Here is a 230,686-nt window from a genome sequence, read left to right on the forward strand (position 1 = left end):
GGAAAGGCGTTTACCCAGAAAAAAAGCCGGAGCACAAAGCTCCGGAAATTTGAGACAAAAACTTAACTGAAGGGAGGAACAAGCCGGCGGACGTGTATACACTAAAAAATAATGCCAGCCTGTTCCGTTTCTTATTATGTAATAGAGAAATAATTTTATACACAGTTGAGAGAAATTAGGAGATAAGTTGGATAGGGAGAGCTTCAGAGAAAATGTGAATCGTACATTCCAAATGGAAAGGCGTCCATGTGACTTCGGGATGCTGGATAATACAAAAAAGCTAAGAGCCAAAGCCCCCAGCTTATAAAAATTATTTATTATAAGAATTATTGTATAATAACAAATACTTTTAAAGATTCATCCGAGTACATATTTCGTGCAATGTAGCTCAGAGACATGTTTCTTTTTTCGGCTGCTTTTTCAATCATCTCTATTTCATTAAACATCGCTTCAGTGAGCAAGCCGGTGTAAATATTTTTTAAGAGTTCATAATACAGACCCACTAATTCGTCTGTGGTGTAATTATCGTGGTAGGGATTTCTCGTATTCAAATCTGTACTCCTTTATTTATTTTTCACCTGTTCTCAGTGTAAAGGGAACTGTTATATTAGTAAAATATAAAATAATTCAAAAAATAAAATCTTCCTTCTCCATTAAAGAAGAAGGAAGATTAGATGCAATCCACCTGCCGGCTATTCCCCCTTAGAACGTTTTTCTATTGTAAGCCGGCGGCGGTTGAGCTCATTTAAAAGCTCATCCAGGGACTGCGATGTTTCTAAAACCCGGGGGTCTGTTGGATCGTTTAAATACTGTTCGTACATGAGCTTACGAAGGTATTCGATCCTTTTTTCTATCTCTTTATCATCCAAGCAACACACCCCCACCGTTTTCTTATACCCATTTTAGAAAGGAAAACCACACAAGAGAGAGTGTAATTATTACCTCATAAAGGTGATTTTTCTATTTTTGGAAAATCACTAGGGTAAGGCAATGCTAATCCTTAAGGAGCGAACGTAGTTTTTAGCGATATGTTTATTAAAAGAGGAGTCCAGGATTAGAGGCCACTGAAAAAGTCCTTTCTAATCTAGAAAAGCTTATAAAGTTTGTAAAATGAAAGGAATACATAAAAGGGAGGGATTGGATGTTAGATCGACAGTTATCCAAGAACTTCAGACTATAATTCCGTTTCCATAAAATCAGAGGAACACCAAAACCAACTAGCGTTCCAGAGCAGCGAATCCTAAAGAAATAAAATTGAAGCGAAGAATAGTGAGTTGAACCATAGCCACGGATATGAGACTGCCTCATCTTCGGGTCTCCGAGGCATGCGTATACAAGGAGCATGGCGATATTCAGCCTTTAATCTAAAGAGAATGATGAAAGCTCATGGAGGAATAAGAGGGGGAAGTACCCTCTTAAGATTAGGCGGTTTGAACGAAGAAATCTTCAACCCGCCTATATTTTTACACATCACGTGAAATCGTGCAGTTCTTCAGTGGCCTCCAGTATTAAGGTTATTTTTTGAATTTAACAAAAGAATCGATATAATGAAGGCTGTGTGAAATGTTCTTATTTATTACAATAAAATCATAAGTGGTTGAGTCAATAAAATTGCAATGTGATAAAGCAGGTGAACCTATGAAAGACATAAAAATTATAAATCCAGCTTCGGCAGCCATCGTTATGGCTTTGGGCATCTTTCTATACGGGGCAATCGAGGCTTTTCCGTTTGTGGATCATTATCTCGGAAAAGGTCTTACGGTCATGCTCGTACTCATAGGCGGTGTCGTTTATTCTGCGCTTGTACGACAAATCCTTCGTCGTAACTTTCTCATTCCTTTTTTAAATAACCCTGTTAATTCTTTTGTGATGGGCGCCTGGATTGCAGGGATGTCCGTGTTGTGCAATGTTATGCTTAAATATTTCCCTGACCTTCATGTAATTGTGCAAGGGATTACGATTATAAATACGTTCTTTTTGTTTCTTTTCTTGATTTGGTGCGTATACAACTTCAAACGGCTATGGGACAGGCCGGCACAGCACGCAACGCATGGAGTTGTACTGCTTTCTACCGTAGCTGCACAATCCGTCGTTATTGTATGGTCTGAATTGTTTCCATTTGTTTCAGCTGTTGTAGTCTTAACAGTGGTGTCATTAGGGTTGATTTTTTACCTGTTAGGTGTGCTGCTGATCGGGATTCGTTATCGGGAGGATCCGAAATGGTCGCTGACGGAAGATTGGTCGAATACGAATTGTATTATTCACGGAGCATTGTCAATTACCGGCCTGGCTCTTGTATCAACTGAAATGATGTCTTCTCTTTTTTACCTGATTTTCTGGCTGTCGGTATTTGTTGCCGTCCTGAGTATCGAGACAGTGGAGGTTAGAAGAGCGGTTAAACGTGTTCAGGCTTACGGGTGGAAGAAAGGAATTTTTACCTACAATATTAGCCAATGGTCACGTAATTTTACCTTTGGTATGTTTTATGCTTTTACGATGGTGAGACATGATCAGCCTTATTATTTAAACACGATGTACGAACTTCATGAAGTATTCCTGTCTGTATGGGCGTGGGTGGTGCTGTCAGCGCTGATTATACAAGTTGGATTATGGACGAAGGAGCATTTTCCAATGTTTAGAAAAGGTGATGGACAAAAGGCAGTATAACAACAGGCGCTGGTTCTCTTGAAAGTCAGCGCCTGTTGTAATCAAGTGTGTTTGATTCTAGCTTTTTTAAAACCGACAATCGTATCGTACACATCTGAAGAGATAATCGAAAGAACAATAATCCAAAGTATCACAAATGGGTACACTTCAATAGACCCAGTGGATACATCAAATCTTTCGGAAAGGTAAGCCATGAACGCCGGATCAAACAAAGAATCACGGCTGGCAAGAAAGATAAGAAACACCGCAAAGATCAAATGGAAAGAAGCGTTCACGATCGCTACGATCCGATTCCAGTGCCCAACCAACCATTTGTAGACGTTGACGCCAATATTTGCAGCTGCTATGAGAATGACAAATGGGGTCAACGAGCGCATAACGTTGTCATTAAATACCGATGTTTCCCCAGGACCGATTCCATTTGCAGCAGAAAAAAACATAATCATTAAAACCACAGTCCAAAAGAAACTTAAATAGATAGATGTTTTAGAAATGGATTTCTTCCATGGAGTTGTGATCGAGTGGCTCAAATCCTCCGGTTTCCAGGGCTTTCCTGTTAATGCAGACGAGTTGTCATCACGGTTGACACCAATACGCTCCAGGAATACGAATACAAGCATTCCCCAGAAAAAGACGTGCGCTACAATATTAAGCACAGCACCGATTAAATCCCCACTGATGGTCGTTACTAACGTAAACAGTCCACCTTCACCCGTGTAAGCAGCCATAACGCCTGTAACTGCTATAACGAGCGCCATGACGATGAATATAAATCCGCCTGCTTTTAACGAAGAAATAAAGAAATCATAAACTTGCTGCCCAAACAAAGAAGAAGGACGTTCCCTGTACTGACGAGCCAGCTTGGATGGATCACCAAATTCTGCTAATACTTCTTTCACATCCTCTTCCGTGTAATCATCAGGAAGCATATCCTCTATGGACGACTTTAATTCAAGTGCGACATCATCCTGAATTTTGGGAGACAGGCGGTACGTTACTTCATGAATATATTTATCAATCATCTTCATTGTTTTTTTCCCCTTTCAATAAGGAGTTAAGATCCTCAGTTGTTCTCTCCCATTGACTTTTCAGCTCTTGAAATATCTCTTCACCATATTCACTAAGCACATAGTACTTCCTCGGCCGATTTTCAGAAGTATCCCAACTGCTTGTGACTACTTCTTGTTTCTCCAAGCGACGGAGCAGCGGATACAGAGTACTCTGGTCAATCTTCATTCCATATTCATCTAACCGCTGAACCAGCGAATATCCATATTGGGGGGTCTTCAGCTGGCTTAAAACCGCTAACGTTAACGATCCTCTTCGCAATTCGGTTGTCAGGGAATGCAATAAATCACCCATACCATCACCTCATTTGTTTATACTGTTTATCATACACTATTATATGAAGTACATCAATGGTCGAGTAGTTATATTTTTATTTGAAAAGTAAATTCATTGGAAACAAATCTCGAAACAAAAAAGAGCCCCCGCGCTTAAAGACGAAGGAGCTCCATAATATATCATATTATTCTAAGCCCGGAAGTGAAGTCAGCAGAGGAAGGCAAGGGAGTAAAAGGAATATGGCGAGTTGAATACTTTGGAAATGACCTAACTCGCCACTCGCATTAAGAAGGATGAAAGGTCTTTATAGTTGATGCAAAATACAGGGAGGGAAGATAGAAATAAGACAGCATGCCTGGTCGTTTGAAGCATGGGAGAAGCTAGTGGATTTGGTAGCAGCTATTTTGAATTTATCGGTTTATTTTTGATGTTAGGGGATCTCCGCAGGATTCCCGTATAACCAGCGCATCCTCTAAAACATATTGGGACAGGCTTAAAGGTTCTTTGTTCATTTGACTCAGTAAGAGTTTCATTGATTTTTCTCCGATGTGAAAGGCAGGTTGAGAAATAGTTGTTAACGACGGGGTGAATAAGGAGGCCATCTTAATATCATCAAATCCTGTAACCGCAATGTCTTCAGGAACTTTGAGCTGGAGAGACTTCGCAGCATTTACAGCTCCCATGGCCATTTCATCATTTGCTGCAAAGACGGCGTCCGGCCGCTCTTCCATAGCTAAAAGTTTGAGCATTAAATTATAACCTGATTCCATACTATAATCTCCTTCCTGGATCAAAGACTGTTTGACTGGGATTTTTCTTGCTTGAAGAGCTTGTTTGAATCCTTGAAGGCGATCGATCCCCAAAACGGTAGTAGTGGGACCGGCAATGTGGGCAATTTTACTATACCCCAGAAAAATCAGATGTTCCGTCATTTTTCGAGCCGCGCTTACATTGTCGATTGAAACTGTTGGGATTGCGGTCCCTTCGATGTACTCGCAGGCAAGTACTGTAGGATAGTTTTCTGCAACTTCGATAAAAGTGGAGTGGTCAACACGTGAAGTAAGCATAATAAGACCATCCACTTGTTTCTGCTCCAGCATACGAAAGCCTTTTTTACTATCAAAATCAGCATGCTCTGAGTCTATGATCAGCACCTCATACCCCAGTTGAGCAGCTGTGGTTTGAATTCCTCTTATCACATTGGAGAAGAAAGGATTGGTAATATCAGGAATTACCATTAAAATTGTTTTCGTATGGGAGGTTCTTAAATATCTTCCTAATGCATTAGGTTTATAATTTAATTGTTTTACCGCCTTCAGCACTTTCTGTTTACTCTTTTTAGACACGGAACCTTTTTTTGATAAAACTCTCGAAACTGTGGCTACTGAAACGTCAGCATACCTGGCAACATCTTTTATTGTAGGCATATAATCCCCACTTCCACCTTTGTAATCGTTTACATAACTTTATATTGATCCTATGGTTTTCGGTCCAATTTGTCAATTTGAATACTTTGAGGAGAAGTTGACAATTTTATAGAAAAGTATAGAATTTACATATAGTTTGTAATCGTTTACATTCATGGTTAAGTCTTAATTAGGGAAGGAGTTGAATTTATAAGAATTAGATGTAATTAAAAGGTTTAATTTTTGTAATCGATTACATAAGAATAAAAGGATGATATTCAGTAACTTTGTATCTCTTGAATAAGCAATGAAGAATGGCGGTAAAGACAAAGAAGATGATAGAGGAGAGGATTATATGAAAAAAAACAAATCGTTCCGGAGGTGGGGGACTGCGTTACTCGCTTCTAGTCTTGCTTTAACTGGATGCTCGTTCTCTTCTGGCAGTTCAGAAAGCAGTGATGATGGTTCTTCCGGGGATCAAGTGACGGTCGATATTTTTCAGCAGAAAGTGGAATTCAAAGATCAGTTTGAGGAGTTAGCTGAAATCTATGAAGACGAAAATCCGGATGTAAATATAAACATTCAAACTGTTGGTGGAGGGAATGATTATGAGGGCGCCTTAAAGTCCAACTTTTCTTCCGGCGACGAACCTGATATTTTTAATGCCGATGGCCCAACAGCAGTAGCAGAGTATGAAGAATACTTAGCTGATGTTTCCGATACCGAAGCAGCGAAAGCAGCGCTTGACGGGACCTTATCCGCAGTAGAAAGAGAGGATAAAGTAGTAGGCCTGCCATTTAATCAAGAAGGATATGGACTTCTTTATAATAAACAAGTGTTTGAAGACGCGGGAATTAACGCTGACGATATACAAACACAAGAAGATCTTGAGGAGGCTGCTGAAATACTGGAGAGCCAAAAAGAGGAATTAGGTATTGAAGCTCCATTTGCTCTCGCTGCGAAAGAGAAATGGGTAATTGGAAGCCACCTGGCGAACACATTTTTAGCGGATGAATTTAACCACGATGTGATGGAAGCTTATGAGTCAGAAACAGTTGAATTTACTATGGGTGACCAGATGAAGAGCTTTCTGGATTTACAAAATGAATATTCCGTTCAGCCGACATTAAACCTGGACTACTCCCAGCAAGTGGAGGAGCATTTTTCACTTGGGAATGTTGCAATGATCCAACAAGGGAATTGGGTCTATAATACAATTGAGGAAATGGATCCAGAGTTTGCGGAAAATAATGTCGGTATTTTGCCAATTCCAGTAGAAGGTTACGAAGGAAGTCTGCCTGTCGGGGTACCGAACTATTGGGTTGTTAATGACGAATCTGAAGATGAAGTCGTTGAAGCGAGCAAGGATTTCTTAGATTGGATGTATACTTCAGAAATCGGGAAAGAGTTTGTTACAGAAGAATTTAAATTCGTCCCTGCTTATGAAGGATATGAAGATCTTGAAATTGCTGATCCGATTTCCCAGGAAATTTACGATTATGCTACAGAAGGAGATACCATTGGCTGGGTATTTCTAGGAGCACCTAATGGCTGGACAGAAGACATTATGGCATCTGCTATGCAGAAATACTTAGCTGGTGATATGACATGGGAAGAAGTAGAAGAAGAATCATCAGATGCGTGGGAAAGTTCGCGTCAATAGGAACTGGAACTACCGGGGTATTAACAGAAGAGAAGAAGCCGCTTAACATAAGGCTTCTTCTTTTTTGTTTGTAATTTAATTAATAGAATGAAGCCGTAAGACTCTTTAATAAGGCTATTAATAACAGATGCTTTTTTCTCATAAACTAGGTTCTTATCTAACTTCTGGATGGCTGAGTAAAGCCTCTAATGATATGAATATGCCCGTCATCTTCCGTTGTCCTAATTTCTGCATAATGGGTGTGGTAGCCGTTAGGTAAAGAGATAGGAGGACTGGTGAAAGCCTCATAAGAATGAATGTGACCATCATCAAAAGTCGTATTTCCCGACATTTTATGGACGTGCCCTCTTTCAGTCTCGATTGGTGTACCAGTTACTCCTGGGTGCAGATGGACGTGATCATCCTGACATGTAGTTGCTCCGCCGTGCCCGTGGGTATGCCCGCGACTTCGATCTTGCTGCAAGTGGTCTTGTGTGGGACTAAAAATAGGTCCTGGACTTCGAAAGTGAAGAGGATATTCCCTTCCCTGTACCCAGGGAAAAGCCCCTGATCCGAAATAAGGTGGAGGAACATTATTGTAGTACATCAATTCAACTCCTTTTTGAATATTCCATATTAGGGTATGTGCTACTTCCCTTAGAAGAACAATCGTTTAGATCAACATCGACTGTAACCTGATCATTGTCTTGCTGTTAGAGATTTTATTACTTATCAATAACTAAATATGATTTAAATCGTAAGAAATGCTGATAATAAACACAAGTAATTTTTATTATTGGTATAGACAACTATATGTGTTAGTGTTACATTACTTATATGAAACGTTTTCATATAAAACTATAACTTTAAGAGGAGACTAGTCATCATGTTGAATTTCTTACAACGTATCGGGAAATCCTTAATGTTTCCTATTGCAACTTTACCAGCCGCTGCGCTGCTCGTGCGCCTTGGCATGGAAGATATGCTTGATATTCCATTTGTGACAGCGGCGGGAAATGGCATTCTGGAGAACCTGTCGTTAATCTTTGCCATCGGTATTGCGATGGGATTTGCCAAGGATGGAAGCGGAGCTGCAGCACTTGCAGGGGCTGTGGGTGTGCTCGTTCTTGAAGGTGGAATTGAAGGGATTAATGATGATATCGATATGGGTGTTTTTGCGGGAATTATCGCTGGTGTAATTGCCGGGATGCTTTATAACCGATATAACGACGTAAAGTTCCCTGAATTTCTATCGTTCTTTGGGGGAAAAAGGTTTGTACCAATAATTACTTCCCTTACTATGGTCGTACTTTCGTTTGCTTTTGGTTATTTGTGGGTGTATCCGCAATATGTGCTGGATGCGACGGCGAACTGGATCTTAAACTCTGGTGAAATTGGTGTCGGTGTTTATGGAGTGTTAAACCGTTTGTTTATTCCAGTTGGACTGCACCACGTAATGAATGCAGTTATTTGGTTTGATTTTGGGACATTTACAACTGGAAGCGGAGAGGCTGTTCGTGGCGAAATTAATCGTTTCTTAAATGGTGACCCGGAAGCGGGATACTTCTTGGCCGGGTTTTTCCCGATTATGATGTTTGGACTGCCTGCTGCGTGTCTTGCAATGTATGCAGCAGCGAAGAAGCATCGTAAAGCGGCAGTAGGAGGAATGTTTTTAAGTATTGGTTTAACCTCTTTTTTAACCGGGGTGACCGAACCCATTGAATTCTCCTTTATGTTCCTTTCGCCATTGCTTTATTTTGTTCACGCTTTATTAACAGGATTGGCGATGGTGGTATCGTTTATGCTCGATATCAGGCACGGATTTGGTTTCTCAGCCGGCTTGATTGACTTTTCATTAAACTATGGCATTGCTCAGAATCCACTCTTGCTCATAGTTGTCGGATTAGTGTTTGCCGCTGTTTACTTTGTTGTGTTCTATTTCTTAATTATAAAACTCAATCTAAAAACGCCGGGCCGTGAAGATGAAGACGATGCTTTTGTAGAGGAAACTCAGGAAGTCGGCCAGGGAGAAGAAACGAATGATCAGGATCTTAAAGCGTATCGCTATCTTGAAGCGCTTGGTGGTGCTGACAACATTCGATCACTTGATTACTGTACAACGAGGCTGCGTCTGCAAATGCAAGACCGCGGAAGAGTGAATGAGAAAGCCTTGAAGTCTTATGGTGCCCGCGGAGTAATGAAGGTAGGAAAACAAAATCTGCAGGTAATTGTTGGAACTTCAGTGGAATTTTTAGCAGAAGCGATGAAAAAACGAATGGAGCAGGGAAATGATGCTCCTCCAGTCCAACAGGAAAATGTGGAACAAGAAGCAAACCATGAGCCTCTTAAGCTTGAGGAAAAGGAGTTCATTATGCCGGTTGCTGGTGATGTACTTCCGCTAGAGGAAGTCCCGGACGAAGTATTTGCCCAGGGCATGATGGGACCAGGGTTTGCGATCGATCCGAAAGAGGAGACGTTCCGTTCCCCAATTAACGGTAAAGTAGTCCAGGTCTTCCCGACGAAACATGCGATTGGACTTGAGATGGAGAATGGTCTTGAAATTCTTATTCATATCGGCCTTGATACTGTGAAATTAAATGGAGAAGGATTTGAAACCCTGGTGGAGTCCGGTCAGTCTATTAAACAAGGGGACCCTATACTGCGCGTTGACCTTAATTATGTCACAAGTAATGCCCCTTCGGTGGTAACGCCGATTATTTTTACCAATTTAAAAAATGAGTCTGTCACTCTTGTTAAGCAGGGGACACAATCACAAGGACAAACAGGGATTATAACGATTCAATAAGATGTTCAAAAAGGGGGGAGCCTGGGGCTTCTCCCTGAGTTCATGATAAGGAGTGAGACGATGGCAGGAAGCATTGAATGGACAAATGTAACGATTGTTACCGAATCAGAAACGATCAGGTCCGGGAGCCTTCAAGTTCATGATGGTGTGGTTACAGCGATAGCCAAGCAGCCCATCGGCGGGGCGGATATTACGATTAATGGAAATGGAAAGCGCTGGAGTCTCGTACCGGGTTTTATTGATGTGCATATTCACGGAGCGGATGGTCATGATGTGATGGATGCAACGACAGAGGCGCTGGCTGGAATGGCAGCTGTACTGCCGAAAGAAGGGACGACAAGTTTTCTGGCAACTACAATGACCCAATCACAGACAGCCATTTCAAACGCTGTGACCAATGTCGGGAAGTATGTGAAGAATGAACAGCCTGAAGGCCGGGCGGAGGTATTAGGTATTCATTTAGAAGGACCTTTTATTTCAAAAAACAAAGCAGGGGCTCAGCCTCTTAATTATATTGCTCCTCCGTCGATCAAGCTTTTTAATCAATGGCAGCAGCAGAGTGAAGATAATATTCGCCTTGTGACCTTAGCTCCTGAAGAGCCGGGGGCAAAAGATTTTATTAAGCATGTAAGCAGTAAAGGCATTGTCGCATCGATCGGGCATAGTGAAGCCACGTTTGACCAGGTTACGGAAGCAGTTGACGCTGGAGCCCGTCACGTGACACATTTATACAATCAAATGAGCGGAATGCACCATAGAGACCCTGGTATTGTCGGAGCAGCTTTTTTAAACGAAAAGCTGATGGTTGAAATGATCGTTGACTATGTCCATTCCCGTAAAGAAGCGGTGCAGCTGGCATATCACCATACCCAGGCTGATCGGACCATTTTAATTACCGATGCGATGCGGGCGAAGTGCCTGCCTGAAGGAGCATACGACCTCGGAGGCCAGCAGGTGCATGTCAAAGGAAAAGAAGCCCGTCTTTCGGATGGCACGTTAGCCGGCAGCATTTTAACGTTAGAGGAAGCAGCTGCTCATATGAAAGAGAATACGAATATTACCATTGAAGACCTCGTGCGGATTACCTCTACGAACGCGGCAGAGCAGCTAGGGATTTCTGACCGAAAAGGCGGGATTGCTGAAGGGAAAGATGCCGACCTGGTTCTTCTAGATGAGAATTGCCGTGTCGTTATGACAGTTTGCCGGGGAGTACTTGCATATGATAACAGGGAGGGGACAGCATGAACATTATCATCACGAAGGACAATCAAGAATTAAGTGAAAAAGCGTGTGAACTTATTGAACAACAGGTCAGTGAAAAGCCCGATTCCGTACTTGGGTTGGCGACGGGCAGTTCACCGTTAGGCACCTATAAGGAGCTGATAAAAGGTTATAACAACCGCGGCGTAAACTATGAAGATGTGAAGACACTCAATTTGGACGAATATATCGGATTGGACAAAAATGATTCCCAAAGCTATCATTTTTTTATGAGGCAGCATTTATTCGATCATATAAATATAAACTCCGATCATACGTTTATTCCGAATGGAAAAGCAGCAGATTTAGAAAAAGAATGTCAAGACTACGAACAGCTCATCGAAGATATTGGACCTCCCGATCTGCAGCTGCTAGGAGTCGGACAAAATGGTCATATCGGCTTTAATGAACCTGGAACGCCATTTGATAGTGAAACACACATCATTCATCTAGAAGAGTCAACAAGACAGGCCAACGCCCGTTTTTTTGATTCCTTAGAGGATGTTCCAAAGCAGGCCGTCACGATGGGGATTCAGTCGATATTAAAAAGCAGGAAGATCGTCGTCATCGCTTCTGGAGAAAGAAAAGCCGATGCGATACGAAGGCTGTTAGAAGATCAACCAAGCGAGGACATGCCGGCCTCCGCTTTAATCCATCACAAACATGTTACACTAATTGTAGATGAAGAAGCCTATAAAAAAGTAGGACATGGAGAGGAGACCTAAACAGGATATGGTTGATAAAAAATCACCGCTCCCTATGTATTACCAGATTGAAGAGGATCTGAAGCAGCGTATTACGAATCAGGAATTCAAGACCTCCGATATGATCCCATCCGAGCGTGAACTTTCCGAAACCTTTGAAGTGAGCCGCATGACTGTCAGGCAGGCGATTACGAATCTGGTGAACGAAGGAGTCTTATACCGCGTGAAAGGCAAAGGAACATTTGTAGCTGAGGAGAAAATTGAACAACCGCTGCAGGGCCTGACCAGTTTTACAGAAGATATGAAGACACGTGGCATGGAAGCTAGCAGTAAACTGCTCACATTTGAAAAAATGAGTGCTCCTTTGGATATAACGCGTAAGTTACAACTCAATGAGGGAGACGAAGTTTATAAAATTCAGCGCGTTCGCTTCGCTGATCAGAAGCCGATGGCGGTGGAGACAAACTTTCTATCCGCTGCCATGTTCCCGGAGCTTGATGAACAAACCGTGCTCGGCTCACTTTACAATTATATTGAAAAAACTCAGAAGCAGCCAATTGGCAAAGCTCATCAAATGATAGAAGCGACTATAGCTGATGAGAACCAGGCCGAGTTATTGGATATCCCTGTAGATTCTGCCATTTTGTCAATTGAGCGTCACAGCACGTTAGCCGACGGTACTCCGTTTGAAGTTGTCCGCTCGTCTTATCGCGCCGACCGCTATAAGTTTATCAGCGACATTTACCGGACGTAAGGAGGGGAATTATGTCCTATTTATTAAAGGCCGCCGAACACCTCAATCAATTAGAACAGTCGGCGAACGAGCAGCTGAATATAGCAAGTCAGGCAACCGCCCAAAAAATTAAAGAGGGTGGAATCGTCCATTTATTTGGCTGCGGACATTCCAGTCTGATCGCTCAGGAACCGTACTACAGAGCTGGAGGTCTCGTCCCCGTACGTCCGCTCGTCATTGACCTGCTTACCTTAAATCAGGGTGCTGTCCGAGCGAGTGAATACGAAAAGACGGAAGGGTTCGTTGAAGGCTACCTGACAAAAGAAGACATACGCGAAGAAGATGTGCTGCTCGTCATTTCTACATCCGGCCGCAACCCTGCCCCTATCGATGTCGCACAGTATGGACGGGAAAAAGGTGCATATGTAATAGGCTTGCTGTCGATGAAATATTCAGCTTCTCAGCCTTCCCGCCACCATTCCGGAAAAAGGTTGGAAGATACCGTCGATACGGTGATTGATACCCAAGTCCCTTTAGGGGATGCAGCTATAAAAGAAGAAGGGATTTCACAAGCTTTTGCTCCCCTTTCTTCAGTTGTAGGTGTCTCTCTGATTCAGGATTTGCTGGCGAAAACGATTGTAAGACTTAAAGACATAGGAGAAGAGCCGCCGATTTTTATGAGCGGGAATCTCGATGGAGTAGCAGAGCATAACCATAAGCTTGTGGAGCGGTATAAGGGTCGAATTCGATTCTAATGCATCTTAACGAGGTTGGGAGAAAACTGAATAAAGCATAAAATAACCCGAACGATTTTATTGAAATCAGTTCGGATTATTTATGTGCCAGGAAAGGAGTTTTACCATCGCTCCGTCAAAACAACCCACTTTTTCGTGGACACGGCCTAAGTTTCCTTGAAAAGCAAAGTGCACTTTCCTGCGGGCTCTTCGCCTCACGCTGTCCCCGCAGGAGTCTACGCAAATGTCCTGCGTTTATATTATTCAATGACTGCTTTCGTGTATCACTACACCGATGCTCATCAGTTTGTGGGTAAGATGTTTGATGAACAATTCAATTCGATTTGTTTTTTGAGTTTGTATGAAACGTTTTCAAGCATGCTACAATAGTAACAAAGTGAATGGGGAAGGACGAGGCAGATGTTCGAATTATTTCTCCCAATGCTGGAGCGGCTCGGAATAATTGTAACGGTTGCTTTCATCATTACGAGGTTCCGGTTCTTTCGGGAACTCATCGACCGTAAGTCTTTGAATCCTGCACAGCACGCGATGGCAATAGGATTCTTCGGGTTATTCGGCATTATTGGTACATACACAGGAATTACTTATGATACAAGCTCTCTGGAGTTTGGAAGGTGGGCGATGGACTTAGTAGAGAGTGAAGCGATCGCTAACTCGAGGGTGATCGGAATCGTAGCAGCCGGTCTTTTCGGGGGGTACCGAATTGGAATCGGTGCGGGGCTGATCGCAGGCATTCATCGCTTCTCGCTTGGAGGCTTTACCGGAGCGGCTTGTGGCATTTCTGCTGTTGTCGCAGGTATATTAGCGGGATTTTTCCATAAAAAAGATAAACCGTTGAAGCTAAAGACAGCTTTATTGATCGGCGGACTTGCTGAGACGGTTCAGATGGGCATTATATTAGCCGTTTCCCAGCCATTCCCACGCGCGTGGAGCCTTGTTCAGGATATCGGACTGCCTATGATTATTGCAAATGGCGTAGGGTCTGCCCTCTTTTTGCTCATTATCCGTAACGTTTTAAATGAGGAAGAAAAGGCTGGCGCTCTGCAAGCTCAGAAAGCATTGAAACTCGCAGAGTCGACGGTCGCTTACTTACGAAAAGGATTAACGAAGGGTTCTGCCTATAAAGCCTGCCAGATTATCTATAGCGAAGTGGGCGTGAGTGCTATTTCGATGACGGATCAAGAAAAGATTCTAGCCCATGTCGGACAGGCAGACGATCACCACAAGGCAGGAGAAAACATTCAGACGAACGCGACGAGAGAAGTAATCCAGCAGGGAACGCTGATTGTCGCCAATTATGAAGATATCAATTGCAGCCACTCGAATTGTCCACTTGGAGCCGCTGTGATTGCTCCATTAAAGAAAAGGCATGAGGTTGTCGGCACGCTGAAATTCTATGTGCGCTCTGAGAAAGAAATATCCAATGTGCTTCTAGAGCTGATTCAAGGTTTAAGCGCATTGCTTGGCCAGCAGCTTGAAATTGCAGAAGCAGAGAAAGCGCAGGAGTTGGCAAGAGAAGCAGAGGTTAAAGCACTGCAGGCTCAAGTTAATCCGCATTTTTTATTCAATTCACTCAATGTCATTGTGTCTTTAACCCGTACGGAGCCTGACCGTGCCCGCTCTCTGCTGATTGCCTTATCAAAGTTTTTCCGGCAGAATCTTGGAGCAACAACAAAGACGTGGACATCGCTTGAAGAAGAATTAAAGCATGTGAAAGCATACCTGTTGATTGAAGAAACACGGTTTGTCGACAAATTACGAATAAATTACGAGGTCGATGATTCCGCTCTTTCTGTAAAAATTGCCCCTCTTACGCTGCAGCCGCTTGTCGAGAATTGTATTAAGCATGGAATCAAAGATAAGGAAGAAAACTGTGAAATTACAATTCAAGTTCGGGATCATGGTGATATGGTTCAAATCACAGTCATAGATAACGGCAGCGGGATGACATCTGAACGGCTCGCATTGCTTGGGGAAGAAGAAGTTCACTCCGAAAAAGGCACAGGTCTTGGGCTTATGAACGTCAATAAACGACTGGAACATATGCATGGAGAGAAGTCGAAGCTCCAAATTGAAAGTAAGCTCGGCGAAGGTACGACGATTTCATTTGTTATTCCTCACAAGGAAAAGGAGGTATCTGCGTGATGGGTTCGATTAAAGCACTGATTGTCGATGATGAACGTTTCAGCAGGGAAGAATTCATTTATTTGCTCAAGGCATATGATTCCATACAAATTGTAGGAGAAGCAGATTCTGGAGAAGCAGCGATTATGAAAGCGATCCAGCTGCAGCCCGATGTGATTTTCTTAGATGTAGAAATGCCGAGAATGAATGGAATGGAGGTTGCTAAATCTCTTCAGGAACTGAAAAAAGTACCGGCCATCGTCTTTGCCACCGCTTATCCAGATTTTGCCGTGGAAGCTTTTCGCCATGAAGCGGTCGATTATTTGTTAAAGCCGTTTGATGAGGAACAGCTTGGGGATGCGATTGCCCGGTTAGAGAAAAAGCTGAATCCGGTAGAAAGCCCGGTGTCTCGCCCGTCCAAGCTGGCTGTTGAGGGAGAGGAAGAGATCCACTACCTTAATCCTTTGGATATCATGTATGTGTACCGGGAAGACCGTCTTACGAAAATCGTTGGAAAAGCCCACGTGTACGAAACGAAGTGGACATTAAAGGAAGTGGAAGAGCGTTTGAAAGGATTTTCCTTCTTCCGTATTCATAAAAGTTATCTCGTGAATCTCAATTATGTAGATCGTTTAATTCCCTGGTTCAACGGGGCCTATCAGCTGGAACTTAGAGGCAGAGACGATAAACTGTCTGTCAGCCGTAACTATGTCAAGGATTTAAGAAAGCAGCTTGAATTGTAAAACCGTCCGTTTTTTCTGAGGCCACTGAAAAATCCCTTTCTGCTTTTAAAGTTTGTTGTTGCTTCTCACTAATCGCTTATCGGTGGGTGCTTGCCGCGGGCACGGCCTCAGCTGACTTGGGCAAGAAGGTATTGGTCCTTGAGTTCGTCATAAACGAAGGAAAAGTCTATACCACTTCCATCGCCAACGTCTAAAAGACAAAAATCTTTTAGATCTTCTGTTTGGAAAAACCGTGGAGGCCGCTCTTGAAAAAGTTGTGATTCAGAAGAACATATCGATCAATTCACCTTTCAAAACAGTGATACATTTAAAGAAAGGGGATGGAACAATATAAGATTGAAGAAAAAACAGCGAATTTAAATCACAGACACGGATATGAGGCCGCCTCATCTTCGGGTCTCGAAGGTATGCGCATTCAGGGTGCGATGGCGATTTTCGCGGCAAATGTAAAACGAAGCGGTCTGTATGGAAACTAAATTACACGCAGACCGCTTTTTTAGAAAGCTACTTTTACTTTTCCAAGACCTTCAGTTTTCAGTGGCCTCGTTTTTGAGGGGGGTTTTTTTGCATGTTAGTTTAATAAATCGACATGTTAGACAAAATCCGTCAAATGTAAGCGTTATTTTGTTACATTTAGTGTAAGCGATTACAAAGATTCGAAGGAGGAAGCTGTTGTGATTACGTTTCTTGTGAGTATTGCACTTTTAATTATTGGTTATTTTACGTACGGCAAATACGTTGAGAAGACGTTCGGAGTTAATACAGAACGCCAAACGCCTGCTTATACGAATGGCGATGGCGTCGATTACCTGCCGATGGGGGAAAAGAGAAATTCATTAATCCAGTTATTAAATATAGCCGGGGTAGGACCGATCTTTGGTCCGATTCTCGGAGCTCTTTATGGTCCCGTAGCCTTTCTATGGATTGTATTTGGCTGTATCTTCGCCGGAGCGGTTCACGATTATTTAACGGGAATGATTTCGATTCGTAACCGAGGCGCCCACTTACCTGAGCTTGCCGGCAAGTTTTTAGGAAAAGTAATGAAACATGTGGTGAATGCTTTTGCGATTTTACTGCTTGTGCTTGTAGGGACAGTATTTGTTACAGCACCTGCAGATCTGCTTCACAATATGACGAGCAGCTGGCTGAGCCTGCCGATAATTATAGCTGCTATATTTGCTTATTATTTGCTGGCTACCATGCTGCCAATTGATAAAATTATTGGACGTTTCTACCCGGTTTTTGGGGCCCTGCTTTTAATCAGCGCGCTTGGCGTTGGAGCTACTCTTGTTATTACAGGAGCACCGATTCCGGAGCTTTCTATGACAAATATGCACCCGGATAATGCACCTATTTTTCCACTGTTATTCTTAACAATTTCCTGTGGGGCGCTATCTGGATTCCACGCGACGCAGACGCCGATTATCTCTAGAACAACGCAGAAAGAAAAACAAGGCCGCCGCATTTTCTACGGCATGATGATTGCTGAGGGAATTATCGCCATGATCTGGGCGGCAGCTGCCATGAGTGTATTCAACGGTTCAGCCGGTCTTAATGAAGTACTTGCCAACGGAGGCCCTGCCGCTGTCGTTAGTGAAGTTTCCATAGCTATGCTGGGAGCTGTTGGGGGAACTCTTGCCGTTCTTGGTGTTATCGTTCTTCCGATTACTTCAGGAGATACAGCCTTCCGAAGTGCACGTATGATCATTGCTGATTATATTAAGGTTTCTCAAAAGAAAATTGGCAGCCGTATCTGGATCGCCCTGCCGCTGTTTGTGATTTCCTTCGTGCTGACACGAATTGATTTCACTTTACTATGGAGATATTTCTCCTGGGCGAACCAGTCCACCGCTGTGATCGCCCTATGGGTTGGTGCGATGTACTTGTTCTTATCAAGAAAAAATTACTTTATCGCTGCGATTCCGGCAACCTTTATGACCATGGCTACATTCACCTATATTCTAAACGCGCCGATCGGATTCGGCCTGCCGATGAACGCAGCATATATTGCAGCTGCCATTATTACCGTTATCATCGTAACCGCCTTCTTTATAGCAGCACGCCGCGGCTTGAAACAGAATATTCCGCTTGAAGAAGAGCTTAAGCCGACAGCCTGATGGGATGCTGCAGTCCGAACTATCAGAAGCAGGTGGAGCAACAGGAAGAAGAGGTTAATCAGTCGCAGAATGTAACAGTTCCATTCTGGATGAAGGTTATTAGTTTAACGGTTGTACTCCTTACGCTTGTCTATTATTGGTTATGATCATGTCCTCCATCAGTTCACCAGCTGATGGAGGACATTTTTATTGAAAAACCTGGATTTTACGAGCCTAGAAGTTTCTTTCTATAGGCAAGTGGAGTCACATTCATTCGCTTACGGAACTTATTAATAAAATAACTCGAACTATTAAATCCTACTTCATAGGCAATTTCCGTCATGGTGTAGTCAGACTTCTGAAGAAGGACTAAACTTTTTTGGATCCGATAGTCGGTTACATAATCTAATGCTGTTTTTCCTAGCATTTTTTTGAAATATCTACAACATTCAGATCGGCTTAATTGCCCGGCTTGTGCAATATCGTCCAACATAATTTTTTCGTCATAGTGCATATTTATATAGTTTATCATCTGCTTTATCCGGCTTTGTTTTATGGCTTCTCCTTCGTCATACTCTAATGGCAGACCATTTAGAATAAGCTCCTTCCACATTTGGTTAATCAGCATAAACACATCAAGCTCAAAGTGTGCAGGTTCTTCTTGCATCAACAGCTGAATGTTCAGGATAGAATTCAAGATGTTGTTCTGCCAGGGTTGCTTTGTTCCTATAAATAGATAGGGCAAATTCGTCGCTTTGATATATGGGAATACGTAGGTTGTGTACAGTTCGTCTGGCAGTAGAAAATGAGGAGCAATGTTTAAACATATATAGACGCAGCCGTTTTGTCGACTTTCTTCAGCCATGTGCAGCCGGCTGCTATTTATAAACAATCCCTCACCCTCTTTGACTGCAATTTTTTCTTCATTTATTTGAAAAGTTCCTTCTCCGCTTGTTACATAGATGAATTGTATTTCCTCGTGCCAGTGAAGGGGAATATAACCATTTACATTGTTGGAAATGGTCGTTTCATAACAGGCTGCTGGTAATTCAACAGTGCGGTGGTTTTTAAGTTCTTTTAATCTCCGATCAAGCTGAAAATCTCTTATCTGCAAATGACCACCTCAATATCGTTATATTTTTATATTCGATTTAACTATTAAACTCGCTGATATTCATATATTATAACACTATCGTTATATTGTTGAGGTGTTTTGCAATGATCAAAAGGCATACTAGAAATAAAGGACTGCTTCTCGTGATCACCGGAGCTATCTTTTGGGGTGTAGGGGGAACGGTTTCTCAAAAACTATTTCAGGATTACTCTATTAACGTTAATTGGCTGGTCACCGTTCGGTTGATCTTAGCGGGTGCTTTACTGTTGACTGTTCAGTGCTTTAGGAAAGATTACATTCACATTACTACTATTTGGAGAAACAAAAAGGCAGCTGGTCAGATGATTATTTTTGGATTGTTTGGGATGCTGGCGGTTCAATATACTTATATGGCTTCCATTCATCATGGGAATGCTGCAGTGGCTACTCTTTTACAATATCTGGCCCCGGTTATGATTATTGTTTACTTACTTCTCCGCAAACAGACGATTTTCACTAAACAGGATACAATAACGGTTACCCTTGCTTTACTTGGTACTTTTTTATTACTTACGAACGGATCCGTTGCAGAATTATCGGTTCCCGTTATCTCGATTTTTTGGGGGATATTATCAGGCGCTGCTTTAGCTTTTTATACCCTATATGCGATTCCTTTACTTAAAGAATTCGATTCCCTTGTTGTTGTGGGGTGGGCCATGGTTATCGGAGGAACGGCATTAAGTTTTATCCACCCTCCCTGGCATGTGGACTTTTCAAACTTCACAGCGGAAATTTATCTATATTTAATATTTGTCGTCGTTTTTGGCACAATGTTGGCGTTTTGGTTTTACATTGAAAGTCTCCAATACCTCAAACCTAAAGAAACAAGTTTAATTGGTAACTTAGAACCTCTATCTGCTGTGTTAACTATGGTGATCTGGTTAAATGAGCCGTTTGGACATTATCAATGGCTGGGCATGGCTTGTATTATGGGTATGACTCTATTACTAGCCTTAAATAAGAAAGCTGCGTATGAAAACAAGTAGAGATAAAACACATCCATAGTTGCTGGTACTGATGGTAACCATAAGGATCTTTGTAACTTCTATAAGAAATTAGTAGAGATGCAGGAAAACAGGTATATTTTTTAGGTGCTCCGCCTAAAATGAAACTATGAATCCTATTTATATAACGAATAGAGGGAGAGATTCGATGAAGACTGCGGAGTATACATTAGCCGATACAGGATTACACTTGAGTAAACAAGAGATTCAGCAGCTGACATATGAAGAGGAATACTGGTTTCTCAACGAAAAATTTGTTCAGGCTATGAAAAATGTAGAGGCTTATTATCTGTCTCAATCGAAAGACACCGATGATCTCTATCGTCCTTATATAACCTCTAAATCTACCTTAGTTTAAAACGTACTTCCTCCGAAACAGCTTTTTGGATCGGAGGCTTTTTTGTGAGAAAAACAGGCTGTGACGTTAAATCATTCCTCATAATGTAGAAACAGTCTTCCTTTTCTATCATGTTATAATGAAGTCACTATATAAGGCCTTCAATGAGGTGGACAAATGAATTTAAAAGACAGAGCCCATAAATATGAGTACAAGCTGAATGACACTGACGATCAAATTATCGACTATATATTAGCGAATCAATCGACAGTCATTGAAACGTCGATTCAATCACTCGCCAAATCTTTATACACTGTACCTAACACGATTACCCGTCTCTCAAAGAAACTCGGGTATGATGGCTTTTCTCAGTTGAAAAACAGCCTAAAGGAAGAGCAGGCTGTACAAGAGGAGAATGCCGCTCAGTTTAATATTCGAAAGACAGTAGATCTTTTAGATGATGAAATGCTCACTAAAATTGCAAAGAAAGTGAAGCAGTCTGGCCACGTATACCTCTTTGGAGTGGGTGATACGGCACCATTTTGTGAAATAATGTCGACCCATTTTAAAATCGGAGGGATGACATCGGAGTTTTTTCTTCACCGTCATGATGCGGTGTACGCGATTAATCATGCGAATAAACAGGATATGTTGTTCTTAATCAGCATGTCAGGAGAAACGGAGCAGATCATCGAAATCGCGGAGCTCGCTAAGGAAAAGGGGATTTCAATCGTTTCTCTCACTCACTTTTCCAGCAATTCATTAGAAAAAATGGCGGATTATCGATTCTTTTTTTATTCTCCTAAACGGATGATGGAGAACTACAACATTTCCGATAAGACACCGGTCATGCTTGCTCTGCAGCATTTTTCGAATATTTTCTGGGAAACCACTTGATGTGTATAAATACACATTTCAGGTGGTTTATTTTTATAAGCTCGTGTACTTTTCATAATAAAAGAAAGCGTTTACTTGTATTGTGTTACATTGGTTGCAAATGAAAGGAACATTGGAGGGGAGGAAAAGAAAGTGAAATTACAAAGCTTAACTTCAACGAATTTAATCAGCACTGAACAGGCTTTTTCAACAAAAGAAGAAGCCATTCGATATTTAGTGGATCAATTGGATCAGCAAGGTATGCTTCGTTCAGCAGATGAATTTTACCAATCGGTGATGGAACGCGAAGCGATGTCAGCTACTGGAATGGAAGGCGGCCTTGCAATTCCGCATGGCAAGTCATCAGCTGTTAAGCAGGCTGCTTTCGCGGCTGCCACATTGAAGACGCCGATTGAGGACTGGGAAAGCGTCGATGAGAATAACAAAGTGGAGCTTGTCATGCTGCTTGCGATTCCAGAGGATGAAGCGGGATCCACGCACTTGAATTTATTAGCTGAATTAATGACGCGTATGGCCGACCCTGCTTATAAAGATAAACTGATGGCCGCGAAAACGAGTGAACAGTTTTACGAGGCGCTCGACCACGAGGAAGCTTCAGAAGCGTCAGTCGAGAAGGCAGATAAACTGCTTCTAGCCGTCACCGCGTGTCCAGCAGGCATAGCCCATACGTACATGGCAGCGGAAGCGTTAGTCCGCGCCGGGAAAGAACTTAATGCGGAGGTCAAGGTAGAGAAGCAAGGTTCTAACGGGATTGAAGACCGCCACTCGAAAAAAGATATCAAGAGGGCAGATGCAGTCATCTTTGCAGCAGACGTTGCCGTAAAAGATCAGGACAGATTCTCCGGACTGCCGAGGGTTACGACGTCGGTTGCTGCTCCTTTAAAAAACGCAAAAGGCATTATCGAGGATGCGATTAAGAAATCGAGAGATCCCCAGTCCCGTGAAGAAACTGAGGATCTTCCAGAAGAAGAGGAGCAAGAGGAGAAATCTTTCAAATCCGAAATTAAAGATTCGATTATGACAGGAATCTCATATATCATCCCTGTTATTGTTGCCGGGGGAATGACGCTCGCGTTTACGGTTTTAATTTCGCAGGCATTCGGCTTGCAGGAGCTGTATGAACAGGAAGGGTCATGGCTCTGGCTGTTCCGCCAGTTAGGCGGCGAAATGCTCGGAACGCTGATGATTCCGATTTTGTCTGCGTACATGGCGTATTCCATTGGTGATAAACCGGCCCTCGGACCAGGGTTTGCAGCCGGAATTGCTGCTAACTTGATTGAAAGCGGCTTCTTAGGCGGGATGCTTGGTGGTTTCCTCGCTGGTTATATTATTAAATTTTTAAAGAAACACGTTCAAACATCAGGCACGTTCGCTGGATTCGTCAGCTTCTGGCTGTATCCAGTCGCAGGGACGCTTTCGGTCGGCGCGATCATGCTGTTCGTCATCGGAGAACCGTTAGCCTTTTTAAACAATGGATTGATCAACTGGCTCGAAGGTTTGTCCGGCGGAAATGCAATTTTACTCGGCGCGATTATTGGTGCGATGGTTTCCTTTGACCTTGGAGGTCCCGTCAACAAAGCCGCCTACACGTTCTGTATCGGGGCGATGGCGAGCGGCAACATTATGCCTTACGCTGCGTTCGCTTCTGTGAAAATGGTATCTGCATTTGCCGTAACAGGTGCAACGATTGTAGCGAGAAATTTATATACGAAGCCAGAACAGGAAGTAGGTAAACAAACGTGGCTGCTTGGTTTAGCCGGCATTACTGAAGGCGCTATTCCGTTTATGATCAATGATCCGCTGCGTGTCATTCCATCCTTGATCGCTGGATCTGCTGTGACCGGGGGGATCGTCGCTTACTTTGGTATCGGATTAAACGTACCGGGTGCAGGTATTTTCTCCCTGGCGCTGGTAAAAGGACAGCCGATTTTCTTAGCTGCCAGCATATGGCTCGGCTCAGCACTGATAGGGGCCTTTATTTCCATGGTACTGCTCATTGTTTCTAGAAAAAACAAACTGAAGAGACAGAAAACAGATATCGAAACTGAAGAACAAACACAAATGAAAACAGCTGTGAATTAAAGGAAGGGATTCGAGATGAAACAAGTCCACGTTGTACCCCACATGCACTGGGATCGGGAGTGGTATTTCTCTACAGAAGAATCGAGAATTTTACTCGTTAATAATATGGAAGAAATCATGGAGCGGCTCGAAAATGATCCTGACTATCCTTACTATGTACTTGATGGTCAGACTTCGATTTTAGAAGATTATTTTGCCGTAAAGCCGGAAGCGAAGGAACGGGTGAGAAATCTCGTTCAAGCCGGTAAGCTGATCATCGGGCCATGGTATACACAGACTGATGAAATGGTCGTCGGCAGTGAGTCAATTGTCCGCAATCTGCTTTACGGCATCAAAGACAGCAAGGAATTCGGACAGCCGATGATGATCGGCTATCTGCCGGATTCTTTCGGGCAATCGGCACAGATGCCTCATATTTTAAATGGATTTGATATTAAGTATACGATTTTCTGGCGCGGCACCTCTGAGCGCCATGGCACCGACAAAACAGAATTCTACTGGCAGACAGAGGACGGTTCTCGCGTCCTCGTCCAGCTTTTGCCGCTCGGCTACGCGATCGGAAAGTATCTGCCACAGGAAGAGGATGCGTTAAAGGAGCGTATGGAAAAGTATTTTCCTGTTTTAGAGCGCGGCACTACGACGGATCATCTAGTGCTGCCGAATGGACATGATCAGATGCCGATTCAGAAGGATATTTTTGAGGTAATGCAAAAGCTGAAAGAGCTTTATCCGGACCGGGAGTTTTTCCTGAGTAATTATGAAAAAGTGTTTGAGGAAGTGGAGAAGCAGGACGATCTAGCTGTTCTCGAAGGTGAATTTCTAGACGGGAAATACATGCGTGTACACCGCAGCATTTACTCCACACGGATGGATATTAAAGCTGCCAACGCACGCGTAGAAAATAAACTCACCAACGTACTCGAACCACTCGCTTCAATGGCGTATGACCTTGGCTTTGAGTACCACCATGGTCTGATCGAATTAATCTGGAAGGAGATGATGAAAAATCATGCCCACGACAGCATCGGTTGCTGCTGCTCAGACAAAGTCCACCGCGAAATAGCCGGACGTTTGTTTCTGGCCGAAGAAAAAACGGATCAGCTGATCGACTTTTATAAGCGGAAAATCGTGGACGCCATTGAAACGAAGGAAGATTCGGACCGCCTGACGCTGTTTAACTTCCTCCCATATCAACGTGAGGAAGTCGTAACGACCGAGCTGATTACAAAGTATAAAGGGTTTACGCTCGTTGATGCAGGTGGGGAAGAAGTAGATTACGATATTCTTCATGCAGAAGAGATTGATCCCGGGTTGATTGACCGTCAGATCGTTCATTACGGGAACTATGATCCTTTTATTAAATATGAAATTCAGCTGAAGGAAACACTGCCGCCTATGGGGTATACGACCTTTTTCGTCAAAGAGGCAGAAGAGAAGACAGCTGGAAGTCAAAGCGTCAACTCTGTTGAAACCGACTACTATCAGGTGGATGTGAACGAAAACGGGACTCTAAAAATCTATGATAAACAACTGGACCAGTCGTTTGATCAGGTGCTTCTGCTTGAAAATGGAGGCGATGATGGGGATGAATATGATTATTCCCCGCTAGAAGGAGAAGAACTGATTTACAGCGATAAAGTGAAAGCCAGCGTATCGATGAAGCAGAACTCCTATGCCGCTCACATTGACATCTCCTATTCCTTACGAGTTCCAGCCCATTTAGAAGCCCGGAAAGCTGGAGAGCATAACAGCAAGGTGGATGTTCACTTCAAGGTTCATATGGATCATCATAAACCATTAATTAAGGTAGAATGCGAACTTCATAACGAAGCCAAAGACCATCGCCTCCGTGCCTGTATCCCAACAGGCTTGAGTGCAAGCTTTTCTATTGCTGATAACCAATTTGGTCACGTTAAAAGAAAAGTAGTAGATTCAGCGATGGATGTCTGGGAAGAGGAGAAGTGGAGCGAACGCCCTGATGCTATTTATCCGATGTTAAGCTACGTTGGTTTATCCAGCGAAGACTACGGCCTTAGCGTGTTCACAAACAGCACGAGAGAATACGAGATTGTTGGGGATGAGTTTGATACGATTGCGATCACATTATTTCGAAGCGTCGGTTATTTAGGCAAAGCCGACATGCTGAGAAGACCTGGACGTCCATCAGGAATTAAAATGCCGACGCCAGACTCGCAGATGATCGGTACACTAAAACTTGAGTTCGCTTTATATCTTCACAAAGGAGACACGCTTGAAGCGAACGCAGCCAAAGCAGCAAAAGACTACCTTACACCAGTGGAAACCTATAATAAAATCCCACACAACGCGATGAAACTGAATGAGTCCAGTGTAAAAACCCCGCTGCGCTATCAGCTGGTGGAGGAGATCGAGAATTCGGAAGCTGTTTTAAGCACGCTGAAAAAAGCAGAGCATGAAGAAGCTTTGGTCCTACGAGCATTTAACGCGAAAGAGCATGCAATCGAAGCAGGATATCGGTTGAATGATAAGGTAAGCGAAGTATGGCAGACAAACATGAATGAAGTCCGTGAACTAGAACTTGAATTAAACCGTTTTCCGATGAAGGTCAATCATTCAAAAAGTATAATAATCAAAAAATAAAGGCAAGCATTCCAATACCCCTGCGGAATTGGAGTGCTTCTTTTTATAGGACGGAAGTTCTTATGATAAAGTAGAAGGAAGAATCTACATATGTTTATAAAAGGAGCCAATCGATATGGATAGCATTATATTTGACCTGGACGGAACCTTGTGGGATTCCGTTGATACAGTCGCAAGCTCGTGGAACCGTACCATTGCTGGAAACAATCAAGTAGACAGAACTTTAACAAGGGAAGACCTTGAAAGTGTGATGGGACTTCAAATGGATGAAATCAGCCGAAGACTCTTTCCCGATCTGGAAACAGCAGAACGGCAGCAACTGTTAGAGGACTGCTGCAGGATTGAAAATGACGATATTGAAAAAGAAGGAGGCGTCCTTTACGATCATGTGGAAGCGTCCTGAAGCAGCTTTCTAAAAAGTATAAGCTTTTCATTGTCAGCAATTGCCAGGACGGCTATATTGAAGCCTTCTACAAGTATCATAAGCTTGAAAAGTACTTCGATGATTACGAAAATCCGGGAAGAACCGGGCTTTCAAAAGGGGAGAACATTCAGCTGATCATCGACAGAAATAACCTCTCTGCCCCTGTTTATGTAGGGGACACAGAAGGCGATCGGAAGGCTGCGGTATACGCAGGGATTCCATTTGTTTATGCTCAATACGGCTTCGGCCAGGTGAGTGGTTATGATGAAGTGATTGAGAGTTTTGATGAGCTTGTGAAACTTTTTTAATAATGGTTGTAATAAAAGGCGAGTTTTCCCTCTCGCCTTTTATTATATTGTTAACAGATAGAATGATACCTTAAAGATTCTTCACAAGTTTCTCCGGTAAAGTAGTTATATTTGACGAAGTTCAATGTATTCACATTTAAATATTTTTTGATTGCGTAAGCGGCTCCGCCAATCGCACATGCATACTCTCCAAGGTGGGAAAAGCGGATTTCTTCGTAACTGTTCATTTTAGAAATTAACTTTTTCTTAACCTCTCGAATAAATATAGGATTTTCGTTAATAATCGCACCGTTTAATACAATTCGCTGAGGGTTAAAAATATTAACAATATTATTCAAACCTATGCCTAAATAAGTTAGGTAGCGATCTAATTCATAGTTAAAGGTTGTGTCTGTTAACAGGTTTTGAATTGGACGATCTTCAGAACTGGTAAAGTGATTAGCAACTTGTTTCACTAAAGCTTGTTCAGATGCATAAAGTTCCCAGCATCCTTTATTTCCGCACGAACATTGATCACCGTCTGGATGGACAATCATATGCCCGATTTCTCCGGCAAAGCCCTTAAACCCACGGTAAATTCTATAGTTATTTATAATGCCAAGTCCAATTCCAGAATAAAGTGTGATACATAACATGTCAGGGATATTTTCAAAATATACTTGTTCCCCGTAGGCGCTTAAGTTGGCATTGTTATCTATATAAGTAGGTACATCAAGCTTGCTTTTAACCACTTGCTTGATATCTGTATCTGCCCACTTTTCTTTAGGAGTGAAGACAACTCGTCCTTCAATATCAAGGATTCCATGAAAACCAATGCAAATACCAATTAACCCTCGTGGGGTGAAGCTATCATTAAAATACTGTATAAGAGGACGAAGGATCTCAATTACTTCATTAATGATAATTGGTGCTTCAGCCTCAGGGATTTCTAATTTTTTCTTAAAAAAAGGTTTTCCTTTATAATCAATAAAAACAGCTCGAACAATCGTATGATCGATATCTATACCAAGGCTGTAACCGCCTTTTTCATTCATTTCAATTAAGATAGGCTTTCGGCCTGGGGTTAATAGATCACCGACTCTTGTTTCTTGAATAATTCCTGCTTCCAACATGCTGCTCACCTGTGAAGAGACTGTAGCTTTGTTTAATCCTGTCCAGCGAGCAAGTTCACTGCGGGAGAGGGATTTCTCTCGCAGGATGTGTTCGATAATTATTTTCCGATTTAAATTTTTAATATAATAAGCATCTCCAGTATTCATGAACTCCACCTAACTTTGTGGTCATTTTTTGGCTTTAAGAATGTTTAACTTTGTTAAAGTATAAGAACAACTACGACTTCCATCATTGGACGTTGAGGTAATCCAAATTTCTCCAAGCTTAGATTAGTAAAATAGAAGGAAAAGACGTCGATAAACAAAATAAATACAAAATAGTGTTGAAAATAACAGCGCTTACATATAGTATAGTGTTATTAGTTTGGTTAATAAACAAATAAATTAAAATTTTCAGAAAAGGAGTGTTGGTATGGAAATGATTTATTGTTGGTCCGTTTACCCTGGGTTAGTTTAAGCACACCCCTGATATGAGCGGATTTGATTTTACTTATTGTAAGGAACATGCTGGATTTAGAAAGGGCGACTATCCTCAATGTACGTAAATTAACTATTAACCAGAATCCCGGAATATGGCAATACTATATTAATCTTACCATGCAGCTGTCGGGTAGTAGATTTATTCTCATTGCACCTGTATTCTTATTGAAAGCTTAAATGAGGAACGGAGCTTATTTGCTCACAAAATAGTAGATTAAATCTCAGGGATGGAGGTTTTTCGGTATATTCTAGTATTTTAAATCAGCACATAGAAATATTCATAAATTATGACATTTCATTGTCATAATCATTTTTCCTTAAAAATAACAACGTTGTTATAAAGAGGGGATTAAAAGTAGCAGTTGGTAAAAAACATCGATTGTTAGTTTTAAAACTACACAAATAAATATTACAAAGGGTGGATTTTAAATGAAAATAAAAACGTTGTCATTAATTGCGTTGACTTTAATGTTCTTAATGCCGCTTGCCGCATGTACCGGAGATGCAGATTCAGCAGATACCGTAAAGTTGAGACTGGCAGAGAACCAGCCGGATGATTATCCTACTACGATTGGAGATAAAGAGTTTGCTAGATTAGTAGAGGAAAAGACGGAGGGACGATACGAAATCGAAGTGTATTCTGGCGGACAGCTAGGTGATGAAGTGAGTGCAATTGAACAGGTGCAGTTAGGTTCGATCGACTTAGCCCGAGTGAATGCGACTCCGTTGACACAGTTCTCTGACTCCATGGGCGTACTTTCTATGCCGTACCTTTTCGAAGATGAAAATACGAAATGGGAGAAACTAAATGGGGAAGTGGGACAAGAGTTACTAGCAACACTAGATGGCAGCGACCTCGTTGGGTTGGCTTTCTATGATTCAGGAGAACGTAGTTTTTATAACTCTGAACATCCGCTTGAATCACCTGAAGATATGAAAGGATTAAAGATTCGTGTTCAACAGTCTGATTTGGCGATTGATATTGTTGAAGCTCTAGGAGCATCGGCGACCCCAATGGAATACGGCGAGGTTTACTCTTCTATTCAAACAGGTGTAATTGATGGAGCAGAAAACAATTTTCCAAGCTTTTATACATCTAACCACTATGAAGTAGCTGATTATTACACGGTTAACGGATATTCAGGCACGCCAGAGGTATTAATTGGTTCTGAAAAGCTTTGGAATGAGATGAGTGAAGAGGATCAAAAGTTATTTAGAGAAGCCGCGATTGAGTCTGTAGAAGTTCAGCGTGAAGCATGGGCGGAACTGACTGAAGAATCGAAGGAGGCTGTTGAAGAAAATGGTAACGAGCTTATTGAAATAGATGATATTACTCCATGGAGGGAAGCTGTTCAACCGGTTTATGACAAGTATGAGGGAGAATATGGTGAATGGATCGATAAGCTTACGGAATAACAATTTAGGATTTGGGGGTGAGTACCTCTCGCTCCCTCTTTTCCTTAGGGGGATATCTTATGAACCTATTAAAAATGCTTAAACGAAGTCTGGACCGCGTGCTGTTAGTGACTGCCTTAACTCTTCTTGCGGTGATGGTTCTGATTATTGTTGTCCAAGTTTTTTCACGCCAAATTTTCAGCTATACACCATCCTGGTCAGAAGAACTTTCTCGTGTACTCTTTGTGTGGGTGAGTTTCCTTGGAATTGCTTATGGATTTAAGGAAAAACTTCATATTGGGGTGGGGCTGGTGGTTAATATGCTGCCTGAACAAGTTCAGAAAGGTTTTGATTATTTAGCGAAAGTTATCGTTATTGGGTTAGGAATATTTATGATTTATTTTGGATGGCAGTTTACGATGCTGATGGGGTCTTCTACACTGCCTGGTTTAGGACTTCCATCTAGTGTTTTATATGCTTCGATACCTGCTACGGGAATATTCGTGACCTTATATGGTATTGAATTACTATTTAGGAAAGGAATGCACCGGAACTTTGATGGTGTAACGGAGGGGTAAAAATATGGATGTCTTCATTTTAATAGGAAGTTTTGCATTATTGCTTTTGTTTAGAGTACCTATCGCGCTTTCCTTAATTGTTTCTTCTTTAATTACAGGTTTGTACTTACAAATTGAACCTTCGGCAATTATCCAGCGTATGGTTGGCGGTTTAAATTCTTTTTCTTTACTAGCTATTCCTTTTTTTGTTCTTGCTGGGGAAATTATGAATGAAGGTGGGATCTCGCGGCGACTTATTAATTTATCTAATGTGATTATAGGGAAGATTAGAGGCGGGTTAGCAATGGTCAATGTTATGGCCAGTACCTTTTTTGGCGGTATATCAGGCTCAGCGGTAGCCGATACCTCTTCAGTAGGATCGGTTTTAATCCCAATGATGAAGAAAAACGGTTATGATTCAGATTATGCTGTATCAGTGACGGTAACAAGTTCGGCTCAGGGCGTTATGATTCCGCCGAGTCACAACATGATCATTTATTCTACTGCTGCGGGTGGTGTATCAGTAGGAGCCTTGTTTATGGGTGGATTGCTGCCTGGATTACTTCTTGGGATTGTGCTGATGATTTTGACTTATGTAATTGCTATGAAACGAAACTATCCAAAAGGAGAAGCTGTGAAAAAAGAAGATATTCCCCGAATCATTTGGGAAGGTCTCCTCGGCTTATTGACAGCTGTTATCATCATTGGTGGAATTATCACAGGGGTCTTTACAGCAACAGAATCAGCAGCAATTGGAACGCTTTACGCGTTTATAATTACATTTTTTGTATACCGTGATATTCCTCTCCAAAGAATGGGGATCATCCTTCATAGGACCTTTAAGACTTTAGCGATGGTTCTATTTTTAATCGGGGCTTCCTCAGCTTTTGGCTGGCTGCTTACTCTAACAAATGTTCCAATAACTGTATCAGATGCATTGATCGGCATATCTCCAAATAATTTCGTCACCATTCTAATGATCGTTACAATCTTGTTACTCTTAGGTATGATTATGGATATGGCTCCTCTAATTCTGATAGCTACACCAATACTGCTCCCAGTGGCAACTAATATAGGAATGGATCCTGTCCATTTCGGTGTTTTACTTATACTCTGTCTTGCTATTGGACTAGTAACACCACCAGTAGGTACTGTACTGTTTGTAGGTTCGGCAATTGGAAAGCTATCGATTGAAAAGGTTTCGAAAGGAATGCTCCCATTTTATGCTGTGATGGTTGTCGTCTTACTTCTAGTTGCTTATATTCCAAGTCTAACCATGTATCTACCCGAGATATTTGCCGATTAAAAACTATTAGTTCAAAATGCTTTCTTACACAGAGGTTCCTTGCAAAGGGGATCTCTTTTTTAGTTCATTAAATAAGCAGAGGAATTATTAAGTTGAGACCGAAGACTTTATAAGTAGGTTGAAAGAAACCCATTCATAATCAACATCGTCATGATTTAAGATTCTTATTGAGCTTAACTTTATTGAGTAGGTAAATTGACTGAATTATCAGATGATTAGCAGGATATGGTGTAAATTTCAAGAAAATGTTAATATTAAATATTTTCTTGGAGGTATGATTGTGAAAAATAAAAGTATTAAAACAGGTGTAACGGCTGCCCTGACACTGGCACTATTAGCCTCTCCCTCTGTCAGTCCAGTGGCCGCTGAAGGAAGTGGACCCGAAGTGAATGAAAATCAACAGGTTAAAATTGAAAGTTTGACCAGTAACGAGGAACTCGCAAGCTTCTTAAAAAAGATCGATAAGAAATCCGAAAATATCAGTGTAGAAGTCATCGGTCAGTCGATTAAGGGAAGAGACCTTCATCTCGTAAAAGCAGGGAACAATGCGGGTAATCCGACAATTCTTATGCTCACACAGCAGCATGGAAACGAGGCGCTTGTCACTGAATCAGCGATCCAGGTGATGAAGAAGCTGTCTGCCAATGGCAAGGAAGTTAAGGAATGGCTTAATAATGTCAACATTTTGTTTGTGCCCCGGCTAAATCCAGATGGAGCAGCAGGTGATGTCGATTGGGATACATCTCATCTGCAGTTCGGCGGTATGCAGACAAGAAACAATGCAGCAGGCATTAACTTAAACCGCACTCATAACTCTTTATCTCAACCGGAAACTCGTGCCCTCCATGAGAATGTATTACAACAGTACGACATCGATTACGCGATCGATTTTCATCATCAAATTGCTAATCGCGTAACTGAGGATGGTGAGTTAGTATCCGGCGCCCTGCTTTATCCAACGAGTAGTGCTACGGAGGAAGTATTAGAGAAGTCACAAAAGCTGGGAGCTATTGTCTACAATGAAATGGAGTCAAAAGGATACGGTACGTTTGCCCGTTATGGAGAAGGTGGCAGCTTAACGTCAAACGCGCGTAACCACTTCGCGACTTACTACAACATCCCGACTATCCTTTTTGAAAATAGAGGGATGACGGATTCCCCGAATACAACTTCAATTCTCGGGCAGAAGAGTAGTGGTTACTTAGTTAAACAGGGTACAGATGCCATGCTGTCTTCCATTGCTGCGCTTGCTGATGGGTCAATTGAGGATGCAGATGTAAGTGTGTGGGAGACGATGCCTGATCAATACACAGCAGATATTGATAGTGAAGAATAATAGATCGAAAATGAGGCGTCGAGGTTTTGCTTTTTTTGAAACATTTCTACGTTAGAAAATTTCTGTGTTAGATTTCCTTACATGACAGTATGAAAGCTAAAAATATGGTGTTACTCTTTTACTATACTAAATATTCAGAAAACAGTAGGAGGGTATCACTTGAAGAAAACAAAAAATGTTAATCTGATTACATTTTCAATTCTTGCCGTTAAAATGTGGTTGGCAAAATAAAAGAAACTGTACGGTAATTTTTTCAGGTGGAACATTTGGAGTTGGAAAGAGCCCTTCTATATTAGCGGGGTTCTTTTTTTATTGGCTCTGAGCATGTGTATAAGGTAAACTTCTCTACTTTTTATTCGCCCAAAAGAATGAATTCCTTCCTGTAATCCATCTTTAATTAACAATTAATAAAATTGAAAAAATTTATAAACCGGACTTTTATAAGCGCTTTCATTGTGTTAAGATTTACTAAATCGGTTTAGTGAATCGGTTTAGTAAACCGATTTAGTGGATTGTGTTTAGTAGATGGGTGAAAGTTATAAACGTCTTTTATTTTTTGAAAGCGGTTTAATTTTTATCCTTGGATTACATGTATTGAAGGGGAGCGAATATGACAGGAAAAGTAGTTAACCATGAGACACTCAAGTCTTTAGTAGTTAAGAAATTAACAGACGCAAAGGTTAGTAATGACCAGGCAGAAGTAGTAGCGGATGTTTTGGTGCATGCGGATTTACGTGGAGTTAGTTCGCATGGAGTACTGCGAACAGAACATTATGTGAAAAGATTGAGTGAAGGAGGGATGAATGCTAATCCGAATTTTAGTGTAACAAAAAAAGGTTCTTCAGCGGTGCTTTTTGATGGTGATAATGGAATGGGCCATGTGATCACTAAAGAAGCCATGGATGAAGCGATCAAGTTATCAAAAGAAAATGGGATTGGAATAGTTGGGGTTATAAACAGCAGCCATTGTGGAGCCCTGTCTTACTTCACCCAGCAGGCTGCTGAGCAAGAAACAATTAGTATGGTTATGACTCATACGGATAGTGCAGTAGTGCCTTTTGGAGGCGCAGAGCCATTCTTTGGTACAAACCCTATTGCCTATGGTTTCCCCGCGAAAAATCATCGTCCAATTATCTTAGATATGGCAACCAGCAATGTAGCTTTAGGGAAAATTCTGCACGCCAGAGAAACAGGCAAGGATATTCCTGATAACTGGGGAGTGGATGAGAAAGGCAATCCTGTTAACGATCCTCACTTAGTGAAAAATCTGCTGCCATCTGGAGGTCCGAAGGGGTACGGGCTGGGGCTTGTAGTGGACGTACTGACTGGAATTTTAACCGGGGGTTCGTTTGGTCCAGGTATCTCTCCAATGTATGGCGACTATAAATCGAATAGGGAGTTGAGCCACCTTATTGTAACGATAGACCCTGGTTTATTTATAGATAAAAATGAATTCCTAACTAATATTGATCAAATGATTAATGAGCTGCATGATGTTAAGCCGGCAGACGGGTTTTCTTCTGTGCTGGTACCAGGTGAACCGGAACAATTGAAAGAAGTAGAGTACAAATCAGAAGGGGTTCCTATCCCGCAAAGTATATTCGATTATTTAAACTCTTAAGTTATTAAATTACATAAATCTAATGAGGAGGCAGTTTAATATGCGAAAAAAAATAGGTTTGGCTTTATCTGCGTTAATGGTTACAGCACTGGCTGCATGCGGAGGAGATGAAGGCGCTTCAGGTTCTGGGGATACGACTACTTGGAAATTAGGGCACTTATCTAATGAAGATCACCAATGGCACAAAACGGCTGAGAAATTTGCTGAATTAGTTGATGAGAAAACGGACGGAGAACTGCAAATTGATATCTATCCTAATGAAGAGCTAGGATCCGAAACAGAAGTGTTAGATGGGATCAAAGCTGGCACGGCTGATATGACAATTACTGGAGAGACAATGGAAAACTGGGCTCCTGAAGCTGCTCTTATGGCTACACCTTATGCATTTAATAATGAAGAACATTTACAAAAAGTAGTCGAAGGTGATATTGGGTCAGATATAGAAGAAGCGATAAAAGAAGAGGTTGGAGTAACTCCGCTTTACTACCATACTAGAGCCCCTAGAAACTTAACTTCTAATGAAAAAATAGAAACACCCGACGATTTGGAAGGTTTCAAAATGAGGGTGCCAAATGTGCCTCTATTTATGGATGCATGGGAAGAGGCTGGGGCGAGACCTCAGGCAATGGATTTCAGTGAAGTATTTACTGGATTGCAGCAAGGCGTTATCGATGGACAAGAAAATCCCGTAGATCTTATTCAAAGTGCTGGGCTGTCAGAGGTACAAGACTACGTGAATGTTACAGAGCATGTGTACTCCTGGATCTACGTCGTAGTGGGAAATGATCAATTTGAAGAGCTGGATGAAGATACACAGACGGCTGTTCAAGAAGCTGCTCAGGAAGCACAGGAATATGGTAAGGAACTCTATGATACGGAAACTGAAGAAATAGAAGAAGAGTTAAAAGAAGAAGGCATGGAGTTTGTGGAGGTCGATCAAGAGGCATTTGCAGAAAAAATGCAGCCAGGAGTGGAAGCTGGTTTTGACGACGTGCAAATGGATTTATACAACAGAATAGTTGAAGCTGGAGAATAAGATAGAAGGAAAATATGATAAACATTCTTCCTGATTAGGAAGAGTGTTTATCTATTACCATTAAAGGATGATAAAGATGAAGCTTGTTAAGTTATTAAGTAATTTATTAAAAGCGCTGACAGTGGTGATTTTTTCAGCTTTGATATTTGTTGTTCTAATTCAAATAACAGGGCGCTATACTTCTTTTTCATTTGTTTGGACAGAAGAGGTCTCACGTTTTCTATTCATCTTCGCAATTGCTGTATCCGCCCCACTTGCAATGGAAAAGAGAGAATATGTAAGAGTTGATTTTTTACTGGAGGTTATCCCGGATCAAATAAAAAAGTATGTTGATGCTGTGATTTACTTAATAATCGGCTGTTTTTCAGCTTTTTTAATTTACTATGCTTATGAGTTTGCATTGTTAGGACAAAACCAATCTTCAGCAACTTTAGCGGTAGAAATGTATTATATTAATTTAAGTATGGTTATATTATTTGTGCTTCTGGCACTATATAGCTTTATTAATATTTTCGCAGTTTTGAAGAATAGTCAGGAAGAAGGTGTAAGGCAATGATGGCCATGATCTTGTTTGTATCTTTTCTTGTTTTAATCTCACTCAGTCTGCCAATTGCCTTTAGTTTAGGGATTTCTTCACTTATCTATATTATTTTGGCTGATATTCCTTTAAACATTATCCCGCAGAAAATGTTTGGAGGAATTAATTCATTTACCCTTTTGTGTATCCCTGGTTTTATATTGGCTGGTAATTTAATGAATGCAGGAGGGATCACAGATAGAATTATTAAATTCACTAATAACCTTGTAGGCCATATTAGAGGGGGGTTAGGGTTAGCCAATGTTGGTTCATCTATGGGATTTGCAGGAATATCAGGAACTGCTCTTGCTGACACAGCAAGTATTGGCTCTGTCATGATTCCTGCCATGAAGAAAGAAGGATACGATTCTTCTTTTGCCGTTGCGGTAACCTCTTCTTCATCTACTATCGGGCCAATTATACCGCCATCATTGCCTATGATTATTCTGGGAACACTTGCAACGGTATCCATTGGGGACCTTTTCTTAGCAGGTACGATCCCTGGTATCTTATTAGGAATTAGTTTGATGATTCTTACCTATATAATTTCAAAAAAGAATAAATATCCAAAAGGGGAGCGGCAGCACCTTTCTGTAGTCATTAAATCCTTTTCAGGGGCCTTTTGGGCATTAATGATGACAGTAGTTATTTTATTTGGCATTTTGAGTGGTTTTTTCACCCCTACTGAGGCTTCAATTGTAGCCGTAGTTTATGCCTTAATTGTAGGGCTGCTTGTTTATCGTGACCTTAAATTAAAAATGATCCCCAAAGTATTTTTGGATTCAATGGTAAGTACAGCTGGCATCATGGTTTTGGTTGGATTTGCTAATTTATTTGGCTGGATTCTTGTAAGCGAACAAATTCCTCAGCTTGTCGCAGATAGCATCTTGTCTTTTTCTGAGAATCCAATAGTAGTCATCCTATTGTTGAACCTATTGCTTTTGTTCGTAGGAACATTTATGGAAACGATTGCTGCACTGGTTATTTTATTTCCTGTCTTACTGCCAGTTGCAACTCATATAGGTATGGACCCTGTACATTTTGGGGTAATGATGGTTTTAAATTTGATGATTGGGTTGTCTACACCCCCTGTCGGAGTCTGTTTATTTGTTGCTTCAAGTATTGGCAAGGTCTCCCTGGGCCGAGCATCATTAGCACTATTACCTTTCCTGGGAGTGAGTTTGCTGGTGCTCTTACTTGTTAGTTTTGTTCCTCAATTAACTCTGTTCTTACCAAGCTTATTTGAATAATGGGAGGAGTCTTAAAATTGAAAGCCATTCAAGTGAAGGAACCTGGAGAATTGAATGTAGTAGATCTTAATGAACCCGAATTAATGAATCCACAAGATGTGAAAATACGCATGAAGGCTATGGGAATATGCGGTTCAGACATGCACATTTTTCATGGGGAAAACCCATTTGCCACTTATCCACGGATTATTGGACATGAAATTGCAGGTGAAGTAATGGAGATTGGTGACTCAGTTTCTACACTTTCCCTGGGTGACAAAGTAGTAATAGAACCGATGGTGTCTTGTGGAGAATGTTACGCGTGTAAGCAGGCGAGACCAAATGTATGTGAAAACGTGGAAGTATACGGCGTTCACCGCGATGGGGGAGGCAGCCAGGTAATAGTTATTCCAGCCTCTCAGGTTCATCGAGTAGATCAATCATTAGATTGGTCAGAAATTGCTTTAATAGAACCGTTTACCATAGGAGCACAATCCATTTCCCGGGGAAACGTACAAGAAGGGGACACTGTGTTTATAATCGGAGCAGGCCCCATTGGTCTCTGTTGTTTAAAGATGGCAAAAAAAGCAGGAGCTAAAGTAGCTATATCAGATTTTAACGAAGAAAGACTCGAATTTGCAAAAAATTGGGGAGCTGATATGGTGATTAACCCTGCCAGTGCGGATATTACCGAGAGGGTTTTAACATGGACAGATGGAACAGGAGCCAACGTGGTGATTGATGCAGTCGGGAATCCTAAAACGGTGGAACAAGCCATTTCTCTGACATCGGTGGCTGCAAGAGTTGTTCTGTTAGGTTTTTCAAATGAATTGTCTGAGATTGCCCAAGTAGATATTACAAAAAAAGAACTGACAATCTGTGGATCAAGACTGCAGACTCATCAGTTTTCGAAGATTATTAATCTATTTAATTCCTCAGAATTTAGTGTGAGAGATTTAGTGAGTCATCAATACGAGCTTTCTCAAGCTAAAGAAGCCTTTCAGTTAATGGAGGAGGCTCCTCCGGAAGTAAGAAAAGTCATTATAAAAATGGAATAAAGCAAGTAATTATGCGAGGTGAGGGTACTCTATGAAAATGACGATGCGGTGGTTTGGTGAAGAAAACGATCAAATTCCACTTGAACACATAAAGCAGGTTCCCGGGGTTGAGGGAGTCGTATGGGCTCTACATGATATTCCTGCGGGCGAGGAATGGCCGATGCACCGAATTTCCGAGGTGAAAGAGCAGGCAGAAAATCAAGGACTACATATCGATGTAGTTGAAAGTGTAAATGTACATGAAGACATTAAACTTGGCCTTCCAACAAGAGATCAATATATTAACAATTATATTAAAACGATTGAAAAGCTAGCTAAAGCTGGTGTCAAAGTCATTTGCTATAATTTCATGCCTGTATTTGATTGGACACGTACGAATCTTTATAAAGAATTAAATGATGGTTCTACAGCACTTTTCTTTGAAAAAGAGAAGATATCAGATATTGATCCGAATGAACTCGTCCGTACCATAGCTTTGGATTCTAACTTCACTATGCCGGGCTGGGAACCAGAACGACTAGAACAACTATCAGAACTCTTTGAAAAATACCAACATGTAACAGAAGAGGATCTCTGGTCGAATTTGCAGTACTTTCTGGAAAGAGTTATACCAGCAGCTAAGGAAAACGATATTAAAATGGCTATTCATCCTGACGATCCACCCTGGTCCGTATTTGGATTGCCAAGAATTATAACGAATAAGGAAAATTTGCAAAGGTTTTTAAAACTTGTTGACGACTCCTATAACGGGTTAACTTTATGCAGTGGATCCCTGGGGGCTAACCCTCAAAATAACATTCCGGAAATGATAAACGAGTTTTCAGATCGTATCCATTTTGCACATATAAGAAATGTTCAAACCTTCGAGAATGGGGATTTTGTTGAAACATCGCATCGAACAAATGACGGTTCTGTTGATATTTATAAAGTAGTGGAAGCTTATCATCAGAACGGATTTAATGGATATGTAAGGCCTGATCATGGCAGACATATTTGGGGAGAAGAATGTCGGCCTGGTTACGGCCTTTACGACAGGGGACTCGGCATTATGTATTTGTGGGGGATTTGGGATTCCCTTAAACGAAATAAAAAAAGTAGGTGAGCAAGTACATGGTTATAAACAATACTAACTTAAAAGGGAAAGTAGCGGTAGTCACAGGGGGAAGCGGTGTTCTCTGCAGTACGATGGCTAAAGAGTTAGGCAGACTTGGTGCAAAAGTGGCTATATTAAATCGAAGTGAAGAATCAGGAAAGAAGGTTGAGGAATCAATTACAGAAAAAGGGGGAGAAGCGTTAGCCATTCCTTGTGATGTACTTGACAAGGACAGTGTACGTAGAGCGGAAGAAATCGTAACTTCTAAATTAGGGGTATGCGAATTGCTCATTAACGGGGCAGGAGGGAACCACCCGGACGGAACTACGGATAATGAAACACTTAAATTAGAGGACTTCGAACAAGAAGATTTATCCACGTTTTTTGATATGACAACGGAAGGATTCCAATTCGTGTTTAACTTGAACTTAGTGGGCACATTTATACCTACGCAGGTTTTTTCAAAGAAAATGGTCAACCGAAAAGGGGCCTCTATTATTAACATGTCTTCTATGAGTGCTCCTTCTCCCATGACAAAGGTACCGGCTTATAGTGCGGCCAAAGCAGGGATAAATAATTTCACCCAGTGGTTAGCCGTTCATATGGCCGATGCAGGGATAAGAGTTAATGCCATTGCTCCTGGTTTTTTTCTTACAGACCAAAATAGAAAAATGCTGACCAATGAAGATGGAAGTTTAACAGCACGCTCCCACAAGATTATTAGTCATACTCCAATGCAGAGGTTTGGAACACCAGAAGACTTACTCGGCACCTTAGTTTGGCTGGCTGATGAAAATATGTCTGGTTTTGTCACTGGCATTACTGTTCCTGTAGATGGTGGTTTTTTAGCTTACTCTGGAGTGTAGACGAGCAGGGTTAGAACGAGATGGAAAAGAGGTACTTCTTAACAACGTAAAAAAAGAGAACGGTAAGATCTCAAGTAGATTAATAAAGTCCTATTCTCTAAAGCATCACAAGAATGATTATGTTCTTTCGCGAATAAAAAAGACTAAACCCGAACTATCTCGCCCCTTTATAGATAATGGGAATGATAGTTCGGATCTTTTGTGAGCTAAAACCCTTTATGTTTATACTTAATTAAAACAGTGGAATTTGAGGGGAGTATGACTGTTTTTTTACTAACCTTAACTCTATTATGACTAGAAAAAATTTTCTTCCCTTTTTTCTCTACCGACAGTGCCATCGGTTGCTCTGAAATATTGTGATACATATCTAGAGAATTATTCTCATAGGAGCGTCTGTAAGCAATAATGTGGGGGTTATTTACTTGGATCTCTGTTAAATCTCCCTTTTGAAGTTCAACATGTTTATGACGAAGGCGGACAAATTCGCGGTAATGATTTAACAAGGAATCCTTCTGTTCGTCTTGTGCTTCTACTGAAACTCCGTTATGGCCTGTGTTATATTCCGGGATTCTCCACGTAGTCTGTCCTTCCCCCTCTCCTTCATACCAGCGGAAGGGTTCACGGATGAATTCATCAGGCTTTTGGCCCGTCATACCGATTTCCTCCCCATAGTAAATAAACGGGTTCCCTGGCAGTGTCAGAAGGATGGCTGCTGCTGTCTTTGCTTTGTTGAGATTACTGGCAAATTCACTCATGCCACGATTTTGATCGTGATTGGTTAAAAAGACGGCATCGATTTTACTCGGATTATGCGGATGGTATAATTCTTCGGTAGAAAGGGCAGTGCGGACGACACCCTGGTCGTAATTATTTTTAATGGAACGGACTATGACGTCTGCTAAACTAAAGTTAAACAGCGAATCTAAAGATTGATAATAGGGAGCCACCACTTCTGGTTGATCCCACACCTCGCCGACTAAATAAACTTCCGGGTTTATTTCTCTCATAGCTTCACGAAATTCGTTCCACCATTCGATGTTTTTTCTCGTACCCTCGTCAAAGATATGCAGAGCGGCATCTAAACGGAATCCATCTGCCCCTTGATTGAGCCAGAACCTCCCTATCTCCTTCACTTTTTCTCGCACTTCCTGGTTCTCGAAGTTAAGATCGGGCATTCCGTACCAGAACACGCCATAATAATAACCTTCCCCGTTCGGGTTTTTGTGCCATAGCTGCTGTCCCCATGGTCCTTTTTCATTAAGATCTGTGTCCTCATCAGCCCATACGTAATAATCTCGGTATCTATTATTAAAGGAAGTACTTGCTTCTTTAAACCAGGGATGTTCTATGCTTGTATGATTAATGACTAGATCTATTATTACTGTCATATTCCTTTCGTGCGCTTCAGAGACAAGCTTATGAAAATCTTCTAAAGTTCCATAATCAGGATCGACGCTGTAATAATCAATCACATCGTATTTATGATAGCTAGGTGATGGGCTGATCGGCATCAGCCATATGCCATCGACCTGTAAGTCTTTTTTGCTGCCGGGGTCTCCTGTATTTAAATAATCCAGCTGCGCTGTAATTCCATTCAAATCACCATGTCCATCGCCGTCTGAATCATAAAATGAGTTAACATAGATTTCATAAAACACGCCGTTTTTATTATCTCTATTCATTTATTCGCCCCGTTTCCATGTGGATAATAGATAAATGACTGCTGACAAAGGAGATTCGTGTCTACAACTTTGTTAAAATATTACCACCATTGGAAAATAGGTACAATCATTATTTTCATGGAAGAGGCTCAACTTTTTGTTTACTCTATCGGTGTGAATGTAGCAGACAGCGTCAGTTCAATTACGTCTCCGTCATCTGCAGTAAATACATACTCCTCTTCAAATAATTCGTCGTGACCGAGCAGAATATTAACTTTCATCCCATCATTTACGAAAAAGTTGCCATTTCCGCTCGCTGGAGTCACTTTATATCGCCCGGCCGGTAAATCCTTTCCTACATCAAAGAAACCGGCAGACAGTGTGACAGGATCGCCTTTTGCTTCCTCTACATTTCCTGTTACAGCTTTAAGTTCGTCTTTTTTCGCTTGTATATCTTCTTCTAATTGCTTCAGTTCTCCATTTTTTTCTTTAAGCTGACTGTCAAATTTATCAATTTCTTGTCCGGTCTCTTTTTCTTTGTCTTTAATTTGCTGCTGCAGTTCTTCTATAAGTTTTTTATTTTCTTCTTCTTTCGTTTCAATATCATCCGTTAAGGTTTTCATTTGTTCTTCGAGCGCATCTTTATCATCAATTAATGTGAGGACTTCCTTGTATTCTTCCTGGCTGTCTTTAAGGTTACCTTCAATTTCCTTTAGTTCTGTTGATTGTTCTGCACTCTTATTTACCAGTTCCTCGTACGCAAGCTTCTCCCCATCTAGCTCGGCTGTGGCGCTGGCCAAGCCTATCCCCCAGAAGACTCCCCATGACAGGGCCAGTGCGATCGTCAGGGCTGTCCATTTCAACCATGGGTTAACTGTTTTCCACTTGCTAGGTTTCTTTTCTTCTTTTTGATCTGGCAAATGAATCCCTCCTTGTAAACAGCTCGTGTTTAAAAAATATACTTGAGAGGAAGGTAAAATATTACAAGCCTTGCTGAGTATCACCTATATATTGAAAACTTTCTGTAAGAAATTTTTAATGGTCTATCAAAAAGAGGGAGGATTTTTATGGAAAATAGTTTAATTCAACCCGACGATATATGGATCTTATGGGCATTTCTTGCCGGATGGGCGGCTGTAAGTATCTACCTGGAGCAGAATTATAAATGGGCTTCGAAGCTTTCTGGCGCAATTATTGCGCTGGTCGGGGCGATGATTCTGGCCAATGTCGGTATCATTCCGCTTGAGTCGCCGGCTTATGATACGGTTTGGGAATATGGTGTTCCGCTTGCCATCCCGCTGCTGTTGTTTCAAGCGAATATTCGTAAGATTTGGAATGAAAGCGGCCGATTACTGTTACTTTTTTTCTTAAGTGCAGCTGGAACAGTCGCTGGAGCAATTATAGGATTTTTTCTATTAAAAGATATTGTGCCTGGGCTCGATCAGGTAGGTGCGATGATGACCGGGTCCTATATAGGCGGCGGGGTCAATTTTGCTGCTCTTTCTACAAAGTTTGAAGCACCGGGTGAACTCGTTTCTTCTGCGGTCGTTGCGGATAACTTGATGATGGCGCTGTATTTCTTTATTTTAATGGCGCTTCCTGCAATCAATTTTTTCACGAAAAAGTTTAAAACTCCATATATGGATGAACGTTCCAAGATAAGTTCCCAGGAACGTGGCGAAACGGAGGCTGCGTCGTATTGGGGACGAAAGGAAATGTCGCTTCAGGATATTGGGCTGGCTGTCGGTACTTCATTTGCTCTCGTAGCCGTTTCTTTTTTCATTGCCGATTGGTTTGCCGTAGTAATTCCTGCCTGGGAGGATACCCATATTATAGCTAATGTGCTGAATGGGATTCTTGGGGACGGCTACTTAATGTTAACGACGCTGACTATGGTTGCGGTTACTATGTTCCCACGGTATTTTGAAGGAATTCGCGGGGCCCAGGAGATCGGTACATATTTAATTTATATTTTCTTTGTTGTCATCGGTGTTCCGGCTTCCATTGTGCTGATTTTTCAAAACGCCCCAATGCTGCTAGTATTCGTTTTTATTGTGGTAATGAGTAATATGCTCGTTTCCTTTGTATTAGGACGTTTATTTAAGTTCAGCCTGGAGGAAGTGATCGTTGCGTCAAATGCGAACATCGGGGGTCCGACAACGGCGGCAGCGATGGCGATTGCCAAAGGCTGGACGAAGCTGGTGGTACCGATTTTATTAGTAGGGACACTCGGGTATATTGTTGGGAACTATATTGGGACAGGGATTGGTGTATGGTTCAGCGGCTTTTAATGCAGGGTCTTTCTGCATTCTGCGAACATTCCAGCATATGACATTTTTCGAACTAGACGGACTTTTTATAAAATTGCCCGTGAAAATAGAAATAAGCCGCTATTCCCGACAGACTGAACTGGTGATTATTTAACTCGTGATTTTTCCCTGGACTTCCATTAAAATAGAAGAGAAATAGAATATTGTCGTAAAAATAGGCGTGATGGATCCCATCACTTAAAAGGGAAGCTGGTTCGATTCCAGCGCGGTCCCGCCACTGTATTTGCGAGCGACCTGCATCATTCCACTGTGTGCTTAAGCATGGGAAGGAGCAGCGAGCGATGACCATAAGCCAGGAGACCTACCTATTTTTCTTCACCAGGAACCTACGCGGATAGGAGGTGTGATCGGGTGCGGTTTGTCATTAGCGGCCGCATAGCAGGTTATGTATACACATCTAAAATGTAGGGTGTGTATTTTTTGTGTTGAATTAATTAAAAGGGGAGAGTTTAATGAAAAAATATTGGCGTTACATAGGTGCAGTTTGTTTGTCAGCAGGTCTGCTGGCTGGGTGTGCAGACGATTCAAATGAAGAAACAAATGAGGAAACTCCAGAAGAAAGCAGTGAGGAAGCATCTTCAGGAGAAACGAGCTATCCGCTGACGGTGGAAGATGCCATGGCCAATGAAGTAGAAATCGAAGAGGATCCGGAGCGTATTATCAGCCTAATTCCAAGCAATACGGAAATTGTATATGAACTCGGTGCCGGAGATGAAGTCGTCGGAGTTACTGAGAACGATAACTACCCCGAGGAAGTGACTGAACTCGAACAAGTCGGTGGCATGGAGATTAACGTGGAAAAAGTACTCTCACTCGAGCCGGATTTAGTGCTGGCGCATGCTTCCGGTGCTCATAATTCGCAGGAAGCGCTTGATCAAATTGAGGAGGCCGGTATTCCGGTTTACGTCGTAGAGGATGCGACCAGCTTTGATGGTGTTTACGATACGATCAATACTATTGGTGAGCTTGTGAATGAGCAGGAAAGCGCGGAAGAGATCGTAACGGGTATGCAGGAGGATGTAGACTCTATTGAAGCCAAGGCGGAAGAAATCGAAGAAACGAAAAGTGTATTCGTTGAAGTATCCCCTGAACCGGAGATCTATACAACGGGTACAGGAACGTTTATGAATGAAATGCTTGAAATGATTCAGGCAGAAAATGCAGCGGCAGACGAAGAAGGCTGGGTACAGCTGAACGAAGAAGCCGTTATTGACATGCAGCCGGATGTAATCGTCACCACGTACGGGTACTATACCGAGGATCCCGTGGCCCAGGTGACAGGTCGTGAAGGCTGGGAAGAAGTACCGGCCGTAGCCAATGAAGAAGTCATCGATGTCCATTCTGACCTTGTTACACGTTCCGGACCGCGACTCGTCGAAGGTCTGGAAGAGTTAGCTGAAGCAGTTTACCCTGACACGTTCAGTGATGAGTAAATTTTTTACCTATGCGGGATCCTTGATTGTTCTTGCGGCAGCGGTTCTGGCAGGCGTAGGAGCTGGAAGTGTTACGGTTCCGCTGCCTGAAATCGTCGGTGTTCTCATAGAAGCAGCAGCGCCTTTTTCACCAGCAGAAGGGTCCGTTAATGCAAGTATTATTGTAGATGTCAGGCTGCCTCGCGTGTTATTAGCTGGTCTCGTTGGAGCGTCGCTTGCGATATCTGGAGCGGCGTTCCAAGGCCTATTGCAAAATCCGCTCGCAGATCCATACACATTAGGCGTGTCTTCTGGAGCTTCAGTCGGTGCTGTGCTCGTGTTGTTTCTCGGGCTTTCCTTTCCTATATTTGCGATATTCACTCTGCCGATTATGAGTATCGTAACTGCCGTTCTGACGCTGTTGTTTGTGATTACATTTGCAAGAATGCTTGATAAAACACTATCTATAGAAACACTCATACTAACTGGGATTGTAATGGGCTCGTTTCTCGGTTCCGTCATTTCACTAATGATTGCGCTGACCGGAGAAGAACTCAGGCAGATCGTCGGCTGGCTGCTTGGAAGTGTAGCGATGAGAGGATGGAATTATGTTGGCCTGCTTATCCCTTTCTTTGTGATCGGATCCCTGCTGCTTCTTATTCAAGGTCAGGAACTCAATGCGATGTCACTTGGCGAAGAACGCGCAAAGCAGCTTGGTGTCCCGACCGAAAAAAGAAAAGCCATCATTTTACTTGCTGCTTCGATTTTAACGGGAGCGGCGGTAGCAGTTTCGGGCACAATTGGCTTTGTCGGATTAGTGGTCCCGCATATCTGCCGGAAATTATTCGGCGTCGATCATCGACATTTACTGCCGCTATCGTTAATTAACGGTGCTACGTTTCTTATTCTTGCTGATCTCATATCCCGAACAATAATTGCTCCCGTTGAACTTCCGATCGGAGTCATTACCTCGTTAATTGGAGCGCCAATTTTTGCTGTGATATTGTATCATCAGCGAAAAGAGCGGGCTGTCGCTTGATCAGGGCGGAAACCACGAATGAAAGGAGAGCCATATCATCATGATCGATGTTAAAAACGTAAGCGGCGGATACAAAGAGGCTCCACTGATTGTCGACCAGGTTGATTTTTCCGTAAGAAAAGGGGAGTTTTTTGGAGTGGTCGGGCCGAATGGATGCGGGAAAACGACACTGTTTAAATTGATGAGCGGCGTTCTTCCCTTATGGGGCGGATCCGTTTCAATCGATGACCGCACGATCGACCAATACGATCGAAAAAGCCTGGCAAAAAAAGTGGCAACTCTACCGCAGCTTCAACAGAGCTACTTCACATACAGCGTCCGGGAAACCGTCATGATGGGGCGTTATGCCTACCAATCCGGTTTATTTAAACACCCCTCGGCAGTAGACGAACGGATAGTGGATCTTATTTTACAGCAAATGGGCTTAAGCAAAATGAAGGATCTCCCAATCACGCGCCTAAGTGGGGGGGAGCGGCAGCGAGTATATTTAGCGCAGGCGTTAAGTCAGGAGCCGGATGTACTTTTACTCGATGAGCCGACGAACCACCTTGATTTTAGCTATCAGAAGCAGCTGCTTGATGAGCTTAAGAAGCTGGCGCTTACGAGCGGGCTCACCGTGTTATCGATTTTCCATGATTTAAATATCGCAAGCCTGTATTGCGACCGGTTGCTGCTGATGGAAAAAGGTCGAATGAAAAAAATGGGGACGCCTGATGCTGTTATGCAAAAAACACTGCTTGAAGAGGTTTATCAGTCAACGATTGATGTGTATGCGAATCCATCGGTTGCAAGTCCGCAAATGAATGTCATGCCGGATTACCCCTATGCTGCTGATGGTGCTCTTGGTCCTCAGTTACTTAATGTTAGTGAAGAAAAACTAGTATTTCAAACGAGTCAGCCGTTAAAAACCTTTTCTTCGGCGGTCGTTGGAGCCGGGTTTGGCTGGTATAACCATTTCGTTAATTACCACGTCGATAAAAGCTTTGACTGTTCTCAGCCTGACGCTTTCATGAGGGAAAAGTTTAAAGAGTGGCAGCTTCCCGAGCATGAAACACTGGCAATGATGACGGCGGCTTACGTGACTAATTATGCCAGCCGACACATCATCGAAGACGATTTTTCCCTTTATGTCGTTGTGACCGCGGGAACGAGTAACGCAGTGGACGTCCTTCATGGTGAAAAGCACGGTTTTATCGCGGCACCCGGCACTGTCAATACATGGATTTTCGTAGAAGGCGAGCTCTCTGATCAGGCATTTATTCAAGCGGTTATTACCGCTACGGAAGCCAAGACCAAAGCTTTCGGAGAATGTGAAATCACTGACCCTGTAACAAATACAACTGCGACTGGAACCTCGACTGACAGCCTTCTTGTTGCAAGTACACAGACAGGAACACATATTGAGTACGCCGGCCCTGTGACGAAGCTCGGAAGCCGAATTGGTCGTGCGGTTTATGAAGCGACCGCTTCAGCCATCGAGCATTCACTAAAAGGAAAGCAATTATGATCGAGCATCTCTTGTCTTTAACGTTCGCCTTGCTCCTCGATCTTTGGCTCGGGGACCCTCGCTGGCTGCCGCATCCTGTCGTCATGATTGGTAAGCTGATCGCAATGCTTGAGAACAATTGGAATCAGGGCAGGTATCGCCGCATTAAAGGCATTTTCATGCTTATCATTGTATGTCTCGTCGTCCTTTTGCTGACCTGGACTGTTGTCTGGATTGGCCATCAGCTTCATTCGAGCATCGGGATCGCTCTCGAAACCGCGCTCATATGGACGACCATCGCCCACAAAGGGCTAAAACAAGCAGCTATTGAAGTCTATAGCCCTCTTTTAAAAAAAGACTTGGTAAAAGCACGAGAGCAGTTATCCCTAATCGTCGGGCGGGACACGGCGCAGCTAGGGGAAGGCGAGATTACCAGGGGGGCCGTAGAGACGGTAGCGGAGAACACCAGCGACGGCATTACGGTACCATTGTTCTTCGCATTGATCGGCGGGGCTCCGCTTGCGATGTTGTACCGGGCGGTAAACACGTGTGATTCGATGGTCGGATACCGGCACACCCAATACAAGGACTTTGGCTGGGCTTCAGCGCGCTTTGATGATGTATTGAATTGGATTCCTGCCAGGCTGACTGCTTTACTGCTGCTATTAATTGAACATTCGCCATTTCACCGAAAAGGAAAGGCACTACGTTTGCTCAAAGAACAGGCAAATCGCCACCCGAGTCCAAACAGTGGCTGGGGCGAGGCAGCTTTTGCCTTATTACTTGGAGTGCAGCTTGGCGGGAAAAACTATTATTTTGGCGAAGCTTCCTATCGACCGACGATTGGTTTTGCAAGGGTAGAATTACAAGCCTACCATATCGCGCAATCGACGAACCTGATGTCGAGAGCGGTGTTGTATTTCCTCATTTTTCTATGGATCGGAGGGGTTGTCATTGAGATGGCCAGCTCATGGTGCTAATCCACATTATTTAACAGAAGCCAGAAATCTGCGGCCTGTGGCGTATGATTTTAGCGTTAATGTTAATCCGCTTGGTCCGCCGAGGTGGCTGAAGGAAGAGTGGAATGATTATTTTTCTCTCGTTACCCAGTACCCGGATCCTGCCAATAAACAGCTGATTGAAATACTGGCTGAAGTGGAAGGCGTCGATAGTCGGCATCTCCTTGTCGGCAACGGGGCCTCTGAATTACTTCAATTGATCGGCCGGCATTTCGCCGGGCAGAAGATAGTCATAGTGGAACCGACGTTTTCCGAATATCGCATGATCGGGCATACATTCGGATGTGAAATAGAGTCCGCGTTTTTAACAGAAGAGGAAGACTGGGAACTGCCGGTGAAGCGAATTGTAGAAAAGGCAGAAGAAGCTGATCTCGTCGTCATTTGTAACCCGAACAATCCGACTGGTGTACATTATGAGGTGAACGACCTTTTACTTCTGCTTCAGGAAATTGAAGCCTATCTGTTAGTGGACGAGGCGTTCTATGATTTTGTTGAGGAGGAGCCTACGCTGCTGAGTTATGTAGAAAAGTACTCCAATCTGCTCGTATTACGATCGCTGACGAAAATGTATGCGATACCGGGGATCCGGGTCGGGTATCTGACTGCAGGAAGGGAAATAATTGAGAGCATCGCTCCATTTCAACCGACATGGAGTGTGAATGGAGTGGCTCAGGTTGTAGCGGAACGATGTGTACGAGATGAGCGTTTTCGCTTCAAAACACGGCAGTTTGTTCAGTCGGAGCGTAAACGTATTTTTCCAAAGATAAACGATCTAGGTTTTTCCATTACGAATACGAGCGTCAACTACTACTTGCTCGGCGGCTGTTCAAAGCTAGGAGAAACATTGCTGCCCTATCTGCTGGAAAATGGGATTGCCGCCCGCCATACATATAACTTTCCTCGTATAAACGGGGACTCCCTCCGTCTGTGTATAAACACGAAGGAAGCAAATGATGTGTTGGTTGAAAAGCTTGCGGGGTGGAGGGCATGATTATCTTTATTTGCGGCGGAGTGAGAAGCGGAAAAACAAGCTATGCTGAACAGCTGGTGTGCAAGAGCCCACTCGAAGATCTTCATTATATAGCGACAGGTGTGGTGACGGATGAAGAAATGAAAGCACGTATTTATCACCACCGTCAGGATCGAAAAAATAGTACCCGCAAGTGGACGACATGGGAGCAGCCGACGGATATTATGAAACTGACGTTCAGTGGCACGGACGCTGTTTTACTCGACTGCATCACTACATGGGTGACGAATGAAATGATGAAACAAGTCGGGTGGAATAAAGAGGAACTGACCGCTAATCTGGTTAAGCAGCTTGAGGAACTGATTCATAAGCCGGGCGACATTGTCGTCGTTTCCAATGAAGTGAGTCGTGATGTGCCTTCAACTTTCTCGCTTGTAAAAGATTATGCCTACGTACTTGGAAAGGTCAATCAATGGCTCGTGGACCAATCTGACGGAGCAGTGGAAATGGTATTTGGCGAGCCGATAATCCATAAGGAGGTGTACCAATGAAGGGGATCATGATTCAGGGAACCGCTTCGAACGTCGGAAAAAGCTGGATTGCCACCGGATTATGCCGATGGTTTGCCCGCGAAGGCGTTCGAGTGGCCCCGTTTAAATCCCAGAACATGTCCAATAACGCTTATGTAACGATACAAGGTGAAGAAATTGGGCGGGCTCAAGGTATTCAGGCGGAAGCGGCAGGAGTGGAAGCGACTGTTGAAATGAATCCAATCTTATTAAAACCAACAAGTGACCAGCGCTCAGAGGTTATACTGCGCGGAGTCAGCCAAACCGTCTGGTCAGGCTCAGAGTATCGTAAAAAAGGCTATGAAAAAGGAAAGCAGGCAATCAGAAAATCAGCTGAAAGACTTAAGGAAGATTACGATATGCTTGTAGTTGAAGGAGCAGGAAGCCCGGTCGAAATCAATTTAAATGACCGCGAGCTCGTCAACATGTCGATCGCTGATATGCTTGATATGCCCGTGATTTTAGTTGCCGATATTGATCGCGGCGGTGTATTCGCAAGCATCGTCGGTACACTAGAGCTGCTTGAACCTCACCACCGCAGGCGTGTTCAGGGCCTGATCATTAATAAGTTCCGTGGGGAGCGCACTCTGTTTGAAGACGGGGTGAAATGGCTCGAAGCACGAACCGGCATTCCTGTTATTGGTGTTCTTCCTTACTTGAATAACCACGGCATTGAAGGGGAAGACTCGCTGACCGTCGAAAATGTACGTTCTTCACGCGAACGAGCTCTGGATATTGCCGTAGTGCACTGGCCGTATCTAGCCAATGAATCGGACATTCAGCCCCTCGCATATGAGCCAGACGTATCGATTCGCTACGTAAGTTCATTCTACAGTCTCGGACACCCGGATGCGCTGATTTTACCGGGGACACGGAGTACGATCGAGGACTATACAGCATTCGAACAGCTTGGATTAAAAGACGCCGTTCAAAAATACGCGGAACAGGGTGGCACGATTGTAGGCATTTGCGGAGGCTATCAAGTTTTATGTGAAACAATGTATGAGGACTCAGAAGATGAAGAGGGCATAGGCGGGATTGGTGTATTCCCATTAACAACGACCTTTTTTGCAGAAAAACATACGATGCGAGTTAAGGGGCAGACGCATGAGGCTAGCGGATTTAAAGTATCGTCGATGAACGGTTATGAGATTCATTTAGGACAGACAAAAGGGGAAAGGACGACTCCATTTCTTGATCTATTAAATGGCCTAGAAGGCATCAGTTTAGAAAATGGACGCTTGATCGGTACTTATTTACACGACTGCTTTCACAACGACGAGTGGCGTACGGAATGGCTCAACCGTTTAAGAGACCAAGCTGGTTTACCTGAACGGCCAGTAACTCGAATAGCCGAACGTCAGGAACGCTACGACCGGCTGGCCGATCATTTAGAGCGACATCTCGATATACATTCTTTAAAGAGAATTGCAGAAGGAGCCGTCTCATGAAAAATTTTGCCCTCGGTGGAATGTTCGCACTGCAATTTTTCTCTGTGATCCCTATACACCAGCAAATTGAACCATCCCCTTCCCGTGTCCGGGCAGCTTTAGTCTGGCTGCCGATGATAGGGGTTGGATTCGGCGCGGTCAACCTCGTTTTGTTTGATCTTTTAGAACCGGTTGTCAGTCTGTTCAGCCTTGTGATGATCGCAATTATCGTTCCAATAGTACTGAGCGGAGGTCTGCATATGGACGGACTAATGGACACAGGAGATGCTTATTTCTCTTATCAGGAACCGGAGAAACGGTTGAACGTGATGAAGGATCCACGAACAGGTGCGTTTGGTGTGCTCACCATACTCACCGTGCTTGCACTCCGGTTCGTGTTTATGTACGAAGCGCTGCGTGCGGAGACGGCGGCATTTTGGTTTTTGCTTGGTATTCCTGCATTGGCACGTGTAGGGATGGTTGGGCTGCTCGGACATGCTCCTTCTGCAAAAAAGAATGGTTTAAGCGCTTTTTTTCAAAAATCGTATCTGCCTAGTGTGACATGGTGGCTTGTCGGGATCAGTTTCTTCATTATTCTAGGGATTTCTTTTGTCACACATATTTTTACAGCCACTGCCGTTGGTCTGGCCGTCTTTGCTGTAATATGGTTGATGAAGGAGTGGTCTATAAAGGCATTCGGAGGAATTACCGGCGACGTTTGTGGCGCTTCGCTTGAAGGGATGGTGACACTGTTATGGTTGATCGTATGGATCTTTATTTAATTCGTCATGGAGAAACCGCATCAAATTATGAGAAACGTTACATAGGCTGGCGGAATGAACCGTTGTCGGAGCAAGGAAGAAAGCAGGTACGCCTTTTAAGTCAAATGCTTCCTGGCTTCGAGACTGTTTTTACAAGTGATTTACTACGATGCACGGAGACGGCTGAAGCATTGGCTGGGACGTGGCAGATTAATAAAGCATTACGTGAATACGACTTTGGCGATTTTGATGGAAAAAGCTACGAGGAATTAAAAGAAGAGGAACAGTATCGCAGCTGGATTGATGACTTAGAAAATGTCACCCCGCCCGGGGGAGAAACTTTTTTTCATTTTAAAAAAAGAGTATTAGATTTTATGGAAGAGCTGTTAGCAGATCACGGTTCAAAGGTTGCTGTAGTTACGCACGGTGGTGTCATCCGTACGATAATGCAGTACTTCTCCAGACAGACAAATTCCATGTGGGAATGGAGTATCAATCCTGGAGAAGCCTATCATCTACAGCTGATCAAGGAGGGGGACGAGTGGATTTTGTTACAGGAGGAGCGCATAACGGCAAATTAGCCTGGGCGCTTACCCATTACGGCAGTGAAGCGAAGGTATTGCGGAAAGGAAACAGCCTGGAGAACCTCGGAAATCTCGTCATTGTGGATCAAGTGGAACAAATTATTGGAAGCCCTGAGTTGGATGCTGACCAATTTTTTCGTGAGTTATGGCAATGGGAGCAATCCAGCCCCGTGTACCAACTTGTCCTCATCGGAACCGACATTACTGGAGGGGTTGTTCCGGCAGAAAGGGAAATGCGCGAATGGCGTGATAAGATAGGATTCTACTATCAGCAATTTACAAAAGAAGCCGAGTCTGTTTATCGAATCTGGTACGGTATTGCGCAGCAACTAAAATAGGAGGTTTGTTTAATATGAGACTGTATACGAGAACGGGAGATAAAGGACAGACAAGTGTGATCGGAGGCCGCGTCGAGAAGGATGATGTGCGTGTTGAAGCATATGGAACGGTGGATGAAGTGAACAGCTTCGTTGGAAAGGCCCGGACCGAGCTTGAAGGGGAGCCGTTCAACGAGGTTCAGAAAGAACTCGAACGCATTCAGCATGAACTGTTTGACTGTGGCAGCGACCTCGCCAATAAAAAATCCAATAGGCCTTTTAAGTTACAACAGGAAAGCATCGACTGGCTGGAAGAGCGCATGGATGAATATATACAAAATTCCCCGGAACTTGAGCGCTTCATTTTACCAGGAGGATCGTCCGCCTCAGCGACGCTCCATATCGCACGAACTATTACACGGCGTGCCGAGCGACTCGTCGTCACCCTTCAGAAGCAGGAAACGATCCACCCTGTCTGCCTCATGTATTTGAATAGGTTGTCTGACTACTTCTTCGGACTAGCTCGCTACGTCAATGTCCTTAATAAAACGAAAGACGTGGAGTATGTGAGAAGCGCTAAAGTCTTTCGTTCCGGAAAGCGGAAGGAGAACGAATAAGTGGGCCTGCCATTGTTTGTAGAAGAGGCAGACGGCCGTGAGCTTATCATTGCTTCTGATAATACAGGCGCAATCGGCATGAAGCGAGACGACGAGGTACAAGTGCCATATTCAGTCGTAGCGGCAGCCCTGTTTCGCGTGGCGGTCATGGATGCATTAGCTGTCGGTGCCTCTCCTTTTGCTGTAAATGTTTTTAATTTTGCAGGAGAAGAAGCGTGGTGCGAGATAGAAAACAAGGTGAAGGAATTGAGTGCGGACCTTGGCTTAAGTCTGTCAATTACCGGAAGCACTGAATCTAACTTTTCTATGAATCAATCCGCTATTGGACTATCGGTGATCGGCTGGGTGAAAACGGGGGAGAAAAAGATAGGCTGTTCTCCGGAAGGCTGTAGCATCGCCTTAATCGGTGAACCTCTTGTAGGAGAAGAAGTTATACAACGTTCGGAAAAAGCAGCTCCGCTGGGATTATTCGTCGAAATGCGGCAACAGGAATGGGTGCATGAACTGGTTCCTGTAGGATCTAAAGGTATCGAATCCGCACTAAGAGAACTGGAACAGCGGAATGGATGGGAATCCTGCGAAAGGACCCTCCCCTTTGATCCAAGAAAATCAGGAGGCCCATCCACAAGCTTTCTAATAAGCTACGACTTAAACCATGACCTCGACCTCCTAAAGCTCGCTCACAGATTTGTAACCATCATTAAATAATATTACATGTACCGGGTACATAGAAAGTGAAAGAGTGTACCCGGTACACCAAAGCTGATACAGTGTACCTGGTACCAAAAGGAGGATGAAAATTGGATTTTGAGCAGCGGGTGCGTGAAACTTTTCATTTTTTGCATAACCAGGCAGAAGTCAGCTGGGAAGAACATAAAACGACTCGGTATATTGCATCATTGTTACGTGAAAGTGGGTGTAAGGTAACTACATTTAACGACTGCACAGGAGTTATTGGAGAGTATGGTAACTTTGACGGGACCCTTCCTGTAATTGGTGTTCGTGCAGATATGGACGCGCTGTGGCAGGAGGTAAATGGTACGTTTCAGGCTAACCATTCATGTGGACACGATGCCCATATGGCGATGGTCTTGGGGCTTTTATGGAAGCTCGAGGAAAACCCGGACTTGAAACATCAAGTAGCTGTTAAGTTTATATTTCAACCTGCTGAAGAGACATGTACTGGGGCCCTGAAAATGGTTGAGAAACAGGTGGTAGACAATGTTGATTATCTATATGGCATTCACCTGAGGCCGGCGCAGGAAATCTCTCTAGGCACCGCTTCTCCAGCAATTATTCATGGGGCTGTAAAAATGTACAATGCGGAAATCAAAGGGTCCGATGCACACGGGGCCAGACCACATTTGAATCATAATGCTATTGAAATCGGCGCTCAGATCGTAAATATGCTCAGCAATATTCACTTAGATCCCAATGTCCCACATTCAGCAAAAATGACCAATTTTCATGCAGGCGGCAGAAGTACTAATATTATTCCGGGAAACGCCACCTTTTCACTAGATTTAAGAGCCCAAAACAATGAGGCGATGCAAGAATTGGAACAGCAAGCCCAAAGTATTTTTCGCGTTTTGGAACAATTATATGATATTGAGATTAATGTAACCAATATAGACGGGGCTGCAGCAGCAAAAACGAATGACGAGGCGATCGGTATTATGAATAAAGCGATCAACGAAGCGTTGGGTGAAGGTTTTTCACACTCCCCGCTTGTAACCCCGGGAGGCGATGATTTTCACTACTACACAATCGAAAGACCGGCTATAAAAGCCACAATGCTTGGCCTTGGCTGCGATTTAAAACCAGGTCTCCACCACCCGAATATGACTTTTGATGAATCCGCCCTAATGAAGGGAGTAGAAATCCTTTACCAGGCAGTTCTGCAAACATATCAACAATGAAGCACATTTTCTTTAACGGAGGTGTGCTTTATTTTATTGTGTACCTGGTACCACACAATTTATTTGGTGTACCGGGTACGCCTCAAATGTTGTAGAATTATGACTAATGTTACAATTAGATTTCAATTGTAAAAATATTATGTTAAAATATAGGTGATTGGAAATCGTACCTTATGCTTATAGTTTTATGAAAGAGATAAAAATGGGATAAGGGAGGCGTGACACATAATGGGGGAACAGTTGATTTTAGAGAAAGCGAGAAATCGTAGTACTGCAGTAACGGAAGGTGAAATCTGCGAAAACTGCCACTTGCCTTTTGCTGACTCACCGCCAATGTATGCTAGAACTTGTGAAGATTGTCAAAATGATAAAATAAGCTGAAATATAACTTATATTAGAATGGGACAAAAGTAGAAAATTACTACTCAATTATTAGCCATTAAAAAACGCGTGAAATCAAGATTTTCATATCTGATTTCATGCGTTTTTACGTTAGACAGGGTTCTGTCCATGACTCTTTTTTGGTTGCTAAAATCTGCTGCACAGTTCGCGGCTATTTTTTTGATAGATGCCTTTCTTTAATTGTATGCTCTTTTAATACAAACAAACGGATAATAATGCCTATCACCGTTGTTACCGAAAAACATGATAGATAGTGGTCCATGAACCTTCGTATTGGAGCAGGCATTAGTGGTCACTGAAGTTCTCGAGGCTATTTATGAGTCGGCAAGAACGGAACAACCCGTATATTTTTAACTGAAAAGGTAAATAGAGCCCTGCGCCATTTACCTTATTTTTTGCATTAAAAATTCATATAACCCGTTTTGCCTGTATGAAAATTTCGTTACTTCATCTACTCTCTGCTTAACAATCTCTTCTGCATTCTGCATAGCAACAGAATATCCTGCCAGCTTCAGCATGGGTAGGTCATTCTCTCCGTCACCTATAGCCATTACGTCTCTGGCAGATATTCCGAATTCTTGAAGTAAATACTCCAGCCCTCTTGCCTTTGAAGCCTTACTATCCATAATCTCTGCGTTATGCAGAGAGGAGGAATAAACAGAAAAGCGGTGTTTTTCTTCAAAAGCCTTCAGTTTTCTCTTCCAATCTTTAATTATCCCAGGTTTCATGCTGAAAAAGTAAACCTTAACAATGGATTCATATCTACAAATGAGGGACCCAGTTGATGTGGTTCTGAACAGCCTGCTTCCTCGAATAATGTTCGTTATCCAGCAAGGTATCCGGCTGTTCTGCTTGAACGATTTGTTTCAAAAGATTTTGATCTTCTTTTAAAGCTAGACTACTGTGATTCATCGGATGTACCTCGTAGTATATACCATAATTTCGGGCCACTTCTACCACAATGCGGACTAATTCAGGGTCCAGCGTGTATTCAAATAGTTTTCGGGCGCCTGAATATCCTCCCATTCCATTAGCCGTAACCATTCCGTCTACCTTCAGCGAGGAAGGAAGGACATCTTCGATTTCGAGCTTTGTCCGGCCGGACGCGACAAAAATTCTAATTCCACTAACCTGCTGGAGCTTAGGAAGAAGAGTAAGAAGGTCTTCCGTCACTTCATTTTCTTCATTTAATAATGTGCCGTCTAAATCAAGGGCAATAGCTTTTGGTATCATATACCTCCTTAATGTACAGTTGCACAGTTAAAGTATACTGTGGCTGCACTCATAATACACTTGGAATTGAGCACAATGAATGTATGAATCTGATACAAAGTTTGGGTTTAAATGTGATTGTTCCAGCGTTGTAAGCGCTTTACAATAAAGCTTAAGGAAGGGAGGTTCTTTCGTTGCTCGATCAGAAGTCTTATCAGTTTCTTGAAAAGATCATGCAGTATGATCAAATGACCAAGCCGGAAATTATGATGGAGATGAATCTTACCAACAGGCAATTTCAATACCTGCTGGAGAAAACAAATAGTACTCTAAGTCAGTTTAACCTTCCTCCGATTCAATTGAAGAATCAGGCTTTTATTGTAGATGAAAGCACAAAATCGTTTGTACAGAAAGAGGCAGTGCTTGGGGTTAAAGGGAAGGAACTTGTAATTGGGGAGTCTGACCGTCCCTGCATTATTTACTTGTACACTTTTATCAGGGGGGAGGAGCTTTCAAACTATCATTACCAGCTTTTATTGGGAGTGAGTAAGAATACGGCTTTAGCCGACGTGAAAAAGGCAAAAGATGTTTGCGCAGAGTGGAATGTCCAGCTTTCTTACAATCGAGTGGAAGGTTATTGTCTTGAAGGGGATGAAATGGATAAAAGAAGGCTGGCTACTTACTGTATCGATTATTTACTCTCGCAGCCTCTTGGAAAAGAAATAATTTTGATGATTTTAAAGTCGTGGGATAAGGAAGAAGAGTTCCTCCCTATTCAGAATGTTTTGGACGAAGTCATTAATAGGTATTCTCTTAAGCTTGTGAAAAGCAGAAAAGTGGAAATGATACATCATTTAATTTTTATGAAAGCTCGCGGGAAGAGCCATTCCCTAGAATTTTCTGCTGAGGATAGAAGAATATTGGAGAAGCAGAATCTATTTGAACAAGCAGAAGAACTAACTGAAAGAATATTTCCAGGAGGCTGCGATTCTGAGAAATATTTCATTGCAATACAGCTTTTAATCTCGCAGGAAGTAGTGCAAAGCCAGGACCATTCTTCCTTAATGAAGCTGGCTGAAGAGATCATAGAAGAATTTGAAAGAAACACCTTACTTCCTATAGAGAATAAGTCCTATTTGATCCTTAGTCTGTTTAATCACCTGGTTCCTGCTTATTTTCGGGTTACGTTTGGAATCCCCTTAATTAATCCAATGACCCACCGGATCAAGGAAGAATATAAAGAGTTATTTCAGTTTGTTGAGAAGTCGCTGGAGCCTTTATCCGATTGGACAGGGAAGAAAATCAGTGAAGCGGAGATCGGGTATTTTACTCTTCATTTTGGAGGATATTTAGAGAAACACAGAGAAGTGAAGTCTGACCAAATCCGGGCAATTATTGTGTGCTCAAAGGGTGTCAGCTCTTCCATTATGCTTAGGTCACAATTAAGAGAACTGTTTCCTGCAATAGAATTTTCGAGGATGCATACAACGGAGAACATTCATAATGTATCACCTTCAAGCTATGACTTAATTTTCTCTACGGTCCAGTTAACATCATTAAAACCTGTGTTTCTTGTTAAGCCTTTATTGTCTATTGTGGAAAAAAACTCTTTAATACAAGCTGTAGCTTCTGAATTCCCTCACATACAGGAAGATAATATTACTATCGATCAGGTAATGGACATTGTCAGAAGAAACGCGGACATTAAAAATGAAAAGAAGTTATTCACTGAACTAGTGGATCTCATATATTTAAACACAGAACAAAGGTGGGAGAAGCCGATGCTTTCAGAACTATTAACAGAAGATATGATCCATTTCACCAATGAGGAGATGGAATGGAGAGGGGCAATAAATAAGGCGGCCCGTCCGCTGGTGGATACCGGCAAAATAGAAAATCGCTACGTGGAAGCCATGATCAGAAATGTTGAGGAAATTGGGACATATATTCATATTGGGAAAGGAATTGCTATTCCTCATGCGAGACCAGACGCTGGTGTAAATCAGGTAGGAATGTCCCTGCTTCGAACAAATCAGCCTGTCTTTTTACTTGACCAAAAGGAGCACCCCATTGATATGTTTATTTGTCTGGCAGCTATAGATAATGAGGCTCACCTTAAGGCATTAGCCCATTTAACGAAGCTGCTCGGAAATGATGATTCCCTGCAGGCAATGAAGAATGCTGATTCTGCTCAGCAGATTATTGACATTATAAAAGAAGGAGAGGAAGAGAAATGAAGATTTTAGCAGTGTGTGGTTCAGGGTTAGGAACAAGTTTTATGGTGGAGATGAACATTAACCAGGCTTTCGAGGAGCTGGGAGTGACAGACGTTGAAGTATCACATTCTGATTTGAGTTCTGCCGCACCTGGTGATGCCGATGTCTACTTTTTAGCTAAGGATATTGCGGAAAGCGGAGAGCATCTTGGGGAGATCGTAGTACTTGATAACATCATTGATATGGATGAGTTAAGAGAAAAAGTCAGAAAGCTGGCTGAAGATAAAAATCTCATTTAATGTAATCGATTGATTTAAGAAGGGGAGGAAAGAACGATGAACAGCATTCTTACGACCTTAATAGATATTTTAAGTGAACCTGCCATATTAGTAGCTCTTATTGCTTTGATTGGACTTGTGGCTCAAAGGAAAAATCTATCGGATACGATGAAAGGAACAACTAAAACCTTTGTCGGCTTTTTAGTGATAGCCGCTGGGGCAGGAATTTTAGAAACTTCATTAGAACCTTTTGGCTCTATGTTCCAGGAAGCTTTTAATGTTTCTGGAGTAGTTCCTAATAATGAAGCTATCGTAGCACTGGCATTAAATGAGTATGGTTCCAATACGGCACTGATTATGTTTTTTGGAATGATTGTTAATATTTTAATTGCTAGATTTACAAGGTTTAAATACATTTTCCTTACCGGTCATCATACTTTGTATATGGCCTGTATGCTTGCCGTAATTATGGCTGTGGCCGGCTTTGACTCAGCTGCTCTGATTGCTGCAGGTTCAGTTGCTCTAGGTATCATTATGACTTTATCCCCTGCAATCCTGCAGCCATTCATGCGCGAGCTTACAGGTAACGATAAAGTCGCCTTGGGACATTTTAGTGCTGTAGGCTATGCATTAAGTGCTCTTGTAGGTAAAGCGGTTAAAGGGAAAAATTCTACATCTACTGAAAAAATAGACTTTCCAAAAGGTCTAGGGTTTTTAAGGGATAGTACTGTAAGTATCGCTCTAACAATGGTAGTTATGTATATGATCGTGGCGCTGGCGGCAGGACCTGTTTATATCGAAGCTGAACTTAGCGACGACACTAATTTTCTCGTCTTCTCACTCGTGCAGGCTGGTAACTTTGCTGCCGGTGTGTTCATCATTCTTGCTGGTGTCCGCCTTGTATTAGCTGAAATTGTACCTGCATTTAAAGGGATTTCCACAAAACTGGTGCCAAATGCGAAACCGGCGTTGGATGTGCCGATTGTGTTCACCTATGCGCCTAACGCTGTATTAATTGGTTTCTTTTCCAGTTTTGTAGGTGGATTATTCAGTATGGCGGTAATGGCCATTGCAGGCGGTACTATTATACTGCCGGGAGTGGTTCCTCACTTTTTTACAGGTGCTGCTGCTGGTGTGTTTGGTAATGCTACGGGCGGTATCAAGGGAGCTGTTTCAGGCTCATTCGTCAATGGAATAATTATTTCGTTTCTACCGGTTTTTTTACTGCCGGTCTTAGGAGATCTAGGTTTTGCCAATACCACATTCTCAGATGCTGACTTTGGTGTTGGGGGCATTTTCTTCGGTTCACTTGCTAATTATGGAGGCCCGATAGCGATTGTTATAAGTTTGGTTGTCATCCTGGCACTTATGGCCATTCCTTTTAAAGGAAGGAAAAGCGCTTAATTAAAATTAAAAGGGAGGGTTGTCTCTCCCTTTTATTATTAAATAGAGGGGGATTATATGTCTATATCTGCACAAGATTTGTCAGAGTTATCCATTAATACTATTCGGATGTTGAACATTGATAGTGTTGAAAAGGCGAAGCATGGTCATCCGGGTATGCCGATGGGCGCTGCTCCAATGGCCTACGCCTTATGGAAAAACGTAATGAATGTAAATCCGGAAAACCCAAAGTGGTTCAATAGAGATCGTTTTATTCTATCTGCGGGACATGGATCGACCTTATTGTATAGTCTGCTTCATTTGGCGGGATATGACTTAACTATCAAAGATTTAAAGGAATTCAGGAGGTATGGAAGTAAGACACCGGGGCATCCGGAATATGGAGTAACACCAGGTGTAGAGGTAACGACGGGGCCTTTAGGACAGGGAATTCCCTCTAGTGTAGGGATGGCTGTTGCGGAGAGACATATGGCAGAGAAATACAATCGAGATAACTTTCCTGTAATTGATCATTATACTTATACGATTTGTGGAGATGGAGATCTAATGGAGGGCGTTTCTTATGAAGCAGCTTCCCTGGCTGGTCATTTGGGGCTGGGCAGGTTAATTGTTTTGTACGATTCAAATGATGTCAGTCTGGATGGAGAACTGGGTCTATCATTCTCTGAAGATATTAAGAGCAGGTTCACCTCTTGTAACTGGCAGTATATAAATGTCGGAGATGGAAATGATGTAGAAGCAATAGAAGCAGCATTAAGAGAAGCAAAGACTGATGAAGAGCGTCCCACATTAATTGAGATTAAAACTATAATAGGCTACGGTGCTCCAAGCATTCAAGGAACTAGTGATGCCCACAGTGACCCGCTTGGAGTTGAAGAAATTAAAAGAGCGAAACAGTCGTATAATTGGAGTTTTGAAGAGGATTTCTTTGTACCTGAAGAAGTATATGAGGACTTCAATACTATCAAGGAAAACGGAAGGAAGAAAGAAAAGGCTTGGGAGCAGTTATTTAAGGAATATAAACAAGCTCATCCTGAAACAGCTAAAGAACTTGAAAGAGTAATAAATGGAGAACTTCCGAAAGATTGGACTGGTTCGCTTCCCCAGTACAACGAAGGGGATACGTTAGCTACAAGGGTGGCGTCGAGTGAAGTATTAAACACTTTATCAAAGTCTATCACTGAATTAATTGGAGGATCAGCAGATCTAGATTCGTCTACGAAAACAAGGCTGAAAGCTGAGCATGATTTTTCAAGAAACGACTATAGCGGACGGAATATAAGGTTTGGAGTGAGAGAATTCGCTATGGGGGCAATCGCAAGCGGGATGGCTCTCCATCATTTAAGGCCTTTCGTCAGTTCATTTTTTGTTTTTTCTGATTACCTTCGACCTGCTATTCGACTAGCCTCACTTATGGGGCTTCCGGTCACTTATGTTTTTACTCATGACAGTGTGGCTGTGGGCCAGGATGGGCCTACTCATGAGCCGGTCGAACAACTCGCTTCATTTAGAGCCATGCCGAATCTTTCCGTAATCAGGCCGGCAGATGGCAACGAGACGAGAGAAGCATGGAAAATAGCTATGGAACAGAGAGACCGCCCTACTATGATTGTATTAGGAAGGCAGGGACTTCCTACTCTTAAGGGTACAGAAACCTATGCTTCTCAAGGTTTAAAAAGAGGAGCGTATATTCTCTCTGACCCTGTGGAAAAGCCGGTCGGTATTCTCATTGCTTCAGGATCTGAAGTGCAATTGGCTGAAAAAGCTCAGGGAGCCCTGTCCTTAGAAGGTATTCATGTCCGTGTTGTCAGTATGCCTTCTTGGGATTTGTTTGAGAAACAGTCAACGGAATATCAAAAGAAAGTTTTACCCGATTATTTGCATGCACGACTGACAATAGAGATGGGGTCCAAGCTTGGCTGGTGCGAGTATGCTGGGCCTAAAGGTGCTGTGATGAGTATTGATACTTTTGGAGCTTCCGGTCCTGGAGATGAAGTGATTAAAAAGTTTGGATTTACAGTGGAACAGGTAATAGAACATTTTAAGGAATTGATCGATCTATAAGGCAGCCTAAATAAGCTGCCTTATTTTTTTATACGATGGTCGGTATTTATATTTTTACATTTTTGAAACAATATCAATATGCTGTAAAATCTATTAACACGCAAACTATTACAAGCACATATTGTTTATGGAGGGAAATGTCTTATGCGTCATAGGTAGTAGATAATGTGTAAGAGTATGGTAATTTTTATCCAACTTTCCCTTATTCTGTGTTAAACTCTCTGATTCTATGATATTTTGTTCGCAACGACTAGAAGGGAGGGAGAGGTTCCTTTGAAGAAAAAGCTCAGTCTATTTATTATGATAACCACGTTAATCATGGCTTTAGTACCAGGATTGGAAGGGGCGCAGGCTGCTGAACGACAGTCATTAAGTGAACAAGAGCAACAAGAAGCAGTAAATCTTGAGAATGAACTTCGTGAAAATGGAATTACAGAACTTCATATTGTAACTGGGCTGGACGAACAGTTATCACAGGTCCCGTCTTATGATAAACAAATGGCTGACCAACCCTACAGCGAAACATCGAAATCCGCTTCGAATGCAGGGGCTCAAATGATTATTAATCTGCAAAACACCGGCCAAAATGCATGGGACACCTCAATAAAAGACTATGTAGAGAAGCTGCCAGTATCAGCAGGGGCGAAGAGTACTTTAGAAAAATATCTAGGTTACTCGTTTGTGATGGATACCTTAAACATCGTCACTCACTCTCAAGGAGATGTTACTGAAGTACTCACTATACAAATGCAAAATTCAGGAGTGCCGAACTGGTTGGCAGGAGTAACTGCTAGAACGTTAGTATATTTACTCCTTTAAATGGAAGGAAAGAAAAAGATAATAGAAATCGTTTAAAGTTTTGCGGGCTTAATTATCATGCCGCTTGGTTATAGGATTAGCTCGTTTTTAATTGGATGTCCGTCTTAACAAAAGCTTAGTGACTGGAACTGCGGGAGTCGTGTTCCTTGGCAGATTCCTGGGTTATGGAAAGTACAACACTTGTAAATCCTTGACTACCTGAAAACATAAAGCCCCCCTCACGAGCCTGCAGCCCACCATTACTGCAGGCCCTTTATTTGTTTGAAACCACCTTTTTTTCTTTTTTATCTGTGTACCGGGTACACAGTTGCTTAACAGCTGTACCTTACCACACAATTATCTGCCACAAAAATGCTTTAATTCTGTAATGGAAATGTAAGAGTGAGGGGCCTAAAAAAAGGTAATAGGGGGAATAGGAGAGTACTACAATAATAGTGAATTGGGGTGAACTGGATGAAGGGAATTATTCTTGCTGGAGGAAGCGGTACAAGGCTGTCTCCAAATACAATTAGTGTTAATAAACATCTGCTTGCTGTCTACGATAAGCCGATGATTTATTACCCTTTGTCTGTATTAATGCTCGCTGGAATTGAAGAGATATTAATTATCAGCACATCTGAAGACGTAAATAGGTTTGAAAGCTTATTAGGTAATGGTGAATCTCTTGGCATTTCAATCACCTATCAACCTCAGGAAGATCCAAATGGCATTCCTGAAGCATTAATCATTGGGGAAGAATTCATAGGCAGGGATGATGTCACTCTGATTCTTGGCGACAATATTTTTTACGGTCAGGGTTTTACCACCCTTCTGCGCAACGCAATACAAAAGCATGAGCATGCTACAATTTTCGGCTACCGTGTTAAAGATCCCGAGCGGTTCGGCGTTGTTGAATTTGATAAAAGCAAAAAAGTCGTTTCACTAGAAGAAAAGCCTGATGACCCTAAATCAGATTTTGCGGTAACTGGCTTATATATCTATGATCACGATGCTGTAACCATTGCGAAGCACCTTTATCCGTCAGAGCGGGACGAGTTAGAGATAACCGATTTAAATAAAGTTTATTTAGACAGAAAACAACTCGATGTTCAGCTGCTCGGTCGTGGGTTTGCCTGGATGGATGCAGGGACGCACGATTCGTTATTTGAAGCATCTGAATTTGTGAAGAACATTCAGCAAAGGCAGGGATTTAAGCTGGCCTGCATTGAGGAAATTTCCTATTATATGGGTCATATCAACCAACAGGAATTATTTCAAATTGGAAAGTTTATGGAAAAAACGGACTATGGCCAATACTTGCTGGATATCGCCAACCGCAAGCATATCGAACAATATTGGGAGGAGTTCGAGAGCCATCCGATGTTAGGAGTGACAGAGCATGAATAAGGAGAAGTCATGTATTCTCGTAACGGGCGGGGCTGGTTTTATAGGGTCAAATTTTATTAGATATTATTTAACCAAGTATCCGCATGCACAGATTCTTAACGTGGACAAGTTGACTTATGCCGGTTCAACTGCGAATTTGGATGGCAGTGAAGCGAATGAGAACTATCACTTTATTCAAGGGGATATTACAGATGAAGAAGTCGTGGAGCAGTTGTTTAGTGACTATAGTATTGACGGGATAATTCATTTTGCGGCCGAGTCCCATGTTGACCGGTCAATTGAAGATGCAAGCTCATTTATCGATACCAATGTAAAGGGAACGATGATTCTACTGCAGGCAGCCAAGCGTGCATGGGAAGAGAACGGAAAGCTGCGAACTGCTCGATTTCATCAGATTTCTACAGATGAAGTGTATGGTTCATTAGACCATAATGATAAGTTCAATGAACAAACACCTTACAATCCACGGAATCCTTACAGTGCCTCGAAAGCCGGGGCTAATTTTCTTGTGAAAAGCTTTGGGTCTACATATGGAATGAATATTGTGATCTCAAGCAGTTCTAACAACTATGGCCCGAGGCAGCATGTGGAAAAATTGATTCCAAAAATTATCTCAAATGCGCTGAATCACCAACAGATCCCCATATACGGAGATGGGAGAAATGTGAGGGACTGGTTGTTTGTGGAGGATCACTGCCGGGCGCTCGATCTCATATATCACCATGGAGAAGCTATGGAAAGTTACAATGTCGGGGGTGGGAATGAGATGACAAACATCGATTTAGCTGCCCGCATATGTGAAATTCTGGATGAAAGATATCCGGTTCAAAAGGGGAATTTAACTAGTTTTAAAGAATTAATCACGTATACAGAAGACCGTCCTGGGCACGACCGGAGATATGCAGTGGACGATACGAAATTAAGAGAAACGCTGGGCTGGCAGCCGATCGTCGATATGGAAAAGGGTTTACAACAAACTGTGGAATGGTATGGAAACCAATGGATCGTTCTCAACCATTAATCTCAGTCGTTGTACCTGTTTATGGCTGCCGGGCTTGCTTGCGTGAGTTATACGAACGACTACGGAAGACGATCACAGGTATTCCTGCGAATTATGAAATCCTGTTAATTAATGATGCCAGTCCTGATCACGCCTGGGAAACAATCGTAGAGCTGTGTGAGGAAGATGAGTGTGTAAGAGGCATTGACCTGGCGCGGAACTTCGGCCAGCATTATGCGATTACTGCTGGGTTGGACCATGCGTCGGGGGACTGGATCGTGGTTATGGACTGCGATCTGCAGGACCGGCCGGAGGAAATCGCCACTCTCTTTCAAAAAGCCCAGGAAGGCTATGAAGTGGTCTTCGGAAAACGTGTTCACCGTCAGGATAAACTGAAAAAACGGCTTTTTTCAAAATTATTCTACCGCACGTATGATTATTTTACCGGGCGTGTCTCAGATCATACGGTGGCTAATTTTAGCATTGCAGATAAAAAAGTCATTGAAGGATTCAGACAGATGAAGGAACAGAATCGTCTCTATCCCCTGTTTCTTCAATGGATGGGGTTTAAGACAGCGAGCATAGCCGTAGAGCACAACGGAAGAAGCGACGGTGCCTCTTCTTACAATTTGAAAAAGCTTGTGACCCTGGCGACCGATACGATCATAGCGCAATCTAACAAACCGTTACGGTTATCCATTCAATTCGGCTTTTTCATCTCGCTTGGCTCGTTCATTTACGGGCTGTATTTATTTCTCCGTTACTTTTTTATGGATTACCATGTACAAGGCTGGACAAGCGTAATGGTAAGCATGTACTTTATTGCCGGACTGATGTTCTTTAACTTTGGTATTCTAGGTTTATATATAGGGAAGGTTTTTGATGAAGCAAAAGGAAGACCGCTCTATTTGATTCGTGAACAAATCAATGAGAAGGAACGTAGGTGAACCGGATGACAGCAGATTATTTGCGGCCGACCCCATGGGATGTAAGGAATTTTAATATCGAAACGTTTGAAGTAATGAGCAATGAAGAAGAGGCTCTGAAGCAGACAGACGAACGTGAAGGGCACTTCACTATCAAAGTTGATCCGTTTGAAAATGCCAGATCTTTGTTAGAGCATGGATTTTATTATGTTGATACATTAATAGAGCCTGTTTGTCAGAAGGAGAAACTTCAGTTATTTACACGTGAAGGAGCAACAATTTCAACCGAATATAATCGGGAAAGTATACTTGCGGTCGCGGAAGAGACGTTTGAGCATGGAAGATTTCACCGTGACTTTAATATTCCGAATGAGCAGGCCGATCGAAGGTACGTGAACTGGGTAAGTGATTTAATTGATAAGAGGCAGATCTATGCTCTGAAATATAAGGAAGAAATTGCAGGCTTTTACGGATTTGAACAAGAGAATGTGCTTCTGCTCGGGATGAGCAAACATTATCGAAATCAAGGTCTGGCAAAGGCTTTCACCAGCAAAGGATGCGCAAGACAAATTGAGGAGAATGGATTGGCCGAGCTTCGTACTTCGATTTCAGCTGCCAATGCCGCTTCGTTAAATTTGTTTTACTCGTTAGGTTTTCGTTTAACGACAGCAAAAGATGTCTATCACAAATTAAATCGTATACAATCAGGCAGGTGACTTATGGGATATGCATATATATTCGGGACTATTTTCTTTACGGTTTACGGCCAGCTGATCTTAAAATGGAAGATTGATCAATACGGCGGTCTGCCGGAGCTGTGGAAGGATAAGGTTCTCTTTCTATTGCAGCTGCTGTTCAATCCATTTATCTTATCAGGATTTTTATCCGCATTCATTGCCTCCTTATTTTGGATGGCGGCGATGACGAAGTTTGACATCAGCTACGCTTATCCGTTTATGAGCCTCTCTTTTGTCTTAGTTTTCTTGTTATCGGTCTTATTGTTTGGGGAGCCGATTTCGATGAAAAAATTCATGGGGGTCTCTTTAATTGTTATAGGAATTATCGTAATGAGGTGATCACATGATTCCATTTAACCGCCCCTGTGTGGTTGGAGGAGAAGAAGCTTTAATGAAGGAAGCAATCACAAATGAAAAGCTGTCAGGAAACGGTCCTTTCAGCCAAAAGTGCACCGAGTGGCTTGAAGACAAGCTGAGCTGCGGCAGAGCTTTTATGACACCTTCTTGTACAGCCGCCCTCGAAATGGCAGCGATCTTAACAGATGCTGGCCCGGAGAATGAAGTGATTATGCCCTCCTACACGTTTGTTTCCACTGCCAACGCATTTGCCTTACGAGGTGCGGCTATCCGCTTTGTTGATATTGATGAAAAAACGCTCAACATCGACCCGGAGCAAATCAAACAGGCTGTAACCGAGCGAACAAAAGCAATAGTAGTTGTTCACTACGCTGGTGTCGCTTGCGAGATGGACGACATTATGCAGATCGCAGAGGAACATGACTTGTGGGTTATTGAAGATGCGGCTCAGGCGTTAACAAGCACATACAAAGGGAAGCCTGTAGGTTCGCTCGGCCACTTAGCAGCATTTAGTTTTCATGAAACGAAAAATTATACGTGCGGTGAAGGAGGAGCCTTGATCGTTAATCATAGTCCTTTCATCGACCGGGCAGAAATGATTCAAGAAAAAGGCACCAACCGTGCTCAATTTGCTCGCGGAATGGTCGATAAATATTCATGGCGCGATATCGGATCATCCTACGTACTCAGTGAACTGAACACAGCTTACCTTTACAATCAACTTAAATACATCGATCATATTAATGAAGATCGCAAAAAAACGTGGGACTTTTATCAAGTTGAATTACAAGGAATACCCGTTGTTGAGAAACCGCACATCCCTGAAGAAGCAGAACACAATGCACATATGTTCTACCTGAAATGCCGTAACGGGGGCGAACGTGCAGACCTTATACAATATTTAAAAGAAAGCGGAATAGCGGCAGCACCTCATTATGTCCCTTTACACTCGTCGTATGCAGGCGGGACATATGGCCTATTCGTAGGTGAAGATCGAGTTACGACAAAAGACAGTGAGCGTCTAGTAAGACTGCCGTTATATTATGGAATGACAGAAGAGGATGTCCGTCATGTCGTTAAGCATATTCAATTATTTTATCAAGTATAAATGGATTTTATTAAGTTGTTTCATTTTAACGATGTATCTTCTTCCTTACTTTACCCTCGGAGGAGATACACACATCCGGGTGCACGATAACTTAGATTCTAATATAGTGTGGTACAAACTGCTTGCAGAAAGTGGTCATTTTTTTGCAGGGCCTGGAGCGACTCTTCCGAATGTCATTAATGGTCTTCCAAGAAGTGCCCTGCCTTCAGCGTTTGATGCGGTGGCATGGCTGTATGTATGGTTAGAACCTTTCACAGCTTATACAATTAGTCAGACGATCATGCGTTTTGCAGCGTTTTTTGGGATGTATTTATTGTTGACCCGTTTTGTTATTCCAGACTGGAAAAAGGGCTGGCTGACTGCAGGCTGTTCTTTAGCTTTTGCGATGCTGCCTTTCTGGCCTTCAGGCGTATTAACGATCGCCGGCTTGCCTTTAGCCTTTTATTTATTTTTACAGATACGCCAGCAGGGTAAAGAGACTCCGTGGTACATATGGATGACTCTATTCGTCGTCCCGTTTCTATCTAATTTTATTCTATCGTTTATCTTCTTTCTTGGAATAATGGGGGTTTTCTGGCTTGTTGAATGGATAGGGAAAAAGCATTTTAACCTGCCGTTTTTTATTGCCATAAGCGGGATGACCCTCATTTATTTATTGAAAAACTATATGCTCCTTTATACGATGTTTATCGATTCTTCCTTTACTTCTCACAGGGAGGAAAATGAGCTGGGTCACAAGGATCTGACGGGAGCGCTCGATCTTTTTGTTGACAATTTTCTTAATGGTCATACCCATGACTTGGCTGTGCACAATTCAATTGTGCTGTCTGTAATTATTGCTGCGGTGTTTATCGCAATCTTCCGCGGTGATTATCCAACCCGTTTGGTGCTGCTCTTTGCTGCCACTCCTGTTCTTTCTTTATGGTATGCGTTTTGGTATTGGGAAGGCTGGAGGCCGCTAAAAGACAGCATTGATTTGCTGAACACCTTTAACTTTGCCCGTATTCACTTTTTCGATCCAATGATTTGGTATCTCTGTTTTGCACTGGCATTAGTCATAATCGTAAAGCGAGTAAAAGGTGGAGTGCTGCTCGCTTTCCTTCTACTGTCCGCTCAGTGCTGGAATGTTTTTCAATTGAATGAGGAAAGTAAATACAGCGAAATCAACACTCCAACTTTTAATGAGTTTTATTCGGTAGACTTATTTGAAGAGATTAAGAATTACATCGGTGAGGACCCTTCTTCTTATCGTATAATTAGTGTGGCGATGCACCCGACGATCGCGCAGTATAATGGGTTTTATACGTTGGACACATACAATAATACGTATCCTCTGGAATACAAACACAAATTCCGTGAAATCATTGCTGGCGAATTGGAGAAGAGTCCGGTTTTACGAAATTATTATGACACGTGGGGCGGCAGAGCTTATGTGTATTCAAGTGAGCTCGGAAAGGAATATTTGTTCAGCAAAAGGAGTGACAAGACTATCGAAGAACTCTCCATAAATACCGAAGCTTTAAGCGAACTCGGTGGCAAGTACGTAATCTCAGCCCTCCCAATAGAAAACCACAAAGACATCGGACTACACCACCAACAAACATTCCAAAACGACCACTCCCCATGGAAGATACACCTGTACCAGGTACAGAACAGTTAACTTTATGTACCGGGTACACAGAGAAAAAAGAAAAAAAGAATTGTGTACCGGGTACAGAGTTGGTTTTTTTCTGTACCGGGTACACAGTGGTAAAGTTGTGGTACCATGTACACTGCTCATAATGTCTAATGGGTGGTGTTGTTTTTTTTACGTTGTGTCCAATTTAATAGTAGAGGATGTCATCTTGTGTCTAATGAAATAATAGGAGATTAATTGTACAATTAATTTAGAAAGTTCTGATAATATATAATTTATATTTAAGAAATTAGTGTAAAGGAGATGACAACGTGCCCCCTAAAGAAGATTATCGTTTTAAAATTGCTAATCGAGAAGCTTTGATTGGGGTCGGGTTAGCAGTAATTAATTTTGTTTGGTGGTTTGGTTTTGCTTATGGTCTCGGCAGCAGGCCTCCTGAAGATTACAGCTACATACTCGGGCTCCCTTCGTGGTTTTTTTACAGTTGTATTGGCGGGTTTATCTTAATTGCTGCTCTTGTGACATTTGTTGTCAAAGTCTTTTTTGTAGAAGTGCCGCTGGATTATGAACAGGATGGTGATCGCTCATGAATATGGCTGTCATCATACCTTTAATTACTTTTTTAGTCCTTATTTTTGCCGTAGGATTTATAGCGAGTCGTTCATTGACGAAGTCTGAGAGCAATTTTATGCAGGATTATTTTCTCGGCGGTCGTCAACTGGGTGGATTTATTCTAGCCATGACGATGATTGCTACATATGGAAGTGCCAGTAGTTTCATTGGGGGACCGGGGGTTGCTTACAATGAAGGCTTTGGGTGGGTTCTCCTTGCCATGTCCCAAGTCGCTTCCGGCTATTTTGTGCTCATGATTCTAGGGAAAAAATTCGCAATAATGGCGAGAAGATATAACGCTGTGACACTGACGGATTACTTAAAAGGCCGTTATCAGAGCAAGTGGGTGGTATTAATTGCTGCATTTAGTATTATTATTTTCTTATTTTCAGCGATGGCCGCTCAGTGGGTAGGCGGGGCTCGTTTAATTGAATCATTGACAGGGCTCACTTACACATCTGCTCTTTTCATTTTTGCTTTATCTGTTCTTATTTATGTTGTTATTGGTGGGTTTAAGGCTGTTGCTTTGACCGATATGATCCAGGGTGTCGTCATGGTTGGAGGCACGCTGATTTTATTGGTCGCTACGATTATAGCGGGCGGCGGGATAACGAATATTATGGCTGATTTGACTGCTGAAAATCCCTCACTAATCACACCGTTTGGAGCGGAGGAAAGCCTTACACCATCCTATGTATCATCTTTTTGGATTTTAGTAGGGGTTGCCGTGATAGGTTTACCTCAAGTAACTGTTCGTGCCATGTCTTATAAAAGTTCGCGCGCCATGCACCGCGCCCTCATTATCGGCACGTTTGTCGTAGGTTTTATTATGTTAAACATGCATTTAATCGGGGTGTTTGCACGCCCGATCTTACCTGGAATTGAAGTAGGAGACAGGGTTATGCCACTGATTGCTCTAGAAGTGCTGCCGCCGTGGGTGGCCGGAATTGTGCTGGCTGCTCCGATGGCCGCGATTATGTCGACGGTTGATTCCCTGCTGCTTCTCGTCAGTTCTTCTGTCGTGAAGGATATTTACGTCAATTACGTAAAACCCGATGCCTCATATAAAAGGATTAAGAGGATGAGCTTTGGGGTGACTGCGATCCTAGGAGTTCTCGTTTTTCTCATGGCTCTTAATCCACCTGACTTATTAATATGGCTCAATTTGTTTGCTTTTGGCGGCTTAGAGGCAACTTTCATTTGGCCTATAGTCCTGGGGCTTTATTGGAAGAGAGGGAACAAATACGGAGCTCTTTCTTCAATGATAGTAGGTATAGGCACATACATTATCATCGATGTGTTTTACACGTCTCTATTTGGCTTGCACAGTGTTGTTTTTCCGGTAATTCTATCCTTTATTGCTTACGTAACGATTAGTCTGGCAACGAAAAATCTAGCGTTAAATGATTATAGTGAACAGCAAAAGCTGGAAGGGAGTATGTAAATGGAAACGAAGATAAACGCACAACAAGTAAGAGATCGTGAGGCTGTTATTTCATTGACACAGAAGCTTGTAAGGATCCCGAGCGTCTACCGGCCGGGGGTGGAAGATGGTAACGAAGAGAAAGCTGCTCATTATGTTGCTGATTATTTAAAAGCCATGGGCATTGAAGTATTTATAGAAGAAGTTGAACCTGGACGCCCGAACGTAATTGGCATCATCGACTCAGGAAAGCCCGGTAAAACGCTGCTGCTTGAAGGTCATACGGATGTCGTAACTGAAGGGGATCACAATTCGTGGAAGTATGAGCCATTTGGTGCCGAAATTGTTGGTGACAGAATGTATGGCAGGGGCACCAATGACACGAAAGGAAACTTAGCCTGTATGATCACCGCTGCCAGCTCGATCTTACAAGATAAGGAACCTTTTAACGGCAAAATCATTTTATGTATACCGTGTGATGAAGAAGGTATGATGATAGGCATTAAGCATTTTATCAAAAATGGCTGGGCTGAAGACGTCGATGGAGCAATCATTTGCGAGCCCGAAGAAAATCAGGTATGTATCAGCCAACGAGGAGCAATGAGGCTTGAACTCATTACTTATGGGAAAATGGCTCACGGGGCAATATCGTGGAGCGGCATCAATCCCAATTTGCGAATGGCCAAAGTTATAGTGGAATTGGAAAAACTTGAACGAAAAGAGCAAGAACGTTTAGGAAAACATCCAACGTTAGGCTGGCCGAGCATTACCCCGACAATCCTTAAATCACCGGTAAAAGGGGAGGCGCAAATCAATGTGATTCCTGACCAGTGTATGACAACACTCGATATTCGTACCGTACCCGGGCAGGATCACGAGGAACTCAAACAAGAAATCAGAAATATTTTTTCTAGACTATCAGAGGAGGACGCTGATTTTAAAGCTGATTTTACAGTGATTGAAAACCGTCCATGGACAGAAACGGACCGGGAAGAAGCGATCGTGAAGTCTGTAGCGCAGGCAGTTAAACAAGTCACTAAAGAAGATCCGATTTATAATGGTGTCCCGGGAGCTACCGATGGCACGTTTCTTCATATTGCAGGTATTCCTATCGTTACGATCGGCGCTGGGGACCGAGATATCCCTCACCAAATCAATGAATATGTAGATGTCAATGAATTGGCGGTTACCACACAAATCTATCGACAGGCCTGCTTACATTTTTTAAATGATAAGGGTGAGAAGTAATGCATAGAATAGCGGTCATCCCTGGAGATGGAATTGGTCTTGAAGTTGTCCGGGAAGCCCTTGCCACCTTAGAGCTGTTTGTTAATAATGATACCGATTTAACCATGGAATGGGACGTTTTTGACTGGGGATCTGAGTATTATTTGGAACACGGCAAAATGATGCCGGAAAACAGCCTGGAAGTGTTGAAGTCATTTGACGCGATTTTGTTCGGCGCGATAGGAGATGCAAGAGTACCTGACGATGTTACTATTTGGGAACTCATAATGCCGATACGCAAAGAATTCCAGCAATACATCAATTACCGGCCTGCAAAGCACCTTAAAGGGATTCAATCCCCGATCCAAAATAATAAAGATATTGATTTCGTCATTATCCGTGAAAATGCAGAAGGTGAATATTCCAACATGGGTGGTCACCTATACAAAAATACTAAACAAGAAGTAGCGGTTCAAAATACAGTGATGACAAGAGAAGGCTGCGAAAAAGTCGCCCGCTATGCGTTTAATTATGCCCGGGAAAATAACTACAAATTGGTCACGAGTGCGACAAAATCAAATGCGATTGTTCATACGATGAAGCTGTGGGACCATTGTTTAATGAACGTTTCAGAGAGTTATCCGGATGTGGCTTTTCATTCAGTTTACATCGATGCGCTTGCGGCTTCCATGGTTCAGCATCCGGAAAAATTCGGTGTCGTGGTTGCATCCAATTTGTTTGGAGACATTTTATCGGACTTAGGTTCCGCTGTTGTTGGGGGTCTCGGTGTTTCTCCTTCAGCAAACATAAATCCTGAGGGGGCTTATCCTTCCATGTTTGAGCCGGTTCATGGATCCGCACCGGATATCGCAGGAAAAGGGATTGCCAATCCGATTGCACAAATTTGGTCACTGGCTCTATTATTTGACCATTTAGGGTACTCGAAGCAAGCAGGACTTATCCTTTCGTCAATTGAAAGTACGGTTCGCGATCAAGTGGTAACACCAGATCTTGGCGGAAACAACTCTACTGAAGAAGTGGGAAATGCCATTAGGGGACGAGTTGCAGCTGCTCTTCAAGGAGGCAAAATATGAGCGTAAAAAACAAAACAATCATTGTAACAGGAGCTAATGGAGGAATGGGGCTTGCAGTTGTTAACCAACTCCTCGATGAAGGGGCGCAAATTATTGGTTGTGATTTAAATAGAGATCAGTTGGACAATATTCAGAATGATCGACTCATCGTCTATGAAGGCAGCTTACTGGATGAAAGTTTTGTACGTAAGGTGTTTAAAGAAACTAGTGATCATTTTGGCACCATTGACGGGCTTGTAAACACAGTCGGCATTGCACAGCAGGCCGCCCCCATTGAGCAAGTATCGTTAGAATCATGGGACAATCTTATCAATATCAATATGAAGCTGATATTTTTAACATGCAGGGAAGCAGCTGTCTATATGAAAGCAAGACAAAAAGGTTCAATCGTCAACGTCGCATCTATTTCTGCTGTGCGCCCGCGTCCCGGACTTCAGGCTTACGTAGCTTCTAAAGGAGGGGCTGAAAGCTTTTCGAGAGCGCTAGCCATCGAATTAGCTGAGCATCAGGTGAGAGTGAATACAGTTCACCCTGGCCCGTGTGATACAAGCATGCTTGAGAAGTTTGCTTCTGAAGGAGCGGATATGCAGGAAGTGAAGGATGATATATTTAAGAAAAGCATACCGCTGGGAAAACTTCTTACCCCGCAAAACGTTGCATCGTCGATAGTTTTTCTTTTATCAGATCAGGCTGAGATGGTTACAGGAGCAACGATAAATGTAGATGGCGGAAGAGGGATTTAACTATAGAGGAGGCGACGATGGTATGGACAAACTTTATATGTATATTAACGGAGAATGGCAGGAAAGTGCGTCTGGTGAGCGGATGGAATACTTTAATCCAGCGGACCAAATGACACTAGGAACGATCCCAAGGGGAAATAAAGTTGATGTGGATCATGCCGTTTCAGCCGCTAAGACGACATTTGAAGGCAGCGTTTGGAAGGAATTCAAACCACATGAACGCGGCAGTATATTGTTCGAAGTCGCACGCAGAATTAGAGAAAATAAAAATGAATTGGCCCGCCTTGAAACAATTGATGTAGGGAAGCCGTTGGCTCAATCAATTGCTGATGTCGAAGCAGCGGCCCGCTATTTTGAGTTTTATGGAGGGGCAGCTGACAAATTAATGGGTGAAACAATTCCCATTGAAGATGGAATGATCGATTTTACCGTAAGAGAACCGATTGGCATCACCGCACATATTATCCCCTGGAATTACCCGATCCAAATTACATCAAGAAGTACAGCCGCAGCAATTGCCACCGGAAATACAGTTGTCGTTAAAGCAGCAGAACAAACGCCGTTAACCACAATGAAAATCGCTGAATACTTTCACGATACGGATTTACCTGAAGGTGTTTTTAATGTGGTAACTGGTCTGGGTAATGAGGCTGGAGCCCGGCTGTCGAACCACCCCGACGTTAATCATATTACATTTACCGGCTCCGTTCCTACAGGCATTAAAATAATGAAAGCAGCTGCGGATCATGTAATACCTGTTACTCTTGAATTAGGCGGCAAATCACCTAATATCGTCTTTGCAGATTGTGATGAAGAAGAAACCTTGAATGGAGTCATAAGATCAATTATCCAAAATGCGGGACAAACGTGTTCAGCCGGATCAAGACTTTTAATAGAGGGTGCATATAAAGATGAATTTCTTCTCTTATTAAAAGACAGGCTTGAAGCGTTGACTATAGGACCAGGAGAAGAAGAACATAACATCGGTCCTATCTTGTCTAAAGAACAATATGAAAAAGTCATTTCTTATGTTCATCAAGGAAGAAAAGAAGGAGAGATCGTGACCGGAGGAAATAGAGTGCACATTGAAGGGTATGAAGAAGGATTTTATATACAACCTACCGTGATTGATAAGTTAACCCATGATAGTGAAGTTGCACAGGAAGAAATTTTCGGCCCAGTGTTAACAGTGTTCTCCTTTGATACAGAAAAAGAAGCTGTTCAGTTAGCCAATGGTACGAACTATGGTCTTGTAACAGGAATCTGGACTTCTCATTTAGGGAAAGCCCATCGACTTGCAGACCAAATACGCGCAGGGCAGGTTTTTGTCAATAACTACGGTGCTGGAGGCGGAATTCAAATGCCATTTGGCGGATACAAACGAAGCGGATTCGGCAGAGAAAAAGGATTTGAGGCACTGAAAAACTATACCCAACTTAAAAATGTAGCTATTAAGTATAGATAAAAGGGGATTAATGTGTACCCGGTACTCAGAGAAAAAAGAAAAAAAGTTTTTGGTACCAGGTACATGTCCATTCATTTTCTGTACCTGGTACAATATATCATTAAAAAGTTGGCAGGTTATCTAGGTTATCTAGGTTATTTTCAGGATCTCCATCTGCATTCCCGCGAATCACAGGTCGTCCATTCCTCGCTTTACCCACATTAGCTCCTTGAATGGTTCCATTCTCAACAGCAGCAATTGCTTCCTCATAACTCAATTCTTTCCCACTTGATGTCTGAAAGCTGACAATATCACCATCATCGTTTTTACGAACACGCGCAAAGAATTCTGCCATAAATGTCCCTCCTTCTATATATAAATAGTATGTTGAAGAAAAAGGAATCTGATACAGTTATTTTTTGTACCGGGTACACAAAATGATAGGGTCTGTACCTGGTACCGAGAGAAAAAAGAAAAAAAGAAATGTGTACCGGGTACACGGTAAGCGACTTTCTGTACCCGGTACCTGTAATATTTACTGAATTTTACTAATTAAATTTAATGACAATCTTACTATCCTTAGTCAAATGTGTATATAGCGACGTTTATTTTTCTGAAAAATTTAAAAATTTTATTGAAAGCGTTATCTTTGTTTGCTAATATTATCAATATAGTACTGAATTTTACTGAAATTTTATTGAAAATAAGTGAGGGGAAACAAGATGACCACGATCAAAGAAATTGCTTCGAAATCGAATTTTTCCAACACTACGGTCTCGAGGGTTTTAAATAACGATAATACGTTGTCGGTTGCTATGGAAACCCGGCAGAGAATACTGGAAGTTGCAAAAGAATTAGGTTACAAGACTCTTCAAGAACGAAAAAAAGAAAATAAGACTCCTACCCGTGTAGAGTCTGCAAAAATTGGTATCTTGCTTTGTCATACCGTAGAAGAAGAGCTCAATGACGCATATTTCCTTTCTATTCGACAGGGAATCGAAAAAGAATGCCGAGAAAGGGGTATTACTGCTACAGAATTGGTTCGTTTTACTAGTTTGGGTTCAGAACAAATCAGCAAAGATATCAGCCATCTAATTATAGTCGGCAGAATTAACACTCAAATTCTCGATCACATTACTGAAGACCAGGATCAGCTTGAGAATATTGTCTATATTAATCATACCGTTGATTCGGACAAGTATGATTCAATAGTTATTGACTTTGATAAAGCAACCCGGCGTGCATTGGATCATTTACTGGACTGTGGATACAAGCGAATCGGCTTTATAGGCGGTCAAGAGAGAGAGCATTTTTACGATTCTAAGATAGACTTCGAAGATGATAGACAAGTCTCGTTTAAAAAGTTTATGGAAGAAAAAAGTTTATTTGATCCGGACGTTTTTTATACAGGAGAATTCACGATGGCTAACGGTTACGAACTTATGAAAAAAGCAATTTCTAAAGGTAACCTTCCTGAAGCGTTTTTTGCAGCTAGTGATGCCATGGCCATCGGAGCAATGAGGGCGTTGCAGGAGAATCAATACAATGTTCCTAAAGATGTGTCGATTATTGGTTTTAACGACATTGAATTGGCACAATTCGCGAGTCCCCCTCTGACTACAGTTAAAGTTCAAACAGAAGAGATGGGGAGGTTGGGGGTAAAGCTGATGATTGATCGTTTAGAAGGGAGAGAGATTCCGGTTAAAGTAACAGTGCCAACTGAGTTAGTCATTAGAGAAAGCTGTACAGCTAAGATGGGATAAGGGATAGAACCTTAAAGGAGGTGGTGGATGTAAGGGACTGGGTAAAAAGTAAGAGGATAGAAAGCTGTACACCTGCCCTCTCGGGTAAGGGAAAGCAGGTGTAAGGACAAACCCATTAAGGGCTCGTTAACCCATGAGTTTATTCGGCAAAATAAACTCATTCAGCAAGTTGATTATATCGAAACAGCATTTTACTAACAAATGATTTGATTAATGAATTAATACTTTAGTCCTTAATGAAGCGCAAATAGAAGTATCATTAAAGGAGGAAATACTAGTATGAGAAGTTGGTATAGTTTCGTTTTGTTAGCATTAATCGGTATGATTTCGGTCGGTTGTTCAGATAGTGGTGCTTCAGGAAGCGGAGATCAGACAACGTTGAGCTTTTATTCCACTGCTACGACTGAAGAAGATAAAAAAGTTATTAAAGAAGCCATTGCAGGATTTGAAGAAGAAAACCCGGATATTGACATAGAAGAAAACCTTCCAGGCGATGGGTATGAAGATATGCTGCGAGTTAAGATGGCTGCGAATGATATGCCTGATTTATTTGATACGCACGGATGGGCTAAGCAGCGGTATTCTGAATATGTAGCAGACTTAAGTGATATGGAGTGGGTAGAGAATTTAGATCCAGCCCTTGAAACGATTTTGAAGGATGAAGAAGGCAAAGTCTATGCTTATCCTTTAAATCAGGCCAAAGATGGGATCACCTATAATGCGAACTTACTAGAAGAGTACGGGATTGAGCCTCCGACTACTTTTGATGAATTTATGGAAGCGCTTTATGAAGTGAAGGAAAAAAGTGATGGTGAAGTTACCCCGCTTTGGTTCCACGGATCGGATAAGTCGGCATTTGGGCAGTATTTTGATCAATTTGCCACTCCACTGCTCGTAACAGATGAAGAAAACAACTACGAAGAGGAATTGCTTAATGGTTCCTTTGACTGGGCAAATTACACCTTCCTGCCAGAAAAATTAAAGGAAATGCATGATGAAGGTTTACTTAACGAAGACGTACTTACTGCACAGATTCAGCAGCAGGAACAGTTAATGGCACAAGGAAAAATTGCCTTTAACTTTGGCGGTGGATCCATCGGCCCTGCGGTTGAGGAACTTAACCCTGAAGTCCAGGTCGGCGTAATCCCGATGCCTGCGGTGCACGACGGGGATGACCCCAGCTGGATAGGCGGGGAGCGTCATACGGTCGCTGCATGGAAGGATACTGAGAATATGGAGGAAGCGAAGAAATTTATTGAGTATTTAGCTCAACCAGAAGTAGCTGAAAAGATTGCAGAAGGCACTTCACTTCCAGCTGGACTCGCGAACGTTGATGCTGATAACTATTATTCTGAATACTACGATGCGTTTGAAGGCGTAGAGGTACAACCTTATTTTGATCGTGTTTATCTTCCTAGTGGAATGTGGGACGTCATGGGTGCGACAGGACAAGAACTCTTATCTGAGTCTATGACGCCAGAAGAGGTTTCCGAGAAAATGGGAGAAGAATACACGAGGCTGAGAGAAGAGTAGTCTCCTGAACTATGAAAGGGCAGTTCTTTTATCTCTACTGCCCTTACTACTTTAGCTTAACGATTAGGAGTTGTTACAAAAATGAGCGAATACGTCAGGGAGTCGCATCAATCCGTTGTTCAGAAAAAAGTAAAATCGAATGTACACAAACCTAAGAAGCAGAAGTCGCTGTGGTGGATGTACCTCCCCGCATTACTTGTTGTCAGTCTGTTTATTATCTATCCCTTTTTAAACGGGATCCGTGTATCTTTTACCGATTGGAACGGTTTTTCACAGACGAGAAATTACATTGGTTTTGAACAGTATACTAGAATGCTGCGTGACCCGGACACATGGCTTGTCGTCAAAAACACTCTGCTTTACGGAATTGGGAGTACTATTTTTCAAAATGTAATTGGCTTATTGTACGCGCTGCTGCTCAATAAGAGCATCCGCTTCAAATCTTTTACAAGAACAATCATTTATCTGCCTGTTATTATTAGTCCGTTAGTGATGGGGTATATTTGGTACTTCTTCTTTGCTTATCAAGGCGGGGCATTAAACGATGCTTTCACGTTGTTTGGGCTCAGCCCTGTAAATGCCCTGGGCAATCCGGATTTAAATCCATGGATCATAGTGTTTGTTAATACTTATCAATTCGTAGGAATTGCGATGATTATTTATCTGGCAGGGTTACAAAGTATTTCTAAAGATTTCTATGAAGCTGCCCAAATCGATGGAGCTTCGATTTTCCAACAGTTTAAAAAGATTACCCTTCCTTTATTAATGCCGGCGATTACAATCAACATGGTGTTAAACGTCATCGGCGGTCTTAAACTGTTTGATGTCATTATTGCTCTTACCGGCGGCGGTCCGGGCAACGCGTCTCAGTCTATGTCGACGTTTATGTATGACCTTTATTTCAGCAGGCAGGATGCAGGGTATGCAGCTACACAAGGGGTGTTGATGGCACTTATTATCCTTGTGATCAGCTTACTCGCTCTCTTCTATTTCAAACGGAAGGAGGTCGACGCATAGTGAAGGAAAAATATAAGAAATCAAAAATGTTCTGGACTGGTGTGGCACTCGTGATCACTTTGTTTCATTTAGTCCCGTTTTATATCCTTATTACTACGGCATTAAAAGCAACGGGCGATTTTAGTTCAAAGTGGGTGTTTCCTTCTGAACTCAGTTTTGAAAATTTTGCAGCCGCATGGGAGCAGGCTGGCTTAGGGTCAGCGTTTGTAAACACATTTATTATTACAGGGGGAGCGGCGGTTCTTCTGATAATTTTAGGGTCTCTGGCTGCTTATCCTTTAGCTCGTATAAATACGAGGCTGAACAAGTTTATCTATTTCGTGTTTATTGCCATTATGGTCATTCCCCCGCTAACCGCTTTGGTTCCTTTGTATAAGCTCGTTGTTGATATCGGGATGATGAATACACATGAAATTGCGATATTAAATAATCTGGCAGCCTTCCTGCCGCTTACGATTTTTCTTTACGCCGGGTTCATTCGTTCGACGATCCCAAAGGAGCTTGAAGAAGCAGCGAAAATCGATGGAGCTGGTATATTAGTAACCTTTTTCAGAATTGTGTTCCCGCTGTTAAAACCAGTCACCGCTACTGTGCTCATCATCTCTTGTGTATTCATCTGGAATGACTATCAGTTTGCGATTTTCTTTCTGCAGGATAAAGAAGTGCAGACGCTTACTGTTGCACTGGCCAGCTTCTTTGGTCAAAACCAAAACAACTTAAACCTGGTAGCTTCTGCTGCCATCATGTCCATGCTTCCGATGACGGTGCTGTTCTTATTTTTACAAAAGTACTTTGTGGCAGGCCTGTCTTCAGGTTCTGTTAAAGGATAAATCTATTTATAGTTAGGAGAATCTTTATGGCTAAAATCACTTTTCTAGGTGCGGGAAGCACTATATTCGCAAAAAATGTTCTGGGGGATTGTATGTTGACCCCAAGCGTACAGGGGTTCGAATTCGCTTTATATGATATCGACCTTCAAAGATTAGAAGACTCAGAGAATATGTTGAACAATTTAAAGAAAAGCTTAGGGAGTACTGTAACGGTAAAGTCCTATACTGACAGGAAAGAAGCATTAAGAGGTGCTAAATATGTGGTGAACGCGATACAAGTAGGGGGATACGAGCCTAGTACGGTAATCGATTTTGAAATTCCTAAGAAGTATGGGTTACGTCAAACGATCGGCGACACGATTGGAATCGGCGGGATATTCCGATCTCTGCGTACAATTCCGGTTCTTCTTGAGTTTGCCAAAGATATCGAAGAAGTCTGCCCGGATGCCTTGTTCTTAAACTACACAAATCCAATGGCTTCTTTAACTGGAGCCATGCTGCGTTACACCAATGTAAAAACAGTCGGTTTATGCCACAGTGTACAGGCAGCGGTTCCGGAATTATTTAAATCATTGAATATGGATGCAGAAGGGGTTCAATGGAAAATCGCCGGCATCAATCATTTAGCCTGGCTGTTAGAAGTGACGAAGGATGGAGAAGACCTTTATCCGGAAATTAAAAAGCGGGCTTTAGAGAAACAAAACCAAAAACATGATGATATGGTGCGATTTGAGTTAATGAACCGATTTGGCTATTACGTAACTGAATCGTCTGAACATAACGCCGAATATCACCCTTATTTTATAAAAAATAATTATCCTGAACTGATTGAAAAGTTCAACATTCCATTGGATGAATACCCAAGACGTTGTGTAGAACAAATTCAAAACTGGGAACAAATGCGCGAAGATGTCGTCAACAACCAGAACCTTACTCATGAAAGAACGCACGAGTATGCTTCGTACATTATTGAAGCAATTGAAACGGATGAGCCGTACCGTATTCATGGGAATGTGCTGAATACAGGAGGAGTCATCAGCAATTTGCCTTCGAAAGCTGTAGTCGAAGTACCTTGCCTTGTGGATCGCAATGGCGTAACTCCTTGCCACGTTGGAGATCTGCCTGAGCAGCTGGCCGCTCTCGACCGCACCAATATTAACACTCAACTGTTAACGATTGAAGCAGCTATGACCGGTAAGCGAGAACATATTTATCAAGCGGCCATGCTTGATCCTCATACAGCTGCGGAATTGTCGATCGATGATATCATTTCACTTTGTGACGATTTAATTGAAGCTCACGGAGACATGATTCCTAAACTTGACCGCGAAAAATCAATGGCTTAATAAACACGGAGACTACAGGTGATTCTGTAGTCTTCTTTTTTTATAGGAAGAAATGCCGCTGGACCATCAGTATGTTAAGATAAAATGAAGCGTTTTCTGTAGGGAGTATTTGCGATGAGGAGCAGATTCAGGGTTTCACTTAAGACAAAAATACAAGTACTGATATTCACTTTAATCATAGCGATTATTCTTATTCTTTCCAGTATTTTTACTTATCTAGAGTTCGAACAGACGGAGGAGCATATGGGGGAAATGGCTTTACATACGGCGACGACCGTATCTTATATGCCTTCTGTCAAAAGGGCGTTTGAGAGCGATAATCCTTCAAATGAAATTCAACCGCTTGCGCTGGAAATTCAAGAGCAGGTAGGGGCCGAGTTCATTGTCATTGGGAATGAGGAAAGTATCCGCTATGCTCACCCGAATGAAGCTTTGATCGGTCAGAGGATGGTAGGAGGAGATAATGAGAGGGCTCTGGAGGAAGGACGCTATTACGTATCCCAGGCTGAGGGTACGCTTGGTCCGTCCTTAAGGGGCAAAGCGCCTATTTTTAATGAGGAAGAAGAGATTATTGGAATCGTGTCAGTTGGTTTCTTAATGGAAGATATTTACACGACCTTCTTTAACACATTAGGAAAAATTGCCGGAGTGTCGTTCCTCGTCTTAGTCATCGGCGGTCTTGGTGGTTATATGCTGACACGCAGCATCCGTAAAGACACGATGGGACTTGAACCCTATCAAATTGCTGCGCTTTATCAGGAAAGGGAAGCCGTTCTATCGTCAGTTAAAGAAGGAATTATTGCAATAGATAAAGATGCTCGTGTTACGACAATCAATTCTGCGGCGAGGAACCTTCTGAACATCTCAGGTGATGTGACGCAAAAACCGATTGATGCTGTTTTTCCGAATTCCGAAATGCAGCGCGTGCTCCGTTCGGGCAAGGAAGAGCGTGACTTGGAAATTTCCCTACAGGAACGGATAGTGATCGTGACTCGGACACCTGTAACCGAAGATGGGGAAGTAGTCGGGGTAGTAGCAAGTTTTCGCGACAAGTCCGAGGTCCGGGAGATGGTTGCGGCTTTATCTGAAATTAAACGTTATTCTGAAGGTCTGCGATCTCAAACTCATGAATATGCGAACAAAATGTACGTACTGCTCGGTCTTCTCCAATTGAAAAATTACGACGAAGCTATTGATTTAATTGAAGCCGATTTCAAAACAGCCCAAACCCAATCGAACCGGCTGGATCAAATCAAGGATGACACGATTCAGGCGATTCTGTTAGGGAAAATCAGCAAGGCCTCTGAGCTGAAGATAGACTTTACGGTTGATAAAGATGCCTATCTCGACCAGGTACCTGTGCAGATCAGCCGCTCAAAGCTCGTTACCATTTTAGGGAATTTAATCGATAATGCCTTTGAAGCGGTCAAGGAACAGAAGGAAAAGAAAGTGGTTTTTTCAGCTACGGATGTCGGGAACGAAATTGTGTTTGAAATTAGTGATAACGGTCCTGGTGTCCCGGAAAGTGTATTGCCGTACATTTTTGTAAGGGGGTTTTCTACAAAACAGGGAAAACAGCGTGGCTTTGGCCTCTCTAATGTCCGCGAGATCGTAGAAGAATTGGGTGGAACCTTTGAAATTGATACGGAGACCTCTAGAGGTACTACTTTTTCTGTATTTTTATCCAAGGAGGACAGATAATGCTGGATATAGTAATTGCAGAAGATGATTTTCGTGTTGCCGATTTACATGAAAAATTCCTAAAAGAAGTAGAAGGAGTGAAAGTGGCAGCAAAAGTTTTAAATGCAGAAGACGCCCTGAAAGCGGTCGCGGAGCATACGCCGGATCTGCTGTTACTGGATGTTTATATGCCTGACCGGTTGGGCACGGAGCTGCTGCCCGAATTAAGAAAACTGCAACCATCACTGGATATTATTATGATTACGGCGGCGAATGAAAAATATATGGTCTCTCAGGCGCTGAACTATGGGGTGGTCGACTACATAATAAAGCCGATTACGATGGAGCGGTTTTTAACCACGATCGAAAAGTATAAAGAAAAGAAGCGCATTCTGAACAGCCAGGAAACCTTTGATCAGCAGCTTGTTGATCAGTTAATTGGTAAAGAAACTGAGAAGCCTGAGTCCCCCTCCGTACCGAAAGGGATTGACCAGTTGACATTGAAAAAAGTAAGGAAGCTTCTAATAAATAAGGCAGATGAAGGAATAACAGCTGAAGAGGCAAGCCATCATTTAGGGGCTTCTAAAACAACAGCCAGACGTTATTTGGAATATTTAATCTCTGTTCATGAAGGTGTCGCAGAGATGAGGTACGGTAAAGTTGGACGCCCGGAACGAAAATACTTTTTTCAGAAATAGTCGCGAAGCGCGGCTATTTTTTTGTTACTATTTCGGGCAATTTGTTGTCAGTCGTGAATTTTATTTATTTTATTCCGTTTAAATTTTTAAAATAGCTAATTTTGAAAACGGTTACATACACGACGATCTCTATTAACATAAATATTAATTCTAAATTTTCTAAAAAAGGTGGAAGCAATCATGAAGAATTTCCAGGTATTTGGCCTAATCCTTTTTCTTTTGTTATTGACGGCTTGCAGTAGTGACCGCTACGCAAGCTCAGAAAACGGTGAATGGGAACCGCAGGAGCCGATTGAAATGGTCGCCCCGGCTGGAGCTGGTGGGGGCTGGGATACGACAGCCCGAAGCGTGACCCAGGTTATGGAAGAAGAAAACATTATTGATGAGGACATCGGTGTTGTAAACAAACCCGGAGGAGGCGGAGCGGTAGGCTGGGCTTACGTCGACGGTAAAAAGGGAAATCCGCACAATTTGTTCATCGGATCACCGCCGCTGATTTTTATTCCGTTAAATGGACAGTCACAGCTCAGCTATGAAGATTTCACTCCACTCTCGAATATGATTGCGGACTATGCAGCATTCGCCGTAAGGGAGGATGCTAAGTGGGACAATTTGAATGAGCTGTTTGATGACATGAAAGAAAATCCAAAAGATATTACGGTTGTGGGAACTTCTTCACCAGGATCCATGGACCATATGCAGTTTGTCAAGATCGCGAAAGAAGCCGGTGTAGATATTACGAAAATTAAATACGTTTCTTCTCAGGACGGTGGAGCTCTCACGCAGGTGCTGAATGGCAATGCTGACGTATTTTCGACTGGAGTAGCCGAAACCGTCGAGCAAGTCAGAGCCGGAAAAATTAAAGTTCTAGGCATTACGGCTGAGGAGCGGCTTGAAGGCGAAGTGCTTTCTGAGTTCAAAACAGCCAAAGAGCAGGGAATTGACGCTACTTTCACAAACTGGAGAGGATTCTTCGGGCCGAAAGACATGGATGAAGGACAAGTGAAATATTATGAGGAAGCCTTTAAAGAAGTCAGCGATTCAGAAGCCTTTAAAGAAATTCGTGAAAAATACGGATGGGATGAAATGTACATGACAAGCGAGGAGTATAAAGAATACCTCGATGAACAAAACGAGGAACTCAACGTTTTGCTTGAAGAGATGGGCTTAGCCGAATAAAAAGAGGTGACGTAAATGATCAAAACATTAAATCAAAAAATAAGTCTTCTGCTCCTAGCTATAGCAATCGGTTACTTGTATTTAAGCTACAATTTAAAAGAATATCCATATGTGCCGGTGGATTCAGACTTGGTGCCAAAGGTTTTAGGTTATTTATTAATCGTATTAGCAATTGCATTATTTTTTGATAAATCATCAGAAACAGAGGATGAGAAAGCAAAAAGGGTTGTTCCGAAAAAAGAAATTATAGTCATGGCTGCAGTCGGCGGCATGATTTTCATTTATATCTTTCTATTTGAGATTTTAGGATTTCTACTGACAACCTTTCTGTTTATTTTAGCCTGCTCAGCATTCTTAGGCTATAGGAAATGGGGAACGAGTTTAATTGTAGCCCTCGTTTTCCCGGGAGTCCTTTACTATGTATTTAATTATTTGCTGCAGATTAGATTGCCACAAGGCATACTACCATTTTAAAAAGGTGTTGATGTAATATGGGTGGACTGGACGGACTACTGCAAGGGTTTCAAGTAGCGTTTAGTATCGAAGGATTATTATTTGTTTTTATCGGTGTTTTTATCGGAACCTTCATAGGTATGATGCCGGGATTAGGTCCGATCAGCGCAATTGCGATAATGATTCCGGTTACTTATGGTATGGAGCCGTCGACCGCTCTTGTTATGATGGCAGGGGTGTACTACGGTGCTGTGTTCGGTGGATCAACGGCTTCTATATTACTTAATGCTCCGGGCATCTCAGGAACGGTAGCCACCGCGTTCGACGGCTATCCCATGGCACAACGGGGAGAAGCAGGTAAAGCTCTCGCCATAGCTGCTGTCTCCTCTTTCGTAGGAGGAACGGTTTCAGTCGTGCTGCTCATGCTCTTTGCTCCGGCATTATCACAAGTGGCGGTTACATTCGGGCCGCCTGAATACTTTGCTTTAATGTTCATGGGGTTAACAGCTATATCAAGTCTTTCAGAAGGCTCAACGATTAAGGCTCTAATTTCAGCAACTCTAGGTTTTATGGTGGTCACCGTAGGAATTGACGGACAAACCGGCACTCCACGCTTTACCTTCAACAATCCGAATTTACTGGAAGGCATCGACTTTCTCGTTATAGCCCTTGGGTTATTCGCGCTTGCTGAAGTTTGCTTTCTCATTATAAATAGAAAGGATACTTCGCTCTCGGATAAAGCCAACGTCGGAAGCACGAGATTGAAAAAAGAAGATCTAAAAGAAATGCGCGGCCCAATGTCCCGTCAATCCTTTTTAGGCTTCGTCCTCGGTGTCCTTCCCGGTGCAGGAGCCACTATCGCCTCCTTTATCGGGTACATTACCGAGAAAAAAATTGCCAAGAAACCAGAAGAATTCGGAAAAGGATCAGTACGAGGATTGTCAGCTCCGGAAACAGCCAATAACGCAGCAACAAGCGGCGCCTTTGTTCCTTTATTAAGTTTAGGGATTCCAGGCTCAGGGACCACTGCTGTCATGCTCGGAGCTTTTCTAGTTCTTGGCATCCAGCCCGGACCATTGCTTGTACAGGATCACCCCGATATTTTCTGGGGCATCATTGCCAGTATGTACATCGGGAATATCATTTTGCTCGTACTGAATCTTCCGCTGATTCCGTATATATCCAAGCTTTTAAAAATCCCGCGTCCGCTGCTCATTTCATTAGTCATTATTTTCAGCTTAATCGGTGTCTATTCCGTCAGCTTTAATGTATTCCATTTGTACGTATTGTTGTTCTTTGGAGTGATCGGCTATTTGATGAGACTCAGCTCCTTTCCGGCGGCGCCTTTTATCCTGGCATTTATTCTTGGCGGTATGATGGAGCAGTCGCTGCGTCAGGCATTAACTGCTTCAAATGGTGATTATTCTATATTTATCACAGAGCCAATTTCGTTGACTCTCTTAATTATCAGTTTGTTGTCGTTCTTAGTGCCATTGGTTAGAAAGAGGATTAGTACACGATAATAAGAATGCCGCAGTCCCTTAAACAGGATCTGCGGCATTTTTTAAATCAGCTCGATCTCTCTAATGCTATTTTTTCCTCGTTCGCTTGAGTCGTTAGCACACTTACAATGCTCATCACAACAAAAGATGCTACGGAACTTAAGAACATCGCTATAAAGATGTTTCCAATCAAACTCTGTGAAGTAAACAATACATACAAGGTGGAACCTGTAAGCAGCGAGGCAATGGCTCCATAGTTATTCGCCCGGTTCCAGAAGTAGCCAAGCGTCAGAGGAGCGATAATCCCTGAAATAATAGCAGAGTAGCTAAACTGGATAAGAAAAGCGAGTGAATCCGGCCGCTCCAGTGAAAGGTACAATGAAAGCAGACCAATCACAACGAGAGAACCTTTGGCCACTTTTAACGATTTGTTCTCTAATTCCTGGTCACTCATTTTTCTTCCAGATAAAAATGGCGCTACGACACGATATATATCGTTTCCTATACTAGTAGTGACCCCTAAATACAGACTATCTGTACTTGATAGAATCGCAGAAATAATTCCTACGATCATAATAGCGGCAATAACACTAGGGAAGGCCTCAAGCACGTACAGCGGGATGGCGGAGTCAGGACTGTCTACCGCTGGGAATATGACACGTGCAGCGAGACCACCAAGAACCATAAGTGTTGATATCACACAAAGCACGATTCCTGCTGATAGTGTAAATGGTGCAAGATCTTCTTCATTTTCAATCGACAATACTTTATTTAAGAGGTGCGGCATTAATACGAAGCTAAACAGCATAAATTGAACAGCCATAATCGCAAGGGCGCTGTTGTAAGGACCGCTGTCTGCCACGGCTGCTGTTAAGTTAGGATCGATGGCATTCAGGCGGTCGGTAAGGACACCAAACACATTGAAGCCGCCTCCGATTGTCCATAAAAAGGAGACAACGATCAGAATAGAGGTAATAGCCATCAGAATACCCTGAATTCCGTCCGTGATAATTTGAGCGAAAGCCCCGCCCAACCCAATATACAAAATTGTAATCACTACACCGATAATAATTCCCCAGAAGTAAGGGATACCGATCACTGTTTCAAAAATGGTAGCAAGCCCGACATTTTGTCCGACAATATAATATACATTGAATAAGATCAATAGGGAGACGAGGACTTGAAGGGCTTTGGAATTGTATCTTCTTCCTAACCATTCGGGCAGCGTGGAGACACGGCCGAACTTTTTACCATAGCGCCAGAATGTTTTCGCGAATAAGAGCAGGCCGACCCATGATACTCCAAAGCATCCGAGCGTGTACCATAGCACGGCCGTACCGTGCTCATATGCAAGACCGGGTACACCGATGAAAAGGTTCGCACTCGCATAGGAGGTCGCAAAGCTTGCACCGACGAGCAATGGACTGACTTTGCCCCGGGCTGTGGCAAACCCGGACATGGACTGACTGTGGGCCCGTCCTTTTCTGCCTATCCACGTTACAGCGCCAAAGTAAGCGACCAATAAAAGGATAACCGTCCATAGCAATACACTGGAATTAGTAAGCATTGTTTAACGCTCTCCTTTCTTCTGGGCATAGGTGAATTTCCATATGCCGATTCCGACAATCCAGAATAGGGCAACAGCTATAAAATAAGTTAAAATCATTGATGTTCCTCCTCTTTTTTCTTAAAAAATGGCAACGGGTGAGGACCGACTGAATGAATATCCAAGGTGACTTCCATGTTATAAACAAGATTCGCTTCTTTTATTGGTAAATGTGTTAATAATGAAGGTCCCTCGGCCAACTGAACAACTCCGACTATATAAGGGGTATACTCTTGCCAGGCTGGATGGCCAGCCCGATGAATAACACTCCATGTTTTTAATTTTCCATTGCCGGACGCCTGTTTCCATGTTAAGGAATCATGAAAGCAATGGGGACAATGGTTTCGTGGGTAAAAGATCCATTCCCGGCACTCGTCGCATTGCTGAAGTGATAAAATTCCCTCTTTGATACTATCCCAAAAGGGCTTACTTACTGGTGTAATCGTTGGACCTGGTAATGAAATGTTCTGTAATTGACTCATTGCTCTCCTCCTAACACGAGGGCTGTCGTTTCACTGAGGGTCGCTCCGTTTCCAGTGACGAGCGCTTGCTTGGCTGCTGGAATTTGACGGTCGCCAGCTTCTCCCCTTAGCTGAAGAACGGCTTCAATCACATGAGACATCCCCCCTGCTAAATCAGCCTGACCGAATCCAAGCTGACCTCCATGGGTGTTTAAAGGATAATCTCCGTCATGGCTGAAACTGTGATTTTTAACAAATTCCCCGAATTCTCCCGTCTTGCATAATCCTGCGCTTTCCAATGTCACCGCAACAACACTTGTATAGCAGTCATACAAGGAAAAAAGGTCGATGTCCTTAACCTCAATCTCCGCCTGTGTCAGGGCGCGTGGAATGCAATAATTAAAGGGGAGCTTGTCGAGCTCTGGAGCCTGACTGACAGCACGATGGGTAATTTTTTCTCCTGCACCTTTTAAATAAACCGGCTTGCGTCTGCTCCGTTTTGCCTTTTCTTCAGACGTGACCACGACAGCTGTTCCTCCTGCAACGGGCATCACGATCTCCAGGAGGTGGAGAGGGTCGGAAATAATTGGAGAGGCTAAGATATCTTCTAGTTCTGCCGGCTTTCCATAAAAAATAGCATTAGGGTTCAACTGCGCATTTTTTCTGGCCCAATAGGCAATCCTCGCGAAGTCTTCCTGTTTAGAGCCATATTCCTCCATGTGCTGCCGTTTTAAAAGGGCATAGGACGTATTGGCACCGGAAGCCCCAAAAGGAACATCAAATTCACGAATAGGATTTCGGTTGGGTGAGCGCAGTGTCTCTCCTTTTTCATTTTTATTGGCTAACACACAGACAACCGTGTCACACATACCTGCTTCCACAGCAGCTGCTGCTCTCCAGATCATGCCGGGTCCTGTTGCTCCTCCGAGGTCTACGACATTTGACATTGTGGGATCGATTCCCAGATATTCAGAAACAGTAGCGGGAACATGCTGTGGTGTTTCCCCGACTTGCGGACCGACGAGAAGACCGTCAACTTCATCTTTAGAAATCTCCGCATCTTTTAGCGCGAGGCGGACGGCTTCTGCAATCAAACTAAGTGTTGTTTTTCCTTCCGAATAACGGATGGGTTTTAATTCTCCAATTCCGATAATCGCTCCGTTCGGTTTACGTGACATTAGAAGTGCTCCTTTTCTTGTAACTGACTAAAGTATCGTAAGCTCGAAGGGTTTCTAAGTGAGGCTTCATTCTGCACTTTCTCCCCCTGTGCTGCAGTTTTCGCAGCTCCTTCTACTTTTTTGCCATTATTGGTATGTGGAATATCCTCTACTTGATAAATTCGTTTTGGAACATGGCGCGGGGACGCTTTCTCACGAATCTGCCGACGGATATTTTTAGCGAGATCCTCTGTTAAGTGATCAGTCACAATACACAGTATGATCTCCTCATCATGGTCCTTAGGCAGGCCGAACACTACAGAGTCCTGAATATCACTGATATGGTCAACGACTCTGTAAATTTCAGCTGTCCCAATTCTTACACCCCCGGGATTTAAGGTCGTATCGGCACGTCCATAGATGATCAGGGTCTGGTCAATTGTTTGTTCCGCTAAATCACCATGGGTCCATATGCCAGGGCGTTTTGAGAAGTAGCTTTTTCTATAACGTTCTTCCCCTCCTTCACCAACAAAGGTGAGAGGCATACTCGGGAATGACTGCGTACAAACTAAATCTGCTTTTTTCTCATATACAGAAGCCCCTCGCTCATCTAGAACGTCTACTGCCAAACCCAAGGCTTTACATGCAATTTCTCCGCGTTTAACAGGGTGGACAGGTGATCCCATTACAAAGCACCCGATTATTTCTGTTCCTCCAGAGATGGAAGCCAGAAGAAGATCTTCCTTTATCGTTTCATAGATCCAGTCATATTGTTCAGGTGCGAGAGGAGCTCCGCATGATAAAAGGGATTTTAACGTCTTGAGAGAATGACTGTTTTTCAGTTCTACATTGGCTTTCATTAGCGTTTCTAAATACTTCGGACTTGTGCCAAAATGTGTAACTCCCACTTCATCCGCAATGTCCCAGAGGTGGGTCAGAGTATTAGGTGTTACCGGCGAGCCGTCGTATAAAAGGATGGCGGCTTCGCTTGCCAATCCAGAAACGAGCCACGGGTACATCATCCAGGCTGTATTTGTATACCAGAACAAAACATCATTCTGCTTAACATCACAGTGGAGCTGATGCTCTTTTACATGCTGCAAAAGTGTTCCACCGACTGAGTGTACGATTGCTTTTGGCAGCCCTGTGGTACCGGATGTATATAAAATGTACAAAGGGTCGTCAAAAGCTGTCGGCTTAAAGATTGGTTCCTCAGCTTCATTGTCACAAAGTTCTTCCCATGTAAGGGTTTCTTTCCCGGAAAAACGAGCACGGCCATTGAAAGTAATGAGGGCAGATAAATCGTCGATCTGGTCAGTAGTTTCTTTAATTTTTTCTTCCATATCGAATTGTTTTTGCTTGTATTGGTATGAGAGTGTGGCAATAAGCACCTTAGGCTTCACTTGGCCAATGCGGTCAACAATGCCTTTAGCCCCGAAATCAGGGGAACATGAGGTCCAAACTGCTCCTAAAGAAGTGGTCGCAATTAAAGCCGCGAGCCCCTGAATATCGTTGGTCGTAATTCCGGCTACACAATCACCTTTTTGCACGCCAAGCTTCTGTAAACCCTTCTGAGCTTTTGCCACCAACTGTTTTAGTTCTCGTAAGGTAACTTCTCTTCGAACACCTGATTCATCAGCTTCATAGGCCGCAATACGATCAAGGGAGCCTCGCAGCAGGTTTTCAGCAAAGTTTAAGCTTGCTTCCGGAAACCATGTCGCATCAGGCATGGAATCACCCGGTACGTAAGCCCGCTCACCCTTGTGGCCGATGATGCCAGCATAGTCCCACACGTTGGACCAGAACTCCCCTAAGTGGGAGACAGACCAGCGATGCAATCGTTCGTACGGGAAAAGCGGCTGGTTGGCAAAGTCAGAAAAAGCTTTTAAATGAGATTGTTCAATTCGTTTTTCAGATGGCTCCCACAGAATAGGGGAGCGTTCCGGTAGGATGGATGTAGTCATAGTTGTGTGTCTCCTTTCGGGTTACGATGCAGGAACTTCAATTAATATGGCCATTCCCTGGCCTCCACCGCCGCACAGCGATGCAATTCCTTTACCACCGCCCCGGCGTTTAAGTTCATGAGCAAGTGTCAAGATCAACCGGAAGCCCGTGCCCCCTAAAGGATGGCCAAGAGCGATGGCCCCGCCGTTGACGTTGACGCGGGAATAATCAATGTTAAGGTCTCGGCAGCTCGCAATAACCACACTGGCAAAAGCTTCATTAATCTCAAATAAATCAATATCATCCGTGGTTAGATCATGCTTTTCAAGTAAATGACTGATCGCTTGAGAAGGTTTCGTTTGTAAGCTCGCATCAGGTCCAGCTATCTCTGACCAATCTATGATTTCAGCTAAAGGCTTCTGATTAAAAGCTTGCGCCTTTTCCTCAGTCGTTACAATTCCGATACTCGCGCCGTCTGTCATTTGAGAAGCATTACCAGCTGTAATCGATCCTTCCTTAGAAAAAGCTGGTGAAAGCTGAGCTAGTTTTTTGGCTGAAGTATCAGTCCGTATCCCTTCATCTTCTGTAAGCAGGCCGGAGATAGGGGAGATTTCTGGTTGGAAATATCCCTCTTCCTGAGCCTTGGACGCTCTCTGCTGGGAAAGAGCAGCATATTCATCCTGCTCCTTACGGTTAATATCAAAATCAACATTTTTCTTATCGGTAAGCGCCCCCATCGAAACATCACTTAAGGCGCACCATAAACCGTCGTTTAATAAAGTATCTTTCATCTGTGTATGACCAATACCAGAAGCCATTCGAACAGAAGAGGTGTGGGGTGCATTAGTCATAGAATCAAAGCCGCCAACTACATACAATTCACCCTCATCCAGCTTTAATCGTCGTACCGCATCTGCGACCGTTGCGATTCCACCCAGACATACATTGTTCAGTGTTATCGCTGGCACTGCTAAATTCATCCCTGCCTGGTAAGCCACCTGCCTGGCAGGGTTTTGTCCCCCGCCGGCTTGTATTACCTCCGCCAGCAGTACCCCATCCGCTTCTTTTGCTACAGGATTTTTATCTATAAGACTAGCGAGAGCCTTTGCCCCAAGCTCAGTAGCCGATAACTTTCTCAATGCACCCTTCCATTTTCCAAAAGGGGTGCGCGTTCCATCTAAGAGAACTGCTTTCATTACTTTCATCTCCTTTTACTCATAAAAAAACTCTCCCTGATTAACAAGAAGAGATTTTTACGCTCTTCTTATCTTTCAGGATCATTCCTGCAGGATTTAGCACCTTTTTAAGCATTTGCTTAATGGTTGCCGGGCATCAACGGGCCAGTCCCTCTGCCTCTCTGGATAAGAACATCTATTCAATTAAAAAACCTCTCTATTTTTGGAATAGAGAGGTTAAGAGATTTAAGTTTCTCTTATCTTCCTGAGCTATACTCAGTAGGATTTGGCACCGTGCTATTTAAAAAATAGCGGTTGCCGGGTTTCACAGGGCCAGTCCCTCCACCTCTCTGGATAAGAATATCGATATCGTTACTATAGAATTAGCTACAATATTAGCAATCTACAGCGGGGATGTCAATGTGTTAATTGAAAAGTTCGAAAATTAATTATAATTCACGATATATAAATTTACCAGTGATTTATTTTTGAGCAGTACCCCTTTCATTTTTATCTTGATGATTGAGGACTTATCCATTGCAGTTTGGAATGAGAAGCCTTAAATTGTTTCTCAAAAGGTGGGGCAAGAATTTTTAGAAATTGTGTTATTAAACCTGACAATATTCCTGACAGAAGATTAATAATACTGTAAGCTGACTATTAATTAAAACGAACATGAGTTAATCACAATAAAGTTATCAATATTTTCAAAATATTATTGAAAGTCTATCAGCTCTTATGTATAATAACTTACTAAGAAAGCGTTTTCACAACAGTGTAAAGAATTTACTTTTGTGTATGTGGAAACGTTTTTATAAATTGCATATTTAAATGAAAGGGGGACCACTTAAGGGACAAGCTTTTAAGTTTAGAATAAATAGGAGGGAAAGATAGGAAATGAAAAAACTTTCTAGTTTTATTGTTGCTATGATTCCTGCCGGTATTGCTTTGAACTGGGTAGCCAACTCAATTGTTGAAATGTTAAAACTGCCTCTTTTCTTAAATAACATTGGCACGGTTTTAAATGCTATTGTTCTTGGTCCTGTCTGGGGAGCTGCCACGGCTTTAATGACGAACGTCATTCTTGCATTAATTGTTCGCTGGACTTATTTACCCTTTGCTCTAGTTGGAATGTTTGTTGCTTTTTTGGCTTACTTCTTTTATAAAAAAGGTTGGTTTAAAAAGACTTGGAAAGTTCTTATAGCTGGTGGAATTGTAGGTTTATTGGCCTCTGTTTTATCAACAATTATTTCGGTTTACGCTTTTGGAGGGTTCTCGGGTCACACAGTAGACGTACTCACTGCTGGTATGATTGCTTCTGGGCAGGAAATATTCAATGCAGCATTTATAGCTAACATTCCTGGAACTGTAGCGGATAAAGTCTTGACTCTATGGATTGTTTGGGTAATTTTGAGATCATTTCCTGTTCGTTTCTTGCCAAATGCTAAAGATATACGTGAAAAAATTGGTATGAACAACACTAAAAAAAATAAAGACAAGAAAATTTCAGCATAAAAAAGACATCAATTCAACAAAAAATTTGAAGAATTGATGCCCTAAAAGACTTAGTAAATATTTTATATTACATTAAGCTTAAAATCAATTTCTGAACATTGGAGGGCCAATGTTCCTTAGAACTTTGGCCTTTACGCTTTGTTTATTAACACTCCTTGAGGAAACGTTTCCTGCCATCGAAAAGCCGCTCAAATAAAATATTCAGTATTTTTGAAAAAATCTTGCGGTTATATTCAACAGAAGGGTATAATAAAATCATTATATTGAAGCGTTTTCATTTAAGGTATGTTAATTTCATATGAGTTACTTATATAGAATTCCATGTTTACAAGGAAACGTTTTCATAAAGAAAAGGAAGTGTACAAATGGTTACTATCAAAGATGTGGCAAAAGAAGCTAATGTTTCTATATCGACGGTGTCCCGAGTGTTAAACAATAGTGGCTATACCAGTATGGAAGTGAAAGAGAAAGTCAATAAAGCTGTTGAAAAACTTAAATTCCAAAAAAATATGGTAGCCACAGCCATGATAAAGAAGCAAACCGCAACATTCGGTTTAATTATTCCTGATATTAAGAATATTTTTTATGGAGAATTAACTCGGGCTATTGAAGATCATGCCAACCAATATGGGTTCAATGTCATTCTTTGTAATACCGATAACGACCTGGATAAAGAAGCGGAATATCTTAACTTTTTAATCCGAAAAGGGGTCGACGGGGTTATTTTTTCTACTCCGGAAATGAATGACAGAAATATAAAGGAAGTGATGAGATCGAGGTCTGATTTAGCCTTTATCAGTTTGGGAAGTCAAGTTAGCGACGTGCAAATAGACGAAGTTCTTGTGAATAACTTCGAAGGTGGATATGAAGCGACGAAACACTTATTGGACCGTGGCCACCGAAGTATAGGTTATATAGGGGGACAGGCTGATTCTTATGCATCTACTGAACGATTAAAAGGATACAGCCAGGCTTTAGAAGATCAGGGTTTAAAAGTGAACAAGAAGTTTACTAGACTAGGTGAGTTCAAAATTCAGAGTGGTTACGATAAAGGAAAAGAGTTGTTATCACTAAAAGACCGACCAACTGCAATTTTTGCGGGAAATGATGCAATTGCAGTTGGGGTATATAAAGCAGCAAGAGAGCTTCATCTTTCAATCCCTGGAGATGTATCCGTAATCGGATTTGATGATTCCCAATTTGCTGAAATTGTATTTCCAACACTGACGACGATTCGGACGCCTATCGAAGACATGGCCCAAAAGACAGTAGAACTAGCTGTGCAAATTTCACGAAAAGGGAAGAATTTTAAAGAAACGGTTACTTTTCAACCAACGTTAATTGAGCGCGAGTCAACTAGCAGGGTTTCACTTGAAAATATCCCTTTCTATAAGGGTTCATAAGGAGGAAAATGTGTGAACAGTTTATACTTGCCCAAGGAGAGCTTTATTCACAATCTTGATCCTAGAACTAAAATGATTTTTGTGGCTTTTGTCGTTCTTAGTTCTTTTATCTTAAATGATCCCGCCCTTCAGTTACTATTCTTAGTATTTCTTTTTCCGCTAGTTGTTGCAGCAAAGCTAGTAAAGCCTTATCTCATCTCTATGCAGTTTCTGCTGCTTTTTGCCGTACTAATTATGACGGTACATGGAATCTACAATCCTATCGGTGTTACTCCTGTCTTTGAAATATTTGGTGGCCTCACATTTAAATATGAGTCAATGGTTTATGCAAGTGTTATGTCGTTTCGGATTTTAGTTATTGGTACCGCTGCTGTTCTGTTCGTTATGAGCACTCATCCTTCAGACATGGCTTCAGCTCTTGTGAAATGGAAGGTTCCTCATTCCTTTGCTTTCATTTTATTGTCAACGTTTCAAATCATTCCAATTATTGCGCGAGAAGCCAAAATAGTAATGGAAGCTCAGCAAGCACGATGTTTAGATGTGAAAGGAAATTTAATTCAACGTGTGAAAAACCTAATTCCCATATTCGCCCCCCTTTTTATTATCACATTTATGAAAGTACATCAGCTCTCTTACGTATTGGAATGTCGAGCTTTCAGTCGAGAAGGCGCAAAAACCAGCTTAAGAGATACAAGAATTGGATATAAGGATTATGCATTTTTAATAGGAATCCTTTTATTTCTTGCAATAGAGATTTACTTGCAACTTTATTTAAGCGGCTTTCTTAATCTAACAACAGATGCTTTACTCACTTATTCTTTAATAGGCACATGGGTGGTATTTGGGTTTATGATCCTCAAGTTTATCTTTAAACGTGTACAAAGTTTAGTAGGAGGTGTGGCAGATGCTTAAGAATCAAAGAGCCATTGAAGTTTCTGGACTATCTTTTCTTTTTCCTGATGCAGAGGTGAAAGCATTAAGAAATATTAACTTTTCCGTAGATTACGGGGAAATTCTTGGCATTATTGGACCTACAGGAGCAGGGAAATCAACGCTTGCTATGTGTATTAACGGGCTGGTCCCACAGGTTATTCAAGGGGAATTAGAAGGTAAAGTTTATGTCAAGGGACTGGATGTTCACAAGGGCAATGTAGCTAAAATGTCTGAACACGTCGGGTTTGTTTTTCAAGAACCAGAAAACCAGCTTAGCCAAATGACGATTGAGGAAGAAGTAGCGTTTGGGCTAGGGAACTTAGGGGTTCCAAGAGAACAAATGGAGGGCCGAATTAAAGAAGCCCTCCAGCAGGTGGGTTTACTAGGATTTGAGAAACGAAGCCCTCTTGCATTATCCGGAGGACAGCAGCAACGTCTGGCTATTGCTTCTGTTCTTGCAATGAAGCCAACTATTATGATTATGGACGAACCAACTTCTATGCTCGATCCTAAGGGAAAGAATGAAGTATATGATGTACTGAGAAGCCTTAAGGAACACGGAATGACTGGAATTATTATTGACCATGAAGTTGAAAGAATAGCGGAGTATTGTGATAAGGTGCTCGTTCTAAATGAAGGAGAAGAGCAAATGTTCGGTCCTTCTGCAGAGGTCTTTGCGCAAATTGACACACTTCATCAATTGACTATGCATGCTCCTCAGGTTACTGAACTTCTCCATCAATACAATCAGAAAAACAAACAAGATGTAAAATTATCAACTAGTATCGAAGAAGCTGCAGCAATATTAGAAAACGCTTACATTAAGAGTTGAACTATTATTAAGGAGGGCTATTTTATGGAGCCGTATATTTCAGTCCGTGATGTGACTCATGTTTATTCAAATGGGGTTACTGCTATAAAGGATATTGACCTTGATATTTATGATAATGAAGCGGTAGCTATTTTAGGGAGTAATGGATCTGGAAAAACGACGTTAGTGAAACACTTTAATGGGCTGTTAAAGCCAACTAAGGGAAAAATTACTGTCGGAGGCTTAAATACAAGGAAAGAGCGAATCTCTAAGTTGTCCAGTTTAGTAGGATATGTTTTCCAAAACCCAAATCACCAAACTTTTTTACCGAACGTGATCCAGGAACTGGAATACGGCTGTAAGAATCTGCGTATGTCAGAAGAAGAGATTGAAGAGCGTGTAAACAAAGCAGTTGAGCTTTTTGAATTAGAAAATTATTTAAACGAGAATCCATTTGATCTTAATTCCAGTCAGAGAAAAGAAGTAGCGATGGCTTCAATTATGGCCATATCCCCGCGGGTAATTGTCTTGGACGAGCCAACAACCGGTCAAGACCATAAAGGCTGTCAGCGGATACTACATCTCGTTCGTATGTTCCAGAAGCACGGACACATTGTGGTGTTAATTACCCATGATATGCATTTAATAGGAGAATTAAATTGCCGAACAGTCGTCATGCATCAGAGTGAAAAGGTTGCTGATGGCCATGCTGAGGACGTCTTCGCTGACAAGAGGATTATGGATTTGGCAGGACTTCAACCTCCTCAAATTACTTCACTTGCTCATAGTTTACCGTTTTTAAATTCTAATAAAACCTATTTAACCATTGATTCCGTTTTACAATCGATGAAAGTAAACACTGAGGAGGGCGTTAAAATTGTTACACGAACTTAAATGGAAGTCTAAAGCCTATCGACCAGAATTAGAAGATCATTCCCAGTACCATATTCGTTGCAAACCAGGAGATATTGCGAAGTATGTTCTATTACCTGGTGACCCAGAGCGCGTCGGGCAAATGGCTGAGCAGTGGGATCAAAAAGAACATATCGCTACTTATAGAGAACACGTTACATACACTGGAAAAGTTGGTGGTGTAGATATTTCAGCGTGTTCGACTGGAGCGGGAGGCCCTTCTACAGCCAGTGCATTGGAAGAGCTAGCTGAGATTGGGGCAGAAACTTTCATTCGTGTAGGTACTTGCGGGGCAATGCAGGAAAACATTAATCCTGGAGATCTTATCATCTGCGCCGGAGCTGTCCGATACGACGGTACGAGTGACCAATACGTTGATTCTAAGTTTCCGGCTGTAGCAAACCAGGAAGTAATAATGGCATTGATCGAAGCTGCTGAACGACTTGGAGTCACTTATCACGTAGGTATCGGATACACTTCAGCTTCCTTTTTCTGTGGTCAAGGACGTCCAGGCTTTAATAACTACAATCAAAGCTTTATGAACACAATCATGGACGATATGCAAAAAGCAGGCGTTTTGAATTTTGAAATGGAAGCAGCAACTGTATTAACCCTGAGTAGTTTATTTAACTTAAGGTCGGGAGCTATATTTACAGCAGTTGCAAATAGAGTGAAGGATGAATTCGCTTATAAAGGAGAAGGTGTAACTCAATCAATCGCTGTGGCAACAGAAGCTACTAAAATATTAAATCAGTGGGATGAATTAAAGAAAAAATCAGGCAAGCCTTACTTTTTCCCCTCATTATTACAAAATGAAAAAACAATATAATTATAAGGAGGACTTTGAATGAAAATAGGAATCGTTGGCGGTACAGGATTTTATAATTTAGTGGATGGTATGGTGGAGCAAACAGTTTCCACTGAGTATGGAGAAGTAACTGTCTTTGTTGGAAAGTATGCGGGTAAAGACATTTATTTTCTTCCTAGGCACGGAAAAACTCATGACAGTCTAGCCCATGAAATCAATTATCGAGCTAATATGCTTGCATTAAAAGAATTAGGAATAAACCATGTAATAGCGATGTGCGCGGTAGGTTCTTTAAATCCACAAATCCCAGTAGGAACTTTAGCTTTGCTAGACCAATTTATGGATGTGACTACAAAGCGTGTGACCACTTATGGGAAATATTCTGTAGAAATTACCCAGCCATATTGTCCTGACCTTAACCAGAGTTTCTTAGACGCAGCGGGGGAGCTAGGATATGAGATTGTTCCAAAAGCGAACTACATTTGTGTGGACGGTCCACGCTATGAAACTTCGTTAGAAATTAATGTGTATAAACAGTGGGGAATGGATGTGGTAGGAATGACGAATGCAACAGAAGCCATTCTGGCACGTGAATTAGGTCTTGCTTATGCTGTAGTGACGATCTCAACAGACTTAGCGGCAGGAACTACGGATGTCCCACCGGATCTAGAGACCCACAAAAATGTAGTGAAAGACAATCAGCAAAAAATCCGCAGCCTTTTCCTTAAGGCAGTTGAATTGATTTCTAATGAGCGACCTTCCATTGCTCATAAAGCTTACGAAAGAGCTTTGGCAGCTCGCAAAGAAAAATTGGCTAAACCGAGTGTGTAACTGGCAATGTCAGTATTGATTAAAAATGCTGAAATTCTATCAATGGATGATGTGAGAGGCACCATAAAAGGAAGTTTATTTATAGAAGAAGGAAAAATAACAAGAATCTTTCCACATGAACAAAAAGCGGGTGCACCGGTCCTTGCAGCAGAGGAAGTCATCGATGCTCAGTGGAACCTTCTAATACCAGGGATGACCAATGCACATTATCATTCGTATTCCAACCTTCTTAAGGGAACGAAGAGTAACTTGCCTTTAGAACTCTGGTCTTTGTATACCATTGCATATGGACTTTCTTTAGATGATGAAGATATTTATTTATCTGTTCTCATCGGTGCTGCCGACATGATCCGCAGCGGCATTACTGGGTGTGTTGATCATTTTCCTCACTTGAACAGAGCGGTTGCGGCTTTGCAAGCGTATGAGAAGTCAGGTATGCATGTTGGATTTGCCCCAATGATACAGAATGTTTCAGATGAAGAGTTTTTAGGTTTGTCTGATGAGAAAAATAACCCAGTGTACGAACTGGATGAAATAAGGGATTTCTACACCAACCTCATACACAATTGGCACTTAAAAAATGAAAAAATTCAAGTCATGCTGGGTCCTAATGCACCACAAAGGTGCAGCCAGGAAGCATTAAAGTTATGTAAGGACCTGAGTGATCAATATGGGTTAGAAGTTCACACTCATTTATTAGAAACGAAAATTCAAAAGGATATCGGAGATCTAACTTTCGCTAACGGGGTATTGGGTCATTTAGACGAAGCAGGATTACTAAATGAAAAACTGTCAGTCGCTCATGCGGTTTGGTTAGACGAGCACGAAATGAATCGAATAATAGAAAAAGATGTTTCTGTAGTGCATAACCCTGCCAGCAATATGATTTTGGGGAGCGGGATTGCTCCTGTAGCTAATTATGTGAATCGCAATATTTCTGTAGGGCTAGGTTCAGATGCATCAAATTGCGGAATCAGCCATTGCTCATTTGAAATGATGAGATTGTCTCTCATGATGTCCCGAGTAAACAATAGAGACTATGAAAATTGGCTGCAGCCTGATGAGGTGTTCAATATGGCCACACGCTCTGGAGGTCACATAGTAAAGGGAAGCAAGCGGGGGAAAATTGCGGAAGGTTATAACGCAGATCTTGTTCTTGTTAATCGAAAATCAAACACGTTCATTTCAAAGGAAGATTTAATCTCTCAACTTGTTTTTTATGAACAAGGACAATCTATTAAAGCTGTCATGATTAAAGGAAAGTGGGTTTATCGAGAGAATAAGATACTTGCTTTTGATGAGCAGGAGATAATTGAGCGTATTCAAGAGAGATCAGGTGAATTAAGAAGGAGAGTACAGGGAGCGCTTTCGAAAGTAGAAGAGAAGAAACCAGTTTTAGAAGAGTTTTATCACCAATTTTATAACTAGGAGGGTATGTGTATGAATTTAGAATTGTTAAAAAAAGAATTGCAATATGTTTCTCGTAAAATTTACCAAAAGGGTTATACACAGGCCACAGGTGGAAATATTAGTGTGAGAATTCCAGGGACTGACTATGTACTCATAAAGAGAAGCGGAATCAGCCTTGGAGAGGTTACTCGAGAAGATGCTCTGATTGTCGATATGGATGGAGAGGTTATTGAAGGTCAAGGAAAGCCTTCAAAGGAAATTGGTTTTCACTTAGGAGTATATAAAGTTCGGCCAGACGTAAACGCGATTGTTCACTGTCACCCTAATTACTCCATCGGGTATGCATGCCTTGGGATGGAACTTCCACTGCCAACAGTGACAGCTCAAAAGTTACTAGGACACGTGCCGGTAGCAGATACAGCACCTTCTGGGTCAAAAGAATTAGCTCAGCACGTGACGGACGTGTTTACAAAGTATCCAGACATCAAAATTTCTCTTATGAAAAATCATGGGGTTTGTGCGGTAGGTCCAACTTTGGAAGCTGCTTATAATGTAGTTGACCTTGCGGAAGCAACAGCAAAACAGGCTTTTATACTCTCGCAGCTTCGCGTTGTGGAAAAAAACGCAGTAACTCAATAAGAAAGGAGGTATATTATGCGACTAATTGAACAATTTGTTCAAGAAAACAAAGAAAAAGGACTGGCAATGCCGATCTGGTTTGAAAATGGAACTTTAAAACTAATCGATCAAACTAAACTTCCTTTTAAAGAAGACGTATGTCAAATCACGAGTGTCAGTCAACTGGGTAAAGCCATCTCCTCCATGATGATTCGAGGTTCAGGGGCCATAGGAATTTGTGGGGCATATGGCATTTTTTTGGCTGCATTACAAACAAATGGGAATCCTCAAGAGGTAAAAGAAGCTGGAGATTTTTTGAAAAACACGCGACCAACCGCTGTGAACCTTATGAAAACCGTAGATGAAATAGTGGAACAAGCTAAAGGTTCTGGAGAAGAACTCATTACAACAGTTGAAGAAAAGGCAGTTGGTATACTTAAACGTCAATTAGATTTTGAATATCAGCTTGGTTCTTATGGAGCTGAGTTAATCAATGACGGTGATAGGATTATGACACACTGTCACTCAGGTGCTTTTGGGGGAGCTGGATACGGAGGTAGAGCCCTTTCAGTTATTAGAACCGCCCATGAGCAAGGTAAAAACATCCATATCTACACGTGTGAGACACGTCCATATTTACAAGGAGCTCGAATTACCGCATTAGAACTTAAGAAATTTGGTATCCCTCACACATTAATTACCGATAACATGTCCGGATTTTGTATGAGTGAAGGCTATATCGACAAAGTTGTCGTTGGCTCCGATCGGGTGGCCTCCAACGGGGATTTAGCCAATAAAGTTGGAACGTATATGCATGCCCTAGCGGCTCAAAATCATGACATACCTTTTTATGCAGCAACTTCCAGTCATACCATAGACTTTAACACACCTGCCGGAAGATATATTGAAGTCGAAATGCGTAATCCGAGTGAGGTGACACATTTTAATGGAAAACCTATAGCTCCTGAAGGGGTTCAGGCATTATACCCTTCTTTTGATATTACTCCAAACTCGTTAATTACAGGAATTATTACAGAAAAGGGGGTAATAACCGCTCCTTATGAGACGCACTTGAGAAAAGTAATTGAAAAATCCGCTGTATAGTATAATCTATCTGGTATGGCAGGAGGTTGATGTATGATAAAAGAAGCTTTTCTCGCGATGATCGCGGGAATCGTGATCGGTGTTGTTTTTAAATTAATAAAACTTCCTTTACCCGCTCCTCCTGTGTTAGCTGGAGTTCTTGGTGTAGCAGGTGTGTATATAGGAGGAAAAATTATTGAGGTTCTTTTTATGAGATTCCAGTAGGTGAAAGAGCAAAAGGATTGGTATATAATAAAAGAAATCATTTACCTAGCATGAAATACTACATCTCTTTCTTACAGGAGATATGATTTTATAAGGAGCTTGAGGTGGAAGAAGATAATGTTAAGCAAAAATGTAGATGAATAGATAGTGGTCAAAACAGGTTCCTATTGATAGTTTCAATTAATGATGCTCGATACTGAAAAAGATATGGAACGAGTGACTTGTACAACCTCTGAATTTGAGAAAAAGAAATTGATAAGCTTGGAACTTCCTTGAGCAGATGAGTCCCTTTTATGGAATGAAGAAACCTTTTCTCCTTATGAGAAAAGGTTTTTTAAAATGACTCTTTTTAGTTAAATACCTATTTTGTTATTAAGTTTCCGGGGTCTTAAGATTTTTTAGCAGCTCCAATAGTTCACTTGTTTGAATATTTGCTAAAATCATATATTTATGTTTCTATTTATAGAGGAGAAAAAAGCGGCTTGGCTCGCTACTTTAAACAACGGAGGTATATGATGACCGTACAATTAAAACCACAGCAATTAAATGAATTAGTAAACAAAGAAGTAGAAGGAAAAGATCGCCAAGAGGCACTTGAGCAAGCAAAAAAACTTCCTTCACTTACGATATCCGCCTGGACGATTTCAGATCTTGAGCTCATTGGGATTGGAGGCTTCAGTCCGCTTCAAGGCTTCATGGGCAAGGCTGATTATGAGCGTGTTGTAAACGAACTGCGTTTAAAGGATGGCACGGTCTGGAGTATCCCCATTACACTCCCTGTAACAGAGAGTCAGGCTGATGAGATCAAAATCGGAGAAGAAATCGCTCTGAAGGGTGAAGACGGTATCACTTATGGAACGATTCACGTTGAAGAAAAATTCACCTATGATGAGAAACTTGAAGCCGAGAAAGTTTACGGTACAAAAGAAGAAGCTCACCCTGGGGTGAAGAAGGTTTACGATAAGGGAAATGTATACCTTGGGGGACCTATCAAGCTTCTCAATCGTCCGGACCACGGTAAATTTAAAGATTATTACTTAGACCCTGCAGAAACGCGTCAGTTATTTAAGGATTTAGGGTGGAAAACAGTAGTAGGCTTTCAAACGCGTAATCCGGTACACCGTGCGCATGAGCACATTCAAAAAACAGCACTTGAAGCCGTCGACGGCCTTTTATTAAATCCGTTAGTGGGAGAAACCAAGTCTGATGACATTCCGGCAGATGTGCGTATGGAAAGCTATGAAACGATTATTCAAAATTATTATGTTAAAGATCGCGTTCGTCTTGTGATTTATCCTGCAGCTATGCGTTATGCCGGACCGCGGGAAGCGATCTTACACGCCATCGTCCGTCGAAATTACGGTTGTACTCACTTCATCGTCGGACGCGACCATGCGGGTGTCGGTGATTATTACGGAACGTATGATGCTCAGGAACTTATCGCTAAATATGAAGATGAACTTGGCATCAGTATTTTTAAATTCGAGCATGCGTTTTACTGCGAGATATGTGAAAACATGGCATCAGCAAAAACTTGCCCTCATGACAAGAAGCACCACGTCCACCTTAGTGGGACAAAGGTTCGGGAGCTGCTGAGAAACGGAGAACGTCCTCCGAAAGAATTCTCTCGTCCAGAGGTAGCTGATGTATTAATTAAGGGAATGAAGCAATAAAATAGTAAATCGTCAGCTGTTACGGCTGGCGATTTTTGTTAATCAAAGGAGGACCTCACATGAACAGATACTTAATTCAGGCCGCTCTATCAGCCGGAAAAGAAATTATGAAAATCTATGAAACTGATTTTGACATAGAATACAAGGAAGACGAGTCTCCGTTAACAACTGCTGACAAACGAGCACATGATGTGATTAAAAATGTATTGCGTAAACACTTTCCTGCACTTCCTGTTTTAAGTGAAGAAGGTAGACATCTTCCTTACGAACAACGGAAAGAATGGAAGGAGTTTTGGCTAGTTGATCCCATTGACGGGACAAAGGAGTTTATAAAAAAGAACGGCGAATTCACGGTAAACATTGCACGAATTCGGGATGGCAGACCTGTTGAAGGTATTGTCTACGCCCCAGCGCTTGATACGTTATACGTTGCTGAGGAAACAAAGGGAGCCTATAAAGTTGATGGTATATGGGGAAGGGAGAATATAAGTGTCAAGCGGCTGCCATTGGAACAGAAAAAAGATATAACAGTTCGCGTTGTGGCCAGCCGCTCTCATATGTCAGCAGAGACGGAAGCATTTATTGAAGACTTGAAAATTAAATACAAAAAGGTAGAAACTATTACAGCAGGAAGCTCACTGAAGTTATGTCTCATCGCTGAAGGAAACGCAGACTTCTACCCAAGGTACGCACCGACGATGGAATGGGATACAGGAGCAGGCCAGGCGATCGTCGAACTCTCCGGTGCAAAAGTGGAAGTCGCTGCAGAAAACAAACCTCTCACCTACAACAAAGAAAACCTAAAAAACCCATGGTTCCTCGCCTATAGGAAATAATGAGGGATTCTCTGTTATAGGTACCAGGTACACTTAAGTTGATTCTCTGTACCCGGTACAAAATAAAGGTAGATAATTAAATATTTACTACAGCATTATCGCGAAAAATTCATTTATTCGTGCCAGATCTGCATTTTATTCTTAAAAATGGGCGTACCCGGTACTCAAATAAGATAACTCTGTACCGGGTACGTAGTTACTTCACTACTGTACCTGGTACCAAAAAACGGTCCCCAAAAGAGTGTAAATAGCACCTGTTAGATAGCAAACCTTGCAGTAATAACCTACTGCAAGGTTTTTTTCTTTTTTCTCTCTGCACCTGGTACAGATAAATAGATTGAGTGTACCTGGTACCATTAAAAAATAATAATTCTCTTCTCTTATGAATATCAATAATTGATAGCTTTATAATCAGAAGGGACGTGACTGTGTGTGAATTACTTGTCCATAGATTCGAAAACGAAGCTTTATTACGAGGGGGAAGGCGTGGGACAACCTGTTATTTTTATTCATGGTGTAATGATGAGCAGCCAGTTTTTTCAGAATCAGTATCCTTATTTTAAAGAAAAGTACAGGACGATCATGTTCGACCTGCGAGGACATGGAAAATCCAGCAAAGTCGAGTATGGCCATACGGTAGCGAATTATGCAAGAGATTTGAAGTTATTAATAGAGCACCTGGACTTAAAAGATGTTATTTTGGTTGGGTGGTCGATGGGGGCCTTTGTTGTTTGGGACTATATCAATCAATTTGGAACCAATAATGTAAAAGCGGTCACAGTCGTCGATCAATCTCCTTCTGATTATCTTTGGGAAGGGTGGGAGTATGGAGCTTTTACGTTTGAGGCGATAAAAGGGGTCATGCAGGCAATCCAAGAAGACCAGGAATCATTCAACAGGGAATTTATATACGGAATGTTTAAGGAAAAGCCGGCTGATGAGGTTCATAAATGGATTTTGACTGAAATGATGAAGGTTCCTGCCTCCATTGCAAGTACCATCGTGTTTAACCAAACGGCTGTTGATTATAGAGAGACCCTTTCTAATGTCGATATTCCAACCTTAATTTGTTTTGGACGGGATGATAAGTTTTTTCCTGTGGCTGCAGGTGAGTATATTCAAAAAAGAATTCCTGGCTCCAAACTTGTTCCCTTTGAAAAGAGTAGCCACTGTTTGTTTTTAGAAGAGCCCGATAAATTTAACAAAGAGCTTGATCATTTTTTTCAAAATTTAAGATGAAAATAACCGATTCTGTACCTGGTACCACACAATTATAGAAGTGTACCCGGTACACAATAACTCCATTATGGTACCAGGTACACTTATGCATACTCACTTCCTTTTTTTGGTTGTGGGATTTTTTCATTTCGTTGTTTAATGAGGATGAAAAAAAGGAAAAATTTTATATAAGGTATTATTAGGAAGGAGTGAGAAAGATGTTAATGAAAGCTACAAATTTAGAAAAGTTAACGTTTGAAGCTAATGATGGGGAAATGGGAAAAGTGAAAAATCTTTATTTTAATGTTAAAGACTACGTGATCCGTTATATTACTGTCGAATCCGCAAAATGGTTTCCTGATCAGATCATTTATATCTCCACTTCTGCCATTGAATCAATCGATTTTGAAAACAAACGCATAAAAGTAAACCATACAAAAGAAGAATTACAAAAGAATGCATCAGTTAAACGTGAAAGCGATATGAACGCCGATATGGAACAGAAAATGGCAAAAATGATGAATTGGAATCCTCGCTGGTGGGAAAAAGAAGAAAATTCTTCTTCATCCTCATATGCTCATTCACCTGTGGACGCTAAGACAGGTGTAAGTATAGCTGATAAAACTGACAAACTAATAAGCATAAACGAAATGAAAGGGATATTTAACAACGCTAACGTGATGGCAGGTAATGAAAAAATGGGGAACATTGCGGACTTTATTATTGAGGAGCAAACTTGGCGCATTCGCTACTTCCTGATCAATTCCGGCAATTGGTCTACCCACCCTTATGTCCTCGTCTCACCCGATTGGATTTCTTCCATAGATTGGGATAATGATAAAATTTACGTGGACATGACGTTGGATGGTATCGAGAGAGGTCCTATTTATAAACGCGGAGATGAAATCACAAGAAAATTTGAAGAAAAGCTATACAAAACGTACAGAAAAAGACCATATTGGGTTTAAAAAGGTACCAGGTACACTTAATCGCTATCTCTGTACCCGGTACACAGAAAAAAAAGAAAAATAAAAGAGAAAAAAAGGGAGCGGCTTTTCAGCTGCTTCCAAATATGAATATCGGCAGGTAGCCGATCATTTTTATCCATTCGCTAAAGACCGTTTGGGTTTCTTTTTTTGTTAATCCATCTTCTGGGTTGTAGTAGGAGGGGGACGGGGAGAATGTTAATGACACGTCTTCTCCGTTATATACCCGTTCAAACGCGAGCTTGCTCCGAAGTGAATGATAATTACTTGTCACCACAATTGCAGACTCTAACTCGTAGTCCTTCATCAACTCCTTCGTATACACTGCATTTTCGTAAGTGCTCGTCGCTTGATCTTCTTCTATAATGTCTGCTTCAGCTACTCCTAAATCTACAGCTTCCTCAGGTTTTGTTCCCGATTCAGTTGAATTTGAAAGAATCATGGTTTCTGCTTGTCCTTCCTTATAAAGTTTTGCCCCTTTTTCAAGCCGGCCTTCATTTCCGCTTAATACAATAATAGCATCAGAAGGCTGTGCATTATATTCAATCACCATCCACTTTGGACCGAATACGGCTAAGAGAAGAAATATGAGCAGAGGTATGATGAAAAGGATTAAAATGAAGCCGCGGAGAAAGTTCTTTGCAATTTTTGTATGGTCTGCCATAAGTAAATTGTCCTTCCATTCAACGATAAAAGCTAGATCAAGAATATTGTGCTTACTTGACCTAGCAGATTAGTTAATCGTTTACAGATGCATTCATTAACAGCTTCATGAGCAGTTCTTTCTGCGGATAATCCGATTCTTTTACATCCTCCACGAGCTCTTCTAAATTATAGTTTGTACGTATGATAGAGGTTTGAACGCCGCCATCCTCTACATCTACCACTGCGTAGGAAGGCTGGGCGAGACCATCAAAAGGAAGCCCTACGCTGCCGGTGTTGATAATGATTTTACCGTCTATGTGACGAATGTATGGCTTGTGAATGTGCCCGTAAACATAAATGTCAGCCATTTCGTTCGTCATTAACTCCTCCTTCATCATTTCATCACTTTCTGAAGGCAGGACCACTTTAAATAAATCGTCTGGTGTAGCATGAAAGCCGTGAACATGGACACCGTCGAAGTCTTCATCGATCTCCTTATCTAACTTATCTAAATAAGAAATGGCCTCACTACTCATTTGCGAGGAGGACCAGTCTTTTTCTTCATTCATATCCTCAATTACATCGTCAGGTACTTCGCCTTCCTGAACACCCCGTACGATCCATTCATCGGCATTCCCTTTAATAACGTTAGCGTCAAGTTTCTGAATCATTTCTACGCATTTCTGCGGTTCCAGACCGCGGTAAGACAGATCTCCTAAGACAAACAGCTGATCGACTTTTCGTTTCTCAATGTCCTCTAATACAGATTGAAGAGCGCGTGCATTACCGTGTATATCTGCTATAAATGCTAACCTCATAACTGTCTCCTTTTTTCAATTGATTTGTATCATTATTCCCTTCCTATCCAAATCAAAACTCGTTTACATTCTGAATCTAATATTACCATTAATTTCTTAATTTGAGTCAAAAACTAGTTCTTAATTATTAGGTCTTGTACGTATACATACCTTACTGAGTTTATAAAATTCCTAACGTAAAGGATGGTTCGATGAAATGTTCAAATTGTCATCACGAACAAGCATCAGGAAAATTCTGCGGGGCATGTGGCTCAGCTTTGATTGAAGAAGAAACCTTAGAAGTGGAATCCACATCGACTACGGCACCGGTCCCTGGACATACGAATTCAAATACTAGTGCAATGGAGAACGTGCGAAATTATTGGGACCGTTCCCTGCGGTTCATCCAGCAGCCTCTTGAAGCTTTTCGTGCTACAGACAAATCGGTTACTCAAGGTTTGATCACTCTTTTTCTTTTCATGCTTTCATTTACACTCAGTCTTTACTTTTTACTGAATTCTTTTGCGAAAGTGCTAACCCTGGGGTGGATGGAAGCGGGTGAGCCATTCTCTCCTTCCCAGTCCCTCCCATTCTATGAGATAAGTTCCCGCATTTTCCTATTTTCCTTGGCCGGCGTGGTCATCAGCTTGCTCGCTATTATGATAATGACAAAGCTTTTAAAGCATCCATTTTGTATCAAAACGATCGTTGCTCAGTATGGAGCTTTGCTGACTCCCTTTCTGCTTATTAATGTTTTTGCAATTTTATTTGCTTTAAGCGGAACAGCAACAGTGACGGTCCTTTTGTTGAGTGTATCTATGTTTTATGCCCTGATCGTAGTTCCGATTTTATTCATCTACCATCAGGGAATCAATAATGGAGCGGCAGACTACGCTTTTTACGCAAGCATTTTAACAAGTGTTATTATTCTATTCTTTTCCTATTTATTCTGGAGATGGATGCTCATCGAAAAGCTGAGTGAGCTTCAGTTCTATTTGGAGAATCTTCCATTCTAAAAAAGGGGGAGGCTTATGAAGTTTTGTACGGAATGCGGACATTCCATCTCAAGAGGACAGGCGTATTGCAAGCATTGTGGAGTTAAGCAGCTGCATACTGACCCAAACGGGCTTTCACCGTTATCGAGGAAAAAGCGTGCGGCGAAGAGACCATTGAAGAAACGAACGAAAACCATAATTGGAATAGCGGTTTTGCTTACCGTTCTTCTTATGACGTCTCATCAGTATCTATCGAACAAATACGATTTCAAGGATACTATAAAAGCGATGGACGCAGCACTTACTCAGAGCGATGCTGAGGCCTTCTTTGAACACATTAAACTTGATGAGAAGGCGTTGCTAAATAAAAAAGAATACATGAAGTTTCTTGAAGAAGCTGGTTGGGAGGGCATTCGTGAACAATTGGTTGTGGTGCTCAGTGGAAAAGGTTCAAATCTCTCAATCAAAGATCACAAAGGAAATGAACTCTTTACTATAGAGAAGGATTATATGTTTTGGAAGTTGTACCCAAAATACACCATCATCGCAAAGCCTCAGTTCATTAAAGCCAATACGAATCTTTCACCTACAACCCTAATCATAGAGGAACAATCTGCAAAGGTAGAAGAAGGTGAACTAAAAGAAGCATTCACAGCTTATCCGGGGGAGTACAAAGTGAAGGGGGAAGCTAAAAACGAATTTGGAAGATTTGAATATGCGGATGACATTTACGTTGGTTTCTCCCCAGCTGAACTTTTTATTGAATTCCCTGATCAAACGTATACCATTCAAACGGATCAGCCGGATGCCACCTTAATTATTAATGGCAAGAGTACAAGTAAAACGTTAAGCGAATTTGAGGAGCTTGGACCATTTTCTGAGAACGAGGTTGTTATGTATGCTGAGAGAACGAACAGAGAAGGGGAAATTGAGCGGACGGAAGAAGTAACTCAGAATGATACGGTTTGGGGATCACTTCCGTTCGATTTTAATCAAGAAGATTATGAGTATGAAGAAGATGAAGATGTAATTGAGGAAGATAATAATTCTGTTGATGCCGGAAATTATGTTATGGAATTCAGGAATGCCTATGAGGAAGCCTTAAATGCAGTAGATTATAGCTACATTTCCAGTTATTTAATAGAAGGAAGTGAAGCTGCTCTAGAGTTACAGGATTATTTAACAGAGATAGACAGCCAGGGTTACACCTTTAATTTTACCCATAACGAAGTGACTTCTTTAGAGCAGATGGATGAGGAGACATCTATCGTGACAACCAATGAGAGGTTTACGTTTACCGATCAAGACGGAAAAGAAACATTTTATGATCGAGTGAAGGACTACACCCTGATTTTAACGGATAATGGTTTAAAAATAACATCCATTGATATCAATGAAACGATAAGAAACTGAGCGTAATTTAAGATGTTTCATTTTCATAAAGTGTGGCTTGAAATGCAACCCGAACCTTTGCAGGGCTGAACCACGTCCTTTAAGAACAGATTAAATAAAATTTTTCCACTCTGCACAAATCTTGCAAATATACTGGTTATCCTACTACTGAAAAGTCATGTACAGAGAGGAAGAACAGTATGAAACCATTGAAGTGGATTTTAAGTGCATTATTTTTGACTTCATTATTAACTTTAGCTGCGTGCGGAAGTGACAGTGAAGATTCAGATGAAGAAACTGAACAAAAGGAAACGAACGAAGAGTCAGGTGAGAAAGAAGAAGAGATGGATCACAGCAGCATGGACCACTCAGGCTCTGGTGAAGTTCCCGCCGAATTAGAAGATGCGGAGGATCCTACTTTTGCAGAAGGTGATAAAGCTGTCATCACGGATTCTCATATGGAAGGGATGGAAGGAGCAGAAGCTACGATCGCCGGAGCTTACAGCACCACAGCTTACATCATCTCTTATGACCCCACAGACGGCAGTGAACGCGTGGAGGACCACAAATGGATCATCCATGAAGAAGTTGAAGATGCCGGTGACGAACCATTTGAATCAGGGGATGAAGTAAAGATCGATGCATCCCACATGGAAGGGATGAAAGGTGCCACCGGGACAATTGAATCGGCTGAAGAAACTACGGTTTACATGGTAGACTTCACACCGACAAATGGGAGTGAAAAAGTAACAAATCATAAATGGGTAACAGAAAGTGAATTGGAAGAAACAGAATAACGGACAATCAAAAAGCTGAGGAGCCTGCGCCCCTCAGCTTTCTTTATGCCCGTTTAACCATATGGGCATAAAGCTTCTGATACGCTTTATGCTCTTCTATCATCCCAACTTCATGATACAGTTTTGACAGCCACTGGACGGGCCCGGGGTCTTCGTTGTTTAACTCCATTTCCCAGCTCATACATTCGATCGCTTTTTGTGGCTGATGGAAAAAATGATACAACTCTCCAAGCCTTTGCTGATGATTAGGGTCTTCGAGCAGCTTATTCATCTCATTCACCTTTTCTAGTAATGGTTCAGCGCCCTTAATTTCCTTCAGCGGACTAGCCCAAACTTTCACTTCTTCAGGTGATTGTGTGGCAAGCATGGTTGAAAAAGCTTCATACAAGATTGTGTCCGTTTGCTCCTCGTCCACGGACCCGCACACCGTCAGGAGCAGCTTTTGGAGACCTTCAGGTGTAAGCGATTCAGCTGCGAAATCTTTCTGCTTTACCACTCTGATCATTTGTTCAGACTGCTCAGGGGATAATTCAATGTCATGCTGGCAAATCAATTGCAGAGCGCGTTCCAGCTGGCTGTTATCTAGATAGAGTTGTAGACTATCTTGTAAAAAAGGCTTTGAGCTTACCCCGCGATTCTCGAGCTCTTTCATAAATTCGAGCGGGCTCTCAGGGAAATACTCATCGATGAGACTCTTTAGTATGGTGTAATTTTCTTCATTTTGGTGTTGCTCCGCAAGACGAATGTGAAGGGCTGTCCGATCGATCCAGCGATCTTGCTGGGTGTAAAGCTGATCAAGGGTCTGGAAGGAGTCTGACTCAGGGAGAGCAGCAAATGCTTGTTTTTCTACATATAGGGAGTCACGGTTAAGGACAGAAGCATCATTATCTTTATAAAGAGCTGCATATTTAGTGAATTGAAGATCTCGGACGAAGGAATGTGTCACGCTGTGGTTCGGCGCAAAATCCTGGAGAATGTGGAGTATGCGGTAACAGGAAAATAATTTTCCATCACGACGGTTTTGATAATAAAGCTTCTTGATTAGATGGACGAGTTTATCTTTCATTATAAACCCATTGAAGTAGGTGGCAATTAGAGCTGTTTCCTGTAAAGAGCGTTGTTGTGGCAGTTTGGCGAACAGGTCGTTGAAACTTTTTTTCTTATAGGGGGTGGTAGAGAGTTGGGCGTCAATCAAAGGATGGGGCGCAGTAAAGGTGGTGCCGTTATTAAACGCGGTATTGATGTATGGATAAGAGTGGTCGGGTTTGGAAATGACATAGTTTAAATACTGATCCATATGAAAGAACACATAGTGCTTCAAGTCATGCTGGTCAACAGCTTCTATAATCCGGCTTTGTTTATAAACGGTCATTCGTTTGATTTGTAACTGATCCGTCTGGTTCTTGTCTTTGATTGTTATTGTCTGGGTCACAGGGATCCCTCCTCAATCTTTCTTTCACCATACCACTATATGGACGAGGCATCAATAGAATCGGCTTTGCAAAAGTTGTCGACATTGGTCTAATTCGTTAAAATGAAAATGGTTTCATCATGATGAAGTGGGTGCGGACATGAATGATAGACAAACAGAGTTACTTAGAAAATTAATTGTTCACATGGAAGCCGTATTTCATGTAAACGAGCTTGCCGCAGAACTTGAATGTTCAGAGAAGACGCTGCGTAATGATCTAAAAATGATTGAACGGTTTCTTGAAGATGGGGCTGAAATTGTTCGAAAGCCTGGAGTTGGTGTGTACTTAAAGGCTGATGCAGACGAGAAGTCCCGCTTGTTCCGATATTTGTATCAGTCGGAGACAAAATCGGATCAGGATCGAATTCTTGAACTAACCTTTCGCTTACTAACGGAAGAGAAAGCAATAACATTAACGAAGATGGCTGAAGAACACTTTACCACTGTATCAACGATTAAGAAGGATTTGCAATTAATCAATAACTGGCTGGGCAGCTTTGACCTTGAAGTTATTTCCAAGCAGCGCTTAGGAAGTGTTATTAGAGGAAAGGAACTGGATAAAAGAAATGCGCTGGCTCATTTACCAGAACTGGTTTCTTCTACAGGGGTTTCGAATGATTATGTTTTACACCTTTTTCCTTCCTATGAAGTTGACCTAGTACGACAGACGTTAAAAAAAATGCAGAAGGAGTTCGTCTTTAATTATGCCGGCGGTGAGTTGGAAAGTCTCGTTATTCATGCGTTAGTCATGATAAAACGGACGAGGCAGCAATCTGCGATACAGATCAATTCTTCTGATAAGCATTTAGTTAACGAGTCTTCTGAGTATGAAATGGCTGAATGGTTCTTTGAGCGTGTAGGCAACCTCCTCAGCTTAACTTTTCCTACAGAGGAAAAGATTTATTTTACTTGGCATTTAGCCAGCGGTAAGCGGCAGGAGCAGCCATTATCTTCTCCATTCGAAAGGCTGTTGAAACAAGTTGTAGATCAACTCATCTTTCAACTCCAGATCATGACAATGATGGATTTCCGGAGTGATTCTCGTCTTGAGAATGGGCTGCGCATTCACCTGGAGTCTACAATTCATCGTATTCGTTATGGTTTGACGATTCGTAATCCGATGCTTGCAGATATTAAAAGAATGTATCCTTATATGTTCAGCATGGTCGTCTTAGCATTAGAGGAAGTCAATGAACAACATGACCTGGACATTCCTGAAGATGAAGCAGCTTACCTCGTTCTTCATTTTCAGGCAGCAGTGGAGCGTCTTGAGAAACAACGTGATACATCTAAGAGAGTTTTAATTGTCTGTGAGCTCGGTGTCGGCATGTCACATTTGCTCCAGGCTAAACTTGAACAGGCTTATAAAGGCATGGAAATAGTTGGGTGCGTAGGAGAGCAGGAAATTGAGAGAGTGGTAGAAGACCAGAGGGTTGACTTTGTAATCTCTACTAAACCTATTCGCCTGTCGGACCTGCCGTCGATTGTAATTTCTCCATTACTTGAATCAAAAGATAAGCAGAAAGTGGATCAATTTTTACAAAAAATTGATCAGGGCAGCCGGACTTTAAAATCTAAAGAAGAGTTAAAAGACTATGTGGAAGAAGAGTTTACTTTTCTTAACATTAAAGCGGAGCATCCTTATCAAGTGATTGAAATGTTAGCAAATAGGTTAAGGGAAAAAGGGAAGGTGACTGAATCATTTGCTCACAGAGCGTTACTAAGGGAAAGATCGTCTTCTACATCGATTGGCGGTGGGATCGCCATTCCTCATGCCCATCCTGACGAGGTTCTGGAATCTACAGTGGCACTCGCTGTTTTGAAAAAGCCGGTCGAATGGGGAAAAGAAAAAGTCTCCGTCGTCTTTTTGCTGGCTGTCTCTTCAAAGGACCAGAAAGTAACAAGGCCGCTGATGAATGTAATTTCCAGTATGAGTGAGAGCCCGCAGAGTGTCGAAGAGCTTGTGAGGGCTGAATCGTTTTCTGAAATTCGTACCATACTTTGATAACAACTTAAAAGGGATGCATTTCGGTAATAATTAACTATAACGAATGAACTGTTTTTTAGGTTTTTCAATAAAGATTGTTTGTTCGTTGGAGGCTTAATAATTCATTTTTACCACAGCTGCGGTAAAAATGAATTATTTTTTTGTGATTAATATGTCATAAAATGATGATAGAAACATAAAGGAGAGGGGATTTAAGCTGTGAAAATATTAGCTGTTACTGCCTGTCCAGTCGGCATTGCCCATACGTATATGGCTGCAGAGAATCTGCAGAAAGCTGCCGAGGAGTTAGGCGTAGAAGTCAAAGTTGAAACCCAGGGATCGATTGGGGTGGAAAATGAGCTATCCGAAAAAGATATTGCGGAAGCGGATGGAATTATTATCGCCAGCGATAAAGACGTGTCTAAAGAACGTTTCGGCGGGAAGCCCCTGCTTGTTGTCGGGGTACAGGAAGGGATTCGTGAGCCTAAACAGTTGATCCAGCGAATTATCGATAATGATGTATCCGTTTACAAGGGCAGCATGCCTTCCGCTGAAACCGTAAAGCAAAAGAAAAAAGATAAAGAAAACCCGATATACCGGCACCTGATGAATGGGGTAAGCTACATGATCCCGTTTATCGTCGTCGGAGGACTGCTTATCGCTATTTCTCTGGCCATTGGAGGAGAGCAGCAGGCAGAAGGGATTATTATTCCGGATGATTCATTTTGGAAGCAGATTGAGAACTTAGGAGCGGCTTCCTTTAGCTTTATGGTCCCAATATTAGCAGGGTTCATTGCTTATAGTATTGCTGACCGTCCGGGTCTGGCACCAGGGATCATTGGAGGATATATTGCTACGGATGGAAGCTTTTACGGCAGTGAAGCCGGTGCTGGTTTTATCGGTGGTATTATTGCTGGTTTTCTTGCAGGATATGTTGTTCTATGGATTAAGAAGATTAAAGTTCCTCAAGCTGTTCAGCCAGTGATGCCGATTATTTTTATCCCGATTATAGGTTCGCTCATTGTGGGACTGCTGTTTATCTTTGTTATTGGAGCACCTGTTGCCGGAATCTTTGAAGGGCTAACGGCCTGGCTTGAAGGAATGCAAGGAACGAGCGCTGTATTATTAGCTTTAATTTTGGGTGCAATGATTGCGATTGATATGGGAGGACCGTTTAACAAAGTCGCATTTTTATTCGGTTCTGCTATGATTGCTGAAGGAAACTACGAAATTATGGGTGCGATTGCTGTTGCCATTTGTATACCACCTCTTGGAATGGGTCTGGCAACTTTTATTAATAAGCGTAAGTATCAGCAAGCGGAGAAAGAAACAGGAAAAGCATCATTTACGATGGGGTTGTTCGGTATTACAGAAGGGGCGATCCCTTTTGCAGCACAGGACCCATTCCGTGTAATACCAAGTATCGTCACCGGATCCATGGTTGGAGCTGTCATCGCTATGTTAAGCAGTGTGGGTGACAGAGTAGCTCACGGCGGACCGATCGTAGCAGTGCTTGGAGCTGTAGACAATGTCCTAATGTTTTTTGTAGCAGCTGCAGTGGGGATGGTTGTGACAGCATTTATGGTGAACCTCTTGAAAAAAGATGTAGCAGCTGCTGGTGTGCCGGCAAATGAAGAAATGGTCGAGCAGAATGATCACCCGGTTCCACATGAGCAAAAAGCAGAGACTAAACATCAAGAGATCAATCAATTAACTGACATTACTACACCCGAACTCATAGACATTGACTTAAAAGGTAATACTCGGGACGACGTTATTGATGAATTAATTGGAACATTAGATGCAAACAATATTTTACAATCTCCTGATGAATTTAAGGAAGCTATTATTAACCGTGAAAAAGAAAGTACAACAGGACTGGGTATGAATATCGCCATTCCTCATGGGAAATCACAAGCTGTGAAAAGCCCAGCTGTAGTATTTGGCATTAAGCGTGATGGGGTTGACTGGGGAAGTATGGACGGAAGTGATGCGAAGCTGATTTTTATGATTGCTGTACCTAAAGAAAGAGAAGGTGATGATCACTTGCGAATTCTGCAAATGCTCTCCCGTCGTCTTATGAGTGAGGAATTTAGAGAACAGCTGATGAATGTTGAAACAAATGAAGAAGCCTATCAACTGCTCCAGACGATTAAGTAATTAAGTTGTTATTACTGCCTTGCAGGAAGTTCCCTCCTGCAAGGCTTTTATCTATTGTTAATAATCTACTTTTTCCTCTTGCCTGCTCCATTCTTCAAACGGTAAGTTTTTTTGTTCCAGGTCTATCTGATAAAAAGGGATATCCCGTTCTTCATGTTTTTTATTAATCTCTTCATAAATAAATTGGTCATCGAACCCACTGTCTGCCGCCAGTTTCTTATCAGCGGCATAATATACTTTCTTAAGACGCGCCCAGTAGATGGCTCCTAAACACATGGGACAAGGCTCGCAGCTTGTGTATAGTATGCAATTTGTCAGCTGAAATGTATTTAAGTTTTCGCAGGCCTTACGAATTGCCTGAACTTCAGCATGGGCTGTTGGATCGTTTGTGGAAGTCACTTTGTTCTGCCCTGATCCAACGATGTTACCGGATTGGTCAACGACGATAGCTCCAAATGGGCCGCCGTCTGAATAAATATTTTCTACGGCTAAATGTATGCTTTGGTTTAAAAACTTTTTATAATCCATAATCAACCTCCTAAGAGTATACTTTCAGAATAATCATTTTCATCGAAACTTTCAATGAATGGTAAGGTTATATGAACTACCTATATGCAGAGGAAGATAAAAAATACGATAAACTTTGTTCATTCACTGTACAAACTAATAACTAGTTGATACAATTTGTTTTGAAAGCGATTTCTTTTCGGAGAGGAGGAAAAGGGCGGGTCTGTTTGATCTGCTCACATATTATGAAAGATCAAAAAAGTTTCTATATTGTTTTAATCACGCTGGTTGCTACACTTGGCGGTCTATTATTTGGGTATGACACTGCTGTTATATCAGGGGCTGAGGGTTCATTACAAAGATACCTTGCTGACGGATTGAATTTAAGTTCTCTTGCTCACGGATTAACGGTCTCGAGTGCATTAATTGGGTGTATTATTGGTGGCTTGCTGTCCGGCGTCTTTTCCACGCGCATCGGCAGGAAGTATACATTAGTACTTGCTGCTGTCCTGTTTTTAATTTCAGCCTTAGGTTCTGCTTATCCTGAATTGTTATTTTTTACGGCAGGTGAACCTACTTATGGAGTGCTGGTTATGTTTAATATTTACAGGATCGTTGGCGGTATCGGGGTCGGACTTGCTTCAGCCGTTTCACCGATGTATATTGGTGAGATTGCTCCTTCCCACATTCGCGGCCGCCTTGTATCACTAAATCAATTTGCAATAATATTTGGTATGCTGGTTGTCTATTTTGTAAATTGGGGGATAGCAAGGGGGCAGTCTCCACAATGGATAGACGAAATTGGCTGGAGGTATATGTTTGCTTCAGAAGCCATACCGGCGGCTGTATTCCTTCTGCTGTTATTTACTGTTCCAGAAACTCCGAGGTACCTTGCATCAAAAAATAAAAATGATGAAGCCTTAAATATATTATTGAAGATTCATAATAAAACGATGGCTAAAGCTACATTATATGAGATTAATCAGTCATTTGATGCCAAAAAGGGCAAGCTGTTTTCCTTTGGTGTATCGATTGTTGTAGTAGGGATTCTATTATCTGTGTTCCAGCAGTTTGTGGGCATAAATGTGGCATTATATTACGCTCCGCGTATTTTTGAAAGTATGGGGGCAGCACGGGATGCATCTATGTTCCAAACCATTATTATGGGGTTGGTTAACGTGATTTTCACAGTGGTGGCCATAATGACTGTAGATCGTTTCGGTAGAAAACCACTTCTTATCATTGGGTCATTGGGAATGACTGTGGGAATGTTTGGGGTAGCTGGCATGGCGTTTGCTGATGCAATAGGAATTGGAACACTTATCTTTATTATCATTTACACAGCTTCCTTTATGATGTCATGGGGACCCATTGTATGGGTGTTAATTTCCGAGATTTTCCCTAATAAGATTAGAGGTCAGGCTGTAGCTGTCGCAGTAGCAGCTCAATGGGCGGCAAACTATTTCATTTCCTCAACGTATCCGATGATGATGGAATTCAGCGGTGGATTAACGTACGGGTTTTATGGAGTAATGAGTATTCTCTCTGCTCTATTTGTGTGGAAATTTGTTCCTGAGACGAAAGGGAAGTCACTGGAACAACTTGAAATGAGATTGAAGAGAAATAAAGAGAATGTGTCATCAGACCAGTACTCTGCACGATGAATAGAAGAGAAAGCCGGGCATAAGGAAAGCAATGAAGTCAAAAACGGCCAATAAAAACATTTAATAATACTACATCAGTGTAGTCCAAATGCTTAAGACTTCTGTGGGCACAGCGCGAGTAGAAGATCCTGCAGGAAAGTGTTAGTTGTTTTATGAGGAAGCTGAGGTCGTACCTGCTGACAGCGAAGTGATTTGACGAAGCGATGGTAAAAAAACTTTCTTGTACTATAAATAATCCGAACTGATTTCAAAAGAATCGTTCGGATTATTTTACGCTTTATTTAGTTTTGGTCCATCCGCTTTCAAATTAAAAATTTCCTGTTATAAATTTCTCTGCCATAGCTTGAGAAACACCTAAAGAAGTTGAATAGGGAGTAAGGGAAGAAAAGCTTACTTCCACATTTTCTTTGTGAAAATTCAAAGTATGGTCTTCAATCGCTTTCCAAACAGGAGCTTCAAGTAACTCCTTGGCTAAAGCGAGTCGATTTCCAATCACTACTTTCTTAGGGTTGAAAGTATTTAAAATGTTACTGATGCCACAGCCAAGATAATATCCAACAGATTCAAATATGGATTGAATATTTTCATTTGTATCGGCTTCCTGTATAAGAACTTCTAAATCTTTTGGAAAGTTAAGAAGCTGTTCCGCTTCTACCAACAATGCTTTTTCTGAAGCATACATTTCCCAGCAGCCCCGGCTGCCACAGGAACATTTACGGCCATTGACCTCAATCATCATATGTCCAAGTTCTCCAGAAAAACCATGTTCTCCCCTGTAGATTTCTCCATTAATAATGGGACCGACGCCAATTCCAATCCCAGCACTTACATATGTCATATTTTGAAGTGGAGCGGATGATGCATGAGTAAACTTTAATTCGCCATAAGCTCCGGCGTTGGCTTCATTCTCAATTGTAATAGGTACTTCAAATGCTTTCTCTAATTCCTCTTTCAGTTCAATGTTTTCCCATTTAAGATTGGGAGCAAGCAGCACAGTCCCCTTATGATTGATAATACCAGGTACTCCTACCCCAATACCTACGATCCCATAGGGAGAAGAAGGTGCATCTTCCATTAATCGTTGAACAATTCTTTTAATAATAGGCAGCATTTGATCAAAATCGTAAACAGAAATGGTCTGTTTCTGTTCGGCAACGATTTCACCTTTTAAATCTGTTAATATGCCTAATATATAGTTGACTCCTAAATTAATACCAATCGAAAAACCAGCTTTCTCATTAAAAAGAAGCATAACAGGTCTTCTTCCACCACTGGAAGTACCTGGACCATGCTCATAAATAATCTGCTCATTGATCAGTTCGGTGGTTAATGATGACACAGTACCTTTCGTAATCCCAAGCTGTTTAGCAACAGAGGTACGTGATAACGGTGCATGCTCAATAATTGTTTGTAATATTTGATTCTTATTTTGTGATTTTATTGTTTGTTGATACCAAGACATAAATGAAGCCTCCCGACTGTTCCGCGTTCTTTTTGTTAATTGTATCATAATCACGGGTTGGATTAAGTTTGGTCAAACAATATACAATGAATTCTATTAATAAAAATAGCACCTTTTTGAGGTGCGCAGTTTCTAAAGAAACAACGTGTTTTCTACAAGCTTTTCGTTCATTTCCGCGGAAGAAGTTTTTTTCTGCAGGGGTCTCTAATAACGGTCTTCAGATGAGTTAGTTTTTTGTTTCTCAACTTTCGTTAAATACTATTAGTGTAGAAAAATCGCAGGAAAATAAATAAAGCTGTCGAAACTTTTCTCGACAGCTTCAGCACCTTCATTGAGATACTTATATAAATTTTAATTTTGTTCTTTATAAATAAAGTAGTCGAAATCGGCATGCAGGCTTTGACCGGATGTATCCTGACATTGCATACCTACAAAGGCTCCTGTGAAGAATCCGCCGCCTTCTACGTAGTCGTCTGAAAGCTTGTACGATTCAAAGGTTAGTGGAATACTGTGCCAGTTGGATCCGTCGAATGAATAGGAATAACTGTAGGTATTTGTTTTTACACTAACACTTAGATATACGTACTCAACCTCGTCTGGAATCACTATTTTATGAGGGAGAGGCTCATCAAAAGTAAAATTATCGCAACTAGTTAAATTTAGAATTCTTCCAAGTTCTTCATCCCATGTAACTTGAAGAGCGGTCCAATTTTTTGTATTGTAGTAGTTTACTAGACCGGCCGCCTGCTGAAAAGTATCAGGCATAAATTTGACTTTTGTTTCAGCGTAAAAATTGAAATGCTGCCATCTCCGGGCGACATATCCCTGTGTAAATTTGGACGTTAATGATTCGCGTCCGTATATTCTTAAGTGGCCAGGTGCCTCATTTAAAGAAATAACTTCGCCTTCTAAAGGGATGCGCAGGGTTTGAAAATCTATATCGAGTTGACCAGAATTGAAATCATCTATTTCAGCTTTTTTCTCCCATATCGTTTCTTCAATAGCAGGGGCTTCAATTGTGACAGAGGGCTGGTTTCCTCCTATTACATATGGCCAGTCATTCTTCCATTCCAACCGTTGAATCGCTGTTTCTCTTCCCAGGGGACAATATCCACGTGGGTTTAATATAGAATCCGATTCATTAGGAAGCGGTCGCCCTGTCAAGTGAACAAGAAACCATTCATCTGTATGGGTTCTTACAAAAGAGGCATGTCCAGCTTTTTGCAGCGGGTTTCTAGGATAAGGCCAGGTTGTAATTAACGGGTTGTCAGGATGGACTTCATATGGTCCGTTTATTTCACGGGACCGCGCAATGGTGGCCTGATGCTCATACCTTGTACCGCCTTCGGCCGTAAGTAAATAATAATACCCATTCACTTTATATAAATGAGGGGCTTCGGTTAGTTTAATGTCGGTACCTTTAAAAATAACCTCTGGCTGACCGACTAGTTTTTGTTCCTCTGTACTATACTCTTGCAATACAATCCCATAAAAATTGTGGTTGCTCTTTCGGTGATCCCAAACCATATTGACCAAATATTTTTTTCCATCATCGTCGTGGAAAAGGGAAGGATCGAATCCTGAGCTGTTTAAGAAAATAGGGTTAGACCAGTCACCGTCTATGGTTTCAGAAGTAACCAGGTAGTTATGAGAATCTTTCCACTGTCCGTCCACGACCTTAACATCAGTATAAATGAGCCAGAATTGGCCGTCATGATAGGATAATGCTGGTGCCCATACCCCGCCAGAATCAGGGTTGCCTTTCATATTTAATTGCGTCAGACGATTTAATGGACGGGAAATTAACCGCCAGTTTTTAAGGTCTTTTGAATGATAGATTCCAACACCGGGGAACCATTCAAATGTGGATACTGCGATATAATAATCTTCTCCAGCTCGACAAATACTCGGATCAGGATTAAAGCCTGTTAGAATCGGGTTTTGAATTGTTGACATTGTGCATCACCTCAAATAATAGATTTTAATGAACGAGTAAAGACTCGTTGTGGACTTGCCCTTTTAAGAAGTTTTCGAAGGAAAAAGCAGCTACTCCTAAAGCGGTTGAGTGAGTATCTAATTCGGAAAAGCTCACTTCCAGCTGGTCCTGTTGAAACCATAGGGCGTTGTTCTTAGTAGTCTCAAGCAGCGGCTGTTCAATCCAGTTTTTAGCCTGTACTAACCGGTTCCCAATCACCACTCTCGTCGGGTTAAATGAATTGATAATATTCGTGATTCCAATGCCCAGGTAGCGACCAATAGAGTGAAATGCATCAATCGCTTCTTCATCCCCGGATTCAGCCCGATGAACCATAGTATTTAGTGAATGATGAACAGCTCCGTCATCTATGGTCAGGGCTTGCTCAGAAGCATACAGTTCCCAGCACCCTTTATTGCCGCAGCGGCATTGTTTCCCATTTCCTTCGATAGTCATGTGGCCGAGTTCACCGGAGAACCCATTTGTTCCTCTATATAAGGAACCATTTAAAATAAGTCCAACCCCTATTCCTACCCCGACACTTACGTAAATGATGTCTTTCTCCCACGTGTGAGGGCTGAATGTCTTTTCCCCGTAAGCTCCTGCATTGGCTTCATTTTCAATTAAAACAGGACATTGATACTCCTCCTCTACGATTTCTTTCAAATTGACATTCTGCCACCCCAAATTTGGAGCCAGAAGGATTTTACCTTGCTTATCGACAGCCCCCGGCACACCAATTCCTATACCTGCAATTTGATATCTAGTTGCTGGAGCAGTAGCGATCAACTGATCGATGACAGAAAAAAGCTTCTGAACAATGTGACTAAAAGATAAATTGCTTAAATGCAGGAATACTTCCTCACAAATATTACCTACCAGGTCTGTACGAATCCCCAATATGTAATTGACTCCAATATCGATGCCAATCGAATACCCTGCATCTTGCTTAAAAAGCAGCATAACTGGACGTCTTCCTCCACTGGATTTCCCCGGTCCTTTTTCATAAATTAACCCTTCATTTAAGAGTTCAGCCACTAGTGAAGAAACAGTTCCCTTATTCAAACGCGTCTTATTTGCAATATCCGCACGTGAAATGGGGGCATAGTTAATAATTGTTTCCAACACTAGCGATTTATTCCCGCTTTTAATGGTGTATTGATTCCAAGCGCTATTTTTCCTCATAGAATTACCCATCGCTTTCAAATTTTTTATAAGTATAGCATAACAAACTTTGTTTATCTACTAGACAAACAAAGTTTTATTTGATAATCTTTTGTTAAACATTCGTTGTTGGATGTGAAAAAGAAAAAATGAAGGGGAGAGCTTACATGAGTAAGAAAGCGGTTACATTATTGGTGATGTTTCTAACGTTAGGCTTATTTGTGGCGGGGTGTGGAGATGAAGAGACAGGAAGCGGCGATTCTGGAGATGGAGAAACAGTTAAGTTTATGCATCTTTGGCCTGAAGGAAGTTCAGCTGAACACAACAGAATTGTAAAAGATATCATAGCTGATTTTGAAGAAGAAAACGATGGAGTAACTATTGATTTAGAAGTACTTAGTAATGAACAGTATAAGGATAAGTTACAAGTTTTATCCACATCCGATGAATTACCAGATGTGGGAATGACATGGGCTGCGGGATTTATGGAGCCATATGTAGAGGGGGGTAAGTTTGCCTCTCTTGATGACATCGTCGAGGGGGATCTTGAGGATACATTTGTAGAAGGAACGACAGAGGCTTATTCCGTTGATGGAACGACTTACGGATTGCCTTTGGAATTAAATACGGCAAATGTATTCTATAATAAGACTATTTTTGATGAGTATGGACTTGAAGAGCCTGAAACATATGAAGAATTTCAAGAAGTAATACAGACACTGGCGGAAAATGGGGAAACTCCAATAGCCTTAGGAAACAAAGATCGCTGGACAGGTTCTCTCTGGTATATGTATTTTGCTGATCGTATTGCAGGACCAGGAGCATTGACTGAAGCGATTGAAGGAGATGGGTCCTTTACTTCCCCTGAGTTAACACAAGCGGCGGAGGAAGTTCAGAATCTTGTAGATATGGATGCGTTTAACAGTGGATTTAACGGCCTTTCAGACGAAGAAGCGAAAAGTATGTTTATGAACGAACAGGCAGCGATGTATTTAATAGCTACTTGGGACCTGCCAAACTATACTACGAATGAAGATGTTCCTCAAGAGTTCAGAGATTCTGTAGGATATTTTGATTTTCCAACAGTTGAAGGGGAAGGGGACATGGATAGTTACGTAGGCGGCCCCGGTGTTGGTCTTTTTGTATCGGAAAACTCAGAGGTTAAAGAAGAAGCTAAAGACTTCGCCTCATTCTTCGTAGAACAATGGGGAGAAAAGTCAGTCACTGAAGCTGGAGTAATTCCGGCTAGTAAAGTCGATCCAGAATCTTTAGATTTACCTGATATGTATGTTGAAGTGTTGAATGATCTTAACAACGCCAGCAATATTACACTGTTCGCAGATGTGCAAATGAGCTCAGACGCTGCAGACGTTCACCTGGATCAAATCCAGGCGTTGTTTGGGAATGAAATAACACCGGAGGATTTTGCCGAAGCCCATGAAGAGGCGTTGTCGGAAGAAGAATAACAAGTAAAAAAGAAGGGCAATCCGATCTTATGATTGCCCTTTATAAAATTAAGGGGGGGATATTATGAATAAAGTAATGTCAAATAAATGGATGATTGCTATTTATATACTGCCAGCTTTAATTTTAATTGGAATTCTAATATTTATTCCTTTGATTCTAACTGCTTATTACGGGTTAATGGACTGGGATGGTATAGGTACGATGGAATTCATCGGTTTAGAAAATTATATAAACGCTGTTCAGGATGTGAAGTTTTGGGATAGTGCCTGGCATTCTTCGTTGCTAGCTGTTTTTTCTACCTTAAGTCTAGGAGTCTACTTAGCAATTTCTATGATTCTTGCATCGAAAATTAAAGGTTCGGATTTGCTGAGGAAGATTTACTTAATTCCTATGCTTCTGTCATCAGTAGCAATTGCACAGCTCTGGATCAAGGTGTTTAACCCTCAGAACGGGGTATTAAACCAGCTCCTTTTAGCCATTGGCGTGGAGACCCCGCCAAATTGGCTTTCAGACCCAGATATCGTTTTATATGCGATATTCATACCCATTCTCTGGCAATATGCTGGTTTTTACATTCTTATATACTATGCAGCCCTAAAAAACATACCAGAATCTTTAATAGAAGCCGCCCGAATTGATGGCGCTACTCCTATACAAATTGCTTATAAAATTAAGCTTCCTTTAATTAAAGGGGTTGTTAAGGTAACGGTTGTGTTGGCTATAGTAGGTTCACTGAAATACTTTGACCTTATTTATGTAATGACCGGCGGCGGTCCGAACGGGGCAAGTGAAGTTATGGCTTCGTATATGTACAAACTTGCATTCAGTACGAATGATTTTGGCTACGGAAGCGCCATCGGTTTCTTGTTACTTATTATTACATTGATAGTGACAGTAATCGTTAGGAAACTAACAGCAGACGAAGAAGAATTACAATACTAAATATAAGGAGGGAGACACATGAACAGACTTGGCTATCTTATTCTCTACATTTGTTTAGGATTGGTGGCATTGTTTCAAATCCTGCCAATTATCTGGCTCTTTCTTTTCTCTCTTAAATCAAACAGGGAAATCTTCGCTGGATCTCCCTTTGCCTTGCCGTCTGAATGGAGATGGGAGAACTACTTGACGGTTTGGGAAGGAGGAATTGGCACCTATTTCTGGAATAGTGTATGGATTACGGTGGTTTCAATCATTTTAACTTCTTTGCTGGCCAGCATGGCGACCTTCGCAATCACTCGTATGCAGTGGAAATTAAGTAAGTTGGTGCTTGGATTGTTTATGGTTGGATTGATGATCCCTATTCATTCAGCTATCATTCCGTTGTTCAGCATGTTTTTAAACGTAAATCTAATAGACAATCCCTGGTCGATTGTCATCACTTATACAGCGTATAACTTACCCATTACGATGATGATTTTACTTGGTTTTTACTACACGCTGCCTCGTGAAATTGAGGAAGCTGCTGTGATAGACGGCTGTTCAATTCATAGAATGTTTTTTCGCATCATTCTGCCGATGACAACTCCAGTTCTCTCAACAATCGTAATCATTAATATGATTTATAACTGGAACGAGTTTGTGTTTGTTAACACTTTTATCAGCTCTGATGGTTATAAAACATTAACGGTTGGCATTCAGAATTTCATCGGGCAGTACATGACAGACTGGGGAGCAATTGGGGCCACCCTCATTATCAGCTTACTTCCGATACTGCTTGCGTTTATTTTCTTCAGCAACAAAGTGGTAGAGGGGATTTCTTCTAGCGCTGTTAAAGGTTAACCAGCTTTTTGGTCAACCCTGTAAAAAGCATGAAGGCCGGCCCACATCATAATAAATGCTGCGGCAGGAGCTCCAAAAATAAAACCGAGAGCAGGAACAAGCCACATTAGTACGCACAGCATGGAGATTGAGAGCATCATAGTGACACTTTGAATAGGGCTGATCAGCATAATTAAAAGTGAATGTTTCAGTACCCTGCCAATTCTCACATCGTAGTAAACGAAAACAGGAAAGACGTAGCTAAGAAACAAAGAAAAGGTGATAAGCAAGGCAAACCAGGGTATATAGAGCCAGCTGAAGCTTTGCCCCAGATATTCTTGAATAAAATATAAATCGATGCCCATTAACGCTGTAATGAACAAGAGCACCAGTCCCAATAAGTTACTTTTCCAAAACTCAGCTTTGAAATAGGTGGAAAAGGCAGAAAACAATCGAACTTCTCTTTTACCCTTCAGCCAGTCGCGCATGATTGAGAAGAGGGCAGCTGTAGCTGGAAATATACCAGCAATGGTGACTCCGGCTAGTGTAAACAAAATCCATAATAGCTGGAGATAAGCAAATCGCGTAATCCATTCCATTATTTTATACAGCTGACTTGAAAATAGATTCATAAACTTACTCCCAACTTTGTTTATTGATTAGACAAAATTCATTATACAAGAAATACAAAGTGGAGAACAAATACTTAGGAGGAATTAGCATGGCTTATTTTACTAACATTGATAAAATTAAATACGAAGGTTCTGACTCTACGAATCCATTTGCTTTTAAATTTTACAATCCGGAAGAAATTATTGGTGGAAAAACAATGGAAGAGTATTTACGGTTTGGGGTGGCCTACTGGCATACGTTCACTGAAGACTTATCCGATCCATTTGGGGTAGGGACAGCTGTCCGGCCATGGGACCAATACAACGGTATGGATCTTGCAAAAGCACGGGTAGAAGCTGCTTTTGAATTTTTTGAAAAGCTGAATGTTCCTTATTTCTGTTTTCATGATGTAGATATCGCTCCAGAAGGAAGCAGTTTAAAAGAGTCTAATGAGAATCTAGATGAGATCACCGCTATGATAAAAGATTACATGAAAGACAGCAAGACGAAGCTGCTATGGAATACGGTGAATAACTTTACTCATCCTCGCTTTGTTCACGGAGCTGCTTCATCAAATAGTGCTGACGTATATGCATATGCTGCGGCTAAGGTGAAGAAAGGGTTGGAAATTGGTAAAGAACTAGGCGCTGAAAACTATGTGTTCTGGGGCGGACGTGAAGGTTATGAAACGCTGTTAAACACAGATATGGGATTAGAGCTGGATAACTTAGGGCGATTTTTCAATATGGCTGTGGATTATGCGAAAGAAATTGGTTTTGATGCCCAATTCTTAATTGAGCCAAAGCCTAAAGAACCGACTTCGCATCAATATGACTTTGATGTAGCGTCTGGCTATGCTTTCTTACAAAAATACGGACTGCAGAACCAGTTTAAATTTAATATCGAAGCCAACCATGCAACGCTAGCCGGGCACACATTCGAACATGAATTACATTATGCCAGGGTCAATGGTTTACTGGGGTCTGTGGACGCTAATCAGGGCCACCCTCTTCTCGGATGGGACACCGATGAGTTCCCGACGGATCTTTACGCGACCACTCTGGCCATGTATGAGATTATCAAAAATGGGGGACTGGGTCGAGGCGGCCTGAACTTCGATGCCAAAGTAAGACGTGGATCATTTGCACCTGAAGACTTATTCCACGCTCACATTGCAGGCATGGACAGTTTTGCAGTCGGCCTTAAAGTGGCACAGAAGCTGCTGGATGACCGTGCACTGGAAAACATTATTGAAGAACGCTACAGCAGCTTTAATGAAGGAATTGGCAAGGATATTGTTGATGGCAGAACTGATTTTCATAAACTAGAAGAACATGCTCTTCAATTAAAGGAGATTCCTCAGCAATCCGGACAGCTTGAGAGAATTAAATCTGTTCTAAACCAATATTTACTAAAAGCTTACGCAGGGGAGTAGTCAGGATGAGTTATGTTATTGGAGTTGATTTAGGTACAAGTGCTGTAAAACTACTGCTGGTAGACCGAAAGGGTACTATTCATTATGAGGTTTCTAAATCATATCCTTTAATTCAGGAGAAAAATGGTTACAGCGAACAAGATCCGGAAGAATGGGTAGTACAGACGAAGACAGGTTTAAAAGAATTAGTAGAAAAAGGTCCAGCATCTAAAGACGAAATTGAAGGTTTGAGTTTCTCAGGCCAGATGCACGGACTGGTTCTATTAGATGAAGAAAATGAGCCATTAAGAAAAGCGATACTTTGGAATGATACACGGACCACTGCCCAGTGTAAAAAGATTTATGATATGGTAGGCGAAAAACAGCTGTTAGAAATCACGAAAAATCCAGCCCTGGAAGGATTTACGTTACCGAAAATCCTCTGGGTAAAAGAACATGAACCTGAGCTTTTTAACCGAGCGAGGTCATTTGTCTTACCGAAAGATTATGTACGCTATCACTTAACAGGTGAATTAGCGATGGATTATTCTGACGCAGCCGGGACGCTTTTACTTGATCTGGGAGCCAATAACTGGAGCGGAGAGATTTGTGAAAAATTAGGAATTGACATTAATCTTTGTCCTCCATTAGTAGCTTCTACCGATCAAACAGGACATGTATTACCGGATATCGCTTTACAAACCGGGCTTTCTGCGTCAGTTAAAGTTTTTGCGGGTGGAGCAGATAATGCCTGCGGAGCAGTTGGATCCGGAATACTGGAAGAAGGAAAGACGCTTTGCAGCATTGGCACATCCGGAGTTGTGTTATCTTATGAATCGAGCAACGAAAAAGATTTCGGCGGGCAGGTTCACTATTTTAACCATGGAGCAAAAGATGCTTATTATACAATGGGTGTCACACTTGCAGCCGGCTATAGTTTGAGCTGGTTTAAGGAGGTTTTTGCCAATGGAGAATCTTTTGAGCAGTTACTTAACCAGGTGGAAACGGTTCCGGCAGGTTCAAATGGATTGATGTTTACGCCTTACGTGGCAGGAGAAAGGACTCCGCATGCCGATTCAACTATTCGGGGAAGCTTCATAGGGATGGACAGTTCCCATACTCGCAAAGAATTTGTACATGCCGTGATGGAAGGAATTACGTATTCATTAAATGAATCAATCGAAATCTTCCGTAATAATGGAAAAACGATTAATCAGGTGATTTCTACCGGCGGAGGTACTAAGAATGAATACTGGCTGCAAATGCAGGCTGATATTTTTAACGCTGAAATTATTAAATTATCAAGTGAACAAGGTCCGGGAATGGGAGCCGCGATGCTGGCTGCCTATGGCTGCGAATGGTTTGATTCTCTTCAGACCTGCGCTGAGGCTTTTGTAGAAGTTGAGCGTTCCTTTAAACCTGAACCGAATAAAGCAGGACAATACGCAGAGTTATTCCCAATCTATCAGGATGTATATGCTCAGACGAAGTCATTAAATGAGCGACTGTCTTATTACAGAAAATAATCGTATAGGTTACTCTGGCCGGAGGGACAGGGTAACCTTTTATATGCTTAAGGAGGTCCAATAAATGAAATACAATCAATTAGGCAAGACAGATTTAAAAATTAGTGAATTAAGCTTTGGGACATGGGCAATCGGCGGCAGCTGGGGGAAGACGGATGATCGTGCTGCGCTCGCAGGTCTCCATAGGGCCATGGATGCGGGTGTCAATTTCTTTGATACCGCTGATGTATATGGAATGGGGCACAGTGAAGAGCTGCTGGCTGAAGCAACTCAAGGAAAAGAACATGAAGTGAAAATTGCCACAAAATTTTGCCGTCAAGGTGATATTGAGGACCTGGCTACTTATTCAATGGAACAGGTTTCTGAATATTTAGAGGAGAGCCTAAGACGATTAAACCGGGAATATGTGGACTTATATCAAATTCATTGTCCCCCTCTAAGTGTGCTCAAAGAGGGATCGGTATTTGACGTGCTTGAGAATTTGAAGCAGCAGGGCAAGATAAGATATTACGGGGTAAGTGTTGAAACGGTCGAAGAAGGTTTATATGTGCTGGAACATACAGATGCAAGTGCATTGCAGGTTATCTTTAACTTATTTAGACAAAAACCATTGGACGAGCTATTTCCTAAAGCAATAGAAAAAGAAACAGGAATTCTTGCTCGAGTACCGCTTGCGAGCGGCTTACTAACAGGGAAATTCAACCAGAATCATACATTTGACACAGATGATCATCGTCACTTTAATCAGGAAGGTGCTGCTTTTAATGTGGGAGAGACGTTTGGCGGCTTAGAATTTAATAAGGGAGTAGAATTAAGCCGGAAGTTAAATTGGATAGCAAAGGATCGTGGAAACATGACACAGGCTTCTTTAAAATGGATAATGCAGCAAAAAGGTGTCACCAGTGTCATACCAGGTTTCCGTAATGAGCAGCAAGTAGAGGATAACCTGAAGGCGCTCGCAGTAAAAGGTTTCTCTGCTGGGGAAGAAGAACTGCTGCGGGCGTTTTACAAGGATGAAGTTCACAGCCATGTTCGTGGTGCTTATTAATTAAATAAGCGTACTTAGTTTTCAATTGACCTGGGGCGCTGTAAAATTGTTGTGCCGATATCAATCTTCCGCTGATGAAGGGACAGTCTCCTCCTAACGAAGGGTATGGTACCGTGACTAATTGATTATTATAGGCTGTTTTCATGCAGGTTTATGATTTTAAGCTTAATTCAGCAACAAAGACGTTTAGCGTTTTGAAATAAATGTATGTAGACTTCTGCAAGACCAGAAACCAAGTAGAGCCCGTTTTCCCGGATAACTGCTAAAAGCAGGCAAAACGACCGGATGAAGGTGGTTTTCCCCTCCACAGGTCGTATTACTTATGTAGCAAGTGTTTGGGCACTGAGCAGGATGCTGCTCTACAATGAAAATTATCCACAGTTTGGAATTTTATGATTTCCTTGAACTAAAAAAGAATGTCCATTTTCTCGACAGTCTGAAGAAAAAGACAGTAGTAAAATCGTGGCCACTGAAGAACGGCACGATTTCAAGTGAAGTGTAAAAATAGAGGCGTGTTGAACGAAGCAATCGTTCAACACGCCTCTATCTTTTGATATTAAAAAGTACTTCCCCTCTTATTTCTCCATGAGCTTCATCATTCTCTTTAGATTAACGGTGAATACCGCCACCGCTCCTTGTACACGCATGCCTCGGGAGACCCGGAGATGAGGCAGTCTCATATCCGTGTCTATGCTTCAACTCGCTATTCTTCGCTTCAATTTCAATTTTATATCGTTCTTTTGCTTTTTCTTTAAAGGATTCGCTGTTCTGGAATGCTGGTTGGTTTTGGTGATCCTGATTTTATGGAAACGGAATTATAGTCCCTCAAATGGACTGGAGTTCATGGATAATTGTCGGTCTAACATCCAATCCCTCCCTTTTAAAATCACTCTTTTTCGTTTTACCTCTGTTAAGGCCCCGATAAGCAATTCGTGAGAAGCAACAACAAACTTTAAAAGCAGAAAGGACTTATTCAATGGCCTCGAGTAAAATCCTGTCATTTTTACATCGTTTTAAATGTGAAAATGGTTTGTCTTTCATAGGTTTCTCCTGCCTTTAAACAGACCGAGGGAAAACCATCATGATGAAGGGAGGCAGGTGAAGCTTGAGTTTCAAGACATAAACCTAAATGTTTTTTCCATTGAGAATGAGCTAATTTACGTCCATCTGTTAAATTGTTTCCCGTGTAGAAAACCAGTCCTTGTTGATTGGTTTGAAGCTCAAGTATTCGACCACTCTCTTCATCTTTTACAACAGCATGTTTGTTACTGTTTGGATTCAAAAGGAAATAATGGTCAAAACCGCCGTTAGCCAGTTGTATTTGTTTATCACTGGAATGAAGAAGTGGTTCGAGCGGGGCACTTTTTCGTAAGTCAAACACCGTGTTGCCAACATCCAATATCTTTCCGGTTGGTATAAGGTTTTCATCTAGCTCGACGAATCCGTCACTGTTTATTTGCACCTCGTGATTCCCAATAGTACGTTGCATATTCCCGCTTAAATTAAAGTAGCTGTGATTAGTCAGTGTAATGGGAGTATCGTGGTCACTTACCGCACTGTAGTCGATGATAAGCTGGTTATTATTATTCAGGGTATAGGTGACTGCAGCTGTAATATTACCCGGGTACCCGCCTTCCAGGTGAGGACTTCGATAAGTAAACACAACTCCTGCTGAGTCCTCTGTTTGGAAGGGAGAAGCGTCCCACTTCTTCGTATGAAATCCCCTGTTTCCTCCGTGTAGAGAGTTTACACCATCATTTTGGTCCAATTGAAATTCTTCGCCGTTTATCTGAAAAGATGCTGCTTCAATTCTCCCGGCTACTCTTCCTATAATTGCTCCAAAATAGTTAGGGTCTTCTATGTAATCCTCGTAATCTTGATAGGAAAGTACAACATTTTCTATTGTTCCCGTTTGGTCAGGCACATTTATTTCAGTAATGATCCCTCCCTGATTTAAAGCTTGAACTGACATTCCGTGACTGTTGGAGAAGGTGAAGGTTTTAAAGTCGTTAGATAAATGATCTTCTTTTATGTTCATTTTACATCCCTCCGTATATTTTACTAGTTTCCTCTATTATATATAAAAAAAGTAATAGATAGGTAATCATCTACCAGGAATTCAACAAATTTAGTTTTAACAGAGTAAATTTATGGTTGTTTTTTCAGAAATTTTGAAATAGTATGGTAATATGACATACTAACTAGTTAGTATGTAAGCAGTTGTCTCTTTGACTTAAAGTTGAAGAAATCAATAAGGAATGAGGTCGTTGTATGCATTTACGGTTAACTGATGAACAGCAAATGGTACAGGAAACTATACGTAAGTTCGTAGAAAAAGAATTAATTCCTTTAGAAAACGACGTGCTCCGAAATGAAAGAGAAGGGAAACCGAGTCTTCCTCCAGAGCAGCTGCAAGAGCTTCAGCTGAAAGCGAAGGAAGCGGGATTCTGGGGAATTAACACACCAGAAGAATATGGCGGTGCTGATTTAGGACAAATGATGATGGCGATCGTTTTAATGGAAGTATCTAAGACATTCGTGCCTTTTCAATTTGGAGGATCAGCAGACAATATTTTATATTATGGCAATGAAAGCCAAAAACAAGAATATTTATTGCCTACAATAAATGGAGAGAAAAAATCATGTTTTGCCATGACAGAACCCGGAGCAGGGTCTGACACCCGGAATCTTAAAATGACAGCAGTGAAAGATGGGGGTGAATGGGTGTTAAACGGGGAAAAAACCTTTATTACGGGTGGAAATGAAGCCGACTTCGTCATGGTCGTGGCGATTACGGATAAGGAGATGCACGAGGAATCAGGAGGACGAAGAGGAGTAACTTGTTTTATCGTTGATCGAGAGATGGGATGGAAATCGGAATATATTCATACGATGGGCGAGTGGGGACCTGCCGCGATTGTATTTGACGATGTCCGGGTTCCTGAGAGAAATATATTAGGGGAAGTAAATGGAGGTTACGACCTTGGGTTAGAATGGATCGGTTTCGCTAGATGGATTGTAGGGGCGCGGGCGGTCGGGGCTGCTGAACGTCTATTAAAAATGGCGGTCGATTACTCCAAGGAGCGGGAAACCTTCGGGAAGCCGATATCGACCAGACAGGCGATCCAATGGCAGATCGCAGATTCAGCTGTTGAAATTGAAGCAGCTAAATGGCTTGTACTTAACGCCGCATTTACCCTCGATCAAGGAGAAGATAACCGTCATGCAGCTTCCATGGCGAAGTTATATGGAGCGAACATGGGCAATCGCGTAGTTGACCGTGTTTTACAAATTCATGGCGGAATGGGTTATACGAGAGAGCTCCCGATTGAACGATGGTATCGAGAAGCCAGACTGTGGAGAATTTACGATGGTACAGATGAAATACAGCGTTTAATCATTTCAAGAAATCTCTTAAAAGGACATGTGAAAATAGGTTGATCTTACACTGGAGGGAAGATTACGATGGGAAATAGATTTAAAAACAGAACAGCATTTGTAACTGGAGGGAGCCGGGGAATTGGCAGAGGAATTGTTGATCGGTTTGCCGAAGAAGGAGCCAAAGTAGCGATTATCGATATCAATGAGGAAGCGTTACAAGAAGCTGAACACGAGCTGAGGGACAAAGGAATAGACGTGTTTACTCAAGCCGCAGATGTGATGGAAGCAGAGGAAGTAGAAGCTGCTGTGAAATCGGCTCATGAGCGGTTCGGATCCATCGATATTCTCGTAAATAATGCCGGAGTCATTCGGGACAACATGCTGTTTAAAATGACGGATGGCGACTGGGACACAGTTATGAATGTACATTTAAAAGGATCGTTTAATGCTGCCCGGGCCGCACAGAAATATATGGTGGAAAACAAATATGGCCGCATCATTAATATCTCCTCCACTTCGGCTTTAGGGAATCGCGGCCAGGCTAATTATGCCACTGCCAAGGCTGGCTTACAAGGATTTACGAAAACGCTTTCAATAGAACTTGGGCGGTTCGGCATTACATGCAATGCTGTAGCACCAGGATTTATTGAAACAGAAATGACGAAACAGACAGCAGAACGTATAGGTGTTTCATTCGAAGATTTAGTAAAGGCCAGCGTAGAAAAAATTCCTGTTGCGAGAAGTGGGAAACCTGAAGATATTGCTAATGCTGTAGCTTTTTTTGCTGATGAAAAATCATCTTTTGTCAGCGGGCAGGTAATGTATGTAGCAGGCGGACCTAAAAATTAAAGGAAGGTGGTCATATGTTAACTGACAGTATTGGAAAGCGATCGGAGAAAGTAAAAAATACAGTTGAAAGAGGAGCTGTGAAAAAATTTGCCGAGGCTGTCGGGGATCTTCACCCTATTTACGTTTGTGAGGAAACCGGACGGCAGTCACGGTATAAACAGAATATTGCTCCTCCTACTTTTCCAAGAGTGTTCGATTATGGAACGATTGGAGCTCTTAACCTTCCTGAGAAAGGTCTAATCCATGGGGAGGAAATTTATCACTATGAACGGCCATTAAAAGTAGGAGAAGACATTCTCTGTTATTCCGAAGTGAAGGATTATTATGAAAGAAACGGAAAAAGCGGGGAAATGGGCTTTTTATTATTAAAAAGATATGGCGAAGACCTTGAAGGCAACCTTATTTTCACAGAAGAACAGGTAGTCATTATTACAGAAGCCGTTCGAAGGGAGATGAGGGTGTGAATGCTTTAGACGAACTGCGGATTGGTGAATCTCTGGCTGAAGTGACATTGTCTCCTGTTACGAGACTTGATTTGATTAAATATGCTGGCGCTTCAGGAGATTATAATCCCATTCATACGATTGACGAAGAAGCGGAAAAGGCAGGTCTGCCTGGTATTATTGCACACGGTATGTGGACGATGGGGAACCTGGCCAAGCTCTTTACTCCTTATTATGAAGAAGCGTTTATTCAAGATTACTCAATTCGATTTAAAGGGATGGTTTTCTTAGAGGATGTACTGACTCTTCAAGCGGAGGTGACGGATCATACCGATAACACAATAAATTTTAACGTAAAAGCTGTAAACCAGGAGGACAAAACAGTAATCAAAGGGAAGGTTGTCCTTAGCAGGTATACGTAATCAGACAAAGGAGGAAGGGGAATGCATATTAAGCAATTGTTCGACCTCTCAGGCAAAACAGCCATTGTAACGGGCGGAGGGAGAGGACTTGGCAAGCAGATTGCAGAAGGCTTTGCCGAATCAGGAGCAAATGTAGTTGTTTGCTCAAGGAAAGAAGAAGCATGCCGGGAAGTAAGTGAGAGTTTGGAAGAGCTCGGAGTTGAAACAATGGCACTGAAGTGTGACATTACAAACCCTGAAGATATCGAGTATGTGGTAAGAAAGACCACGGAACGCTTTGGAGTTATTGATATCTTAGTCAATAACAGCGGAGCTACCTGGGGGGCGAAAGCAGAGGAAATGCCGCTTTCCGCCTGGCAGAAGGTAATGGACGTTAATGTGACGGGAACCTTTCTCATGTCGCAGGCTGTTGGAAAAGTCATGCTTAAGCAAGGAGGCGGTAAGATAATTAATATTGCTTCAGTGGCAGGTTTAAAAGGGTCAAATCCGGAGTACATGGATACAATCGGCTACAATTCAAGTAAAGGAGCGGTCCTTACATTCACAAAAGATTTAGCGGTGAAATGGGGACCTCGGGGAATTTATGTAAACGCTATCGCTCCGGGGTTTTTCCCGACAAAAATGTCTAAAGTGCTGATTGAAAAAGGGGAAGATGCCTTCCTTAAGAGCACCCCCTTACGCAAATTCGGTTCGGAAAATGATTTAAAAGGGGCAGCTGTTTTTCTTGCTTCTTCAGCATCTGATTATATGACGGGTGATGTGATGGTAATTGATGGAGGATCCCATGCGATGTAAAGGAGTGGACTAATGAGTCGAGAAGCAGTTATTGTATCAGCGGTCAGAACAGCAATAGGAAAGCAGGGAGGGACGCTTGCTTCTATCCCGGCCCATGTACTTGGAGCCGAAGTAATTAAGGAAAGTGTGGTTCGTGCAGAAGTCGAACCAGAACAAGTGGATGACGTCATTTTTGGTAATGTGTTAAGTGGAGGAGGAAATATAGCACGATTATCAGCTCTGGAATCTCGTCTTTCTTTAAGTCTGCCTGGACTAACAATTGACCGCCAGTGTGGTTCGGGATTAAACGCTGTCAATCTGGCAGCCCAGGCTGTTCGCGCTGGAGAGGGCGATGTTTATGTAGCCGGCGGTACAGAGAGTATGAGTCGTGCCCCTTATTTGATGGATCGGCCTGAGAAGGCATTCAGCCCTGTGCCACCTCGTTTCCGAAAGTCACAGCTTTCTCCGGAAGATATAGGAGATCCTCCTATGGGAATCACCGCTGAGAATTTAGTCGTAAAATATAATATCTCAAGAGAAGAGCAAGACGAATTTGCGTATGAAAGTCAACGGAAAATGGCCCGCGCCATGGAGGAAGACCGTTTTAAAGAACAGATTAAGGCTGTTACGGTATCCAGGCGTAAAGGAAATTCTGTTCTGTTTGATAAAGATGAACATCCTCGTCCACAGACAAACATAGAGGGGCTGGCCAGTCTTAACCCTGTATTTACAGAAGGGGGAACGGTTACTGCAGGAAATAGTTCGGGATTAAATGATGCTGCTTCAGCTCTTGTAATAATGTCACGGCAGAAAGCTGATGAACTAGGAATAAAGCCTTTAGCAGTGGTGAGAGAAAGTGCCGTAGCAGGGGTAGACCCGAATATTATGGGAATCGGTCCCGTTCCGGCTGCGAAAAAAGTGATGGAAAAAGCCGGGCTGATGTTGGATGATTTCGATTTGATTGAGATAAATGAAGCCTTTGCAGGACAGGTACTGGCTTGTAATCGGGAATTGGAAATGGATTTAAAGAAAGTGAATGTAAATGGAGGAGCAATTGCTCATGGCCATCCACTTGGGGCCACAGGAGCGATTCTTGCGACGAAGACCGTCTACGAGTTGATTCGGTCAGGAGGGAAATATGGTCTCATAACAGCTTGTATTGGCGGTGGTCAGGGAATCGCTACAATCATTGAGCGTTTTTAACATCTAGTAAGCAATTTAGGTATGATATAATTTTAGCGCCGGTTGAGGCGTGAAAATCAATAAAATGACTTATAACATACTTAAATGAGAGGAATTTTTTTATGAGACAAAGGCTGATTGAATCAGGCATTAACTTATTTGATGAAAAGGGGTTTACTGAAACATCAGTTGAAGATATTACAAAAGAGCTTCAAGTAACCAAAGGAACGTTTTACTACTATTTCAAAAGTAAGCAGCAGCTCCTAAGGGACATTCACTTAGGCTATATTGAGTACTTGCTGAACAATCAAGAAGAGATTCTTAAAGACCCCGGGAAAGATAGTAAAGATAAGCTCCGCGCTACAATTTATATGATTATCCACAGTATTCAAAGCCAGAAAAAGAGTGCAAGAATATTTTTTAGAGAAATGCGTAATCTTGCCCCTGAGTATTTAAAGCAGAATATGGAGAAACGTGATTTATTTAGAAAAAATGTCCAGAGGATTGTAGAAGAGGGTGTGAGAGAAGGCTGCTTTGAGGAAAACTTAAATACCGATATGATTACACGGGGAATATTAGGAGTTACTAATTGGAGTTACTACTGGTTCAACCCTGAAGGAGAGGTCTCAGATGAGGAACTGACCGACATTTATCTGGAAATGATTTTAAATGGAATTACTAAGAAATAACCAGTTTTAATAGGAGGGGCCTGGGAATGAAGCATGAAACTGTTACAAATGTCCGTTTTTGTGAAACGGATGCGGCTGGTCATGTGAATAATACGAGTTATTTCATTTATCTAGAAGAGGCCAGGGGGAAGTTTTTTCAATCGATTCTGAAGGACTATCAGACCTTCGGCCGTTTTATAATTGCTTCTACTCATTGTGACTTTGTCAGCCAGGCTTATTACAATCAGGAATTAGTTATCTCTACCTGGATATCTAAGATAGGAAATAAGAGTTTTCAATTTAAACACGAGATAAGAGTAAAGGATTCAGACACGTTGATTGCTGCGGCAGGAGCCGCAATCGTTTATTTTAATTACAATGAGCAAACAAGCGAACCAATACCAGCTGAATTCAGGAAGCTATTAGAAGGCCAGCTTGTTGCCAGTTAGAATGGAGAGGATGGTTTGCAGCGATTTACGGATTGTGTAGCTGTAGTAACAGGTGCAGGAAGCGGAATAGGTGCACAGACGGCTGTTCGATTAGCACAGGAAGGCGCAAAGGTTATACTTGCCGGAAGAACACTTTCTAAGCTCCAGTCTACAGCAGACTTGATTAATAGGTCTTCTGAGAACGCTGTGTCTGAAATTTTTCAGACGGATGTAACAAATGAAGAAGACGTACAGAAGCTTACTACTTTCGTTAATCAAAAATACGGTAAGCTTCACGTTTTGATAAATAATGCAGGAGTCTCCGGCAAATCAAGAATTTTAGAGCTTAATGCAAGTGAATGGGATCGAATTCAGGAAACAAACTTAAAAAGTGTGTTTCTCGTTTCGAAACATTTAGGAAAACTGATGATGGAAACAGGAAGCGACCACTATCCTGCGATTGTCAATGTTGCTTCTCTTTCCGGTCATAAAGCGGGAGCTATGATTCCTCATTACAGTTCTTCTAAGGCAGCAGTTATTAACTTTACTAGAGCGTTGGCCGCCGAACTGGCGCCATACGGGATACGTGTGAACTCAGTTTCCCCGGGGTTTGCAGAGACCCCATTAACCGCTGATGGATTAAAAAACAAGCGGTTTGAAGAAGCAATTATTAAAAATACGGCCCTGAGAAGAGTGGGAAGTTCTGAGGAAATCGCTAATGTGATTGTGTTTGCCGCATCTAAAGAAGCTTCATATATGACAGGCTCTGACTTACTTGTCGATGGTGGATGGCTGATCACCTAGAAATAAAAATGTGTTACTCATTTTTTAAAAGGAGAGGGATTCACTTATGCTAACGAAACATTTTGAATTCTGGCCGAAGCTTACGAAGTCTTTAACTCTTCCCGAGACGACACTTTACGATAACCTGAAGGTCTCGGCTGAGCGTTACCCTCAGCAGCAGGCGGTGTATTATTATGGAAATACACTGACCTACCGCCAGTTAATTGATGAAGTGGACAGCATGGCAGGCTATCTACAGGAGTACCTTGGGGTGACAAAAGGGGAAAAGGTGCTGCTTTTCATGCAAAATTCTCCACAGTTTATTATTAGTTATTACGCGATTCTAAGAGCCGGCGGGGTAGTTGTACCGATCAATCCTATGCTGAAGTCAAATGAGCTGGAATTTTATATTAAAGATTGTGAGATTCGAAATGGAGTGATTGGTCAGGAGCTGTTCGGTGAAGTAGAGCCGCTGACTCACACGACGACACTGCAGCACCTTGTCCTTGCAGCTTATTCTGACTATAAAGGAGATAGCTTTGAAGGCGTCCCTGCTGAGGTGGATGCTCCGAGGGAGAACTTTGACAACCCTCGATACCACTTGTGGGATCACGTACTCAACACAAAGGTTCAACCTAAAGCACATAAGGGTGAAGCCGATGATCTTGCCGTTCTACCATATACGTCGGGCACGACCGGTTTACCTAAGGGATGTATGCATACAAATCGAACAGTGCAGGCAAATACAATCGGCGCTTATTATTGGGCACGATCTACACCTCAATCCAAAAGTCTTATGACCTTGCCTTTGTTTCACGTAACCGGGATGGTTCACAGCATGCACATGCCTATCTTCAGTGGAAGCACAATGGTTATCATGACGAGATGGAACCGTGAAACAGCGCAAAAACTTATCAAAGAACAACAATGTACACACTGGGTTACCATTAGTACAATGCTCGTTGATTTCTTGGCCAATCCTGCTTTAAAAGCCGAAGATCTTACTTCATTAATTGGTATTTCTGGTGGAGGAGCTGCATTTCCTAAGGCACTAGGTGAGAAGCTTTATAAATTAACCGGATTAGAGTTTACGGAAGGATACGGACTCTCAGAAACGATTGCACAAACGCATTTTAACCCTCCTGAACGACCAAAAATGCAATGTCTGGGCATCCCATCATTTGATGTAGATTCGCGGATTATCGATCCAGTTGATCAAACTGAAAAAGAGGCCGGGGAAATCGGTGAGATTATAGTGAATGGTCCTCAAGTGATGATCGGCTATTACAATAGACCGGACGAAAATGAAAGCGCTTTTATAGAAATAGAAGGCAAATCATTTTTTAGAACAGGGGATATTGGCCGTTTTGATAAAGAAGGCTATTTTTATATTGTGGATCGTGTGAAGCGGATGATTAATGCATCTGGGTACAACGTGTGGCCGACCGAAGTGGAGTCTCAATTATATCATCATGAAGCGGTTGAGCAAGCCTGTGTGGTTGGCATTCCTGACCCGAGAAAAGGAGAAGAAATTAAGGCGTTTGTTATTTTGAATGAAAATTATGAGGGTGAAATTACCGAAGAAGAAATTATTGCCTGGGCTAAGCATCAAATGGCTGCTTACAAATATCCAAGGATTATTGAATTTAGAAAGGAATTTCCTACAACAGCCAGCGGTAAAATATTGTGGCGGAAGCTTCAAGAGGAAGAAGTGGAGAAGTTTGAGGAAACTAAAAAATAGAGCATCGCTGATTGGCAGAGGTGAACGCTCCATTCCATCCGCAACATGCTGACTGGTTAGTAAGCTGTGGGTGGACTCCTCAAGCTAACTCAGAAAGGCTAAAGGGGTAATTGAATGGATATTTTAACACAACAGCTTTTTAATGGATTGACCATAGGAAGTGTTTACAGCCTCGTTGCATTAGGTTTAACCCTGGTTTATGGGATTCTGCATATTCCCAATTTCGCTCACGGTGCTCTGTATATGCTGGGGGCTTATGTCACTCTTACTTCGATGCTTCTATGGAATATGAATTATTGGCTGGCTATCGCACTATCAGTAATTGTCGTTGGTTTATTAGGGGTATTAATGGAACGTCTTGTTTTTAACCCGTTGAAAAACGCCCCCCCTATTCATGACAAAATAGCAGCGATTGGCATTTTGCTATTCCTCGAAGCTTTAGCTCAATTAATGTGGGGGGCAGATTATCGCTCGATGTCCACCCCGTATGGAGAAGTTGTTAATATCTTTGGTATGACTGTAACGATGCAGCGGATGCTCATTAATATTGGAGCAATAGTCGTGATGGTGCTGCTTTATCTATTTTTGAAAAAGACCTTTGTAGGTTCAACGATTATTGCAATGGCCCAAAACCGTAAGGGGGCTCATCTAGTAGGTATTAATACAAATAAAGTGGCGATGCTGACTTTTTTAATATCAGGCGCCTTAGCAGCCATAGCAGCTTCTTTATCATCTCCTATTAATCTAGTATTTCCGGGTATGGGACATCTGGTGATATTAAAGGCTTTCGTAATCATTATTTTAGGGGGTATGGGAAGCATCCCTGGAGCTATAGTAGGGGGTTACATTCTTGGCTTTAGCGAGAGTCTCGGAGCTACTTATATTTCCAACGATTATAAGGACATTATTGCCTTTGTATTGTTAATTGTTATTTTGTCGATCAAACCTCAAGGGTTATTCTCCAGGGAGGGATTCTAAATGATACGGCTCCATAGAAAGCATTACATCATCTTCGGATTGGTAATCGCTGCTGGAATCTTTCCTTTTCTTAATCAGAATGAATACTGGCTTCACATACTAACCTTATCATTTATTTGGATAATTGCTGTCTACGGCTTAAACCTTCTTGCAGGCTATACGGGGTATTTATCGCTAGCCCATGCTGGCTTTTTTGCGATCGGTGCTTATTCATTAGGGCTTTTGACAGTTAAAACAGGAGTCAATTACTGGGCCGCTTTGGCTTTATCATGCTTGATTACAAGTGTGATCGGGTTTCTGATCGGATTAATTGCACTTCGCACGAAAGAACACTTCTTTGCAATCTATACCCTGTGTGTCGGCTATGTGATTTATCTCGTCATCGATAAATGGGACAGCCTGACAGGGGGAGTTCGCGGGTTAATTGGAATCCCTGCTCCATCGAACATCGGTCCCCTTTCCTTCCAGAGTTCGTTATCTCAATACTATCTTGTTTTATTTTTTCTATTAGCCACCATATTCATCATGTACCGAATTGTCCATTCACTTACTGGACGAACCTTTATCGCGATCCGTAACAGTGAAGAACTAGCTAAGACTATCGGGATTTCAACAATGAAAAATAAACTGGTTGTCTTTGTTCTCTCTACATTTTTTGCCGGACTGGCAGGCGCGTTATATGCCTCTTTCATACGATTTATAGGACCTGATATCGGCTATACGACCGTGATTTTTGATTTGCTTACGTATCTGCTTGTAGGCGGTATCGGAACAATGGCTGGTCCGATTGTAGGTACAATTCTTATTGTTTCCGTGTCTCAATCACTTCAGTTTTTACAAGACTACCGTATGTTGATCTTTGGTCCGCTTCTCACTTTAATCATCATTTTTTACCCAAGAGGAATTGTTGGATTATTTAATGAGATGTACATGAAAAGAAGGAGCAGGAAGAAGCCGCGGTTAAAGAAAACACAAACCCCTTATACAGATTCTGAAGGCCTACAGGAAGATAGAGTGAAGGAGGGATAAAAAATGTTTATAGAGACAAGGAACTTGACGAAGCAATTCGGTGGATTGGTAGCAGTGAAAAATGTAGATTTCGCAATTGAAAAAGGTAAGATCAACGCAATTATCGGACCTAACGGTGCAGGAAAATCTACATTTTTTAATCTGGTGAGCGGGTCTTATACACCTAGTGCCGGACGGGTGATGTTTAAAGGAAATGATATTACTCATCTGCCACCTAATAAGGTTGCTAAGCTTGGGGTGGCAAGAACCTTTCAGACGACCAATCTTTTTGAACAAGCGACGGTTCTGGACAACGTAATAGTCGGCCACAGGCTGCGGACTAAATCCAACCTGTTCGATGCCGTGCTCAGGACAAACCGCTATAAGAGAGAAGAGAAAAAGTGTCGGGAGAAAGCAATGGAGGTACTGGAATTTACAGGATTAACGCATATTACAGACCAGCTGGCTGGAAGCATTACACAGGAAGAAAAGAAACGTGTTGCTTTTGCTCTGGCGTTAGCCACTGATCCTGAAGTTGTATTTCTTGATGAACCAGCTGCCGGTATTAATCCGGGTGAAACAGAAGGGCTTGCCGAACTTATGCAAAAGATGGTGAAGAAAGGAATTACAGTTTGTCTTATTGAGCATAAGATGCAGATGATAATGAAACTGGCCGATAAAATCATGGTATTAAACTACGGAGAAAAAATAGCGGAAGGCACTTCAGAAGAAATTATGAATAATGAAACTGTTATTGAAGCGTACTTAGGGGGGGACGCCAGTGCTTAGACTTGCGGGATTATCCGTTGCTTATGGTAGTTTCACTGCTATTCAAGCAGTAGATATCGAAGTTCAGGAAGGAGAGCTCGTTGTTTTACTCGGTTCAAATGGGGCTGGAAAAAGTACAACGTTTAAAGCCATCAGCGGGATTGAGAAACCCTGTGAGGGAGACATCTACTTTGAGGGGAAGTCGATCGTAAAGAAGTCACCGGACCGAATTGTGAAGGCTGGTATCGTCCAATGTGCAGAAGGAAGAGAACTATTCAGTAGAATGACGGTGTCTGAGAACCTGGTGATGGGTGCATACGTACACAGGAAACAAAAAACTGAGGTTAAGAATTCTTTAAGCCGCGTTTATGAATTGTTCCCAATTTTACAAGAAAAGAAGAGTCACACAGCAGGTTCTTTAAGCGGGGGACAACAGCAAATGCTTGCAATCGGCAGAGCCCTGATGGCTAAGCCCAAATTGTTAATGCTTGATGAACCATCGATTGGTTTGGCTCCTTTAATTGTTGAACAGATGTTTGAAGTGATTCAGCGAATTAACAATGAAGGGACCACGGTGCTGCTTGCTGAACAAAATGCAAATGCCGCATTGAAAATTGCTGACCGGGGATACGTCTTTGAAAGCGGAGCAGTTGTTGTAAGAGGATCATCGCAGGAATTACTTACGAATGATGACGTACGAAAGGCATACATCGGTGCGTAAGGCTTTTGATAAACGATAGATTTATAATCTGCCATTTAAAGGGGATGAAGTATTTTGATGAAAAATTTTCGTTTAGCAGCTTTCCTTATCATGTTGTCGTTTTTTTTCGTTTTAGCCGGGTGTATCGATGATGCCTCAGAAGACGCTTCGGGTGAAAATGAAGCAGAAGCGGACACTGATGTAGAAGCCCCCGATACAGAAGATGGAGAAGAAGTAGTCAACATTGGTTTTAGCGGACCACTGAGTGGATCAGCTGCATTTTATGGGGAACGATCACTTAATGGGATGAAAATGGCTGTGGAAGAGATAAACGAAGAAGGGTTTGAAGTGGAAGGGCAGACCTACAAAATGAACTTAGTTCCATTAGATGATAAATATCTTCCGAACGAAACGGCTTCTAACGCGAAGCGTCTGCTTCAAGAAAACGATACACCGATTATCTATTCTCCTCACAGTGGTGGAATTAAAGCTATGCAAGTATTTAATGAGGAGGATGACTTTATTATTGGCGGTTATTCAAGTGAGCCGGCAATAACAGAAGAAGGCAACTCCTTGACTGTAAGAATTCCCCCTCGTTATGACGGCTACATGGAACCTTTCACCGAGTATTCTATGGAACGGTTTGGTGAAAAAATTGCGGCTCTGCCAACTTCTTCTCAGTACGGAAAAGACTGGTCAGAAAACTTGCTGCCTTATTGGGAAGAACAGGGCGGAGAGGTAGTTTATGACTCTTCCATAGATTTCTCTAAGGAAACTGATTTCTTTACGATTGTCACGAATGCACTGGAAGAGGATCCAGATGTTCTTTTTATCGGTGGTCCATCTGAACCAACAGCCAAATTGGCAAGCCAGGCGAGAGAGCTGGGCTTTGAAGGCGGGTTTATTGTTATGGATCAGGCCAAGCTTGATGAAATGAGAAAAGTGGTCAAAGAAGATACGTATGACCTCTTTGAAGGGTCGGTAGGGGTGACACCGTTAGTCGACTCAGAATATCCAGGCACAGATGAATTTGTAGAGAAATATCGGGAAGAGCATGATGAAGACCCGGGCTCTGAAGCAGGATTTCATTACGTTTCCATTTATGTATTTATGGAGGCAATGAAGGCTGCAGGGACGGTGGACAACCCTGGTGAAATCCGTGCACACATGCAGGATGGATTAGAACAATTGCCGGAAGACAAACAAGTTTACACCATCCCTGAAATTGGTGATGACGGAGGGTTTAACTCCGGATTGAGTATGGCTGCTGTTGAAGATGGTGAAATTGTCCCGATCGAAGTAGAAGAGTAATCTTGTTCGCTTTGGAAAAAACCAATCGAGACGGTCGTCGATTGGTTTTTTCCATTACGCTTAAAGGAGGAATGATTGGATTGAATTTTGATCTAACCGATGAGCAGGAAATGGTAAGAAAAGTTGTCCGTCAATTCGTAGATAAAGAAATTAATCCTTATATACAGGAGTGGGATGAACAGGGGCATTTCGAAGTTTCTATTATCAAAAGGCTGGCTCAACTCGACTTAATGGGTGTGTGCATTCCGCAAAAATATGGTGGGAGCGGTATGGACTACAATACACTTGCACTCGTTTGTGAAGAGTTGGAACGGGGAGATACAGCCTTTCGTACAGCTGTTTCTGTCCACACCGGCCTGAATAGTATGACTCTCTTTCAATGGGGCACAGAAGTTCAAAAAGAAAAGTATCTGGTCCCCCAGGCAAAAGGAGAAAAAGTGGGTGCATTTGGTCTGACAGAACCGAATGCAGGATCAGACGTTGCCTCACTGCAAACTACAGCTGTACGGAAAGAAGATTCATATATTATCAATGGGCAGAAAACGTGGATCTCCCTTTGTGATCATGCAGATCATTTTCTTGTCTTTGCTTATACCGACAAAAGTAAAAAGCATAACGGAATATCAGCATTTATCGTTGAACGTTCGATGCCGGGTTTTTCTTCTCAAGCCATTAAAGGGAAACTAGGAATTCGTGCTGGAAATACGGGAGAACTTTATTTTGACGACCTGGAAGTTCCTCATGAAAACATGCTCGGAGATGAAGGAGACGGCTTTAAGATTGCTATGTCCGCACTAGATAATGGGAGATTCACCGTAGCAGCGGGAGCATGCGGTCAAATTCTGGCTTGTTTGGAGGAAAGTGTGAAATATTGTAAGGAGCGAAAAACGTTTGGCAAGGAAATCGGTAAGCACCAACTCGTTCAACAAATGCTTGCAAAAATGGAGGCAGGTTACCATATGTCCCGGCTGCTTGTCTTTCGGGCAGGAGAATTAAAAAACCAGGGGCGGAGGAATACGAGGGAGACCTCTTTAGCTAAATGGCAGGCATGTGACTATGCGAATGAAGCGGCCAATGATGCGGTGCAGATTCACGGAGCATATGGCTACTCCAATGAATATCCGGTAGAAAGATTTTTAAGAAACTCTAAGGCACCTGTTATTTATGAAGGAACCCGCGAAATTCATACCGTAATGCAGGCCGAATATGTGCTGGGTTATCGTTTGGATAAGTCTTTATCGAAGCCCCTCCCATCGTGGGATGAAGAAAAAGCTTCAACGATGTACTAATGGAGAATTTGAAAAAAGGAGGGGATACGGATGAATTTTCATTTAGACGAAGACATTGAATTTCTTAAGAAAAGTGTAAGGGACTTTATCCAAACTGAAGTGGAAGCTGTGGCTATGGACATAGAAAAAGAAGACAAAATCCCTGAACGAATTATGAGAATGTCGAAAGAAATGGGGTTATTTGGGTTAAGTATTCCTGAAGAGTACGGTGGTCTTGGGATCGGGATGGTTGGGAAATGTGCGCTTTATGAGGAAATTGGCGCCACACATAATGGTTATACCACTCTTATAGGGGCACATACAGGAATAGGCACGGTCGGTTTAGTAGAACTTGGAAGTTCCAAACAAAAAGAGAAATACTTACCATCTCTGGCCCGGGGTGAATCCATTGGGGCTTTCGCCCTTACAGAACCAAGCGCGGGTTCGAACGCCACAAATTTAAAAACGACAGCAGTGAAAAAGGGAGACCAGTACATTCTTAATGGAAGAAAGCATTACATTACCAACGCTACGGAGGCAGACATTTTTACCGTTATGGCAGTTACCGACGCAAGTAAAGGGGCTAAAGGCATTACCTCCTTTATTGTTGAAAAAGATTTTCCGGGCTTTCACGTCGGGGCAGTTGAGCCTAAAATGGGGCTGCACGGCTCGCAGTCAGCAGAGATCATTTTAGAAGACTGCGAGGTTCCCGCTGTTAACATCTTAGGAGAAGAAGGACAAGGCTACGTCAACGCTCTCAAAATTCTAGCGAATGGACGCGCAGGATTAGCTGCAAGGAATCTTGGATCATGCCAGAAATTATTAGACTTATCTATGACATATGTGCAAGAGAGGGAACAATTCGGGGTTCCGATTATTGAGCACCAGGCGGTCGCTCACATGGTGTCGGAAATGGCGGTAGAGATTGAAGCTTTACGATCTTTTACCTACCGGGTGGCATGGATGGTAGATGAAGGAGTAAAAATCATTAAAGAAGCAGCCATGCTGAAGCTTTACGGTTCTGAAGTATACAATCGTGTGGCTGATAAAGCTGTTCAAGTGCACGGAGGAATAGGTTATATCTCTGATTATCCGATCGAGCGGTTCTTCCGCGATGCGAGAATTACCAGAATCTATGAAGGAACTTCAGAAATTCAAAAAAATATCATTGCGGGACAGCTGCGAAAAGAATACGGTTAGGAAGCGAAAAAGGAGGGATTTGGATGAAAGACTCTCATGTTATTGTTAGTGCAGTAAGAACCCCGATCGGCTGTTATGGAGGATCTTTTAAAAACCTTTCCTCCGGTCACTTAGCTTCAATTGGGATAAAAGAGTCTATTGAACGAGCAGGTATTAGCTTTGAACAAGTGGATGAAGTTATTTTGGGGGAAGTCAGACAGTCAACAGAATCATCCAATGTTGCTAGAGTTGCTGCATTGCGAGCGGGCATTCCCGAATCCTCCACAGCTTATACGATTAATCGATTATGTGCTTCTGGAATGCAGGCCGCAGCATCGGCAGTTCAGCAGATTACTTTTGGGCAAGCCGGGATCGTAGTAGCGGGAGGGACAGAAAGCATGAGCCGCTCGCCAATTTATTTAAGGAATTCCAGGTTTGGAGGGGATCGTACTGAATTGATAGATTCGAACTTCGAGGCTGGTCAGCAGCCTCAAGAAATATATGGAAGTAATCTTGGAATGGGAATGACAGCAGAAAACGTAGCCGAGCGCTATGGAATCTCAAGAGAAGCTCAGGATTTATTTGCTTTGGAAAGTCAAAAGCGTACAGCCCAGGCTGTTGATGAAGGCAAATTTAAGGAAGAGGTTGTACCGGTAGAGGTTAGGGAAAAGAAGAAATCCTATATAGTTGGTGCCGATGAATACCCTCGTCCAGAGACTACAATGGAAAAGCTGACCTCTTTGAAGCCTGTCTTCAAAGAAAGTGGAACCGTAACGGCGGGAAATGCATGTGGACGGAATGATGGATCTGCAGCTATGGTTATAATGAAAGAGTCCCATGCAAAAAAATTAGGACTGACTCCTATAGTGAAAATTGTAGATTGGTCTGTCGCAGGCGTATCGCCAGCAATCATGGGAGTGGGTCCTGTGCCTGCTGTAAAAAAATTATTAGAGAAAACCCACAAACGTTTAGAGGATATCGGGCTGATTGAGTTGAACGAAGCATTTGCCTCTCAAGCATTAGCCGTTATTCAAGAACTTAACTTAGACGTAAACAAAGTTAATGTCAATGGAGGCGCCATTGCTCTCGGCCATCCTGTCGGGGCGAGCGGATCAAGAATTATTATCACGCTTCTTCATGAAATGAAGAGAAGGGGAGAATCTTTAGGGATTGCTGCTTTATGCGCTGGCGGTGGTCAGGGAATGGCCATCATGCTCGAACAAATCTAGTGATCGGGACTGGGGCATAAGTAAAGCAGTGATTTCAAAAAACGAACATTCGTATAAACGCAGATCATTAGTGAAGTATTTTGACCGAGCGATGGGAAATTCTCTTTAACATAAATAATCCGAACTGATTTCTACAGAATCAGTCGGATTATTTTATGATTTATTTAGTTTTGTCCCAGACTGTTTTTGATCAATGAACACCAATAAACAATCCAAGCCATACGGCATTTACTATCGCAAGCATTAAAATAATTTTTTCGTAAGCAGAAACTTGATAATGATTCTCTACATCCATTTTATAGACAAGTGTGGCGGAGGCTCCAGCAAAAACAAGTACACCGAAAGCAGCTGCAATTCGATCTCCTCCCAGCCAGAAGGCACATCCCGCCGTCATTCCGAAATATATAAGAGCAGGCAGCCGGCTGAAAGGAAGTCCGTAACGTTTGACCGCCCACACAACACTAGTTCGTTTAATAGGATCAGCCTGCCGGTCCGCTTCCCGGTCGGGGATATGATGTACCATTACCCAGGCTATACAAAACAATGCGTTAATAACTGCATTCTGCCACACCCATAAAGGCATATCGTCCAACGTCAGCCAGGCCCCGGCTAATCCGAGAAACAACACGGATGGAAAGGTGGACAGCCATTCTCCAAGGAACGGTCGATAGCTGAATTGTAGAGGGGGAAGAGAATAAGAAGCAGCGCCCCATACTCCAATTCCAAGAAGAACAGCCAGCTTGTAATAACCAAGAAAGAGGAAAGCTAAAATGATTACAATAAGAAATGTAAGCAGGCTTTTACCCAGATTCCAAAGAAGGCCGGGAGTCATGTAACCTGTCTGTATAACCCTGCTCCCTCCTGATAGAATTCCAGGACTATGGAGATCAGTACCTGATAAATGGTCAACGTAGTCGTTTAGCAGATGAGTCAGAACTCCATGAATAATGAAAGCTCCGAGTAATAGTGAAATAAACAACACCGTTAAAGATTGAGAGGGTAAAGATGAGTAAAGATACAAGGGAAGAATTGTAGACACAATCGTTGCAACGCTGGAAGAAATGACAGCGATTGAACGAAGTAACAGCCAGCCTCCTTTAATAGTAGTTAAGACCTGCTTTGTTGACATGGATAACCTCTCCTTCATTTAACCGGACTAAACCCTAATTCAATACCCTTATTCAGGGCAAGTAAATCATTAAATTCATGACAGCACCTTTTGTCATACTAGGACGCGGAAGGAAAGCCAGGCTGCTGAATTAACATCACATAATAGAGAAGGTGCCATGGAGATTCAACCTTGGGAAATTGAAAAGGAGCAAATCATAAATCCGGGCGAAGGGTATGAAAAAGAAATGTGGACTTATTTAGAAGAGATTTTTTATGGGATCTCCATTATCATCATTTCAGTGGAATAATCATATAAGAAGGCTGTCCTCGTGTAAACGATAAGGACAGCCTTCTTTTTACTATTCTCTATCGAATTGTCAAGGCTTTTTGACGGGGATCAGCAGGCTTTACTCTCCATAGCCGCTTTCCGGCAGTTCATCCCAGAAGGAGGTGTCTGCTTCATTAATCGATCCATCAGCGATAGATTCAAGTGCTGCTTCCATTGCGGTTACTGCTTGCTGAATCAGCTTCCCGTTACTTTTTTGTCCGAGTACATAATCATCGTATTCATGATCAGCCATTCCACGCATTTCAAAGAGAAGAGTAGCTACGTCATATTCAACGGCCAGTCCATTTCGGCTGATCGTTTCGGCGCTGCCTCCTGGATATTTAGACAACAGTCCATACCCCTTGTCACTAACAGCTTCGTAAACAACAGATCCTAACTGTTTTGAACGTTCCAGCACTTCATCGTCTACGTTTTCCGTAGTTGGATAAAGAATCGAACCTGAAACCAGTTCATCAGAATCCCCTAGAGTGGTTTGGGTTCCTTGATGGTGAAGGTCAATCATGTAATCAGGGTTATATTTAGCCAGCACATTGTCGTGAAAGGCTTTGGTTTCCGGCTGCTCTCGATCCACATGATCCCGGTTTAAATCAACCTCGTTTGCATTATAGCGAGTATGGGTGCCGGCAACGTAGTCATCTAAAGAGAAATTGACGTCCCCCTCAGCTCCATCTACATTTAAGCGGGGAGCAATCAGAACGTTTACATTATCTAATATTTCCTGATTGTTTTTTCCATTGGAGGTTAATGATTTAATCAGCTGAAGTGCCCCTTCGGTTGTCAGCGTTTCGTTCCCATGCTGCTGGGTTAAGAATAAGACCGTTGGATTGTCTTCATTTGTTCCGAATTTTGCTAAGTACAAGTCTCTTCCTTTTACTGATTCTCCATATGTTTCGAGTTCCATAGCTTCTGATTGGCTGTCAGCCTTCTCTAACACCTTTACCATTTCGTCGTAATCATGAAGACGTTCATTTTTAATGGTCTCATTACCTCCATAATTAGGACCATTGGCTCCATTGTCACCCGCTAAGACCGTTCCTGTTACTGTCCCGGCAGCCAGTAATGTTACTGTTAAAGCTGCGCTCAAGACTTTTTTCCTCATGATTCATCATCCTCCTTCATAATTTGCTGTATAGACCACTTCAATAAAAATCATGGAATCCCTTCAAATTTCAGGAAAATAATAACATGGTACCAGTTCAGGGTAGTTGATTAGTAGGGGAGTTTGAAGGCGGTAAGACGATGGTCCCGATCAGAGGGATAAAAATGGTGGGTGAAAAGTAGTGTAACATGCTCCAGCGTTGCTGAAGCATGTTCGTTTCATGACAAGAACGGTTATTTAAGAACTCCTTCTTTAGTTAAAACCTTCTCAATGGCCAGCTGTGCTTCCTTTATTACTGCAGATTTCCACTCTTTTTCCTGAGGATAGAACATATTGTATAACTCACTTAGCACCCACTTTCTGTCTTCCTCATCCTCTGCCCCTTCCCAGTACAATTGATTCTCCAGAATAATAGTAGTAAATTCACGGAGTTCGGCTTCTCGATCTGTTCCAAATGTACCAAACTCAAACAGTGCAGAAAATAAGTCAGTGTTTGGGAATTCTTCTTTTTGTAACTTATAGAAATGGTTGGTAGAATCTCCTTTAACTTTTTGAGGAGTAAACTTTTGAATGTTAGTTAAGCTGTATTCTTCCTTCAGTTCTTGTTCATTTAAAGGCTCATGCTCAGAAACCACGAGTGTAATCTCATTGGTTGGTCCCAAAGCCGAATGCCAGTCCATATGGATCACTCGGAAAAATGTTGACAGCAGCCGGCGTTGTACTTCTTTTAAATAAACGGTGGATTCTTCTTCTTGAGAACCTCCATAATAAACACCCCGCTTAAATTCGTATTGACCCATTCCCTTCGCTTTTTTAATCGCCTGGTAACTTTGATCAGCCATACCCCTGCTTAATTGGTGATAGAGCTCTGCTTTTTCCTTTTTTATATCTTTTAGTACTCCATTTGGCAGAAACAATTTACTGTTTTCTGCAAAGTTTTCGTTAATGTCAGAAGGGACAGAAGAAGGGTTGTAAAAATAATTGCGGTTTAAATCAATGTTATTTTCAGTGACTCTTCGCATGTGCTTCATTCCCCATGGGTTAAGTGCATGAATTAAACATATTCCAGTTGTAGAAGGGTCGAGATGATCAAGATAGTACTCAGCAAACATTTGAGTAACCGCGGCGCCCGCATATCCCTCAATACCATGTTCGCCCGTGGTGAAAAAAACAACTTGCTCATTTGAATGGAGGGCTTCAGAATAAATGGTATCAATCGTTAAATCTTCCTCCTGACCAATCTTTTTCGTTGTCAGTTCAGCTGCCGGCCATTTTTTTCTGACAGCATCCAATAGCTTCCGAAATGCATTACGTGATTCCTCATATGTGCTTGAAAAATATAATTCTGCCTGCATTGTTATCCCATCCTTAATTTTTAAAGATATTACTTGATTACCAGGAAGTTTAATGATTAAACATGGTCTAAGTAATAATCAGAGGGAATAGTTGGGAAAGTAAATTTATCACTAAAAATAAAGCTATATTTTTGATACACTTTTATATAATAGTGTTGGAAGAAGGTGGGTTGGTTTTTGTGGGGAAAGAGAAAATGTACACTGATTTGAAAAATGATTTTATTCAAAAGATGGGAAGAGAGCTAAAGACTGAGGAGAAAGAATTTATAAAGTGGATGGTGGAGCAGCACCATGCTGAAGAAGTAAAAGAAAAAAAACGAAATCATACATATTACTTTGATCGTTAAAGCCTCCATGTAACTTTGGGGGCTTATTTTAGTGATGGTTACCTATCTTGAGTTAAACACGCATAGAATGTCCTAAACTCTATTTCTAGGAGGCGTTGTTATGAAACGCCAATTTAAAACCTTACCTTTTCTATTCATTAGTTTAATTGCGATAGGAATAACAACACTGCTGTTCTTCTTGTTTAATTCCCCTCAACATCAGGCAAGAGAAATTGTAGAAGAGTTCTATACTTACGAGCAGGAAGGGGATTTCTCCTCTTCCTGGCAGCTTCTTCATCCTCAAATGAAAGACAGATTTTCCAAAGGCCACTACATCCAGGATCGTGCGCATGTCTTTATGAACCACTTTGGAGTTACCACTTTTTCATACAATGTGAAAGATGTTGAAAAGCTAAAAGACTGGAAAATGGAAGAGGACTCTGAGGCAATAGAGGAAGTTTTCTCCATGACTGTGGTTCAGACATTCAAAGGAAAATATGGACGTTTTGATATTTACCAAAGTGTATTTGTTACTGAAGAAGAAGGAGATTGGCTGATTATGTGGGACTATAATAAGTAACATCACGCTTGCTTTGAATAGGCAGATGGAGTCCAGGCCTGGAACTGTGTTTCATCGTGCCACATCTCCTCAAACTGGCTGGTCCATTCTTTGGCCATTTTTCGACTCCTTATTGTGACAAGGACCTCATCATTTTTGGTTTCAGCTGAAGTCGTGAAATTATAAGAACCTGTCGTCATCACTTTTGTATCTGCAATCAGGATTTTTAAATGCATACTGCCGGAATGTCGATTTACTTTAACAGGAATACCTGAGTTATAAAGCGACTCTATATTAGCTTTTTGCTTTGGTAAATAATTCACCTGATTTTGGTCTGTGACCAGTCTTATGCGGACACCTCGTTCAGCAGCATCGCTGATAGAAGCGGCTAAGTCATTTTCGGTGAACAAAAAAACAGCGACGTCAAGACTTTTTTTCGCCTCATTTATTACTTGAATAAGTTGATTTTTTGGAGATTGGTCCGATTTAGAAAAAATAGAAGTAATCGCATTAGCGTTTTTCATATGAAGATAACCTGCATAAGCTGCTGTCCCGAACACCATAGTTGTTCCAACAGTAGTTACCCAGTCCATAATTATTCCTCCTTTAACAGATAATTATGAGGCTGGTTCATTGTCCTATAACGATTTTCACTGAATTGTAAAAAACGGTGAGCATCAAGCTGTCTAAAAATGGTATACTATTATTTTGGACATAAATGAATGTTCATTCATAATATATCAGACAGGAAGATGAGTAATGAAAAACATATGGAATATTTTCGCAAATGATATAAAAAATATAAGCACGAATTGGGTTGCTGCAATATTGATAGGAGGCCTTACTATTCTACCATCGCTTTATGCCTGGTTTAATATTGAGGCTTCCTGGGATCCGTACAGCCAGACAGATCAGCTGCCAGTTGCAGTTGTCAACGAAGATGCTGGGGCCTCCGTTCGAGGTGAGGAACTGGACGTAGGAAATGAACTTGTAAAGCAGCTGCGCGATAATGAAGATATGGATTGGAAGTTTGTGGGTCGGGAAGAAGCTATGGATAAGGTAGAGTATGGAGATTATTTTGCAGCTGTTATTATTCCTGAAGATTTCTCTAGTAAGCTTGCAACCGTAGTTAATGACGAGCCTGAAAAAGCAGGCGTGGAATATTATGTGAATGAAAAAACGAATGCTATTGCCCCTAAAATCACTGAAACGGGAGCCAGTACCATAGTTGATCAAATTACGAGTAAATTTATTTCCACAGTAAACGGTGTTATTTTTGACATGTTTAACGATATTGGACTTGAATTGGAAAATGATTTACCCGATATTAAACGTTTTGAGAATTACATCTTTGAAATGGAAGAGAGCCTCCCTGAAGCTTATGAATTAATGGAAGAATCACTTGAGGATGCCAATGAAGCTCAATCTATTATAAACAATGCCCAATCATTGCTTCCTGAAGCGGAAAAGGTAACGGGAGAAGGTCTTCAGACAATTGATGATACGACTGCTTACTTAAATGAAGCTGAGAATCGTCTCGATGAAATTGCTCCTCAGGTTCAGGAGGATTTAGAGAAGGTACAACGTACAGCAGAAGAAATTAATAATTTTATTAGTGATGTGGACTCTTCTGAAATTGATTTGGATGAAGGGGAGCAGCTGAGTGGGTTAATCGATGATCGTATCAATGAATCAACAAAGAAAATTGAAACGGCTGAAGCTGCTTTAGAACAGCTTCAGGAACAGAATTCAAAAGAGGAAGGAGATGAAGAACAACAGCGCAGGAACCAACAGCAAATTGACGAAGCCCTTGATCAGTTGACAGGGGTGAGGGAAAACATGGAAGACGTTCAGGAAGATAGTGAGAATCTCCAAAGCTACCTATCAGAACAACAAGGAGAAGCAGACTCGCTTATCAACGGATTAAAAGAGAGAGCAGAGGCTGCCACGAACGAAATTGATGCCTTTGTTCTGGAATACAATAATAATATTGAACCGACTGTGAGGGAAGAAGCAGCGTCCGCCAAAGCTACTCTCGCAGATGCAAGAGCCATTTTAGTCGATATTCAATCGACCATTCCCGAAGTAGAACAGCTTCTGATGGACACGGACGATCACTTAGGGGAAGGTAAAAACACACTCGAGTACTTGTTAGGTGAATATCCTTATGTTAATGAAAAAGTAAACGAGCTGGCTGACCGCATTCGTGAAATCCAGGGGGAAACAGATATTGATGACATTATCGAACTCCTGCAAAACAATCCTGAAGCGGAACAAAGTTTTTTTGCGGAGCCAGTAGAGTTAAATAAAAACAGGCTGTTTCCGATCGACAATTATGGTACGGCGATGACTTCTTTTTATACCGTACTTGCTATATGGGTAGGGGGATTGTTACTAATTTCTTTGCTGGCCACTACTGTGTTAAATAATGAAATCTTTACTGAGAAGCAGATCTATTACGGAAAACTATTAACGTTTATAAGTATTGGAATCCTTCAGACCCTTATAGTCACTCTAGGAGACCTCTTTATCGTTGGGGTCGATATCGCAGAGCCTGTTTGGTTTGTTTTATTTGGGATCTTAATTAGTATGGTGTTCCTGTCCATCGTCTACACTCTAGTGTCAGTCTTCGGGGATACTGGAAAAGCTATGGCAATTGTATTACTTGTACTGCAAATTGCTGGTTCAGGGGGAACTTATCCTGTAGCCCTTCTACCAGACTTTTTCCAGACAATCCATCCATTTCTGCCGTTTTCATATGCCGTTGACTTAATGAGGGAAGCAGTTGGTGGAATAGTGTGGGAGCGAGTGTATCGAGATATTATTTTTCTCTCAATATTTGGTTTATCTGGGTTAATGGCAGGGACTTTCCTTAAGCAGCCGCTGCACAATAAAACACAAGCTTTGATGAAAAAGTCTAAACAATCCGGCTTATTTCATTAAAGATGATAAGTCTGTCGAAAAACTCGACAGGCTTTTATCATTGTTTCGGAAACAGATTTGCTACCATCAACATATGGCTCAAGGATCGGTACTGGTGAAGAAGCCTTTACATTCATTAGAATTTTAAACCCTTTCAATTCATGCTAATTTTCAGTAAAATGATCACTACATTCAAACAAAGGGTGGGATCTAATATGAGTAACCACAACCTCTACCAAAAATCTTATTTTAACCGGCTTCCGGAACTAGGAGATTTAGCGCCGGAAGCATTCAAAGCATTCGTAGAGTTCGATCAGAAGGCAGTCGCACCGGGAAAGCTTCCAGCTAAACTGAAAGAGATTATTGCAATCGCAGTAGCTCACACCACCGGATGCCCTTATTGTATTGAAGTTCATGTTAATAATGCCAGGAAACAAGAAGTTACAAGAGAAGAGTTGAGCGAGAGTATATTTGTAGCAGCTGCATTAAAAGCCGGTTCTGCAGCAGCACATGGAGTAAATGCACTAAATGCTTATGAGAGCACAACCGAAGACTTATACAAGAAATCATACTTTAACAAGATCAAAGAATTTGCCGATCTGTCCGGGGAAGCCTTTCAAAGTTTTATGGATTTTGATAAAAAAGCGATGAAAGCGGGGGTCCTGTCCGCAAAAGAGAAGGAATTGATTGCTGTCGCTGTAGCACATACTACAGGCTGTCCTTATTGTATCGATATCCATACGAATGGAGCAAAAGAGCAGGGTGCTTCTAAGGAAGAAGTCGCCGAAAGTATATTTGTAGCAACTGCGTTGAAAGCTGGCTCAGCTCTTGCCCATTCTGTGAACGCTTTAAATGCGTATGACACTGAATAAGATATGGAGATCTTCACAAAGCCTCTATTTTGGTCAAACAAAATAGGGGTTTTTTTAGATTCTTTATTTGTCGAAAAATGCTGATAAATTAATGTGTAAGCTGGGATTTTTAATGTAAATCACTATGTTGTACATTAAATGTCCGCTCATTTGGGATGAAAGCGCATTCAATAATGGAGGTTGCAGTGCTAAGATTTTTATCAGAAGGAGGGATTAAATTGTCGCTTGGTCATCGAAGCAAAAAAATACTGGATGAACTGATCAGTAATCCCAGGGTGACTAGTATGGTTCTGGAGAAGAAATACGATATATCGCGTCGTCAGCTTGGTTACAGCTTTAACAAAATTAATGAATGGTTAATGGCCAGAAACCTCCCGGTAATTGAAAGAACGCGGCAAGGTCATTTCATCATTGATCAGTCTGTTTTTACGATGCTGCTTAGTGCAGAAGAGGAAGTAAATACGATAGATGATCCGCTTTTTACAGAGGAACAGCGTGTTTATTTTATTTTGATGATGCTGCTAAGCAGTGATGAGGAGCTTTCCCTCAGTCATTTTACAAGTGAGCTTCTGGTCAGCAAGAATACCGTTCTCAGTGATTTAAAGAAGGTGCAGCGTTTTCTTGGTGATTATGAGTTAATGATGCGTTATACAAGAAAATCAGGTTACCTGCTTGAAGGAAAAGAATTTCAAATCAGAAAGCTGCTGATCAATGTAACTTATCAAATATTGCAGCTAAACGGCGGAACAGAACAGGTTAAAAAAATCGCTGGTATTCAAGAAGCAGAACTTGAGAACATCAACGAGCGGATTGAAAAGGTCGAATCCAAGCTTAACCTTAAATTTACAGATGAAAAGTTAGCAACAATGCCTTATATACTTTGTTTAATTTTAAAGAGAATTGACCAGGGAAAACAGGTGACCTCATTTTCCATAACGTATGAAGAGTTATCGGATACGAAGGAATATTTAGCAACTGAAGAAATATTTCATGAACGACAAGAGATCCCGGTGCAGGAACGGTTGTTTATGACGCTGCACCTGCTGACCGCAAATGTTTACTGGTCAGAGTATTTATCCGAAAACGATGCCGTTCCGAATTTAATGACTGCGATTGATCAGATGGTCCGTCAGTTTGAGAAGAGTGCATGTATCTACCTGCAGGAACGTGAACAGCTGGTGACTAAACTGCTTCAACATATTAAGCCAGCCTATTACAGAATTAAATATAAGCTGACTGAAACAATGGAAGTGCAGGAGACCTTAAGTAAGGAATTTAAAGAACTGCATCATCTAGTGAAAAGGTCAACCGCTCCATTGAAGAAGTTGATCGGAGAGGAAATTCCTGACAATGAACTTGCCTTTATTACGATGTTGATCGGGGGCTGGATGACGCGACAGGGTGACAGCATTCAGGAAAAAGTCAAGGCTATCGTTGTATGTCCGAAAGGGGTCTCTGTTTCACGGCTGATGTTCAACGAGCTTAAAGAATTATTTCCTGAATTCATCTTTCTCGATTCACTATCAGTTAGAGAGTTTCTCAACTATGGGTTGGCTTACGATATCGTATTCTCCGCTACTCCCTTGGAAACAGATCAACGATTGTTTGTGACAAAAGCATTTCTTGATCAAGAAGAGAAATATCGATTGAGGAAGCAGGTGATGCTCGATCTCCATGGCTATATTGCCGACGATATTCAAGTGAATCATCTGATGGATATCATAAAAAATCATGCGGTCATTCACAACGAGAAAGATTTATCAAGAGAATTAGAGGCTTATATCAATCGCGATGAAACTTCTTCTTTAACACAGAGATCCAGACACAGAGATTTAAATTTAAATGAACTTATTACACCTAAGCATATTACGCTCAGACATTCTGCTGTCACTTGGGAGAAAGCCATTGAAGAAGGTGCCCGTCCTTTGCTTCATCAAGGCCAAATAGATTCAAGTTATGTAGAAGCTATGATCAATAACACGGAACGCGATCCTTATATCATTATCGGACCTAATATTGCTATTCCTCATGCTGCACCTGAAGAGGGTGTCAATGAGGTAGGGATGAGTCTATTGAGGTTAAGTAAGGGTGTGAAATTCAATGAAGAGTATACGGTAAACCTAATTATAGTTATTGCAGCAGTCGATAAGCAGCAGCACATTCATGCTCTCATGCAGCTGATGAAGCTGGCAGGTTCTCAAGCTGACCTGGACCGAATTATTCATGCAGGTTCCGTGCAAGAAATTTACGACATTCTAACGAGTTATTCAAAAGATTAGACCACATATAGAGGTGAAGAAATTGAAAGAACTGTTCTTTGATGAATCCATCATCCTGCTGGATTTAGACTACTCAACAAAACAAGAGGTTTTAAAAAAAATGAGTACCAATCTTGTAGAAAAAGGATTAGTTAAATACAGCTTTATTGAAGCCATTTTAGAAAGAGAGGAAGAATTTGCAACCGGCCTTCCCACAGAAGGTTACTCTGTCGCCATTCCTCATACAGATATTGAACACGTAATTCATAAGACGATCAGCATAGGGATTCTTAAAGAACCAGTGGATTTTGGGGTGATGGGAGATGACAGCGAGACGACTCCAGTAAGAATTATATTTCTGCTCGCTATGAATGAATCCCATTCCCAACTGACCTTATTACAAACCCTGATGCAGCTGTTTCAGAACGAAGAAACACTCAAATATCTAGTTGAAGAAAACAGTAAAGAGAACATAAAGAATTTCATCGAAGAGAAATTGAAATTGACCCAATTATAAGGAGGTTTTCATAAATGAAGAAGAAACAAGTACTAGTCGCATGTGGTGCAGGAATTGCAACGTCTACAGTTGTGAATGGAGCGATTGAAGAGATTGCCAGAGAAAATGACCTGAAGGTAGAGCCTGTTCAAATTAAAATCTCGGAAGTGGGGAGTTACGAAGACTCGGCAGATCTTCTCGTGACGACAGCCATGACGAAGAAAGAATACCCATTCCCAGTAATAAATGCTCGTTCTTTCCTAACAGGCATTGGAACAGAAGAAACTAAGAAACAAATTCTTAATGAACTAAAAAAATAAAAAGGGAGTTGAAAGGTTATGAAAAAAAAGCAGGTACTCGTGGCATGTGGAGCAGGAATTGCAACATCAACAGTTGTGAATGGAGCGATTGAAGATATGGCCAAAGAAAATGATCTGAAGGTGGATTTAGTACAAATAAAAATTTCAGAGGTAGGGGGATATGAGGAAACTGCAGATCTTCTTGTTACGACAGCTATGACAAAAAAAGAGTATAACTTCCCGGTAATTAATGCTCGTTCCTTCTTAACTGGAATTGGAACCGAAGAAACAAAAAAACAAATCCTTGAAGAGTTAAAGAAATAAAAAGCAAGGGAAGCTGAAGTGAATTTTTGAGTAGAGGGAGGATGAATTATGCAAGGTTTTGTAGATGGTGTTCAAGCATTTTTGGACTTGGGTGCTACTGTAATTTTGCCCGTTGCTATTTTTCTATTAGGATTACTATTTGGACAGAAGCCCGGGAAAGCTTTCAGGTCGGGATTAACGATTGGAGTAGCCTTTGTCGGTATTTTCTTAGTCGTAGATTTACTAGTAAACAACCTGGGGCCGGCTGCACAAGGAATGGTAGATCGCTTAGGTGTCGAGTTAAATGTTATTGATGTGGGATGGCCTGCAACGTCTTCGATTGCTTGGGCTTCAGTAGTTGCCGCTTTTATTATCCCTTTAGGATTAGTTGTGAACGTGGTCATGCTGCTAACGAAAACGACAAAAACAATGAACGTAGACATTTGGAATTTCTGGCACTATACCTTTATGGCTGCAATGGTTTATGCGATTTCTGGAAGTATCGTACAAGGTTTAATAGCTGCTGTCTTATTCCAGATCGTGTGTCTGAAAGTGGCGGACTGGACAGCGCCGATGGTAAGCGAATTCTACGAATTGCCAGGTGTATCAATCGCGACAGGAAGTACGATCTCTTATGCTCCAGGGATCTTTTTGGTTCAGTTATTGCAGAAGGTGCCTGGTGTTAAGAACTGGAATACCGATCCAGACACGATTCAAAAACGCTTTGGTGTTTTCGGAGAGTCGATCTTTATCGGGTTGTTCTTAGGATCTGCTATAGGAATTCTTGCTGGTTACGGTGCAGGTGAAGTGATTGAAATCGGAATGGCAATGGCTGCCGTAATGGTTTTGATGCCGCGGATGGTGAAAATTTTAATGGAAGGCTTAATGCCGGTCTCCGAATCTGCCCGTGAATGGCTGTCTAAGCGGTTCGGTGAAAGAGAAATATATATCGGTTTGGATGCTGCAGTCGCTCTTGGACATCCGGCCGTTATATCCACAGCACTTATTCTTGTACCAGTAACCGTTGTGTTAGCTGTCATTTTACCCGGAAATGCCCTGCTTCCTTTTGGGGACTTAGCAACGATCCCGTTCATTGTAGCTTTTATTGTTGGCGCGGCAAAAGGAAATATAGTTCATTCTGTGATCGTAGGCACCGTCATGATTGCACTATCTTTATATTTAGCAACAGATGTTGCACCGATTTTTACAGATATGGCACAAAATGCTGATTTTGATATGCCTGAAGGATCTGCACGCATTTCTAGCATTGACCAGGGCGGAAATCTAGTAAACTGGATCATTTATAAAGTATTTGCTCTATTTAATTAATTCAGGGGGGATGTTCATGAAAGCTTTAGTTAAGACCGAATTAGGGTTTGGACATTTAGAACTACAAGATAAAGAAGTTCCAGTTGTTGGTCCAGATCAGGTGAAAATTGAAGTGAAGTATGCTGGAATATGCGGTTCAGACATTCATACGTACGAGGGGCATTATAAAGTAGCTGCCCCCGTCACCTTAGGACACGAATTTTCAGGCACAGTAGTTGAAGTCGGAGAAGGTGTTACGGAATTTAAACCAGGTGACCGTGTAACTTCTGAAACGACGTTCTACATTTGCGGAGAGTGTGAGTATTGTCAATCAGGGGACTACAATCTATGTAACTCTCGGAAAGGATTGGGTACTCAACAGGATGGTGGATTTGCTAAATATCTGGTTGCTCGTAAGGACAGCGTCCATCACCTTCCTGAACATGTAGACTTTCAGGCGGCAGCAATGACTGAACCACTGGCCTGCACTTATCACGCAGTGGCGAAAACCGACATTAGAGAAGAGGATATTGTGGTGGTGATTGGTCCGGGCCCTATTGGACTGTTTACTGCCCAAGTCGCAAAAAGCTTTGGAGCTACAGTGCTGATTACCGGACTTACTAATGATAAGGTTCGTTTAGAAAAAGCGAAAGAAATCGGAATAGATTATGCAGTAAACACACAAGTAGAAGATATTAAAGAGTTGGTTAGTAATTTAACCGACAGCTATGGAGCAGATGTAGTTTTTGAATGCTCAGGTGCAGCACCAGCAGCCAAACAGGGACTTGATCTCCTGCGCAAAAAAGGTCAGTACGCCCAGGTCGGAATTTTTGCTCAACCTGAAGTGCCCTTTGACCTGGAGAAAATTATTCAAAAAGAGATCCGTTTGGTTGGAAGCCGCAGCCAAAAGTCAGCTGACTGGGAGCCCTCCCTGGAATTAATGAACAACGGCAGTGTCAACGCAAAAGCGATGGTTACACACGAGTATGATATTACTCAATGGCAGCAGGCTTACGATGCCATAAAAAGCGGCGAAGCGATTAAGGTGTTATTAAAGCCGGTGGAATAATCTAATGAACAGAAATGAGGTTCTAAAATGGTTGAGGCACTACTGGATTTTATGCTGGGACCAATGCGAGGTATCGGTGATTTTTACTTTGAATACCAGGCGATATTTAACACGCTCATTGTAGGGGCGGCTATCTATAAAATTTATCTAAGGAATAAGAAGGCTCAAGAAACAACGAGTTAGCGGAAGGGGGAGAGAAGGTGAAAGCCCTCAATTTATATGGCATACAAGACATTAGATTTGAAGAAACAAAAGAACCAATTATCGAGAGTGGAACAGATGTCATTATTAAAGTGAAAGCGGTAGGGATATGTGGCTCTGATATCTCCCGGTATAAAAAGCTCGGCCCTTATATAGAAGGAATGACGTTTGGCCATGAATTTTCTGGTGAAGTAGTTGAAGTTGGTCCGGAGGTTTTTCATATTCATGCCGGTGACCGTGTAGCTGGATGTCCTACCTATTATTGCGGAGAATGTGAAAGCTGCCAAAAGGGGGAATTATCGCGCTGTGAACACCTTACGGTAATAGGAGCACGTCATCCAGGATCCTATGCAGAATATGTAAAACTCCCGGTAGAAAACATAATTTCTTTGCCTGATCATGTAGATTTTGAAACAGCTTCCTTAATCGAACCTTCCTCCGTCGTAGCTCACGGCTTCTATCGAACCACTATGGAGCCGGGAGAGGAAGTAGCCGTTATGGGGTGCGGCAGTATTGGTTTACTTGCCATTCAATGGGCAAAAATCTTCGGAGCAAAGAAAGTTTATGCTATCGATATTGATGACACAAAACTTGCAGCAGCGAAAGAAGTAGGAGCAGAGGTGTTAATTAATTCACTGAATAAACCGGCTCATGAACAAGTTAGTGATCATACAAATGGTCGTGGTGTAGATCTCGCTGTTGAATCAGCCGGGTCGCCGATAACATCCTCACAAATATTTGCTCTACCCAAAAAAGGTGGAGAGGTGGTGTTTATGGGGATTCCTTATGCTGACATTCAGATAGAACGGTATTATTTTGAAAGAATCGTACGTAATGAATTGAGAGTTCTAGGTTCATGGAATGCGATTTCCTCACCTTTTCCCGGGAAAGAATGGGAAGCGAGTGTTCATTATATGAATACGGGTCAGATAAATGTAAAACCGATGATTTCCCATAGACTTAAATTGGAAGAAGGACCAGAAACCTTTGATCGATTGGTTAATAAAAAAGGACCGTATGTAAAAGTTCTTTTTATTCCTTAGCGAACCGAGGCCTCCCAATATAACAAAAGCCCCTTCCCTTTTGCACGGAAGCTCGGGCACGGAAAGGGAAGAGGGGTTCGCTCCTGGCGGCAAGAAAGAAGCTTGCGGAGGAACAGGGGTTTCTCCACAAGCTGAATCTGCCATTTAAGGCAGAACTGTTATACTAAAAGACTTTCTACGTTTTTATCACTTGTTACAATTAAAAGAACTTTTCCTTCGTCCATATCTTCTTCATATTCACTGGCATCTTCATCAGAAAACCCAATCTCCTGAAGCTTGGCTCTCAACTCATCTCCTTTTTTGTTGAATATATTACTCACTACCGTTTTTACATCCTGCTCTGATAAACCAATGGTATTAGCGCTGACGTTACTTGCGATACGGTCTGTACGATCATCATCGTGGGAAAGGATGTAAATGTCCTTACTATTTACTCCATTATGCTGAAGTTTTTTCACATCCTCCATTAAATTTTCATCATTTGTATACTCTTGAATAAATGGCATAGTGATCTACTCCTTAATTTATAGTTTGAAATCTACTATTCACTTTTCCCTCCTTGTATTAGCTTAAAACGTAGAAAGGACATGAGATAGAGAGCTGGCACATACGGAAAGCAATGATAGCAAAAAGTGAACAAAGATTATTAGCGTAGGGAAAATGTTTAAGACCACTTCTGGAATAGCGCGAGTCAAAGGTCACGCAGGAAAGCGAAGTGTTTGGACGGAGCGATGATAAAACATTTTTCATGGCACATTAATAATCCGAACTGATTTTAATAAAACCGTCCGGATTATTTTATACTTTATTCAGTTTTGTTCCAGCCTCAAGGGCCCATTAATTACTTTTAAGCTTTCCTTTCACTTCGTACATTTCCACGGATTGAGTCTCAATAGTAAGGGGAAGCTCACCTTTTTGGCTTCTCTGTTCTTTCTCATTAAGCAGGGGAAGAAGTTTGACATTGTTTGGTGTTTGTTGGTTGTAGAGGTCGAATAAATCAATCGTTTGGTCTTTTTCTCCCTGGTTAACGACTACCACTATTTTATTTTGAGGCAAGGTTCGCTCATAGACGAGTATATCTTCTTCTGTATGGATGACGTCAAATTCACCTCTGGTTAATGCTGGATGGTCTTTTCTAATTTGGATTAGCTTCTGATAATGTGATCTCAAATCTAAGTTTTGGTCTTCTTCATCCCACGGCATCATTTCACGGTAGTAACGATCTTTCCATTCATCAACAAGGTTATGGTCCCCGCTTTGAGATAGACCTACCTCGTCGCCGTAGTATATAATAGGTGCTCCCGGGAGCGTAAACTGCAGGGCAGCTGCATTTTTTACAGTATCAATATCACCTTCCGCTTCATAGATAAAGCGTGGCATATCATGGTTATCTAAGAATGTGGCTGGCACAAACTCGTCGTGGTAAGAATCAAAGATCGTCTCAAGGGAAGTTCCGAAATCGTTCATACTATTGCCGTCAATCATAGCATCGTATATAGCTGATTGGGTCTCAAAGTCAATGGCTCCATCGAGTTTTCCGGTATAAGAGTTAATCTTATCAAGTTCATCCCATACTTCTCCAAATATGAAGGCTTCAGGATTTTCTTGTTTTACTTCGTGACGGAAATCGACCCAGAAACTGTGGCTAGGTCCCTTTGCATAGTCAAGACGGAATCCATCCACCCCAATTTCGTCCATCCAAAAGGGTACAACCGTATCAAGCATATATTCTCTTGTGTCTGCATTATCGTTATTTAGTTCGGGAAGTTCCTGAACCCCTTCAAATGTATCATACTCGTTTGGCCAATTTGTAAACGTAAACCAGTCGTAGTAGTCACTATCTTCGCCTTTATCCACAGCATCCTGAAAGAAGTTATGCTGTTCTGAGACATGGTTAGGGACTAAATCATAAACGACCTTCATATCTTTTTTATGTGCCAACTTCACTAGTTCCTTCATCAGTTCGTTGCTTCCGAAATGGTCATCAATATTTAAAAAGTCAGTCGGATGGTAACCGTGGGAATAGGGACCTTCATAAATAGGAGAAACCCATAACGTATTAACTCCGAGACTATCAATGTAATCTAGCTTTTCAATTACTCCCTGGAGGTCTCCTCCCATCCATCCTTTTAACTGCTCCTCTTTAGGCAGGGATGGATCCACTGAAGTGTTATTGCTTTCTTCACCATCATGAAAACGATCAACGAAAACCTGGTAAATAATTGATTCTTGTGCCCACTCTGGAGATTCATACTCATCAACATAAAAAGCAAATTCCGTAGCTTCCTCGGAACTTAATTCATTGTTATCTGCAAATTGAGAACCTGAACTTTCTGAGTTCCAGACATCTGTCTTATATTTTATTCTTGTTTTATTCTTTTGCTTTGGTATGGTCCCTTCGAATACAGAGGTTTGTAATCCTTCTTCGTTTGTGTCAGTTTCTTTTATTATTAAAGGAGCCATCTTTCCATTGTCTGCTTCTCCTCGTTTACCGTCCGGAGAAGAGCCATCCGTCGTGTAATACACAGCACCTTCATCTATAGGGCCATAATGCTTCACAGTTACTTTAAGTGTAACATTATCGTGCTGATCGGGCGTATATGGTTCATGATTGAAGTCATGGTAGACATCCTCAGCTACAGGAATGGTCTCCCAGCCTGCCGCTACGTCTTTATACTCTTTATTGTCTTTGGTGAAAACAGCTTCACGATTGGAATTGATCTCTTCTTTGTAAGATTTGCCTCCAAGACTGTAAACATATTCCAGTGTGTCTCCTGCTTCTCCCCTTACTTCTAATTGAAAAGTGTCACCATCTACTTTTTTCATTGGACTGACGGAATAATTAAAATCATTTTTATTAGAGGCGACAGTAGGAGTAACCCAATCCGGGGTCTCCTCAGGCACTTTTAAGTTTAATGTAAGACTGCCGGACGAAGTATCTGCAAGCTTTACATCTATGCTTCGCTCATTATCAGGGTCAAAGGTGAAGACATAGTCGCCATCCTGGGGCGGAGTGAATTCGAGGTTACTGCCTTCCATCCACGTCCCGTCGTAAACATATTTAAACTCAATCATTTTTCCCCCTTTAAGTTCAATGGGATCAGTCCGCCACTTCCCTTCATCTTCGTTGTATGTAAGCGGGTTGTTGTTGGATGACCAATCGAGGGACTCTGCATTCCCTCTTATAACCATAGAATCGTAAGAGCTCTCGTCAGCACTTACCGCAACTTGCGCAACCGATTGCGCAAAAATTAATAAAAAAAGCAGCAACCCAAGTCTCAAAAGATTATGTTTCAAAATATCATCCCATCCTCTCCATAGTGTAATCGCTTTCATAATATAGAACTTACTATAAAAAGTCTATAGTTAATTATACATAAGACTTTAGGTTGATTTTAGTTAATGGCCAAGTATATCTGTTAAATCCTCGGCCAGGTCTCTTACATCTTCACACGTATTTTCAACACCAAAAGAAATACGAATAAAAGTATGAGCTTTCTGTTCATTAAAGCCCATAGCTAATAAAGTCGGGGAAGGACCATTAGACCTTACCTGACAGGCACTTCCTGTGGAAAAGCAATACCCTCTGCGATTTGCTTCAAGCATGACATGCTGTCCATCCGTTTCTTTTAGACAAAGTCCGATAATTGGTACAGGTGTAATTTCTTCTGGACCTATTACTTCTACTTTATGTTTTATTTTCTCGATACTCTGGAAAAATTCACTCTTTAAATTTTGAATATGGGATTGGAAAGAGGAAAGGTTTGACAGTCTTACCTCAGACGCAGTAGTAAAAGCTGTGATTCCTGGAGTATTTAAAGTTCCTGGTCGTCTACCATTCTCATGAGTAACATTTGGCAAATATGGAGGAGCAGAAATCGATGGTCGGATGTATAAAGCACCAACTCCTTTTGGACCATAAATTTTATGACTGGAAATGGAAAAGCTGTCCGTTAGTGAAGAGACAGCCTTTATATCAATTTTACCAAACGACTGGACACAGTCACTGTGCAGTAAAATATTATTATCCTGACACATCTCGTAAATTTTATCGAGAGGCTGAATGCTTCCTGTATCTGAATTTACATGTTGGATGGATAAGAGACAGGTATCTTCCTGGATAAGGCTGTTTAATTCTTCAAGGTTTACCGTTCCGTCTGTTGTTAAAGAAACTTCGCTCACTTTAAAGTCCTGCCTGCTAAGCTTTGCCGTAAAATTCTTAATCGATGAATGTTCGCCGGCAGAAATAATAACGTGTTTCCCGCCTTTTGCGCCAATGAGAGCATCCATTGCTAATAGATTACTTTCAGTTCCACCGCTGGTAAAGGTGAGCCCATCTTGTGAAATCCCCATCAATCCAGCTAGTGTCGTACGGCAATGTTCGATCAAAGAATCTGCCTTTGTACCGGCATCATGAAGACTCCTTGTATTTCCATAGAAATCTTTTGAAGCTTTTATATAAGTTTGTAAAACTTCGTTACTCATCGGACAGGTTGAAGCAAAATCAAAATATCTCATTTTAAATCCCCTTTTAAAAAACTCTTGTAATCTATTTAAATATATGTAAATATAAGTGTCAATACACATGTAAGAAAAGGTGGAAAATAATGAAGGAATTTGATGTCATTATTGTTGGCAGCGGGATTGCTGCATTGCAGCTTGCAGTTCATCTTCCCACACATTTAAATGTGATTATTCTCACAAAGTCTGATATGAAAGATAGTAATTCTTCTTTAGCTCAAGGAGGTATAGCAGCCGCAGTAGATTCCAATGATCACCCTGGTTTTCATTATGCGGATACAATTGAAGCAGGAAGGAAAATCAACTACAAACCAGTTGTTCGAAGTATTACGAAAGAAGCTGGAAATATGGTGCAGGAGCTTACGAAGTTCAACTGCAAATTTGATGTTGATATAAACAACAAACTGCAGCTTGGAAAGGAAGGAGCTCACAGTCATGCCAGAATTGTTCATGGGGGAGGCGATCGGACAGGTGAAGTCATTGTTGATTGTTTAATTAAGAGGCTGAAATCTAATGTTTCCATAGTAGAAAATGAACAAGTTCGTGAACTGCTTGTCAACAAGGAAGGTCGTTGTTTTGGTGTGAAATCTTTCGGAGGTAAAGAAAAAATACATACTTTCGTTGCTTCTCATGTCGTATTGGCTTCAGGAGGGGCTGGTCAGTTATACCGTTTTACTTCCAACTCGCAGCAGGCTACAGGAGAAGGGATCGCATTGGCATATTGGGCAGGAGCAAAGATAAAGGATATGGAGTTTGTTCAATTTCATCCTACCCTTCTTTACTGCAATGGACAGACTAAAGGACTTGTTTCGGAAGCTGTCCGGGGTGAAGGCGGAAAGCTTGTAGATGATGATAATAATAACACTATGGAAGGGATTCACCCATTAGGGGACTTGGCTCCCCGTCATATAACAGCACAATCTATTTATCACTCATTAAAAAAAGGGAAACGTGTCTTTCTGGATGTTCGCTCCATTGCTCGCTTCGAACAGCGTTTTCCGACAGTCGCTCAATTGTGTCGCCGTAATGGAGTCCATCAAAAAATTCCCGTTGCTCCAGGATGCCATTTTATTATGGGAGGGATAGAGACAGATCATTTCGGCAGAACAAATGTACCTGGGCTGTATGCTATTGGTGAAACAGCTTGTACAGGGCTCCATGGGGCTAATCGTCTGGCTAGTAACTCTTTACTTGAAGCTTTAGTTTGTGGAAAACAACTTGCCGAATATATAGAGGCCCAACCATCTTCCCCTAAGGCAAATAAAGTTTCAGCAGGTAAAGCTGAACAAGATAAATCAAACCTTTTTTTACCGGGTATTACAGACATTCAATATCAAATGATGGAGAATGCAGGTATTGTTCGGTCTGAAGAATCGTTGCGTCACCTATTAAGCTGGATAGAATCTTTTAGGCTTGAGAAATGGGTGGAAGTGGACTTCGCCCGGCTTACGAAAAGTCAATGGACAATTATCGCGATGCTTCAAACCAGCTATTTAATTGCCGAGGCTGCTTTAACGCGTACCGAAAGCAGAGGGGGGCATTATAGAAGTGATTTTCCGTTTGAATCAGAGGAATGGCTAGACCACCATATTATTCAAACAAAAGAAACGAGGGAGAATTATGAATCAGTTAAAGCTTAAGCAATCCCTTGAACTGTTTTTTATAGAGGATATAGGGGACGGGGATATAACAAGTGACTTCTTATTTAAAAACGTTGAGTCCGAAGGAGAGTTTCTAGTTAAGCAGCCCGGAGTATTTTGTGGCGGGGACGTTATTACAGCAGGATACCAACTCCTGGATCAGTCAGTAGAAGTTAAACTCTTGAAAAAAGATGGTGAACCAGTCGTTCCCGGGGAAATTATCGCCCATGTAAAAGGAAAGCAGTCCAGCTTGCTAAAAGGCGAAAGGGTGATATTAAATCTGATTCAGCGTATGAGTGGAATTGCCACTTTAACTGCCCGTGCTGTAAATAATCTGCAAAGCCCCCATACAAGAATATGTGATACACGTAAAACCACCCCCGGACTTAGAATGTTCGAGAAATATGCGGTCAGAATGGGCGGGGGGTTTAATCACAGGAACGGACTGTATGATGCGGTGATGATTAAAGATAATCATATTGCGTGTACTGGATCCATTACTGAGGCTGTGGAGCAGCTGCGAAATGGGTTGGGACATATGGTGAAGATTGAGGTGGAAACTGAGAATGAAGCTCAGGTAAGAGAGGCGGTGTCAGCAGGTGTGGATTGCATTATGTTTGATAACCGAAACGTAGATGAGATAAAGAGATTTATTGAATTAATACCTTCTCCTATTACAACTGAAGCATCAGGGGGAATTAGTATAGACGACCTTTCGGCTTACAGGTCTTGCGGAATTGACTACATTTCTTTAGGCTGTTTAACTCATTCAGTTGAATCTTTGGATATTAGTTTAAACACCATCAATAAAAAAGGAGGAATGGAAAGTGAACATTTTTCAAACTATGGAGGCTTCAACACCAACATTACCTAAAAAATACAAGCAGATGAATGCAGATGAACTTACATACCGCATACGTAATATTAAAGAAGCGATGGGAGGTAAGTTATTTCTGCCGGGGCACCATTATCAAAAAGATGAAGTCATTTCATTTGCGGATGTACGTGGAGATTCTTTGAAGCTTGCTCAAATGTCTGCCAGCCAACAAGAAGCTGAGGCTATAGTTTTTTGCGGGGTTCATTTTATGGCTGAGACAGCAGATATCTTAACGAGAGAAGACCAAGAAGTATACCTCCCGGACATGCGTGCAGGCTGTTCGATGGCTGATATGGCAGACTTTGCTCAGACTGAAAAGGCTTGGGAAAAGTTAATGAGTAAATTTAACGATACAATCGTTCCATTAACGTATGTTAACTCTACAGCGGCTATAAAGGCATTTGTAGGGAAACATGGTGGAGCCACTGTTACTTCTTCCAATGCTGAGAAAATGATGAAGTGGGCATTTAACCATAAAGAAAGAATTTTATTTTTACCGGATCAGCATCTCGGACGAAATACAGCCTATAAGCTAGGCATTCCATTAAAAGAAATGGCCGTATGGGATCCAATAAAGGAAGAACTAGTGTATGAAGGAGATGTGAATGATATAAAGGTGATCTTATGGAAAGGTCATTGTTCTGTGCACGAGAATTTCACTGTAGCAAACATTCATCAAGTTCGAAAAAAGCATCCTTCTATGAAAGTAATTGTGCATCCTGAGTGTCGAAGAGAGGTCGTTAAACTTTCTGATGAAGCCGGATCCACGAACTACATCATTGATACTATTGCTCAATCTTCTCCAGGAAGCTCCTGGGCAATTGGGACAGAAATGAATTTGGTGAACAGGATAATCCGCCAGCACCCGGACCAGCACATCATATCCTTAAATCCTAATATGTGTCCATGTCTGACGATGAATCGGATTGACCTCCCCCACTTAACATGGTCTCTTGAATCTATAGCAGAAGGAAAGCCGGTTAATCGAATTCAAGTGGATAAAGGTACAGCCCACGATGCCAATAAGGCACTTAAACGGATGCTGTATAATGCTTAACAGTATGAAATCACACCATTCTACTTTGAACCAATGTAAAGTAACAATATACCGCTGCTCTCACAAATAAGGCATTTAGAGGAGATCAGGAAATAAGGGAAGAACACGGATATACTTTTTTCTGATCCCCTTCCTTCCGGATGCTAAGTTAGTAGAGTTATTCAACAGCTGTTTGTCTGCCAATGCCGCCATCTCCAGGATCGTTTGCCTGCAGTTCGACTATATCTCCTAAGCTGCCATCATCCAATGCGTGTTTTGAGGAGAGGAATTCCCCCTGTGAAAGAGAAATGGTTAAACAGGCAATAAGTAAAAAATCTCTGCCCCATCTTTTCATATATTTCACCTCCTACATAAATGATTTCAGTCTATTTAAGTAGAATTTGGGAAGCATAGCAAAAAATAAATCGCCATATTCACTTCGAAATCGTTCGTGCGCGTGATCGAGCATTGGAGAATTACCAGTAGCAAGACCTAAGTAGCTTTCTTGAAAAGGAGTTAATGATTGTAAGGAAGATAAAATTTCAACTGCTCTGTCCTTTTTGTTCTCGGCAAGGGCTATATGGGCTGTTTCCACAACATCGGGGGTGGAAACGTTAAGCGTTCGTCTATGATAAGCCGCGATAAAAGGGATCGTATTATGCTTTATGCTATTTATTTCGGAGGGGAAGTCATGTTGTAAAGCAATTTGAAGTGCTTGTTTCGCATGATGCATAGAAAATGGAAAACTTTCAAATACATAAGACTGTGATAAATTATGGTGCATAGAACATAATTTTCTCGGAACAAGTACTTTACTGATGTATTTAAAAGCGTATTTTCTAGCTAAAATAAGATTATTCGTCTTCCAGTAATGTTGGAAAGATAATTCATCAAACCTTAAACTCATGTAATAATAAAATAAAGGTTCTCTCACTTTATGGAGTGTTATGTAACAGGCTTCGGTATACTTATCTAAAACCGTATACCTCTTTAAATCATAATACATATAAATAAGTAGAAAAAGATGAAAACATTTGAGGGAAGGATGTTCAAACGAGAGAGATTCAAAGGCTTTGAGATCGTCCATACTCATTGGCTCTCTTCCTATTTTTAACAAGGTCTCGTACAAGTAAACAGCTTCTAAATGTTGACAGGATGATTGTAGAAGTGTAGTCAGCTCATCTAAATAATCGTTCATGTACAAAAATTCGTAACAAGCTAATTGATCATCGATAGAAGTAAATGAGGAGTTAAGGCAGAAGTCTTTAGTAAGCTCAGCAGCAGGCTTATTTGAGGTAGTTCGCAGGAAAGAATGGTAATGCTTGTACACTTTAGAGGAATGATGCATTTGCATTTTAATGAGTTGATCAGGTTCAATCAACATATGGCTGTTCATAGTAACACCTCGACTTTCCTATATTTAACATAATTATATACGTTATGCTAAAAAAGTAAATATTTTTTTCAGAACTAACTTAATTATTGTAAATTTACAGCTAGTTACTATATACAAGGGGTTTAGGACAAAATTGAATAAGCATAAAATAATCCGGACGATATTGTTGAAATCAGTTCGGATTATTTATAGATTCTATTATCGCTCCGTCCAAACACTTCACTTTCCTGCGTGATCTTCGACTCGCGCTGTTTCCAGAGAGGTCTTAAGCATTAATCTGCGTTTGATTTTTATTGTTCGTTTTTTACTATCACTGCATTGCTTATGTCTCATCCTCCATATTTATAGTGATTCGATTCAAGTACTCTAAAGGAAGGCGTGCAAAGAAGAAATCATTCAGTTCCCATTTAAAGCGGTAATGAGCACGTAGAAGCATGTCTTTATCCAGTCTTGCTGCACCTAAATATGTTTCCTGAAAAGGTGTTAGGTGGTCAAGGGTACAAAGGATTTCCATTGCGGCTGAATAGTTATTTTCCGCTATAGCTATGTGGGCAGACTCAGTGGGATCCGGGCTGGTAATGTTATCAGTGCGTCTGTGAAAAGCACATATAAAAGGGATAGTATGATTACGAATAGAAGTCATGGCCGCAGCCAGGTTATTGTTTTCAGCAATGGATAATGCTTTCTTCGCATAATCATAAGAAGCTTCAAAGTCATCATATAAATGGCTTAAGGCTAAATGATGGTACATTTTACAAAGTTGAATGGGGGATATGACTTTATTTATAAACTTGTAAGCATATTTTCTCGCTAATATAGTACGGTTTGTCTTCCAATAATGGTGAAAAGAAACTTCATCAAATCGAAGCTTCATATAATAATGAAATAACGGTTCATTTACCTTATAAAGAGCTTGCTGACAAAGCTCTATATACTTCTCAAAACCTTCGTACTGTTTAAGGTCATAATAAGCATACACGATAATAAAATAGTGCAGGCATTGGATAGAGGGATGACGATAGGTAAGAGCTTCCAGCCAACGTAATTCCTCAAAGGTTAGAAGTCTGACCTTACGAGCTATAAGTACATGATAAAGAGAGACAGCTTCATATGAATAGTGTGGAGAATGAACTAATGCTTTAAGTTCTTTATGATAATCGTTCATGTATAGAAATTCTAATCTTGCCAGTTGCTCTTCGATCGACAAAGGAGAGGAGCTTAGGCAATATTCTTGGGTCAATTGGGTTGCTTGTACCTTTGTATATAACTTAAGCAGCTTATGATACTTTTGATAGACGCTGGATATTTCCTTCATCTGGATTTCCATGATTGGACTAGGCTCTATTAAGTTTTGACACCCCATTTTATGGTCCTCCAACTTCATAGTTTTATAATATTATATACTATTTATTTGGAAAATAAAGTGAAATGCTTAGATTTTGAAGCCTTTCTAAGTATAAAAGAGAAGGACGCCAGCAGTAAACTGACGTCCATAACCTTATTCGGTAATTCCTACTTTGTTTAAACCGTCTTCCGTAGCTGCTGCTTCTTCACTTTCTTCACCGTAAATGTCTTCAGCTGACTGGATTAGTACTTCCCTAGCGTGGCTGAAATCAGAATCAGGCGTTAAATAGACACTTAAAGCACGGTAATAGATTTGTCCGAGCTTCTCTTTACCAATTTGTTCACCGGTTAAATATGCGGCATGATTAATAATAGAAGAATTTATATGAACCCCGCCGTTATCTAAGTCAATGGGCAGGTCATAATATTCATCCATATGAGATGGATACATGCCGCTCCCATCCCCGTATGGAACATAGTCTTCACTTACAGGATATTTACCAGGATCACTAAGGCTGCGCAGGGAAGTTCTCCCCGTTTCTATAGCTTCCTCAGCCATGATGTCTTCTCCAATCTCCCAATCTTCTTCATCTACTAAAGCACCAAAAATATCAGAAAAAGCCTCGTTTAAAGCGCCGGATTGATTACGATACTTTAACCCTGCAGTATGAGTTGTAACCCCGTGTGTCATTTCATGGGCTGCAACATCGAGTCCAGCGGATAATGGGATAAAGAACTTGCCGTCTCCATCACCGTACGTCATTTGGCTTCCATCCCAAAATGCATTGTTGTAATCTTCCCCATAATGGACATTCGATTCGATTTCCATACCTTCGCCATCGATGGAATTGCGGCCGTGTTCTTCTAGAAAGTATTTATACACTTTTTCTGAATTGTAGTGGGCATCTACTGCAGGACGGTCATAGTTATCTTTGAAAGCAGCACGATGAGAGTTAAAGATCTCTGCAGACTGCGTTCCCCACTCATTTTTTAAGTCGTAGGTATAAATTCCATCCAGATTTTCATGGGAGTTATCATACAGATAGAAATGAGTGCCTTTACTCTTTTCTTTATCATTTTTGTGGGTAATATGTAAGTGACGCTGGCCACCAAGAACCCCTAATCCAACACCTGTAGAGGACTTATAATCTTCTGCATGCATAATCGAGTTGTATTGGTCAACGACTTCTCCCGAATGAGCATCTACATATACGAACCAATTCCCCGGTTCTTCTCCTAGAAAATGAACGTTTACCTTATATGTCAGATGATTTTTGTTATTAAACGGATAGATAACGAGTTCAGAAGTAGGGGAAGCCTTTAACTGAGCCGGTGCGTTAACCGAATCTTGTGCGGTCTGCAGACTTTTTTCTTTAGAAATAGTGGGCTCTGTGGAAATGTCTTCATCTTCGACAGATTGATTGAAAAGGCCATTAACAGCTTGAACCTGGTTATTTTCATCATAATGTACCGTAATTTTATGACCCTCGACAGGAATTTCGTTTTTTTGCTGCTTCATTTCTACGTGAGTCATGCCAAGCTTATCTCTAGAAATATCGGCTTCGCTCAGGCTTTGTTCGGGAAGGTCTATTTTGTATGTATCTTTATTGTTTTTCAAATGTGCTTTAGCTGAATTTGAATTGGCTGCTGAAGCTTGAGCTTTTTTACCTTGATTTTCTTTAATGAAAAATGGTTGGTTTTCCTTTGATTGCTCTTGAACTCCTTGAGGTGATTCTGTTTGTGGCTTTGTACTGACCGCTTCAGTCGGGACGGGGGATATCATTCCAATAAATAATGCAGATGAAAGCACTGCCGCAGGTAAAACGTGTTTTCTCTTCAACATTCGATTCCTCCTTTATATAATTAGATCCAATTATAGAAAAAAATAGAAAATCACCAAAGAGTCAATAGAAGTATTTTCAATTTTAAGAAATTTGTCATATCTACAAACTTATGTAACTTTTTCACTAGTTAAAAGCGTTGAAGTTACTAATTTTTTGAAAAGGTTATTGTCAGAATTTAGCCTTAAAGTACTACGCCAATTGATTAATTTTTACATTGCATGGTTTAGTCGAATTTTGCGGGTGGTATACAACTATAGTAATAACAGTTTACATACTACACTTAGGAGGGGAAAGATGAGCAACCAAAACAAAAAAAATGAACAACTCGATAAGTTTCGTACCGATGACCGCGGGAAGAAGATGACGACAAATCATGGAACAAAAGTGTCGGAAGATGAATTCTCATTAAAAGTAGGTGAACGAGGACCCACCTTAATGGAAGACTTTCACTTCCGGGAAAAGATGACCCACTTTGATCACGAGCGTATACCTGAAAGAATTGTTCATGCCCGAGGATTTGCTGCTCATGGCGAGTTTGAACTCTATGAGTCTATGAAAGAATATACGAAGGCAGGATTTCTTCAGGATCCTTCTGTAAAAACCCCGGTGTTCGTTCGATTTTCTACTGTTGCCGGCAGCAAAGGATCGGCTGAAGCCGTAAGGGATGCCCGTGGTTTCGCTACGAAATTCTATACGGAAGAAGGAAATTATGATTTGGTAGGAAATAACATTCCGGTCTTTTTTATTCAAGATGCTCTTAAATTCCCTGATCTTGTGCACGCTGTGAAACCTGAGCCTCATAATGAAATGCCTCAGGCAGCCTCAGCTCATGATACGTTCTGGGATTTTGTCGCCAATAACCAGGAATCTGCACATATGGTAATGTGGACGATGTCTGACCGTGCTATTCCCCGCAGTTTCAGAATGATGGAAGGTTTCGGAGTGCATACATTCCGGTTTGTAAATGATCAAGGCGAAGCCCACTTTGTGAAGTTTCATTGGAAGCCTGTACTTGGTACTCATTCTCTAGTTTGGGATGAAGCTCAGAAAATTAATGGGAAGGATCCGGATTTTCATCGCGGAGATCTTTATGACTCGATTGAAGCAGGAGATTATCCTGAGTATGAGTTAGGTGTGCAAATTATAAAAGAAGATGAAGAATTTACATTTGATTTTGATATCCTTGACCCAACTAAGATTTGGCCTGAAGAAGACGTACCTGTCAAAATCATTGGAAAAATGACACTGAATCGAAATGTTGATAATGTATTTGCAGAAACGGAACAGGTCGCATTCCATCCGGGAAATGTCGTACCAGGGATTGATTTCTCCAACGATCCGCTTCTTCAAGGACGTCTGTTCTCTTATACAGATACACAGTTAATTCGTCTGGGAGGCCCAAATTTCCACGAACTGCCGATTAACCGCCCTGTTTGTCCTTTCCATAACAATCAACGCGATGGCTATAGCCGCATGACGATAAATAAAGGACCGGTAAGCTACCATAAAAATTCATTAGCTGACAATACTCCTGAACCTGCAAGTGAGGAAGAGGGTGGATTTACTCATTATCAGGAGAAAGTAGAAGGGAGAAAAGTAAGAGCGAGAAGTGAAAGCTTTAAAGATCATTTCTCCCAGGCAACTTTATTCTGGAATAGTATGAGCGACGCTGAAAAACAGCATATTATACAAGCCTTCAGCTTTGAATTAGGAAAAGTAGAAGATCCTTCTGTTAAGCAGCAGGTAGTTGATATGTATGCTAATGTCAGCTTAGAACTGGCTCAGGCATTTGCGAAGAATATCGGGTGTAATGTCCCTGAAAGCGGAGGCTCTGACGTAACAAAATCTTCTCCGGCTCTCAGTCAGGAAAACTCACCTAAGAAGCCGGATACGAGAACAGTAGCTGTATTAGTTGCTGATGGATTTAACGGTTCAGAAGTAAGCTCAATTCTTACTGCGTTAAAGGATCAGGGGGCAGAACCGGAAATTATTAGTGAGAAATTAGGCACGGTGAAAGCTGCTGATGGAACTGAACTAAAAGCTGACCACACCTTCTTAACCGGAGAATCTGTGTTATTCGATTCCATTTACGCTGTTGGGGGTAATGAAGTCAGCGAACAGTTCCATAAAGATGCAATGTATTTTATTAAAGAAGCTTATTCTCATTGTAAGCCGATTGGTGCAACGCATGAAGGGAAAAAATGGCTTGAAGAAGCAGAGATTACATCACGCCCTGGAGTCGTTCATGGCGACAATACAACAAAATTTGTGAATGAATTTGTTAATGCGCTTGCTGAGCACCGACACTGGGAACGTGAGCTTGTATAGTAAAAAGGAACTTTGCTTTTCTGGGAAGCGGAGGCCGAGACTGCTAAAAAGCGAAGGATTGCGATGGTAACATTTTTCCTGATATAAATAATCCGAACTGATATCAACAATATCGTTCGGATTATTTTCTTCTTTATACCGTTTTGTCAATCCTTTTCTTTTTTATCTTTAGCACCGAGTTTATTACCCAAAAGAAGCAAGGATTGATTGATGCGCCAAATGTAATAGACATGGTGTACTAAATCAATGTAATGTTGATGTTCAAGCGGAGCTCCGCGTTCAATTTGCTCTCTTTCTTTTTTTAAGGAAAATAACTCATTTGAAGCCGTTTCGCCTTTAAGCCGTTGGGTTACGGTGGCAAGGTTATGTGTTAATTTTTTTTCCAAGACTGGAAACACGGCTTGAACTTGCTTAGGAAAGCCTATATTTTTTTGATATGAAGAGGCCACGAGATGATCAGCATAGTAATTCATTGCTGTAAAAATCGTTACCCATTTCGGAAGCTCAGAATGACGGCGCGTCCCCGGGTGCTGCATAATGGGTTCAGCTTCGTCTAAGATGCCCTGCAGCTTCTCGTCGAGAACAAAAGCTTGCTCGGCCAATGCTTTAATATCAGTGGTTTCGGTAAAACTTCGAATGTAAGGAATCAGATAATTCTCTAACTCCTCCAGGTAAGCTGTGAAGGTTTCGTATACTTTATCTCTTGTTTTAGTAGGGAAAAGAAATGAAGAAACAAGCAAAGCTATCCCTGCTCCTGCAATTGTATCAACGACACGCGCGCTTAAAAGTGAAAAACTGATTCCGCCGAGTAATAAGTCATACATAAAAGCAATCAACATTGTGATAAACAGACTCATCATCATATAGGATACTGTTAATAAATAAAAAGCAAAAAAAACAACGGCAAATAACAAGATCACTTCTATTTCTGAGTGTCCTGAGACCAAATTGGCAAAGAAGAATCCGATCACAGCCCCAATCACAGTTCCGATTGATCGCTGTAATCCTTTTAAATAAATGCGTCCAACAGACTGAGTACCGAGTAAAACAATAAAAGAGGTAAGGACTACCCAGTATGGCTGAATAGGTGAGATGCCATACCCAACGACTATGGAGATGGAACCTGCTACTAAAGCTTGGAAAGCTTTTTTGGTAGTCGGCTCGAGCTCTTTTATTTTCTCTTCATCGTTCTTTTCGACAAGTTCCTCTTCAACCGGGTTTTCAAAGAGATCAGGAGATTCTTCGTTTTTAACTCGCTGGATCGATAATGCGGCATGAGTGACATGATGAGCAATAGATTCAATGCGGCGAAGCAAATATAACCGACCTTCTGGTTCCCCCTGTTCTTTAAACAGCTCATTAATTTTACTTCTTAATTCGTCGGTGGCAAGCTGTGCTTCAGTCAAATTCCTTTCATCATAATTGACGGCCAAAACATCTGCTTTTTGCAGTGAGGCAATTACTCGAATGAGTAACGTTCGCAGACCCCTGACTTCTAGGGCTTCATCTCTTTTTAACTGGGCGAGTGAATCAGTGAGTGTGGCCACCAGCATTGCCGTATCAAAGACGTATAATTTTACTTGAGCATTAGACAGCCCCGGCCATAATTCTTTAATATCGTGAGTGTTTAAATCAGAAGATACATGACCTGCATAATCGCGAAGAATCTTAACATTTATGCTGAGCCTTCTGCTTCGATGTTCGTTGATAGATTCATCTTCAAGCAGCTCAATTAGAAGTTGAAATGTTAAGTTGGCCTGTCGGTGAAAAGAGTAAATGCTTCTCTTTAACAGCTGAGCAGTACCTTTGAAAATAATAAAATTATATAAATAAGCAAAGCTTATACCAATAGCAATAGCCATATAAAACCACAAGAACTGTTTCACAGGCAGCTGCAAGAAGGAAGCGAAATATATCGTAATAAACCCAATCATTCCTAAAGAGAAATAACGGCTTCCATACTTTGAAAAGTAAAAAGCGCTAAAAATGACAGCGATCATTAAAGAGGAAACCAGGAAGGCATTCCATGCTAAAAGAGAACCTGTAGTGAGACCTCCAACAGCGGATAAACTAAGCAGCAGGGTTGTCCCTTTTTTTAACGCTGTCGTTTCATCGTTAACGACTAATATCCCCATCATCCCCGCGATTCCACCCATAATGGCCGGGGTCAGTTCAGGACCGTTTGTAATTGCAAGAATTATGAGTACTGAAAAAACGGAAGACATCAAACTGAGCGTTGCTTTTCCAGCCTGGTGAAGTCTTTTCCTTCCTGGGTCAGAAGCAAGAAAACGGCTAAGCCAATAATTAAGGGAGGGGTGTAAATAATTCAATGATAAATCAACCTTTTTTTTTGGATTCCTGAATTTAATCTCCTGAAACTTTAAAAGGTACCGGCTATACTAATACTCAAAGCAGTCTACAGGTGTGTATTAGCGAGTGTGAAGCTGGTTAAATAGGATATGGTAAGTAACATATTATTTTATCATAGATTGTCTTACTGCAGGGATAACTATTTCGTTATAGATTTGCAAATGTAATATCCCTCGTTTGTAGTACAGCAGGCATAAGAATAATAGAAGGAAATTGGGATTGTAAGATGCGGATGTACATATTGCAACTGGCGAAAGGCAAAGAATTAGTGATTAACGTTTAAAGCGGAGAAGTTACAAACAGAGTAAAAATGACCGGCCAGGGCAGAGGTGCCCGGCCGGATGGGGGGAGCGTTATTCTTCCAGAGCACGCTCAGCTGATTGTTTAACTTCTGTAAGACTTTTTCCCATACTCGATTCAACGGCAGCCACATACCCTCCCTCGAGCAGAGGAGCATTTGAAATTTCGATGTTATCGAATCCACTCATTTCAACAGCTACTTCAGCGTTCATCATAGCACTGCCGAGATCATAAATCACAAGAACGCCGCTGTCTGTATAAGCCTGTTTGATAGCTTGTTGTATTTTTTCGATGCTAGTTCCTATTTCATCTTCATCTGTTCCACCAGCCAATTCAATTGGGACGTCATTTACCACCTGGTTGAGGATATCCTGAATCCCTTCGACAACTTTCTGGCTATGTGAAACAAATACGATACCTACTGTATCCAAAACCTAATCGCCTCCTTTAAGTGTTTCAGCTAAAGCTACGAATAAGAAATAAGAGGATACCGAACCAGGGTCTACGTGACCGACCGATCGCTCTCCAAGATAAGAGGCACGGCCTTTAGTCGCTTTGATGCCTTTCGTTTGATTCATGGCGCGCTCAGCCGTTTCGGCTAAATTCTCTGGTGAATAATTGTCGGTAAATACTTCAATAACAGCCGACCATACGTCGATTAATGTTTTTTCTCCTACATCTGCTTTTCCTCTTTGTTTTAAACCTTCCAGTGCTTCTTCTAATCCGTTTTTAAAGCTCGTCTGGTCAACAGGATCTTTTTCTTTTAAGGAAGTGGAAAGTTTTAAAAATGCGGTGCCATACAGAGGGCCGGCAGCACCTCCTACCTTGCTCATAAGGGTCATAGCTGTATCTTTTAAGGTTTCCGCTGACGTTGAATATTCTGAACCTTCCAGCTTGCTTACAACTTCTTTGAATCCTCGTGCCATATTAATTCCATGATCCCCATCTCCTATTGCCTGGTCTAAAGTAGTTAAATAATCTTTATTTTTTTGTATGCGTTCGTTTGTTTTATTCATCCACACAATTACATCATTTGCACGAAGTTCCATAAGGCATCTCCTTTCTTATTTAAACACGGAATGCGGGCGCACCAGAGTCCGCAGCCAGCAGACTTTTCAGCTCTTCATCAAGTTTAAGCAGCGTGACAGAACAGCCTGCCATCTCAAGCGAGGTCATATAATTTCCTACAAAAGTCCTGTGGATAGTGATTTCCTGCTCTGTCAGCAGCTGGTTTACTTTTTTGTTTAGAATATAAAGCTCCATTTCCGGCGTCGCTCCCATTCCGTTAATCATAACGGCCACCTCATCACCACGGTTGAGACTCATGTCGTCTAGAATTTTTCCGGTAAGCTCTTCAGCGATCTCATCAGCAGAGACCACCGATTTTCGCTCTATTCCTGGTTCACCATGAATGCCTGTTCCTATTTCCATTTCATCTTCATCAAGAGTGAAGCTTGGCTTTCCAGCAGCGGGGACCGTACACGGAGTAAGTGCCATCCCCATAGAGCGGATATTTGAAGCGGCTCTTTCAGCAATTCTTTTAACTTCTTGAAGGGATCCGCCGGCAGATGCTTTAGCTCCCGCCAGTTTGTGAACGAAGATTGTTCCTGCAATTCCCCGGCGGCCTGTTGTAAAAGAGCTGTCCTCAACAGCCACATCATCGTTCACTACTACCTTTTCTACTTCAATATCTTCGGCTTCTGCCAATTCAGCTGCCATATCAAAATTCATTACATCCCCGGTATAATTTTTAATAACCAGGAAGACACCTGTACCACCATCCACAGCTTTAATCGCTTCAAATACTTGATCAGGAGTAGGTGAAGTGAACATCTCTCCGCATACAGCCGCGTCAAGCATTCCTTCCCCAATATAGCCTGCATGGGCAGGTTCATGACCGCTTCCGCCTCCGCTTACTAAACCGACTTTATTCGTAACGGGTGCGTCCTTTTTAACAATCGCGGTAGAGCCGGGCAGTTGTTTAAGAGAATCTGGATGAGCAGAAATCAAACCATCCAACATATCCTGTACGACAGCTTCGGGATCATTTACAATTTTTTTCATGTGGTAACCGCTCCTTTTTAAAAATCGAGTGGGCACGTCCTTTAAGTATACGTTTTCATTTTAGTATATTGGGCGCGAAATTACTAATCTCGTACTAGTTTTCAGTAAGTTTTTTAAAATAAACTACGAATTGTGGGGTAATGTGTCGATATAATAGAAAAATACGTTAAGGAGAGTTTATGGATATGAATTGTCCTTCTCAGGCTGTTACGGTAAGTGCTTTAAAAAAGGCGTTAATCAATGAGGAGTTTCTTCTCTATTATCAGCCGAAAGTAGACCTCACCTCTGGAAAATTGATTGGTGCGGAGGCTTTAATCCGCTGGGACCACCCGGAGTACGGCATCATTAATCCAGGAGAATTTATTCCTATGGCAGAGGAATCCGGATTAATTGTTTCTATAGGAAAGTGGGTGCTCTCCAATGCATGTAGACAATTAGTCGAATGGGAAAACGGTATGCTTGAGTCCATTAGTATTTCAGTAAATTTATCGGTTCGGCAGCTTTATCAGCCGGATTTCTTAAAGATGATTCGTTTGATTATAGATGAGACTGGTGTTAACCCGGAAAAACTAGAATTAGAAATTACGGAGAGTATGATGATAGATAGTGAAGCCGCCTGTATCATCTTAAACGAATTGAAAAATATAGGCGTTTATATCAGCCTTGACGATTTTGGGAAAGGTTACAGTTCTCTGCACTACTTGAAAGAACTTCCTTTCGACAAAATTAAAATTGATCAGTCTTTTATACAGCAATGCACCCGTGATTTAAATGATGCCACACTCGTAAAAACAATGATTGTTATGGCGCATCAGCTTAATTTTCAAGTAGTGGCTGAAGGAGTGGAAAAGGAAGACCATGTTGTCTTTCTTCAAAAGAATTTGTGTGACGAAGCTCAAGGATACTTGTTCAGTCCTCCCGTAGCTGCTGACGATTTCTTAAACAATCTTAGTAAGGTGAACCAAATATTAGAGATCTATGGACTGCCCGGTAGTAAATCTAAAAACCAATGGATGGAAGAAGAAGTGAGGACAGCACGTCAGGAAGTTTTAGAAATGGTAAGAGAACAACAGGGAATGACCTTTAAGTATATAAAGCGATACGGTCGTTTTATTCACACGCTTTGTGATGGAGAATTACTTTACAGAATGGGATTGACTCCGGAACGGGTGGTCGGACGGGAGCTTGATGAATTTCTCCCCAAAAAGATAGCTGAGGATAAAGTTATCCATTACGAAAAAGCATGGCAGGGTACCGAACAAGTGAATTATGAAGCTGAAGTTAATGGCATTCACTATATTGCGTCCTTAAGACCACTAACAAGAAGAGGGCAGGTAGTAGAAGTTATTGGTTCATGTGTTGATATTACAGAACGAAAAGAAATAGAAGAAGCTCTAAGAAGAAACGAGGAAAAATATCGGTTTATAACAGAAAACATCTCCGACTTAATAAAAGTTGTAAATGTAGAAGGCGTCATAGAATACGCTTCTCCTTCCCATCAGGAAGTACTCGGATATGGTGCAGATATGTATAAGGGAGAACAAATCTTTGATTATATACATCCGGATGATGCTGAACTTGTGCGGAACGAGTTTAAACATTTAGTTGCTTCAAAGGAAATCAGGAGAGCGGTCTACAGGCACAAGCATTCAGATGGTTATTGGGTACAAATGGAAGCAAAAGGAACACCTGTGTTAGATGATGCTGAAAAGATTACTCATGCGGTGGTGGTAGCCCGTGATGTAGCAGGAGTGAGCTAGAATAAAAAAACTGTCTCACACGCGGTGCGAGACAGCTCTTTAGTATTTCTATTTAAAAAATGAACATTGCCAGCATAGTCGATATTAACAATCCCAGCATAACGGGAATAAAGTTTTTCCTAACAAGATCCATAACTGATACTCCACAGAAGCCCGCAATAGCGATAAGGGAGGACCAGGCAATAATGGTTCCGCCTCCCGTCCAAATCGATCCCATTTGCCCGATTGCGGCCAGGGTAGTCGGTTCAATATTACTGTTTGCTAGTGATGCCGCAAGTGCACCGGTCAGAGGAAGACCTGAGAAACCGGAGCCATCCAGTCCTGTAATTATACCGATGATGAGGATACTAAATGCAGCTAAAAAAGCACTCTGAGGTAAAAAGTCCTGACTGGACTGGACCAGATCAAACAATAATGCCGGAGAGGTCTCTTCTGCTACGGACAAAATGCTCCCTGAAAAATCTGGACTCCCGAGAAAGAAGAAACCTGCAATAGGGATAACGGGTCCCATCGCTTTGAATGCAAATACAAATCCTTCTGTGATGTGGTCACTAATATAATCAAGCGCCCGGTATTTTCCAAAAGCTACAGTAGAAAGAAGCAGCAATACCACAGCTACTCCCCCTATAAAAGCGGCACCGTCCCCGCCTTCAAAGCCGCCCATTCTTCCAGAGTTTAGTTTTGTAGATACCATATAAATCATGACAGCAAGCATAGATATGGGAACGAGAACGGCGAAGACTTTGCTCCATTGATTAATACTTTTGTTTTGAGGGGGATGAGTATTTGTCAAGCCTTGCATCGCCTGAATTTCCTGTTCATTTCGTGGGTCTGATTTACTTCTGAAAGACTTACGGTAAAAGAAATAGGCACAGCCGATTGCTACCGTACCGGTAATAAAAGATAATGCCAAAGCTTGATCCATAACAGCTGTAGTGGAGACGCCCGCAGACTTTGCAGAAAGCTCCGGGGCCACCTGAACGATATAATCAGAAGATAACGCCATTCCCTGACCTGCTAATGCAACGGCCACGGCTGCTATCATAGCTGGAAGTCCTGCGCGAACAGCTGCTGGTACCAGTAAGGCACAAATTAGTGGTACAGCTGGCGTCGGCCAGAAAAATAGGGAAATAATATAAGTAACTCCCACAAGCACGAAAAAAGAAACATGACTGTTAATCATCACCCTTTGGATCGGCTCGATCATTCGCCGGTCAGCACCTAAGTCCTTTAACGAATGAAGCAGGGCAACCATAAATGTGATAATTAAGAAGATATTAAAAAGTTCTTTAGCTGCCACAAGGTTTGCATTGAAAACTGCAGTAAAACCTCCAATTAAACTACCGTTAAAAACCCATGCCACAATAAATGTTCCTAATAAAGTGGGCAGCACAACTCCCTTTCTAAAAACCATCGTAATAACGATAATCAGTGTGAAAATTCCATATAGCCCATGTGATAGCGTAAGCTCCACTGCGTATGCCTCCTCTAACCCCGTAATCTCATGGGGTTAGAAATAGACTATGCATAAGAGCAGATATAGGTGTTTGACTCATGACTCTGTTATTTCTAAAGGCATAAGTTCAAATGCATCTACATCAGCGATTCCTCTGTTCGTAATACGTATACTCGGGATAACGGGGAGGGCAATTAACGAAAAGGTCATAAATGGAGCGTTCATTTTGCACCCTAGCTTCTTCCATGCTTGTTCGAGTGATTCAACCTGCTCACCAACTTGTTCAAGCGGCTTGTCAGACATAAGCCCCGCAATTGGAAGAGGTACTTCTGCTAATATTTTTCCATGATTAACAACTATCATTCCACCTCCGAGTTCAGCAATTTTGTTAGCTGCAATTGCCATATCCTCTTTGTTTACCCCCATAACAAGAAGGTTATGGCTGTCGTGAGCTACAGTGGAAGCTACGGCACCGCTTTGAAGTTGAAACCCTTTTACAAAAGCATTAGATATTTGTCCGGAACGATGGTGTCGATCGATACAGGCTAAGTGAATGATGTCTTCTTTAATATTCGATTGAATAATACTATTTCTAACGGTCAGTTCGGCTTTTGCTTTGGCTGTACGAGCATTATTCTCTAACACCTCTATCACATTCACAGTAACTTTAGGCTGAGTAAGAGTCTTAGTGTGAAAATCTTCAGCTTTCAACTCTTTTTTTAAATGAACGGAATTTTTTGCTTCCGTTGGATACGTATAAACAGGAAAATTAACTTTATACATTCCCTGATCATAAATCATTTTTCCACCTACTAATACCGAAGAAGGCTTCATTTCTGCTAAGCTGTCGATAAACAATAAGTCAGCCCACTTACCGGGAGCTATACTTCCTAACGTGTCTTCACATTTAAAGTATTTTGCAGCATTAATAGTGGCTAGCTGAAGGGCTGTTATAGGATCGACGCCTTCTTTAACGGCCTTTCTTATGACATAGTTAAGATGCCCCAGCTCAGTTAATGTTTGGGGATACACATCATCAGTAACGAGAGAGAGGTTATCTGTCGGCACGTGATCTTTGGTTATAATAGGAGCCAGCTGCTCTACATCCTGCCAGGCTGACCCTTCCCTGATCATCACGTGCATGCCAAGCCTTAGTTTTTCCAATGCCTGCTCACGGGTTACGGTTTCATGGCAGGAAGTGACTCCGGAAGCGACGTAAGCCTGAAGCATTTTCGGATCATCGGCAGGAATGTGGCCGGTTACTGTTTTTCCTGCTTGAATCGTCGCTTCAATTTCCTGAGCCATTTTTTCATCTCCATGGACCACTCCAGGAAAGTTCATTACTTCACCTAAACCTGTGACATTCTCCCACTCCAGTGCTTGCTCAACGTCTTTTGGCAAAAGTTCGGCTCCAGCATCTTCTAACGTGTCCGTTGCTGGCACACATGAGGGGACGGTTGTAAATACACGTAATGGGAGTTTTTGACCTTCCTCATGCATCCAGCGTACTCCCTTAAGCCCGAATACATTTGCAATTTCATGCGGATCCATAAAAATGGAAGTTGTTCCTTGCTTAAGGGCGGCTTTTGCGAATTCCGTTACACTTAGCATTGTACTTTCCACGTGCATATGGCCATCAATTAAACCGGGGGTGATAAACTTACCGCTGGCATCAATTACTTCTGTCTCTTTTCCGATAAGCTGCTGACAATCTCCAATATAAGCAATTGCCCCTGAAGTGATTGCTATATCTTTATCCCTTATATGTTCTTTGGAATGTACATTTACTATTATACCGTTGGTAATAACAGTATCTGCTTTTCTTTTGCCTAAAGCAGTTGCAGCTAACTGAAGCCGTTGAGCACGAGTCATTTTCATAGGAAGTCTCCTTTATAAAAAATAAAACACCTGAACGAAGCGTCCAAGTGTTACATAATCTCCCAGGGGTAAACTTCCCCTTATTATGAGAATTATGTAGTCCAGCAATTTACGGTTGCTTGGGTAGAAACACCTGAGCCCTATTCTCAAGCCTATACATAAGCAGCTCTTAATGTGATTATTATTCGATAGTATAGAAGAAACAAAATGAATCGTCAATTCTTATTGACAATGAATAAAACAATAGGCAGCATATTAATTGAAAATGATATTCTTTATCAATTAAGGTCGAATTATTAAGTATCGTAGTAAAAAGAAGGAGAAATGTAGAATGAAGAAATTTTTGTTCGTTATAATTGTCCAATTACTTATTTTACTCGCAGCGTGCAGTGAAATGGACGAACCTGGATTTTGTTGAAGAAAATCGAACGTATAAGCTCCCAGGGGATATGGGTACATTTGCAGGTCCTATGTCGGCTGAGCGCCTTGAGTAACAGATGCCTTAATTGAAAAGAAATAGCTGACACCATCCTCAAGTTTTATTCAAGACTTGAGGTTTTTTGTTAACCTTGGAATTTATAGGGAAAGCTTCTTATAAATTAAGAAGGGAGTGAAGGACGATGGATCATAGATTTCCGATAATATACGATCGATTTATGAGCCTTTTGGAAAAAGGAAGAATTGAAAATATAAGAAAAGATTTAATCAAATACGCTGATGGGCATGTGTTAGAGATTGGGGCAGGAACCGGGCTGAATTTTCCTTATTATCGCCAGGTATCTGCTGTAGAGGCTGTTGACCCTGATCTGGCAATGATAAACTATGCATTTAAGAGGGGAAAGAAAGCTGTCCCTGCCATCAAGTTTCATGAAGGACGAGCGGAAGACCTCCCTTTTAAAAACAAACAATTTGACAGTATTGTTGCTACGTTAGTATTTTGTACCATAGCTGACCCCAAGCTTGCTATTAAAGAAATAGAAAGAGTAGGTAAGCCTGGGAGCAAAGTGCTTTTATTTGAACATGTGAAATCAGAGCAAAGGTGGAAAGCTGCATTTCAGGAAAAAATCACGCCAATATGGAAACGAGTGTGCGGCGGATGTCATTTAAATCGTGATACCGTTCACTTAATTCAAGAATCAAGTATAGTAATAGACAGCCTCGAATCATTTTGTGACGGGCTGTTTATAAAGATTGTAGGTCATATTCCTACTTAGGGAAAAGCATAAAATATTAATTAGCATCCGTTTAATTCCATTTAAATAATATAAATAAATGGGAATAATTAATAATTTTACGCAGCTATTTTATTAGAAATTTTTAATTTTACTCATTAGATTCATTTCTTCGATAAAAGTATAGTAGGGACAATACGAATCAGGAGGATGAGTTTTATGAGTTATTTCGATCACGTGGAAAAAAGAGAGCTGGAAGCAGCTGTCGAAATTAAAGAAACTTGCTGGAAATGTAAGGAGCTTGTAGACGAAAAAGATTTAATAACTGTAACAGATGGAAAGACAGCTTGGGTTGAATTGTGCAGAGATTGTTTTGATTTTTATAAGGATTTAAAGAAATTCACGAAGCTTGGAAAGGTGTAATAAATCTCTGCAACATAGACATTTTGCTCCTTTTCACCTAGAATAATTGTAGATGATGTAATGGAGGCGCGGATATGACAACGATTAATGATATCGCCAAGATGGCAAATGTTTCTCGCACTACTGTATCAAGGGTGCTCAACAATAACGGCTATGTAAGTGAAGAAGTGCGTAAGCGCATTATACAAATAGTAGAAGAAACAGGATACATTCCGAGTCTATCCGCCAAATCCCTCCGTACAAAAAAGTCAGGAGTCATAGGTGTTATCATACCTAGAATTGATACCGAAACAGCCAGCAGGGTTGTAAGCGGTATTAACGAAGTGGTTTCAAAAGAAAATTTTCAAATTCTATTAACAGATACTGAGCTGGATAAAGAGAAAGAAGTAGAATATATCAGGCTGCTTCAAAGCCGCCATGTAGACGGAATTATCTTATTAGCTACAAATGTAAACGATTCGCTTGTAGCTACCATTAAAGATGTTGAATTACCGTTCATATCGTTAGGACAAGACCTTCCGGGGATCACATCTATCTTATATGATGATTACCACGCTGCAGTAGATGTTACCAATATGCTTATTAGTAATGGGCATGAAAGAATTGCTTTTATAGGTGTGAGTGAAGACGATCCCTCAGTCGGCTTCCAACGCAAGAAGGGATACATGGACACCCTGAAAAAACGTGGATACAATTTGAACAATTCCTGGATGGAAACAGGAGACTTTAGTATTGAATCCGGTTATGAATCCATGAAAAAAATTATTAAATACAGCAAAGATCAACTGCCAACGGCCATATTTGCGGTTACGGATCGAATGGCGATCGGGGCAATGGAGTATTTAAGAGAACAAGGTCATCGTATTCCTGATGACATAGCTGTAGCAGCTATAGGAGCTTCTACTATGTCCCAGTATGTCACGCCTTCCTTAACAACTGTAGATTATTTTAATAAGGAAGCAGGACAGAAAGCAGCCGAGCTGTTGCTGCAACAGTTAAAGCAAAATAAGGAAATAGAAAAATTTGTACAAACCTATAGACTTATAAAAAGAGATAGTGTATAGTACAAATCAGTAAATGATATGTAATCGATTACACAAAAATTCTCTTTTTTTGAATTGATTTACAACCGCTTACATTTTTTATGTGCAATGTGTAATCGATTCCCTAAATTTGAATTTAAAATCGGAGTTATAAGTGGCAATGTTTATTTTTGTGAATGTGTGATCGATAACATATGAAGAATAGGAGGAACATTCATGGCTGGTAATAAAGAAATTGCTAAGCAGGTTATTGAAGCGGTGGGCGGTGAGGAAAACATTCAATCCATTGCTCATTGTGCCACCAGACTACGCGTGATGGTTCATGAACGTGACAAGGTTGATGTTGAGAGATTAGAGGGAATTGAAAAAGTAAAAGGCGCTTTTTACAATTCTGGTCAGTATCAAATTATTTTTGGTACAGGAACAGTAAACCAAATCTACCAGGCAGTAACAGAACAAGGGGTAGAGGGTTCTTCTAAATCAGAAATGAAAGCAGAAGCAGCAAAACAGGGAACAGCTCTGCAAAGGGCGATTCGAACTTTTGGGGACGTATTTGTACCTATTATCCCGGTATTAGTTGCGACTGGGTTGTTTATGGGGCTGCGCGGTCTCCTGCTTCAAGAAGCTTTTCTGGATCTCTTTGGATTAACGCCTGATACAGTTCCAGAAAACATCGTTCTCTTTACGCAAGTACTTACGGATACGGCATTCATATTTTTACCTGCATTGGTAGCGTGGTCTACGTTTAGAGTTTTCGGAGGGACTCCTGTAATTGGTTTAGTACTAGGGTTGATGCTTGTATCTCCATCTCTCCCGGATGCCTGGGCCGTTGCGGAAGGAAACGAAGATCCAATTTACTTTTTGGACTTCATCCCAATTGTGGGCTATCAAGGATCTGTACTTCCTGCATTCTTTGCTGGTTTAGTTGGAGCTAATCTTGAAAAATGGTGCAGAAAACGTATTCCTGAAGCATTGGATTTAATTCTTACCCCGTTCATTGTGTTACTCGTTATGATTGCTTTGTCCTTATTCATAATTGGACCGATTTTACACATTGCTGAAGATGGAATCTTCCAATCCATGTTCTTCCTGCTCGATCTTCCTTTCGGTTTAAGCGGGTTAATCATAGGGTTGTTTCATCAGGTTATTGTTATTACGGGTGTTCACCATATTTTTAACTTCTTGGAAATACAGTTGTTTGAAAATTTGGGCTACAACCCGTTTAACCCTGTGATAACCGGAGCTATTGCAGCCCAGGGAGGAGCAGCTCTTGCTGTGGGAGTGAAAACCAGTTCGGCAAAGCTTAAAGCGATCGCCTATCCTTCTTCCATTTCAGCGTTCTTAGGGATTACTGAACCGGCTATTTTCGGGGTTACCTTACGCTATATGAAGCCATTTGTAATGGGGTTAATCGGAGGCGGTGTCTCTGGCTTTCTGGCATCGATTTTTAACCTGCAGGCGACAGGGCTGGCCATTACCGTAATTCCTGGGTCTCTTCTCTATTTAAATGAACAGATTATAGGGTACCTTATTGTTAACATTGTGGCCGTTGCGACAGCGTTTGTGCTAACGTATATGTTTGGTTTTAATGATAAAATGCTCGATAAAAAATAGAAACTTTTACACATTAGGGACCTGGAAGCACTGGGTCTCCTTTTGTCCATTTAAGGGGAAATTGTTTTATGAATGAGGATGTTAAATTACGAAAGCAAGCTGACGATGCTGTAAATCAGCACTTTCAGCACGTTAAAGAGGACGCTTACTTTCCCGGATACCATACAGCTCCTCCTGTCGGTTTGTTAAATGATCCGAATGGCTGGATTCAGTGGAAGGGAAGGTACCACCTTTTTTTCCAGTGGATGCCGTTTCATACCGGGCACGGTGCTAAGCTCTGGGGCCACTTTACATCAGAAAATCTAGTTGATTGGCAGTTTGAGCCTGCCGCCCTGACACCAAGTGATTGGTTTGACAAAAATGGGTGTTATTCGGGGAGCGCTGTAGCAGATGAAGAAAAACTGAAGGTCTTTTACACGGGTAATGTAAAAGATACACAAGGAAATCGTAAGACTTACCAGTGTTCAGCTGAATCTAGGGATGGCGTTAATTTTGATAAAAAAGGTGTAAGAATCGAACTCCCTGAAGGGTATACCCCTCATTTTCGTGATCCTAAAGTATGGAAACATGATAATTTGTGGTATATGGTAATTGGAGCTCAAACAATAGATAAAATAGGAAGTGCTGTTTTATTTGCCTCTCCGGATCTCGAAGAATGGACTCACAGGGGGATCTTGACGCATGCAGAGGAAGAGCCTTTTGAAAAGTTAGGTTATATGTGGGAATGTCCGGATATTTTTAAATTGGAGGACAAGGATATTTTCTTATTCTCTCCCCAAGGTTTAGTATCGCAGGGCATTCACTACAATAATCAATATCAATGCGGTTATACCGTCGGCCATCTTAATTATGAAAAGAGCAATTTTTCTCATGGTGAATTTATTGAACTTGATCGAGGTTTTGAATTTTATGCTCCGCAAACCACGCTGGACGACAAAGGGAGACGAATCTTAATTGGCTGGATGGGAGTACCAGAGCAAAATGAAGCTGCTCAGCCCACTGTAGAAAATGGCTGGGTCCATCAAATGACGCTGCCGAGACAGCTTGCACTCCAAAAAGGAAAGCTGTATCAACGGCCTTTAGAGGAGTTTAAGCAACTCCGTACAGGTGAAGCTAAAAGACTTATAATCGATGGCGAGTACTTCACTTCAATTTCCAGAACTTCCGAAGTTGAATTGATAGGCGAAGCAGAGAAGGTTTCCATCTTTGACTATGCACTATTGAGCTATAATAGTGAAACAGGATTAGCTACACTGGAGCGTCCAAGCTATGTTGATGGAACGAAAGAAACACGAAGCTGCTACCTTCCAAATGGTTTGGAGCGTCTCCATATATTTGTGGATCATTCCTCATTAGAAGTATTTATAAATGATGGGGAGGAAGTATTCACAGCAAGAATATTTGCTCAGCCTGGGAACGATTCCTTAACTATAAATACAAGAAACTCGTCCCAAGTTCAAATTTGGAGCTTAAGAAATGATACAATACACATTAGATAAATTCATGGGATGGTGAGTGAGAGGATGAAAATTGGAGCAATTGAAGCCGGAGGAACAAAATTTGTGTGTGCTGTAGGAGATGAACATGGCCATATTTTTGAAAAAGTGGTGATTCCAACCGAAGCTCCTGCGGTAACTATGCCCAAGGTTTACGAATTTTTTCGTAATAAGGATATAGAGAGAATGGGAGTTGGAAGCTTCGGCCCAATTGATATTAATGAAAAGGGCGGAACGTATGGGCAGATTCAAAAGACCCCTAAGATGGATTGGATCGACTTTCCATTGGCAGGAGAGCTTGAATTCAACCTTGAAATCCCCGTCGTAGTGGACACAGATGTTAACGTAGCTGCACTGTCTGAAGCGCGCTGGGGGAACGCAGTTGATGTAGATACCTGCTTATATATCACAGTAGGGACGGGTATAGGCGCAGGTGCTATCGTAAATGGCGGAACGCTTACAGGTCTTTCTCATCCCGAAATGGGTCATATTGCAGTGCGTCGTCATAAGGAAGATGCCTTTGCGGGGACATGTCCTTATCATAATGACTGCTTAGAAGGAATGGCAGCCGGACCTGCAATTGAAGAGCGTTGGGGAAAAGCCGGGGCAGAGCTTGCTGAGGACCCTTTAGTATGGGAGATGGAAGCCTATTACTTAGCTCAGGCACTTGTGAATTACATTTATATCCTTTCCCCGGAGCGTATTATTATGGGGGGAGGCGTCATGCAGCAAGAGCAGCTGTTTAAGATGATTCGAAAAAACGTGGTAGATATGTTGAATGGATACGTAAGTTCACCAAGACTAACAGCAGACAATATTGACCAATATATCGTAGCTCCGGGATTGACGGACGAAGCTGGTGTAAAGGGCGCATTAGGGCTGGCGCTTCGAAATAGCAGTGCGATTGAAAAATAGAGTAAACTTATGTAATCGAGTGTGAAACCTTGTAGGTATCACACTCGATTTTTTATTTGAGACTTTTAACATCTTAAAATGAAAGGCCTCTATGATCAGCTGACAACTAATCTGGCAGGACGATGATTTGCTTGAATTTGAATAAAAGAGGTCTTTGACTATTTCTGCTCTTTTCCGTTTATTATGTAAGGGGAGGAAGATTGGGGAGTTCCTGTCGAGCAAGCAAGAGAGTTGACCGGTAAGCTATCCAAACTAAATTCTGAGTTTAGAATATATTGAATATGAGGAGGGCGGCCACGCCTTGTTAAACTATGGGAAGGAATACAATGAAAAAATTAATCAATGGTTCAACAACACATCGATTAGTTCAGCCAGGAGGTAAGTTACTGCTATGTCTTGTTTTTAAGGTTATTGGAAAAGCAGACGTTAAAAGATTAAGAGAAATTTACTATCCTATTTATATATTACTTGCAATTGCCTTTATGTGAACCACGTGAACATGAAGGTCATTTTTTAAGTGGGTGAAATGATATAAAAACACGCACAGCATGTTCTGCTGTGCGTGACATGGTTACTTATTTGAATGGGAAGTAATCATTTGAGCACGTCCGCTGACTGTGAAATTTTCGATTGTCGCCGGAATGATAAAATGATCACCTTTTTTGAATTTATATTCCCTTGTATCAACGTGCACGAGCCCTTCGCCGTTAAGGACACTCACCAGCGTATACTTTTTTGGATAGAGTTCGTTGCTTTTCCCATCTAAATCCCAATGGTGAACGGTAAAGTATTCTTCCTCGACCAGTTTCTCAAACCGTAATCCCGCTTCAAGGTATGAATCTCGACTAAGTTTTGGGTCTTTATGAGGGACCGATGTAACATCCAGCGAGCGATCCAAATGAAGTTCCCGTTTATTTCCGTCAGCACCTACCCGATCGTAGTCGTATACACGGTACGTAATATCCGAGCTTTGCTGGGTTTCCAGAATTTGAATGCCTTCCCCAATCGCATGGATCGTTCCGCTTGGTACATAAAAGAAGTCGCCGGGATTAACAGATACTCGGCGCAGTAATTGATCCCACTCACCATTTTCCACCATGGCAGCAAGCTCATCCTTACTTTTGGCATGGTGTCCAAAAATGATTTCAGACCCTTCTTCACAGTCTATAACATACCAGCACTCCGTTTTGCCATAGTTTTCATTTTCGACTTCACGAGCGTAGGAATCATCGGGATGTACCTGTACTGAGAGGTCTTTTTTTGAATCCAGGATCTTAACAAGCAGTGGAAACTCATCTCCCTGTTCATTGGCGAACAATTCACGATGTTCTTTCCAGGCATCGTCCAACCTTCTCCCCGCCAATGGTCCGTTTATAATGATATTTGGTCCATTTGTGTGGCCGGAGATGCCCCAGCACTCTCCTGTTTGCTCAGAAGGAATCTCATAGTTGAAGATCTCTTTAAGTTTTGTTCCGCCCCAAATTCTTTCTTTAAATTCAGGCTTAAGAAAAATTGGTTCCTTATACATAGTTGCTTCACACCTTTTTCGTCTGAAAGTTAACTCTATCGGTCATTGTATCACAAGTTACAGAGAGGCGTGTTCGTTATTTATTCATGCAGGGTCGAACTTCTTAATCACTCTGTAAAAGTGACGATGTGAGAGAGGTTACTGGGTTGCTGTGTAACATTTTTAGTGAGGATAGTAAAAAAAGAAATGAAGAGACTACTTTACAGGAGTGCTTTTGGTAAATGGGGGAGCTGGTATTTATAAAAAGTATGTAATAGGAAAAGGTGTAGTCTAAAGAGGATCGTGGAAATTAAAGAAGAAAGGAGGTAATTATGAGATGGAAGATAAACTAGTACCAGTAACATCCGTAGCTAGCGGGATGGAGCAGATGTTTGCTTCAGACATCCATTGTCTTACGATACAGGTTGTTAATGTCTGTTTTGTTGGAAGTAAAGAAAATAACCATGATTGGGTATTAGTAGATGCCGGGATGCCAAAATCGGCAGAGCGTATAAAAGAGGCAGCCGCTGAAATTTACGGAGAGAACAGCATACCTAAAGCAATTATATTGACTCATGGACATTTTGATCACGTGGGTGCAGTAGAAGAGCTTGTGCAGGAGTGGGACGTACCCGTGTATGCTCATGAGTTGGAAATGCCATATTTAAGCGGAGAAAAAGACTATCCTGAACCTGATACTAGTGTAGAAGGCGGTTTGGTGGCTAAAATGTCCCGTATGTTTCCGAATGAAGGAATTGATTTAGGAGAACACGTTCAGTCTTTACCAGAAGACAATACAGTTCCTTACATGGAAGGGTGGCAGTGGGTGCATACACCTGGACATACTGAGGGGCACGTATCGCTATTTAGAGAAGAGGATGGAGCGCTGTTAGCTGGTGATGCTTTTATTACTGTTAAGCAAGAAGACTTAGTTAAAGTCCTTACTCAAAAGCAAGAAATCAGTGGTCCTCCACGGTATTTAACTACAGATTGGGATCAAGCGTGGAAGTCTGTGCACAGACTGAGATCCCTTAATCCTAAGCTTGCAGTAACTGGCCATGGTTTCCCAATGACCGGTGAGAATTTAAAAAGTAATTTAGAGAAACTGGATAATGAATTCGAACAAATAGCAATTCCCGATCATGGCAGGTTTGTAAACAGAAAGGAATAATACAAAAGATCCCTCACTTATAAAATGAGGGATCTTTTGCATTTATTTTATATGCTTTCTCTGAAACTCTGCAATAGAACCGTATTCTTCTTCCAGTAAACGAGACAATCTAATATAAATAGGAAGGAGTTCACGGTAAACACCTGATGTCTCGGGTACGGGCTCATGGGTATGCGTATGACCGATCATTTCTGAAACAATACTGAAATCTTCAATTTCACCAGTTGCATACATTCCGAGCACGATGGCACCCAGGCAGGAGCTTTCGTAGCTCTCAGGAACAACTACAGGCTTATCAAAAATATCAGTCATCATCTGACGCCACACTTCTGAACGGGCAAATCCACCTGTGGCCTGAATTCGTTGAGGCTCGCCAGTCAGCTCCTCAAGGGCAAGAAGGACAGTGTATAGATTATAAATTATTCCTTCAAGCACGGCTCTCACCATATGCTGCTTTTCATGATGAATGCTAAGTCCGAAGAAGGAGCCGCGTGCACTGGAGTTCCATAATGGTGCTCTTTCTCCTGTAAGAAATGGATGGAATACTAAACCGTCAGAACCGGCCGGAACGTTAGTGGCTATTTTGGTTAACACATCATACGGATCGATTCCAAGACGTTTTGCAGTTTCCACTTCGGCTGCAGCGAATTCATCACGCAGCCAGCGTAATACCATCCCGCCATTGTTGACAGGTCCGCCAATAACCCAGTGATCCTCAGTTAAGGCATAACAGAAAATCCGTCCTTTAGGGTCAGTTTTTGGTTCATTGGTTACACTACGTATCGCTCCGCTTGTCCCGATCGTGACCGCAATCACCCCTGGATCAATTGCATTCACACCAAGGTTAGAAAGAACGCCGTCACTGGCGCCCACAATAAAAGGTGTCTGTTTATTAATCCCTAAGTAGGGTTGATATTCTTCTTTTATTCCTTTAATGGAGTAAGTAGTTGGAACAATGTCGGATAGTTGGTCTGAACTGATTCCAGCTACTTCGAGCGCTCCTGCATCCCAATTAAGTTCATTTAAATTAAATAAACCGGTGGCTGAAGCAATGGAGTGGTCTATGATATATTCACCAAATAACTTATGAAAAACATATTCTTTAATGGATATGAATTTCTTTGCTTTTGCAAATATTTCGGGCTTTTCTTCCTTCATCCAAACAAGTTTTGATAAAGGCGACATTGCATGGATAGGAGTACCTGTTCGTAAATAAATTTCGTGACCATTTTGTTCTTCTTTTATTCTTTTGGCATATTCTGCGCTTCTTGTATCAGCCCATGTAATACTGTTTGTCAATAGTTCATCGTTTTCACCTACGGCAATTAAACTATGCATGGCAGAACTGAATGAAACGAAAGAAAGCTCTTCTTCTTTCAATTCAGATTTCCGGACCGTTTCCCGGATGGTACCGAGGACAGCCTCTAAGATCTCAGATGGGTTTTGTTCAGCTACAAGCTGGTTAGGGGTATGTAGAGGGTAATTAATGGTGTGCTGATTAATCACTTCCCCCTGTTTGTTAAATAGGACAGACTTTGTACTGGTTGTCCCAATATCTACCCCTAGATAGAAAGATTGTGTAGTCATCGCTGTTCCTCCTATATGTTTACTGCTATTCATGAAAAAGGGACAGACTCAGAGGCCATCCCTTTTCATATCTTACTCTATTTTACGATATAAATAAGCTTATGACGAATACGACTGCAAAACCAACGAAACCGATGATCGTTTCCATAACTGTCCATGACTTTAACGTGTCTTTAACGTCCAGGCCGAAGTAACGGTTAACCAGCCAGAATCCGGAGTCGTTGACGTGCGAGAATACCGTAGCGCCTGCGGCAATGGAAATAACAACTAAACCAAGGACCGGACCTTCTAAACCAAGTGTTTCAATGAGCGGCGAGACAAGACCCGCGGCAGATACCATAGCAACGGTAGCTGATCCCTGTGCCAGGCGGACAGCTGTTGAAATAACAAAGGCCAGCAGCACTGGAGGTAGAGCAGAATCAATCATAATTTCACCAAGAACGTCACCAACACCAGAGTCAATTAAGACTTGCTTGAAGACGCCGCCGGCACCTGTTACTAAGATGATAATACCAGCAGGTTCAAGCGCTTTAGTAGCTATCCCCTGAACTTCATCACGCGTATATCCACGTTTCGTCCCTAAGAAAGTAAAGGTAAGGAGTGTAGCTATTGTTAAAGCGACAAACGGGTGACCAAGGAAGGTTGCGATACTGCGGAATAAATTCCCTTCCTCAAGAAGTAATTCCGAAATTGTATTCACCAGGATTAACACTAATGGAATAAAGATCAATGAGGCGATCAAACCAAATCCGGGAAGTTCTTTGTCATACTCTTTTTGTTTTTCGTCTTCACTGATCTCCATATATTCCGGCACGCCGACGTTTATCTTAGAAGCAATATAGCGGCCGAAAACAGGTCCTGCTAGAATCATAGATGGAATACCAGCTAATACACCAAACAGAATGACCCATCCTAGATCAGCACCGACTAAATCAGCTACTGCGATCGGACCAGGAGTGGGAGGGATGAAGCTGTGGGTGACAGCTAAGCCGGCTAGTAGTGGAATCCCATAGTATAAAATAGACTTTCCTGCTTTTTTGGCTAATCCATAAACAATTGGAACTAAAATAATGAAACCGACATCAAAGAATACAGGAATAGCAACGAGGAAGCCTGTGATACCAAGGGCCCATTGAGCTTTATCTTCCCCGAATTTAGCAATTAACGTTTGGGCAAGCCGTTCAGCTCCTCCTGAAACTTCAAGCAACTTACCAAACATAGCCCCTAAGCCTACTACAACAGCGACAAAGCCGAGTGTGCCGCCCATACCGCTTTCCATAGATTCAATGACTTCACCTAAAGGCATTCCTGCTGCAATTCCGACAACTAAACTGACGAGCAAAAGGGCTACAAAGGCATGGAGCTTCGTTCGAATAACTAAGAATAATAGTAGAAAGATTCCCGCCATAGCTATAAATATTAATGATATATCTGACATATAAATTCCTCCTTTTAAATCTAATTAACCGCTTTCACATTAAGCATTATAGAGCTAAGATTCTTTATTGTTTCACGACACCGTGTCCGCCAAATTCATTTCTAAGTGCTGAAACTACTTTACCTGAAAACGTATCTTCCTCCTGAGAGCGGTAACGCATCATTAAAGATAGAGCAATAATCGGGGCGGAAGTCTGGAGCTCGAGTGCAGTTTCGACAGTCCATTTTCCTTCACCGGATGAGTTCATGACTCCTTTAAGTTCGTCAAGGTTTTCGTCTTTTGAGAAAGCTTGTTCCATTAACTCCATGAGCCATGATCGAATCACGGACCCGTGGTTCCAAACTTTTGCCACTTTTTCATAATCGAAATCAAATTCACTTTTATGGAGAATATCAAATCCTTCTCCAATGGCTTGCATCATTCCGTATTCAATACCGTTATGGACCATTTTCAAGAAATGTCCGCTGCCAGGTTTCCCTGTATATAGGTATCCGTTCTCAGTGCAAACGTCTTCAAAAATGGGTTCAATATGTTTGAATTTGTCCGGATGTCCTCCAATCATTGTGCAGGCCCCATTGCGTGCCCCGTCAGTACCTCCGCTTGTCCCACAGTCAAAGAAGTAAATCCCCTTGTCTTTTAGGAACTCAGCACGCTTGAGCGTGTCTTTATAATTTGAGTTTCCTCCATCGATGATCATGTCCCCAGAGTCTAAAAGCTCAGAAAGGGTTTTCAAAACTTTTTCTGTAATTTCCCCTGCAGGTACCATTACCCATACTACCCTTGGAGAAGGAATTTCCGCTACCAGCTGTTCCAGTGAGCTTCTGTAGAAAAATTTTTCATGTTTGACTTTGTCTTGGATGGTTAAGTCCGTATCATAACCAACCACTTCATGATCGTGGTCGAGTAAATTTAACGTTAAGTTCAGGCCCATTTTGCCTAACCCTACCATACCTATTTTCATGTGAAGACCTCCTTTTAATGAAAAGAATATTTTTTCATCTACGAGCGATTATATCAAAAATTTTTTCATAAGCAAGACATTAAAAAAATATTTTTTTCTTTTATAATGGAACCATGAACCAATAGGAGGGGATCAGAAGATGGATAATGAGACACAGCATGGGCTGGCACGAATAAGAAGCAATTATTCAAAGTTTAGTGATAAAGAGAAGTTAATTGCGGACTACATCCTTGAACATCCAGAAATGATCATACACTATACAATTAACCAGGTAGCGGATGAATTGGAAGTGGCAGAATCTACAGTTTTCAGGTTTTGTAAACGGATAGGATTTAAGGGGTATCAGGCATTGAAGATCGCTTTAGCAGCAGAAATCGTGACTCCAATAAAAGATATTCACGAAGAAATTAATGATGGAGACAGTATGGCTACCGTTTCTGAAAAAGTTTTTCATTCTAACAGCAAAACCCTTGAAAGTACACTGCAAATTCTAGATGGACAGGCAATCGAACAGGCAGTTAGAACTTTGCTTGCTGCCAGAAAGATTGAATTATATGGCTGCGGCGGTTCCGCTGTGGTAGCGCTGGATGGATATCATAAGTTTATCCGTTCCGGCTTGTCTGTTTCTACACAGATCGACTCCCATATGCAGCTTATGTCGGCCTCGCAATTGGAAAATCAAGATGCTGCCGTCATCATTTCACATTCTGGTACGACTAAAGATTCTCTCGACGTGCTGAGGGTACTGAAAGAAAAGGATGTAAAAATTATTGCAGTTACAAATTTTGCGAAGTCCCCGCTGACCAAAGAGGCAGATATTTCGTTATACACGGTTTCAGAAGAAACAGATTTTCGATCTGAAGCTTTTTCTTCAAGAATTGCTCAGCTAAGCATAATGGACGCTTTATACACCAATATTATGATCGCAATGCAGGATAAGGGCAAACGTTCCTTAGAGAGAATGAGGGAAGCTATGTCGCTGAAAAGGCTGTGAAAAAAGCGGGGTCAGTATGGCCCCGCTTTTACATATGTGCTTTTAGATCTTTATTTATTTCCTGACTGATTTCCGTAGAATCGGTGTTCCCGCATATATCAGCCCACTCATCGCTCACATATTTTGCCTGTTCTAAATGCTTAATCCCTTTTTTCATATAGGATTTGTAACCTGTAGTTAACTCTGCAATTTCTTCAGCAAATCTTTCATCCGTACCGGCTGCTACAGTTTCTGCATATAAATCAATAACAATATCCCCTTTGCGTTCAGGAAAATATTCGTGAGGAGCCGTACTGTCAAAAACACAGAAACCTAAATCGCGGACAACTACCATATCAATACTTTCAGGATCAAATCCACAATGATAGATTTCCACACTATGGCCGTTCTGCTCAGCTTCACTGGCCACTTTTCTTAAAAATGTTGATTTACCTGTACCTGCGCGTCCTTTAATAAAATACCGGCGTTGAAGATCTTCTGTTAAGTTAGGGATATAATCGATGACTCCCTCAGGGGTGGAAGAGCCTAAGAAACGATGTTTTGTCAGTCTTGAGGGTGCAGGGCTGATGCTCGGTATCTCGAGATGTTTGATGAAATCGGAGGTCAGTTCATCTGCTTTGGCAAAATTCATATTCGTAATATAGATCATCTCAAGGTCATCGTGAATATCAAGTCCTGTTTTAAATGCACTGTGAGCCTGGTGCCAGGCTTCTTTAATTTGACGCTTATAAACCTCTCTTTTTGGTTTAAGATTTTGCTCCACAGGAGTAGTGATCAAACGCTCTGACGCTCTGCCAAAACTGCGGGCATGATGATGACCGGCATACACTCCGATTTTTAATTCCGGAAGGATCAGTCCATCTAGCGCTTTAGCGTTGGAAGAACTATGAATCATTTCTAACTTAAATCCTTTATCTCTCCATTCTTCAGCAGCTTTCATAAGCGGATCTTCATCCGTGGTAAATTCCTCTCTTTTCCATCTCACTACATGGTTTAGGCTCTGGAAATTAGATGCATAAAATGGATAAAAACCTTTAGCTGTGTGGTTACCTGCAAAATAATGAATTTCTTTTCCTTTCATATTCTCACGCCCTTTAATTTTATAATATGTTTTAAAAAGAAGCAGGTGATAGCCCAATTTTTTATTATTGGAGGAATGAATAAGTTTATTTTTGTGAAATGTGGGAAAAAACAAGGTGGTATCCACATAAAAAAATCGTAGTTCGCGAATGTAATATCTTACACAATACAAACTAACTAGCTGAAGCAGGTGAGAGAATGGACAAACAACAGCCGATTTTTTTCCTAATGAACTCAATTGACCTGGTAAGAGGGGGCCTGACTAAGGCTTCTTTAAAGCAGGCTTCCACGTTTGCAGAAATGGGATTTGAAGTATTCATGGTAACTTTTAACTTCAACCTGAATTATCCTAAAATTAGAAAAGAATTAATTGAAATGGGGAAAATTCATCCTAAAGTTACGATATTAAATCACTACGAAGCTCTCGATGGCAATATGAAGCTGTCACCGAGCAGAAAGACTCTTAAAAAGAAGACACTTAAAGAGTTAGCTGATGGCGGAACGATTGATAAACGCAACGGAAAAAACGCCTATCGTATTTATCAAAACGGCGTATATACCAAATATATTGATTACGGTCAAAATGACCATCTGAATTTTATTGATTATTTTAATGAAAACAGGTACCGGACAAAGAGGGAAGACTATGATCCTAAAGGAAATCTGAAACGTGTTGTTTTTATGGATTATAATAAGAACAAGCCGAGGCAGAGAGTTTATTACAATCAGAAAGGGGAAGCTTATTTATCTGAGTGGATTGATCCAAAAAGCGAGTCGGTTTTAAGAATTAATCAATTTAACCCGAAAAAAAATGAAATCGTAAAAATTTATCGGGAGGGGAGCACTCAGTTTAAAGTGGACTGGCTGACTAGCATTTTGTCTCAATATAAGGACCCTGTTGTAATATCCGACACGCGCAGTACAGACGAAGTACTCGCAGGAATTCCTGATAAACTTGCAGTTAAAATCTGGCGTCTGCACAGCAGTCACGTTCACTATCCATTCGACGAAAACGGAGAAATTGCTTCAAAGGTAAAAGCAGGAATTGAAAACCTGGACAGGTATGATGGGGCTTTTGTTTTAACGGAACAGCAAAGGCAGGATTTAATACAACGTTTCGGCAGGAAGGAATTTTTCCATACCATTCCTCATTTTCATGAGTACAAAGAAAAGGGCACTGTGAAGAAGCTTCTTTCAACTAATAAAAGAGATCCTAAATTAGCAGTAGTCGTAAGCCGGTTATCCACATTAAAGCGAATTGATCACATCATTAAAGCTTTTAAAAAAGTAGTGAACGAAATTCCTGACGCCAGGCTTGAAGTGTGGGGGACAGGGACCGAAGAAGAGAAGCTCAAAAGTCTGATCAGGGACAATAACCTTGAGGAAAACGTAAAGATTAAAGGGTACACTCATAATCCAGATGAAGTATATAAGCGCGGTTTGTTTTCAGTTCTTACTTCAAAAAGTGAAGGGTTTGCGTTGTCTGTTCTTGAAAGCACAGCAAATGAGACTCCAGTGATCAGCTATGATGTAAGGTACGGACCGAATGACCTCATCCAGCACAATAAAACAGGAAAACTCGTAGAGGATAAGAACCTTGATGCTTTAGCTGAAGGTATGATCGAGTTTTTCCGTAATCCTGAAGAGACAAAAGAAATGGGCATTCGAGGAGCTGAATTTATAAGCAATGAATACAGTAAGGAATCATATAAGAAGAAGTTTCTCTCCTCAATTGCAAAAGTAGAAGAATATAAAAAGAATACCAGGGATTAAAAAAAGGTCAGCCTCAGATAGTGAGTGCTGACCTTTTTAGTTACTTGTCTAAGTGAGGGAGTTTTGATTTTAAGTAATTCATGCTGATTTCTAAGCTTTCAAAAGCTGTTTTACGACTAACGTCCTGTTCGACAATCCACCACTTAATCTGTGCTTCTTCACCTAGCGCTAATACCGCATCAACATCTACTCCCCCTGTTCCTAACTCTGCGAAAAACTGTTCATCATCTTTCGTCATATCTTTAAGATGGAGAAGAGGGGTTCTTCCTTCGTAACGTTTCAGCCATTCCACCGGGTCTTCTCCGGCTTTTTTCAACCAGTAAATATCCAATTCCGTATTCAGTTCCTGAGGGCTTGTCTCAGCAAAAATTGTTTCAAGAGCGGTTTGGCCGTTCGACAATTTCTCTAGTTCAAAATCGTGATTATGATAGCAAAGTTTTATTCCTTCTAAACTGCACATTTCCCCTGCCTTTTTTAAAATGGTAATCAATTCATAGTAATCTTTTTCGTTTTTCGGTTCGAAATAAGGGCAGACGATGTACTTGCTTCCGAGTGTTTTCTGTACTTCAATCATTTGATTTAGATTATTTTTAATTTGTTCAAGAGGAATGTGGCTGGAGACAGCTTTTAGACCAAGTTCATCTAATAGTTTCTTCATATCGCCGGGGGTGTAATCCCCAAGTCCGGCAAACTCAACTCCTTCAAAGCCTAAGTCGGCTACCTTTCTCAGAGTGCCTTCGAAGTCTTTTTCTGTTTCTTCCCGCAAAGTATACAATTGAACGGCCACTGGTATTGTTTTCAAAAATCTCCCTCATTTCTATTAATGTATTCTACTAAATCTTACAAAAATGATTTCAAAAAACCAAATTTTCTGCAAAATCCATAAAAAATTTTAACTTTCTTATAAGAGTTTTTGTGAAAACGTTTGCCATAAGAATGTTGCTACAATCGCATTCAAAGAGCGATGGTTAAATATGGATAGTTTTTTCTTAATTTTTTTCTGAAAATTCATGTTGTCTTTCTGAAATGACCGTGATATAGTTTAGACAATGAAAGTGTGCAAACGTATTCACGAAAACGCAATCATTATTCCAATAAGCGGTTGTTAAGCGTATTCATGGTTTTGTGCGAAATTACCTTATAGGTAATGCAAACGAGTGCACCTAACCTTGCAAAGAAGCAATTCAATCTTTTTTTACGTGAATAGTGGAAGCGCATTCATTGCCTGAAAAAATTCAAGGGAGTGTGTTACATGCAGAAGAAAAAGTTTTATACAGGGATGGCCTCGGTGTTATTAGCTTCAACAGTTTTAGCGGGGTGTTCTTTCTCTTCGGGAGGTTCAGAATCTGGTAGTGATGAAGGATCTGAAGAACAAGTAACAGTAGATGTTTTTCAATTTAAAGTAGAGTTTAAGGATCAGTTTGAAGAATTAGTAGATATGTATGAAGAGGAAAACCCGGATGTAAATATTAATGTAAAAACTGTTGGCGGCGGGAATGATTATGGACAAGCTCTGAAGACAGCCTTCTCATCCGGAGAAGACCCGGATATCTTTAACGTAGGCGGACCTGCTGATGTGGATGAATATGAAGATTATCTTACGGATCTGTCAGATACAGAAGCAGCGGGTGCGGCTCTGGAAGGAACGCTTTCAGCTGTAGACCGTGACGGTGAAATATTAGGCCTTCCATTCAACCAGGAAGGTTATGGACTTCTTTACAATAAAGAAGTATTCGAAGAAGCAGGTATTGATGCTGAATCTATTGAGTCTATGGATGATTTAGAAGAAGCTGTTCAAACGCTGGACGAGCAGAAGGGTGATTTAGGGATTGAAGCACCGTTTGCCTTGCCAGCTAAAGAACAGTGGGTTCTTGGTAACCACTTAGCCAATACATTCTTAGCCACTGAATTTGATAATAACTTATCAACAGCTTATGAAGCCGATACCGTAGAATTTGAACAAGGAGACCAAATGCAGCGCTTCTTAGATCTACAGGCTGATTATTCTGTAGGACCAGTATTAAGTCTCGATTACTCTCAACAGGTAGAAGAGCACTTCTCTCTTGGTAACGTAGCTATGATCCAGCAAGGGAACTGGGTTTATAATACGATCGAATCTATGGATCCGGAATTTGCGGAAAATAACGTAGGACTTCTTCCTATTCCAGTTGAAGGACAGGAAGGCAAACTGCCTGTAGGAGTATCCAACAACTGGGCAGTAAACAGCGAATCAGATGAAGAAGTTATTGAAGCAAGTAAAGACTTCTTAGACTGGATGTATATGTCTGACGAAGGCAAAAAGTTTGTAACTGAAGAATTTAAGTTTATTCCAGCTTATGAAGGATACGAAGACGAAAATATTGCTGACCCTATTTCTCAAGAAGTTTATGAATATGCCACTGCCGAAGAAACACTCGGATGGGTATTTATGGGAGCACCTACTTCCTGGACTGAAGATCACTTAGGTTCTGCAATGCAGGAATACCTTGGCGGTGATATCGAGTGGGAAGAAGTAGAAGAAAAAGCACGTAAAGGCTGGGAAGACGCCAGACAATAATATTTTAAGAAAAATGAATCAGCAGGAGCATGGTTTCATGCTCCTGAATGGTTCAACAATTGAATATCTTTTCTATTAGGGTGTTTAGAAGAATAGCCAGCCTAATAGATGAGATATTCCTCTTTCATCACATTATGAAATCGATTTCACAAAAACATTAACTATTCTATCAAAGTTAATGGAAACCGCATTGGAGGACAGTCGAGATGAGTAATAAGAGTCTTGCCTTTTGGTTATTTCTTACACCAGTTATATTAGGATTAGGTGTTGTGGTGGTGATTCCTTTCATTTACGGATTTATCTATTCGTTTACAGATTGGAATGGAATTGCAGCAAGTGAGTTTTTAGGTTTTCAAAACTACATTAACCTTTTTCAAGAAAGCGAGTTTATGAATTCAATCTGGTTTACGACCAAATTCGCGTTCGTAGCAGTAATTTTATTGAATGTCTTTGGCCTTGGATTGGCTTTAATTGTGACGAGAAACTTGAAATCTAGTAATCTTCTAAGAACGATATTTTTTATGCCAAACCTCATTGGCGGTCTTATTCTGGGATTCATCTGGCAGTTTATTTTTATTAGTGTATTTGGAGACATTGGAGATTTAACAGGGATTGAAGGCTTGAATGGGTGGCTTTCTACAGCAAATACTGGATTCTGGGGGCTAGTTATACTTACGGCCTGGCAAATGGCAGGGTATATTATGATCATTTATATTGCCTATCTGGAAAACATTCCGAAAGACTTAATTGAAGCTGCAAAAATTGACGGTGCAAATGGGTTTCAGCGTTTTAAAAACATAACCTTTCCACTTGTTGCCCCGGCATTTACGATAAGTATGTTTCTAACTTTGTCCATGTCTTTTAAGATCTATGATCAGAACCTTTCATTAACAAATGGTGGACCGGCTAACCAGACGCAAATGGTAGCTATGGAAATCGTAAACACAGCATTTTCTGATAACGATATGGCGTATGCCCAGGCGAAGGCTGTTATTTTCTTCTTGATTGTATCCGTTGTGGCATTAACTCAAGTTTATTACAACAAGAAGCGGGAGGTTGAGATGTAATGAAAAAGAACAATGAAAAGAGAAATTTATTCTCAATCGAAGTGCTGGGTATTGTACTAGGCTTATTATGGATTGCCCCTTTCTATTTGATGATCGTGAACGCATTTAAAACAAAGCGTGATATTTTCACCGGGGTTCTTGGATTACCGGAAGAGTGGATAACAGAGAACTTTGTGGAAGCGTTCATTGACCTGGAGTTTCTTAAGTCGTTGTTTAATTCTACAATGATCACAGTTTTAAGTGTCGGGATAATTATCATTTTCTCTTCTATGGCTGGTTATGCACTTGCACGTAATAAGAGTAAGCTGAGCGGAACGTTGTTCTTTATATTCGTGGCAGCTATGCTTATTCCCTTTCAGTCCGTGATGATACCTCTAGTTGCTTTGTTTGGTCAGGCCGATATGTTGAACGCAGGCGGGTTGATCTTTATGTATTTAGGGTTTGGATGCAGCTTGTCTATTTTCCTTTATCACGGCGCCATGACGGGTGTTTCTAAGTCAATGGATGAAGCAGCCATTATTGATGGAGCCAACCGTTTGCAATTGTTCTGGTATATCGTCTTTCCATTATTAAAACCAATTTCAGTGACGGTTGGAATATTAAATGTAATCTGGATTTGGAATGACTACTTGCTTCCTTCTTTAGTTTTAAGTGAATCAAATGCTACCATACCGTTGAAGATGTTCTTTTTCTTTGGACAATATACGAAGCAGTGGCATCTTGCCCTGGCTGGTCTGACAATTGCTATTATTCCAGTAATCATTGGCTACTTCTTCGCTCAGAAACAAATCATTGCAGGGGTTTCTGAGGGCGCAGTGAAATAATTAGCTTTAAGGAGTGGATGAACATGTCTGTCACAATTAAAGATGTTGCCAAGCGAGCAAATGTGGCACCATCCACTGTCTCCCGTGTAATATCTGACAGTCCGCGAATTAGTGAGGATACTAAAAGAAAAGTTCGAAAGATAATGGAAGAAATGGGCTATCACTTAAATATTAATGGCCGCGTTCTGGTACGCCAATCCACTCAAACCATTGGGATTGTCATGAAAGACTCAGCCACCCACTCATTTGAAAACCCGTTCTTCTCAGAGATTCTTAAAGGGATAAGTGAATCCTGCCACAATAGAGACTATAGCTTGAATCTCACTACAGGCGAATCAGAAGAATCAATTTTTCAAGATGTAGTAAAGATGGTTCAAGGAAAACGTGTAGATGGGATTATCGTGCTTTATTCAAAAGAAGACGACAAAGTGGTTCCTTATTTGATGGATCATAACTTTCCCTTCGTTGTGGTAGGTAAACCTTTATATGGAGCCAACAAGTTCATGTATGTGGACAATGATAATATCGAGGCAAGCCGTGAAGCTACGAACTATTTAATCGATCAAGGACATAGAGATCTTGGTTTTATCGGTGGTGATTTGAAATTCGAAGTAACGAGAGATCGTTTAAAAGGGTTTAAACAGGCTGCAAAGCAACACGGAATTGAAGTGAAGGATCATTCGATCAGAAGTATCGATCTCAGTGATACTGTCCGAAACGGTAAAATGATTGTGAAGGATTTAATGAGCTTAAGTGCTCCACCGACAGGGCTGGTTATAACCGATGACTATAATGGGTTAACCGTCATGTCAGCACTGCAGGAACAAAATATAAAAGTGCCTGATGACGTCAGTATAATAGGATTTAATAATACGATGATTGCTAAATTATCAAATCCTCCTTTGACGACTATAGATACAAACCCTTATCAATTAGGCTATGAAGCTTCGAATGGTTTAATTGACATCCTTCATGAGCCTGAAATGATAAAAAGAGGGGTAATCATCCCTACTAATATAATTGAAAGGGACTCTTGTCTTTCTATAAAACCAGTTATGGAAAAACTAGAACCTTAAATATGATGTAAAGGAGTTAGTGTTAATGAACATTACAGTTTGGAATGAATTCCGCCATGAAAAAGAGAACCAAGTAGTAGCTGACATCTATCCGGAAGGAATTCACGGTGCAATTGCAGAATTTCTTGAAGGAGAAGAGCATGTAGTACGCACAGCTACTCTGGATGAAGAGGAACATGGACTTACCGATGAAGTACTTAACGATACAGATGTTTTAGTCTGGTGGGGTCATAAAGCTCATGAAGAAGTCTCAGAGGAAGTTGCTGAAAAAGTGAAACAACGTGTTCTGGATGGTATGGGCCTTGTTGTTTTACACTCTGCTCATTTTTCTAAAGTGTTTAAGAAGTTAATGGGGACTACATGCGATTTGAAATGGCGTGAAGCCGACGACAAAGAACGTATCTGGGTAGTAGACCCGACTCATCCAATTACAGAAGGGCTTGGAGAGTACATTGATATCGAAAAAGAAGAAATGTACGGAGAGCACTTTGATATTCCTGCCCCGGATGAACTAATTTTTGTAAGCTGGTTTGAAGGAGGAGAAGTTTTCAGAAGTGGGGCGACATTTAAGCGTGGCCGTGGAAAGATCTTCTACTTCCGTCCGGGACATGAAACCTACCCTACGTATTATCACGAAGATGTCCAGAAAGTAATTCAAAACGGTGTTAAATGGGTACACAATGAAGGAACTCCTAAGAACGTCTACGGTAATGCCCAGCCATTAGAAAAAATTTCTGAGAAATAATTAATAGTAGAAGGAGGAATTGACCATGTCAAAACTTAAAGTTGCAGTGATCGGGTGTGGAAGCATCGCACAGAACCGCCATTTATTAGAATATGAAGCTAATGAGGAAGTGGACATCACCGCAGTTTGCGATATTGTAGAGGAAAGAGCTATGGTGACGGCTGAAGCCTTTGGAGCGAAATCCTACACAGATTATGAAGAGCTGTTAAATAAAGAAGAAGTTGATGCTGTAAGCGTATGCCTGCCAAACTATCTTCACGCGCCCGTTTCAATTGCTGCATTAAATGCTGGAGCAAATGTGCTGTGTGAAAAGCCAATGGCTACATCAAGAGAAGAAGCAGAACAAATGATTGAAGCGGCTGAGCAAAATGGAAAAAAATTAATGATCGCCCACAACCAGCGATTTGTTTCATCTCATGAAAGAGCACGCAAGCTGATTGCTGAAGGAGAAATAGGCAAAGTGTACAGTTTCCGTACAACGTTTGGACATGGTGGGCCTGAAGGCTGGAGTGCAGACGGAAAAGACAGCTGGTTTTTTAAGAAAGAAGAAGCCTTTATAGGAGCAATGGGAGATCTTGGGGTACATAAGGCGGACCTTCTTCGCCATATCCTTGGGGAAGAGTTTGTTGATGTTGCTGGTTTCGTTGAAAACAATGCGAAATCGGGAATTTCTGTTGATGATAACGCTGTTTGTATTCTTCGTACAGAACACGGTGTAGTCGGTACGTTAACTGCCAGCTGGGCGTACAATTCTGCCGAAGATAACTCCACTGTTATCTACGGAGAAAAAGGGACGCTACGTCTGGAGGATGATCCAGATTACTCTTTAGTTGCCCAATATACTAACGGCGAAGTGGTTAAATATGAACTTGGGCAAATCCAGTCCAACGAAGAAGGCGGTCAATCAAATACAGGAGTAATCGACCACTTTGTTGAATGTATAGTGAAGGATCAGAAACCGTTAATTGATGGCGAAGAGGGGAAACGATCCTTAGAAGTTATTCTTGCAGCCCTGGAATCAGGAGAAACACGGAAAATTACAAAGTTAGAGAAGTGATTGTTTTATGAGTAAATTAAGAATGGGGATTATTGGAGCTGGAGGAATTGCGCAGGAACGTCATATACCAGCCTACGTGGGAATGGCAGACGATGTCGAGTTAACAGCTGTTCAGGACGTTAATGCGGAACGTGCCCGGTTGGTTGCTGAAACCTTTGATATTCCACTTGCATTTGAAGAATATGAACCACTATTTAAAGAAGTCGACGCTGTTACCATTTGTACACCAAACAAATTTCATTCTGAAATCGCAATAGCAGCACTTGAAGCAGGGGTCCACGTTTTATGCGAGAAACCGATGGCCATTACCACCCAGGAATGTGAAGCGATGATAACAGCAGCTGAAAAAAACGACCGGCTGTTATCTATTGCGTATCACTTTCGCCATATGCCGGAAGCTAAACTGGCGAAAGAAACGATTCTGCAGGGAGAGATTGGTGATCCTCTCGTCACAAGAGTACAAGCAATGAGACGACGCAAAGTACCAGGCTGGGGAGTTTTTACGAACAAAGATCTGCAGGGCGGAGGAAGCTTAATAGATTTTGGCTGCCACCTGCTTGACCTTGCTCTCTGGCTCCTCGATGATCCAGTACCTGTTGAGGTCATCGGGAAAACATATGATCGATTAAGTAAGACACCAGGTCAGGTGAATGACTGGGGTGCCTTTGACCATGAAACATTCAACGTTGATGATCACGTGACTAGTTACATTACTTTCGAAAATGGTTTGTCAATGCAATTCGAATGCTCATGGGCCGCTAATATTAAAGAGGACTACACGGCTTTGAGTATTTCGGGAGTAGACGGGGGTATGGATGTTTACCCGTTTCAACTTTATCAAACCAAACATGGAGCTGTTTGGAATAGTCAGCCGGCCATTCCTAAAGAAAGTTTGAGTGAAGGATTTGTTCAGGCAAAAAACTTTGTAGACAGCTGCCGCGGTGAAGCCGAACTTGTCGTTAAGCCGGAACAAGCGCTGAAAGTTACGAAATTGATAGAAGCTATATATAAGAGCAGTGAAATCGGCTCGAGCGTAAAAATATCTAATTAAGAACGGAGGAATAACTAATGAAACTAGGTGTATTTACCGTATTATTTTCTGATTTGTCCTTTGAGGATATGCTTGATAAAGCTAAAAACTCTGGTTTAAAGGCTGTAGAAATTGGAACAGGCGGTTATCCAGGGAACGCTCACTGCAATGTTGATGAATTACTGGAAAGTGAAGAAAAACGTTCAGAGTACTTAGAAAAGGTGCAATCACGTGGTTTAACGATCAGTGCTTTCAGCTGTCATGGGAATCCGATTTCCCCAGATCAGAATTTTGCCCAGGAGTCTCATGAAGCTTTTGTGAAAACCGTGAAGTTAGCCAATCTGCTTGATGTTCCCATAGTCAATACGTTTTCGGGTACTCCTGGAGGAGCAGAAGGTGATAAGTCACCTAACTGGCCGGTAACACCGTGGCCCGCTGAGTATTCAGATATCCTTGAATGGCAGTGGAATGAGAAACTTATTCCATACTGGAAAGAACAAGGAAAATTTGCGGAAGAGCATAATGTGAAAATTGGTCTCGAACTTCATGCTGGCTTTTTAGTGCATACTCCGCATACTATGCTGAAACTTAGAGAGGCTACCAGTCCAGCTGTTGGAGCCAACCTTGACCCAAGTCACTTATGGTGGCAGGGAATTGACCCGGTGGCTGCTATTAAGATCCTGGGGAACGCTGATGCGATTCACCACTTCCATGCAAAAGACACATACATCGATCAGGAAAACGTAAATATGTACGGTTTAACAGATATGCAGCCGTATGGGGAAGTGAAAACTAGAGCGTGGAGTTTCCGTTCAGTTGGGTATGGACACGGGATTCAGGAATGGTCTAATATTGTAAGTGCTCTTCGAACTTATGGGTATGACCACGTTATAAGTATCGAGCATGAAGATCCGATTATGTCTATTAGTGAAGGCTTTAATCAAGCCGTTAAGAATTTAAAAGCAGTAAATATAGAAGAACCGCCAGCTGATATGTGGTGGGCATAGAATAAGAAAAAGGAGGGACCAACATGGCAGATAGATCAGGGTTTATGGGCGGTATGTATGCCGTAAGTGAATGGATTAGCAGGTTTACGATAGGAAATTTGCTATGGGCCTTGTTTAATTTGCCGGTTGGTCTGCTTCTTTTGAGTTTATTAAATTTACAAGGCATTGAACTCGCGTTTTATATATTAGCCCCGTTAGCCATTATCATTCCATTTGTCTTTTTCCCTTCAACAACTGCTCTTTTTGCTAAGGCCAGGGAATGGGTAAGAAAAGATGAAAAGGAATTAGCTGAAAAATCCTTTCTTCAGTATTATATAGAAAATTATAGGAACAGCTTGTTTGGCGGCATAATTTTTGTTGTATTCTGGATCGTACTTTCAGCAGATGTTTATTATTTTTCGACTCGGAATACTTTATTAATGAATGCTTTTCTTATTATGGGTATTCTGCTCTTTGTTTGGACAATTAACTTTTTCTCAGTTATTGTGCACTATGAACTGAATCTAAAAAAAGTAATGAAACAGTCATTTCTTATTACGGTAGGCAGTCCTTTATTGTTTTTAACCATTGTGATTAGTTCAGCGATTATATTATATATCAGTCTATATATCTTTCCTTTACTCATTCCAATCGTGACAGGATCATTAATGGCCTTTTTATCTTTCTCCGCGTTTTACAGACTCCATTTAAAAATTGCAAATAAAACCTAAGAAACCTTCTTCACGTATTGATGAAGGTTTTTTGTTATATTTGAGAAAAAGGGGGACGCATGGTTATGAATCCATATGAACAGCGCCAGCGATTTAGATATCAGAAAGAAAATGGGACAACTTCTGGCATGTGTGATAATTACCTGCAAGCGAATATGATTGTTCTGCCGGAAGAATATGCTTTTGAATTTCTATTATTTTGTCTTAGGAATCCCAAGTCTTGTCCTATTGTAGATGTATTGGAGCCGGGAGTTACCAAGCCGAAAATAGCTGATGCAGATATCCGTACAGACCTTCCCAGATATAGGATATTTCGTCACGGAAGATATGAGGAGGAGGTCCAGGACATTCAATCCGTTTGGAGGGATGATTTTGTCAGCTTTTTAATTGGATGCAGCTTTACGTTTGAGAAAGCTTTGCTTGAGGAAGGAATGAACTTACTACATCAGGATCAGAAAAAGGTCGTGCCGATGTATAAAACAAATATTCCGTGTGAGAAGGCTGGTCGGTTTAATGGAACTATGGTCGTAAGTATGAGGGCTTTAAAACCGGAGGAAGTAAAGCAAGCCGTCCAAGTTACTGAACGGTTTCAAACTTCTCATGGAGGCCCTATCCATATTGGTAGTCCTGAAGAAATTGGCATTAACAATCTATCAAAGCCTGATTACGGCCAGGCAATAGACTTTAATTCCAAAGAACGTATTCCTGTGTTTTGGGGCTGCGGAGTCACCCCTCAAAACGTATGTTTAAACGCCAAGGCTGATATTATGATTTCTCATGCTCCAGGGCATATGCTCATTACCGATAAATTAGAAGAGAAGCAGTAAAGGAAATCTATAGGAGTTGATGAAATGAAACAGCAAGTTACTCCCTATTTAACATTTCACGGAAACGCATCAGAAGCTATCCAATTTTACAGGGATGTTTTTGGCGGGGAAATTACAGATATTCAAACATTTGGAGAAGCTGATTACGAGACGCCTCCAGAAATGAATGATCGTATCATGCATGCCCGTCTGCAGAATGGACCGCTGCTTGTTATGTTTTCTGACAGCTTTACTGGCTCAGTGGGGAATGAAGCAAGTCAAATTTCTTTAGCAGTAGAGTTAGAAACTAATGAAGAAATACACGAAATGTACAATAAACTAAAGCAGGAAGGTACTGTGAAAATGGAGCTGCAGGATACGTTCTGGGGAGCCACGTTCGCGAAAGTGACCGATAAATTTGGTATAACATGGGATTTGAATTTACAAAAATAGCTTTAAAAGATAAGAAAGTACCGACTCTGCTGCAGTTCAGTAAATGAGGAAAACCACCTAAAACCAGTCTACATACTGGTTTTTTTCTTTTTTTTCTGGGTACCGGGTACACATTTCCACCATCTCTGTACCGGGTACAAATTCCAGCTTCTATGGTACCAGGTACCGTAATCTTATAACGGGGAATTAATAGGAAATCGTACTATTGTGGTGTATTCATTAGGAAGTAGGTAGTTTTATTACGACTGAGGGTAATAATCGCTGTATTTGCTCTTTTTCAACACAATTCAGAATATTTACATTATTATTAATATTTGAGATAATATAAAATGACTATAAAAAGGGGGAGAAGGTTTATGAAGGGAAGTAAGTTGGGTTGGGTTTTAACAAGCTTACTGTTGTCAGTTTTGCTGGTTGGCTGCGGCACTTCTGACTCAGAATCATCAGGAGAAGGTGAATCAGAAGGCGATACATATACCGTAGCCACTGATAATAACTTTGTTCCTTTTGAATTTTTGGACGAGGATTCTGGAGAAATGGAAGGGTTTGATATGGACTTAATCCGTGCAATTGCTGATGAAGCAGGATTTGAAGTGAATATCGAAGCTATGAAATTCGATGGTGTTGTTACAGGAATGCAGTCTGCCAAGTATGATATAGGAATTGCCGGCATGACGATTACTGAAGAACGCAAGGAAACCATTGACTTTTCTGATCCGTATTATGATGCAGGCTTAATTTTGGCTGTGCAAGAGAGCAACACGGAGATTGAATCTGAGGACGATTTAGCAGGCAAAACTGTAGCAACTCGTTCAGGTACTACAAGTGAATCTTACCTGCAAGACAACCATCCGGATGCAGAAGTCGAAACTTTTCCGGGTATCGTTGAAGCATATATGGACCTCCAGGCAGGTCGTGTAGATGCAGTTATGTACGATGTGCCTAATGTTCAGTACTATGTAGCTAACGATGCTGAAGGGGAACTTAAAACAGTCGGAGATGTGCTGCAGGGTGAAGAATATGGAATAGCATTTCCGAAAGATTCAGAGCTAGTAGATGATGTAAATGAAGCATTAGAAACATTAATTGATAATGGGACATACGACGATATTTATGAGGAATGGTTCGGAGAGCGTAAGTACGATACAGAATCCGCTGAATAAATAAAAGCGTAGCAGGGCTATGTCTTGTTGCGCTTTTCTATTTTTAATCACTATTCATACAACTAATAAAAATAGCTGCACAAGGAGCGGTAACTACATATGGATGCCTTCATGGAAACACATTACATGCGAGTCATGCCTTTTTTATTAGAAGGTCTCGTTTATACATTAATTATTACAGGAGTAGGGTTATTTTTTGGGTTTATACTGGGAGCGATTTTTGGTTTAGCTCGATTGTCTAAAAGTAAAATTATTTATGGAATTGCCACAATATATGTTGAAGTATTAAGAGGTACTCCGATACTTGCACAAATTTTATTTATTTACTTTGGACTCCCTGATGTACTTGGATTTAATATTGACAAAATAACGGCATCGATTATAGCGATTGCAGTTAATGCAGGGGCGTACATAGCTGAAATTGTACGGGGAGCAGTCTATTCAATAGACAAGGGGCAAAGCGAAGCCGGACGTTCAATCGGACTAACAAGAGGTCAAACCATGCGATACATTATATGGCCGCAGGCTTTTAAAAGAATGATCCCTCCTCTAGGTAATCAATTTGTAATTAGTTTAAAAGATACATCACTTTTTTCTGTAATTGCTGTAGGAGAACTAACATATATGGGACAACAGTATTACGGCTTAACATTTGCCGCTTTCGAAGCACTTACGATGGTCTGTCTCTTGTATTTGGCAATTACGGTTCCTGCTTCTATATATCTACGTAGAGTGGAAAGGAGACTGGATGTTTAATGATTAGTGTAAGAGACTTGCATAAATCGTTTGGGGATAACGAGGTGTTAAAAGGAATTAACCTCGACGTAAACCCTCAGGAAGTAGTATGTGTGATCGGTCCTTCCGGTTCTGGGAAAAGTACACTTCTTCGTTGCTTGAATCTATTAGAAGAAGTCACGAGTGGGGACGTTCTTATTGAGGGACAAAATTTAACGGATCCAAAAGTGAATATAAATGAAATTCGCACTAAGGTAGGAATGGTTTTTCAACATTTTAACCTTTTCCCGCATATGACTGTGCTTGAAAATATTACTTTAGGACCAAAAAAAATAAAAGGAACAAGCAAGCAGGAGGCAGAAAAAGAGGCACAGCCACTTCTTGAGAAAGTGGGACTTTCTGATAAAGCAAACGTTTATCCTGAGAGCTTGTCAGGCGGTCAGAAACAGAGGGTAGCTATCGCTCGTTCATTAGCGATGAATCCCAAAATTATGCTGTTTGATGAACCGACCTCAGCTCTAGATCCGGAGCTTGTAGGTGATGTTCTAGAAGTAATGAAGGACCTTGCAAAAGAGGGAATGACTATGGTAGTTGTGACCCACGAGATGGGCTTTGCCCGTGAAGTTGGCGATCGTGTTATTTTCATGGATGAGGGAATCATCATGGAAGAGAACACACCTGAGAAAATATTTGGAGCACCTGATAATCCAAGAACCCGTGAGTTTTTATCAAAAGTATTATAGAAAAAACCACTTTAGTGTATAAACTAAAGTGGTTTTTCAATTTTGGAGAGTTTTTTGGTACCAGGTACACAAACTCAACTCATCGGTACCAGGTACAGCTCAGCCAAAAATGTGTACCAGGTACACATTCTATTATCTTCCAACAATTTTCATACACACGTACCTTTTTTTTGTATTTTATTCTATAATAAGAAATAGATAGGTGAAGGGGTGTACCAATGCAGAAAAGAACAGAAAAACATTCTCGCAAGAAAAAGAAGAAATGGCTTTGGATCACACTATCTATTATTCTTTTAATAGGTGTGGGAGTTTCAGCTTATTTATTTACTATTTATAGTAATGTGAAATCCACCGTAGATAACGACATACATGAGGCAGTAACAGGGATTGATCATGAAGCTACAAAGAAAAAGGTTGAAAAAGAAGAACCTATTAATGTACTGCTGTTAGGAGTAGACGAACGGGAGGATGACAAAGGGCGTTCAGATACGATGATTGTCCTGACGCTTGACCCTGCTCAAGAACGTATGCAGATGGTGAGCATTCCACGGGATACACGAACTGAAATTGTCGGTCGTGATATGGATGATAAGATAAATCATGCCTACGCGTTTGGCGGAAGTGACATGTCAGTCAATACAGTAGAAAATTTCCTTGACATTGAACTTGATTATTACTTAAGGATGAACATGGAGGGGCTCGGCCAGCTGGTCGATGCAGTTGGCGGGATTACAGTGGATAATGAATTCGCGTTTGAATATGGAGGAGAAAACTTCTCTGAAGGAGAAATTGAGCTTAATGGTGAAGAGGCGCTGGCATGGGTGAGAATGAGATATGATGATCCTCAGGGAGACGCAGGGCGTAACGAGCGGCAGCGCCAAGTTATTCAAGGTGTAATAGAGCGTGGAGCAAACATAAACGCTGTGAATAAAATCGACGATATAATGGACGTGCTTGGTAATAATGTAGCCACTAATATGAAGTTTGAAGATATGCGTAACCTTGTAACTAATTATCGAGGAGCAAGAAAAGATGTATCTACTTATCAAATGACCGGAGAGGGAACGATGATTGATAACATTTACTATCTGCAGATTCCAGAATCAGAAATACAAAAAACAAACGAAATGATACAGGACTTTAGCTCCTAGTAAATGAATTATTTCCGGGGAAATAATTGTCGCTAATTGAGAAATGCTGCTCGCTTTACCTCTATATTTTCAAAAAGGAGCGAGTTTTATGTCTAATAAAAGGTTAATATCCACCCTGATTGCTTCGCTTGTGCTTACAGGTTGTATGGTTGAGAACGTTGAGAATGAACCTGAGAATGCAAGTGAAGAAAACGGAACCACTAATAATAAAAGTGGTCCACAGTTAGATGACGGGGAATGGGAATTTAGTGAGGAACTGGAAACAAAACTTATAGAGGCACTCGGTAAAGACCCTCATGAAGCAACTGAAGAAGAGCTGTATGAAGTATTAGAAGATGAATTATTAAGGCAGCAATATTTAGACGAACTCTATGAACTGCTTGATTTAAAAGTAGAGGATGGGCTGATAAGCAGAGACGAAGCAGATGCACAGAAGGAAACAATGGAATTTATCTTTGAGGAAGAGTAAGAGCCATGGCTTAAAGTTAAGTCATGGCTCTTACGTTTATTCAAATAAGGCAGGAATGCCGTCAATTAAAGTATAGACTCCCATATATGCCATCGCAATCACAACAAGGGAACCGAAGACAGTCATCCATACCGGGTGTTTGTAGCTTCCGACAATTTTCGCTTTGTGAGCTGCAACCAACATTACTCCTAAAGCTAGAGGCAGAATAAGCCCATTGACTGACCCAACTAATACTAAAATACTGACAGGCTCTCCAACAAACGCAAAGACTAAAGTAGAAATAGTAATAAAACCGATCGTCAGGTAACGGTGGTTATTTTCTAAAACAGGACTGAATGAACGAATAAAGGAAACAGAAGTGTAGGCTGCTCCAACAACTGAAGTAATAGCAGCTGCCCAAAATACAACGCCAAAAATTTTATAGCCTATATTTCCCGCAGCAAGCTGGAATACGGAGGCAGGAGGATTTCCTTCATCCAACGTGAAACCTTGAGAAATGACTCCGAGCACAGCCAGGAATAAGATAATTCTCATAATTGAGGCTACTCCAATGGCATATACTGAACTTTTTGTTACTTCTGGTAAGGCAGACTTTCCTTTTAAACCTGCATCGATCAAACGGTGACCTCCAGCAAAAGTAATGTAGCCGCCTACTGTTCCTCCAACTAAAGTTACAATTGCAAGAAAGTCAATTGTATCAGGGGCGAAAGTTTTTACAGCGGCTTCACCGACAGGGGGTTGAGCAGTGAACATAACGTATATAGTCAAAGCGATCATAACGAATCCCAGCATTTGAGTAAATCTGTCCATTAATCGACTGGCTTCTTTGTATACAAAGATTCCAATGGCTAAGGCTCCGCTCAGTACAGCTCCAAGTTGGGGCGAAATACCGAATAATACATTAGTCCCCAAACCTGCTCCTGCAATATTACCAATGTTAAATGCCAGCCCTCCAGCTACTACGAGACCCGCTAGAACATATCCAAGCCCTGGAAGCACATC

General features: G+C 41.6%; 211 protein-coding genes, 3 pseudogenes and 4 riboswitches (1 of these 218 running past the window's edge). Of the genes and pseudogenes, 162 read left to right on the forward strand and 52 right to left on the reverse strand.

Features of this window, described 5'->3' with window-relative positions; all coding sequences use genetic code 11:
• Window positions 1-326: 326 nt before the first annotated feature.
• On the reverse strand, window positions 327-551 hold the full coding sequence (locus C1A12_RS05185; RefSeq protein WP_101842768.1) for a hypothetical protein: 225 nt from the start codon (window positions 549-551) through the stop codon (window positions 327-329).
• A gap of 141 nt (window positions 552-692) precedes the next feature.
• On the reverse strand, window positions 693-869 hold the full coding sequence (locus C1A12_RS05190; RefSeq protein WP_235001539.1) for an aspartyl-phosphate phosphatase Spo0E family protein: 177 nt from the start codon (window positions 867-869) through the stop codon (window positions 693-695).
• A gap of 769 nt (window positions 870-1,638) precedes the next feature.
• Between C1A12_RS05190 and C1A12_RS05200 the strand changes: the two genes are divergently transcribed.
• Window positions 1,639-2,667 carry a hypothetical protein gene (locus C1A12_RS05200; RefSeq protein WP_101842771.1) on the forward strand — a complete coding sequence of 343 codons (1,029 nt, stop codon included), beginning with the start codon at window positions 1,639-1,641 and terminating at the stop codon, window positions 2,665-2,667.
• 41 nt (window positions 2,668-2,708) lie between these two features.
• On the opposite strand, the gene C1A12_RS05205 is transcribed toward C1A12_RS05200, so the two are convergent.
• From C1A12_RS05205 to C1A12_RS05215, 3 genes are all read right to left on the reverse strand, one after another.
• Window positions 2,709-3,695: a hypothetical protein gene (locus C1A12_RS05205; RefSeq protein ID WP_101842772.1), complete on the reverse strand. Its 987-nt coding sequence runs from the start codon at window positions 3,693-3,695 to the stop codon at window positions 2,709-2,711.
• Window positions 3,682-4,029: a PadR family transcriptional regulator gene (locus C1A12_RS05210; RefSeq protein ID WP_101842773.1), complete on the reverse strand. Its 348-nt coding sequence runs from the start codon at window positions 4,027-4,029 to the stop codon at window positions 3,682-3,684. Before C1A12_RS05210 ends, C1A12_RS05205 begins: the two co-directional genes overlap by 14 nt.
• A gap of 392 nt (window positions 4,030-4,421) precedes the next feature.
• On the reverse strand, window positions 4,422-5,438 hold the full coding sequence (locus C1A12_RS05215) for a LacI family DNA-binding transcriptional regulator (protein ID WP_101842774.1): 1,017 nt from the start codon (window positions 5,436-5,438) through the stop codon (window positions 4,422-4,424).
• 334 nt (window positions 5,439-5,772) lie between these two features.
• Between C1A12_RS05215 and C1A12_RS05220 the strand changes: the two genes are divergently transcribed.
• The gene (locus C1A12_RS05220) at window positions 5,773-7,080 is read left to right on the forward strand and encodes an ABC transporter substrate-binding protein (protein WP_101843291.1); all 1,308 of its coding nucleotides are present in this window, start codon (window positions 5,773-5,775) and stop codon (window positions 7,078-7,080) included.
• A gap of 157 nt (window positions 7,081-7,237) precedes the next feature.
• On the opposite strand, the gene C1A12_RS05225 is transcribed toward C1A12_RS05220, so the two are convergent.
• Window positions 7,238-7,666 (reverse strand): YmaF family protein, encoded by a 429-nt coding sequence (locus C1A12_RS05225; RefSeq protein ID WP_101842775.1) that lies wholly within the window; start codon window positions 7,664-7,666, stop codon window positions 7,238-7,240.
• A gap of 279 nt (window positions 7,667-7,945) precedes the next feature.
• On the opposite strand from C1A12_RS05225, the gene nagE reads away from it, so the two are divergent.
• The 9 genes and pseudogenes from nagE (at window position 7,946) to C1A12_RS05265 (ending at window position 18,301) form a co-directional block, all read left to right on the forward strand.
• A complete protein-coding gene (gene nagE, locus C1A12_RS05230; RefSeq protein ID WP_101842776.1) occupies window positions 7,946-9,865 on the forward strand; it encodes an N-acetylglucosamine-specific PTS transporter subunit IIBC in 1,920 nt (639 codons plus the stop codon).
• 60 nt (window positions 9,866-9,925) lie between these two features.
• Window positions 9,926-11,110: an N-acetylglucosamine-6-phosphate deacetylase gene (gene nagA / locus C1A12_RS05235; protein ID WP_101842777.1), complete on the forward strand. Its 1,185-nt coding sequence runs from the start codon at window positions 9,926-9,928 to the stop codon at window positions 11,108-11,110.
• Window positions 11,107-11,850, forward strand: coding sequence for a glucosamine-6-phosphate deaminase (gene nagB / locus C1A12_RS05240; RefSeq protein ID WP_101842778.1), 744 nt, complete (start codon window positions 11,107-11,109; stop codon window positions 11,848-11,850). The genes nagA and nagB overlap by 4 nt, the downstream gene beginning before the upstream one ends.
• A gap of 7 nt (window positions 11,851-11,857) precedes the next feature.
• Window positions 11,858-12,583, forward strand: coding sequence for a phosphonate metabolism transcriptional regulator PhnF (phnF, locus tag C1A12_RS05245; protein WP_101842779.1), 726 nt, complete (start codon window positions 11,858-11,860; stop codon window positions 12,581-12,583).
• Window positions 12,584-12,594: 11 nt separating this feature from the next.
• Entirely contained in the window at window positions 12,595-13,317 is a 723-nt protein-coding gene (locus C1A12_RS05250; RefSeq protein ID WP_101842780.1) for a sugar isomerase domain-containing protein, read from the forward strand.
• A 399-nt stretch (window positions 13,318-13,716) separates the two neighbouring features.
• Window positions 13,717-15,462 (forward strand): sensor histidine kinase, encoded by a 1,746-nt coding sequence (locus C1A12_RS05255; protein ID WP_101842781.1) that lies wholly within the window; start codon window positions 13,717-13,719, stop codon window positions 15,460-15,462.
• On the forward strand, window positions 15,462-16,184 hold the full coding sequence (locus C1A12_RS05260) for a LytTR family DNA-binding domain-containing protein (protein WP_101842782.1): 723 nt from the start codon (window positions 15,462-15,464) through the stop codon (window positions 16,182-16,184). The genes C1A12_RS05255 and C1A12_RS05260 overlap by 1 nt, the downstream gene beginning before the upstream one ends.
• 261 nt (window positions 16,185-16,445) lie before the next feature.
• Window positions 16,446-16,660, forward strand: a pseudogene (locus tag C1A12_RS21045) (IS5/IS1182 family transposase); the annotation flags it as partial.
• A gap of 198 nt (window positions 16,661-16,858) precedes the next feature.
• The gene (locus C1A12_RS05265) at window positions 16,859-18,301 is read left to right on the forward strand and encodes a carbon starvation protein A (RefSeq protein WP_101842783.1); all 1,443 of its coding nucleotides are present in this window, start codon (window positions 16,859-16,861) and stop codon (window positions 18,299-18,301) included.
• Window positions 18,302-18,506: 205 nt separating this feature from the next.
• On the opposite strand, the gene C1A12_RS05270 is transcribed toward C1A12_RS05265, so the two are convergent.
• A complete protein-coding gene (locus C1A12_RS05270) occupies window positions 18,507-19,388 on the reverse strand; it encodes an AraC family transcriptional regulator (protein WP_235001565.1) in 882 nt (293 codons plus the stop codon).
• A 110-nt stretch (window positions 19,389-19,498) separates the two neighbouring features.
• Between C1A12_RS05270 and C1A12_RS05275 the strand changes: the two genes are divergently transcribed.
• The 7 genes from C1A12_RS05275 to C1A12_RS21595 all read left to right on the forward strand — a co-directional run bounded on the left by C1A12_RS05275 (window position 19,499) and on the right by C1A12_RS21595 (window position 27,104).
• Entirely contained in the window at window positions 19,499-20,419 is a 921-nt protein-coding gene (locus C1A12_RS05275; protein ID WP_200816549.1) for a DMT family transporter, read from the forward strand.
• A 166-nt stretch (window positions 20,420-20,585) separates the two neighbouring features.
• Complete coding sequence (locus C1A12_RS05280) at window positions 20,586-20,795, forward strand: hypothetical protein (protein WP_101842785.1); 210 nt, start codon at window positions 20,586-20,588, stop codon at window positions 20,793-20,795.
• Window positions 20,796-20,951: 156 nt separating this feature from the next.
• Window positions 20,952-21,671: a MurR/RpiR family transcriptional regulator gene (locus C1A12_RS05285; protein ID WP_101842786.1), complete on the forward strand. Its 720-nt coding sequence runs from the start codon at window positions 20,952-20,954 to the stop codon at window positions 21,669-21,671.
• Between the two features lie 132 nt (window positions 21,672-21,803).
• A complete protein-coding gene (mngA, locus tag C1A12_RS05290; protein ID WP_101842787.1) occupies window positions 21,804-23,753 on the forward strand; it encodes a PTS 2-O-a-mannosyl-D-glycerate transporter subunit IIABC in 1,950 nt (649 codons plus the stop codon).
• 15 nt (window positions 23,754-23,768) lie between these two features.
• Window positions 23,769-26,372 carry a mannosylglycerate hydrolase gene (mngB, locus tag C1A12_RS05295; RefSeq protein WP_101842788.1) on the forward strand — a complete coding sequence of 868 codons (2,604 nt, stop codon included), beginning with the start codon at window positions 23,769-23,771 and terminating at the stop codon, window positions 26,370-26,372.
• A gap of 115 nt (window positions 26,373-26,487) precedes the next feature.
• Window positions 26,488-26,775, forward strand: coding sequence for an HAD family hydrolase (locus C1A12_RS21590; RefSeq protein ID WP_306416995.1), 288 nt, complete (start codon window positions 26,488-26,490; stop codon window positions 26,773-26,775).
• A 29-nt stretch (window positions 26,776-26,804) separates the two neighbouring features.
• Window positions 26,805-27,104: an HAD family hydrolase gene (locus tag C1A12_RS21595; protein WP_306416999.1), complete on the forward strand. Its 300-nt coding sequence runs from the start codon at window positions 26,805-26,807 to the stop codon at window positions 27,102-27,104.
• 50 nt (window positions 27,105-27,154) lie between these two features.
• On the opposite strand, the gene C1A12_RS05305 is transcribed toward C1A12_RS21595, so the two are convergent.
• Window positions 27,155-28,363, reverse strand: coding sequence for an ROK family transcriptional regulator (locus C1A12_RS05305; RefSeq protein WP_101842789.1), 1,209 nt, complete (start codon window positions 28,361-28,363; stop codon window positions 27,155-27,157).
• Between the two features lie 762 nt (window positions 28,364-29,125).
• Between C1A12_RS05305 and C1A12_RS05310 the strand changes: the two genes are divergently transcribed.
• The 11 genes from C1A12_RS05310 (at window position 29,126) to C1A12_RS05360 (ending at window position 40,770) form a co-directional block, all read left to right on the forward strand.
• A complete protein-coding gene (locus C1A12_RS05310) occupies window positions 29,126-30,112 on the forward strand; it encodes a TRAP transporter substrate-binding protein (protein ID WP_101842790.1) in 987 nt (328 codons plus the stop codon).
• A 59-nt stretch (window positions 30,113-30,171) separates the two neighbouring features.
• A complete protein-coding gene (locus tag C1A12_RS05315) occupies window positions 30,172-30,669 on the forward strand; it encodes a TRAP transporter small permease (protein ID WP_101842791.1) in 498 nt (165 codons plus the stop codon).
• A 4-nt stretch (window positions 30,670-30,673) separates the two neighbouring features.
• Complete coding sequence (locus C1A12_RS05320) at window positions 30,674-31,954, forward strand: TRAP transporter large permease (RefSeq protein ID WP_101842792.1); 1,281 nt, start codon at window positions 30,674-30,676, stop codon at window positions 31,952-31,954.
• A 280-nt stretch (window positions 31,955-32,234) separates the two neighbouring features.
• Complete coding sequence (locus C1A12_RS05325) at window positions 32,235-33,290, forward strand: M14 family zinc carboxypeptidase (RefSeq protein WP_159462143.1); 1,056 nt, start codon at window positions 32,235-32,237, stop codon at window positions 33,288-33,290.
• Between the two features lie 610 nt (window positions 33,291-33,900).
• The gene (gene allD / locus C1A12_RS05330; protein ID WP_101842794.1) at window positions 33,901-34,911 is read left to right on the forward strand and encodes an ureidoglycolate dehydrogenase; all 1,011 of its coding nucleotides are present in this window, start codon (window positions 33,901-33,903) and stop codon (window positions 34,909-34,911) included.
• Between the two features lie 40 nt (window positions 34,912-34,951).
• A complete protein-coding gene (locus C1A12_RS05335) occupies window positions 34,952-35,947 on the forward strand; it encodes a TRAP transporter substrate-binding protein (RefSeq protein ID WP_101842795.1) in 996 nt (331 codons plus the stop codon).
• A gap of 76 nt (window positions 35,948-36,023) precedes the next feature.
• On the forward strand, window positions 36,024-36,503 hold the full coding sequence (locus tag C1A12_RS05340) for a TRAP transporter small permease (RefSeq protein ID WP_159462144.1): 480 nt from the start codon (window positions 36,024-36,026) through the stop codon (window positions 36,501-36,503).
• Window positions 36,500-37,774: a TRAP transporter large permease gene (locus C1A12_RS05345; protein WP_101842797.1), complete on the forward strand. Its 1,275-nt coding sequence runs from the start codon at window positions 36,500-36,502 to the stop codon at window positions 37,772-37,774. Before C1A12_RS05340 ends, C1A12_RS05345 begins: the two co-directional genes overlap by 4 nt.
• A 17-nt stretch (window positions 37,775-37,791) precedes the next feature.
• Entirely contained in the window at window positions 37,792-38,811 is a 1,020-nt protein-coding gene (locus C1A12_RS05350; RefSeq protein WP_101842798.1) for a zinc-binding alcohol dehydrogenase family protein, read from the forward strand.
• Window positions 38,812-38,842: 31 nt separating this feature from the next.
• Window positions 38,843-39,913: a mannonate dehydratase gene (uxuA, locus tag C1A12_RS05355; protein WP_101842799.1), complete on the forward strand. Its 1,071-nt coding sequence runs from the start codon at window positions 38,843-38,845 to the stop codon at window positions 39,911-39,913.
• Window positions 39,914-39,921: 8 nt separating this feature from the next.
• A complete protein-coding gene (locus C1A12_RS05360; protein WP_101842800.1) occupies window positions 39,922-40,770 on the forward strand; it encodes an SDR family oxidoreductase in 849 nt (282 codons plus the stop codon).
• A gap of 206 nt (window positions 40,771-40,976) precedes the next feature.
• Here C1A12_RS05360 and C1A12_RS05365 read toward each other — a convergent pair whose 3' ends face one another.
• Together C1A12_RS05365 and C1A12_RS05370 are read right to left on the reverse strand one after the other, a co-directional pair.
• Window positions 40,977-42,452, reverse strand: coding sequence for an alpha-amylase family glycosyl hydrolase (locus C1A12_RS05365; protein ID WP_101842801.1), 1,476 nt, complete (start codon window positions 42,450-42,452; stop codon window positions 40,977-40,979).
• A 140-nt stretch (window positions 42,453-42,592) separates the two neighbouring features.
• On the reverse strand, window positions 42,593-43,351 hold the full coding sequence (locus C1A12_RS05370) for a hypothetical protein (RefSeq protein WP_101842802.1): 759 nt from the start codon (window positions 43,349-43,351) through the stop codon (window positions 42,593-42,595).
• Window positions 43,352-43,498: 147 nt separating this feature from the next.
• Between C1A12_RS05370 and C1A12_RS05375 the strand changes: the two genes are divergently transcribed.
• The 15 genes and pseudogenes from C1A12_RS05375 to C1A12_RS21330 form a co-directional block, all read left to right on the forward strand.
• Window positions 43,499-44,722 (forward strand): DUF819 domain-containing protein, encoded by a 1,224-nt coding sequence (locus C1A12_RS05375; RefSeq protein ID WP_101842803.1) that lies wholly within the window; start codon window positions 43,499-43,501, stop codon window positions 44,720-44,722.
• 178 nt (window positions 44,723-44,900) lie between these two features.
• A riboswitch (cobalamin riboswitch) is annotated at window positions 44,901-45,085 on the forward strand.
• Window positions 45,086-45,213: 128 nt separating this feature from the next.
• Complete coding sequence (locus C1A12_RS05380; protein WP_101842804.1) at window positions 45,214-46,194, forward strand: ABC transporter substrate-binding protein; 981 nt, start codon at window positions 45,214-45,216, stop codon at window positions 46,192-46,194.
• A complete protein-coding gene (locus C1A12_RS05385; RefSeq protein ID WP_101842805.1) occupies window positions 46,187-47,212 on the forward strand; it encodes an iron ABC transporter permease in 1,026 nt (341 codons plus the stop codon). The genes C1A12_RS05380 and C1A12_RS05385 overlap by 8 nt, the downstream gene beginning before the upstream one ends.
• Window positions 47,213-47,252: 40 nt before the next feature.
• Window positions 47,253-48,719, forward strand: a complete 1,467-nt coding sequence (locus C1A12_RS05390; RefSeq protein ID WP_101842806.1) for an adenosylcobinamide amidohydrolase — start codon at window positions 47,253-47,255, stop codon at window positions 48,717-48,719.
• Window positions 48,719-49,678: an adenosylcobinamide-phosphate synthase CbiB gene (cbiB, locus tag C1A12_RS05395; protein ID WP_101843293.1), complete on the forward strand. Its 960-nt coding sequence runs from the start codon at window positions 48,719-48,721 to the stop codon at window positions 49,676-49,678. The genes C1A12_RS05390 and cbiB overlap by 1 nt, the downstream gene beginning before the upstream one ends.
• Window positions 49,653-50,708 (forward strand): histidinol-phosphate transaminase, encoded by a 1,056-nt coding sequence (locus tag C1A12_RS05400; protein ID WP_159462145.1) that lies wholly within the window; start codon window positions 49,653-49,655, stop codon window positions 50,706-50,708. The genes cbiB and C1A12_RS05400 overlap by 26 nt, the downstream gene beginning before the upstream one ends.
• Window positions 50,705-51,238, forward strand: coding sequence for a bifunctional adenosylcobinamide kinase/adenosylcobinamide-phosphate guanylyltransferase (locus C1A12_RS05405; protein WP_101842808.1), 534 nt, complete (start codon window positions 50,705-50,707; stop codon window positions 51,236-51,238). The genes C1A12_RS05400 and C1A12_RS05405 overlap by 4 nt, the downstream gene beginning before the upstream one ends.
• Window positions 51,235-52,707, forward strand: a complete 1,473-nt coding sequence (locus C1A12_RS05410) for a cobyric acid synthase (RefSeq protein WP_101842809.1) — start codon at window positions 51,235-51,237, stop codon at window positions 52,705-52,707. Before C1A12_RS05405 ends, C1A12_RS05410 begins: the two co-directional genes overlap by 4 nt.
• Window positions 52,704-53,468, forward strand: coding sequence for an adenosylcobinamide-GDP ribazoletransferase (cobS, locus tag C1A12_RS05415; protein ID WP_101842810.1), 765 nt, complete (start codon window positions 52,704-52,706; stop codon window positions 53,466-53,468). Before C1A12_RS05410 ends, cobS begins: the two co-directional genes overlap by 4 nt.
• Window positions 53,441-54,028: a histidine phosphatase family protein gene (locus tag C1A12_RS05420; RefSeq protein ID WP_101842811.1), complete on the forward strand. Its 588-nt coding sequence runs from the start codon at window positions 53,441-53,443 to the stop codon at window positions 54,026-54,028. Before cobS ends, C1A12_RS05420 begins: the two co-directional genes overlap by 28 nt.
• Window positions 53,989-54,369, forward strand: coding sequence for a bifunctional adenosylcobinamide kinase/adenosylcobinamide-phosphate guanylyltransferase (locus tag C1A12_RS05425; RefSeq protein ID WP_159462146.1), 381 nt, complete (start codon window positions 53,989-53,991; stop codon window positions 54,367-54,369). The genes C1A12_RS05420 and C1A12_RS05425 overlap by 40 nt, the downstream gene beginning before the upstream one ends.
• A gap of 14 nt (window positions 54,370-54,383) precedes the next feature.
• Window positions 54,384-54,965 carry a cob(I)yrinic acid a,c-diamide adenosyltransferase gene (locus C1A12_RS05430; protein ID WP_101842813.1) on the forward strand — a complete coding sequence of 194 codons (582 nt, stop codon included), beginning with the start codon at window positions 54,384-54,386 and terminating at the stop codon, window positions 54,963-54,965.
• Complete coding sequence (locus C1A12_RS05435) at window positions 54,966-55,673, forward strand: ATPase (protein ID WP_101842814.1); 708 nt, start codon at window positions 54,966-54,968, stop codon at window positions 55,671-55,673. It abuts the gene before it with no gap.
• A gap of 92 nt (window positions 55,674-55,765) precedes the next feature.
• Window positions 55,766-56,884, forward strand: a complete 1,119-nt coding sequence (locus C1A12_RS05440) for a M20 peptidase aminoacylase family protein (protein ID WP_101842815.1) — start codon at window positions 55,766-55,768, stop codon at window positions 56,882-56,884.
• Between the two features lie 678 nt (window positions 56,885-57,562).
• Window positions 57,563-57,640 (forward strand): annotated as a pseudogene (locus C1A12_RS21330) (hypothetical protein); the annotation flags it as partial.
• 29 nt (window positions 57,641-57,669) lie between these two features.
• On the opposite strand, the gene C1A12_RS21495 reads toward C1A12_RS21330, so the two are convergent.
• Window positions 57,670-58,125: an HAD-IIB family hydrolase gene (locus C1A12_RS21495; protein ID WP_306417000.1), complete on the reverse strand. Its 456-nt coding sequence runs from the start codon at window positions 58,123-58,125 to the stop codon at window positions 57,670-57,672.
• On the reverse strand, window positions 58,049-58,519 hold the full coding sequence (locus tag C1A12_RS21500; protein ID WP_101842817.1) for an HAD family hydrolase: 471 nt from the start codon (window positions 58,517-58,519) through the stop codon (window positions 58,049-58,051). Before C1A12_RS21500 ends, C1A12_RS21495 begins: the two co-directional genes overlap by 77 nt.
• Window positions 58,520-58,692: 173 nt before the next feature.
• Here C1A12_RS21500 and C1A12_RS05455 point away from each other — a divergent pair, with 173 nt between their 5' ends.
• From C1A12_RS05455 to C1A12_RS05540, 18 genes are all read left to right on the forward strand, one after another.
• Window positions 58,693-60,735 carry a BglG family transcription antiterminator gene (locus C1A12_RS05455; protein WP_200816550.1) on the forward strand — a complete coding sequence of 681 codons (2,043 nt, stop codon included), beginning with the start codon at window positions 58,693-58,695 and terminating at the stop codon, window positions 60,733-60,735.
• Entirely contained in the window at window positions 60,732-61,013 is a 282-nt protein-coding gene (locus C1A12_RS05460; protein WP_101842818.1) for a PTS sugar transporter subunit IIB, read from the forward strand. Before C1A12_RS05455 ends, C1A12_RS05460 begins: the two co-directional genes overlap by 4 nt.
• A gap of 36 nt (window positions 61,014-61,049) precedes the next feature.
• Window positions 61,050-62,396: a PTS ascorbate transporter subunit IIC gene (locus C1A12_RS05465; protein ID WP_101842819.1), complete on the forward strand. Its 1,347-nt coding sequence runs from the start codon at window positions 61,050-61,052 to the stop codon at window positions 62,394-62,396.
• 57 nt (window positions 62,397-62,453) lie between these two features.
• The gene (tkt, locus tag C1A12_RS05470) at window positions 62,454-64,460 is read left to right on the forward strand and encodes a transketolase (RefSeq protein ID WP_101842820.1); all 2,007 of its coding nucleotides are present in this window, start codon (window positions 62,454-62,456) and stop codon (window positions 64,458-64,460) included.
• A 273-nt stretch (window positions 64,461-64,733) separates the two neighbouring features.
• Window positions 64,734-65,279 (forward strand): hypothetical protein, encoded by a 546-nt coding sequence (locus tag C1A12_RS05475; RefSeq protein ID WP_101842821.1) that lies wholly within the window; start codon window positions 64,734-64,736, stop codon window positions 65,277-65,279.
• A 453-nt stretch (window positions 65,280-65,732) separates the two neighbouring features.
• Window positions 65,733-66,665: a glucose-1-phosphate thymidylyltransferase RfbA gene (gene rfbA / locus C1A12_RS05480; protein ID WP_101842822.1), complete on the forward strand. Its 933-nt coding sequence runs from the start codon at window positions 65,733-65,735 to the stop codon at window positions 66,663-66,665.
• On the forward strand, window positions 66,658-67,686 hold the full coding sequence (gene rfbB / locus C1A12_RS05485; protein WP_101842823.1) for a dTDP-glucose 4,6-dehydratase: 1,029 nt from the start codon (window positions 66,658-66,660) through the stop codon (window positions 67,684-67,686). Before rfbA ends, rfbB begins: the two co-directional genes overlap by 8 nt.
• On the forward strand, window positions 67,665-68,612 hold the full coding sequence (locus C1A12_RS05490) for a glycosyltransferase family 2 protein (protein ID WP_101842824.1): 948 nt from the start codon (window positions 67,665-67,667) through the stop codon (window positions 68,610-68,612). Before rfbB ends, C1A12_RS05490 begins: the two co-directional genes overlap by 22 nt.
• Before the next feature lie 5 nt (window positions 68,613-68,617).
• A complete protein-coding gene (locus C1A12_RS05495) occupies window positions 68,618-69,307 on the forward strand; it encodes a GNAT family N-acetyltransferase (RefSeq protein WP_101843295.1) in 690 nt (229 codons plus the stop codon).
• A gap of 3 nt (window positions 69,308-69,310) precedes the next feature.
• Window positions 69,311-69,667 carry an EamA family transporter gene (locus C1A12_RS05500; protein WP_101842825.1) on the forward strand — a complete coding sequence of 119 codons (357 nt, stop codon included), beginning with the start codon at window positions 69,311-69,313 and terminating at the stop codon, window positions 69,665-69,667.
• 4 nt (window positions 69,668-69,671) lie between these two features.
• Window positions 69,672-70,793 (forward strand): dTDP-4-amino-4,6-dideoxygalactose transaminase, encoded by a 1,122-nt coding sequence (gene rffA / locus C1A12_RS05505; protein ID WP_101842826.1) that lies wholly within the window; start codon window positions 69,672-69,674, stop codon window positions 70,791-70,793.
• Window positions 70,756-72,453, forward strand: a complete 1,698-nt coding sequence (locus tag C1A12_RS05510; RefSeq protein ID WP_101842827.1) for a DUF6044 family protein — start codon at window positions 70,756-70,758, stop codon at window positions 72,451-72,453. The genes rffA and C1A12_RS05510 overlap by 38 nt, the downstream gene beginning before the upstream one ends.
• A gap of 287 nt (window positions 72,454-72,740) precedes the next feature.
• Window positions 72,741-73,019, forward strand: coding sequence for a YhdT family protein (locus C1A12_RS05515; RefSeq protein WP_101842828.1), 279 nt, complete (start codon window positions 72,741-72,743; stop codon window positions 73,017-73,019).
• Window positions 73,016-74,485 carry a sodium/pantothenate symporter gene (gene panF / locus C1A12_RS05520; RefSeq protein ID WP_101842829.1) on the forward strand — a complete coding sequence of 490 codons (1,470 nt, stop codon included), beginning with the start codon at window positions 73,016-73,018 and terminating at the stop codon, window positions 74,483-74,485. Before C1A12_RS05515 ends, panF begins: the two co-directional genes overlap by 4 nt.
• Window positions 74,486-75,712 (forward strand): M20 family metallopeptidase, encoded by a 1,227-nt coding sequence (locus C1A12_RS05525; protein WP_101842830.1) that lies wholly within the window; start codon window positions 74,486-74,488, stop codon window positions 75,710-75,712. It begins immediately after the preceding gene.
• Complete coding sequence (locus C1A12_RS05530; protein ID WP_101842831.1) at window positions 75,712-76,785, forward strand: tartrate dehydrogenase; 1,074 nt, start codon at window positions 75,712-75,714, stop codon at window positions 76,783-76,785. The genes C1A12_RS05525 and C1A12_RS05530 overlap by 1 nt, the downstream gene beginning before the upstream one ends.
• Window positions 76,782-77,528, forward strand: coding sequence for an SDR family NAD(P)-dependent oxidoreductase (locus C1A12_RS05535; RefSeq protein ID WP_101842832.1), 747 nt, complete (start codon window positions 76,782-76,784; stop codon window positions 77,526-77,528). The genes C1A12_RS05530 and C1A12_RS05535 overlap by 4 nt, the downstream gene beginning before the upstream one ends.
• 22 nt (window positions 77,529-77,550) lie before the next feature.
• Window positions 77,551-78,993, forward strand: a complete 1,443-nt coding sequence (locus tag C1A12_RS05540) for an aldehyde dehydrogenase family protein (protein ID WP_101842833.1) — start codon at window positions 77,551-77,553, stop codon at window positions 78,991-78,993.
• Between the two features lie 100 nt (window positions 78,994-79,093).
• Here the strand turns inward: C1A12_RS05540 and C1A12_RS05545 are convergent, their stop codons facing one another.
• Window positions 79,094-79,327, reverse strand: a complete 234-nt coding sequence (locus tag C1A12_RS05545; RefSeq protein WP_101842834.1) for a DUF3892 domain-containing protein — start codon at window positions 79,325-79,327, stop codon at window positions 79,094-79,096.
• A gap of 367 nt (window positions 79,328-79,694) precedes the next feature.
• Between C1A12_RS05545 and C1A12_RS05550 the strand changes: the two genes are divergently transcribed.
• From C1A12_RS05550 to C1A12_RS05595, 10 genes are all read left to right on the forward strand, one after another.
• The gene (locus C1A12_RS05550; RefSeq protein ID WP_101842835.1) at window positions 79,695-80,735 is read left to right on the forward strand and encodes a LacI family DNA-binding transcriptional regulator; all 1,041 of its coding nucleotides are present in this window, start codon (window positions 79,695-79,697) and stop codon (window positions 80,733-80,735) included.
• A gap of 279 nt (window positions 80,736-81,014) precedes the next feature.
• On the forward strand, window positions 81,015-82,268 hold the full coding sequence (locus tag C1A12_RS05555) for an ABC transporter substrate-binding protein (protein ID WP_101842836.1): 1,254 nt from the start codon (window positions 81,015-81,017) through the stop codon (window positions 82,266-82,268).
• Window positions 82,269-82,349: 81 nt separating this feature from the next.
• Window positions 82,350-83,285 (forward strand): carbohydrate ABC transporter permease, encoded by a 936-nt coding sequence (locus tag C1A12_RS05560; RefSeq protein WP_101842837.1) that lies wholly within the window; start codon window positions 82,350-82,352, stop codon window positions 83,283-83,285.
• 26 nt (window positions 83,286-83,311) lie between these two features.
• Window positions 83,312-84,115: a carbohydrate ABC transporter permease gene (locus tag C1A12_RS05565; RefSeq protein ID WP_101843296.1), complete on the forward strand. Its 804-nt coding sequence runs from the start codon at window positions 83,312-83,314 to the stop codon at window positions 84,113-84,115.
• A 26-nt stretch (window positions 84,116-84,141) separates the two neighbouring features.
• On the forward strand, window positions 84,142-85,461 hold the full coding sequence (locus C1A12_RS05570; protein ID WP_101842838.1) for an alpha-glucosidase/alpha-galactosidase: 1,320 nt from the start codon (window positions 84,142-84,144) through the stop codon (window positions 85,459-85,461).
• 114 nt (window positions 85,462-85,575) lie between these two features.
• The gene (locus C1A12_RS05575; protein ID WP_101842839.1) at window positions 85,576-87,162 is read left to right on the forward strand and encodes a sensor histidine kinase; all 1,587 of its coding nucleotides are present in this window, start codon (window positions 85,576-85,578) and stop codon (window positions 87,160-87,162) included.
• Window positions 87,162-87,839 carry a response regulator gene (locus C1A12_RS05580; RefSeq protein ID WP_101842840.1) on the forward strand — a complete coding sequence of 226 codons (678 nt, stop codon included), beginning with the start codon at window positions 87,162-87,164 and terminating at the stop codon, window positions 87,837-87,839. The genes C1A12_RS05575 and C1A12_RS05580 overlap by 1 nt, the downstream gene beginning before the upstream one ends.
• 180 nt (window positions 87,840-88,019) lie before the next feature.
• Window positions 88,020-89,018 carry a tripartite tricarboxylate transporter substrate binding protein gene (locus C1A12_RS05585; protein ID WP_101842841.1) on the forward strand — a complete coding sequence of 333 codons (999 nt, stop codon included), beginning with the start codon at window positions 88,020-88,022 and terminating at the stop codon, window positions 89,016-89,018.
• Between the two features lie 15 nt (window positions 89,019-89,033).
• The gene (locus C1A12_RS05590) at window positions 89,034-89,492 is read left to right on the forward strand and encodes a tripartite tricarboxylate transporter TctB family protein (RefSeq protein WP_101842842.1); all 459 of its coding nucleotides are present in this window, start codon (window positions 89,034-89,036) and stop codon (window positions 89,490-89,492) included.
• 17 nt (window positions 89,493-89,509) lie between these two features.
• Window positions 89,510-90,994 (forward strand): tripartite tricarboxylate transporter permease, encoded by a 1,485-nt coding sequence (locus C1A12_RS05595; protein ID WP_101842843.1) that lies wholly within the window; start codon window positions 89,510-89,512, stop codon window positions 90,992-90,994.
• 46 nt (window positions 90,995-91,040) lie between these two features.
• Here C1A12_RS05595 and C1A12_RS05600 read toward each other — a convergent pair whose 3' ends face one another.
• The 5 genes from C1A12_RS05600 to C1A12_RS05620 form a co-directional block, all read right to left on the reverse strand.
• Window positions 91,041-92,540: a sodium:solute symporter family protein gene (locus C1A12_RS05600; protein ID WP_101842844.1), complete on the reverse strand. Its 1,500-nt coding sequence runs from the start codon at window positions 92,538-92,540 to the stop codon at window positions 91,041-91,043.
• 95 nt (window positions 92,541-92,635) lie between these two features.
• The gene (locus C1A12_RS05605) at window positions 92,636-93,061 is read right to left on the reverse strand and encodes a Zn-ribbon domain-containing OB-fold protein (protein ID WP_101842845.1); all 426 of its coding nucleotides are present in this window, start codon (window positions 93,059-93,061) and stop codon (window positions 92,636-92,638) included.
• Window positions 93,058-94,218, reverse strand: coding sequence for a thiolase family protein (locus C1A12_RS05610; RefSeq protein ID WP_101842846.1), 1,161 nt, complete (start codon window positions 94,216-94,218; stop codon window positions 93,058-93,060). Before C1A12_RS05610 ends, C1A12_RS05605 begins: the two co-directional genes overlap by 4 nt.
• Window positions 94,218-96,161: an acetoacetate--CoA ligase gene (locus tag C1A12_RS05615; protein WP_101842847.1), complete on the reverse strand. Its 1,944-nt coding sequence runs from the start codon at window positions 96,159-96,161 to the stop codon at window positions 94,218-94,220. Before C1A12_RS05615 ends, C1A12_RS05610 begins: the two co-directional genes overlap by 1 nt.
• 21 nt (window positions 96,162-96,182) lie before the next feature.
• A complete protein-coding gene (locus C1A12_RS05620; protein WP_101842848.1) occupies window positions 96,183-97,337 on the reverse strand; it encodes an acetyl-CoA C-acyltransferase in 1,155 nt (384 codons plus the stop codon).
• 65 nt (window positions 97,338-97,402) lie between these two features.
• Window positions 97,403-97,509: riboswitch (SAM riboswitch) on the reverse strand.
• Window positions 97,510-97,570: 61 nt separating this feature from the next.
• Window positions 97,571-97,677: riboswitch (SAM riboswitch) on the reverse strand.
• 536 nt (window positions 97,678-98,213) lie between these two features.
• On the opposite strand from C1A12_RS05620, the gene C1A12_RS05625 reads away from it, so the two are divergent.
• From C1A12_RS05625 to C1A12_RS05695, 15 genes are all read left to right on the forward strand, one after another.
• Window positions 98,214-98,831: an ECF transporter S component gene (locus tag C1A12_RS05625; RefSeq protein ID WP_101842849.1), complete on the forward strand. Its 618-nt coding sequence runs from the start codon at window positions 98,214-98,216 to the stop codon at window positions 98,829-98,831.
• Window positions 98,832-99,196: 365 nt separating this feature from the next.
• Window positions 99,197-100,234, forward strand: coding sequence for a LacI family DNA-binding transcriptional regulator (locus C1A12_RS05630; RefSeq protein ID WP_101842850.1), 1,038 nt, complete (start codon window positions 99,197-99,199; stop codon window positions 100,232-100,234).
• A 12-nt stretch (window positions 100,235-100,246) separates the two neighbouring features.
• On the forward strand, window positions 100,247-101,146 hold the full coding sequence (locus tag C1A12_RS05635; RefSeq protein ID WP_101842851.1) for an energy-coupling factor transporter transmembrane protein EcfT: 900 nt from the start codon (window positions 100,247-100,249) through the stop codon (window positions 101,144-101,146).
• Entirely contained in the window at window positions 101,139-101,999 is an 861-nt protein-coding gene (locus C1A12_RS05640; protein WP_101842852.1) for an energy-coupling factor ABC transporter ATP-binding protein, read from the forward strand. The genes C1A12_RS05635 and C1A12_RS05640 overlap by 8 nt, the downstream gene beginning before the upstream one ends.
• Window positions 102,000-102,023: 24 nt before the next feature.
• Window positions 102,024-102,872, forward strand: coding sequence for an energy-coupling factor ABC transporter ATP-binding protein (locus C1A12_RS05645; RefSeq protein WP_101842853.1), 849 nt, complete (start codon window positions 102,024-102,026; stop codon window positions 102,870-102,872).
• Window positions 102,856-103,719 (forward strand): nucleoside phosphorylase, encoded by an 864-nt coding sequence (locus C1A12_RS05650; protein ID WP_101842854.1) that lies wholly within the window; start codon window positions 102,856-102,858, stop codon window positions 103,717-103,719. Before C1A12_RS05645 ends, C1A12_RS05650 begins: the two co-directional genes overlap by 17 nt.
• 18 nt (window positions 103,720-103,737) lie before the next feature.
• Window positions 103,738-104,529, forward strand: a complete 792-nt coding sequence (locus tag C1A12_RS05655) for an MTAP family purine nucleoside phosphorylase (protein ID WP_101842855.1) — start codon at window positions 103,738-103,740, stop codon at window positions 104,527-104,529.
• Window positions 104,530-104,535: 6 nt separating this feature from the next.
• Window positions 104,536-105,957 (forward strand): amidohydrolase family protein, encoded by a 1,422-nt coding sequence (locus C1A12_RS05660; protein ID WP_101842856.1) that lies wholly within the window; start codon window positions 104,536-104,538, stop codon window positions 105,955-105,957.
• A gap of 12 nt (window positions 105,958-105,969) precedes the next feature.
• On the forward strand, window positions 105,970-106,578 hold the full coding sequence (locus C1A12_RS05665) for a class II aldolase/adducin family protein (protein WP_101842857.1): 609 nt from the start codon (window positions 105,970-105,972) through the stop codon (window positions 106,576-106,578).
• A 15-nt stretch (window positions 106,579-106,593) separates the two neighbouring features.
• Window positions 106,594-107,661 carry an S-methyl-5-thioribose-1-phosphate isomerase gene (gene mtnA / locus C1A12_RS05670; RefSeq protein WP_101842858.1) on the forward strand — a complete coding sequence of 356 codons (1,068 nt, stop codon included), beginning with the start codon at window positions 106,594-106,596 and terminating at the stop codon, window positions 107,659-107,661.
• Window positions 107,662-107,694: 33 nt separating this feature from the next.
• Complete coding sequence (locus C1A12_RS05675; protein ID WP_101842859.1) at window positions 107,695-107,865, forward strand: DUF1427 family protein; 171 nt, start codon at window positions 107,695-107,697, stop codon at window positions 107,863-107,865.
• 515 nt (window positions 107,866-108,380) lie between these two features.
• A complete protein-coding gene (gene sat, locus C1A12_RS05680; protein WP_235001540.1) occupies window positions 108,381-109,538 on the forward strand; it encodes a sulfate adenylyltransferase in 1,158 nt (385 codons plus the stop codon).
• Window positions 109,539-109,597: 59 nt separating this feature from the next.
• A complete protein-coding gene (gene cysQ, locus C1A12_RS05685) occupies window positions 109,598-110,374 on the forward strand; it encodes a 3'(2'),5'-bisphosphate nucleotidase CysQ (protein ID WP_101842860.1) in 777 nt (258 codons plus the stop codon).
• 432 nt (window positions 110,375-110,806) lie between these two features.
• On the forward strand, window positions 110,807-111,613 hold the full coding sequence (locus tag C1A12_RS05690; RefSeq protein WP_101842861.1) for an alpha/beta fold hydrolase: 807 nt from the start codon (window positions 110,807-110,809) through the stop codon (window positions 111,611-111,613).
• Window positions 111,614-111,810: 197 nt separating this feature from the next.
• Window positions 111,811-112,560: a PRC-barrel domain-containing protein gene (locus tag C1A12_RS05695; protein WP_101842862.1), complete on the forward strand. Its 750-nt coding sequence runs from the start codon at window positions 111,811-111,813 to the stop codon at window positions 112,558-112,560.
• An 88-nt stretch (window positions 112,561-112,648) separates the two neighbouring features.
• On the opposite strand, the gene C1A12_RS05700 is transcribed toward C1A12_RS05695, so the two are convergent.
• Together C1A12_RS05700 and C1A12_RS05705 are read right to left on the reverse strand one after the other, a co-directional pair.
• Window positions 112,649-113,242 carry a YdcF family protein gene (locus C1A12_RS05700; RefSeq protein WP_101842863.1) on the reverse strand — a complete coding sequence of 198 codons (594 nt, stop codon included), beginning with the start codon at window positions 113,240-113,242 and terminating at the stop codon, window positions 112,649-112,651.
• A 73-nt stretch (window positions 113,243-113,315) separates the two neighbouring features.
• Complete coding sequence (locus C1A12_RS05705; RefSeq protein ID WP_101842864.1) at window positions 113,316-114,041, reverse strand: metallophosphoesterase; 726 nt, start codon at window positions 114,039-114,041, stop codon at window positions 113,316-113,318.
• 191 nt (window positions 114,042-114,232) lie between these two features.
• Here C1A12_RS05705 and C1A12_RS05710 point away from each other — a divergent pair, with 191 nt between their 5' ends.
• From C1A12_RS05710 to C1A12_RS05720, 3 genes are all read left to right on the forward strand, one after another.
• Window positions 114,233-115,036 carry a zinc ribbon domain-containing protein gene (locus C1A12_RS05710; protein WP_101842865.1) on the forward strand — a complete coding sequence of 268 codons (804 nt, stop codon included), beginning with the start codon at window positions 114,233-114,235 and terminating at the stop codon, window positions 115,034-115,036.
• 15 nt (window positions 115,037-115,051) lie between these two features.
• A complete protein-coding gene (locus tag C1A12_RS05715; RefSeq protein ID WP_101842866.1) occupies window positions 115,052-116,428 on the forward strand; it encodes a hypothetical protein in 1,377 nt (458 codons plus the stop codon).
• A gap of 179 nt (window positions 116,429-116,607) precedes the next feature.
• A complete protein-coding gene (locus C1A12_RS05720; protein ID WP_101842867.1) occupies window positions 116,608-117,204 on the forward strand; it encodes a YdhK family protein in 597 nt (198 codons plus the stop codon).
• Between the two features lie 43 nt (window positions 117,205-117,247).
• Here C1A12_RS05720 and C1A12_RS05725 read toward each other — a convergent pair whose 3' ends face one another.
• Complete coding sequence (locus C1A12_RS05725) at window positions 117,248-118,636, reverse strand: hypothetical protein (RefSeq protein ID WP_101842868.1); 1,389 nt, start codon at window positions 118,634-118,636, stop codon at window positions 117,248-117,250.
• A gap of 139 nt (window positions 118,637-118,775) precedes the next feature.
• Between C1A12_RS05725 and C1A12_RS05730 the strand changes: the two genes are divergently transcribed.
• Together C1A12_RS05730 and C1A12_RS05735 are read left to right on the forward strand one after the other, a co-directional pair.
• Window positions 118,776-120,680, forward strand: coding sequence for a BglG family transcription antiterminator (locus C1A12_RS05730; RefSeq protein WP_101842869.1), 1,905 nt, complete (start codon window positions 118,776-118,778; stop codon window positions 120,678-120,680).
• Between the two features lie 201 nt (window positions 120,681-120,881).
• Entirely contained in the window at window positions 120,882-122,822 is a 1,941-nt protein-coding gene (locus C1A12_RS05735) for a PTS fructose transporter subunit IIABC (protein ID WP_101842870.1), read from the forward strand.
• Between the two features lie 57 nt (window positions 122,823-122,879).
• Here C1A12_RS05735 and C1A12_RS05740 read toward each other — a convergent pair whose 3' ends face one another.
• Window positions 122,880-123,350 carry a nucleoside deaminase gene (locus C1A12_RS05740; protein WP_101842871.1) on the reverse strand — a complete coding sequence of 157 codons (471 nt, stop codon included), beginning with the start codon at window positions 123,348-123,350 and terminating at the stop codon, window positions 122,880-122,882.
• Window positions 123,351-123,574: 224 nt separating this feature from the next.
• Between C1A12_RS05740 and xylE the strand changes: the two genes are divergently transcribed.
• Window positions 123,575-124,993, forward strand: coding sequence for a D-xylose transporter XylE (xylE, locus tag C1A12_RS05745; protein ID WP_200816567.1), 1,419 nt, complete (start codon window positions 123,575-123,577; stop codon window positions 124,991-124,993).
• A 307-nt stretch (window positions 124,994-125,300) separates the two neighbouring features.
• On the opposite strand, the gene C1A12_RS05750 is transcribed toward xylE, so the two are convergent.
• The 3 genes from C1A12_RS05750 to C1A12_RS05760 form a co-directional block, all read right to left on the reverse strand.
• On the reverse strand, window positions 125,301-126,455 hold the full coding sequence (locus C1A12_RS05750) for an ROK family transcriptional regulator (protein WP_101842872.1): 1,155 nt from the start codon (window positions 126,453-126,455) through the stop codon (window positions 125,301-125,303).
• Between the two features lie 351 nt (window positions 126,456-126,806).
• On the reverse strand, window positions 126,807-128,411 hold the full coding sequence (locus C1A12_RS05755; protein WP_101842873.1) for a glycoside hydrolase family 43 protein: 1,605 nt from the start codon (window positions 128,409-128,411) through the stop codon (window positions 126,807-126,809).
• Between the two features lie 25 nt (window positions 128,412-128,436).
• Window positions 128,437-129,615: an ROK family transcriptional regulator gene (locus tag C1A12_RS05760; protein WP_101842874.1), complete on the reverse strand. Its 1,179-nt coding sequence runs from the start codon at window positions 129,613-129,615 to the stop codon at window positions 128,437-128,439.
• Window positions 129,616-129,761: 146 nt separating this feature from the next.
• On the opposite strand from C1A12_RS05760, the gene C1A12_RS05765 reads away from it, so the two are divergent.
• From C1A12_RS05765 to C1A12_RS05775, 3 genes are all read left to right on the forward strand, one after another.
• The gene (locus C1A12_RS05765) at window positions 129,762-131,060 is read left to right on the forward strand and encodes an extracellular solute-binding protein (protein WP_235001541.1); all 1,299 of its coding nucleotides are present in this window, start codon (window positions 129,762-129,764) and stop codon (window positions 131,058-131,060) included.
• A 64-nt stretch (window positions 131,061-131,124) separates the two neighbouring features.
• Window positions 131,125-132,003: a carbohydrate ABC transporter permease gene (locus C1A12_RS05770; protein WP_101842876.1), complete on the forward strand. Its 879-nt coding sequence runs from the start codon at window positions 131,125-131,127 to the stop codon at window positions 132,001-132,003.
• An 18-nt stretch (window positions 132,004-132,021) separates the two neighbouring features.
• A complete protein-coding gene (locus C1A12_RS05775) occupies window positions 132,022-132,843 on the forward strand; it encodes a carbohydrate ABC transporter permease (RefSeq protein WP_101842877.1) in 822 nt (273 codons plus the stop codon).
• Here the strand turns inward: C1A12_RS05775 and C1A12_RS05780 are convergent.
• Complete coding sequence (locus C1A12_RS05780; RefSeq protein WP_101842878.1) at window positions 132,840-133,454, reverse strand: YesL family protein; 615 nt, start codon at window positions 133,452-133,454, stop codon at window positions 132,840-132,842. The genes C1A12_RS05775 and C1A12_RS05780 overlap by 4 nt on opposite strands.
• Before the next feature lie 89 nt (window positions 133,455-133,543).
• Here C1A12_RS05780 and xylA point away from each other — a divergent pair, with 89 nt between their 5' ends.
• The 4 genes from xylA to C1A12_RS21050 all read left to right on the forward strand — a co-directional run bounded on the left by xylA (window position 133,544) and on the right by C1A12_RS21050 (window position 137,924).
• Window positions 133,544-134,869, forward strand: a complete 1,326-nt coding sequence (gene xylA, locus C1A12_RS05785; protein WP_101842879.1) for a xylose isomerase — start codon at window positions 133,544-133,546, stop codon at window positions 134,867-134,869.
• 5 nt (window positions 134,870-134,874) lie between these two features.
• Window positions 134,875-136,374, forward strand: a complete 1,500-nt coding sequence (gene xylB, locus C1A12_RS05790) for a xylulokinase (RefSeq protein ID WP_101842880.1) — start codon at window positions 134,875-134,877, stop codon at window positions 136,372-136,374.
• 64 nt (window positions 136,375-136,438) lie between these two features.
• Window positions 136,439-137,422, forward strand: coding sequence for an aldo/keto reductase (locus C1A12_RS05795; RefSeq protein ID WP_101842881.1), 984 nt, complete (start codon window positions 136,439-136,441; stop codon window positions 137,420-137,422).
• Between the two features lie 364 nt (window positions 137,423-137,786).
• Window positions 137,787-137,924, forward strand: a complete 138-nt coding sequence (locus C1A12_RS21050) for a hypothetical protein (protein WP_159462147.1) — start codon at window positions 137,787-137,789, stop codon at window positions 137,922-137,924.
• A gap of 73 nt (window positions 137,925-137,997) precedes the next feature.
• Here the strand turns inward: C1A12_RS21050 and C1A12_RS21340 are convergent.
• A pseudogene (locus C1A12_RS21340) lies at window positions 137,998-138,214 on the reverse strand (transposase); the annotation flags it as partial.
• A 211-nt stretch (window positions 138,215-138,425) separates the two neighbouring features.
• Window positions 138,426-139,460, reverse strand: a complete 1,035-nt coding sequence (locus tag C1A12_RS05800) for an aldose epimerase family protein (RefSeq protein WP_101842882.1) — start codon at window positions 139,458-139,460, stop codon at window positions 138,426-138,428.
• 233 nt (window positions 139,461-139,693) lie between these two features.
• Between C1A12_RS05800 and C1A12_RS05805 the strand changes: the two genes are divergently transcribed.
• The 18 genes from C1A12_RS05805 to C1A12_RS05890 all read left to right on the forward strand — a co-directional run bounded on the left by C1A12_RS05805 (window position 139,694) and on the right by C1A12_RS05890 (window position 156,534).
• Complete coding sequence (locus C1A12_RS05805; RefSeq protein WP_101842883.1) at window positions 139,694-140,863, forward strand: acyl-CoA dehydrogenase family protein; 1,170 nt, start codon at window positions 139,694-139,696, stop codon at window positions 140,861-140,863.
• Between the two features lie 24 nt (window positions 140,864-140,887).
• Entirely contained in the window at window positions 140,888-141,652 is a 765-nt protein-coding gene (fabG, locus tag C1A12_RS05810) for a 3-oxoacyl-ACP reductase FabG (RefSeq protein WP_101842884.1), read from the forward strand.
• A gap of 14 nt (window positions 141,653-141,666) precedes the next feature.
• Entirely contained in the window at window positions 141,667-142,116 is a 450-nt protein-coding gene (locus tag C1A12_RS05815) for a MaoC family dehydratase N-terminal domain-containing protein (protein WP_101842885.1), read from the forward strand.
• A complete protein-coding gene (locus C1A12_RS05820) occupies window positions 142,113-142,517 on the forward strand; it encodes a MaoC/PaaZ C-terminal domain-containing protein (RefSeq protein WP_101842886.1) in 405 nt (134 codons plus the stop codon). Before C1A12_RS05815 ends, C1A12_RS05820 begins: the two co-directional genes overlap by 4 nt.
• A gap of 21 nt (window positions 142,518-142,538) precedes the next feature.
• Window positions 142,539-143,312: an SDR family oxidoreductase gene (locus C1A12_RS05825; RefSeq protein WP_101842887.1), complete on the forward strand. Its 774-nt coding sequence runs from the start codon at window positions 142,539-142,541 to the stop codon at window positions 143,310-143,312.
• Window positions 143,313-143,324: 12 nt separating this feature from the next.
• Window positions 143,325-144,494, forward strand: a complete 1,170-nt coding sequence (locus tag C1A12_RS05830; RefSeq protein ID WP_101842888.1) for a thiolase family protein — start codon at window positions 143,325-143,327, stop codon at window positions 144,492-144,494.
• A gap of 101 nt (window positions 144,495-144,595) precedes the next feature.
• Window positions 144,596-145,162, forward strand: coding sequence for a TetR/AcrR family transcriptional regulator (locus C1A12_RS05835; protein WP_101842889.1), 567 nt, complete (start codon window positions 144,596-144,598; stop codon window positions 145,160-145,162).
• 26 nt (window positions 145,163-145,188) lie between these two features.
• A complete protein-coding gene (locus C1A12_RS05840) occupies window positions 145,189-145,590 on the forward strand; it encodes a thioesterase family protein (RefSeq protein WP_101842890.1) in 402 nt (133 codons plus the stop codon).
• 15 nt (window positions 145,591-145,605) lie between these two features.
• On the forward strand, window positions 145,606-146,373 hold the full coding sequence (locus tag C1A12_RS05845; RefSeq protein ID WP_101842891.1) for an SDR family NAD(P)-dependent oxidoreductase: 768 nt from the start codon (window positions 145,606-145,608) through the stop codon (window positions 146,371-146,373).
• Window positions 146,374-146,419: 46 nt separating this feature from the next.
• Window positions 146,420-148,093: a long-chain-fatty-acid--CoA ligase gene (locus tag C1A12_RS05850; protein ID WP_101842892.1), complete on the forward strand. Its 1,674-nt coding sequence runs from the start codon at window positions 146,420-146,422 to the stop codon at window positions 148,091-148,093.
• 114 nt (window positions 148,094-148,207) lie between these two features.
• Complete coding sequence (locus C1A12_RS05855) at window positions 148,208-149,071, forward strand: branched-chain amino acid ABC transporter permease (RefSeq protein WP_101842893.1); 864 nt, start codon at window positions 148,208-148,210, stop codon at window positions 149,069-149,071.
• Window positions 149,072-150,100, forward strand: coding sequence for a branched-chain amino acid ABC transporter permease (locus C1A12_RS05860; protein WP_101842894.1), 1,029 nt, complete (start codon window positions 149,072-149,074; stop codon window positions 150,098-150,100).
• Between the two features lie 3 nt (window positions 150,101-150,103).
• Window positions 150,104-150,868, forward strand: a complete 765-nt coding sequence (locus C1A12_RS05865) for an ABC transporter ATP-binding protein (RefSeq protein ID WP_101842895.1) — start codon at window positions 150,104-150,106, stop codon at window positions 150,866-150,868.
• Window positions 150,861-151,568 (forward strand): ABC transporter ATP-binding protein, encoded by a 708-nt coding sequence (locus C1A12_RS05870; RefSeq protein WP_101842896.1) that lies wholly within the window; start codon window positions 150,861-150,863, stop codon window positions 151,566-151,568. Before C1A12_RS05865 ends, C1A12_RS05870 begins: the two co-directional genes overlap by 8 nt.
• Before the next feature lie 57 nt (window positions 151,569-151,625).
• On the forward strand, window positions 151,626-152,858 hold the full coding sequence (locus C1A12_RS05875; RefSeq protein WP_101842897.1) for an ABC transporter substrate-binding protein: 1,233 nt from the start codon (window positions 151,626-151,628) through the stop codon (window positions 152,856-152,858).
• Window positions 152,859-152,938: 80 nt separating this feature from the next.
• Entirely contained in the window at window positions 152,939-154,147 is a 1,209-nt protein-coding gene (locus C1A12_RS05880) for an acyl-CoA dehydrogenase family protein (RefSeq protein WP_101843299.1), read from the forward strand.
• 30 nt (window positions 154,148-154,177) lie between these two features.
• Window positions 154,178-155,326, forward strand: coding sequence for an acyl-CoA dehydrogenase family protein (locus tag C1A12_RS05885; RefSeq protein WP_101842898.1), 1,149 nt, complete (start codon window positions 154,178-154,180; stop codon window positions 155,324-155,326).
• 23 nt (window positions 155,327-155,349) lie between these two features.
• A complete protein-coding gene (locus tag C1A12_RS05890; protein ID WP_101842899.1) occupies window positions 155,350-156,534 on the forward strand; it encodes a thiolase family protein in 1,185 nt (394 codons plus the stop codon).
• A 190-nt stretch (window positions 156,535-156,724) separates the two neighbouring features.
• Here the strand turns inward: C1A12_RS05890 and C1A12_RS05895 are convergent, their stop codons facing one another.
• Window positions 156,725-157,663, reverse strand: a complete 939-nt coding sequence (locus C1A12_RS05895) for a prenyltransferase (RefSeq protein WP_101842900.1) — start codon at window positions 157,661-157,663, stop codon at window positions 156,725-156,727.
• A 157-nt stretch (window positions 157,664-157,820) separates the two neighbouring features.
• Here C1A12_RS05895 and C1A12_RS21505 point away from each other — a divergent pair, with 157 nt between their 5' ends.
• Window positions 157,821-157,952, forward strand: coding sequence for a hypothetical protein (locus tag C1A12_RS21505; protein ID WP_255408386.1), 132 nt, complete (start codon window positions 157,821-157,823; stop codon window positions 157,950-157,952).
• A gap of 99 nt (window positions 157,953-158,051) precedes the next feature.
• Here C1A12_RS21505 and C1A12_RS05900 read toward each other — a convergent pair whose 3' ends face one another.
• A complete protein-coding gene (locus C1A12_RS05900; RefSeq protein WP_101842901.1) occupies window positions 158,052-159,092 on the reverse strand; it encodes a M14 family zinc carboxypeptidase in 1,041 nt (346 codons plus the stop codon).
• 233 nt (window positions 159,093-159,325) lie between these two features.
• Window positions 159,326-160,447, reverse strand: coding sequence for a M14 family metallopeptidase (locus tag C1A12_RS05905; protein ID WP_101842902.1), 1,122 nt, complete (start codon window positions 160,445-160,447; stop codon window positions 159,326-159,328).
• A 179-nt stretch (window positions 160,448-160,626) separates the two neighbouring features.
• On the opposite strand from C1A12_RS05905, the gene C1A12_RS21055 reads away from it, so the two are divergent.
• The gene (locus C1A12_RS21055; RefSeq protein ID WP_159462148.1) at window positions 160,627-160,794 is read left to right on the forward strand and encodes a hypothetical protein; all 168 of its coding nucleotides are present in this window, start codon (window positions 160,627-160,629) and stop codon (window positions 160,792-160,794) included.
• Window positions 160,795-160,894: 100 nt separating this feature from the next.
• On the forward strand, window positions 160,895-161,353 hold the full coding sequence (locus tag C1A12_RS05910; protein ID WP_101842903.1) for a hypothetical protein: 459 nt from the start codon (window positions 160,895-160,897) through the stop codon (window positions 161,351-161,353).
• A 2-nt stretch (window positions 161,354-161,355) separates the two neighbouring features.
• Here the strand turns inward: C1A12_RS05910 and C1A12_RS05915 are convergent, their stop codons facing one another.
• Complete coding sequence (locus C1A12_RS05915; RefSeq protein WP_101842904.1) at window positions 161,356-161,925, reverse strand: phospholipase D-like domain-containing protein; 570 nt, start codon at window positions 161,923-161,925, stop codon at window positions 161,356-161,358.
• 166 nt (window positions 161,926-162,091) lie between these two features.
• Between C1A12_RS05915 and C1A12_RS05920 the strand changes: the two genes are divergently transcribed.
• From C1A12_RS05920 to C1A12_RS05960, 10 genes are all read left to right on the forward strand, one after another.
• Window positions 162,092-164,275 carry a YhgE/Pip domain-containing protein gene (locus C1A12_RS05920; protein ID WP_200816551.1) on the forward strand — a complete coding sequence of 728 codons (2,184 nt, stop codon included), beginning with the start codon at window positions 162,092-162,094 and terminating at the stop codon, window positions 164,273-164,275.
• 194 nt (window positions 164,276-164,469) lie between these two features.
• The gene (locus tag C1A12_RS05925) at window positions 164,470-165,126 is read left to right on the forward strand and encodes a carboxymuconolactone decarboxylase family protein (protein ID WP_101842905.1); all 657 of its coding nucleotides are present in this window, start codon (window positions 164,470-164,472) and stop codon (window positions 165,124-165,126) included.
• Between the two features lie 218 nt (window positions 165,127-165,344).
• Window positions 165,345-167,405 carry a BglG family transcription antiterminator gene (locus C1A12_RS05930; RefSeq protein WP_101842906.1) on the forward strand — a complete coding sequence of 687 codons (2,061 nt, stop codon included), beginning with the start codon at window positions 165,345-165,347 and terminating at the stop codon, window positions 167,403-167,405.
• A gap of 22 nt (window positions 167,406-167,427) precedes the next feature.
• Window positions 167,428-167,901 carry a PTS sugar transporter subunit IIA gene (locus C1A12_RS05935; RefSeq protein ID WP_101842907.1) on the forward strand — a complete coding sequence of 158 codons (474 nt, stop codon included), beginning with the start codon at window positions 167,428-167,430 and terminating at the stop codon, window positions 167,899-167,901.
• 14 nt (window positions 167,902-167,915) lie between these two features.
• Window positions 167,916-168,200 (forward strand): PTS sugar transporter subunit IIB, encoded by a 285-nt coding sequence (locus C1A12_RS05940; protein WP_101842908.1) that lies wholly within the window; start codon window positions 167,916-167,918, stop codon window positions 168,198-168,200.
• An 18-nt stretch (window positions 168,201-168,218) separates the two neighbouring features.
• Complete coding sequence (locus C1A12_RS05945) at window positions 168,219-168,503, forward strand: PTS sugar transporter subunit IIB (RefSeq protein ID WP_101842909.1); 285 nt, start codon at window positions 168,219-168,221, stop codon at window positions 168,501-168,503.
• 48 nt (window positions 168,504-168,551) lie between these two features.
• Entirely contained in the window at window positions 168,552-169,811 is a 1,260-nt protein-coding gene (locus tag C1A12_RS05950) for a galactitol-specific PTS transporter subunit IIC (RefSeq protein WP_101842910.1), read from the forward strand.
• A 16-nt stretch (window positions 169,812-169,827) separates the two neighbouring features.
• Window positions 169,828-170,859 (forward strand): zinc-binding dehydrogenase, encoded by a 1,032-nt coding sequence (locus tag C1A12_RS05955; RefSeq protein WP_101842911.1) that lies wholly within the window; start codon window positions 169,828-169,830, stop codon window positions 170,857-170,859.
• Window positions 170,860-170,886: 27 nt separating this feature from the next.
• Window positions 170,887-171,042: a hypothetical protein gene (locus C1A12_RS21210; RefSeq protein WP_200816552.1), complete on the forward strand. Its 156-nt coding sequence runs from the start codon at window positions 170,887-170,889 to the stop codon at window positions 171,040-171,042.
• 17 nt (window positions 171,043-171,059) lie between these two features.
• Window positions 171,060-172,103 (forward strand): galactitol-1-phosphate 5-dehydrogenase, encoded by a 1,044-nt coding sequence (locus tag C1A12_RS05960; RefSeq protein ID WP_101842912.1) that lies wholly within the window; start codon window positions 171,060-171,062, stop codon window positions 172,101-172,103.
• Between the two features lie 158 nt (window positions 172,104-172,261).
• Here C1A12_RS05960 and C1A12_RS05965 read toward each other — a convergent pair whose 3' ends face one another.
• The 3 genes from C1A12_RS05965 to C1A12_RS05975 all read right to left on the reverse strand — a co-directional run bounded on the left by C1A12_RS05965 (window position 172,262) and on the right by C1A12_RS05975 (window position 176,621).
• A complete protein-coding gene (locus C1A12_RS05965) occupies window positions 172,262-172,609 on the reverse strand; it encodes a general stress protein (protein WP_101842913.1) in 348 nt (115 codons plus the stop codon).
• 331 nt (window positions 172,610-172,940) lie between these two features.
• Window positions 172,941-175,400: an alpha-amylase family glycosyl hydrolase gene (locus C1A12_RS05970; protein WP_235001542.1), complete on the reverse strand. Its 2,460-nt coding sequence runs from the start codon at window positions 175,398-175,400 to the stop codon at window positions 172,941-172,943.
• A 102-nt stretch (window positions 175,401-175,502) separates the two neighbouring features.
• Window positions 175,503-176,621: an IscS subfamily cysteine desulfurase gene (locus C1A12_RS05975; protein WP_101842915.1), complete on the reverse strand. Its 1,119-nt coding sequence runs from the start codon at window positions 176,619-176,621 to the stop codon at window positions 175,503-175,505.
• Window positions 176,622-176,710: 89 nt separating this feature from the next.
• Between C1A12_RS05975 and nadB the strand changes: the two genes are divergently transcribed.
• The 3 genes from nadB to nadA are packed head-to-tail and all read left to right on the forward strand — an operon-like array spanning window position 176,711 to window position 180,198.
• A complete protein-coding gene (gene nadB / locus C1A12_RS05980) occupies window positions 176,711-178,264 on the forward strand; it encodes an L-aspartate oxidase (protein WP_101842916.1) in 1,554 nt (517 codons plus the stop codon).
• Complete coding sequence (gene nadC, locus C1A12_RS05985) at window positions 178,245-179,138, forward strand: carboxylating nicotinate-nucleotide diphosphorylase (protein WP_101842917.1); 894 nt, start codon at window positions 178,245-178,247, stop codon at window positions 179,136-179,138. Before nadB ends, nadC begins: the two co-directional genes overlap by 20 nt.
• On the forward strand, window positions 179,092-180,198 hold the full coding sequence (gene nadA, locus C1A12_RS05990; protein WP_304441614.1) for a quinolinate synthase NadA: 1,107 nt from the start codon (window positions 179,092-179,094) through the stop codon (window positions 180,196-180,198). Before nadC ends, nadA begins: the two co-directional genes overlap by 47 nt.
• A 157-nt stretch (window positions 180,199-180,355) precedes the next feature.
• Here the strand turns inward: nadA and C1A12_RS21060 are convergent, their stop codons facing one another.
• The 4 genes from C1A12_RS21060 to C1A12_RS06005 form a co-directional block, all read right to left on the reverse strand.
• The gene (locus tag C1A12_RS21060) at window positions 180,356-180,532 is read right to left on the reverse strand and encodes a hypothetical protein (protein WP_159462149.1); all 177 of its coding nucleotides are present in this window, start codon (window positions 180,530-180,532) and stop codon (window positions 180,356-180,358) included.
• Between the two features lie 12 nt (window positions 180,533-180,544).
• The gene (locus C1A12_RS05995) at window positions 180,545-181,573 is read right to left on the reverse strand and encodes an AimR family lysis-lysogeny pheromone receptor (protein ID WP_101842918.1); all 1,029 of its coding nucleotides are present in this window, start codon (window positions 181,571-181,573) and stop codon (window positions 180,545-180,547) included.
• Window positions 181,574-181,895: 322 nt separating this feature from the next.
• Window positions 181,896-182,936 carry an AimR family lysis-lysogeny pheromone receptor gene (locus tag C1A12_RS06000; protein ID WP_101842919.1) on the reverse strand — a complete coding sequence of 347 codons (1,041 nt, stop codon included), beginning with the start codon at window positions 182,934-182,936 and terminating at the stop codon, window positions 181,896-181,898.
• Between the two features lie 135 nt (window positions 182,937-183,071).
• Window positions 183,072-184,760, reverse strand: a complete 1,689-nt coding sequence (locus tag C1A12_RS06005) for a M4 family metallopeptidase (protein WP_235001543.1) — start codon at window positions 184,758-184,760, stop codon at window positions 183,072-183,074.
• A 295-nt stretch (window positions 184,761-185,055) separates the two neighbouring features.
• Between C1A12_RS06005 and C1A12_RS06010 the strand changes: the two genes are divergently transcribed.
• Entirely contained in the window at window positions 185,056-187,089 is a 2,034-nt protein-coding gene (locus C1A12_RS06010) for a catalase (protein WP_101842920.1), read from the forward strand.
• A 146-nt stretch (window positions 187,090-187,235) separates the two neighbouring features.
• Here C1A12_RS06010 and C1A12_RS06015 read toward each other — a convergent pair whose 3' ends face one another.
• The 4 genes from C1A12_RS06015 to dhaK form a co-directional block, all read right to left on the reverse strand.
• A complete protein-coding gene (locus C1A12_RS06015; protein ID WP_101842921.1) occupies window positions 187,236-189,419 on the reverse strand; it encodes an FUSC family protein in 2,184 nt (727 codons plus the stop codon).
• A 393-nt stretch (window positions 189,420-189,812) separates the two neighbouring features.
• Window positions 189,813-190,190, reverse strand: coding sequence for a dihydroxyacetone kinase phosphoryl donor subunit DhaM (gene dhaM, locus C1A12_RS06020; protein WP_101842922.1), 378 nt, complete (start codon window positions 190,188-190,190; stop codon window positions 189,813-189,815).
• A 3-nt stretch (window positions 190,191-190,193) separates the two neighbouring features.
• Entirely contained in the window at window positions 190,194-190,808 is a 615-nt protein-coding gene (dhaL, locus tag C1A12_RS06025) for a dihydroxyacetone kinase subunit DhaL (protein ID WP_101842923.1), read from the reverse strand.
• Window positions 190,809-190,827: 19 nt separating this feature from the next.
• On the reverse strand, window positions 190,828-191,823 hold the full coding sequence (gene dhaK, locus C1A12_RS06030; protein WP_101842924.1) for a dihydroxyacetone kinase subunit DhaK: 996 nt from the start codon (window positions 191,821-191,823) through the stop codon (window positions 190,828-190,830).
• 185 nt (window positions 191,824-192,008) lie between these two features.
• On the opposite strand from dhaK, the gene C1A12_RS06035 reads away from it, so the two are divergent.
• Window positions 192,009-193,583: an EAL domain-containing protein gene (locus tag C1A12_RS06035; RefSeq protein ID WP_159462150.1), complete on the forward strand. Its 1,575-nt coding sequence runs from the start codon at window positions 192,009-192,011 to the stop codon at window positions 193,581-193,583.
• 52 nt (window positions 193,584-193,635) lie between these two features.
• Here the strand turns inward: C1A12_RS06035 and C1A12_RS06040 are convergent, their stop codons facing one another.
• Both C1A12_RS06040 and ade read right to left on the reverse strand, forming a co-directional pair.
• Window positions 193,636-195,057, reverse strand: a complete 1,422-nt coding sequence (locus C1A12_RS06040) for a hypothetical protein (protein WP_101842926.1) — start codon at window positions 195,055-195,057, stop codon at window positions 193,636-193,638.
• Window positions 195,058-195,135: 78 nt separating this feature from the next.
• Window positions 195,136-196,917 (reverse strand): adenine deaminase, encoded by a 1,782-nt coding sequence (ade, locus tag C1A12_RS06045; RefSeq protein ID WP_101842927.1) that lies wholly within the window; start codon window positions 196,915-196,917, stop codon window positions 195,136-195,138.
• A gap of 77 nt (window positions 196,918-196,994) precedes the next feature.
• Window positions 196,995-197,097: riboswitch (purine riboswitch) on the reverse strand.
• Between the two features lie 440 nt (window positions 197,098-197,537).
• Between ade and C1A12_RS06055 the strand changes: the two genes are divergently transcribed.
• From C1A12_RS06055 to C1A12_RS21065, 7 genes are all read left to right on the forward strand, one after another.
• Window positions 197,538-198,131, forward strand: a complete 594-nt coding sequence (locus tag C1A12_RS06055; protein WP_101842928.1) for a class I SAM-dependent methyltransferase — start codon at window positions 197,538-197,540, stop codon at window positions 198,129-198,131.
• 177 nt (window positions 198,132-198,308) lie between these two features.
• Window positions 198,309-198,512: a hypothetical protein gene (locus C1A12_RS06060; RefSeq protein WP_101842929.1), complete on the forward strand. Its 204-nt coding sequence runs from the start codon at window positions 198,309-198,311 to the stop codon at window positions 198,510-198,512.
• Window positions 198,513-198,586: 74 nt separating this feature from the next.
• Complete coding sequence (locus C1A12_RS06065; protein WP_101842930.1) at window positions 198,587-199,576, forward strand: LacI family DNA-binding transcriptional regulator; 990 nt, start codon at window positions 198,587-198,589, stop codon at window positions 199,574-199,576.
• 195 nt (window positions 199,577-199,771) lie between these two features.
• Window positions 199,772-201,169, forward strand: a complete 1,398-nt coding sequence (locus C1A12_RS06070) for a sucrose-specific PTS transporter subunit IIBC (RefSeq protein WP_101842931.1) — start codon at window positions 199,772-199,774, stop codon at window positions 201,167-201,169.
• A gap of 68 nt (window positions 201,170-201,237) precedes the next feature.
• A complete protein-coding gene (locus C1A12_RS06075; protein ID WP_101842932.1) occupies window positions 201,238-202,668 on the forward strand; it encodes a sucrose-6-phosphate hydrolase in 1,431 nt (476 codons plus the stop codon).
• Window positions 202,669-202,692: 24 nt separating this feature from the next.
• The gene (locus tag C1A12_RS06080) at window positions 202,693-203,580 is read left to right on the forward strand and encodes an ROK family protein (protein ID WP_101842933.1); all 888 of its coding nucleotides are present in this window, start codon (window positions 202,693-202,695) and stop codon (window positions 203,578-203,580) included.
• A gap of 326 nt (window positions 203,581-203,906) precedes the next feature.
• Entirely contained in the window at window positions 203,907-204,068 is a 162-nt protein-coding gene (locus C1A12_RS21065; protein ID WP_159462151.1) for a hypothetical protein, read from the forward strand.
• An 83-nt stretch (window positions 204,069-204,151) separates the two neighbouring features.
• On the opposite strand, the gene manA is transcribed toward C1A12_RS21065, so the two are convergent.
• Entirely contained in the window at window positions 204,152-205,108 is a 957-nt protein-coding gene (manA, locus tag C1A12_RS06085) for a mannose-6-phosphate isomerase, class I (protein ID WP_101842934.1), read from the reverse strand.
• Between the two features lie 316 nt (window positions 205,109-205,424).
• Between manA and C1A12_RS06090 the strand changes: the two genes are divergently transcribed.
• A complete protein-coding gene (locus C1A12_RS06090) occupies window positions 205,425-206,258 on the forward strand; it encodes an MBL fold metallo-hydrolase (RefSeq protein ID WP_101842935.1) in 834 nt (277 codons plus the stop codon).
• Window positions 206,259-206,300: 42 nt separating this feature from the next.
• Here C1A12_RS06090 and gntK read toward each other — a convergent pair whose 3' ends face one another.
• From gntK to gnd, 3 genes are all read right to left on the reverse strand, one after another.
• Window positions 206,301-207,845 carry a gluconokinase gene (gntK, locus tag C1A12_RS06095; RefSeq protein WP_101842936.1) on the reverse strand — a complete coding sequence of 515 codons (1,545 nt, stop codon included), beginning with the start codon at window positions 207,843-207,845 and terminating at the stop codon, window positions 206,301-206,303.
• Between the two features lie 82 nt (window positions 207,846-207,927).
• Window positions 207,928-209,283: a gluconate:H+ symporter gene (locus tag C1A12_RS06100; RefSeq protein ID WP_101842937.1), complete on the reverse strand. Its 1,356-nt coding sequence runs from the start codon at window positions 209,281-209,283 to the stop codon at window positions 207,928-207,930.
• Window positions 209,284-209,347: 64 nt separating this feature from the next.
• Complete coding sequence (gene gnd / locus C1A12_RS06105; RefSeq protein WP_101842938.1) at window positions 209,348-210,244, reverse strand: phosphogluconate dehydrogenase (NAD(+)-dependent, decarboxylating); 897 nt, start codon at window positions 210,242-210,244, stop codon at window positions 209,348-209,350.
• 139 nt (window positions 210,245-210,383) lie between these two features.
• Between gnd and C1A12_RS06110 the strand changes: the two genes are divergently transcribed.
• Entirely contained in the window at window positions 210,384-211,238 is an 855-nt protein-coding gene (locus C1A12_RS06110; protein WP_101842939.1) for a MurR/RpiR family transcriptional regulator, read from the forward strand.
• A 28-nt stretch (window positions 211,239-211,266) separates the two neighbouring features.
• Here C1A12_RS06110 and C1A12_RS06115 read toward each other — a convergent pair whose 3' ends face one another.
• Window positions 211,267-212,319, reverse strand: coding sequence for a hypothetical protein (locus C1A12_RS06115; protein WP_145997033.1), 1,053 nt, complete (start codon window positions 212,317-212,319; stop codon window positions 211,267-211,269).
• A gap of 197 nt (window positions 212,320-212,516) precedes the next feature.
• On the opposite strand from C1A12_RS06115, the gene C1A12_RS06120 reads away from it, so the two are divergent.
• Window positions 212,517-214,091: a glycosyltransferase gene (locus tag C1A12_RS06120; protein ID WP_101842941.1), complete on the forward strand. Its 1,575-nt coding sequence runs from the start codon at window positions 212,517-212,519 to the stop codon at window positions 214,089-214,091.
• A 40-nt stretch (window positions 214,092-214,131) separates the two neighbouring features.
• Here C1A12_RS06120 and C1A12_RS06125 read toward each other — a convergent pair whose 3' ends face one another.
• On the reverse strand, window positions 214,132-214,893 hold the full coding sequence (locus C1A12_RS06125; protein WP_101842942.1) for a sugar phosphate isomerase/epimerase: 762 nt from the start codon (window positions 214,891-214,893) through the stop codon (window positions 214,132-214,134).
• Window positions 214,894-215,343: 450 nt separating this feature from the next.
• Here C1A12_RS06125 and C1A12_RS06130 point away from each other — a divergent pair, with 450 nt between their 5' ends.
• The 16 genes from C1A12_RS06130 to C1A12_RS06205 all read left to right on the forward strand — a co-directional run bounded on the left by C1A12_RS06130 (window position 215,344) and on the right by C1A12_RS06205 (window position 229,684).
• A complete protein-coding gene (locus C1A12_RS06130; RefSeq protein ID WP_101842943.1) occupies window positions 215,344-216,648 on the forward strand; it encodes an ABC transporter substrate-binding protein in 1,305 nt (434 codons plus the stop codon).
• A gap of 206 nt (window positions 216,649-216,854) precedes the next feature.
• Entirely contained in the window at window positions 216,855-217,715 is an 861-nt protein-coding gene (locus C1A12_RS06135) for a carbohydrate ABC transporter permease (protein ID WP_101842944.1), read from the forward strand.
• Window positions 217,715-218,539: a carbohydrate ABC transporter permease gene (locus C1A12_RS06140; RefSeq protein ID WP_101842945.1), complete on the forward strand. Its 825-nt coding sequence runs from the start codon at window positions 217,715-217,717 to the stop codon at window positions 218,537-218,539. The genes C1A12_RS06135 and C1A12_RS06140 overlap by 1 nt, the downstream gene beginning before the upstream one ends.
• 23 nt (window positions 218,540-218,562) lie before the next feature.
• On the forward strand, window positions 218,563-219,615 hold the full coding sequence (locus C1A12_RS06145; RefSeq protein ID WP_101842946.1) for a LacI family DNA-binding transcriptional regulator: 1,053 nt from the start codon (window positions 218,563-218,565) through the stop codon (window positions 219,613-219,615).
• 25 nt (window positions 219,616-219,640) lie between these two features.
• Window positions 219,641-220,360, forward strand: coding sequence for a ThuA domain-containing protein (locus C1A12_RS06150; RefSeq protein WP_101842947.1), 720 nt, complete (start codon window positions 219,641-219,643; stop codon window positions 220,358-220,360).
• Between the two features lie 25 nt (window positions 220,361-220,385).
• The gene (locus C1A12_RS06155; RefSeq protein WP_101842948.1) at window positions 220,386-221,417 is read left to right on the forward strand and encodes a Gfo/Idh/MocA family protein; all 1,032 of its coding nucleotides are present in this window, start codon (window positions 220,386-220,388) and stop codon (window positions 221,415-221,417) included.
• Between the two features lie 7 nt (window positions 221,418-221,424).
• Window positions 221,425-222,468 (forward strand): Gfo/Idh/MocA family protein, encoded by a 1,044-nt coding sequence (locus C1A12_RS06160; RefSeq protein WP_101842949.1) that lies wholly within the window; start codon window positions 221,425-221,427, stop codon window positions 222,466-222,468.
• Between the two features lie 17 nt (window positions 222,469-222,485).
• The gene (locus tag C1A12_RS06165) at window positions 222,486-223,454 is read left to right on the forward strand and encodes a sugar phosphate isomerase/epimerase (protein ID WP_101842950.1); all 969 of its coding nucleotides are present in this window, start codon (window positions 222,486-222,488) and stop codon (window positions 223,452-223,454) included.
• Between the two features lie 23 nt (window positions 223,455-223,477).
• Entirely contained in the window at window positions 223,478-224,164 is a 687-nt protein-coding gene (locus C1A12_RS06170) for a YesL family protein (RefSeq protein ID WP_101842951.1), read from the forward strand.
• Window positions 224,165-224,229: 65 nt separating this feature from the next.
• Window positions 224,230-224,991: a putative hydro-lyase gene (locus C1A12_RS06175; RefSeq protein ID WP_200816553.1), complete on the forward strand. Its 762-nt coding sequence runs from the start codon at window positions 224,230-224,232 to the stop codon at window positions 224,989-224,991.
• 24 nt (window positions 224,992-225,015) lie between these two features.
• Window positions 225,016-225,423 (forward strand): VOC family protein, encoded by a 408-nt coding sequence (locus C1A12_RS06180; RefSeq protein ID WP_101842953.1) that lies wholly within the window; start codon window positions 225,016-225,018, stop codon window positions 225,421-225,423.
• A gap of 356 nt (window positions 225,424-225,779) precedes the next feature.
• On the forward strand, window positions 225,780-226,586 hold the full coding sequence (locus C1A12_RS06185) for a glutamine ABC transporter substrate-binding protein (protein WP_101842954.1): 807 nt from the start codon (window positions 225,780-225,782) through the stop codon (window positions 226,584-226,586).
• Between the two features lie 99 nt (window positions 226,587-226,685).
• Window positions 226,686-227,342, forward strand: coding sequence for an amino acid ABC transporter permease (locus C1A12_RS06190; protein ID WP_101842955.1), 657 nt, complete (start codon window positions 226,686-226,688; stop codon window positions 227,340-227,342).
• Window positions 227,342-228,064 (forward strand): amino acid ABC transporter ATP-binding protein, encoded by a 723-nt coding sequence (locus tag C1A12_RS06195; RefSeq protein WP_101842956.1) that lies wholly within the window; start codon window positions 227,342-227,344, stop codon window positions 228,062-228,064. Before C1A12_RS06190 ends, C1A12_RS06195 begins: the two co-directional genes overlap by 1 nt.
• A 218-nt stretch (window positions 228,065-228,282) precedes the next feature.
• Window positions 228,283-229,215, forward strand: coding sequence for an LCP family protein (locus C1A12_RS06200; RefSeq protein ID WP_101842957.1), 933 nt, complete (start codon window positions 228,283-228,285; stop codon window positions 229,213-229,215).
• A gap of 88 nt (window positions 229,216-229,303) precedes the next feature.
• The gene (locus C1A12_RS06205) at window positions 229,304-229,684 is read left to right on the forward strand and encodes a hypothetical protein (protein WP_101842958.1); all 381 of its coding nucleotides are present in this window, start codon (window positions 229,304-229,306) and stop codon (window positions 229,682-229,684) included.
• A gap of 36 nt (window positions 229,685-229,720) precedes the next feature.
• Here C1A12_RS06205 and C1A12_RS06210 read toward each other — a convergent pair whose 3' ends face one another.
• Window positions 229,721-230,686: the 3' portion of an NRAMP family divalent metal transporter gene (locus C1A12_RS06210; RefSeq protein ID WP_101842959.1), read on the reverse strand. Its footprint extends 222 nt past the window's final position; the window shows 966 of its 1,188 coding nt (coding positions 223-1,188); its start codon lies beyond the right edge, outside the window; the stop codon is at window positions 229,721-229,723.

The sequence above is a fragment of the Halobacillus sp. Marseille-P3879 genome (genome assembly GCF_900240285.1).
GTDB lineage: Bacteria > Bacillota > Bacilli > Bacillales > Halobacillaceae > Halobacillus_A.

What these genes read in the sequence shown, in the direction of transcription:
- C1A12_RS05200 (WP_101842771.1), top strand. Translation starts at nt 1,639, where the DNA reads ATGAAAGACATAAAAATTATAAATCCAGCTTCGGCAGCCATCGTTATG.
- C1A12_RS05205 (WP_101842772.1), bottom strand. Translation starts at nt 3,695, where the DNA reads ATGAAGATGATTGATAAATATATTCATGAAGTAACGTACCGCCTGTCT.
- C1A12_RS05210 (WP_101842773.1), bottom strand. Translation starts at nt 4,029, where the DNA reads ATGGGTGATTTATTGCATTCCCTGACAACCGAATTGCGAAGAGGATCG.
- C1A12_RS05215 (WP_101842774.1), bottom strand. Translation starts at nt 5,438, where the DNA reads ATGCCTACAATAAAAGATGTTGCCAGGTATGCTGACGTTTCAGTAGCC.
- C1A12_RS05220 (WP_101843291.1), top strand. Translation starts at nt 5,773, where the DNA reads ATGAAAAAAAACAAATCGTTCCGGAGGTGGGGGACTGCGTTACTCGCT.
- C1A12_RS05225 (WP_101842775.1), bottom strand. Translation starts at nt 7,666, where the DNA reads ATGTACTACAATAATGTTCCTCCACCTTATTTCGGATCAGGGGCTTTT.
- nagE (WP_101842776.1), top strand. Translation starts at nt 7,946, where the DNA reads ATGTTGAATTTCTTACAACGTATCGGGAAATCCTTAATGTTTCCTATT.
- nagA (WP_101842777.1), top strand. Translation starts at nt 9,926, where the DNA reads ATGGCAGGAAGCATTGAATGGACAAATGTAACGATTGTTACCGAATCA.
- nagB (WP_101842778.1), top strand. Translation starts at nt 11,107, where the DNA reads ATGAACATTATCATCACGAAGGACAATCAAGAATTAAGTGAAAAAGCG.
- phnF (WP_101842779.1), top strand. Translation starts at nt 11,858, where the DNA reads ATGGTTGATAAAAAATCACCGCTCCCTATGTATTACCAGATTGAAGAG.
- C1A12_RS05250 (WP_101842780.1), top strand. Translation starts at nt 12,595, where the DNA reads ATGTCCTATTTATTAAAGGCCGCCGAACACCTCAATCAATTAGAACAG.
- C1A12_RS05255 (WP_101842781.1), top strand. Translation starts at nt 13,717, where the DNA reads ATGTTCGAATTATTTCTCCCAATGCTGGAGCGGCTCGGAATAATTGTA.
- C1A12_RS05260 (WP_101842782.1), top strand. Translation starts at nt 15,462, where the DNA reads ATGGGTTCGATTAAAGCACTGATTGTCGATGATGAACGTTTCAGCAGG.
- C1A12_RS05275 (WP_200816549.1), top strand. Translation starts at nt 19,499, where the DNA reads ATGATCAAAAGGCATACTAGAAATAAAGGACTGCTTCTCGTGATCACC.
- C1A12_RS05280 (WP_101842785.1), top strand. Translation starts at nt 20,586, where the DNA reads ATGAAGACTGCGGAGTATACATTAGCCGATACAGGATTACACTTGAGT.
- C1A12_RS05285 (WP_101842786.1), top strand. Translation starts at nt 20,952, where the DNA reads ATGAATTTAAAAGACAGAGCCCATAAATATGAGTACAAGCTGAATGAC.
- mngB (WP_101842788.1), top strand. Translation starts at nt 23,769, where the DNA reads ATGAAACAAGTCCACGTTGTACCCCACATGCACTGGGATCGGGAGTGG.
- C1A12_RS21590 (WP_306416995.1), top strand. Translation starts at nt 26,488, where the DNA reads ATGGATAGCATTATATTTGACCTGGACGGAACCTTGTGGGATTCCGTT.
- C1A12_RS05305 (WP_101842789.1), bottom strand. Translation starts at nt 28,363, where the DNA reads ATGAATACTGGAGATGCTTATTATATTAAAAATTTAAATCGGAAAATA.
- C1A12_RS05310 (WP_101842790.1), top strand. Translation starts at nt 29,126, where the DNA reads ATGAAAATAAAAACGTTGTCATTAATTGCGTTGACTTTAATGTTCTTA.
- C1A12_RS05315 (WP_101842791.1), top strand. Translation starts at nt 30,172, where the DNA reads ATGAACCTATTAAAAATGCTTAAACGAAGTCTGGACCGCGTGCTGTTA.
- C1A12_RS05320 (WP_101842792.1), top strand. Translation starts at nt 30,674, where the DNA reads ATGGATGTCTTCATTTTAATAGGAAGTTTTGCATTATTGCTTTTGTTT.
- allD (WP_101842794.1), top strand. Translation starts at nt 33,901, where the DNA reads ATGACAGGAAAAGTAGTTAACCATGAGACACTCAAGTCTTTAGTAGTT.
- C1A12_RS05335 (WP_101842795.1), top strand. Translation starts at nt 34,952, where the DNA reads ATGCGAAAAAAAATAGGTTTGGCTTTATCTGCGTTAATGGTTACAGCA.
- C1A12_RS05340 (WP_159462144.1), top strand. Translation starts at nt 36,024, where the DNA reads ATGAAGCTTGTTAAGTTATTAAGTAATTTATTAAAAGCGCTGACAGTG.
- C1A12_RS05345 (WP_101842797.1), top strand. Translation starts at nt 36,500, where the DNA reads ATGATGGCCATGATCTTGTTTGTATCTTTTCTTGTTTTAATCTCACTC.
- uxuA (WP_101842799.1), top strand. Translation starts at nt 38,843, where the DNA reads ATGAAAATGACGATGCGGTGGTTTGGTGAAGAAAACGATCAAATTCCA.
- C1A12_RS05360 (WP_101842800.1), top strand. Translation starts at nt 39,922, where the DNA reads ATGGTTATAAACAATACTAACTTAAAAGGGAAAGTAGCGGTAGTCACA.
- C1A12_RS05365 (WP_101842801.1), bottom strand. Translation starts at nt 42,452, where the DNA reads ATGAATAGAGATAATAAAAACGGCGTGTTTTATGAAATCTATGTTAAC.
- C1A12_RS05375 (WP_101842803.1), top strand. Translation starts at nt 43,499, where the DNA reads ATGGAAAATAGTTTAATTCAACCCGACGATATATGGATCTTATGGGCA.
- C1A12_RS05380 (WP_101842804.1), top strand. Translation starts at nt 45,214, where the DNA reads ATGAAAAAATATTGGCGTTACATAGGTGCAGTTTGTTTGTCAGCAGGT.
- C1A12_RS05385 (WP_101842805.1), top strand. Translation starts at nt 46,187, where the DNA reads ATGAGTAAATTTTTTACCTATGCGGGATCCTTGATTGTTCTTGCGGCA.
- C1A12_RS05390 (WP_101842806.1), top strand. Translation starts at nt 47,253, where the DNA reads ATGATCGATGTTAAAAACGTAAGCGGCGGATACAAAGAGGCTCCACTG.
- C1A12_RS05405 (WP_101842808.1), top strand. Translation starts at nt 50,705, where the DNA reads ATGATTATCTTTATTTGCGGCGGAGTGAGAAGCGGAAAAACAAGCTAT.
- C1A12_RS05410 (WP_101842809.1), top strand. Translation starts at nt 51,235, where the DNA reads ATGAAGGGGATCATGATTCAGGGAACCGCTTCGAACGTCGGAAAAAGC.
- cobS (WP_101842810.1), top strand. Translation starts at nt 52,704, where the DNA reads ATGAAAAATTTTGCCCTCGGTGGAATGTTCGCACTGCAATTTTTCTCT.
- C1A12_RS05420 (WP_101842811.1), top strand. Translation starts at nt 53,441, where the DNA reads ATGGTTGATCGTATGGATCTTTATTTAATTCGTCATGGAGAAACCGCA.
- C1A12_RS05430 (WP_101842813.1), top strand. Translation starts at nt 54,384, where the DNA reads ATGAGACTGTATACGAGAACGGGAGATAAAGGACAGACAAGTGTGATC.
- C1A12_RS21500 (WP_101842817.1), bottom strand. Translation starts at nt 58,519, where the DNA reads ATGATACCAAAAGCTATTGCCCTTGATTTAGACGGCACATTATTAAAT.
- C1A12_RS05460 (WP_101842818.1), top strand. Translation starts at nt 60,732, where the DNA reads ATGAAGATTTTAGCAGTGTGTGGTTCAGGGTTAGGAACAAGTTTTATG.
- C1A12_RS05465 (WP_101842819.1), top strand. Translation starts at nt 61,050, where the DNA reads ATGAACAGCATTCTTACGACCTTAATAGATATTTTAAGTGAACCTGCC.
- tkt (WP_101842820.1), top strand. Translation starts at nt 62,454, where the DNA reads ATGTCTATATCTGCACAAGATTTGTCAGAGTTATCCATTAATACTATT.
- rfbA (WP_101842822.1), top strand. Translation starts at nt 65,733, where the DNA reads ATGAAGGGAATTATTCTTGCTGGAGGAAGCGGTACAAGGCTGTCTCCA.
- rfbB (WP_101842823.1), top strand. Translation starts at nt 66,658, where the DNA reads ATGAATAAGGAGAAGTCATGTATTCTCGTAACGGGCGGGGCTGGTTTT.
- C1A12_RS05490 (WP_101842824.1), top strand. Translation starts at nt 67,665, where the DNA reads ATGGATCGTTCTCAACCATTAATCTCAGTCGTTGTACCTGTTTATGGC.
- C1A12_RS05495 (WP_101843295.1), top strand. Translation starts at nt 68,618, where the DNA reads ATGACAGCAGATTATTTGCGGCCGACCCCATGGGATGTAAGGAATTTT.
- C1A12_RS05500 (WP_101842825.1), top strand. Translation starts at nt 69,311, where the DNA reads ATGGGATATGCATATATATTCGGGACTATTTTCTTTACGGTTTACGGC.
- rffA (WP_101842826.1), top strand. Translation starts at nt 69,672, where the DNA reads ATGATTCCATTTAACCGCCCCTGTGTGGTTGGAGGAGAAGAAGCTTTA.
- C1A12_RS05510 (WP_101842827.1), top strand. Translation starts at nt 70,756, where the DNA reads ATGTCGTTAAGCATATTCAATTATTTTATCAAGTATAAATGGATTTTA.
- panF (WP_101842829.1), top strand. Translation starts at nt 73,016, where the DNA reads ATGAATATGGCTGTCATCATACCTTTAATTACTTTTTTAGTCCTTATT.
- C1A12_RS05525 (WP_101842830.1), top strand. Translation starts at nt 74,486, where the DNA reads ATGGAAACGAAGATAAACGCACAACAAGTAAGAGATCGTGAGGCTGTT.
- C1A12_RS05530 (WP_101842831.1), top strand. Translation starts at nt 75,712, where the DNA reads ATGCATAGAATAGCGGTCATCCCTGGAGATGGAATTGGTCTTGAAGTT.
- C1A12_RS05535 (WP_101842832.1), top strand. Translation starts at nt 76,782, where the DNA reads ATGAGCGTAAAAAACAAAACAATCATTGTAACAGGAGCTAATGGAGGA.
- C1A12_RS05540 (WP_101842833.1), top strand. Translation starts at nt 77,551, where the DNA reads ATGGACAAACTTTATATGTATATTAACGGAGAATGGCAGGAAAGTGCG.
- C1A12_RS05545 (WP_101842834.1), bottom strand. Translation starts at nt 79,327, where the DNA reads ATGGCAGAATTCTTTGCGCGTGTTCGTAAAAACGATGATGGTGATATT.
- C1A12_RS05550 (WP_101842835.1), top strand. Translation starts at nt 79,695, where the DNA reads ATGACCACGATCAAAGAAATTGCTTCGAAATCGAATTTTTCCAACACT.
- C1A12_RS05555 (WP_101842836.1), top strand. Translation starts at nt 81,015, where the DNA reads ATGAGAAGTTGGTATAGTTTCGTTTTGTTAGCATTAATCGGTATGATT.
- C1A12_RS05560 (WP_101842837.1), top strand. Translation starts at nt 82,350, where the DNA reads ATGAGCGAATACGTCAGGGAGTCGCATCAATCCGTTGTTCAGAAAAAA.
- C1A12_RS05565 (WP_101843296.1), top strand. Translation starts at nt 83,312, where the DNA reads ATGTTCTGGACTGGTGTGGCACTCGTGATCACTTTGTTTCATTTAGTC.
- C1A12_RS05570 (WP_101842838.1), top strand. Translation starts at nt 84,142, where the DNA reads ATGGCTAAAATCACTTTTCTAGGTGCGGGAAGCACTATATTCGCAAAA.
- C1A12_RS05575 (WP_101842839.1), top strand. Translation starts at nt 85,576, where the DNA reads ATGAGGAGCAGATTCAGGGTTTCACTTAAGACAAAAATACAAGTACTG.
- C1A12_RS05580 (WP_101842840.1), top strand. Translation starts at nt 87,162, where the DNA reads ATGCTGGATATAGTAATTGCAGAAGATGATTTTCGTGTTGCCGATTTA.
- C1A12_RS05585 (WP_101842841.1), top strand. Translation starts at nt 88,020, where the DNA reads ATGAAGAATTTCCAGGTATTTGGCCTAATCCTTTTTCTTTTGTTATTG.
- C1A12_RS05590 (WP_101842842.1), top strand. Translation starts at nt 89,034, where the DNA reads ATGATCAAAACATTAAATCAAAAAATAAGTCTTCTGCTCCTAGCTATA.
- C1A12_RS05595 (WP_101842843.1), top strand. Translation starts at nt 89,510, where the DNA reads ATGGGTGGACTGGACGGACTACTGCAAGGGTTTCAAGTAGCGTTTAGT.
- C1A12_RS05600 (WP_101842844.1), bottom strand. Translation starts at nt 92,540, where the DNA reads ATGCTTACTAATTCCAGTGTATTGCTATGGACGGTTATCCTTTTATTG.
- C1A12_RS05605 (WP_101842845.1), bottom strand. Translation starts at nt 93,061, where the DNA reads ATGAGTCAATTACAGAACATTTCATTACCAGGTCCAACGATTACACCA.
- C1A12_RS05610 (WP_101842846.1), bottom strand. Translation starts at nt 94,218, where the DNA reads ATGTCACGTAAACCGAACGGAGCGATTATCGGAATTGGAGAATTAAAA.
- C1A12_RS05615 (WP_101842847.1), bottom strand. Translation starts at nt 96,161, where the DNA reads ATGACTACATCCATCCTACCGGAACGCTCCCCTATTCTGTGGGAGCCA.
- C1A12_RS05620 (WP_101842848.1), bottom strand. Translation starts at nt 97,337, where the DNA reads ATGAAAGCAGTTCTCTTAGATGGAACGCGCACCCCTTTTGGAAAATGG.
- C1A12_RS05625 (WP_101842849.1), top strand. Translation starts at nt 98,214, where the DNA reads ATGAAAAAACTTTCTAGTTTTATTGTTGCTATGATTCCTGCCGGTATT.
- C1A12_RS05630 (WP_101842850.1), top strand. Translation starts at nt 99,197, where the DNA reads ATGGTTACTATCAAAGATGTGGCAAAAGAAGCTAATGTTTCTATATCG.
- C1A12_RS05640 (WP_101842852.1), top strand. Translation starts at nt 101,139, where the DNA reads ATGCTTAAGAATCAAAGAGCCATTGAAGTTTCTGGACTATCTTTTCTT.
- C1A12_RS05645 (WP_101842853.1), top strand. Translation starts at nt 102,024, where the DNA reads ATGGAGCCGTATATTTCAGTCCGTGATGTGACTCATGTTTATTCAAAT.
- C1A12_RS05655 (WP_101842855.1), top strand. Translation starts at nt 103,738, where the DNA reads ATGAAAATAGGAATCGTTGGCGGTACAGGATTTTATAATTTAGTGGAT.
- C1A12_RS05660 (WP_101842856.1), top strand. Translation starts at nt 104,536, where the DNA reads ATGTCAGTATTGATTAAAAATGCTGAAATTCTATCAATGGATGATGTG.
- C1A12_RS05665 (WP_101842857.1), top strand. Translation starts at nt 105,970, where the DNA reads ATGAATTTAGAATTGTTAAAAAAAGAATTGCAATATGTTTCTCGTAAA.
- mtnA (WP_101842858.1), top strand. Translation starts at nt 106,594, where the DNA reads ATGCGACTAATTGAACAATTTGTTCAAGAAAACAAAGAAAAAGGACTG.
- C1A12_RS05675 (WP_101842859.1), top strand. Translation starts at nt 107,695, where the DNA reads ATGATAAAAGAAGCTTTTCTCGCGATGATCGCGGGAATCGTGATCGGT.
- sat (WP_235001540.1), top strand. Translation starts at nt 108,381, where the DNA reads ATGACCGTACAATTAAAACCACAGCAATTAAATGAATTAGTAAACAAA.
- cysQ (WP_101842860.1), top strand. Translation starts at nt 109,598, where the DNA reads ATGAACAGATACTTAATTCAGGCCGCTCTATCAGCCGGAAAAGAAATT.
- C1A12_RS05695 (WP_101842862.1), top strand. Translation starts at nt 111,811, where the DNA reads ATGTTAATGAAAGCTACAAATTTAGAAAAGTTAACGTTTGAAGCTAAT.
- C1A12_RS05700 (WP_101842863.1), bottom strand. Translation starts at nt 113,242, where the DNA reads ATGGCAGACCATACAAAAATTGCAAAGAACTTTCTCCGCGGCTTCATT.
- C1A12_RS05705 (WP_101842864.1), bottom strand. Translation starts at nt 114,041, where the DNA reads ATGAGGTTAGCATTTATAGCAGATATACACGGTAATGCACGCGCTCTT.
- C1A12_RS05710 (WP_101842865.1), top strand. Translation starts at nt 114,233, where the DNA reads ATGAAATGTTCAAATTGTCATCACGAACAAGCATCAGGAAAATTCTGC.
- C1A12_RS05715 (WP_101842866.1), top strand. Translation starts at nt 115,052, where the DNA reads ATGAAGTTTTGTACGGAATGCGGACATTCCATCTCAAGAGGACAGGCG.
- C1A12_RS05720 (WP_101842867.1), top strand. Translation starts at nt 116,608, where the DNA reads ATGAAACCATTGAAGTGGATTTTAAGTGCATTATTTTTGACTTCATTA.
- C1A12_RS05730 (WP_101842869.1), top strand. Translation starts at nt 118,776, where the DNA reads ATGAATGATAGACAAACAGAGTTACTTAGAAAATTAATTGTTCACATG.
- C1A12_RS05740 (WP_101842871.1), bottom strand. Translation starts at nt 123,350, where the DNA reads ATGGATTATAAAAAGTTTTTAAACCAAAGCATACATTTAGCCGTAGAA.
- xylE (WP_200816567.1), top strand. Translation starts at nt 123,575, where the DNA reads ATGAAAGATCAAAAAAGTTTCTATATTGTTTTAATCACGCTGGTTGCT.
- C1A12_RS05750 (WP_101842872.1), bottom strand. Translation starts at nt 126,455, where the DNA reads ATGTCTTGGTATCAACAAACAATAAAATCACAAAATAAGAATCAAATA.
- C1A12_RS05755 (WP_101842873.1), bottom strand. Translation starts at nt 128,411, where the DNA reads ATGTCAACAATTCAAAACCCGATTCTAACAGGCTTTAATCCTGATCCG.
- C1A12_RS05760 (WP_101842874.1), bottom strand. Translation starts at nt 129,615, where the DNA reads ATGAGGAAAAATAGCGCTTGGAATCAATACACCATTAAAAGCGGGAAT.
- C1A12_RS05765 (WP_235001541.1), top strand. Translation starts at nt 129,762, where the DNA reads ATGAGTAAGAAAGCGGTTACATTATTGGTGATGTTTCTAACGTTAGGC.
- C1A12_RS05770 (WP_101842876.1), top strand. Translation starts at nt 131,125, where the DNA reads ATGAATAAAGTAATGTCAAATAAATGGATGATTGCTATTTATATACTG.
- C1A12_RS05775 (WP_101842877.1), top strand. Translation starts at nt 132,022, where the DNA reads ATGAACAGACTTGGCTATCTTATTCTCTACATTTGTTTAGGATTGGTG.
- C1A12_RS05780 (WP_101842878.1), bottom strand. Translation starts at nt 133,454, where the DNA reads ATGAATCTATTTTCAAGTCAGCTGTATAAAATAATGGAATGGATTACG.
- xylA (WP_101842879.1), top strand. Translation starts at nt 133,544, where the DNA reads ATGGCTTATTTTACTAACATTGATAAAATTAAATACGAAGGTTCTGAC.
- xylB (WP_101842880.1), top strand. Translation starts at nt 134,875, where the DNA reads ATGAGTTATGTTATTGGAGTTGATTTAGGTACAAGTGCTGTAAAACTA.
- C1A12_RS05795 (WP_101842881.1), top strand. Translation starts at nt 136,439, where the DNA reads ATGAAATACAATCAATTAGGCAAGACAGATTTAAAAATTAGTGAATTA.
- C1A12_RS21050 (WP_159462147.1), top strand. Translation starts at nt 137,787, where the DNA reads ATGAAAATTATCCACAGTTTGGAATTTTATGATTTCCTTGAACTAAAA.
- C1A12_RS05800 (WP_101842882.1), bottom strand. Translation starts at nt 139,460, where the DNA reads ATGAACATAAAAGAAGATCATTTATCTAACGACTTTAAAACCTTCACC.
- C1A12_RS05805 (WP_101842883.1), top strand. Translation starts at nt 139,694, where the DNA reads ATGCATTTACGGTTAACTGATGAACAGCAAATGGTACAGGAAACTATA.
- fabG (WP_101842884.1), top strand. Translation starts at nt 140,888, where the DNA reads ATGGGAAATAGATTTAAAAACAGAACAGCATTTGTAACTGGAGGGAGC.
- C1A12_RS05815 (WP_101842885.1), top strand. Translation starts at nt 141,667, where the DNA reads ATGTTAACTGACAGTATTGGAAAGCGATCGGAGAAAGTAAAAAATACA.
- C1A12_RS05825 (WP_101842887.1), top strand. Translation starts at nt 142,539, where the DNA reads ATGCATATTAAGCAATTGTTCGACCTCTCAGGCAAAACAGCCATTGTA.
- C1A12_RS05830 (WP_101842888.1), top strand. Translation starts at nt 143,325, where the DNA reads ATGAGTCGAGAAGCAGTTATTGTATCAGCGGTCAGAACAGCAATAGGA.
- C1A12_RS05835 (WP_101842889.1), top strand. Translation starts at nt 144,596, where the DNA reads ATGAGACAAAGGCTGATTGAATCAGGCATTAACTTATTTGATGAAAAG.
- C1A12_RS05840 (WP_101842890.1), top strand. Translation starts at nt 145,189, where the DNA reads ATGAAGCATGAAACTGTTACAAATGTCCGTTTTTGTGAAACGGATGCG.
- C1A12_RS05850 (WP_101842892.1), top strand. Translation starts at nt 146,420, where the DNA reads ATGCTAACGAAACATTTTGAATTCTGGCCGAAGCTTACGAAGTCTTTA.
- C1A12_RS05855 (WP_101842893.1), top strand. Translation starts at nt 148,208, where the DNA reads ATGGATATTTTAACACAACAGCTTTTTAATGGATTGACCATAGGAAGT.
- C1A12_RS05860 (WP_101842894.1), top strand. Translation starts at nt 149,072, where the DNA reads ATGATACGGCTCCATAGAAAGCATTACATCATCTTCGGATTGGTAATC.
- C1A12_RS05865 (WP_101842895.1), top strand. Translation starts at nt 150,104, where the DNA reads ATGTTTATAGAGACAAGGAACTTGACGAAGCAATTCGGTGGATTGGTA.
- C1A12_RS05875 (WP_101842897.1), top strand. Translation starts at nt 151,626, where the DNA reads ATGAAAAATTTTCGTTTAGCAGCTTTCCTTATCATGTTGTCGTTTTTT.
- C1A12_RS05885 (WP_101842898.1), top strand. Translation starts at nt 154,178, where the DNA reads ATGAATTTTCATTTAGACGAAGACATTGAATTTCTTAAGAAAAGTGTA.
- C1A12_RS05890 (WP_101842899.1), top strand. Translation starts at nt 155,350, where the DNA reads ATGAAAGACTCTCATGTTATTGTTAGTGCAGTAAGAACCCCGATCGGC.
- C1A12_RS05895 (WP_101842900.1), bottom strand. Translation starts at nt 157,663, where the DNA reads ATGTCAACAAAGCAGGTCTTAACTACTATTAAAGGAGGCTGGCTGTTA.
- C1A12_RS21505 (WP_255408386.1), top strand. Translation starts at nt 157,821, where the DNA reads ATGGAGATTCAACCTTGGGAAATTGAAAAGGAGCAAATCATAAATCCG.
- C1A12_RS05900 (WP_101842901.1), bottom strand. Translation starts at nt 159,092, where the DNA reads ATGAGGAAAAAAGTCTTGAGCGCAGCTTTAACAGTAACATTACTGGCT.
- C1A12_RS05905 (WP_101842902.1), bottom strand. Translation starts at nt 160,447, where the DNA reads ATGCAGGCAGAATTATATTTTTCAAGCACATATGAGGAATCACGTAAT.
- C1A12_RS05910 (WP_101842903.1), top strand. Translation starts at nt 160,895, where the DNA reads ATGAAACGCCAATTTAAAACCTTACCTTTTCTATTCATTAGTTTAATT.
- C1A12_RS05915 (WP_101842904.1), bottom strand. Translation starts at nt 161,925, where the DNA reads ATGGACTGGGTAACTACTGTTGGAACAACTATGGTGTTCGGGACAGCA.
- C1A12_RS05920 (WP_200816551.1), top strand. Translation starts at nt 162,092, where the DNA reads ATGAAAAACATATGGAATATTTTCGCAAATGATATAAAAAATATAAGC.
- C1A12_RS05925 (WP_101842905.1), top strand. Translation starts at nt 164,470, where the DNA reads ATGAGTAACCACAACCTCTACCAAAAATCTTATTTTAACCGGCTTCCG.
- C1A12_RS05940 (WP_101842908.1), top strand. Translation starts at nt 167,916, where the DNA reads ATGAAGAAGAAACAAGTACTAGTCGCATGTGGTGCAGGAATTGCAACG.
- C1A12_RS05945 (WP_101842909.1), top strand. Translation starts at nt 168,219, where the DNA reads ATGAAAAAAAAGCAGGTACTCGTGGCATGTGGAGCAGGAATTGCAACA.
- C1A12_RS05950 (WP_101842910.1), top strand. Translation starts at nt 168,552, where the DNA reads ATGCAAGGTTTTGTAGATGGTGTTCAAGCATTTTTGGACTTGGGTGCT.
- C1A12_RS05955 (WP_101842911.1), top strand. Translation starts at nt 169,828, where the DNA reads ATGAAAGCTTTAGTTAAGACCGAATTAGGGTTTGGACATTTAGAACTA.
- C1A12_RS21210 (WP_200816552.1), top strand. Translation starts at nt 170,887, where the DNA reads ATGGTTGAGGCACTACTGGATTTTATGCTGGGACCAATGCGAGGTATC.
- C1A12_RS05965 (WP_101842913.1), bottom strand. Translation starts at nt 172,609, where the DNA reads ATGCCATTTATTCAAGAGTATACAAATGATGAAAATTTAATGGAGGAT.
- C1A12_RS05975 (WP_101842915.1), bottom strand. Translation starts at nt 176,621, where the DNA reads ATGAGATATTTTGATTTTGCTTCAACCTGTCCGATGAGTAACGAAGTT.
- nadB (WP_101842916.1), top strand. Translation starts at nt 176,711, where the DNA reads ATGAAGGAATTTGATGTCATTATTGTTGGCAGCGGGATTGCTGCATTG.
- nadC (WP_101842917.1), top strand. Translation starts at nt 178,245, where the DNA reads ATGAATCAGTTAAAGCTTAAGCAATCCCTTGAACTGTTTTTTATAGAG.
- C1A12_RS21060 (WP_159462149.1), bottom strand. Translation starts at nt 180,532, where the DNA reads ATGAAAAGATGGGGCAGAGATTTTTTACTTATTGCCTGTTTAACCATT.
- C1A12_RS05995 (WP_101842918.1), bottom strand. Translation starts at nt 181,573, where the DNA reads ATGAACAGCCATATGTTGATTGAACCTGATCAACTCATTAAAATGCAA.
- C1A12_RS06000 (WP_101842919.1), bottom strand. Translation starts at nt 182,936, where the DNA reads ATGGGGTGTCAAAACTTAATAGAGCCTAGTCCAATCATGGAAATCCAG.
- C1A12_RS06005 (WP_235001543.1), bottom strand. Translation starts at nt 184,760, where the DNA reads ATGTTGAAGAGAAAACACGTTTTACCTGCGGCAGTGCTTTCATCTGCA.
- C1A12_RS06010 (WP_101842920.1), top strand. Translation starts at nt 185,056, where the DNA reads ATGAGCAACCAAAACAAAAAAAATGAACAACTCGATAAGTTTCGTACC.
- dhaL (WP_101842923.1), bottom strand. Translation starts at nt 190,808, where the DNA reads ATGGAACTTCGTGCAAATGATGTAATTGTGTGGATGAATAAAACAAAC.
- dhaK (WP_101842924.1), bottom strand. Translation starts at nt 191,823, where the DNA reads ATGAAAAAAATTGTAAATGATCCCGAAGCTGTCGTACAGGATATGTTG.
- C1A12_RS06035 (WP_159462150.1), top strand. Translation starts at nt 192,009, where the DNA reads ATGAATTGTCCTTCTCAGGCTGTTACGGTAAGTGCTTTAAAAAAGGCG.
- ade (WP_101842927.1), bottom strand. Translation starts at nt 196,917, where the DNA reads ATGAAAATGACTCGTGCTCAACGGCTTCAGTTAGCTGCAACTGCTTTA.
- C1A12_RS06055 (WP_101842928.1), top strand. Translation starts at nt 197,538, where the DNA reads ATGGATCATAGATTTCCGATAATATACGATCGATTTATGAGCCTTTTG.
- C1A12_RS06060 (WP_101842929.1), top strand. Translation starts at nt 198,309, where the DNA reads ATGAGTTATTTCGATCACGTGGAAAAAAGAGAGCTGGAAGCAGCTGTC.
- C1A12_RS06065 (WP_101842930.1), top strand. Translation starts at nt 198,587, where the DNA reads ATGACAACGATTAATGATATCGCCAAGATGGCAAATGTTTCTCGCACT.
- C1A12_RS06070 (WP_101842931.1), top strand. Translation starts at nt 199,772, where the DNA reads ATGGCTGGTAATAAAGAAATTGCTAAGCAGGTTATTGAAGCGGTGGGC.
- C1A12_RS06075 (WP_101842932.1), top strand. Translation starts at nt 201,238, where the DNA reads ATGAATGAGGATGTTAAATTACGAAAGCAAGCTGACGATGCTGTAAAT.
- C1A12_RS06080 (WP_101842933.1), top strand. Translation starts at nt 202,693, where the DNA reads ATGAAAATTGGAGCAATTGAAGCCGGAGGAACAAAATTTGTGTGTGCT.
- C1A12_RS21065 (WP_159462151.1), top strand. Translation starts at nt 203,907, where the DNA reads ATGAAAAAATTAATCAATGGTTCAACAACACATCGATTAGTTCAGCCA.
- manA (WP_101842934.1), bottom strand. Translation starts at nt 205,108, where the DNA reads ATGTATAAGGAACCAATTTTTCTTAAGCCTGAATTTAAAGAAAGAATT.
- C1A12_RS06090 (WP_101842935.1), top strand. Translation starts at nt 205,425, where the DNA reads ATGGAAGATAAACTAGTACCAGTAACATCCGTAGCTAGCGGGATGGAG.
- gntK (WP_101842936.1), bottom strand. Translation starts at nt 207,845, where the DNA reads ATGACTACACAATCTTTCTATCTAGGGGTAGATATTGGGACAACCAGT.
- C1A12_RS06100 (WP_101842937.1), bottom strand. Translation starts at nt 209,283, where the DNA reads ATGTCAGATATATCATTAATATTTATAGCTATGGCGGGAATCTTTCTA.
- gnd (WP_101842938.1), bottom strand. Translation starts at nt 210,244, where the DNA reads ATGAAAATAGGTATGGTAGGGTTAGGCAAAATGGGCCTGAACTTAACG.
- C1A12_RS06110 (WP_101842939.1), top strand. Translation starts at nt 210,384, where the DNA reads ATGGATAATGAGACACAGCATGGGCTGGCACGAATAAGAAGCAATTAT.
- C1A12_RS06115 (WP_145997033.1), bottom strand. Translation starts at nt 212,319, where the DNA reads ATGAAAGGAAAAGAAATTCATTATTTTGCAGGTAACCACACAGCTAAA.
- C1A12_RS06120 (WP_101842941.1), top strand. Translation starts at nt 212,517, where the DNA reads ATGGACAAACAACAGCCGATTTTTTTCCTAATGAACTCAATTGACCTG.
- C1A12_RS06130 (WP_101842943.1), top strand. Translation starts at nt 215,344, where the DNA reads ATGCAGAAGAAAAAGTTTTATACAGGGATGGCCTCGGTGTTATTAGCT.
- C1A12_RS06135 (WP_101842944.1), top strand. Translation starts at nt 216,855, where the DNA reads ATGAGTAATAAGAGTCTTGCCTTTTGGTTATTTCTTACACCAGTTATA.
- C1A12_RS06140 (WP_101842945.1), top strand. Translation starts at nt 217,715, where the DNA reads ATGAAAAAGAACAATGAAAAGAGAAATTTATTCTCAATCGAAGTGCTG.
- C1A12_RS06145 (WP_101842946.1), top strand. Translation starts at nt 218,563, where the DNA reads ATGTCTGTCACAATTAAAGATGTTGCCAAGCGAGCAAATGTGGCACCA.
- C1A12_RS06150 (WP_101842947.1), top strand. Translation starts at nt 219,641, where the DNA reads ATGAACATTACAGTTTGGAATGAATTCCGCCATGAAAAAGAGAACCAA.
- C1A12_RS06155 (WP_101842948.1), top strand. Translation starts at nt 220,386, where the DNA reads ATGTCAAAACTTAAAGTTGCAGTGATCGGGTGTGGAAGCATCGCACAG.
- C1A12_RS06160 (WP_101842949.1), top strand. Translation starts at nt 221,425, where the DNA reads ATGAGTAAATTAAGAATGGGGATTATTGGAGCTGGAGGAATTGCGCAG.
- C1A12_RS06165 (WP_101842950.1), top strand. Translation starts at nt 222,486, where the DNA reads ATGAAACTAGGTGTATTTACCGTATTATTTTCTGATTTGTCCTTTGAG.
- C1A12_RS06170 (WP_101842951.1), top strand. Translation starts at nt 223,478, where the DNA reads ATGGCAGATAGATCAGGGTTTATGGGCGGTATGTATGCCGTAAGTGAA.
- C1A12_RS06175 (WP_200816553.1), top strand. Translation starts at nt 224,230, where the DNA reads ATGAATCCATATGAACAGCGCCAGCGATTTAGATATCAGAAAGAAAAT.
- C1A12_RS06180 (WP_101842953.1), top strand. Translation starts at nt 225,016, where the DNA reads ATGAAACAGCAAGTTACTCCCTATTTAACATTTCACGGAAACGCATCA.
- C1A12_RS06185 (WP_101842954.1), top strand. Translation starts at nt 225,780, where the DNA reads ATGAAGGGAAGTAAGTTGGGTTGGGTTTTAACAAGCTTACTGTTGTCA.
- C1A12_RS06190 (WP_101842955.1), top strand. Translation starts at nt 226,686, where the DNA reads ATGGATGCCTTCATGGAAACACATTACATGCGAGTCATGCCTTTTTTA.
- C1A12_RS06195 (WP_101842956.1), top strand. Translation starts at nt 227,342, where the DNA reads ATGATTAGTGTAAGAGACTTGCATAAATCGTTTGGGGATAACGAGGTG.
- C1A12_RS06200 (WP_101842957.1), top strand. Translation starts at nt 228,283, where the DNA reads ATGCAGAAAAGAACAGAAAAACATTCTCGCAAGAAAAAGAAGAAATGG.
- C1A12_RS06205 (WP_101842958.1), top strand. Translation starts at nt 229,304, where the DNA reads ATGTCTAATAAAAGGTTAATATCCACCCTGATTGCTTCGCTTGTGCTT.